Genomic DNA, 230686 nt, shown 5'->3' with positions numbered 1-230686 from the left:
AAAGATATTTAAATGTCATAAGTTTACGTGTTTACATGATTTTTCCTGCTGCGTTTCTGTGCGCAGTGCAGACCCTAAGGCGATATACTTTCCATCGCAAAAGGCAGAGGCCTAAAAAGCAAAGTGTATACTCAGGTTTCGCATGCTCCTTTACTTCCAGTCGGTTGAGCCCAAGGCATTATCAGCGTACTTAGATATATTACTTGCCAGCGTAGCCATTTTGTCGAAGCTATTTATACCCGAAGCACCACCAAAGAATGGGACAACAAATACCAGAGTGTTATTGTCATTGCAACGCGCAACATTGAACATTTCACCGTCGTCTACAGTGGTCAAATCGCAGTCGAAAAAGCGAAAAAAGGACATCATCGAGCCTTTGCCGGTACATACTATTACTCGCGGACTATGTTTTTTTACTAAGCTTTGAAAGAAACGCCCTCGATGTGAAATACACCATTCTATATAAACGTCGAAAGAATGCAGTCCTATGAGCTTAGCCATATCGCTATCCCAAGATACACTGGAGCGATTTTTGAAAGAAATAGGAAAAGCGTTCATCTTAAATCCAATGCCATCCGAGCACATAAGTTTGTGTTTAACAGCTTGTTCTTTATGCCCATGTTCCCAGTCATAGAGATAACTGTATAGCCAAGCAATCTTATTATTGTATTGATATTTAAGACGCTCTTGTACCTGTCCATCCCAGTTGCCCACATTGAAAGGTCCCTCCATTGCCTTTTCTAGATCAGCCAAGTCTTTAAACTCCGTTCCCCATTCCAAGCCACATACCCAAACACTTGAATCTAAATTTCCACCATCACAGCCGTAGTGGGAACATGCAAATTGTTTGAATTTCTCATTTAAATGGCGCTTCGTCATTACTTAATCCTTTATCCTTTCAACTTAAACACAAAACTTACATCTAACCTGCGTCATAACTTGTCGCAGCGTTCAAAAATCATTTACTTTATACAAATTGGATAATGCGGTGACTTCATTTTTAATTGTTTGTCGCAAATTCGTAGGCGCGAGCACTTCAATACTGCTCCCTTGTGAACGTAGCCACCATCTGAACTGCCAAGAATCCTTGACGGTGGCAGTAAGGTTAAGCCAGTCAGTATTAGTTTCTTTAACCTTCATATCATGGGATAGCGGAGTCTCAAAAAGATAGTTGATGACCGAACGATGAATTCGAGCTTCAAAAGCAATGTCACCACTCAAACTAAATTCAGCAGCACCAGAATCGATATAATGTTGCAACGAAAAATTTACTGGCTTATCAATATTGTCCTCCAGCTGTTCAGCGGCATTTATTCTCTGTAACGCATACAAACGGATATCACTGTAGCTAAATGCTGTGGCAGCTAAATAAAGTATCTTACCTCGCTGAATCAACCCGAGGGGGTGTAACACGAGTGTTTTAGCCTCTTCTGCCCAAACACCCGAATAAACAACTTTTACTTGCTTATCATCTAGCAGAGCACTCTGGATAATGTTAAGGACTTGTCCGTCAATAGCTGGAGGGAGTAAAGGCATTGATGGTGTTCGAATGGCGACTTTATCCGTCCATTGAGCAAGAGCATGATCTCTATTCGCTTCTTGCAAATGTTTTTTAGCATATTCGAAACGTGGCTTTAATGGTCTTAAAACCGAGGGTGGCAGTAGTGGAGCTACAACTTCTTCGGTTATTGCCAGGGAAACACAATCACTGATGCTGAGATTAGGTATATCAAACGAAGCATTATCCATCCAGCGCCAGCCATAAGGTCTACTTTTGTCGTTACAGAGCAAGGGAAACTGTCGAGACAGCTCATTTAAATCTCGCTCTACAGTACGCTTTGAAACATTAAAACCTAAGCTTGTAAGCCTTTTCACTAGTTCTCTGGCCGATATACCTACGCCAACTGAAGGTAAGAGTCTCAAGATTTCCCACTGGCGACTTAGCGTATTCCGTTCTGTTATCTGACTCATCTCAATTCGTCCTTACACGTGCGACACATATTGTCGCGCCTTGTAATCACTATACCTTATCTTATTTTACTGAATGATCATTCGAAGGAGTGCAAAAATGCTCTACAAAATAGAAGAACAAGCCACCGTTTTTAAGAAATTAGAACCTTTGGAGTTCAAAGACTTTTCGAGTTTTGGAAAGCTTGCGGATAATCTAGAGAACTTAATTGCAAGTAGTATTTTAGATGTATTGTTTGAAGAAGCTAGATTAATGCCTGCGTTTCAGCGAAAACAGCGGCCAGTAGGAGCGGATATATATGCTCTCAATGAAATTGGTGAATTATTATTATTTAGCTTAAAGCGTTCAACTGATGGGGAAGACGCCGTCAATCAAGCTCTAAGATACATGCAAAACGCTGGTCAATGGAGCTACCAAAAATTAGAAGAAAAATTTATACGGCATAGTCAAAACGAAACGTCGCTAGTTCAAGCTCACAAAGAAGCTTTCGGCCTTGAGCACGAACTAGAGCCTGAAAAAATGAACAATAAACAACATCTATTAGTTATCGGCAGTGCAGCCGATCAATCACTAATTTCTCACGTTGATTACTGGAAGAAGAACGGTATTTCTATTTATTACCTACCATATAGGTTTTATGAACTCGCTGGAGAAAATTACTTTGAATTCTTTGCACTTCCACATGATCAACACAAAAACCCAAGAGTTGTGAAAGGCGTAATATTCGACACAAATCGTCGTTGGGATGAGAACTCTATTTGGTCGATGATAGATAATAGTCGTCTTGAAGCATATGGTGACGCAAAGAATTTTGTTCACGATATTCATGTAGATGATATTGTTTTCTTTTCGCACGAATGGTGCGGCTTAATTGCTGCCGCAAAAGTAAAAGGTGAGATTAAAGTTCTAGACAGTGAAACTCTGTATCGAGATGTAGAATTTTTGACTCCTACCCCGAACCGGAAGGATAACAGAATGTTGGCTATGCCTTTTTCACAAGTGAAACTAAAAACGGGTAAAACTTTCTTTTGGGCTAGGACTGTAAAGATACCTTATCTGTCAAAAAGTGAAGCACTTGAGTTAGTTGAAGTGCTTAATAATTATTTATATCAAACATAGAAAGTCGCGAATTCCGGAATACTTCGTAGCCGCACTTTTGAGTGACAGAAGTCGGCTATGAGCGTAGAGCGGACATCTAACATCTCGTCCCATTAAAACACTGAATATGATTTTTCAAGAGAAAGGGGAGGCAATGAAAATCACAGTAATAAATTGTAGTAGTGTGATAACCAAGGGAACTTGACGGTCTAACTACCAAGCGATTTTGACGCTTTGAAATTAGCATCGGTTTGAGGCTATGACAATAGACTTTTCTCCGTAGTCGTGGCTAGGTAGCGTTCAATCTCTGCCGCAGTTGCCTTAATAGACATTCCTGTATTGTCTAAATGGAATGTTTTTACCTTTGGTATATCAGTTGAAAAATCAAATTTATCTAGATAATTGTCAAGGTACTCTTTCGACTGAATCTTGTTGGTGTTTTTCCGTCTTTCGTCGATAACTCTGCATACGTGCTCATCGTAAGTACAAGATAATCTTATGAAATTAGGGCTAATGTCGTTTCGCTCTAACATTTCAAGCAGGTCGTTAATGAAATAGTTACTAGCGGGGTGAACATAGCAAAACGTAAACACCAATCCATTGGTGTTGTTATCGATCAGCGTTTGGAAGGCTTCAATGCATGTCTGACGCTGATATGCCTCAAAGCCATCATTACCGAATCCGATCACTGCACACGAAATGTCGAAGGCCAAATGCTGTGGAAACAATCGCCAGTTTTTTCTTTTTGCCAGCTCCCTAGCAACACTTTCCTTACCTACTCCAGATGGACCATATATCATCGTAAATTTCAAAACATGTGCGCCTTCAGGATCATTAAAATTAACAATCCTAAAGTAACTGTATATAAATACAGTTTCAAGTCCGATTTTCAACATCCTGATTACTTTACAGATGATTTGTCTATTCTCAGCGCCATAGTGTTCATCTTTTCCCTTAGCCAGATATTGCGGACGCCGCTAGCATGTATCGTGACGTTCCGCTCAGATTTGAGCAGTCGTGACACTTGCACTTGACCAAGATGTGGATTGGCTAGCGAGAACTCAATTACGATTTGCTCGGTAGCTTTGTCAGTACGATTCTTATGATGTAGGCTCGGAGGTTCTTGGCGCTTTAACGCGTCGGCACCACCTTCTTTCACAAGTTTTCGGTGTCGGTAGATAGTATCGCGAGATACGCCGCTCAGACGAGACGCCTCTGCTACATTGCCAAGCTTGTCTGCCAACGCCAGTACATCAAGTTTTTTCTGTATCTCAATGTCTTCTGAGTGCGTCGTATAGGATTTGTCTAGCGGCGCTTTCGTTGGCTCTATCACTGGTGATACCGTTAGTTTTCTACCTGCGAAGTAGACATCAAACTGCTTGCCGATCACGTTTCTGATTTCGATTTTCTGATGGGCAATTGAGTGTTTTATGGGTGACTCAATAAAGTAAAATTGCCCTTTGTAAGTGAAGGTATGATCGTTGCGGATTTTGCGGTGCACTTTGGTTATACAGATATCATCAAGATTGACGTGATTGGGTATCGGTTGATATTCAGAATCCGTCGTAGATGGCTTTACGGTCATTTTTTTATGCCAGACCTGCGGGATAAAGACATGCTGAAGGTACGCATTGGCCGCTGCCATATCAGTGATATTGCGCATTCTAAACTCAGGGACGAGCCTATCTTGCAAGGTATCGAACGCCCGTTCTATTCGCCCTTTACCCTGTGGTGAGCTGGCGAAGATAATTTCGATACCCAGCTCTTCACATGCCCGCTGTACTTGAGAGAAGTTGCAACGTTTAGGTCCACCGAATATACCTGCGCGATCAACATACAAAGTTTTAAATACGCCTTTTTTCTCCACCACCGAGCGCAGTAGCTTCAAACAGCCAGCGGTTGTTTCGGCATGAAAAAACTCGGCAAACAACTGGCTGTTGGCATCGTCAATCATGGCAATCAAACAGGTCTTTTGGGTGCCAAACCACCGATGTGTGCTGCCATCCATTTGCAACATTAATCCCACGCTTTCCATACGCTCTCTACGCTTGTGTACACGGCCACGTCTGCGTTTAGCACGTTTCACATGATGAATATCATGCGCCCACTTACGCAGAGTTTCACGCTTTACTTCAATGTGTTCGTTGGCTTGCAACAACTCTCCCAAGTGAAGCAGATTGACATCGTAATATTTCTCTCGGATAAGTGATTGAACTTGCTGCTTCAATGAATTTGATGTTTTGTTGACTGGTTCGTTACCTGTATTTCCATGAACCACAAAACGAATACCGACTTCACGATAACGCTTCAAGTAACGCTCAATGGTACGTCTGGATTTATTCAGGAGTTTGACGGCATTAGCAATGGTTATCTTGCGCTCAGCAACCTTGGCAATAACGTCTACAGTCAATTGCGCTTTGGAATTTAACATGATCATCCTCAGCGTCTCTCCTATGCAAAAAGCAAAGAAGAAACATGGTTAAAAGATAACCGTCAAATTCCCTTGGTAATTAGTGAATGCGACAAAATCGCGTGGTAATTAAAGACCGACAGAATCGCTTGGTGTTAACATAATAAATTGTAGTAGCTCATATCTGAACTGACAGTTTCTATGAATAGGTTTAGACTCTACCTGACAGGCCGCTATGAGCGTAAAGCGGACGTCTGACATAACTCAGTTAGATAACCGCGTCAGGGGCAATGGAGTCTGTCGAGATAGCCACAATAACTCACTTTTACTCGTCCGATAAAAGCTTTCCTTTTACGGACTGCCCATATTTTTACTTAATTTGAGTCCAACGTAGCGGTGTAATGAAGTTGGCAGAGTTATGTTCGAAGCATTGTAAGGCGTTTATCGCAAGAGCTTTACCTGAGTTACATCATAATCGCGAGCAAGCCATAAAGTGTCGTTAAATTTATCGAAGAGTGTCAACCACTTCTTATCAATGTTTCCCAGTACCCGCTTGGGTGTTAAGTTTAGAACAAATGCTTTATCACCCGATAGAGAATAAAAATGAATGCTATAGGGACTGAAGATTGTTTTAACCATCAGGTGTTGTTTATCTGAAGAAAAGCTCCCATGGCCGTGTTCAGTCGAAGTCACGTTAGAGATACCATCATCATTGATCACCGTTAGGTGCGTTGATCGCGAAGGGCACGGCTCTCTTTTGTGCCATAGTGATGGGCAATTAATGGCGAGCACAAAAGGCCTTTTATCAAAACAGATGTCACTACATTCGTGATACCAAGCTGTGTTGAACGGAAAAGCATACAATGGTGAATAATGAGCAAGGTTGTTATTTAAACTTATTTTTGAAATAAACCGTCCTCGTCTTTTATAAAAGAAATCTTCGAAAATTACGTGGATTGTACCAGTGTGTTCATCCATGTGAGCCTTTACCGGTGACGTTGAACGGTTTGCAGCATCCATTGGAAACGGTTCGGCGAAAGGATATGTTTGAAAGTGACTATCTGAGAGCGTATAGGTAACAACACTATCGGGGAATACACAGCCGAATCCAGATGTAGTTTTAAACAAGGCAGCACATGAGAGTTCTTCTAAGTCATACGATATCGTGTAGGAAAGAGGAACAAAGTTACCTTCTTGTAACGCAATAAATTGATACCCACTATCTTGGCTCCAACTCAAGGCCACGCAGCGTTCTTCAGGCAATGCCACGATGTCTATGACTGTCATTTGTAAATCATATTGATGAGTGATAGTTGATTTGGCTGCCATAGCTATTCCTTTAGATGCTTGTTCGCATAAATTGACGTGATATAAGACAAATTAGCTCTACACATTACCCTATATTACAGGTGGCTTTCAGAGTGGGCTAGCGTGTTAAAGTTAAACGGAGGAATTATTTTGGTTTTACGTAATATATTAGTCGTCATCTTTACCTGTAGATGGGAGATTAGTACAGGAAAACTGTGATTGGTGTGCCAGTACTCTCATCATGAAATAGCTTATTACTCCAGTTCGTTCCACCTCATGATGATATTCAATATACGATGAGTGAAAATATATAAAACGCATCAATTAGGAGGTTCGCAAGCTCCCTGAGACAATAACACGTGGACTCAGTCGCTTCGCTCCAATTTTAGCCCACGTGTTATTGCCCCTAAGCGGGGCGTTGGTATGACTCCCTTTGTCAACCCTGAACGAGCGCTTCCCTGACACTCTTTCAGCCCTCAATTAGTATTCTTTATTACTCAAAATAAATGAGCTAACGCACCGGATGAGGCAGTAATGTCGTCGGTTATTATGCTGGTATTCGTAGGTTACTTATTCAATAAATAAGCAGAGCTGACCTTACATGTTCCGCCGTAGCACCTTCTCATCAGTCTAGGTTCGTGGTTCAACAACCGTTAGGTTGTTGCCATCATAACGCCCTCGTAGGTTGTGCCACATCCCGCGGCCTGATCCAAATGTGTTAGCTCAAACTCGTTTTTCATGCAGGTACTCGGCTTAGTCTTAATTTTGGGTTTACCGGCGTGAGTACCACTTCCTTTGCAATAGCCCAGATGTATGCCGCCATTTCTCTGGCTATCGCGGTGATGATTAAATTGTAGTGTTTACCCTTTTTACTCATGCGCTGATAGCGTTTGCACAGACGCAGCTGTGCTTTCCAAGCAATATCGACGATGTCTTTAGGTAAGCCTTCCTGCCTTAACTGTAATTCAGTAGAGACGTTAGCCGGATAACGGTAGCTGTGCGCCCCCTCAATCAGTAAACGCCTTGCTCGGCCATTTCCCGCTTTAGTAATAGCACCTAAGTGCCGCTTTCCGCCTGATGACTGTTCGCTGGGGACTAAACCTAAATATGCCATGAGTTTTCTTGGATGGTCGAAGCGGTTTAAATCGCCAAGCTCTGCTACCACGCCAACAGCAACGAGCAATCGAACACCGCGCATCGCCTGAACGGCTTTCACCACCGGATAATAACGCCATTGGTGCACATGGTGGGTTAACTCATTGTCGAGCCTTTCCAGTCGCCGGATACGCTCTTCTATAGTTTGTAGTTGCTCCTGCAAGACGATTTGCTGGGCCGGATGAGGCAATATTAATTCAGTGAGCCAGCGAAGGTGTTTCTTCGACCAGTTGGCTGTACCCTCATAACGAATGTTGTTGCGCAGCAGTAGGGCTTTAAGCTGGTACTTTGCTTCTTTTAAATCCTTCATTGCCGCTTCACGAGCACGTGATAAATCACGAACCGCTTCATCTTCCGGCTCGGGCACATAGATGGGTGTAAGGTCTTCAGACTTTAGTGACCTAACGAGCTTAAGCGCATCTCGGCGGTCGGTTTTAATTCGCTCTCCTGGCTTTTTGGGAATAAGAGATGGAGCCACGACGTAGCAACGATGTCCCAAGCTCGTAATCAGCCGATAAATCCAGTAACCACACGGTCCAGCTTCATAAACAACGTGAAGTGTTGCGCCAGGATACTTCGATTCAAATTGGCGAATTAGCTTTTTGACACTGACCTTAGACGAGGGAATACGCCCATAATGAACGGGCGTCGCGCCACGCTGCTCTTCACAATAAGCAACCTCATGAAACTCTTTATGCGTATCCAACCCGATAAAAATCATGCTATGTTTGTTCATGCTAGCCTCCAAATTGATTTAGTATTGAACAAACTAATTATGGCTCTGGCTGAAAAGTTAACCCACGAAAATGCGGGGGCTAGCACTTTTACAGGGAGTCATTGTGTCTAGGCGTCATTTACTCACAGCAATAAATGGTGATTCGGATGTGACATTACAGCATCAAGGTTGTTTAGCTAGGTTGTCTTTACAGCTTGCATTTTTGAATGTTTCAACGGCTTTAGCAACGCGCTTTTCATCAATATCGCAACGCAAATATTCAACATCACCAGCTTTCTAAACTCGCTCTTTTATCCAGCAATGTCGTTAACATCTGGCATTTCGCACAGGGTTGTTTTATCTTAAATTCAATAATTTAAATAAGTGGTCTTATCGGCTAGTGGTAGCAGCAAAGCTGCGTACGTTCATTTGTACGCCTAACAAAACGCTGTTGGCACTCCCTTCGGTCGCTGGGACACATTCATGCGGGGCGGCTTCGCCATTATGCCCCACATGCCTGCGCCCCTTATTTAAAAGTTAAGTCTCACGGAGGAGTAATATGAAAAATTTATATCTCATTGTCTTTATATGCCTAACAAGTAACTTTTCATTTGCTAAAGATAATTACTTCAGTCTGCGTCAAGAACTAAATCAGATGATGGAACTGGATCAAAGTACATTACACGGAAAAACTGATAGGGATTTCGAAAAACTTCGCATAGAGCAAGCTAATAGAATCGAAGAAATTGTTACTGAATTTGGCTGGCCCACTATCGATATGGTCGGAAAAGATGCTTCGCAGGCGGCATGGATAATTGTTCAACATGCCGACTACAACAAAGAGTTTCAAGACAAAATGCTTAAAATCATGCGCCCTTTAGCGTTAGAAGGAAAGATTAATCCTGCTAACTACGCATACCTTTATGATAGGACTCATCGCCCACAGCTTTACGGAACCCAAGGCAAATGTGATGGCACTGATTTCACACCATTTCCTATTCAGGACATTGAAGATATTGATAATAGAAGGCGTGAAATGAAAATGACTACAGCTCAAGCCTATTGGAATATGGCATCAGAGAGAATGTGTGGTCGTAAGTGAGACTTAACAACGCGCTTAAGTCACTCCCTGCCGTCGCTGGGACACATACGCGGGGCCGCTTCGCGATTATAGCACCACATATGTGCCCCATAGCTTAATTTTAGGCCTATAGAGGTAAAACATGATTTCAGAGGCAGATTGGAAACACTTCAAACAAGTTAAGGCAGATGCATTAGATAAATGCTGCCAGCAAGTTTTGGACGATGTGCGTAAAGGAATCGATGATCCCGAACTTTCAAATCATGCAAAATATCTTTATTTGTATAAATTGATGGAAAACAGCGACAAACGTATCGTCAACATATTCGATTACAATGCAAGGTCTAAAGCTATGCTGCAACTTGCATTAATGAAATCAGACGGCCTTCTAGAAGCTAAACAAATTAGTGGCTTCTCAGATGAGTTACAAAGTTTTATTAATAGCCGTGACTAACTTATCAGCACGGCCTAACAAACAAATTATGGCACTCGCTGTCGCTCGCTGGGACGCAAACACGTGCGCGGCTTCGCCATATTAGTAAGTTATGTGCTATTTGTAGCAAGAAATTTCGTAAAAAGCGCTTAATCAAAAAAAACTTATTTTTAGATGAGTAAAACAAGGATATTAACTCAATGAAAAAGAAAATTTTTATAATTTCAATGTTGTGCTCTTCGAGCGCTTTAGCAAAAAATGCTGTAATAGAGGAAGTACTAGCACTTGAGGATGAGTCAGTTTCTACAGTGTTACTTCAATCGTGCGACGTTGAAATAGCTAGCGCCAATAATGACGAACTTAGAAACAAATCTAAAACGAAAAGATTATTACAAGTAAAAGCCGCTAATAATGTCTATTATGCTCCAAGTATTGCATTATTTGAAAGAGATCAAGGTAACTGCGAATTAGTAATTAAAGGCTTGTTACATAAAGAGACTTCGTGACAACCTAACAATGTCAAATTTTGTAAAACGCTGGTCATTTGGGGAAGCACATGACAATCGCAAGCAGCGGACGAATGTCTTCGAAAAGCAATTTCATATTAATGGCTGAATACAATAAATGGATGAACGCATCTATTTATTCTGCTGCGTCGAATTTAGGCTCAGAGGAACTTGCCAAGGATAGAGGGGCTTTCTTTGATTCTATCATTGGTACACTCAATTGTGTGATTCATAGACATCATTTCACTTTTCGTAGTTGAAGATCACGCTGATAATTAGATAGCTGAATGCGCTCATTTTCAGTTTCGTAGTTAGCGTGAACGTCTTCCCAAAGCGGTGTTTTTTCAAGGCGTTCACATACGATATCCATTGGAGTTTTACCTTTAAATGAGCCGTGAGCGCGTTGCCAATTGTAGTAATGCTGCCACTCAGGTAACGTTTCATTTTTGAGTTCTTCCAAATCCAAATTAACGGTCGAATAAAACTCTTCTTTGTCAGTTCTTTGTGACCTTTCAACTTTACCATTTAAGTGAGGTGAGCCTGGCTTATTAGGGCGAAATTTAATGCCATGTTCCATCAATTTGAGCTGTACTTTTTCAGCAAAAAACTCCGTTCCGCGATCTGTTTGAACTCGCTGTATCGGGAATGGCATTTCTTCTATTACCTTATCGATGAAGGTAAGAGTATTGGCTGCTGTTCTACGTTTAAAAACGTCCAACACGCGATATCTAGAGCAATCATCAACAGCAGTTTACTGATAAATCCCTGGTGCAATTTTGCATGTATCCATCTGAACTCGGTCGCCAGGAATAGGTCTTTGGTATCGAATGAAGTCTTTTTTCTTCCGCTGAAAAACTATTGGTTTTACTTCATGTTTGGTCAGCACTTTGTGAATTGAAGCAAGCGATAACTGAAAGTTAAGCTCGCGAAGCAGCTCATTTTGAATTCTTCTGGCACCAAGTTTTCTATCTTTTCTGAGTTTGAGAATCCAGTCTTCAATTCGATTATCAATTTTAGTGTTAGGGGAACTGTGCGGGCGTCTAGAAACGTCTTGTAGGCCGTCTAGTCCTTTCTCTTTGTATCGCTTGTACCATTTTCGAAGAGTGGGCCTAGAAATTCCACACCGACGACAAACTAAGCCCGCATTATTGGTCTCTTCGTAAAGCTCAATCCACTTTAAACGTTGTTTGATTTCTTTGTTCATAGAGCCATAGTATATTGAAACGATGTCTATGAATCACACAGCTTAAACGTGTTAAGCTAACACACTAACTCTCTTTCTCTTCGGCAGTAATATCGAGAATATGGTGGATTTCCTCTAAACTGAAAGGGTTATTTTCTTTTGTGGCGTAGGTTTGCAGTTGTTCTGTAACTATGCTGTACAGGGTGTTCAGTTTATTAATATCTGCGCCTTGTGAGTACAAAGCCTTTCTGATTGTATCTTTCCAAAACGTGAGCTCTTTTTGATAGTCGCTCAATCTACGTAGATTGGTGGCTTTAGCTCTCGCAGACATCCTCTTGAACTCCAAGACTTGTGCTTGGAGCGCTTTGCAAGCTTCTTTGAGTTCTGCTGTTTCTTTACTACTATTATCGCCTAATCTTTGGAATTCAACAGACAGTTCTTGGTGGCGCTTTTCCTTTTCTTGTATCGCTTGTGAGAAATCTTCCTTGACCTCTGACATGCGCTCCTTCAATTCTTGTTCTCTACTCTTCATTCGCTTAGATGAGTCGTACGCACCTAGTAAAAAAAATAGAGCATAGATGGCGACTGAGATTAAAGCATACTTGAAAGCTTCCCACAGAGCGTTCGTACTGTAATCACCCTCTACAACTCTTACACCGGCCTGACCTGGGTTAAGAAGTTGGCAACAATCACTGCCTGTTTCATAAGAAATTATGAGGGAGACGGTTTTGTATGTTGGGATGAGCGCTAAGTTAAGAGTCTGGCTATCACCCAAAGAATAAGAGTCTTTAGAAAGGCTTATCTTCACTGGGATTGAGCTTTTTATATCGTTAAGTGAAACGCTATCGGGTACTAAAATTTGTATACCCTCTATTTCACTTCCAGTGTGGTTAGCTAGTTGAATACTTGCAACAGAATTTTCTCCATCTAATTCAACTGTGTTTTGTTGGTATGTGCCTTTATTAGATGTGAAATAGTTAATAGCAGTTGTAAGGCTCAAGGAAAAAAGTATTGCCGCCACTTGAACGACTGTCTGACTTAGCATCGACTGCATCTGGTTTAAACTCCATTTATGGTCTTTTAATAGACTACCATCATTTGAAAGTTTGAGGAGCCCATATTTCTTCCGGAAGTTTTATCGTCATTGGAGTCCTTTACATTACAAAAATCTGAGTGCCTATATTAAACAACTCGAAGTCCCGTTTCCCCCGTAGGGGGCTATGCGCCACAAAGCATTACTAAAGCCAATCCTCCAGCCAACTCAAACCACCAACGTTCAACGCAATGAGACAGCACACACGGTGGGTCACATAGCGCCACTCAATTATATCCTCAAGCAGCCAAGCTAACCTTATAGCCTCCCAAGCGCTCCTGTAACAAACTCTCACTACGGCCAAAAGCACTGTGCCAGTAGGGTATACTTGAACCAACGCAGTAGTGGATTAAAGCAAAAACAACCCCAAAAAGCGAAATGTTGCATACCAATGCTTTTAAGGTTAAATTTTAACCAGTAAACGGAAATTTAAATCTCTAAAAATGGAATTAATTCGCATGAAATTCACACTTTATTTTATATGCTGTATGGCGTTATTCGGTTGTATGAATTTAGAGGTAACTCAGTTACCTACAACTGACTATCAAGCAAACCTTAGCTCTGAGTCAGTTGCACAAATAGATACTTCAGAAGGTCAACAATTAACATTAATGCTGAGAGAATTACTATACCCACCAGAAATAAAACAACTTACCGCAATGTATGGCCTTAATAACCTCGATGAAAAAACGACAAAGTCAAAAAGAGATATTTCAGGGGCAGCCTACGACATCACCGACTTTACTCTGATGCATACCGATGTTTGGCAAGAAGCTATTTTGAAGGGTAAGCTTGTCGAAACAGGTTTGCTCGTTTTAGGCGGCGCGTTTTTTCTCGATAGTATGACAAGCCAACGAACACCACCCAAAAAAGTGTCAGGTTTTTATTTAAAAGGTTTTGACGAGAATGCTGGCGAAGAAGGTATGGCTGCGTTGACGGATTCGCTTGCGCGAAAATCAGTAGATACGCTAGTTCATCATTTCGAATCCCTAGGATACGAATTGGACGGCATTATTATCTGTGATAAAGATGTGGACCTTGCGGTAAAACAGTCTTTTCAGTCAAGAAGTTTGGCAAACAGAGGAGGCTGTCCCCAAGAAAAATCAATTGAGAATGTAAATCTTGTTAAGTCTGTTTTTTATCAGTTTCTTTTTAAAATTTCAGACAATAATGATGTCAGAAGTATGGAATATTTTTGGCCTAATAAAGTTATAGCCGAAGTGTACTACGATACTTTGCAAATAAAGCGTTCTTCTATTGATAATTCTTTTTTTGTCTATTCGAAACCAAATGAGTGGCAGTTTAATTTGTTTCATTCACCTTCTGGTCTTACAGAAGAAGCATTCTCAAATTATCAGGGTTTTAGGAGGAATGCTGGTACTGATTTCTATCGAGCATTTCATTATACGTTAACAGAAAAAGTACCAGGCTACTTTTCATTTTACAGGGAAATACCGAATAAAAAGTACCACCTTGCAGAAGGTCTTTACAAAGGTCGCTTGTACAGAGTCAAAGAACGTCTTACTGAAGATGCATCTGTTATTGAAGGACGTATTGATGAATTTGAGAAAAATAATATATTTATTCGCGATAGCGAATTATCAGCCAATAAGGATATATTTTACTAATCCGTTCATTTTGTTTAACGTGAGGGGTTGCTATTAAATCCAAAAATCGACTCTAAAACCAATTCCGCACACTCAATCTGTGGGTAATGTCCGATATCAGCAAGTTCTGCTGTGTCAGGCTTGGGTATAAGTTCTTTATATCTGGCCACCATGTGTGCACCAGAAATTGGGTCTGCCATGCCGGCGGTTAGTCGAACCGGAACGTCGGCATTTTGAAGGGCACCTACCCAACGCTCTCTGTATTGCTTGCGCTGTTTCATATAGTCCAAAAGCAAGTGCATGTATTTGTGGCCTTTGTTTTCAGTAATAAGCGTCCAAAAATCATTAATGTCTTGGTCTGAAGGGGGCGTATTCGGGCCAAAGATATTGTGCATGCTTTTTCGAATCGCGTTTTTGCTTAAAAAAGGTATAAGCAGCCCGCCAATAGGGGAAAGCAGCAGCTTTTGAATGGATAATGCTTGATGGGTTTCAGGAAAAAGGCCGCCATTTAGCAAATGCAGCGACTCCATACGAAATGCGAGGTTGCCGTCTAACTGACGGGCCATTAACTCCTGCGCAACGGTATCGCCGTAATCGTGTGATAGAACGTGAGCATGCGTAATTTGAAGATGCCTCATTAAGGCTTCTATCACCGCGGCTTGTTCTTTTATTTTGTATTTTTTGGGCGCTTTGGTGCTAAAACCAAACCCCAGCATATCGAGTGTTACACAGTGAAATTTCTGAGTAAGTGCAGGCCATAATTTAACCCAGTCAAAGCTCGCGGTAGGATATCCATGAATTAACAACAGCACGGGGCCTTCGCCTTGGGTAGTGTAGAAAATTTGCTGATCATTAACGTTTAGAAATTGGCCTGAGCTACGCCATTGTGAAAGTTGCATCACGAAAAGCCTTATTATGTTTTTATGCTCAGCTTGCCTATTGCGAGACTTTAGGTCTGTCGTAAGCGCGACATTTAAACTATGTCGCGCTTGTTGCGTCAGTTTAAACCAAAACAAATGGGCGATAGGGCGTTAACTGCATTAACTCTCGACAGGTATACAAACTGTTACCGTGGTTCCTTCACCAGGTGACGATACTAAATCAATTTCGCCATTAAATTTTTGGCGAACGAGGTTGTACAAAATATTTAAGCCCAAACCGGTGCCGCCCTTGTCACGAGCTGTTGTATAAAAAGGCTCAAACACTTTTTTATGGAACTCTTCAGGAATGCCTTTTCCATTATCGTGAACGCTTACCACAACACCTTTTTCATTTTGGCTGCAGCTAACAGTAACTTTGTTTACTTCGTTATTTAGTGATCCGTCGAAGGCATGGCGCTGGGCGTTCGATATCAAATTTGTAAGCAACTGGGCGATAATGCCAGGGCAGGTGGTGATTACTAAATCTGGCGTAACATCTATACAAAGCTCTATTTGCTCTTTGCGAAGCATAGGCTTCAATGGGTTACAAACCCGCGGTATATATTCATCCAGTGCGATTTCTTCAATTTCCAGCGAGGTTTGGTCGGCTGAAGTTCGCTTAAAGTCTTGAACTAGGTTTGCGGCTCGCATCAGGCTTGTTTCAGCTAACGTTAGCCCCTCAGAGCAAATCGCTTCAAAATCCTTGAAACCCTCTTCTGTTAATTCACCATCTTCGAAATCTCGATAAATCTCTTTCAGTTCTTCTTTGCAGTTGCTTACGGAGGTAAGCGCAATGCCTAACGGCGTATTAACTTCATGGGCTATGCCGGCTACAAGGTTACCCAAGGCAGCCATTTTTTCTGATTCAACAAGCTTTTCTTGGGCTGCCTCAAGTTCGGCAGTGCGATCTTTTACTTTTTGCTCTAGATTCTGGTTAGCTTCTATAAGCTGTTGCTCATAGTCAGCCCGTTCGTTAGCACTTACCGCACGCCCGTAAAGATCGGCAAGGGAAGCCGCAAATACCATTTCATCGTCAAGCCATTCACGAGCCTTACCTTGGTGTTCACAGCAGATTATTCCTATCATCTTACCGCGGTGGCGAATAGGGACATCCAGCATAGAACTTATGCCCAGTGGTGTAAGATATACTTCGGCAAATTCAAATGTTGCAACGTCTGTTATCGCGTCGTGTGCTGCGATAGTTCTGCCCGAGTCAAGTGCTTCAAAGTAGTGGGGAAAGTCTCTTCTGGTTAACACTAAACTTTCATTGTCAAGGTCGTTTCCTTTGTCGATAAGCAATGTGCACTGTACCAGCGTCTGGCCTTCATCATATAACCAAATACCTGCTCGAGTAATCTTCAAGCCTTCACACACCGAGTTGATAATTAGCCTTGAAGCAACGTCTAATTCGCCTTTGTCGATGTCAGGGCTTTGACTAACTCGTAGTAAAATTAACTCTAGGTTTTCTTTCATTCATCTTCGTCCGGTTCTGTGGCACGGATCTCTAATATTCTATCGAAGTGCTCTAGCATTATGTGGGTGATTAGCGGGTCGAATTGTTTTCCTGCGTTTTCTTCAAGGTAAGCTTTTACCTCGTCAACGCTCCATGCGGGTTTATAGCAACGTTTGGAAAGCAGGGCATCCACCACGTCAACAATAGCCATGATACGCCCTTCAATTGGGATGTTGTCTCCGGCAAGCCCGTCAGGGTAGCCTTTACCGTCCCATCGTTCGTGGTGGGTCTTGGCAATGATAGCGCCCATTTTGGCAACGATGCGATCAGAGTCGGCAAGCAGTTCATAGCCTTTTTGCGCGTGGGTTTTCATTATTTCCCATTCATCAGGGTCAAGCTTTCCAGGTTTGTGTAAGATAGATTCTGGTATGCTGATTTTGCCTACATCGTGAAGGGCAGCAGAGTAGCGAATGGTATCTATGAACTCTCTGCTCATGTGCAGCTTTTCTGCTAGAAACTCTGTCATTAATATAACGCGTCTAACGTGGCCGCCGGTTTCCTTGCTACGCATTTCGATAGCGTCGCTTAGCACCATGATGAGTTCTTTCTGTGTTTTTTGTATATCTTCTTTCTGCGTGAGATTTTGGAAAATAACAGCTACATTGGATGCAAACATTTCCAGCGTTTTTCTTTGCATTGCATCTAAAGGCTGGTCTAGCTTTACATACAAAATATTGTGGCTATCTTCACCTGTGGGGTAATAACCGATAAATACTTTATCGCTTTGGTAGTGCGATTTATTCGCCAATACCTGTTTAACCTCTCCTTCGATAGCTTCTGGTATACGCGTTGAGATACCCGGTTCACATAAACCAACAAGGTCTCCGCTTGCCCCCAATACGGTCATACTCGTATCGCCATACAAGTCGGTATGCTGTGTGGAAAGATATAACACTGAGTTATTTAAATTGAGAAGGGTGAGTGTCTGTTTCAAAACGGCAGTACCGAATTGAGCCAGCGACTGACTTGCCAGTACAGAAGAGGATGACTTTAAGACCTCTTCCATACCACGCTTACCTTGCTCTATGGTTTGTATATCACGATAAGAGCGAATTGCCGTATAAACGCATGATTTAAGCTTTAGTGAAGAAAGCTCTGTCTTGGCTTTATAGTCATTTATGTCATACCGTCTAATCACATCCTCTTCAGGCGCTTGCCCTGGCTGGCCTGTTCTTAGTATTAGTCGAGTAACGTGGTTTTTAAGATCGTTGCGAATAGCATCTACCAGTTTCAATCCAGCGTCGTCGGTTTCCATCACTACGTCAACAAACGCAAGGGCAATGTCAGGGTTAGCTTTAAATAGCGCTAAACCTTCTTCGCCACTATGAGCAGATAAAAAATCTACGCCACGCTTCTCAAAGTGGAATTTGCGTAGCGTGAGTTTGGTAACCTCATGAACGCCTTCTTCATCATCAATAATGGCAATTTTCCACGGCGCTAAACGCGGGGTATTTTGTTCAGTTTTAGACTTTTTGAATAACGACATACACAGTGCAGTGAACGATTAGATACCCTAAACGTAAGCCACAATTTTCATTCTCGCAAATCTGTGAATAAACTTTTGTTCTAAAGTTGAATGCCGTTGATTTGTTAAGGAAAACGATTGTTATTTCTGACTCATTTCGTGTTCTGAATGGAAGTGAGTAAATAAAATTTTTTCAATATTTCTATATATATCTATAAGAACAATCAATCTTAATAAGCTTTCCTGCCTATTGAAGAGTCACTTCCCCGTGTTTACTCTAAATTAACAATTTGAATAACCGCGTTTAAGGAAGTGTATGAATTTCGCAGAGTTTGCAGCATCAAGAAAAAGTGTTCGAGGGTTCACCAAACAGCCCGTTACTAAGGAAACGGTGGACGCCATTATTAACGCAGCGAAGTGGGCGCCATCATCATATAACACGCAAACTTGGAAAATTCATGCGGTGGCTGGTGATGTTTTAGATAAAATTCGCGAGGGTAATACCAAGAATACATTAGAAGGCAAACCTCACGTTCGAGATTTTCCCTATAAAGAAGACTATGAAGGTACACATCGCCAACGCCAAATAGATGTAGCAATACAGTTGTTTGACGTAATGGGGATCGCGCGTGAAGATAAAGAGAAGCGCATGGATTGGATGATGAGAGGTTTTAGACAATTTGATGCGCCTGTATCTTTGGTGCTTACGTATGATAAATCTCTAGAGCCTGCAGGTATAACGCAGTTTGGCTTAGGATCTTTAGCGTATGGTATCGTACTGGCGGCGTGGGATTTAGGTCTGGGTTGCGTTATCAATGGCCAAGGTATTATGCAGTCTGACGTAGTACATAAGTACGCTAATATCCCTGATGACGAAGCCATTATGATTTGTATTGCGCTAGGTTACCCAGACCCAGATTTCCCCGCAAACAATGTTCGCTCTACTCGTGCTGACAACGAAGAGTTTGTGACTTATCACGGGTTTTAGCCTATTAAACTTATGCTTTGCTTTTTTGATAGCGTAACGGTTGTGCCCTTCTTTAAGAAACACTAGGCTGGGCTACGCAATGCACTAACAAAGGAGCAAGCGAGGTGAAATTCTTAGTTTTTCTCGGCACCGTACGTGACAGCACGCCCCCTAGGCCAGCAAGGTTAGGCCTTCGCGTCGCAAAAGCGATAATGAATTGGGCCAAAGATCATATGGCTGAACATGAGTTTGAGCTGATTGACCCTTTAGATTATTCAACCGGTGAAGTATTCAAACCTCATTTTGCGTACGCGCAAGGAAAAGCTCCCGAGGCGCTATCTACTCTTGCCGAGAAAATAGAGGCGGCTGATGGCTATGTGATGGTAAGCCCTGAGTACAACCATTCGATGAGTCCGGCGTTGGCGGATTTACTTAATCACTTTGGTAGTTCTTTATATTCATTCAAGCCCAGCGTTATTGCCACTTATTCAGCAGGGCAGTGGGGCGGAATGCGCGCTGCCGTCGCAATGAGAACTTTTCTATCTGAACTAGGATGTCTTCCTGTTTCAGCAATGATCCACGTGCCTCATGCGCAAGATGCGTTCGATGAGGACGGGGCCGCTGATAGTGAACAAGAAGATAATTGGCGAACCTACTTTGGTCGTGCGCTTAGCCAAATGCTCTGGTGGGCTGAAGCTACGACAAATCACCGCCAAGAAAAAGATCCGTTTGAAACCTCAAAAGCTTTTAAAGCATCGCCAACCCAAAGGAATATTAATTAAGAGCAAAATAAGCGCAAACAAAAAGGCAGCATAGCTTAAAGCCTCTGCTGCCTTTATTTCTACTTATTACCTTTCATCTGATGGAGCGTAACGCTCCAACCAATGAGCGTAAGGCGCAGGCATTACCCATGACGGTTTCTCAACGCCTAACTGTTTTGCTGCATAGTACGTCCAATGTGGGTTAGTAAGGTGCATTCTACCTACCATAACAACGTCAAGCTGTTGGTTTTCGACAGTCTCGTTAGCAAGCTCTGGTGTGTCTACACCCCAAGCTGTTGCAACAGGGATTTCAGCTTCGTCTCGTACGCGTTTTGCAACAGGCGCTAAGAAAGCTGGGCCCCACGGAATATTCGCCTCAGGGGTATTGAAGCCCACGCTAACACTTACAAAATCAGCACCAATTTCTTTAAACTGTTTAATGAGTTCGATAGATTCGCTTAGCGTTTGCTCGTCTTCACCATCGTATTCAATAACGCCAAAACGCACGGTTAGCGGTAGGTTTTCTGGCCAAATTTCACGCACTGCGCTTAGTGTTTCAAGCAAGAAGCGTCCGCGACCTTGTGCGTCACCGCCGTATTCATCTGTACGCTTGTTCGCGTGTTTCGAGAAAAAGCTTTGGGCCAGATAACCGTGAGCAAAGTGAAGTTCAAGCCACTCATACCCGGCTTCAAGCGCACGCTCGGCGCCTTTAACAAAGTCAGCCTTAACACGTTCAATGTCGGCCTTGGTCATTTCGGTAGGTGTTACCGGAAGGTGCGCGCCAAACGCTTCTGCAGATGGGCCAATAGGTTGCCAACCGTTTTCTTCACTTGGCTGAATGTGATCGTCGCCTTCCCAAGGACGGTTAGCGCTAGCTTTTCGCCCAGCATGGGCAATTTGAATACCTGCAACCGCGCCTTGGCTTTTGATGCGCTCTGCGATGTTTTTAAGGCCACTAACGTGATCGTCTTTCCAAATGCCTAAGCAATTTGGCGTAATACGACCTTCCGGAGAAACCGCTGTAGCTTCAACGATTACAAGCCCTGCGCCACCACGGGCGAACGACTGATAGTTTGCTTCATGCCACTGGTTGGTAAAGCCGTCTTCTGCCGAATATTGGCACATAGGAGGTACAGCAATACGATTGCGAAGCGTGACATCTTTTAACGAAAACTGTTCAAATAGTGCAGTCATATTTCTCTCTAATTAGGATAAGAATAAAAAGTACCCAGACTATGCTGGGTACTTAAATGTTGAAAAAGCATATGCGCATTGCGTCATATGCAACCAGGCTTATGCTGCGAGGGTTAAAATTTCGCGGGCTTTTGCCAGGTCGATATCGCCATGCTCACCAAGCGCTGTTAATCCGTTGCGCTCTAAGTTGTCGATAAGCCCATCAATTGCAGACTTTTCAATGTCGTAGTCTGATAGGCGGGTTTTTACCTGCATGGTTTCGAAAAAGTCTTGTACAGCCTTAATGGTCAAGTCGATGGCTTTTTCTTTGTCATCTTTTTGAATACCGAAGACGCGCTCGCCTAGCTGCAGTATTTTTTCCTGCTTCTTGTCGCGTTGCACGAACATAAGCGAAGGCAACACAATAGCTAACGTTGCGGCGTGATCTAAACCGTGTAAGGCCGTTAGTTCGTGGCCAATCATATGAGTACCCCAGTCTTGTGGTACGCCTTTTCCAATAAGGCCATTAAGTGCCATAGTTGCTGACCACATCACATTTGCACGTACGTCGTAGTCTTCAGGTGTTGCTAGGGCTTTAGGGCCTTCTTGAATTAAGGTTTGTAAAATACCTTCTGCAAAACGGTCTTGAAGCGGCGCATTGACTGGGTAAGTTAGGTACTGCTCGATTACGTGAACAAATGCATCAACTACACCGTTAGAAACTTGGCGAGGCGGTAGTGAATACGTGAATTCCGGGTCAAGTACAGCAAATACTGGCTGTACCGTTTCCGATGAAAACGCGCGCTTCTGTGAAGTTTCCTTTCTGTTTACTACCGAGTTGCCGTTACTTTCAGAGCCTGTTGCAGGCAGTGTAAGCACTGCGCCAATAGGTAGTGGATTTTCGAAAGATGCCCCCTTGATTAATATATCCCATGGGTCTCCTTCAAAGTTTACTGCCGCTGCCACAAATTTTGCGCCGTCGATAACACTTCCGCCGCCTACAGCAAGAATGAAGTTAACGTCATTTTCACGGGCCACATTCACCGCTTTCATCAATGTTTCGAATTCTGGGTTTGGTTCAACGCCTTGAAATTCAATAACGTCAGCACCTTCCAGCGCGGCATTTACTTTATCGTAAATACCATTTTTCTTAATTGAGCCGCCACCATATAGGAAGAGGACTTTTGCTTGTTTCGGCAAACGTGAAGACACTTCACTTAGTTGACCTTTGCCGAACAAAATTTCGGTTTGATTTTTAAATGTAAAATTAAGCATCGTGTTGCCTGTCCTTAATTAGTTTGTGAATTTAGCTGTTGTAATAGCTTCTCAGCTAGCAGTTCGTCAGAGAATGGGTTTTGGCCAGTAATAAGTTCACGGTCTACTACTACATTTGGCGCCCACATTTCTTTGTATTCCATAATTCCACCCGCTTGCGCCATGGCATCTGCTGGGTAGTATAATAGCTTTGCATCATCTAAAGTGCTTTCAAAATACTCTTCTTCTGGTGTAGAAAAGATTGTCATTTTGTAGCCTTCATAAATCCAATTTTCAGATGTGGCTTGCTCGTCTGTTTTCAATGCCAGCTCAAATGCCTTTGGGTTAGATTGCCCAGAAAGTAAGGCGATTGGGCCATGGCAAATTGCGGCAGTAGGTTTTCCTTCATTGTGAAAGTGAGACAAAATCTCGCCCACTTGAGGGTTGTTTGCTAAATCGATAAGCGGAGCATGCCCACCTGGGATAAATACACCCTCGAACTCATCAAGCCCTTGTGCGATAACTTCATTTAATGACAATGTGTCATTAATTCCATCTATTGATGCAACAAATGTTTGAATATCTCGCATTTGCGATTCGCCGCCATCAAAGTATTGTGGAATAACAGACTTTTTATCTACTGCTGGCGCATTGCCTTTAGGTGTTGCCAATACTAGCTTGTAGCCCGCATCTACCAAAGCCTTAGCTGGCACGCCAAACTCGTTAAGGTAATAACCTGTTGGCTCGGTTTTTCCTTCTGCAAGCTGCATTACATTTTCGCTTGAAAGTAGAACAAGCACTTCGCCTTTACTGGCTTTTGCCGACTGAGCGTCTGCAGCATACGCTGACTGTGATAACCCAGCGATGATGGCAAGTGATAGAATTGTTGATGATTTTTTCATGTGCTTTTCCTGTCGCATTTGAAAGTGCAAGCATCTTAGAGTTATTGGTTTAAAAGCAGAAGTCAGATAAATTATGATGAGTCATCAAAAATCTGATGGGTGGAGAATTATGTCGTACCTAACACAGCTAAAAACCTTTGTAGAAGTCTATCGAAGCGGCAACATCACACGCGCCGCAGCAAGGCTTCATATGTCTCAGCCAGCAGTAACTTCACATATTCAGGCAATGGAGCATATTGTCGGTAAAGAGTTGTTTGTAAGAAAAGCCCGGGGCGTTGAACCTACAGCCATTGCCGATGACTTAGCGTTACAAGTAGCCAGTCACATAGATACATTAGAACAAAAGGTAGCGTCTATCCGAAGCCGCGCTTCAACCGACCATGGTACCTTACACTTAGCTGGTCCCGCAGAATATTTAAGCTTTGTTGCTGGCCCCGCGTTAGCAAACTTGCTTCAAGCAGATAAAGTAAATTTGGTTATCCATACAGGTAATAAAAATAACACTTATCAACTGTTAGAAGATGATGTTGCTGAACTTGCTATCACTGCCTCTGAACCAACTGATGCCATGTACGAATATCAGATGTTAGATAAAGAACGTTTAATTTTGGTCATGAACCGGGTTCAAGGTAAATTACTTGGTGACAAAGAGATTACGGCGTCGTTACTGAATCAACACAAGGTAGTAAGCTATGACGAGCAGCTTCCGCTTATTCGCCGTTATTTTTCAGAAGTATTTAACGCGCCCTGCGAGTCACCTGTGGCAGCGATATGCCCAGATATTCGCGCAATCAGCAGCATACTTAAAGCTGGAATAGGGTACTCTGTTCTACCCGATTACCTGTGCAAAGAAGCAATAGCTAAGGGTGAACTTATTCCACTTGGAAAGAGTGGGCCTGAAAACGAGATTTACTTGGTATGGAAGAAAGGTGCGCTGCGACATCCTAGAGTAGATTTTGCAAAAGACGTGATAATGGCATTTGCCAATATTAATTATCTAGCCAGTTACCCAGACTAACTTAGAGGTGCAGTGCGACACGCACAAAAGTGTGTCGCACTGTGACTAAAATAAGCTTTTTAGAGGTGGCCAGTTTAAAACGTGCCAACAACCTTTACTTGGCTGTCAACTTTGCTCTCATCAATAAATCCAATTGTATTTGGATTTGTCGCAACTAATTTCAACATTTCGTCTTCCGATGCAATCATCTCAGGTGGTGTACCGCGACCAGTAAAAACTAGCTTCGACCAAAATGCAGAATATTGTGATTCCGATTTTCCTAACACGCTGTTATTAAATGCATCTCTCGCTGCATTGCCTTGCTCGAACGTGAGTGGAATGGCGCGGTTGCCATCTGGAAATGCCTTCACTTTTCCCAGGTAAATCTTTTTCACTGTGTCGATATCTATACCTGAATTGTTGTTAGCATTTACAATTACAGCAGTGCCCGCATAAAGTGGTGCCGATAAAATTAAAAACAGGGCTGCAATTATCTTCATTGGTATTACCTTTAGTCCTTTCTCTGTCAGCTAAATTGCTACGTTAATAAACTGCAGAGACAATATTGTGAAAGGGCACATCACCCTCTTTGAAGTATAACCAAGATTTGTGATTTGTCGCACTTCAACAAAAGGTGAAATTTAAAAAAAGGAAATCAAGTAACGTTATGGCAAAACCCAATGCAAAAGGGCCGGTGAGAACCGTCCAAATATTTTGCGCCAAATGCAAATTCCAACTACTTAAATGCCGAAAAGGTGGCAAGGGGGCTTTGGTGAAATGCTTTAAAGAGCGGATTGTTGAAGACTACACTAATGAAGAGGGGATTTGTCCCTCATGTAATGTTCAGTTTGCCAGAGACACAATGATACGTGGTGCTCCCGCACTTAAGGTTGTTGGCGGTAAAGTGCATATGAAGTGAAAGCGTGTGAAGCGGGCGCACGTTTAACGTGCATTCCAAATGTAACATGCACCGCTTTGCAACACGAAAATGTTTCAGAACTGAAACAACTTAGTAATGTTACAAATCAACTTTCCCTGTACCAACGTTCAGTCGAGTTAATCAACAAATAAACTTATTTTAAACGTGTAACTTATTGAAACATAGATAGTGTTACGTTTTTATTATTATTTTTGTTAAGTGCTTGCTGTAAATACGTATGTATAAGAATTTATACCTTCCTTATACAAAAAAGCGGAAAGCAAAATGATTAATGAGGGTAACACACAAAAGTATAAGCTGAGTAAATCAGCTAAAGTCGTAAACGCGTTGTTGGCAGGGGCCTTGTCACTGGGCGTAGTATCACTTAATGCTTCGGCCGATACGGTTTGGCAGGAAGATTTTGAATCCAGTGAATTGCAAGGAAAGGGTGCAACTGGTTCTAATCCTGATGGAGCCGTTCTAAGCCTCGACGGAGTAGAGCGTTGGTCAATTGACGTTTCCGCAGGCGCGTTAACTGCAGATACAGATTGGTTTCGCGTTGAGAACGGCGCTATGCAAGCCCGTGATGTGGATGGCGAAGTAGTTTGGTTGAGTGAAACAATCGATATTGCTAGTGCCGGTGAAGTCACTATTAACGCAGCACTTTCTCAAAGTGGGACGTTTGAATCGGCAGATTACGTCGACGTTTTTTACTCACTAGACGGCGGTGCTTTCGAGCTTATAACGCTAAACGATGGAGCATCAAATACCGTTCAGGATGATTTCGGTAGTGCCACGGTAAATGAAACAATTGGAAGTGGTAGCACGTTGGTATTAAAAGTTGCCATGGCGAACAATGCTGGCTCTGAGTACCTAAATCTAGACAGTATTTCGGTAAGCGGCGATAGCGCTACCGGTGGTGGTGACAACGGCGATGGCGGTGATAACCCAGATAATGGTGGTGAACCTTCTGACGAACTCCTTTTCTTAAGCGGTACTTGCTTTAACTGCCCGGATTTAGAGGCAATTAACTTAGCAAGTAATTTTGTCGCATCAGACTACTACGCCGCTTTAGATACCGCTATCGCTAACGGCGATAGCGCACAAACACTGAAAGAAACAACACACAACATCATTGAAAACGGTCATCGCACATTATCCTACTCTGAGGTGTGGACTGCGCTTACCTATACTGATGAAGACCCTTCAAATACTGACAATGTTATCCTATTTTATAAAGGGATATCACAAGGTAAGTTCACCAACGGAAGCGGTAGCCAAAGCTCTAATCAAGAAAATTGGAATCGCGAACACGTATGGGCAAAAAGCCATGGTTTTTCAAGTACAAGCTTAACGGCATACACAGATATTCTTCATCTGCGCCCTACAGACATTTCAGTAAATAGCTCTCGCGGTAATTTAGACTTTGATTTCAGCGATAGCGCACTTGCCGAAGCACCTGAAAACCGCGTTGATAGCGATTCTTTCGAACCGCGCGATGCAGTGAAAGGCGACGTTGCTCGCTCTATGCTTTATATGGATGTGCGTTACGATGGTAACACTGCAGGTGATACCGAAGAAGATTTAGTATTGCTAAACCGCTTAACCTCTACCGACGAAGCAGCATTTGGCAAGCTTTGTGTGCTGCTTCAGTGGCATGAGAGCGATCCTGTTGATGAATTTGAGCGTCGACGTAATGAGCGTGTGTTTGAATTCCAAGGAAACCGTAACCCGTTTATTGACAAGCCTGAACTTGCTTCACTTATTTATAACGAAAGTTGCGACGGCACAGGTGGCGACACAGGCGGTGATACAGGTGGTGATACTGGCGGTGACACAGGTGGCGATACCGGCGGTGATGCCGGTGGTGATACTGGGCCGTCAACCAATAGCGTTTACATATCAGAATATATTGAGGGTGGTAGCTTTAACAAAGCGATAGAGCTTTTTAATAGCTCGACTCAGCCTGTGAGCTTGTCTGGCTATGAGTTAGTTTTACTTTCAAACGGTGATACTGCCGACGCTGACCGTAAAGTGCTAGCGCTTGAGGGCGAAATTCCTGCAGGTGGCGTAGCTACATTCGCTCACGCCGACGCTGATGCCTTACTCACAACTGGCTCTACTATCAGTAGTTTCGTAATGAACTTCAACGGCGACGATTACGTTGAGTTGGTATATAACGGTCAAGTTGTAGATGCTTTAGGTACCTTCGGCGTTAAGACTAATTGGGGCAAAGACGTCACGTTAGTACGTAAGAGCACAGTGACTGGCGGAAACCCTAACCGCAACCCTGCTTTTACCACAGATGAATGGGATAGCTTTGCAAAAGATACACTAAATAATTTTGGTTCTCACAACGGTTCAGTAAGTGAGCCAACAGACCCAACTGATCCGACGGATCCTACTGACCCAACCGATCCAATTGCTGAAGTGGTACTTATCAGCGCAATTCAAGGTGATGGTGAAGAATCAGCGCTTGTCGGCACGGATGTTATTGTTGAAGCAGTAGTAACCAAAGTTGTACCAGCCATGAGTGGTTTCTTTGTTCAGGAAGAGGCAAGTGATTCAGACGATAACACAGCAACTTCTGAAGGTGTGTTCGTTTACGCAGGCTCATTTAACCTGCCGGAAGAAGGGGATGCGGTGCGTTTGCAAGGTACAGTAGGCGAGCGCTTTGGTGTAACCCAATTATCTCTGTCTGCAGAACTCGAGGTTACGGGTGTAGGTAGTAATGTGCTTTACACACCTGTTGCTATGCCATTTAGCCTTGATACTGATTTAGAAGCACTAGAGGGAATGCATGTTAGTTTTGAGCAGACCCTTAAAGTTTCTGATATCTACAATCTTGGACGTTATGGTCAGTTCAACGTGTCTTCAGAACGCTTAATGATACCTACAAACCAGTTTGTAGCGGGTTCACAAGAAGCGTTGGCACTAGCCGAAATTAATGCACGAAATACCTTATTGGTTGATGACGGAGAAACCTCACAGAATTTGGATGATATTCCTTTCCCTGTAGGTGGTTTATCCCATAACAACCCACTGCGTTTAGGAGATAGCGTTGAAGCTCTGGAAGGGGTTCTACATTTCGCTTTTGGTGATTATAACTTAATCCCGGTAGGTGATATTCAAACCGTGCGCACTAACCCCCGAATTGCTGCACCACAGCTAAACGCTATCGGTGATGTAAAAGTAGCTAGCTTTAACGTACTCAATTACTTCAATGGCCCGGAATTCCCAACCTCTCGCGGCGCAGATTCAGTTGCTGAATTTGAACGTCAGAAAGCGAAAACCATTGCAGCTATTGTAGCCATGAATGCCGATGTACTTGGCTTGGTTGAAATTGAAAACGATGGTTATAGCGGTGATTCAGCTATTGCGACATTAGTTGAAAGCGTCAACGCTGAACTGGGCAGCGATGAGTACAGCTATGTTGCATTAGAGTCTCAACTAGGCGGCGATGAAATTGCTGTAGGTATTATCTATAAGCCTGCTGTAGTTTCGTTACAGGGTAACCCTGTGACTTCATCTAGCGCACCATTTGACTATGGCAACCGCCAACCTTTACTACAAAGCTTTAGTGTGAACAGTAATGGCGAAGACTTTACCTTAGCGATAAATCACTTTAAGTCGAAGGGAAGCTGTGGCAGTGCTACAGGCAATAATGCTGATTTAGGTAATGGTCAAGGGTGTTGGAACGAACTGCGTACCCAAGCAGCACAAGGCCTGATGTCCCTCGTTGAGCAAAATAGTGACGTCTTGTCTGACCGCGTTATCGTAATGGGCGATTTAAATGCCTATGCGAAAGAGGAGCCTATCCTTGCGCTTGAAGAGGCTGGCTACAGTAACTTGGTTAACTTCTTTGATGGAGACAACGCTTATTCGTATAGCTTCGGCGGAGAAGTAGGTTACTTAGATCACGCTTTATCAAGCCCATCGTTAACGGAATATGTGGTAGATGCAACGGTATGGCACATAAATGCCGATGAACCTCGCGTGTTCGACTATAACGTTGAATATAAGACTGAAGCTCAGCTTTCTAGTTACTACCGCGCCGATGCGTACCGCTCGTCAGACCACGACCCAGTAGTGGTAGTGCTTAACTTTCCAGAAGAAGTAACAGTTGGAGATTTCGATGGTGATAACGATGTAGATTACAACGATATCATGGTCTTCTATCAACTGTTTTTACAAGGGCAAGCGACGGGTGAAAACTACGATTTCAACGGCGACGGTCAAATTAGCTTCTTCGATATTCAGGCATTAATGGCGATGTGTACACGCGCTAACTGTGCAATTTAATTTTAGGAAAATAACAATGAAAAAATTCTTTTTACTATTAATGGCTGCAGCAACCTTCAACGCAAATGCAGCACTCATTTCGATTACAACAGATAAAGACACTTATAATGTTGGCGAGACAATAATGGCCACGGTTAGTGCAACTGATTTAATCGACGATAACGCGGTTCAAACTTACTTCTGGGGGTATGACGTATCTATATTTTTTGACACACTGTTTGTAAGCTTTGATCCTTCGACAATAATGGAGTTGGGTGCTTTTGGCGGACTGGCTGCTGGACCGCTTAACTCAAGTACTAGTGATCTCGTTTCACTTACCAATGGGGTACTATTTGTTGATATGGAGCCAATTCAAAAGGGGAAAGATGAAATTGCTCTTTTCTCGTTTGCCTTGGTGGCCTTAAGCGATGGTTTGGTCGAACTTTCATTTTCTAAAGCTGAATTGTCAAATAACATTGGGTTTAGTTTACTTCTAGATACTCCTCAAGGCACAAGCTTTGAAATAGCTCAAGTACCCGCACCTGGTACCTTTGCCCTATCGCTTCTGGCGTTAGGTGGTATGTTTTTCGCTCGTAAGCGTGCGAAGTCATAAACCTTAAATGCTAAAAGTTGAAGCCCAGCCAAGTGCTGGGCTTTTTTATGTCTCTTGCTATTTACATGCGGCTTTAAATGAACCACACTGAATAAAAATACAATAAGCGCGCACCATGTTAGAGACTATTTCTTTTTCTCAACGCCAACGACTGGCGTATATCGATTTCTGCCTTTTGTTTAAAGGGGCCATTCATCGCCAAGATTTAATCAATCGTTTTGAAGTGGGTTTATCGGCCGGCTCTCGTGACTTTACGCTGTATAAAGAACTCGCGCCCGATAACTTAATCTACGATCCAAGGGAAAAACGTTATTTTCAAACAGAAAGCTTCGTTCCGGTATTTGAGCACGATGCAAAACGTACCTTGGTAAAGCTCGCCAACGATATATCGGACGGTTTCGATGCGATTGGCGATGTACATTTCCCGGTAGAAAGTGCGTCTTCGCTGAACGTACCTGATATTTTTGTGGTAGCGAAAGTAGTACAAGCCATAGTAAACAAAAAGGCGATGAGTGTTATTTACACATCGCTGTCTAGTGGCAGTGGCGCACGTGAGCTCGTGCCACATAGCATCGTTGACAACGGCCAGCGCTGGCATGTGCGAGCCTTCGACAGAAAGTCACAAAGTTTTCGCGATTTTGTGCTTACAAGAATTAGTAAGGTAACGGTTAAAACCGAACCTGAAACTCACGAATGCATCGAGAACGATGAAGAGTGGGGAAGGCTTATTTCTCTTGAAATTGTGCCTCACCCGAAAAATATAAAATATTCTACGGCTATAGAGCTCGACTACGCTATGGAAGAGGGTGTGTTGACCTTAGAAGTACGCGCAGCCATGGCAGGGTATTTGTTAAGGCGTTGGAACGTTGACTGTACGAAGCATGCCAGTTTACGCACCGGTGAATACCAGCTTTGGCTTAGAAATCAGCAGAGCCTAGCAGACACTGATAACCTTGCCATTGCTCCAGGCTATGTAGGCGAACAAGAGGCTTATACAGCTTAGGTACTGTTTACATGCCTTATAATTGACGTTTGGTAAACCTATCCCATAAGCCCAAGCGTCGTTACTAACTTATGTATCTTTTAATCGTAGCGAGTAGGGTGTCTTTGTCTAAGGGCTTGGAGAGGAAATCGTCCATGCCCGCAGCTAAGCACTCTTCTTTATCTTCTGCGAATGCATTTGCGGTGAGTGCGATTATTGGGGTGTTAGTTTCCAGTGTTTTTCTTAAAATTATTGAAGCTTCGATACCGCCCATAACTGGCATATTGCAATCCATAAGAATAACATCGAAGTTATGACGTTTGGTTACTTCAACGGCATCGCGGCCATTTTTAACATGCAAAAATTTATAGCCTTCTGTTTGCAATATAGCTTTAACAATCTCTGCATTAATTTCGTTATCTTCGGCCAATAGTATTCGTTTCTTTTTATTAAGCTCTTGAATCTCTTGGCGGCTAACAGGTTTAGATTCAATTAACTTACTTAAATCATTTTCCAGTTCACGTCGGTTGATAGGTTTGGCATGAGTTTTCCAAATACTTTTGAGTATTTCGTGTTCGTCTTCCAGTCTTTCTAATTCAGCCGAAATCAAAATCACTTTAGGAAACTTAGGCGGTGTTAACTTCTTAAGCTGGTGCAGTAAGTCTACGCCGCTCATTACTGGCATAGAAAGGTCAAGAATAATGACATCAAAACTAAAAGGTTCGTCATCTAAAAATGCTTTTGCACTTTCATAGCTACAAGGCTCAATCGACATAGATGCAACGATGTGCTCAAAGTATTCGCGACTGGTTTGTAAATCATCAACGATGGCACAGCGCAAGTTAGCATTAGGAACAATTTCAATGTCTGGTAGGTGTGCCTCTTTAGCCGACATCGTGAAGCTGAAAGTACTGCCTTGGCCTGTAAAAGAGACCACATTTATGTCGCCACCCATTAAGTTAGCTAGCTGCTTTGCAATGCTAAGTCCTAACCCCGTGCCACCAAATTCTCGTGTTGTAGATTGATCGGCCTGTTCAAACTTTTGAAAAATGTTTTCTAGCTTAGAAGCGGGTATACCAATGCCTGTATCGATAACATCGAAAACAAGGCGATTGCCGTTTTTATGTTTAGTGTGTGTAACTTTTAGTGTTACCGAACCTTCGGTCGTAAACTTAATTGCATTACTTAGCAGGTTGTGCAAAATCTGTGCTATTCGCGTTATGTCACCTTTAATGACGTGGGGAAGGTCAGCATCTTTCAAATAGTGAAATTCAAGACCTTTGCGCTGGCAATAAACCCGTTGTAACGACACCACATCATCGAGTACTTGCAATAAATCAACAGGGGCCTGTTCTATTTTTATTTTGCCGGCTTCAATCTTTGATATGTCGAGAATGTCATTAATCAAAACCAATAGCTGCCGGCCGGCTGTTTTTGCCTTTTTCAAGTACAGGTTGCTTTTTTCCGGGTTATCGATCGCCAGTTCAATCATGCCAAATAAACCGTTCATAGGCGTACGTAACTCATGGCTCATGCTTGAGAGAAATTCTGACTTTGCCTTACTGGCTTTCTCTGCCTTATCTGCGGCTTTTTGTGCCAATTCTCTCGAGTGCTCTAGCGAGTAAATAGAGCGTTTAATCTGTCGCTCCATAGGAAAAAAGATGAACGCAGCTTCAATGCTTAATAGAACAAGTGCTGCTAGCCAAAGGTACATCTCAATAGTAAGAACGGTATCCACACGTGATGTTGCATCCTGCTCAAATTGGTTCACAACATTGTCTAGTTCTTGTAGAAGCGTCGTAAGGTCTTCAACTGGCATAAGGGAAGAGGTTTCGCAACTTGCATTGCTTAAGACGGCCTCGGTTTTATCGACGAAGTTTTTGACTTTTGCATCTAGCTGCTCTTGCTGAAAATAAGTGTTAAAGATTTGAATAGGCAGATGTTCTAAAGAGGTAAGATACTTATGATTCTGTTCAAATTTAGCAAGGTCTTGTTGTAAGTAGCCTAATTCTTTGCTGTCTTCACACAATGTCGATGACGCTGCTAGCATCGCGATCCGTTGCGATAGCATACGCTGCTGGCCTGCAATATTGATAATTTCTCCATCTTGCTTTTTTTCGTTAATTAATCCAGAAAGAATGAAAAAAGACAGGGTAATTAGCGACGCTGTTAGCGCTAAAGCAACGATATATCGAAAACGTATGGACATAAGGTAAAGAAATTCATAGTGGTAACTAAAAGATAATAGATGCCAACTAGTTACGCAAACTGATATGAGAAATAGTTAGATTAACTTTCGTTGCTTAGGGCACTGCAACAAATATTTCATAATCTGACCAAATAGCCCGATTTTCATTAAACAGATATTCAATAAGCTCAGGTTTTACGCAGGCTAGGTTGTTCCCGTTACTTGCATCAATCTCCTTAACAAACCCTTGTGTCAATAAAGCTTCATTTTGGTGTCAATTCACTGTCACTGAAATGTCACAAATGTCATCCACACTTTTTGCCCGCTAAGACCGTTTACCGAGGTGAGATTTTCGCTTGCCTCTAATCAATATAGAAAACAACTATAAGCAAGGAACCACAATGAAAAGCGAAACTCTTCGTGGAATAAAGTATTCAGCGATAGCTCTAGCTGTAACTCTTGGAATGACAGCCTGTTCACTAGAAGGTGATGACGGCGAAGATGGCGTACAAGGCCCTGTGGGAGAGCAAGGCCCGGTAGGAGAACAAGGTCCAGTAGGTGAACAAGGTCCGCAAGGTGATACAGCGGGCACGCTAACACGTATTGCAACGGTTCCGCTTGGTGCAGAAGTTACCGGTATTTTCTTAACTGATGAAGGCGACCTTTTCTTTAACGTTCAGCACCCTTCAGGCACCAATGCTGCGACTACTAGCGTTAACGATATGCCTATAAACACAGGTACTGTAGGTGTACTTGCAGGCGCTAACTTTAATAACTTGCCTATTACTTTGCCAAATTCTCCAGTACCTAGCTCTGACGAAGAGAAAGAGCTGGTTGTTTCTGCTATCGGTCAGTATCAAGTGCTAGGTCAAACCGGTGACACCTTTGGTTCTGACCTACCAGAAGGCTTGGGCCATATCTACACACTTGATGGTGAAGAGTTAGTGTTAGAAAACGATATGCCTGACTTTAACGGCTTTATTTCAACTGCCGAAGGCGAAGGCTATCTTTTCTCGAACTGGGAAGAACTACCTGGCGGTATGAGCCGCATGAAAGTAGAAAAAGATGAATTCGGCATGTGGGAAGTCACAGAAGCGATGATGCTAGACTTCTCGCCAGTATGGGGTACGGCAGCAAACTGTTTCGGCTCGATGTCTCCTTGGGGCACGCCGCTTACCTCTGAAGAGTGGGTAGTTGATTCGGCGGTGGATACCACAACGTCACCTAACTGGAACAACCCAGAAGCAGTATCTACAGATGCACGCTTAGGTCGCATGTGGCAAATGACAGCACCTGATGCACCAAACCCTTACAACTACGGCTATATTGCAGAAGTAACAGAGCCACTGGCTGATGAGCCGGTGATTGTTAAGCACTTCACGATGGGTCGTTATGAGCACGAAAACTCAACAGTAATGCCTGATGGAAAAACCGTTTATCTTTCTCAAGATGACACTGGCGGCGTGCTGTTTAAATTTGTCGCTGATACTGCAGAAGACTTATCTGCAGGTACGCTTTACGGCGCTAAACTAACTCAAGATGCAGGGCAGAATGACCCAGCAACAACGGGGTTTGCTGTTGAGTGGGTTGAGCTAGCTAGTGGCGATAATATGACTATTCGCGCATGGATTGACGAGTACAACGGTATTGGTACCGACGATTACGTAGATGGCCAAAGCTCTTATATCACAATGGCCGATGTTCAAGCATGGGCAGATGGTGATGCAACTTACCCAACGGTAGAAGAGGGCGGTTCAAGCGTTACAGCCGGTGAGCCAATGGATGACCGTGTTGCATTCCTAGAAAGTCGTGCGGCGGCTCGTCTTAAAGGCGCAACGGCAGAGTGGAGAAAACTGGAAGGTATCTCTATTAACCAAAAACGCGCGCAAGAAGCCGTAGAAGGCGTCGATACCATTGAAGGTGAAGTTGTCGAGAATGCATACCTTTACATAGGCATTGCAGATATCGACAACACAATGATCGATGATGAAGGCGATATGCAGCTTTCTGCCCGCGTTAAAGATTGTGGTGGTGTTTATCGCGCCAAGCTGGAAGAAGGCTACAACATTTCTCGCATTGAACCTGTAGTGATGGGCGGTACGTATCGTTCAAGCCTAACAGGCGCAGAGCGTTGTGACGTTGAGCAGCTTTCTCAGCCAGATAACGTTGTTGTAATGAACGACGGCCGTATTCTTATCGGTGAAGACGGTTTCCAAGAAAACAACACGCTGTGGATGTATGAACCAGCAGATAAATAAGTTTTCTTTTTAATTTAAAATACGCCGGGTGTTTACGCGCCCGGCTTTTTCCGTTGTGACGATTATGAAAATACTAAAAATAATTCCAGGTGCAGGTATTCTGCTTTCACTAATTATCAGTGCAGGGTGCACTGAAAGCTCAAGTGCTGATTTAATCAATCAATCTAATACCGGCGTAAGCGCGAGTACTTACCCTACAAATGGGAACGGGCCTTCATCGGCTCAAACAGACGGCGATAGCGCACATTCCTACCCATACCAAGAAGGGGACGATATTCCCGCTCTTGCCTATATTGAACATGATGAAGTGTATAACCCTGAGTCGGTGATCCCTCCCCAGTGCTATACCAAAACAGAGGGCGTAAATAACCCTTGTTACGCATGTCACCAAAGTTATGATTCGATAGAAAAGCGCCCTAACCAAATGGGTGATGGTACATTGCAGGGTAACTATGAATTTTCCGATGTGGGGCTAACAAACAGCTGGAAGAACCTGTTTATTGACCGAACGTCGCTTATAGCGGGTATTGACGATGCCACAATTAAAAAATACGTAGAGCAAGACAACTACACGGCATCAGTAAAAAGCAACGCAATGCCAGAGTATATGCGTATTGAAAACCTGAGCTCTGCTGATAAAGCCTTTGATGGCGACGGTTTTGCTAAAGATGGCAGCGGATGGGTATCATACAATTACAAACCTTTCCCAAGTACTTTCTGGCCGACCAACGGGTCGACGGGTGACGCTATGATTCGACTTCCGGAAAACTTTCAAACGCTAAATGGCGACTACAACAAAGCTATATACACATTGAACCTAAGCCTAGTTGAAATGACGCTTAAGGAGCTTAATAAACTAAGCGTAGCGCCAGTAGATGAGACTGCCATTAATGTAGACGTTAACCAAGACGGTAAGTTGTCGCCATCTGTAACTGAAATTGTTCGCACCTCACATTATGTGGGTGATGCGAGTGCGGTTCCTCTGGCCCGTATGCTTTACCCTGAAGGCACCGAGTTTTTGCATACCGTACGCTACATTGGTGTGGATGATAACGGGGATATTTATAATGCGCCGCGCATGAAAGAAGTGCGTTATATGAAAAAGCACATGTTTAGAAGCCGAGAAAGCCTAGCTTCTGCCTATTATGCTGAGGCAAAAGATAAGCATTTTGAAAAGCTGCCTCAAACTCGCTACCTAGGCGAAAAGGGGATAGACAACGGCTTTGGCTGGACAATCAATGGCTTTATCGAAGATGAGCAGGGTGAACTGCGTGCGCAGCACGATCAAGAGCTAGCCTTTTGCAACGGCTGTCATAAAACAGTAGGGTCTACATTTGACCAGACATTTTCATTTGCCCGTAAAGTACCTGGCGAAGCTGGGTGGGGCTATATTGATTTGCGTGCCATTGAAGATGTGCCAAATATTAACGAAGAAAAAGGTGAATACCTCACCTACATGGAGCGTGTAGGAGGCGGTGATGAATTCCGTCAAAACGGTGAAATGTTGGCAAAGTGGTTCGATGATAAAGGGATGGTTAACATAGAAAAAGTGCAGCGTGCTAAATCGGTGTACGACGTCATCACACCATCATCAGAGCGCGCTTATGCGCTAAACAAAGCTTACTTAACCATCGTTAAAGAGCAAAGCTATTTATTTGGTCGCGATGCCACGCTTACCGAGGCAACTAATGTTTTAAGTAATATTGATGCGGCGCAACCACCGTTAAAACCTGAGCATCGCTTCAAGTGGGATATGCGGCTTAACTGGCAGCAAGACAAAACGAGCACTATCGCAGACGCGCAATAGTGCTGGCATAGTTTGTTGAAAATGATGCTTTCGAACTACAACGGGTTCGCAGGCATTATTTCAAATTGAATTGGCTTATATCGAAAGTTGTTAGACTCGCCGGCAGAGCAAGCCGTTAACCCTACAATCATATCCATTTTAGCTTCAAATATGGTGTAGTCGCCGGCTTTCGATTTGGGCGGCAAAACAGCGATTTTACCCGTACTGTCTACCTCAACATTCATAAATGTATTGAAGGTTGTGCAAACATGGTGCTCTGGAATATCAAATTCAGCGAAAGCGGCAACTAAGTTACCGTGACAACCTGGTACTGGCTCTTCATTAGGGTAGAAGTGTTTGAAGGTGTCTACGCTACAAGGCGTTAGTAAAAAATCATGGTCTTCTACTTTATCTTCGATAATTTCAAACATGATGTTGCTTTGATTTGAGTAAAGTAAACTGCCTTTTTTAAATTTAAGGCTTTCGTTGTAATCTAGGCTTCTACCCGAGGAGATGAACTCGTCTTTATTATGCTCGTTAAAGGCATAAAGGTCGGCCACTTGTTCGCCTTCAGGGTCAATGACTTTAAGGCGTTCACCTTTCTTGATAGTAAATGCAGTACCGCTTCTTGGCTGTATAGTTTGTCTCATACTGTGCCTTTTATATTTTAAGAGTTAATTTTTTACTTGTTTAAAGGGGCATTCCCAGCTTTCTGAATGTTTTTTACCACTGTATTGATAAACTTCAGAACTTTCACCATGGTTAGCAAGCAATGGGTTTTTACTGCCGCAGTAGGCGGCATCACGCTTTCTGATATGATCTCTAAATGCTTCAAACTTCTGTTGTTTACGGAGCAGTTCAAACTGTTCGTGTAAATTAAACACAATTGCGGGATGAGAAAAACGTCGGCTCTTTCTAGAAGCATTTGGGTGCAGCCCAATCACGAAAAAGCCCTTCCCGCCAAGGCTTAAACTAAATTGTGCACTGTGCGGATCGCTTGATACTTTGCTATCCCAACTTTTTAAGCATGCGTCTACTTCATGAAGACGTTGAAGCTTTTCCCAGAGTACTTTATCAAACTCAGTTTCGGTAATGGTATCGGGCTGTTCGAACGTAACTACAAGTGAGGAGTACATATCGCGATTAAGCGTAAAAGCTTCCACGAATTTGTGAATTGAAGCCAAGATATCAGGTTCATTACTTTCGCAGTAGATATCGTCAAATTGCAGAACGTGTATTTGCTTCTTAGTTAGCGCCGATTTAGCGCCTACACAGGGGAAGTCACCTTCCCCTACAAATGATAAAAAACGGTGTCTTAGATCGGGTTTTAGTAAAGACATTCCATATCTCCCTACTTAAACATTACCGCCTATTTCTTTCACAGAAATTAAGCCGTGCTACTTAAACGCTCTTGATTTTTCGCTGGCGAATGAAAAGAAGTGAATTTAAATCCCGTAGAAGCCGTGGCAGCGCTTGAGCCGCTCGTATCTACATTGCTTGATTTATCTTCCTGCTCGGGCAACTGAATAATCTTCAACCCATTTTCTTCGTAGTTTGAATCGATAAAGCCTTTTTCCGCATAAGCGGTGAGTACTTCAGCGCAAGGGTAGAAGCCCCATTTCGAATGAAAGCGCTGCGCATTATGCACAAAGTCTAATAAGTGATTGACGGGACATTGATAATTGGGGCGCTGTGGTGCAAAAGTGCGCGTAGGCAATTGCTCTAACGAATAGCCGAGCGCCCTACAGTTGGTGAAAAAGTCTTCGTCGTTTAGTCCGAAACCCGCGTAGCCTTCATCGAAGCCGCCGGTTTTCTGAAAGTCTGTCTTACGAATAAAAAACACTGTAGAACAAATACTATCGTCACTAAACTTTCCATGATTATTTCCCTGATCTCTTGAAGGTATTTCGTTGTTATCTTCTTTCGGTAACGTTTCATCGTTACTTGCTAGATAACCAATTTGCTGTTCGTTTTTTGAAATAGTTGAATACGGCTTGTTGCAACGTTCCTTAGGTAAAAAGACGACGGAGGTAAACACCACTGTGTTGTCTTTTAATGCCAAAAGCCCATCTTTACAGAGCGTAGGTGAAATAACCGCATCAACGTTTAAGTAAACAAGGTTTTCATGCTTAGCCGCCAGCATTCCCTTATTTCGCGCTTTCGCAATTGGCAATTCTTCTTGGGTAGTGAACTTGTGCACAATATCGAATTTTTCGCTTTGAATGAGGGACAAATCAGAAGGAGGTGCCATCCATACAATAACAAGTTCATCTGGCGTTGGTGAGCATTGCTCCAACTGCGAAATCAAATTGCAAAGCTTCTCGGTTCTACTTTTAACAATAGTTACTGCACTTACTGGTGAACGCATACTCAACCTCCTTTGCTAACCTTTCTAAAGCCCTTGGCTAAACGGTGTACCTTGTACGTTATACTTTTGTATAAAGCAAAGAGTGCTCCAAAGTTGCAAGTTATTGAAGATGTGAGGTTTTTGGGTTTTCGTTTGCTGGTTTAACAGTAGTTAGGTTTAAAAGCGAGCAAGAGCTGCAAAGACAGAGAAAAATTTACAAACGAAAAAAGTAGGTAGGTTTAGCACTGAAGTAACTTTGAAAATCGGTCGTTCTTTCATTACTCCTTAAGAGTTTTGCTTTCAATACTTTTTTAGTTTGGAGTCAGCTCAGTTTGTACCCTATACCGTATACAGCCTGAAGCGGCGAGATTTCGTCATCTTGCATTAGCTTGTGGCGTAAGTTTTTCATATGGCTATCAATAGTGCGATTGCTAACGATACGACCGTCCACATAGCCTTTGTCCATAAGCTGTTCTCTGGAAAATACATGTCCTGGCTTTTCTATAAATGCTTTAAGCAATCTAAACTCAACCGGTGTGAGTTCTATGGTTTGGTCTCTTCGTTCACAGACATAAGCGTCTAAGTCCAACGAAATATCTTTAAATACTAGCTTTCTCGAGCCTTCATCTCTTATGTTATTCGTGGTTTGCGTTCTTCTTAAAATAACTTGTACCCGAGCTACAACTTCACGTGGAGAAAAGGGCTTGCATATGTAATCGTCGGCTCCTGCATTTAACCCAATGAGCCTATCTATTTCATCAATTCGAGCGGTTAGCATCAAAATAGGCACATTTGAAAACTGCCTAATTTGTTTGCATAAGGTTAGTCCATCTACCTCAGGCAACATACGATCAAGAATTACTGCGCTAAAGGTGTTTTCTTTAAGTTCAGAGATAACCTGCTCACCGCTATGTAGCACTTTTGTGTTGAAACCTTCTAGAGTAAAGAAATCTACAAGTATCTGGGCAATTTTCTCTTCGTCTTCAACAATTAAGACAGGATATTGAGTAGACATTAGATAACATTTCCCCTAATCGGTAGCGCGATTGATATTTTAACGCCTCCAAGCTCAGAACTCGCAGCGTTTATCGTACCCTTGTGCGCATGAATAATTGATTGGCTTATCGATAAACCTAAGCCAGCGCCTTCAGTACGCCGTTTTCTAGATGAATCCTCTCTATAGAGAGGGTCAAATACTTGCTTTTCATTGCCGGTGGTTATGCCAGGTGCACTGTCTTCTATGTCGATGGTGGCTTTATTTCCGGTTTCAACTAATGTTATCCGTACTTGGCCTGGAGAATCTGTGTATTCAATACTGTTGCTCAAAATATTTGAAAATACTTGGCGCAGGCGTAGAGCGTCCGCATGAACTTTTATATTGCTAGGAATGTAAGTACTCACGGTAATGCTTTTGGCCTTTAGAGCTAAATTAAACTGTGCCAAACTATCATTTAATAAGCCGCCGATATCTACCATCTCGAAATCGAAATGCATGCCTCCTATATCTGATAAGGACAACTGATATAAATCATTAACCAAGCGTGTTAAACGGCTAACTTCGTCTTGGAATGAAGCGAGTTGTACTTTATCGAACTGCCTGACACCTGCTTCAACTAACTCCATTTCACCAGCAAGTATTGATAGCGGCGTGCGCAATTCGTGAGAGATATCTGCCAACCATTGTTTTTGCGTAGCCTCATGTTTTTGTAGAGCCTCGGCAAAGGCGTTAATGTCTTTCATCAACACGCCAAACTCATCGCTGGGCGGCTGCCTGAATTTTACATCGTATTCGCGTCTAGCTAGTTGTTCGACAGCTTTTACTATCTTTTTAAAAGGCGATAAAAGTTTAGGCACGATGATCACCGCAGTAATCAATGAAACCAGTAATGCTAATGCGCCTACAGCGATAAATGATGTGCGCTGCTGTCGCATAAACTCTTGCGCCATTGTAGAGCTTGGTGAAGGTGGCAGATAGCTTTCCAATGCGCCAATCTTGCGACCTTCGCTAACAATAGAGACAGATACTTTAATATCTTGGTTGGTCACAGCGTCGCTAGGCATACTGCCTGCTATGAAGTTACTTTGTGAGTCAAGTAAGGTGGTCGGAGGGCCTATGTGCTGTTCATTTCGACTAGGTAGCTGATAGGCAAGCCTTTGTGGAGGATGCTGATTGATACCTCTATGTTCTTGGGCTCCAAACTTGGGCCCTCGCGGCGGGGGGCGATTGCTTTGGTGAGAAAATGCATAGGGCGATATACCTTCCCAGCTTCGCTCGTTCAATGCGTACTCTAAGGCGAGCATTTCTCCTAGCTGACTAAGCCGCTCTTTTTCCTGAGCAATAATAAATTTGTTGAAACCTTGTTCAAAACTCCAACGGGCAGTAGCGAGCGCAAGCATTAAAGACATGCAAGAAAACGCGAGTAAAATGATAGTAAGTTTATGAGATAACTTCATATTTCGAGTATAGCGACCTAGGGCCTACCTCTACAATATCCACAGCCTGATTAACCCTCAAATCATGGGTTAATACTCATGTTCTGCACTATTTCTGCACATTTAAATTCTATGATTTTAATTATAGAGCCGGTGCCATTTGCGGTCACTGCAAGTGGCACCGATTAAAGTAAATTTTGTATATATTTTGAATACAAAAGTAAGGAGTAGTAGCAATATGAATAAGACGGCAATTTTAATTGGTCTACTTAGTTTGAGTACCGCGGGATGCTTCGCGAAAGGCGATAGAGAACATCCAAGACAACCACCTCCAGAGGCTATAGAGGCTTGTGAAGGAAAAGCTGAAGGCGAAACCGTGTCTTTTGAAACGCCAAGAGGTGAAACCGTTGAGGGTACGTGCACGCTAAAAGATGAAACCCTTGTTGCGATGCCAGAGCGTCGACCACAAAGGTAATTTTAAATCCTTCCTATAATGCGGTGTTGTACGATGTTTGTTATGTCGTTTCTCACCGCGTATTTAGTACTTAATAGCTTTGCCCCCGATATAAATTTTGATATGCTTACCTAGTAGGTTAAACATTACATTTCAATAGTTTGCATATTCCTACAATTATTACTTAACACGTTTCCTTTCGAGTAAAATTCGTCTTTTAAAATTGGTGTTTACTCATTCAGAGTGTAGGTAAATCTTCAGCCTTACTTGTAACGTATTAATTTCTGTATTTCGTATTTTTCTTTGGTGGACAAAGGCTGTGGAATCACAATCGTCTGTAATTATTCGAAACTATGACAAGCAATCTCTAAAATTGGTTGATGTTATATCAGGTATCTCACCAAACGCTATGCGTAGAGTCTTCGGCGGTTGGATATTTTTTGCGGCTGTTGTTGGGGTTATTGTAAGTGTGGCACCTGATTTAAGCGCGCAGTTTATTGGTCTAACACTTTTTGTTCTTGTTGCTTTTACACTTATCATGTTCGGGCAAAGTAGAATAACGGAAGGCTGGCCTGCTATCATTTGTGACAATGATTATATCGGCGTGGTACGCGACCCTGTAAAGCGAGAGTATATTTGTGTACGCTCAGCTTTGGTTAAAGACGCTAAGCCTGCGCTGATAAAGCCCAATAAAAAAGCCATTGAGATTATGCTAGATAACGAGCAACTTCTTGCAAAGGATAAAGAGCTTCTCAACCAAGCTGTTTGGCCAAGAGAGCATAGCTTAATTGGTTTGGCACACTTCAAAAAGCGTGAAGAGGCTTGCGACAGCCTCATGTGGTGTGTAAAGCATCGTGGGGCTCGTTAAACGTCTTTGAATTGCATTATTCTTTGTCGGTCATTAACGCAAGTTCGGTATAAAGAGGGTAGTGGTCAGATCCCACCCCCTCTAACTTTTCAATGTTTACTAAACTAAAGTGTTTAGAGTGAAAAACGTGATCTAGCGGCCACTTCACTAATGGATACTTTGCGTGGAACGTATTAAAAAAGCCTCGACCTTCCCTAGGGTCTAATAGGCCGCTTATTTTCTTAAATTTCCTGGTAGTAGGTGACCACGCGACGTCATTTAGATCGCCAGCGACTATGATTGGACCTTCTGTTTTAGCAATTTCCTCTCCGACTACGGTCAACTCGATATCCCTAGGTTTAGCATAGGTATTTTCGGTTGGGCTTGGCGGTTTTGGATGAAGAAAATAAAGCAGTACGTCCTGTCCATGATGGTTGATTTTTACCCTCATAGAGGGAACATCGTCTTCTATCATAAAACGCAGTGTAGCCTCTTCAAATGGGATCTTGCTGTATAGATGCATGCCGTAAAGATTTTCTAAAGGGCAAAATTTACGGTAAGGATACTCTGACTCTATTTCGCTAATGCCCTTTTGCCACTTTTCATTAGATTCAAGAGTAACCAGAAAGTCGGGGTGTTTATTGCGCACATGCTCAATGAGTTTGCGAAAATCATTATTTGGCATATATACATTACTGGAAAGCACGCTTAGTTTGCGACTTGTGTCTTCATTACCCACGCGTTGTACTTCACGCTTGTAAAGAGGAGTGTAGGGGATTATCCAAACAACCTGGTAAATCAAGCTAACAATTAAACCTACTACCAAAATTAGCGAAAGGCTATTTAACGGGGCGTAATACGTTGCTTTAAAAGCATACCCAATAAGTAATAAAGAAATAATTGCTGCTATCTGAAGTCGTGGAAACTCCCACACCCTTACCAACCAGTGTGAAGAAGGTAGAAGCGGAGCCCAGCTTACAGCGATAAAAAAGACTGATGCAGCAGTGAGTGCAGTATCCATGTCTAAATGGTCCTTGAATAAAACTGACAAAACACATCTTACCTAAACCAAAAAGTTAGTTGGCTTGGTAAAGGTTATGTGAATGATGATAAAACAATAGTTATAATTACGGCGGTTTACTAAAATAAGTTTAACCTTACCTTTCTATTGAGCGTCAGTATCTGTGCATAGTTCTATGTATCTTTTTAATGGTAATTCCACCATGTTGTTTCCACTGTTTTATTTCCATAGGAACATTAAGTGGCAACTTATGAATAGCGTAATTTCCAAGGGGCATACACAATTTGCTTGTGTTAAGTAAAAAATTCTCGAAATCAGGCAAAGTTTGCAAACTTCAGAAGACCGATATAATTGAAAGTCAATAATTAATGCATATAAAACAATAGGATATTATGTTGGCAAGGTTTTAGCACCTGTAGTTGTGAGTTTCGACAAAGGAGAAATGTTATGAAACGTTCAATTATTTCTATGATTGTTGCTACTACATTAACTACAGCTGCTTATGCTGGTGATATGGACACAGACAATAAGTGGGAAAAAGGTGCTAAAGACGCATGGATTGACGGTAAAGCAGAAGCTACGCTGTTGTTCAATGGCAATCTAGATTCATTCGACATTAACACCGACGTGAAAGACGGCAACGTCGTTCTTACAGGCAAGGTTGAAAATTCTGTCGATAAAAAACTAGCTGAAGAGTTGGTAACTAACATCGACGGTGTCACTTCGGTAGACAACAAGCTTACCGTTGTTGCTGATAACGATATGCACAAAGAGATGTCTGACGATATGGAAGACACTGTAGATGAAGGCACAAGCGAATTGACGGACGCCAAAATTGCTACAGTAATTAAAACTCGCCTTTTAATGGACACCGATATTTCAGGCTTTGACATTGATGTTGACGTAGAAAATGGTGTGGTAACACTGACTGGCGAAGTTGATTCTGACTCTGAGCGTGACCTAGCAGTGGAAATTGCTAAAAATGCTTCTGACGTAAAAGATGTTGAAAGCGACCTACGTGTAGTTACTGAAACTGCAATGAATTAAAGGTTTCTTTATCCGGATTAATCAAAAAGGGGCATTCGCCCCTTTTTTCTTGCCCAACCTAAGTAAGGTAGAATGTTTAGCACATCGACATAACTAATGTTTCCACTCTTCATCCAATAAGACAACTTCATCATTTTCAGATTTGATTTCTTTACGGGATTCAGTGCCATTTTCTGCCACAAGATAAAATTCGTAAATCGTAATATCAGTACCGTATTGCTTACTTTCAATGATACGTCTAATTTGATCAGAGTTTTCCTGCTTCTTTATAAGTGTTTTTACCGCGGAGGGTAAATCTTCCATAGTTAAATCCCGCTGTACTTCAACAATTTTCCACTGTTCGCCATCTTGCAGCATATCGAATTCTATTTCATTGCCGTTAGCGTCTTCACCTTCAACATCAAGATATACGTTATCGTGTTTGTATTCCTTCTCAACTTCTTGTATCGCAAAGTTAGGAGCAACACTTTTTATTGCCGTTAACGCGGAAGCCGGAACAGCATCTATGGATATCGCTTCTTTTTTGTTTAGTGTAGCGCCAATCTTAACATTGTCGCTTTTCGCCACAGGTCTTTGCGCCCCAGGTTTTTGCGCCCCAGGTTTTTGCGTAACAAGGTTCGCTTTGAAGGTTTCAGTCGGTTCGCTGCTTTCACCTACCGTTAAGTTGGAAAACGCGACCTGTACATAGTCACCATTTTTCTTATCTTCTTCCCAGTTTCCTGTACCCATACATGCAGCGTACCAAAAGCCGTCATCATCTTTAGTACTGCACTGGTTATAAGCGCCCGCTTTAAAATAATTCCAATCTAGCGTATAGCCGTAAGGATGATCATGCTGGTCTAGCTCACCATAGGCATTTACCCCATTGGCTAGATTAATAGCATAATTAACGGTTTTGTGTCCGTCTGATTTAAAGCTTAGGTACATCACATCACCGTGAACGTTAACTTCATAGCTAAAGCTCTCGTTAAGTTTAATACCTTCGCTACCCGGGTTTTCTGGATCGGTCCATAAATTTCCCCAAACTGGATAAGCAATATCAGTACGGTTTTTATCATTCTTGGGCAAGTTGCGCTCATACGTCCAGAATACGGAACCAGTTTCATGATGTGGCCACTTTTTATAATAAATCTTAAGTGGTTCATTACCCCAACCAAACCCTTTGACCTTTTTCTTCCATTTACTGGCGTGTATTTGGCTCACTACCACTGAAAAAGCCGGCGCTTTGTCAGGATATTTAGCTCTGGTAGCAACGTGCTGCACTTTAAGCGTGGCATTTAATTTTCCGCCTACTTGCGCAAAGCGGTCTGAAATAGGGTTGCTAGCGACAGTAAAGTTATTCTTGGGGGAGTGAGTTTTTATACGCGTGTTAGAACCGCGAAGCATGTGTCGAAGTTCGCTACGGGTATTAGATGAATTTTGAGTGGTTAGCGCTTTATTGGGCGCGGCAAAAACCATATTGCCTTCATCATCAACATAGAAAAAATCTTTGTGCTCAAAGCTCTGAATATCCTTTACGGATATTTCGTCAACTTTCCCATTGTTGTCTTTATCTGTAGGGATTGTGATTTTCCATTCGCTTAAATCAAACTTCTCAGCTGGAAGTGCTTCAGCATTAGTAAAGCCTGAAGCGAAGACTAATGGAAGGCACGTCAACAGGGGCTTTGTCCATGGGGTAACAGAGACGGTGAATAACGAGAAGGCAGTAGGCATTGTTTTTATTTTAGACATTTAAACCTCTTGGTAGACAATTGCTTACCAATACAACTAATACTTAAGTTAAAGTTATTGGTAAGTCCAGTTCTGGGTCAAACTTTTGTTTTGTAATGCCAATTTATCATTCTTGTAAACCAATTGCAAAATGTTATCAAGTCGTTAAATGAAGAGGGGTTAGAAGGGGAGGGGTATTATACGATCTTTACTTCTACCGTTAGTTTCGATGCTTTTTCATACTTATGTCTATGCGTGCCTCAATATTTGGCGCGAGAAATAAACTTTTTGGTAATACCAAATATGCAATAGACACTATATTCTTTACCCATTGTTTGTTTGAGCCCGTTTCACAAACTTAAGTTTAGAAGCGCTTAAATTAAACCCGAAGGAAAGACACGGAAAAATTCTCTTAAAGTGTGTAGAAAATTCTTTATATACATTTTGTAGTAACAGTCTTGTTTCATATCTTTCTGATATTCAAAGAAATATATTGTGGTATAGAAGCTGCAATCCCAAATTATAAATTACGTTTAGCAATTAACAATAGCGTGCTGTTTTGCATACATTGCCTTTTCAGCGCCGAAGAAGTCGTTAACCAAATAGAAGTCGTTAACCACATAATTGTTATCCAAACTATGAGCAGTTCACAGTTGGTCAAGGAGTGAGGCATGAACATTTTAAAGTGGGTTTATTCAGCTATTGTTGTTTCAGTTGTCATAGCACTAATCGGCATGTTCGGGCAGGGTAAGCTTTCAGTTAGCCAAGCAACGGCCGATGACGCAGAACGTACGGTTCACGCCGATATTGTTAAAGTTGAGCAGACTTTATCACTGGTAGAGTTTGATTTATCCAAGAAGGCGCATTTGCTTAGAAAAACACGCTTAGATTTTTATGTTAAGCAGGCAAAACAAGCTGATTTAAGAGGTTGGAAGTTTAAACGTGACGAGTTCGTTGAGCGGGCTGAAAACATCATAAGCCACCATCTAACACAATATGCGAACGATATAGCTCAAGAGACAGAGACCTACACTGCACAGGCAATCTAGCCTGAACAGCACTAACGAAAACGCCCCTTACATCATAAAGGTGTAAGGGGCGTTTTTAGTTTCCAAACCCAATTAAATTTCAGGCAAAAAAAAGCGAAGCTTAAGCTTCGCTTTCAATATTCATTTTAGGCTATTCAACTTCTACAATTTTTAAAGTGTTAGTTGCGCCTACCTTTTCCATTTCATCGCCATAGGTGAGGATGATGCTGTCACCGCTTTTCACTAAGCCTTTATCTTTTAGCGAAGCAATAACATCGTACTTTAACTTTCCTGGTTCGCTGTTAGATGAGTCAAAGTAAACTGGCTTCACACCACGGCATAATGCCATAGTGTTAAGCGTAGATTCGTGGCGAGACATAGCAATTATTGGTAGTGACGTAGTAATACGAGACATCAACGTTGGCGTAGTTCCACTTTCTGTCAACCCGACAATCGCTTTAACGCTTGGCAGGTGGTTCGCTGCATACACAGCAGAAAGTGCAATTGACTCGCTCGTCGATGAAAACTTCTGATCCATGCGGTGCTTAGAAATTTTCACGCTTGGATGAGTTTCTGCACCTTCACAAACACGGGCCATTGCTGCAACCGTCTCGATAGGGAAGTTACCGGCGGCGGTTTCAGCTGAAAGCATGACAGCGTCGGTGCCATCTAGCACAGCGTTCGCCACGTCCATAACTTCAGCACGTGTTGGCATTGGGCTATCAATCATCGACTCCATCATTTGAGTCGCAGTGATAACAACCTTGTTCAGTTGACGAGAGCGGGCAATTAACTTCTTCTGAACGCCAACAAGTTCTGCGTCTCCAATTTCTACACCCAAATCACCACGAGCTACCATTACAGCGTCAGAAGCTGCGATAATATCGTCCATGGCTTCGTCAGAAGCGACGGTTTCAGCACGTTCAACCTTTGCACAAATTTTGGCGTAGCAGCCTGCTGCTTCAGCAAGCTCTCGCGCATAGTTTAAATCTGCACCGCTTCGAGGGAATGACACTGCAAGGTAATCGACGCCGATTTTTGCCGCAGTTTTAATATCTTCTTTATCTTTGTCGGTAAGCGCATCTGCAGAAAGACCACCGCCTTGACGGTTAATGCCTTTGTTGTTTGAAAGTTTACCACCAACGGTAACTTCAGTAACCACTTTGCGTCCTTCAACACCCGTCACACGAAGCTGAATACGACCATCGTCAAGAAGAAGGATATCGCCAGCAGATACGTCGTCAGGAAGCGCTTTGTAATCAATGCCTACTTGGTTGATATCGCCTTCGTCACGACCTAATTCAGCGTCTAAGATGAACTTAGCACCGATATCTAAATGAACAGCACCCTCGGCAAAACGGGCAACACGAATTTTAGGGCCTTGAAGGTCACCTAAAATAGCTACGTATTTGCCTAAGTTCTTTGCAGCCTGGCGAACGCGCTTAGCTCGCTCGATGTGGTCTTCAGCCTGCCCGTGTGAAAAGTTCATTCGTACTGTATTCGCGCCAGCGGCTATTAGCGCCTGAATTTTCTCAAGTGAGTCTGTTGAAGGTCCTAGGGTGGCAAGAATTTTAGTTCTTCTGGTCATGTGATTCCGTCGCTGTTTCTAAGTTAGAAAAGACAAAGAGTGATAAGCGTTGAATATTATATAAACGCCTGTAATCGCTTTACGTAATTTTATTACAGAATAATAGTTGAATTTGACAATAATGTGAATGAAATAAACAAAAACGCCCAACTGGCTCGACCAGTTAGGCGCTTTTTTGAATCTATCCGCCGTAAATTGCTACGGCAATAAATACAACTATGATCAAGTTGGTGATGATTTAATCGCCACGTTTTTCGTATCGCGAACCACGCAGTGTGTCTTTAACACGCTTGAGGTTTTCTCTGAACTTATTACCGCGGCGCAATGTGAAACCAGTGGCGAGAACGTCGATAAGCGTAAGCTGAGCTATTCGAGAAGCCATAGGCATATACATGTCGGTATCTTCTGGCACTTCTAACGACAGTACATAGCTGCACTCTTGGGCGAGAGGGCTTTCTGCTGACGTTATGCCCACAACCGTTGCATCGTTCATTCGAGCGATTTGAGCTATCTCAACCAGACTTTTAGTACGTCCAGTGTGGCTTATCAAAACCACTACATCACCGGCTGAACAATTCATACAGCTCATGCGCTGCATAAGAATGTCTTCAAAGTACACCACAGGCACATTGAATCGGAAGAACTTGTTAAGTGCATCGTGAGCCACAGATGCCGACGCACCTAAACCGAAAAATGAAATTTTCTGAGCCTGGGTAAGTAGATCAACTACGCGATTCACCACATTGACATTGACCGACTGACGGGCAACTTCGAGCGAGGCCATAGTAGACTCAAATATCTTGTTCGTATATTCGTCAGGGCTGTCGTTTTCATCGACGTGACGATTAACATATGGCGTGCCGTTAGCTAAGCTTTGGGCCAGATGAAGTTTAAAATCTGGAAAGCCTTTCGTATCCAGTCTTCGACAGAATCGATTAACAGTGGGCTCACTAACATCCGACATTTTAGCGAGGGTTGCTATACTCGAATGAATGGCTGTTTGTGGGTTAGCTAAAATTACTTCAGCTACCTTTTTTTCAGATTTACTGAATGCCGCTTGGTTTTGTGTGATTTTTTCTAAAATGTTCATACAGATATAGCAATTGGTTAGCACAAATTATTGTAAGGTACACCTGTAATAGTACCCAATGTGACGTCTGTGACAAGAAAAATGTAATTTTTTGACAAAATTTGTTGTTTCAAACAGGTTAAATCAGGGTAAACTGAGGGAAATAGTAAAGATTCAGATCCTATAGTTGGTTCAAGTTGTAATTTTACTACATTTGGTGTTAACTATACGGTAAAAATAGTCGTTAGTGTTGTAAATAACTGTACAATACGCCGCGCACACATACATTTAAAAGGTCGACGAATATGGTATTGGATAATTCCTACGAGCCCTGTGATTTTGTACTTTTTGGTACGCTGGGAGATCTTTCACGACGCAAGTTATTGCCTTCTTTATATCAGCTAGAAAAAGCCAACTTGATGCACCCTGAAACAACAATTGTTGGTGTGGCGCGTCAGGAAATGGAACTAGACGCTTACATAGAAGAAGTTCACGCTAATCTTATAAAGTTTGGTGAAAAGGACTTATGTGAAGCTACATGGGAAAAAATGAAAGCGCGTTTGCATTACGCATGCGTAGACATGAAAGATGTCGAAAGCTATTGCGTATTAGACGACCATGTTGACCCAACTCGCACAATGGTGTGTTACTTAGCTACACCGCCTGCTATTTATGGCGACATTTGTCGCGGCCTGCATAGCTGCAAAATTATCGACTCAAGCGTTCGCGTAGTGCTTGAAAAGCCTATCGGTCATGATTTGGAATCGTCAAAAGTTATTAATGAGCAAGTTGCTGAATACTTCGACGAAAAACAAATATACCGTATTGACCATTACCTAGGTAAAGAAACCGTTCTTAACTTAGTGTCGCTTCGTTTTGCCAACTCTATTTTTGCTACAAACTGGGATCACAACTGCATTGACCACGTTCAAATTTCAGTGGCTGAATCAGTAGGTATTGAAGGGCGTTGGGGTTATTTCGACGATGCGGGACAAATGCGTGACATGGTGCAAAACCACCTGTTACAAATTTTAAGCTTGGTCGCAATGGAACCGCCAACAACCCTAGATGCTGATAGCATTCGTGATGAAAAGCTTAAAGTGCTTAAAGCGCTTCGCCCTATCAACTCGTTTAATATTAACGAAAGCACGGTACGCGGTCAGTACACGTCTGGTTTTGTTAAAGGCGAAGAAGTACCTGGGTACCTTGAAGAAGAAGGGGCGAATACGCAGAGTAAAACTGAGACCTTTATTGCGATTAAAGCGGAAATTGATAACTGGCGTTGGGCCGGGGTGCCATTCTACCTGCGCACAGGTAAGCGCATGCCAACTAAAGTGAGTGAAGTTGTTATTTACTTCAAGCGCCAGCCGCACAACTTATTTGGCGATAGCTTCAAAAACCTTCCGCCTAACAAACTCGTTATACGTCTACAGCCTGATGAAGGTGTAGAAATCACGGTAATGAATAAAGTTCCAGGTTTAACTAGCTCCGGCTCGATGGACCTACAAAAATCTAAGCTTAACCTAAGCTTCTCGGAAGCGTTTGCTGACGAGCGTATTCCTGACGCTTACGAAAAACTGCTGCTTGAAGTGATGCTTGGAAACCAAGCACTATTTGTTCGCCGAGACGAAATTGAACAAGCCTGGACATGGGTAGATTCAATTCTTGAAGCGTGGAAGCAATCAAGTGAGCCGCCTGAGCCGTATCAAGCAGGTACGTGGGGGCCGGTAGACTCTATCGGTCTTTTAGCCCGCGAGAATCGCAGCTGGTACGAAAGCAAAACAGGAAAGAAAAAGTAATATGGCGTTAACAACTCTATCATTTGAAACACCTGACGCGCTTACCGATGCATTTGCACAAGATTTAGTAAGCATTCTTAAAACAGGTATTAAAACTCGTGGCCGTGCATCTCTTGTAGTTAGCGGTGGACGTACTCCTCTAGCGCTTTTCAAGCAGTTAAGCGAGACTGACCTTGAGTGGGATAAGGTTGATATTACCCTTGCTGACGAGCGCTGGGTAGAAGAGAGCCATGAGGCCAGCAACACTAGCCTAGTTAAAAATAACCTAATTCAAAATAAAGCCGCAGCAGCTCGTTTTATCGAACTGAAAAGCGATGTTGACGATGCAAACAAAGGCGTAAATGCAGCCGAGTCTAATTTGGCAAGCATGTCACAGCCTTTTGACGCATTAATTCTTGGTATGGGGGAAGACGGGCACACTGCATCGCTTTTCCCTTGTTCTGAGCAAGTACTTGACGGCTTAGATATGAGCAGCGGCAGGACCTGCATTGCTGTTCAACCTACAACAGCACCTCATCAACGTATTTCATTAACGCTACCTGCGTTACTCAATAGCCGAAACATCTTTTTACACTTAACGGGTGAAAAGAAAAAGCAAGTGCTTTTAGACGCTATTGAAAATGCTACCGAAGCGCAAAAGCCCATCACTGCCGTTGTAAATAGAGCACCGGTGACTCTGATGTGGGCGCCATAGGAGACTATATGAATCCAAAAATTGCTGAAGTTACGCAACGAATTATCGAGCGTAGTAAAGAAACGCGTAAAGCGTATTTAGAAAAGATTGAGGAAGCACGCCGTCAAGGTCCACACCGCGGTGTACTATCGTGCGGAAACTTGGCCCACGGCTTTGCTGCATGTGGTACAAGTGAAAAGGCTGATCTTCGTTCCATGACCAAAGCCAACGTGGCTATTGTGTCTGCGTACAACGACATGCTCTCTGCTCACCAGCCTTATGAAACTTACCCTGCGCTTATCCGCGAAGCGGTAAAAGAAGTGGGCAGTGTAGCGCAGTTTGCCGGTGGTGTACCTGCAATGTGTGATGGTGTGACGCAGGGCCAGTCTGGTATGGACTTAAGTCTTATGAGCCGTGACAACATCGCTCAGGGCGCAGCTATTGCGCTTTCACACAACATGTTTGATAGCACCCTGATGCTGGGCATTTGCGATAAAATCGTACCTGGACTGCTAATGGGCGCACTTACGTTTGGTCATTTGCCAACGGTGTTTGTTCCAGCCGGTCCTATGCCATCAGGCTTGCCAAATAAAGAAAAAGCCCGCGTTCGTCAGGAATTTGCTGAAGGCAAAGTTGGTCGCGACGCGCTACTTGAAGCTGAGTCTCAGTCTTATCATTCTGCTGGTACTTGTACTTTCTACGGTACAGCCAACTCAAACCAGCTTGTGGTTGAGATGATGGGCTTACACTTACCAGGTTCTTCGTTTGTTAACCCTGGTACGCCACTGCGTGACGCGCTAACAAAAGCCGCTGCAGTTCAAGCAACTCGCCTAACTGACCTTGGCGACAATTACACGCCAATTGGCCACATTGTAGATGCTAAGGCTATTGTGAACGGTCTTGTAGGTTTACTTGCAACGGGTGGTTCTACTAACCACACCATGCACCTTATCGCTGTTGCGCGCGCTGCTGGTTACATTGTTAACTGGGATGATTTCTCAGATATTTCAAATGCGGTTCCACTACTTACCCGTATTTATCCTAACGGTTCAGCAGACATTAACCACTTTGTTGCCGCTGGCGGTATGTCGTTGCTTATCAAGCAACTGCTTGACGCAGGACTACTACACAACGATGTGAAAACTATCGTTGGTGATGGTCTAGACCTATACACCAAAGAGCCTGTGCTAAAAGACGGCGAGCTAGAGTGGCGCGACGGCCCAACAGAGTCTCTGGATAAAGAGGTACTCGCGACCGTTGATGAACCATTTAAGCCTGATGGTGGTTTGAGCGTGCTTGACGGTAACTTAGGCCGCGGCGTAATCAAAACGTCTGCGCTTCGTACTCCGCATTGCACGATTAAAGCGCCAGCGGTAGTGTTTGAAGATCAGTTTGAACTAGATGACGCGTTTAAATCTGGCAAGCTAGATCAAGACTGCATCGTTGTTGTTCGCTTCCAAGGCCCATCAGCCATTGGTATGCCAGAGCTTCACCGCTTGACGCCACCGCTTGGAGTAATTCAGGACCGTGGATTCAAAGTAGCACTTGTTACTGACGGTCGTATGTCGGGTGCATCGGGTAAGGTACCTGCTGCTATCCATGTGACTCCAGAAGCTTATAAAGGTGGTCTACTTGCTAAGGTACAAGAAGGCGACATTATTGAGCTCAACACCGAAACCGGTGCTTTAACTCTGCACGTTGATGACGAAACACTTGCCGCTCGAGAAGCAGCGCCAGCAAGCTTGGCGAAGCATCATGTTGGTATGGGACGTGAAATGTTTGCAGGTATGCGTGCCATCCTTACTGGTGCAGAAGAAGGAGCGTGTTCACTGTTTTACACGCAGGAGCAAGCATAATGAGCCAAAAGTTTGTGGCTGATGTCGGCGGCACCAATATTCGCGTTGCGAGAGTAACCGAGTCGGGCGTCACTGACATCAAAAAATACATGTGTAATGACTTTGCTAGCATCGATTTGGCTATTACACAGTATTTTACTGATATGCCAGAGCACAACTTTACCCAAGGTTGTATTGCAATTGCCTGCCCAGTGCTAGGTGACCAAGTTGTAATGACTAACCACAGCTGGGCTTTTTCTCAAAACGCTTTGCGTTCGCAGCTTAAGCTAGACGCGCTGTTCGTTATTAACGACTTCACTGCAGTAGCACACTCATTACCTGTGCTAAGTGAAGACCAAGTTGTTCAAATTGGTGAGGGCACACCAAAAGAGAACGGCAATATTGCTGTTTTTGGCCCGGGTACGGGCCTTGGCGTTGAGCATATCACTATGACTTCAACGGGTTGGCAAACATTAGACGGTGAGGGTGGTCATGTTGACTTTGCTCCCGTTGATGAAACCGATGTTGTGGTTTGGCGTCATTTGCAATCAACATTGGGGCGTGCTTCTGCTGAAGAAGTGATGTCTGGACGTGGCTTGCACAATATCTACACTGCGTTAGCTAAGGATGCGTCTGCCCCTGTAGCTTTTACTGAGCCAGCGCAAATTACAGAAGCAGCATTAAACGGAACGTGTGAGTTAGCTGAAGCAACACTGACTCAGTTTTGTCGAATCATGGGAAGCTTCGCGGGTAATATAGCGCTGAATATGGCGACTACTGGCGGCATCTTTATTGGTGGAGGTATTGCAAATCGTTTCCCTGAGTTTATTCAAAACAGCGATTTCAGAGCGCGTTTTGAAGCGAAAGGGCAAATGAAGCATTACGTAAAAGACATTCCCACCTATCTTATTGCAGAGCCTGATCACGGTTTATTAGGTGCGGCTGCATATCTGAATCAAAATACAGCGAGCTAAATTATGACATCAAAATGGAAAACCTCACCAGAGGAAATTTTTGCGGCCGGCCCAGTTGTACCTGTATTGGTTATCAACGACGTAGAAAAAGCGGTACCTCTGGCAAAAGCGCTAATGGAAGGTGGAATTAAAGTTTTAGAAGTAACTTTACGTACACCTGCAGCAATTGACGTAATTAAGCGAATTGCTGAAGAAGTGCCAGATTCTTTAATCGGGGCGGGCACGGTAACCAACGCACAACAGCTAAAGGCAGTTGTTGAAGCCGGCGCTAAGTTTGCTATTAGCCCAGGCATGACGGCTGACTTGCTTAAAGCGGGTATGGATGCTGATATTCCACTTATCCCAGGTATTTCTTCAACGTCTGATCTAATGAAGGGTAAAGATGCGGGTTACACCCATATGAAATTCTTCCCTGCAGAAGCGTCAGGTGGCGTTAAGGCTATCAAATCTATCAGCGGTCCTTTCCCTGATGTAACCTTCTGCCCAACAGGCGGTATTGGTCCAAATAACTACAACGATTACTTAGCACTTAAGAATGTTAAGTGCGTAGGTGGTTCGTGGTTAGCACCGGATGACGCGATTGAGTCAGGAGACTGGGCACGCATCACGCAGTTGGCTAAAGAAGCCGTTGCAGGTGCTAAGCAGTAGTAGCCGCTAAGCTCTACTTTATAAAAAAACCTGCCAATTGGCAGGTTTTTTTATAAGACTCTTTCGCTATTAAATAGTGCTAAAAAGCACGACTCTTAGCGAAAGACCATCGATATAGCCACACTTTTACGTGGGAACAATAGTCTGGCTAAGAGTGTGACTTTCACCAGGTGCTAACGTTCTGCCTTGGGTTAATGACGTCTCCACACAAAGCATATGCTTATAGCCAAATGGGTCCATGTCTGAAATGGACGCAGCACCTTGCCATGGGTTCCACACAACAAGTGAATCATTGCCCTGTGAAACAACTTCGGTAAACGTACTGCCGTCTACTTCAATATCAGCGTTTGTAATGGGCGCAATATGGATTCGGTCGGTTTCTCCGGTAATGGTGTAAGGCGATGGCGTAGGCTTAACCGCCCAAGCGTCAAGCTTGTCTTTATATTCGCCCTCAATGCCTTTTATTACTGCTTGCTGGATATCATCAACATGAAAATAAGTGTGCAAAGCACAGTTAAAGTCGAATGCTACCACCCCTGTGTTTTCAGTAACCAAAGATACCTTCATAGTTTCACCGATAGCGACAACCATGGTTACAGTGCAGTCATTTTCAAATCCCTCAGCCCGGGTAAAACTTGGCGAGAGGGTTATAGTGGTTCCGCTTGCTGATTCTTCTGAGTTAACCAGCTTCCACACCTGGGTTCTTAAAAAGCCGTGAGAGGGAAGGGCCCCTTTTTCGCGACCATGGTCATCACTAAACCACGGCCAACATACTGGAATGCCCCCGCGTATTGGGCGCTCGCCGTTTAGATAGGCGTGTGGACTTACCCAAAGCCGCTCTTTGTTATCGCTCTTTGGAACAAAAGATAAAATATGGCCGCCAAATAAGCTTATGCGCGCTGTGGCGAAAGCGTTATCCACGTCTAAAAAGGTAAGACCATTAGACTCGCTAACGGTAACTGAATTCACAGATGGCATACGTCCTCCTTGGACTGAATACTAAACTTTCAAATAGGCGACGGAAAAATGTGTGTCGCTGAAAAACCGTCTTTATTTTTGAGACAACAAAAAAAGGTGCAAACACAATGCTTGCACCTTTAGATTAACTCAACTTTAGAACAAATAGTTTAACTATTTATTCAATATTTTGTTTATTACTTAGAAATATGAGCTACTAAGTCTAGAACCTTATTTGAGTAACCCCATTCGTTGTCGTACCAAGATACAAGCTTAACGAATGTGTCAGTAAGCGCGATACCTGCAGTAGCGTCGAATACAGAAGTGCGTGCGTCGCCTAAGAAATCATTTGATACAACTGCATCTTCAGTGTAACCCATGATACCTTTCAGCTCGCCTTCTGAGGCTTCTTTCATTGCAGCACAGATTTCGTCGTAGCTAGCAGCCTTCGCTAGGTTAACCGTAAGGTCAACAACTGAAACGTTAGGTGTAGGTACGCGGAAAGCCATACCTGTTAGTTTACCGTTAAGCTCAGGAATTACTTTACCCACTGCTTTGGCAGCACCCGTTGACGATGGGATAATGTTTTGACCCGCGCCGCGGCCGCCACGCCAGTCTTTCATTGAAGGACCATCTACAGTTTTCTGTGTAGCAGTTGTAGCGTGAACGGTTGTCATTAGACCGTCTACAATACCAAACTTGTCGTTAAGCACTTTTGCAAGTGGAGCAAGACAGTTAGTAGTACAAGATGCATTTGAAACGATAGTTTCGCCAGCATAGCTCTCTTGGTTAACGCCCATTACGAACATTGGCGTGTCGTCTTTAGACGGTGCAGACATAACCACTTTCTTCGCGCCAGCTTCAATGTGCTTCGCTGCTGTTTCCTTAGTTAGGAATAGACCTGTTGATTCAACAACAACATCTACGTTTACTTCATCCCACTTAAGCGCAGCTGGGTCTCTTTCAGAAGTAATACGGATAGTTTTGCCGTTTACAACTAGACTGTTGTTATCAACTGAAACTTCACCGTCGAATAAACCGTGCGTCGAGTCGTATTTCAAAAGATAAGCAATGTAGTCTGTGTCTAGCAAGTCGTTAATAGCTACAACTTCAATGTCGTTGCGCTCAGCTGCTGCACGCATTACTAGGCGACCAATACGGCCAAAACCATTGATACCGATGCGGATTGTCATAACGTACCCCGATTGTTCAAATAAAATGAAAATAAATTACGTAAAGTATGGATCAAAATGCCATAATTAGCAAAATAAAAAGCTAAAGTGTTGCAAAATTACGAATAAGTGCTATTGCAATCGTATTCACATATCGCGAAGCCTTTGTTTCTAGAATAATGTTAAAAATTTGTTTGCAGACGCACTTTGCACCTTTGGCCTATGCGTCTTTCACCGAATAACAGGAATGACACACCATGACACAACAACTTCTGCAACAACTGGTTGAAATGCGGGGAATTGAAACCCAATACGTCGACGCATGGGGAAAACCAGCAACCATCGCAGAATCAAGCAAAGCGAAATTGCTAAACACGCTTGGCTATGACACCAGCAGTGATGAAAAAATTCAGTCACAAATTACACAAGATATTAAATCGGTATGGTTGTCGCCTTTAAATCCTGTTCAAGTTGTACGAAACACCCAAGAAATCATTATAGCTGTTCGCTTACCCATCGAGTTGGTTAACGATGACCATACACTTACTATTACGTGTGAAAATGGTGACGTACAGACCCATCAATTTACGCCTGTTGATCAAGAAATGACGACAATGGCGCACATTGACGATGTTGAATTTCATGAATACGTAGTAACCCTACCTTTGGATTTACCACTTGGATATCACGACGTAGCATTAAGTGCAGATGACGATGAATTTGCACGTTCTCGCCTAATTGTGGCACCAGAGGCATGCTATACACCGAAAGAGATTAAAGAAGGCAAAAAAATCTGGGGCTTAAGTGTTCAGCTTTACTGTGTTCGCAGTGAAAAGAACTGGGGCATTGGTGACTTCTCAGACCTTGCACTGCTTATTGAAAAAGCCGCGGGCGTTGGCGCAGATTTTATCGGGCTTAACCCAATTCATGCGCTTTACCCAGCTAATCCTAACGCATGCTCTCCTTATGGACCAAGCTCACGTCGCTGGTTAAACTATTTATATATCGATGTAACTGCAATTGACGGTTACGACGATGCATCGGTGCAAACGGTAGTTAGCAGTGATGAGTTTAGCGCTACGCTAGAACATGCCCGTAATGTTGAGCATGTAGACTACGAAGCAGTAGCCCATGTGAAATTAGCAGCCCTTAAAGCGGTGTTTGATGTTTACGATGCTAAATACCTTCGTAAAAACACCAAACAAAATAAGGCATTTAATGCTTTTGTTGATGCCGGTGGCGAAAGCTTAGATATGTTAGCGGTGTACGATGCTCTTCAGTCACACCTAAAAGCTGATGGTAAGGAAAGTTGGGGGTGGCCGGTATTTCCACAGGAATACAAAGACTATCATAACCCAGCAGTGGCTAAGTTTAAGAGCGCTAATCAGCATGAAGTTAAGTTTTACCTGTTCCTTCAATGGATTGCTGCCCAGCAACTTGAAGCAGCAAGTAATAAAGCAACCGATGCAGGCATGACTATTGGTCTTTATCGCGACCTTGCGGTAGGTGTGAGCGAAGGCAGTGCGGAAATTTGGGGTAACAAAGACCTATACTGCACAGGCGCAAGTGTAGGTGCTCCACCGGATATCTTGGGCCCACTAGGCCAGAACTGGGGGTTGCCGCCAATGGACCCTCGCAAGCTTTACGAACAAGCCTATCAGCCAATTATTGACTTGTTTGCGTCTAACATGGCGTCTTCAGGTTCGTTGCGTATCGACCACGTTATGGCGTTACTCCGTTTGTGGTGGGTAGTGAAGGGCGACCACGCGAAAGACGGTGGTTATGTTTATTATCCTGTCGACGATTTGCTAGGTATTTTAGCGTTAGAAAGTCATCGCAATGAAAGTTTGGTTATTGGTGAAGACCTAGGTACCGTACCCGAAGAAATTCGCGGCAAGCTTGCTGATAATGGCGTGTACTCCTACCGCGTATTTTTCTTCGAGCAAGCAGAAGACGGCGGTTTCTTCTCGCCTAGCCATTATCCCGTTCAGTCGATGTCAACCTTGACTACTCACGATATGCCGACGTTGATTGGTTACTGGCACTGTCTAGATTTAGAGTTGGGTAAAGAAATAGGGCTGTACCCGACAGAAGAAATTCTTCAAACGCTTTATGCAGATCGTCATGAAAATAAACAAGCGATCCTTGATACGCTGCATGGACACGGCTCCATTGGCGACAATGTAGGTCGCGATGTGAATCACACCGGCATGAATCGCGATTTGAATAACGGCATGCAGGTTCATATGGCAGGGGGGTCAAGTGCGCTGTTAAGTCTTCAACTAGAAGACTGGTTAGAAATGGATAAGCCAGTGAACATTCCTGGTACATTTGATGAGTATCCAAACTGGCGTAGAAAGCTGACTGAGAATATTGAGTCGATGTTTGAAAGACATGATATAAATGAGTTAGCGTCTAAACTTACTCATGCTAGAAAACAAGCAAGCCAAGACTAACTGTCGTTGTCAAAGAATCGACAAGAGGCAGTTGCTTAGGCAACTTTAACGAGTAAGATAAAGTACCAAGACGGTACTTGAAAGAGCTTAAATGTGATCAACGCATTTAAGCTCTCAATTCAACCCGCTGTCATGCGGGTTTTTACTAGGAGTAGCGAATGCAATTAGCGCAGCAGTTCGAACAGGTATTATGTTCTCAGCCGTTTTCCCATTTAGGTATAGTGACAAAAGAGCAAAGCTCTTTACTTCGTGTTTGGCATCCAAACGCAAGTGAGATAACGATTAAATGGGGCAATCCTGCGCTAAAGGACACAACCGTTACTTCCAGTAATGGTTTGTTCGAAACACCACTGCCAGAAAAGTATCAAGGCGAAATTTATCGCGTTCTAGCTAAAGGCGAAAACGCTTATATCGATCCATATCAATTTACCGACCAGGCTTATCACGCAGTACATTACATCGACAGCACGCCTGCGAACTTATATGAACAGGCTGGCGCACAAATTATTACACTGACTTCACCAGAAGGTGAAGCTGTAAAAGGGGTAAGGTTCTGCGTATTTGCCCCTAATGCAAGTACGGTTTCACTTATTGGCGATTTCAATCAATGGGATGGTCGTTTACATCCTATGGAAAAAACGTCTATGGGATACTGGGTGCTGTTCGTTCCAGAACTCAGCGTCGGAGAGCGCTACAAGTATCAGCTTAAAGATGCGCACGGCCATGACCTGCCGCACAAAGCAGACCCTTTAGGTTTCAGTGCAGAACAATACCCATCGCATGCCTCAAAAATTTACGACCACAACATCTACAAGTGGAATGATGGCGCTTGGATGGAAAAGCGCAAGGGCAATAAATACAACAGCCCGATGAGCATTTACGAGGTACATCTAGGGTCTTGGAAGCGCCCTGGCGTTGAAACGGATGCGCGTTATCTAACGTACAAAGCACTGTCTGATGATCTCATAAGCTATGTAAGTGATATGGGCTACACTCATATAGAACTGCTGCCCATTTCAGAGTTTCCGTTTGATGGCTCATGGGGTTACCAGCCAGTGGGCATGTTCGCGCCAACCAGTAGATTCGGAAACCCAGATGAATTTAAATACTTTGTTGATAAGGCTCACCAAGCAGGTATCGGCGTAATTATCGATTGGGTACCCGCTCATTTCCCTGAAGATGGTCACGGTCTAGCAAGATTTGATGGCTCATGTGTCTATGAGTATGAAGATCCAAGGAAGGGCTGGCATCCAGATTGGAATTCATGCATTTATGATTTTGGTAAAGATACAGTACGTCAGTTTTTAGTAGCAAATGCACTGTTTTGGTTAGATAAATTCCACGTGGATGGACTGCGTGTTGATGCTGTGGCATCCATGCTTTATCTCGATTATTCACGTAATGACGGTGAGTGGATCCCGAACGTGGACGGCGGCAACGAAAACTATGAAGCTATAAGTTTACTCAAATGGATGAATGAAGAAGTGTATAAACACTTCCCTGACGCCATGACCATTGCGGAAGAATCGACCTCATTTCCGAAGGTTTCTCGACCTGTTTTTGAAGGTGGTCTAGGCTTCGGCTTTAAGTGGAACATGGGGTGGATGCATGACTCTTTGCATTACATCGCTAAAGACCCTGCGTACCGAAACTATCACCATGGCGATATTACCTTTAGCATGGTGTACGCGTTTGATGAAAACTTCGTACTGCCTATTTCACACGATGAAGTTGTGCATGGTAAAGGCAGTATGCTGCACAAAATGCCAGGCGATGAATGGCAGCAAGCCGCTAATCTACGTTGCTATGCCGGTTTTATGTATGGCCATCCCGGTAAAAAACTTAACTTTATGGGCAATGAGCTTGCGCAGGCACGTGAGTGGAACCATGACAGCAGCTTAGACTGGCACCTGCTCGATTATGATAAACACAAGGGAGTCCAAACGCTTTATAAAGCGCTCAATAACCTTTATACATCAACACCAGCGCTATACGAGCAAGACCACGTACCTAGTGGTTTCGCATGGCTAGATCACAGTAACGCAGACCAAAGCGTAGTATCATTTGTGCGTACGTCAAAAGATGCAAAGCAAAAAGTGTATGTGGTGTCTAATTTTACGCCCGTGCCACGTGAAAATTTCAGAATAGGCGTAGATGATGCATGTACGTTATCGCTTGCACTTAATACCGATGATAGTGCCTACTGGGGGAGCAACTATGAGGTCGTACGTGAAGTTTCCACGCAAAACACGCCTTTCCATAACCGCGGCCACTCGGTAGAGATAACTTTACCGCCGTTAGCCACCGTTTTTTACGTTGCTAATGTAGGTTAACCCGTCTTAGGCGTTATAGCCTTAGCGTATAAGTAGATTGAGAACGCAGTGAAAGAAATTTCAGAGATAGTGCAAATTGTTGAAAGTGGGGTGGGTAATGCACATCCACTTGGCGCCACACTGACTCACGATGGATCTAATTTTGCCGTTTATGCTCCTGATGCTAAAGCGGTCGTATTGTGCTTTTTCAATTGCGATACTGAAGAGGCAATAAGTGAACACCCACTGCCAGAAAAGACCGGCGACGTTTGGCACGGTCATTTTAGTGGTGTAAGTGCAGGCCAGTACTATGGGTACCGTGTAGAGCGTGGAGAAGTTGGTTTACATGCTGTGCCCACTGACAAGTTACTTATTGATCCGTACGCCAAAAAAATCAGCCGTGCAATTAAGTGGGATGCGAGGCAGTACAAACACGACTCTCAGTTTATGATCCCTAAGTGCATAGTCATAGATCATAATGACTATGCAACTAATCATGCTCGTCCGCCGGTTATACCTAAACATAAGAGAGTGGTGTATGAGGCACACGTAAAAGGCCTAACAAAGCTTCACCCAGAAGTGCCAAAAGCACACCGTGGTAAATTCATTGGTGCAGCTCACCCTAGCGTCATTAAACACATTAAGGCATTAGGCGTAACAACAGTTCAATTTATGCCTTTGTGTTCGTTTATGCCAGAGCCTTTTATCACCGATAAGGGCTTAACAAACTATTGGGGGTATAACCCCGTTAACTTCTTTGCGCCTGAACCACGCTATGGCGTGTCAGACGCGCTCGCTGAACTTAAGTCTATGATTGACGCTTATCACAGTGCAGGCTTAGAGGTAATAGTTGATGTGGTGTTTAACCACACAGCAGAGGCGGGCGGTGGTGGCCCTATTTTATCCTATAAAGGGTTTTGCCCAAACCAAGCGTATTTGTTGGAACAAACGAAAAACGGTGAATTGGTTTACTCTAATCACTCTGGCTGTGGTAACACAGTAAATACTGCGCAGCCATTTATGATGGGGCTTATTCTAGATGCCATGCGTCACTGGGTGTCCGTTATTGGTGTAGACGGTTTTCGCTTCGATTTGGCAGTTTGTTTGGGAAGAGAGCCCCAGCAATACAATAAGAAATCCGGGTTACTAAGAGCCATCAGTAGCGACCCTGTTTTAAAAGATAAGGTGCTGCTCGCTGAGCCTTGGGATATTGGTCCAAACGGTTACCAAGTCGGCAACTTCCCGTCACCATGGTTAGAGGTAAATGATAAATACCGCGATACAGTTCGCGCGTTTTGGCGGGGAGATGGTGGTGTAACAGCAGACTTTGCTACGCGGTTAATGGGCTCACGAGATATTTTCCACAAAGGCCGGCGACATATCAGTACGTCAGTTAATAACGTGACTTATCACGATGGTTTCACGCTACATGATATGGTGACCTACGCTGAGCGCCACAACCTCGATAACTTAGAAGAAAATCGAGATGGTCATGGGCACAACCTTTCTGCAAACTACGGCGTAGAGGGGGAAACGAATGACGAGCGAATTCTTGCTATGCGAGAGCGACAAAAGCGTAATCTGTTCGCTACCCTGATTTTTTCTCAGGGGACTCCCCATATACTCGGTGGTGATGAGTTAAGTCGTACTCAAAATGGCAACAATAACGCCTACTGCCAGGATAACCCAATTAGCTGGATGAATTGGGAACTAAACAAGCGTAAGCAGGACTTTTTAAGCTTTTGCCAGTATGTAGTGCGCTTGCGTCAATCATCATTATTGCTTAGCGAATTAAAGCTTCATGACGACACTTTTACACTATCAAGAAACGTTAAAGAGATTAATTGGTACAAACCGGATGGTTCGGACAAAGCGTCTGAAGATTGGAATGCACATCACAACAAAGCGTTTGGTGTTGAAATAAAGGGCTGTGTCATGAGCCAGAGAGAGCCCGACCAAAAGCCCGAGCACTGGTTTTTGTGTGTGAATGCTAGCGATAGTGACGTGCGTTTTCACCTGCCAACAGTATTACCAAAAGGTGGGTGGACCATGCATTTAGACACGCGCTATAGTTCACTAGAAGAGCAACCTTCTATTTGTATTCAAAAGGTGTTTTTACAAGCCAGTAAATCTCTCACGCTGTTTAGTTTTTCCCAATTTTCGGAATGAAAGCTGTAGTTAAACTAACAGAAAGCCTTAAAACGATAACGCGCTATATCAGGTTTTATTTGTCTGCCAAAGGCCGTTTGCTTTTTCAAAACTCACGGCGTTCGCTAACGGGCACGAACCTGATTATTCAGCGCTAGTCGAAATACAGGCAGCGAGATAAACCCAAATAGATAAACGCAGCGCTCGGCCACCGACAAATAGCATGCACTGTAGGAAAACGCTACCGTGTCTTTACAGTTGTATGAATTTTGTTCTGCGTGGTGATGTGTGTGTTATTCGGTATTAAATAAAAACAAATTTCTCGTTCAAACTGGCCTTAAAAAGCTGTTAATGTTTACCGCTGGTGACATTTACACCAGCGCGTACTAATTTGTTAGCTTAAGCTGTTCTTTATTCTTTCTGGTGGTATCATGCGCAGCCATCTGAAATGTGAGGGTGTTCCTATGCAAAAGAAAGGTGGTAATTCGCACGAAGACAAAGCGTGTGATATTGGTTTTATCGGTTTAGGGGTGATGGGTAGTAACCTAACCATGAACCTAGTAGACCATGGCTATCGTGTCGCGTGTTTCGATTTAGATCAAAACAAAGTTGAGTCAATTCTGGCTAAAGACGCAAGCGAAAGAGCCGAAAATACTGAGCCTCGCGTTGAAGGCTGCAGCTCTTACACCGAGCTTTTAAGCAAGTTAAAAGCCCCGCATCTAATCATTATCTCTGTGCCAGCTGGCGCCCCTGTTGACCACGTATGTAATCACCTTATTGACGCGGGAATTCACGCTGACGATATCGTGGTTGATACTGGCAATAGCTTGTGGACCGACTCAGTAGCCCGCGAAGAGCAGTATAAAGGTAAATTTATCTTCTTCTCTACCGCTGTGTCTGGCGGTGAAGTGGGCGCGCGTTTCGGACCGTCCTTAATGCCATCAGGTAACCCTTATGCGTGGACGCGTATTGAGCCAGTGCTTAAAGCCATTGCGGCAAAAGTTGACCCTGAAACAGGTAAACCATTAGAAAGCCATACGCCAGGCCAGCCTGTGTTAGAAGGCGAGCCATGCGCCACTTATATCGGTCCCGTTGGGGCAGGGCACTACGTAAAAATGGTGCATAACGGTATTGAATACGCCGACATGCAACTTATTTGCGAAACTTACCATGTAATGCGCGAAGCCCTTAAAATGACGCCTGCTGATATTGCAGAAGTGTTTCGAAATTGGAACGAAGGAAAGTTAAACAGCTACTTGATGGAAATCAGCGCTGAAGTCCTCGAGCAAATGGACCCTGAAACGCAACAGCCATTAGTTGATGTTATCTTAGACAGAGCGGGCCAAAAAGGCACGGGCCTTTGGACTGCAGTAAGTGCATTACAAGTAGGTAGTCCTGCACAGACCATTACTTCTGCAGTATTTGCTCGTAGTATTTCGAGCTTGAAAGAAGAGCGTGTAGCGGCAAGCGAAGTGCTTGCTGGCCCAGATACGCCTACGTTTAGCGATGATCAAAAAGCGTCTATCATCAATAAGCTAGAACAAGCGCTTTATTGCTCCAAAATCTGTGCCTATGCACAGGGTTTCCAGCTTATGGCAATGGCGGGTAAAGAGCACGGTTGGACGCTAGAGTTTGGTGAAATAGCTAAAATATGGCGTGCAGGCTGTATTATTCGCGCTGTATTCCTGCAGTCTATATCTCAAGCCTACGAAACGAATGAAGACTTGGCTAACTTGTTATTAGACCCGTTCTTTGCAGAGCAAATTACGCAGTATCAGGCTGACTGGCGTGAGTCTATCGCTCAGGCGACACTGGCTGGTGTACCGTGCCCTGCAATGATGTCGGCGCTTAGCTACTACGATTCATATCGCTCTGCAGTGCTACCAGCTAACTTATTACAAGGTCAACGGGATTACTTTGGTGCACATACTTATCAGCGTGTAGATAAGCCTGCAGGCAAGAAGTATCACATTGAGTGGAGTGATCCAGCACGACCTCAAACTGCTATCAAGAGATAGCATGAGCTAAATACTGAGGCAAACGTTCATTTTTGAGCGTAAACTATGAAAAGGTGTATTTGTATTCAAATACACCTTTTTTGTTTAAGAGGTAATTTATGTCGACAGGTAAGAACCCAAACGCATCACAGACTGAAAAGGACTGGAAAACTGAGCTTAGCGAAGAAGAGTATTATGTATGTCGCGAAGCCGGCACAGAGCGACCTTTTACCGGTGTGCTGCTAGATGAACAACGAGATGGCCTATACGTCTGTAAGTGCTGTGAAGCACCACTTTTTCCTTCAGATACTAAGTTTGATGCCGGCTGTGGCTGGCCTTCGTTTTATAAACAGCTTGATGACGGCAACGTAGATTATAGAGAAGATTTAACGCACGGTATGCGCCGGGTCGAGATTTTTTGTAAACAGTGTGGTTCACATTTAGGCCACGTATTTCCAGATGGACCAGCGCCAACCGGCCAACGTTATTGCGTTAACTCGCTATCTATGACGTTTAAAGGTGAAGACGATATAAAAATCAAAGGCTAAATACTTTAATTGAATCGCGCTTCTATCTATATAAGCGCTAATTAAGGTAAACATCTGATTAAAATTTAACCTTGTGGCAAGTGCCTTTAGACCTAGTTAAAAAAAACCGCCCATAAACGGCGGTTTTTTTAATTATTTACTAATGAAATTGTGTAATTGAATTTCAAAATTCTAAAGTTTGTTGAGTTTTAACGAGGTTGCATCAAACGTAGCGCTGTTTAAGCTACTGACTATTTCATCGATGATATTATCTAATATCTCAACAGGCAGCGCGTATCTCTGGCCAAGCTGAATGCGCTGTGTCTCGTCAAGTCGGTCATCATAATGTTCAGCAACGCCATACCAAACATAGGCAAGGCGAAAGTTATCTTCATCCATTCCCATTGAAGCCAGTGAGTAAAAGATACTGACATCAATATCGTCACTATCCGTGTATAAACTCAGCGCGCGATATAGTGTGCTGATGGTGCGTTCTTGGTCAGTTTTTATTTGTACAGAAGCGAGTTCGACTAACAATTTAGGGTCGCTGACAAGGTTGCTCGCTGCATAGCGCTCGAAGCGATGAAAAGCATCTTTGTCGTTATAGCGAGTCCAATGGTAGTAAGAAAGATAAGGGTCAAGGGAGTCTTTCGTTTCCCGGCTTAGGCGTTTAATTTCACGCTGTGCAGTAATAACGCCCTTAAGTCTCGTAGCCTCTTTACCTTTTCGTTTAACGTGTTCGATATGTTGTGCTTCTTCGACGCATACTAGGTATTCCTCAAAGTTTAAAAGGAGAGGGTACTTATAAGCCTCGTCTTTTGAATCTTGATTGTAATAACGAAGGCGAATGATCTCGGCACGCTCAGCGCGACAGCGCGCATCTAAACTCAAATCTGTGCAAATCTCACTATGAGATTCACAAATTTCACTGATAGTAGGTTCAAAAAGATCGCCACAACCGGTGAGTGTTGCCGCTGCTGCCAGCCACATAGTCGTTACATAACCTTTTGTTGGAAACTTACTAAATAAATTCGTTGTTGTACGAGTTTTCATAGAGGTTTTGAAACTTATCAACAATTTGGTCTTCCTTGCTTGTTTATTTAAGATACTGCTCGTCACCGTCAGGCGAAAACTCACCTAGTGTACCCTAAAAATAATAAAAAGCTGACGCGTAATTAGGAATAGTTGAGAGCGTTAGTGCCAATCAATAAATTGGCCGCGCATACAACAATGACAACACCGTTAATTTAATATCGATGAAGGCAGAAGCATGAATCAACAGTTTGAGCAGGAATTACAAAGCAGCTGGCAAGAGCGTCAGGAATACGCAGAAATGATGTTGCCCCTTATTGGTAAGTTATACCGTAATAAGGCAGTTGAAATTTCAGTTTATGGACGCTCGCTACTGAACGCCAGTGCTATTGATGTTATTAAAGCGCACCGCAAAGTGCGTCTGCACGAAGGTATTAAACTACGCCTACGCGAAAGCTACCCAATTTTAGAAGCCCTGAGTAACATGAAGCTTGCTCCGGCACAAATTGATATTGGTAAATTAGCTTTTGATTTTCACTACGGTTCTGCGGTCGACAACAACGACCTTACGGCCTACCTTAACGAAAAACTAAACGACGTTGCCGACAAAGAGGACGATCAGAAACCTCAGGACGTTGTACTATATGGTTTTGGCCGTATAGGTCGTTTACTTGCTCGCTTGCTAATTGAGCGTCAGGGTAAAAACAACAAGCTTCGCTTACGTGCTATTGTGGTTCGTGGCGGGCGCGATGGCGACTTAGAAAAACGCGCAAGCTTACTGCGCCGCGATTCAGTGCATGGGCCATTCAACGGCAGCATCACAGTTGATCACGAACGTAACGCGCTAAAAGCAAACGGTTCATACATTCAAGTCATTTATGCCAACAGCCCAGATGAAGTGGATTACACTCAATATGGTATCGATAACGCTATCATCGTTGATAACACAGGTATTTGGCGTGACCGCGATGGCCTTGGCCTACACCTTAAAGCTAAGGGTGCAGCGAAAGCTATTCTTACTGCCCCGGGTAAAGGTGATATTAAGAACATTGTACACGGTGTAAACGACGAAGAAGTCACACCAGAAGACACAATTGTATCTGCTGCAAGCTGTACGACTAACGCAATAACGCCGGTACTTAAAGCGCTTGACGAAGAGTACGGTATTGAAAACGGTCACGTTGAAACGGTTCACTCTTACACTAACGATCAAAACCTTATCGATAACTACCACAAGGGCGACCGTCGCGGGCGTAGCGCGCCACTTAATATGGTTATTACCGAAACAGGCGCAGCAAAAGCCGTCGCAAAAGCCTACCCGAAGTTGGCAGGTAAGCTTACCGGTAATGCTATTCGTGTACCTACACCAAACGTATCGCTAGCGATTTTGAACCTAAATCTTAAGACGCCGGTGGATCGCATTGCCGTCAATGAGTTCTTGCGCGATACCGCACTGTTTTCAAAGCTTCAGCATCAAATTGACTACACGGCAAGTAAAGAGATCGTGTCTACAGACTTGGTAGGCTCACGTGCTGCATCTGTGGTTGACTCTCAGGCGACCATCGCAGCAGACAGCCGTTTGACACTTTACGTATGGTATGACAATGAGTTTGGCTATAGCTGCCAGGTATTGCGCGTGGTTCGCGATATGGCGGGGCTAAGCTTCCCTACATTGCCACTTTAAGCGACACGCAATTTAATTAACTGTATAAAAAACCGACCCAAGTGGTCGGTTTTTTGATGGTGTAAACATTTTGTATACTCTTGATAGTACAAAACCCGCTGTGTGCGTGGAATTTGTGTTTACGTCTATGCTAAATTAGCGCTCAAATAATGAGGAAAACGACAGTCTATGCATATTTCCAGTCAATTCGACAGCGGTAACATTGAAGTTGTTAGCGCACAATCACCAGACGATATCCGTCTAACCATCCCTAATGACAACCAATCTGAATTTGCTCAGTGGTTCCATTTTCGTTTAGTGGGCGAAACTTTTGTTACGCACACAATGACGATTGGTAATCTGGCTAAGTCAGCGTATCCAGAAGGTTGGAAGGGATATAACGTTCTAGCGTCTTACGACCGTCAAACTTGGTTTAGAATTCCTAGCGAATTTGACGGTGACAATCTTACGTTCTCACTAACGCTAGAACAGCCAAGTGTGTACTTCGCGTATTTCATTCCTTTTAGCTACGAACGTCACCTTGACCTTGTACACGACGCGCAGATGTCACTACTGTGCGAGCACAAATTCCTAGGCCTTACCCTTGATGGCCGTGATATGTCTATGCTGGTTATCGGTGAAGAAACACCAGAAAAGAAAAAAGTCTGGATCACGGCACGTCAACACCCTGGCGAAACCATGGCCGAGTGGTGTGCCGAAGGTATTATTTACCGTCTGCTCGACGAGCAAGATGGTTTGGCGCGACAGTTGCTTGATAATGCTGTTTTCTACATTGTGCCAAACATGAACCCAGACGGCAGCGCACGTGGCCACCTGCGTACCAACGCTGTAGGAACCAATCTAAACCGTGAGTGGGCAACGCCTTCGCAAGAAAAAAGCCCAGAAGTACTTTACGTACTGAATGCAATGAGCGAAATTGGTGTAGACATGTATCTTGATTTGCACGGTGATGAGGCATTGCCGTACAACTTTGTCGCAGGAAGTGAGGGTAACCCTAGCTATAATGACACCATCAAAATGCTTGAAAATACGTTTAAAGATGCGTTGTTAAATGCAACGCCTGAATTTCAAGACGAGTTTGGCTACGATAAAGATGAGCCGGGTAAGGCTAATTTAACCGTGGCTTCAAACGCGGTGGGCGAGAAGTTCAAGTGCATGGCGTACACGGTAGAAATGCCATTTAAAGACAACGCAGATGTACCAGACGACATCTACGGTTGGTCGGTACAGCGCAGCCGCCAATTAGGTGAAGATTTACTTATTGGTGTGAATGCGGTTGTTAAAAAGCTAAAAGCATCAGAGCAATAAAATAAGAATTAGGAAGCGAAAGCTTCTGCAAAAAGGCCTCGACAAAAAGAGGCCTTTTAATTATTAAAATAAAACAACAATTAAACATAATAAAAAAGGGGAATAACGTTGGAAGGGTTATATGGTTTTCTAACTATGCTCGATGGATTCTTAGGGGGCGCGTTCTGGTTTCCTTATGTTCTATTAGGCGTAGGTCTTTTCTTTACGGTTTATCTTAAGTTTCCACAAATTCGTTTCTTCAAACACGCCTGGCAGGTTGTTACCGGTAAGTTTGATAAAGAAAGCGATCCAGGTGACACCACGCACTTTCGTGCACTAACTACTGCACTGTCTGGTACCGTAGGCACAGGTAACATCTCAGGTGTTGCTTTCGCTATTTTCCTTGGTGGTCCTGCAGCACTGTTTTGGATGTGGGTGACGGCTTTCTTAGGTATGACGACTAAGTTTGTTGAGGTTACCCTGTCACATAAATATCGTGTGAAAACTGAAGACGGCACCATGGCCGGCGGCCCTATGTATTACATGGACCGTCGCCTAAACATGAAGTGGCTTGCCGTAGCGTTTGCTGTTGCCACAGTAGTAAGTTCATTTGGTACGGGTAACCTTCCACAAAGTAATGGTATCGCGCAAAGTATTGAAGCTACTTTTGGCTTCGAGCCTTGGTTGGTTGGGAGTGTATTGGGTATTCTTCTGGCGCTAGTAATTCTTGGCGGTATACAGCGTATTGCTGCGTTTACAGCGCGGGTTGTTCCGGTTATGGCCGTAATCTACCTTATTGGCGCACTTGCCGTGATTTTCGCAAACCTAGAGAACATTGGGCCTTCCTTTGCCGCAGTTATTGGTGATGCGTTCACTGGTTCAGCAGCTGCAGGTGGCTTTTTAGGGGCTTCTCTAGCTTATGCGTTTAACCGTGGCGTTAACCGCGGCCTGTTTTCGAACGAAGCGGGTCAGGGCTCTGCACCAATCGCTCACGCAGCAGCAAAAACAAAAGAGCCAGCGTCAGAAGGTATGGTTTCACTACTTGAACCTTTTATCGACACCATTCTAATTTGTACTGTTACTGGTTTAGTTATTCTGTCGTCAGGCGTGTGGAAAGAAAAACATGAAAACGTTTTCGATCGTTCAGATATGTACTTTGTTGCAGGTCAATACGACGACACGAATCAGGATGACGTAAACAAACTATATGGTTACCTGAATGAAATTGAAGGTAACAATGTAGAGCCGTACACAGGGTCAATTACCGTTGTAAACGGCACGGCTGTAAGCGATGGTTTTACGCTACTTAACGCTAGATCTGTCGCAGAAGACGTGAAGTATGCAGTAGGCAGTGAAGACTTGTTTACTGGCACGCTTAAGATTGTCGACGGAAAGCCGGTTAAAGAGAACCTTGAAGTAAGCGGTAAGTCACTGGTTCACTCGGCAGCGCTCACCACTATAGCCTTTACTCGTGGTTTCTTTGGCGATGCAGGGCAGTATATTGTCTCAATTGGATTAATGTTATTTGCTTTTTCAACCGCTATTGCTTGGTCTTATTATGGCGATCGCGCTATGACCTACTTGTTTGGACCACGCTCTGTAATGCCGTATCGCGTTATTTACGTAGCGGGCTTTGTTTGGGCGGCATTTTCTGATACCACCCTTGTTTGGGCGCTTTCTGCCGTGGCTATTGTAGTAATGACGCTTCCCAATCTGTTTGGCATCATGCTGCTATGTAAAGAAATGAAAGAAACGGTCAATGACTACTGGTCTCGACACAAAAAATAGTATTTAAGCTACTTTTAGTACTTTTTTCGGGTATTTAGAAGAAAGAGAGTACGGAAAGCTAGCCTGTAAAAATGCGCAGTGGTGAACTTTGTACAAAAGTTAACACCCTGCGCATTTTTGTTTTGTAACGAAGAGGGTATTCAACAGAATCGACTTCATTGTTGTGTTGAACTTCAGTATGATACCCGTCCGCGTAAAATGTTGGCGTACTTAATCACGCTTAAGCATTTCTAGTTCGCACCCAGTAAACAGGAGCAACATATGGCATTAGTTGACTGTCCTTCATGTAATAAGAAAACGTCTGATAAAGCAAAGACGTGCCCTCACTGCGATTTTAAAATCGGAGACGCTACCTCAGAAGATATAGAGCGCAAACAAAGCTTACAAAGATTTAAAAAATTAGCGAGTATCCAAAACCAGTCGCTTATTGCTATGCTGATATTTGTTGCGAGTTTTGGCTTCATGTATTGGGGCGGGACACGCCCGGGCGATTTGCAACATAATTTAGCTATTTTGGGCGCTGTGGTTGGCTTTGTATGGTACTTAGTAAATCGCGCGCGAATTGTTTACATAAAGCGTTTTTCCTAAATGAATATAGAAGCACTTGTAGCCAGTATGACGCCGGAGATTTACGAGCGTCTGCGTCAGGCAGTTGAAACCGGTAAGTGGCCAGATGGTACACCTTTGAATGACGAGCAAAAAGCAAGCAGCATGCAGGCCGTGATGCTTTATCAAGCTAAAATAGAAAGGTCCTCTGAACACATGACCGTAGGTGAAAGCGGCGAAATTGTACATAAAAGCAAAGCCGACTTTAAACGCTCGTTACGCGACGAGCAGGAAGATAAAAATACAATAGCGCGGTTTAAACAGGATGATATTTAGTCGTATATTTGCGCCTTCACACCAAAGCCCAAAGCCTGAGAAACGGATGCAGGCGATTGAGAGTCTCTCTCCCGACAAGGCACAGGAAAAAACAATACTTCACGAACTGGCATTTAATGATGAAGAGGCAAATGTCAGTCTGGCAGCGCTTGAAAAGCTAAACAGCTTTGTGTTGTGGCTCAAAATGTCGCAAATTGCAAAGCAATCTAGGGTTAAGAAAGCCGCTGAAAAGAAGGTGAATGCTGCTTTATTAGGCGAGGGAGATGTTAGGCTTTCACGTCAAGAGATATTCTCGTTTTTGACAGAAACAGCCAACCCTGACTTAGTGGTACAGTTAGTGCCGCAAATGTTGAAGAAAGAGCCTAGTCTTCTACAAGATGATGCCCTAGCTAGCGCGCTAATTGAAAAAGTGGGTAAGCCCTCGTTTACTCAATTTATCTTTTTAGAGGGAGCAAGCGCTAAGCTGCAAACTCAGTTGATTAACGCACAATCAGAGGTTTCAGAGCTACAGAAGCTTGCCAAAAAAGTGTCAAGTGATGCGCTTGTAGAGCAAATTAATGCGCGAATTGACGCTATTAAAGAGGCTGCAAAGCGTCCAATTGAGCTTAAAAAGCAGCTAACGCTGGTGCTATCTAAATACCAAGCATTACTCGATAAGTCAGACGTTGAAACTATTGAAGAGAAACGCAACGAGTTAGAAAGCGAGCTAACTGGATTATTTGCACAAATTGATTTGCTTGTTGAGGAAGAACGCGCTGATTATGAAGAAAAGCGCGCTCGTATAACCGAACAAGTAGAGCGATATGTAAGCCGTATTCGCCCTGCATGGGAGGAAAAGCAACAAGCTTCGCAACGTGCCAATACCAAAGCTTTATGCGAACAGCAATTAACTCATGCGAAAGAGCAAGTTGCCTGGCTATACAACAATCGTTTATGTGAAGCGACGCTCGCCGATGTGGCTACCGTTAACGAAAGCGTTCGCGGCGTAGAGGCTACTCTAGAACAGCTTACTCGCCTTGGCAGTGAGCTTACGGCCGAGAAGCGTATTGCAGAAATTAAGCGTGAGGTTGATACGTTAAACGACCAGCTTGATCGCTTCTCCATGCAACAGCAATACGGACAAAAGCTGCTAATTAAGCTACAACAGCTTGAAGATATCGCCGCCAAGATTGTTTCTGAAAATGATAGCGATAATGTGCAGGTCAATCGCGATTCAGATGCCAAAGATGAGGTGGCCCCTGCTGCTAGTGAGGAAAGCGTAGCAAGCAGTGAGACGGTCGAACAAGACACCTTGCAAAGCCTTAAAGCTCAATTTGACGAAACAAAACAAGCGTATAAAGCGCTTAGTGGTGAAATCGACGCTGTTCCTAAAGCCTTGTCTAAGCGCTTTAACACTGCCAAAAACAGTGTAAATGCCAAAGAGCGCGCGCAGAGAACGAAAGAAAACGAGCACATTAAACACGTTCGTAAACACATTAGTGTGATTGATAACTTAATTGCTCAAGGTAAGTTTCGCGTTGCTATTTCAAAGTTTGCCAAGCTTCAAGACACTTACTCTGCAATGCCAAGCTCAGCAAAAAAGAGTGTGGAAAAGCGCTTTGTGAAGACTGCAGATGATGTGTCGCGATTGGAAGGCTGGCAGGATTACCTTGCAGCGCCGCGTAAGCCAGCTCTTGTGGCAGAGGCCCAAGCACTGGCAGATGTTGCTCCTGATAACATTAAGCAAAGAAGTAACGCCATCAAATACTTGCGTAAGCAATGGTTATCGCTAACACCGTCATCGTCAAATAACGACGAAAGCAGTGATGATGCATTGCAACAGCAATTCGATGCTGCCCTTGAGAAAGCGTTTGAGCCATGTAGAGCACATTACGCTAAGTTAGACCAACAACGCGCTGCCGCGCGGGAACAGCGTGAATCCATCATTAATACAGTCAAGGCAATGGATATTACTATGCCTGAAGCTGAGTTGGTGAAGGTATTTGATAGAGCATCTAAAAAGTGGCACAGCGCAGGTCAGGTTGAGCGTGAAGTATATGAGGAGTTGAAACAAGAATGGAAGACGGTTTCTTCGCCTATCCAAGCTAAGGTGACTCAGTGGCAAAGTGATAACCAGACACAAAAGCGTAGTTTGGTTGCCAAAGCTCAACAGCTTTCAACCGAAGAGGATATAACAGACGCTGCCGACAAGGCTCAGCAGTTACAAAAGCAATGGAAGCAAATAGGTCACGCTGGTAAACGGGAAGAGAGTAAGTTGTGGGCAGAGTTTAAAGCTGCAAACGATACGGTTTTTGAGCGTTTAAAAGCGCAGCGTAAAGTGCAGAGTAATGCATCTAATGAATTAGTTGATTCTTTGCTGACGCAAACTGAGGCTATCGATATCAACAGTGATGACGCAAGCTTTACTCAATCCGTCAATGTTGTACAAGCTCAGCTAAATGAACTGCCTAAAGCACTGCGCAATAAAGTTGAACGAAAGATAGACGCTATTGAAAACAAACGCGAGACACTGGTAAAAAATGCACAGTCGCAGGCTCGCTTAGCCCGAGCTCAAGCGCTTGTCTCATTACTTCAGTTGAGCGCTGGCGAAGCCGGTATTGATGAACGGGCTGATGAACAATCGTTAGCAGAAACGTTAGGTAAGCGGTGGTCAAGTTCACTTGGTCAGTCTACTGGCAGTACAGCGAGTCAACACGATAGACAGTGGTTGACGGTGGCATTAGAAGTAGCAACAGGAATGCCTAGCCCAGATGGTGATGCTTCGATACGTTCTAGCGTACAGTTACAAATGATGACGTCTAAGTTGGAAAAAGGAGAGGCGGCGACCGCTCCCGATATTCTTGCTGACTGGTTATCCTACGACTCAATAGATAAAGTGGACAATAATCTGCTTCAACGTGTTGTCGCAGTAATTAATGCTCACCCTGAAATTGTGGCTTAAGCGGGAAAATAAATGGAAAACAGTGTTGAGTTTCAATTTGAAACCGAAATGTCAGCGTATCGTTTTTTAAATACCGTAAAGCATATTGATGCTGAAGGGTTGAGAGTTAAATTCGGACGTACCGACCATCACGTAAGTGTACAGTATCGTTATGGGATAGGGGAGTTTGATTCTACGCTATCTACACTGGATGACCTTGCCCGAGAGTTAGGTGGTGAAGAAGTCTCTTAACGAGAAAATTAGACATAATAGGTTAGATCAATACATACAAGAAGGGCCAGACATTGTCTGGCCCTTCTCTTATAAAGACGTGATTAACAATCTTTATCTTCGGCGTTTGCGCCTTCTTTCACATCTTCACAAGCGTCTTCAACGGCGTTACCTGCATCGGTAACCATCTCGTCTAACTCTTCGCCTGCGTCTTCCGCCTCACCGTCACCGCATGCCGCTAGTGATAGTGCAAATGCTGATGCTACTAGTACCTTTGATAGATTTTTAAATGAAAACATATCCTTACTCCTTTTTCCTATATAAAATTTTCTTAGGCCCTTGGTGATTTTCCACGTAACGCATTAGCGATAAGTGAAATTACTAACAACGCGATAAACACAAAGAAAAGAAACTGTGCTATACCTGTTGCTGCACCTGCGATGCCTCCAAAACCAAAAACTGCTGCAATAATGGCGATGATAAAAAATGTGATTGCCCAACCTAACATAACTAGATCCTCGTATTGCTTCCGTTACTTTCACAATAACTAATGCTATCTTTATGCCTGTTTTTTAAGTGTATGAATTATATAGATTAAGTTTGTTTTAGATTGAAATTTTGAAACGTAATTTTCAGTGGCAGGAGTCACGATTACACAAGCGAATGCATTTTTTACATGATAGAGCAGAAGCCGTTTTCTCATCATTTGATTCAAAACGTAAAAAGGGGCAAAGCGAAAGAGAAAAACGCTTTGCCGATAAAAGGGAGGAGGTGACGCCCCTCATAATCTTAGAAGATTGGGGACTGAGCGTTACCTAGTTACCATTTGGGTTGTAGGGTAACGAAGATTGGTGAGCGACAATACGCAGGTCTCCATCACTGTCTTTCACATAGGCAAAGGTGTACTCTACTTTTGTTTCTCCGCCCTTAGTGTCAGTAAAGAAGTAGTTACCCATCGCCACCGCCATCCGACAACTGTTATTAATAATTCCTACATTGTCGAATTTCACGTTTGTATAAGGCTTAATTGCAAAACCCTTATCTTCCTGATAAGCGTCATTTCCACCGACAAAGTAAGAAAGCGCTGCATCAAAGCTTGAACGGAACTGATCATTTGCTGCAAGAGTTGGTTTAAACAGCACACTACTTAAATCATATCCGTACATGTCCTGGATAAAATCAGCCGCTTCGCCAGAGTAATCACCGTCGTTACTAAACACTGCGCCAATACGTACAATGCCTTCACCCCACATCTTTTGTGCTGCTACAACTTCACGCTCTGTAATACATTCATCCGAATACAGTAACGCATTGTCTAGCGCCTTAGCTTTCAATACACCCACGTTCGAAGTGGCGGTCTCATTCATTTGCGGTTTGGCCACTGCACTGCAGCCTGTTACTAGCATAATCGAAGCTGCTACAAGCGTTGTTTTTGTCATTAGCGAGTTTAGCTTTTTCATCGCGTGACTCCTCAGTCATTTGCAAAATAAATACGTGTTATTACCTAATTAAATTGCTGGGAGCAGAAGCTGTATAACGTTGTAAAAAGCGGTCTACAAATCTGCTCTGCAGTTCATGGGTTTAATGATAGCTGGCTTGGATGACGGAGACTTTTGTACAACATTAATAGAAGATTAATGGGTCATTAAAAAATGAAGGTGTTCAGACATGTATCAGTTCTGAACGAATGAATGTCTCATCTATCATGCTGGTAAGTGTGTTTTATTGTCGCATTACTTCATCGATATTACGTGACTTATGCGCAAATTTATTTGTTTAATTGCATACGAAGGAATGGAATTACTCGATTTTGCTGCTCCTCAGTCTGCTTTTTATGAGGCACTTCAGGGAATGGATGATAGCTATGAATTTAGGGTAGTGGGCTTTAGGGCGTTCCACAGACTTGCTCGTGCATATAAGCTATGCTTTTCAGTAACACTGATTGCGTACCGAAAAGCATTTTGTCAGAACACTGATGATGCAGTTTATAGATGAACAGAATGACGTGCAGCTAATTTGTATTCTTTGGCTCTAGAGGCTGTGACAGCACTTCTAAGACAGTAAAGGCGTTTTTACCTAAACGAGTTTTATCATTCGCCATTTTTACATCAATAGTAAAGTAGATGTCGTTAATCTGAGTATTTACAACATCGTTTGAGCTTGGGGCGGCCATCGGTTGAGCAACTTCCTCACAGCCTGACATAGTGCATTGCCTATCTGTTTGAAATATTGCTGGCTCATTTTTGCCAGCCGTTACTTCCCGCGCTATGACAGGCTTTTTATCAATATTTGTATTAATCACCTCTAGATAAGTAAAGCCTTGCTCTTGTGCGACTTCTGCGGCGCGATATAGAGCGTACTGCTGTACTCCGTCGGCCGGAGTTTTATCAGTCGCTTTAAAAAGAACCTGATACTGATTTGCAGATACTTTTTCGCTCGAATAACCATATGAGGCTCTAGAGTTCGCTGATTTGTATGGGGTAGGGGCAGCTACTGGTGTCGATGAACACCCTACTATCGCGAAGCTTAGTGCCGCACCTACTGTGGCAAAAAGTACGCGGCTACTTTTAATTTTACTTTTGATGTTCATCTCACAAATTCCTTAATACTGTGATTACTGAAACAAAGAGAAGAGTGCGGTTCTACCTAAAACCATTAAAGCGCGATTGCGCTTTGCTTTTGGCTTAGCGTCTACTGCACCCTTATAAGCTCCAACAGAAGCTATGCCAAGTAACGTCTCCGGCTTACCCATCATTAACGAACATTGCCTTTTTGCTTGTGTAAGTGCAACATCAGCGTGATGTTTTTGAGAAAAATAGGCATGCTCCTTTTGCGCTATGTCTCTCATGTTCGCTTTCAAAAAGATGTTCATAGTACTCACCTCACTATTGTTGAAAAGGCTCAGTTAAAAGCCGCGGTTAAAGGGCTTAATCAAAAAAGATCTACTCGCCTTCCCGTATGTGCCTTATCAGAAGACTCTACGCCACGTCTGAATCAATCTGCTTAAACTTAAATAGTTAAACGCATTCTGAGCAAGCTTAAAGAAACCAAATGCCGCAAGACTATTAAGTACTAATAATACAAGTGGTACCACAACGTAGTGCACGCCAGCATTGTGAAGTATAGCGCCTATAGCAATATTTAAAATAAGCCAACAAACTGTACCAACCGCGAATGCTGCAAGGCATGCAAAAACAGTGACGAAAAAACTCTTTTTGACAAGCATGAGTTCACTATTGGTGAGCTCAAGAAATGCAAAGCCTTGTTCTTTTCTTTGAGAGAATGCTTCTTTGAACGCGTTGACAACTTCAGAGAATGACGGGTCGGGGTATTGTTGCTGGGTTGACTGCTCGTCAGATGCTGACGCTGTGGGGTTACTTTCTCCTGTAGCGTTTACATGCAACTTCGCCTGCGCCGGGGGCGGCGTCAGGCGAAATGGATTTTCATGGCACGTGCTATAACGCGCTTTGTGAAAATCTGGTGCTTTCATAATATTACTTCTTACGTAGAAGCGATGTTACTAGCATACCCGCTGCAAAAGCGATACCTGCAGTCGTTACAGGGTTCTCAATTGCATATTTACGTACTTTTGACGCCTGCCATTTCTGCTCTGCTAGACGCTTTCGCTCTGACATGTTTTCGGCAGATGATGAAGCAGTACGACGAATTTTTTCTTCTGCCACACTTGCACTATCTGCAAGCTTGTCTACTGATGCATGAAGGGTGTCTTTCAGTTGATCCGTTACTGGGTGACTCGGTTCAGCCACACCGTTAGTGCTGTTAGTTTTAACGGTTTGTGGTTTTGCTGAAGCTTGTGTAGCCATAATACTCTCCTTAATATTTTGGGTTCACAATAACTATTGCAACGGCTGTACCAATAGAATAATTCCTTAATTTACAGAGGGATAGGTGGTTTGAGTTATTTGGAAGGGTGAAAGGTTTGCAAGAGAAGCGCGTTATCCTTGCAAACCCCTGTAATATTTTCTTAGTCGTTAAAACGAAAGCTTAGCTTCCACCTACGACGGATGCGAGGTCATCTTTTGAAACCGGCTTAAGCAGCGCGCTATCTATTCCTATTGCGTCCATTGCTTCTTCTTCGGCTTCGTGCCCACTAACTATGGTAAGCGAAGCATTTGGTAATTGTTTTTTAAGTTCGCCAGCGAGGTCGTAACCATTGTAATCAGGTAGGGTTAAATCCATTAATACGTGGTCAAAGTCATTATCTTGCGCTGTGCTAAGCGCATCAACACCACAGTACTCGGTGGTGACTTCATGACCTAAATGTACTAAAAACAACTGCAATAGCTCTGCTGCATCTTCATCATCTTCAATTACTAAGATACGTTTACTAGAAGGGCTTCCGTCACCTTTTTTCTGAGGGGGATCTTCAGCTGCTATGCCTATATTCGTATTGCGTTCAAATCCATCGCTTGATGGTATGTTTTCCTCTGGTGCGTAAGGTTTCTGTATCGGCATGTCAGCAACCTGTGCTTCCACATTGGTAAAAGTAACGTGGTCGCCAGGCGGAAGGTATTGTGAAAGAAGTTGAGCTAATGCAAAGCGGTCTATTGGTTTACCTATAACGTCATTAAAGCCTTCACGTATTAGTGATTCTCTCAGTCCTTTACGACTCGCTGCGGTAACCGCAATAACGGGAATATCTTTACCATGACGACGAATAGCGTGTAGGGCCTCAATGCCATTCATCACAGGCATGTGAATATCCATAAGAACGAGGTCAAAAGGTCGATTGTGTTCGTCGGCCTGTAATACCGCTTCCAGTGCTTTGACACCGTTTTCTGCGTAACTAATGTCTGCCTGAGACTGACTTACAAGATGACCGGTAAGGCGCCGAATTTCTCTTAAATCATCAACAATTAGCACTCTACCGGTAACATTCAAATCGATACTGCTAGACTCAACGGTTTGTATCTGACCAAGCTCTAAGTCGACAAGAGGTTGTTTGGATATATCGCCAGGGTCAATATCGAAGGTAAACGTACTGCCTTCACCAAGGCGAGATGATACATTTATATCGCCGCCAAGCTTGGTGACAAGCTCTTTACAAATAGCTAAACCTAGACCAGCACCACCATGATTAGCGCGCATCACATCTTCAATCTGCTCGAAGGGCTGGAAGATATTGATTAGTTTGTCTGGTGGCATACCTATGCCGGTATCGTCTACGGAAAATCTAAGTAACTGCGGCTTTTCACTATCTGTTGAATTTTCATCAAGGGTAATAGTGAGTGTGATACTGCCTTTATCGGTAAATTTTACCGCATTGGAGATCAGGTTAAGCAGCACTTGGCGAAGTCGAGTGGGATCTGTCTTAATAAATTCGGGAATTTTTGTATTCGAAACCACATTTAAACTCAGCCCTTTATCCTTGGCATTCAAACGCATTAACGAGTGAATATCGGTAAGGAAAGCAGATAAGTTAACATCTTTAATATTTAGTTCTAGCTTCTCGGCCATTATCCGTGACATATCAAGTAAATCATTGAGCAAGCTCAATAAGTGTTTGCCGTTTGAATGAATTATTGATAGCTCTTGCTGAAACGGGCTGTTTCTTGCGTCATCTATGAGAAGTTCTGTGTACCCCAAAATAGAGGTAAGAGGCGTGCGCAATTCATGGCCAAGGTGAGCAAGGAACTTGTCTTTCGCTTTGTTTTTTTGTTCAACTTTGTTGCGTTCAATCCGCTCGTTTTCTATATCGCGACGTACCATGGCGTAGCGGATAGTGCGCATAAAGCGCGGCGATTCTATCTCCGATTTCTGTAGATAATCTGCGGCCCCTGCGCGCATTACCATTTCATCTACTGTAGCGTCAGACTGACCTGTTAAAATAACCACAGGCAGGCTAAATTGGTTCGACTTCAGAACACCCAGAACATCTATGGCATTCTCTGCGCCCAACAAGTAGTCAAGCAAGCATAAATCAAAGTCTTCCGTCTTCAGCGCTTCTATGGCGTCAAGACTGTTTGTCACCCAGGTCAACTCAAACTTAGGTGACTCACATTGTTCTAGATAGTCAGAAGTTAAGAAGTAATCATCTTCATCATCTTCAACCAATAGAATTTTAATAACCTCTGACATCTAGTACCTCTTTTACTCGTGTGGTAACTCTACGAACTCGATCCAATAACGGCCTAAAGCACGCATCAGTTCAACCAGCCCTTCAAAGTTAACTGGTTTGGTAATATAAGAAGCGCAACCAAGGTCGTAACCGCGTAGCATGTCCTCTTCTTCTTTCGATGTTGTTAAGATAACAACGGGAATACTGCGTAGTTTTGGGTCGTTTTTAAGTTCCTGGAGTGCTTCGCGACCATCTTTTCTAGGCATGTTTAAGTCAAGTAAGATGAGGCTAGGGCGAGGAGCAGACTCAGGATCTGTGTATTTTCCCTCGTGACGGAGAAACTCTAATAATTCCACACCGTCTTCAACACAAAATAAATTATTTAGTACGCGACTTTCTTGCAGTGCGTCGACGGTCAGTAAGCGATCATCCTCATCATCATCGGCCATCAATATATTTATTGGCTGGGTTTGTTTACGCGTCATTGTGTGTCTCTCCATTATTGTTGTTGGAACCAAACGGCTCGCTATCCACCGGCATTATTATTGTAAACGTGGCCCCGTGACCTTGCGCGCTCGTGGCAGTAATCTGACCATTATGTCTTTCTACTATTCTTCGACATACGGCAAGCCCTATGCCCGTACCTTTATACTCACTTCTACCGTGAAGGCGCTGGAAAGGAGCAAAAATTTTCTCTGCGAACGACTGGTCAAAACCAATACCATTGTCGGTAACCGTAATTTTTATCCAATCGTATTCCTCAGACATGAGGATATCTTGGGTATCTTTTTCGCTTGCTTCTTGTAAAGTGATTTTGACAACGGGTGTTACGCCTTCACTTTGAAATTTGAGTGCATTAGAGATCAAGTTTAAAAACAACTGCTCAAGTTGTGTCTTATCACCTCGAATAATAGGCATCTTTTCGCTTACGTCTATCTGTGCTGATTTTTCATCAATGGCGATTTCTAAATCATCTAATACGCTTTGTATAACGTTATCTAAGTCTACTTCACTGAAATCTTTGCCACGTGTTGAAACACGAGAAAAAGCGAGAAGATCGGATATGAGCATCGACATGCGCTCTGCGGCGTTTAGCATTCGCGCTAAATAGTCTCTGCCTCTCTCATCAATGACATCGGTGTACCCCGACTCAAGACGGTTACCGAACGCCCGAATTTTGCGAAGTGGCTCTTGCAAGTCGTGTGAAGCAACAAAAGCGAAATCTTCTAACTCTCGGTTACTTCGGGCTAACTCGTCGGAGTAAAGGCTAAGTTCTTGTGTCCGCTCTTCTATGCGATTTTCTAAGTCCTCATTTACAGATTCAAGATCAGCCTGATACTTCTCGTGCTCTCGCGAGTTAATTTTCAGCAATAGAAAAACGGCAATAACGAGCAGCAGGGTAGTAGCGGATGAGATGATTAAGGTATTGACCGAGTCTCTTCGCAAGCTCATCAAATTTGCTAAATGTGTACCTTGCATACCACGTTCAGAAGTATCAATTTCACGAAATAGCTCTTCGAAACGTCTGTAAAGGTCAATACCTTTATCACTCTCAACTAGTTTAATGGCCTCTTTCTGTTTTCCTTCCTTTATAAGCTCAACGACTTTAATAACTTCGTTGATCTTTGCCTTGGTTAGGTAAAGCAATTCCTCAATTCTTACAGATTGTTCCTCTATATCAGACGAAAAAGAGCTTACTTCTACTTCGTCCATTAACTCGCCGATAACGCCAAGTGTTTCGGTGTAGTCAGTTAGATATTCTTCATCGTCAGTAAGCATGTAGCCTCGTTGACCAGACTCCACCCGAAGTACAGCTACATGAAGCCTATTAACTGCATTAATAACCCGATTAGTTGTAAATAATCGCGCTTCAAGTGCTGACAGGTCGTTAAGCGTACTCACTACATAAAAAGAGTTTGCTGTCATAACAACAATGATGACTACAACCAAAATTATCCAGCTGTAAATGGAAGACAGAACTTTAGAGATCATTTATTTATTCCGCATCATTCTCACCCAATTCTGAGGTCATTTCAGAAAGGGTCTCGCTGCAGTCTTTTGCACTGCTTATTATTTTATCTAACGCCGCTAATGCCTTTTCAGGCGCAACATCACCATTTAGTGCCATTTTTACTAACTCTGCCTGCATAGATATTCTATTTAGAGGCTTGCGAGCATCATGAACGAAAACGCTTAAACGTGAGAATTCTTCGCTAGTCATATCGAATACCTCTCATTACTCATCTTTGCTAAGATCGCCGTAGGCGTGAAGGCGGTTGTACAACGTTTTGGTACTAATCCCTAACATTTCTGCGGCTGTGGTTTTATTGCCGCTGACTTTCTCTAATGTGGCGTATATAAGCTCTTTTTCCACATCTTCAATCGTTCTTCCGGCTTGAAGGGCAGGTGTCGTACTCTGCTTTTGCGCAAAAGGAGATTCGATGGTTTTAGGTAGCTCAATCTCACTCTTTTCAGGGTCACTCATAATGGCGGCACGGTGAACAAAGTGTCTTAACTCTCGAACGTTACCAGGCCAGTCGTAAGCTTGAAGCGTTTCAAGCTGATTATCTTCCCACTTAAAATTAGAGCCGTTGTCTTTGTTGAATTCTGCAATAAAGGTTTTCGCTAGAAGCGGAATATCTTCTTTTCGTTCACGTAAAGGTGGAATAGTGATTGGGAAAACGGCCAATCTAAAATAGATATCTTCACGCAACACTTTGCTTTGCGCAATTTCTTCCATTGTTCTGTTTGTTGCAGATACTACGCGACAGTTCACAGGTATAGATTTTGTGCCGCCTACACGAAGCACCACTTTGTTTTCGAGCACACGCAAAAGGTTAGGCTGCATATCGATAGGCATTTCTGTGATTTCATCTAAGAAAAGGGTGCCTCCTTCTGCCTGCTCGAAAACACCCTCTTTACGGCCCACAGCACCGGTAAAGGCACCTTTTTCATGGCCGAACAACTCACTACCAATCAATTCTTTAGAAAAGGCACCACAGTTTGTGGCGATATAAGGGCCATCACTTTCTGAGGCTCGGTGAATAGCAGCTGCGACTACTTCTTTACCAACACCACTTTCACCTAACAGCATGACGTTAGCGCTTGTTTTGCTAACCCTTGAAATGAGTTTGTATAACTCCTTCATCACCGGTGACTCGCCAATAAGCAAATCGAAGTGTTTTTCAATTGTCTCTTCTTTAGGTGCTTTTTCTTTTGGCTTTTTACTTAACACAGCCTCGATTTCTTCGCGCTGTATTGGCTTGACAAGGTAGTCTACGGTAGGGCCACACAAGCCTTTGATTACGCTTTTAACCGAAGGGTGGCCGGTGATTAAGGTAACACGAGGACGCTTTGGGAGCGCATCAAGTTCATTAAACAGATGAGCGCCGCTACCATCGGGCAACATGAAATCTAACAGTACGTGATCGAATGTTTCTTTCTCTAGCCAGTCGCGGGCTTCAGCTAATGTCGCAGCTGTTAGGACGTCGTGGCCTAAAAACTCAATAATAGTACAAGCTACTTCTGTAAACTCGGCATCGTCATCAACTAAAAGTACGGTTAGCACGTGGATGTCCCTCTCTATTACTTTCCATTTAAAATATGGAATAAAATCAATGTTATAGTTGTATCATAAAAGGCAAGGAAAAATAACTAGATACCTAGCTATACTTACTCCTTTCCTAGCAATAACTTGTTTAGTTCAGGTAAAACCGAATGAATGTTCAATAAAGTCACATTAATTGTAGTGATTCATCTGTACGAACGACCGTCTATAATTTTACTCTTTTGATTTAATCTAGAAGATTCTCGGTCTATCAAATACACATTGAGTGTTACCTATTTACATATAACTGCAAAAAGTATTCCCATTTCCTTATAAAGTGTAGGTGAGCTTGGCTATGGCACATTTTTCGCACAATTTGTATGTAGAGCAACTTTATTATTGGTGAAAGGAATAGATAAGGTTTACCGAGAATTTGCCTATGGTAGGCCCGCATTTGCTCTCTGAAGTTAGAGGACTACGGCTAAATTTATGTCAAAGGAATTGAAAATGTGGGCAAAAACAGCTGAGAGATCAATGACTTTAACCGAGCTGCTGACAAAAATGCAGCCTCGGGCTAGTCAAGATTTATTTTATTTTGCAGATTTTTGGGAAGTTATGGAAAAGCGGGGCTTTGGCCCAATGCTAGCGCTTCCGTCGTTTATCGCCTGCACCCCTATAGGCGCTATTCCTGGTGTACCTTCTTTAACCGGTGTGACGATTTTACTTATTGCATTGCAAATATTACTCGGTAGCAGGCACCCATGGTTACCTCAAAAAGTGATGGACATACATTGCGATGCTGATCAACTACGCCATATAGTCGAAAAAATAAAACCCTATGCAGCTAGTATCGACCGCTTTCTCGTTCCCCGTTGTTTTTTTATGAAACAGCCCGTGTTTCGCTCTTTAATTGCTTTAAATTGTGTTGGCTGCGGCTTGGTAATGGTTCCGTTAGAGCTTATTCCCTTTATGGGTCTTATTCCCGCCTTGGCAGTTTTCATTATGGCCGTTGGAATGGCTACTGACGACGGGGCAGTAGCCTTGATAGGTGTAACAATTTCACTGTTTGGATTTGTGTTAGGCTTTCAGCATTTGCCGACAGTAGTTAGCTAATGCGCGAGCTACACTGAGCATGAATCAAGCATAAAATCTGAGGTAGGTAGGTTCATTGTTTGGTATCTCAGTTCTCCCATAAATGCCCGCGCCGCCGGGCCTAAGGTGTCTCCATCTTCAAAAGAAAGATAGAGAAGGGCTTTTCTTAACGCCGCATTGTTATCTAAAGGAAGCGGAACTAGGGTACCGTTTTCTAATTCTTCCTTAATAATTGCTATAGGTAGCCACGCAAACCCCAATCCCTGAGTAATGATATCTAAAGATGTTCTCACGTGGCTCACTGTCCAACGTTGCTCTGCACCTAACCAACCCACATCTGCCTTGCGCTCTGCAGAAGAGTCGCGAACTACAATCTGACGATGAGTTTTGAGGTCTTCTAAGGTTAGGGTTCTGTTTAATTGGTGTAAAGGGTGCTTAGCATGAGCCACCGCGGCAAACTCAATTTCGCATAAGTCTTCGCTAAAGCCATTCGGAAAGGCAAAGGGAGAAATGCCTAAATCTACTTTTCCGCTACTTAATAATGCGTTAGCACCGCTAAGCACGGTTTCCTCTATTTCTATACGCAAGAGCGGAAACTCTGCAGAGACTTTGGCAAGCACGTTATACAATAATTCAGAAGGGAAAATAATATCTACAGCTATACGCAGTGTTGTTTCTGTTCCTACTTTTAAGCTACTTGCTACCGCTTCAAGCTTTTGAGCTTCGTTGAGCAAAAACGAAGCTCGACGGTACATGAGCTCACCTTGTGGAGAAAGCTGTACTTTACGACCAATATTTTCAAATAGTGCTACACCAATGGCGTTTTCAAGTTTTTGAACAGCGTGATGAACACTAGATTGACTTTTATGTACTTCTGCAGCTGCTTGATTGAAGCCACCAGCATCAACAACGGCTTTAAACATACGCCATTGTTCTAATGTGGATTTAAGCATACAACGCCCTTTACCTGTCTTTTGGGCTACTTATAGCATAGACAGATTATACAAGTCATTCTTTAAGGGCTTGGTTAATGGTTGATACTGGACACGTTACCACTGATACCTTCTCGTATCCCATCTGCATTAGTTGCTCGGCAGCTAACTTTGCACGAACGCCAGATGCACAATGGATGTAGAGCGGTATTGAGGCATCTTTGAATCTCTCTAATGCTTTCATCTCGAGCACGCCTCGGGGTATGTTGAGGGCATAGGGGACTGGCTGGCTCGCTACTTCGCCGCTTTCCCTTACGTCGATAAGGGTTCCATCATTGTGCACTAACTCTTCAGAAGCTTTTTGTGCAGTGACGCAACGAATATCGAAGCTGATGTTCTCAATCCGAGTTTTAATATCTATTAGCATAGTACTCCCAATTTATGACGATTTTGTGCAAAACAAATAAGCAATATCTAATGTATGAATGGAAATTCAATAAAACAATATCAATTACCGGAATTCATCGCATATAATGGCAAGTCGGCAAAATGTCTTATACTTTAGTATAATTAATGGCTAAATTATTGCCAGAAACGTTAAAGAAAGGAAGTGCTTATGTCTGAGGATATGGTAATAGGTTCAGATGATATTATGGAACATGCGGTGGAAGCTGAGATCTTCCTTAAACAATTTGCGAATAAAACACGTCTCATGGTGCTTTGTTCATTGTTGAAAGAGGAAAAGTCGGTAACCGAGCTTCTAGAGGTAGTCAATGTTTCACAGCCTGTGATTTCTCAACACCTCGCATTATTGCGAGAATCAAAAATGGTAGCTACCAGAAGGGAAGGCCAAACAATTTACTATCGACTTGCGGATGAGCGTGTTAAACGACTTATTGCGCTGATGGACGAATTCTTCTGCGAGTAGGTTTTTCTTAATTATCATTAAAACAACAATGTCCGCCACATAGCGGACATTGTATCGTTTAACATTCCTTCAAATTCATATCTGAAACTATTTATCCAGTTGTTTGCACAACATGGCGATGTAATCTTCTTCTGGAATTCTATCACTATCTACTTCTGGCCTATTGACTAATTCATCATGGCTTAGGTTGACCGCGACACTGTGTGCGGCCCAATCAATATTTTCAATATCCCCCGGTAATAGCGCCAAGTGTTTACCGCCTGGAAGCCAATTATTGGTATCGACCACCAGCATTATTATTTTCCAACTTCGCGTGTCGATTATGAAGTTGCTTATGTGCCCAACATTGTCGGTAGTCGTGGCAACCTCATAGCCTCCCACTTCTCCAACAGCCCTCAAGTGATTACTTGTTTTCTTAGGGTTAAGTGTTTCAGATTCTTCCGCTTGCTGTATTTCAACAAGCTCATTGGGATGTGCAAACTCTCCCCATGCTCCTGGCCCAATCCAGTAGTAGCCGTAGCCGAAATATTTAAAGAGGTTCTCCTCATACTCTCGAGACACGGGCTTATGTTCATCGATCGATGGGCTGTTCTTTAACTTTTCAACAGTCATATTTACATGAACAGTGTCATCACTGCTATCTAGTTCTGTCACGGCGATGGGAGAAATAACCACTTTTCTGCTAAGCGGAAGCCACGTATTTGTATCTGCAACCAGATAACGTACGGTAAACGTTTCATCGTCAAAAAGAATATCGCGAACGCCGCCTACTTTGTCATCAACGGCATGAATAGAAAAGTGAGTAAGCTGTTTTGAACTAATGATCATCGTTGCGCCTCCTTTGCTAGGGCTCTTTGTATAGAGCGACAGTTATTATTAGTTAACGTCACTCTTTAATACTCTAAGTGTAGACAGTCCTTAACCTTTCTTCATTTTCTTCTTGCCTAACCTTGATTGAGATCATTTATCGCTTAAAACAAAAAAGCTCGCCTGAGCGAGCTTTTTAACGTTGACTGGTATGTTTGAGGGTTAGGCTACATCAAACTCTTCATCAGAATAATCATCATCGTATTCTGATTGATTACTAGCACTGCTATGAAGGGTATAAAAATGTTTTTTCCCTCTTGCCAGTCTCACATATTTTGCCCATGCCTTTTCGAGGTTATTTACTGCTTCAACTTTTCCATTAATGAACGAAACGAAATGTTGCTCATCTTCACTTTCTGGCGAAAGTTCACCGCTTTCGAGGCCTAATAAAGTCTTGCCGTAGTTAGTTAGAAGATCGGCTTCAGTGATACTGAAGTCACCTGATTTACGAAATCCATAGGGAAACTTTTGACGGTCGATATATGGTTTTGCAGATAGTCGAATAGCTAAACTTTTCATGTTGTACCCAACGTATTGTTTTGTTCAGCGCACTTTTAAAATAAATATAAACGAAGATAAAACAAAAGATTTTTTCCTTATCAATAAAAAATTTTTAATGGGTCAAAAAGTAATGGAATCTAATAAGAATATTGTCGCGAATGGGCTCTCTCATAAGCAATAGGACGAGAGTTTACCTTTTTTAACCTGATGAAATTTATCAATATATCCGACTTTTTAGACAAGTTTTTGCGGTGGGAAATTTGTTACAAAAGTGAAACATGTGTTGGCGAAGTGCACCTGTGAAAATACAGTAAAAATGCCATCAAAAATTCTTGTCGCTACGATGATTAAAATTCGTTTTCTATTTTTCTGCTTAGGATGATAATTGAAACGTGTTCATAACCCAGAGAAGTCAATGAGTAAAGACTATCGTTACCAGCGTGATGAATGGGACTCGGTAGAAGAGGAAGATCTTCACGCAAAAAAATCAAATTCCAAACGTCAAAGCACTGTTAAAGTAAAGCAGAAGCGTGACCTCCAACGTCGTGAAAAACAACGACGTTTACATCAAGAAGAGTATTAATTCAGCGAGTTGATGATTTTTTAATTAAGCGCACCGATTAAAGCGGTGCGCTTCTGTGCATTTGTATTTACTTACCGTATTATCTGTGTCAGTTTAGAACCAACTCAATTCGGTTGTACATCAAGCATGGATATACGCTTTCTCACCACCTTTATAGAGGTGACTAAAACTCGTCACTTTGGTAAAGCCGCTGAAAACCTCTACCTCACTCAATCTGCCGTTAGTGCTAGAATAAAGTTGCTTGAAGAATACTTCCACACAACGCTATTTATTAGACAGCGTAACAGTATTCAGCTCACGCAGTCTGGAGAAAAGCTGCTACCCTATGCTAGGCAATTGTGTGCCACGCTTAACGAAGCCAAACAAGAGCTGCAAATACAATCATCTGAGTATGTGGTTTGCGGGGCAACACAGCTTGCCAGCGAGCTCTTATTGCCAACAATGCTTAGCCACCTTCACAACTCATTTCCTGACTATTCCGTAAAGGCAGAAGTTTTGACGCTCGACTCACTGTCACGTCAACTACATGAAAGAGTTACAGATCTCGCTTTTTCTACTGAGCCGCTTAAGTCTGAAGAAGTGAATAGCGAGGTTTTGATGGAACACGAAATAGCATTGTACCGTGTAGGTGAAATTTCCGATGCTGTTAATGCTGCTGATTTTGTAGCAATTGACTGGGGTACCAAAGCGAGAGACTGGCTTCTTACCGCCTACCCGCAGCTTCGCGATGCAAAGTTAAGGACTAATTCGCTTAATCTTGCGCTAAATAACTTACTTAGCGAAGGCGGAATAGCCGTGCTGCCCACCAATATAGAAAAGCAGATACCGGCCCATATTAACGTGGTTAAGATAAGAACCCTTGAAAATGTACCATTAAGGTTATACATACACAGCATGAAGCAAATACGACGCGTGGGCCTTGCAGAGATAATAGACAGCGTATCTACAGTAAGTTAAATGCAACCGAGAGGTTTTGCGAAAATGCCAATCATATATGGCGCATCAACGACAGAATTTAAAAGAGAGTACTATGTCTCAAATACATCCTTTATTAGAAAAAAACGCTTTTCAACGCTTAGAAACTAGCCTGGCCACGATTAAATCTGATAAGAAATTGTTTATCCTTAAAGATGAACATGGTTGCGTTATGCTAACCACTGACGAAGAAGATGGTGTTCCGGTTTGGCCAGACGCTGAACTTGCGCTTTTGTGGGCTACAGAAGATTGGGCTCACTGTGAAGCAATGGAACTCAGTACTGAAGAGTTTCTAACCAAATGGGTTCCAGGTATGACGCAAGACGAACTCATGGTTATTGTTTGTCCTGTTCCCGCTGAAGAAGGTGAGGTCATTTCGCCACAAGAGTTTGCTGAGTACCTATAACATGTTGTTCAAGGCACTGTAAGTTCAAAAGTTACGGGTGATCTTAAGCAAAGAGCCTGGGGTAGTTATTTAGTAAGTAGATAGAGACAATTGAGCGGCAGTTTAATCATAGACCGCTCATTGTATCTATGTCTCTTGTTATCAGATAACCCAAAGGAGGCGTTATGTTTACTGAACAACCCACAATGAACAGCCTATTTAGTCAACTTGGTCTAGGAAGTTCAGACGAAGAAATTGCAGAGTTTTTCGAAACACATAGAGGACTAAACAAAAGCCAGCACTTGCACGAGGCACCGTACTGGAGCGAAAGTCAGTCCGCATTTTTGAAAGATGCTATCGTAGAAGATGCTGCATGGGCTGAGGTTATCGATCAGTTAAATGTAGAACTGCACGAGTAACACGACTTAGCATGCATCTATCGCTTTCTTAGCTAATTTCTAATTTTTAAAAAAGGCAGTATACGCTTTGTTACACCCAAACATTGATGATTTGTGGTTTGTCCCCTTAGGAGGGACAGGCGAAATTGGTATGAATCTAAATTTATACGGACACAGTGGTCAATGGTTGATGGTGGACTGTGGGGTGTCATTCGATGAGCCCCTTGTTCCGAACTACAAAACTGACGCTTCAGTAGGCAGCGTCGCTCCGCCTAAGGGGGCTACGCATCGAGTAGTAGCACCTGATCCGACTTTTATAGCGAAGCAGAAAGATTCATTGGCCGGCATTGTGATCACTCACGCTCATGAGGATCATGTGGGCGCTATCCCTTACCTCTGGGAGCGATTTCAAACGCCGATTTTCACTACCCCATTTACTGCCGAGGTGTTAAGGCGCAAGCTAGCTAGGAGCAAGCTTGCCAATCGTATTCCTATTGTTGAAGTAGAGGCTGGTGACACCCGCCAAATTGGTCCCTTTAACGTCAATTGGTTGGCTATCACACACTCTTTGCCTGAGCCTTTTGCGCTCAAAATTACAACACCTGCAGGCACTGTTCTACACACTGCTGATTGGAAAATCGACGCTAACCCCATTACTGGATTACCCTTTGATGTAAACCTTTATAAGCAACTAGGGAACGAAAACATCCTTGCGTTAGTCGGCGATTCCACCAATGCCCCAAAGCCTGGATTTTCCATTTCCGAAAGAAATTGTTATGACGGTTTACTCAGTACTATTTCGCCGCTTAAAGGGCGGGTGGTAGTCGGGTGCTTCGGCAGTAACATAGCTAGGCTTATTTCGTTAGCTAAAATTGCCAAACAAACGAAGCGCTACATGGCGCTGTACGGACGTTCATTATTAAACATGTATGGTATTGCAAAGCAGCAAGGTATTTGGCCTGATGATTTACCAATAACTGACCCTCAGCACTTGGGTTACTTGCCCCCACATGAAGTTTTAGCGGTAGCAACAGGGAGTCAAGGCGAGAAAAATACAGCCTTGGCGCGTTTAGCTCGCGATAATCATCCACACTTAACTTTGGACAAAGGCGACACTGCTATATTTTCGTCTATTGTGATCCCTGGTAACGAAGAGAGTGTAAGGCGTTTAAGTAAAGCGCTATCGGCGAAAGGGGTTACTGTAATTCACAGCGAGGATAGCGCCTTGCCTATTCATGCCAGCGGCCATCCTTGCGCTGAGGAACTTAAACTTATGTACCACTGGGTTAAACCTAAAATTGCTATACCGGTGCATGGTGAGCATCAGCATTTACAGGCACATGCAGATATTGCTAAGGCGTGCGGGGTAATGAAACACTACGTGGGACAAAATGGCGATTTGTATCGGTTATCTCCTCAGCCCAGCATTCGCCGCCAAGTTGTTCCAGTGGGGCGGGTGCCAGTCCAACAAGACTAAACTTTTCGAAAAAAGTAGGGTAGAAAGAAAAAGTCTTGGCATAATTTAATCATTCTTTAATCCTTTTAAGACTTACTTTTTGCGTTTTTAAACTTCTTGTATCTAGTGTAATTAGTTTATTAATTTCAATGCGATAGCGGTATCTTAAGGAAGTGTAAAAACCTTCTTTTGAAACTGCCCATGTTTCGAACATTCTGGTACACTTAATTGCATAATAAAAATTTAAATTATGCGAACAACTTGTGATGAAGTTTTTATCCTACCTGGTTCTTTTGGCTTTTACTGTTTGTATTTATGCAGAGGCTTCTCCACGGCTTACCAACCCGGTTTTCCAATCACTTTCGACAAAAAATGGACTGCCTCAAGATGTCGTAAACGACATTGTAATAAGTGACGATGGGTTTGTGTGGATTGCCACTGAAGGTGGATTAGTGCGCTGGGACGGCGTTAGAACAAAACGGATAACGGATTCTACTAACACGCTGCTTGATTCGTCAGTATACAGATTAGCGCTGCAAGGCTCCGAAGGGCTTTGGTTTAGTATTTTTGGCAAGGGTAATTACTATCTAGACTTAACTACCCAAAAAATTGTTCAAATAGAGCCTACGAGTTACCACGATATTGAAGGTATGGTTCAACACGCCCAGACATTCCATTGGTACACTACTAATAAATTGGTCATCGCGCTTCACGAAGAAGTTCAGCTATTTGATACTAAAGAAAAAAAATTAACTCGCCTTGCTAAGCTACCTACTGAGCTTTTGGAAAATAATCATATCATTCGCGCAGCTATTACTATTGACGATACTTTGCTGGTAGCAACATCTAAAGGCGCTTATGTAAAAAATATACACGATACAGAACAGCCACTGGTTAGCTTAGATTACTTAGGTGAAACACCACAGAATATTGACAACATCAATGCGAAGTTTCTGCTGTTGGATGAACAAAACAGAGTATGGATTTCAACGGTACTTGGCGTATTCGTCGCACAAAAAGAAGATTTTATAGCGCAAGTCAACGGCGCTAAAAAGAGTGTATTTGATCGGGTAGTCAATAATAGGAATGTGTGGACAATGGTCCAGCACAAGGACAATGCATTCTGGATGGGAACTAACAAGGGTCTGTATCGACTAGTTAAGGTGTCAGACGGTTGGGAGAGCGAACACATTTTAGAGCCCAATAATGGGTTCACTGAAATTTCAAATAAGAAAATTACAGCAATAGCAAAAGACGAATCTGATAACTTGTGGATGAGTTCTGTCTACGCAGGCGCTCTATACTTCGGTGTTAAAAGTGCTGATATATCTACCATTCAGAACGAGCGAGCGGGAGCAGAAAGCGCTTTAACTAGTCACGTAGTGTGGACTTTCGCGGAAACCGAGCCCAATAAAATATGGATAGGTACTGACAATGGGCTAAATCATTATGACTTCACAACAAAAACATCTGACAAGTTTCTTTATTTTGATACCAAAGTTTATGGTAAGGGAGCGGTAGATAAAATTATTCCTTTGGAAAACGAAAAGCTGTTCGTGAGTACTTATGAGGGAATCCGACTATTCGACCCGAAGACAGAGGAAATATCTCGGCCAGAAGTACTTAGTGGCGGAGATGATGTTGTCTTCGATACTTATATTCCCGGCATGGTTCTGTCTGATAACGATGTTTTGTACTTTATTGGGTATGAGGGTTTTTTTAAGTATGACGTCGAAAATAAAGCCATCTCTCCACTTAATTTAGACTCACGAGTTTTCGACATCAATTTCTCTTATGGCTTTATAGGGCAGTCTTCCTATCACAACAATAGGTTGTTCTTGGCTACCAAAGGAGGCTTATGGTTAATAGATCCTGAGACTTCGCGACATGAACTTGTTTATCGTTTCCCAGAGTCGCAGCGCGGAAACGAGCGCTCAATATCGTCTTGGGTCATTGATGATATGGGCGTGTTATGGCTTGCCTATAGTGGCGTCGGTTTGATTGGTGTCGATGCCGATACATTCGACCCCCTATACAATTTAAACGACACTAATATTTTGTTATCAAACATAGTTTACGGGCTTCAAAAAGATGAGTTTGGGAACATCTGGTTTAGCTCGCATAAAGGCCTTCATCGGTACGATCCTTCCACTGCCCAAATCAAAAATTTCATATACGGTCGTGAGCTAAGTGTTTCTGAATTTAACCAAGGTGCTTCGCTAAAACTTAATGATGGAAGGCTCGCCTATGGTTCAACAAGTGGAGCCGTTGTATTTTCGGCTTCGCAGCTTGAAAGCTTAGATACAGAGAAAAGCATGCTGAGCAAAAAAACGGCCATTACTGAAGTTGCAGTAGACAATCGAGCTCTTAGCCAGCCCTTAAAAAACTTAAGTGGTCACCACTTTAATTTAGACTATGAAGACTACGGGTTAACCATTCACTTTTCTTCGCTCGCTATGTCTGGAATAGGTAAAGTTAAATATTACTATAAGTTTCTTAACGGTGACCGCGTGGTAACAGAAGGCGTTACCGACGATGCGAAAATAACCTTTACCAATATAGAGCCTGGCGACTATGTTTTTACCGTGGCGCCGACTCCAGGTAGCTTCGAATTTAACGTATTGCCGGCAGAAATAACGCTCTCCATGCCTTATGCACCCCTTCGTTCACCACTGGCTTACTCCTTATATGCCACCCTTATTGTTGGCCTTTTAGTGGCTTATTTACTCTCTAGACAACGTCACCTGTTTAGGCTGCAGAAGGCGCAACAACAGGTTACCTTATTTAGCGATGCGTTTAGACAAACTCGGGATTGGGTACTCATTTTTGATAAAAATAAGCGTTTAGTTGCCGCTAATCCTGCCTTTGAGCAAGTGTTTGGATTTAATAACAGGGAGCCACTCCCTAAACAGTTAGCTCGCCTTTACCTGCGTTATCCCAACCTTAATCGACACCTTTCGGGTAAGTTACCCGAAATGCAAGGCGGTGACTTTTGGAAAGATGAGACCGCTATTGATGGTGCTGACGGTAAACGTTACGACGTTTTGATAGATATAACAGCAGTAAGTGGCGAAACTAATGACGCAGAACACTATCTGATTGTTATATCTGATATTACCGAGCAAAAAAATGCAGAACGCAAGCTGCTTAAAATTGCCACCTACGACAGTCTTACCGGCTTGGTTAACAGGACATTACTACTCGATAGACTTGAGCACGCCATAGGGCTTGCGCGTCATCATGGGCATCGTGTAGCTGTGATGTTTGTTGACCTAGACAGATTTAAAGGCATCAATGATTCTCTAGGTCACGATTATGGCGACAAACTTCTACGTATTGTCGCTAATAGAATGCGAAACCTAGTGGCAGAGTCGGGTACGGTTGCGCGTCTTGGTGGCGATGAGTTCGTGATTGTTATTGAAGAGGTGCGCGCCGACGATGATTTAAGTTCATTTGTATCGCAAATTATTGAATCGGTAGAAACACCTATTTCATTGGCTGAAGAAGTGCTTCGTGTATCTTGTAGTATTGGCGTTGCTTTTTATCCGGAAGATGCGTCTGAACCTGCCGAGCTTATCAAGCAAGCTGATGTTGCTATGTACAGCGCTAAAAAAGATGCGTTGAGCGGTTTTACTTATTTCACAAGTGATATGAATGAACGCGCAAAAACGCGCTTACAGATAGAAAACAAAGTAAAACGCGCTTATTCAGATGACTGCTTCTTTAATCATTACCAGCCCATCATAGATGCAAGAACTAATAAAACGATTGGGGTAGAACTGCTGCTTCGGGGAAGATTAGACGAGGAGCCGCTGTTCCCCGATCAGTTCATTCCAGTTTTAGAAGAGCTTAAATACATCATTGAAGTGACAAGGCAAGCAATGCGCCGCGCGGCTCAAGATTTGTCTTTGTGGTATGAAAAAGGCTTTGACGGTTATGTGTCAATAAACCTATCTGCCCTCCACTTTAAAACTGAGTTCGACTTAAGCGGGGTACTAAGCCTGTTGAGCGAGTTTGGTTTACCAAAAGAGGCATTTAGATTTGAGATCACAGAAGGCGTATTGATGGACGATAGCGATAATGCGTTACGGCAGATTGAGCGGTTCGTAAAAGAAGGCTTTGTTTTAGCGTTAGACGACTTCGGAACTGGATACTCATCGCTAAGCTATTTAAAACGTTACCCGTTGTCGGTACTTAAAATAGATAAAAGCTTCGTTAATGAGATGGCTCCGGGTAATGCCAACGAAGCCTTGGTAACAACGACTATCGCGCTCGCAACTAATCTAAAGATGAGTTGTGTTGCAGAAGGCGTTGAAACACAGTCGCAAGTTGATGAACTTATCGAAAAGGCCTGCTACTTCCATCAAGGGTATTTTTACGCAAAGCCATGCACAGCAGATGAAATAGTACCTATTTTGTTTAAAAATTGGTCTGAGTGAACGTAATTAGTAGCGGCTTTTAACGTTAAACAATCATAAAGAGTAAAAAGCCGCATGTATAAAAAAACTAAATTTAGCGCTCAAATTGTTGTTATTCATCGCAAATAATGTAAACGCTCGTTTAAAAAGCTTGTTTTTCAATAAAAAATAAGGCTTATTAGAAGTCTGTGAAATCATTGTAAAAATGAGCTACATTATAACAACATATGAGTGACTTATGCCGCTAGACATGACAGTAAACGCAAATACCACGGAAGTAATAACATCGCCATTAAGTATGTTGTACCACTGGGAAAAAAAACGTGGCAACGACGTATTTCTTACGCAGCCAATCAACGGTGAGTATCACGACTACACTTGGAAACAAGTTGCAGAGCAAGCCCGAAAGGTGGCGGCACGTTTGCGTGAATTAGATTTCCCACAAGGCAGCCGCATCGGTATCTTTTCTAAAAACTGTGCAGAGTGGTTTATTGTCGACCTGGGCATAATGATGGCAGGTCACGTGTCGGTACCTATTTTCTCTACAGCCGGCCCTGATACGGTTCAGTATGTGCTGAAACACGCTGATGTACAGTTGTTGTTTGTAGGAAAGCTTGATAATACTGCCGAACAGGTAGCCTCAATTCCTTCAGAGTATCTAACTGTTGCCTTCCCTTATCCAAACATTGCGACCAAACAGCAGTGGAAAGAGTTCATGGATATAGCGCCAATCTCGGATTCACCTGTGCCTGACATGGACGACATGATGACGATTATCTACACGTCCGGAAGTACGGGGCAGCCAAAAGGAGTGGTGCACAGCTATAACACGGCTTGTTGGGCAGCCCGGCGTTCATTGGATCAGTTAGGTATCAACGAAAACGATCGCACTATGAGTTATCTGCCTCTTGCACATATTACAGAGCGCGTGCTTGTAGAACTTTCAAGCTACTATAGCGGTGGAAAAATTCATTTTGTGGAAGACTTAGCTACCTTCCAACGAGATGTAGGTCATTGCCAGCCTACGCTGTTTATTTCTGTGCCTCGCCTATGGACAAAATTCCAAATGGGCGTACTAGCGAAAATGCCGCAGAAAAAGCTAGATACTTTGCTCAAAATACCTTTCCTCAACAAAATCGTTGCCAAGAAGATTCGAAACGGCTTGGGTATAAATAATGCGCGCTTATGGGCGAGCGGTTCTGCACCATTGGCGCCAGCTGTTATTGAGTGGTTTGCGAAAATCGGTATCTACATTTCTGAAGGGTGGGGGATGACTGAAAACAGTGCCTACGGTACTGGTAGTGTACCTTTCAGACATGACAAAATTGGTTGTATCGGTAAGCCTTATAACGGTGTCGATATTCGCACTTCAGAGGAAGGCGAAATTCAGGTTAAGTCGCCATGCAACATGCTGGAATATTATTTAGAGCCTGATAAAACCGCTGAAGTGTTCACCGAAGACGGCTACTTGCGCACTGGCGACAAAGGCGTCATAGATAACGATGGCTACGTTAAAATTACTGGTCGTTTGAAGGACATCTTTAAAACGGCGAAGGGTAAATATGTTACACCGGCACCCATTGAAGCTAAATTTATGGAAAACCCTGTTGTTGAACAGGTGTGTGTGACGGGCACTAACTTACCCCAACCAGTTGCGCTTTTGGTGTTGAGTGAGGAAGCACAAAAGAAAGACAAAGCCAGTATTGAAGCTAGCCTTAAGAAAACGTTTGAAGCTATCAACGCTAAATTAGAAAGCCACCAGGTAATGGACCGCGTTGTAGTAATGAAAAACGAATGGAGTATTGAGAACGATTTACTTACCCCGACGCTTAAGGTTAAGCGCCATGTGCTAGAAGAGCGATTTGTTGACATTATACAAGGTAACTACAGCGATAAACTGGTGTGGGTTGACGCGTAAATCGCCTGTTTGGCTATATTTTTCTGACTAGATTAAAAAGCTCTGTCCTTGGACAGAGCTTTTTCGTAGTAGTCTTATGAATACTGCCGGGCGTTAAACAGCCTATTCCTTTCGCACCTCAAGTCTCCACTCAGCACTGTCTACTATGCGCACCTAAAACCTAAGCCTAATACGTTATTAGAATGAAGCTTTATCATGCCTAAGGGAAGTTTAAGAAGGGTAGCGTGCGCGCAAGCCTTCGTACACTAAATCGCTAAACTCGGGTTTAGTCAAATCAAGTGCGTCCATGACTTCAACTAAGTGCTCGTTGTCTTCGCGACCTTCCCATACTTTGACGTATGTTCCTTCTTTGTAACCGTTATCTTGACGGAAGAAATTGAGAACATTTTTGCCAACATACTGACGATACAACTCGTCAGCCGACATTTCGCATTGGCTCACGATAAACATAAATAGTGGAACGCTGAAGCGCTTAGCGGCACATAGGCCTGTCATTAATTCTAAATTATCAAGAAGGGACTGATTAGATGCGTCGTAGTCTTTACCGTCGAAGGTCACTTGAGTATTGCCACTTGCCAGCTCAGCCGCAATACTTTTGGCTGACTCACTAATATCACCTTTATATTCAATAATGCATGCGCTCAGCGCAAAATGCCAAATGTCCACGAGCTCCATTTGAAGCTGAGGCAAGTCTTTTTTCTGTGCTTTCCACCATTTCCAGCCGTGATGTTCAATGGCTTCAACAGACTCAACCATAGCTGCGCGCAAGTATCCATATCCCGCATTTAGCCAGTCTGGGTTTACTTTGGCGTTCATTTTATCTTGAAGAGAAAGCATGGTGGCGAGTTGTTGGGCGGTTAACATTGTTGCTCCTGACCGTGAATGTGTAATGCATCTTTTAAAGGCGAAATTGTACTTGAATGACGATGAAGGAGAAACTGCTAAATTTTAGCCAATAATAGTGAAGCATCTTTTTTACTAAGTGCTTGCTTGTGGTGCACTTGCACCAGAGTAAAACCATGACTGATTAGTCATATTTTCTAAATTGCTCTAAGTGTTTGAATTTTAAAGTTTAAAAAGTTGGCATTCTACCTGCAAAACCTAAAGAGTTAACAGTGCTGCCCAGTAGCGCTAACGTGAATGAGTGCCAGGCAACGCTTATTCACGTTGTTACTGAGTAGACCGTAAACCTTACCCATACAGATTTTTCGTGTCCTGAGGTCTGTATGGGTTTTTTTTGTCTAAAAAACGATACCATTACTTTTCTCGTACCTCCGATACCTAGCTTTCTCCTATTACTTGTCACTGAGTTAATTGGATACGCTTATTTATATCATTGCCTTAGTCCTTATTTTTATCTTCACAAGACATTTGCTTATCTATTTTTTTGAGAAATAACTTAACTACTTGGCCTAATGCGATACACTTAATTGATAAGTTCGACGATGCGTGCATAGTCTTTATACAGAACCTAATAGCACGTTTTACAAAGGATTTTTCGATTGCTTGCGTTATACCCCTCTAATAAATTAGAACACTTAAGTTTTCTTCTTACCACGCTTTTACGTCAGCAACCCTTGGGGGTATTCACGCCAGAAACCATTCTGGTTGAAAGCCCAGGTATGCAACATTGGGTTAGTATGCAATTAGCCACTGAACACGGCGTGGCGATGAACATTGATTACCCGCTGCCTGTACGCTTTATGTGGAATACAGCGCGCTCTGTATTAGGGCAGGATAAAGTACCTAAGCAATCTCCTTATCGTCGTGAAGTACTGACTTGGCGCATTGACAATATTCTTCAAGATGACTCACTGATGAACGGTGAAGCTTTTGAGCAAGTAAATAGATATTGGAAAAACGCCGGCAGCGAGCAGGAGCAGGGCCTTCAGCGTCTTCAACTTGCTACTGCGTTAGCTGACGTGTACGAACAATATCTCTTATACCGTCCCGACTGGCTGTTTAAGTGGGAAGCTAATGAACGGGCTGTATTCGATGATATGGAATTATGGCAAAGCGAAATTTGGCGTATTCTTGCCAAAGAAGAGCCGTTGCATCCTGCCCGTTTGCATCAAATGACCCTAGAGGCGTTAGAGGCAGGTGACATACCAAATGATCCCGTCGGTCATTTACCCAAGCGCGTTATTGTTTTTGCCATTAACACCATGGCACCGCAACTAATAGCATTTTTTGACGCCCTCGCACAGCATATTGATATTCATATATTCCACCTAAACCCCAGCGTAAATTATTGGGGGGAAGCGAAAAGTAGTAGTGAACAAGCCAAGCTATTACGCCTGGAAGGACTTAAAAAATGGATGGAAGAAGACCAGTCCAACCCATTACTTGGCAACTTAGGTAAGCAGGGCCGAGAGCTATTTAATCTTCTTACCGAACTGGACACGTTTGAGATAAGCGCTTTTGATTCGCCAGAATTCGACGAAGTGGTCGAAAGTGGTGATACAGAGCCTACTCGCGGCCTGCTGGATTATATCCATAACGATATTTTACAAGCCGCTCAACCTGCGCCATTCACTAGCGAACTAAAACAAAATGACGATAGCGTCACCATCATGTGCACTCATTCCGCGCTTCGCGAGGTGCAAGTGTTGCACGACCATCTGCTTCATTGGTTATCTCAAGATAAAACGCGTACCCCATCAGATATTCTTGTGATGTGCCCGGCTATTGAAAACTATGCGCCATTTGTTGATGCCGTATTTCACAGGGTTGGTACTAAAACCTTAGCTGGCACCGGGCAGGTTAGACTTCCCTGTACCATTGCAGATAGAAGCCCTATGGACGCAGAGCCACTTATCGCGGCGTTTATGGCGCTTTTGCAGCTACCTGATAGCCGCTTTGGCGTATCGGACATCATGGATTATTTGCAGCTGGATTCTGTACAAAAACGATTTTCAGTATCTCAAGATGACATAGAGCAAATGGTGGTGTGGCTAAAACAAGCCCATATCCATTGGGGCCTTAATAGTACCCATAAAACCGCTGTATCAGAGGGCGTTAAACTAGATGAAACGTACAGCTGGTGGTGGGGCATTCGTAGGCTGCTAATGGGCATGTTGGCGCAAGACGCCGAAGTGGTTGTGAGTGACCTACTTACTATTCCAGATGTGGAAGGGCAAAGTGCGCTAACCCTAGGTAAACTTGTTGATATAGTGGCAATGCTCGGGGAATTCGCACAAGAGTTAACCGCTCCAAGAACACCCGAACAGTGGTCCAAAGCGTTAATCGACCTTCGCGATGCGTGCTTTATGCCTATAAAAGACCAGCAGCAAAGCTGGGATCTTATTGCTAACGTTGCAGCCGATCTTGCAGCACGATGCGAAGAAGCGGGTTACCAGCATGAATTGTCCTTACGCCAAGTACGCGACCTTTTGCTAAATCGATTCTCATCACCAGATGCAGGTAACCACTTTATGACCGGTCAGGTCACGGTATGTTCAATGTTGCCAATGCGAAGTATACCGTTTAAAAAAGTGTGTATTCTTGGCCTAAATGACAGTGAGTTCCCAAGAAAATCAAGCCCCCTAGGCCTGGACTTAATGGCAGGTGCGAACCGAAGGGTTGGCGATCGTTCAAGGCGTTTGGAAGACAGATATTTATTTCTTGAAGCCATTATTTCAACGCGGGAAAGCCTGTACTTAAGCTATCAAGGCAACGATGTTACCAATAACAGTGAGCGCCAACCTAGTCTGGTACTAGCTGAGTTTATGGACATGCTGGAAAATAGCTACGCTCTGGCCTTGTCTAGATACCGAGTACATGCGCCGCTTCACCCCTTTAGTGAAGAGGGATTCGCTGGACAATTGCCAAGCTACGAAACCGGTTGGCTTAGACTGGCCGATGCGCTACAGCATACAAAGTCACAGTCTGATAAGACAGGTGTCGATAGCAGCGACTCTAATCATTTAGCGATACCTGATGAGCAATCCAATACGCTTTCAACACAAGAACTTCGACTATCAAATAGCCAAATTGCAAGAGCCTTTAAAGACCCTCTTGAGCACTTTTCTATACAAAGGCTAGGTGTAAACTTATCACAGTCATTTACGCTACTGGAAAACAGCGAGCCATTTGAGACCAATGCGTTGCTGCGCTATCAGGTGCTTGATGCCATCTTCTCATCGCCTGAACGCAAGTTGTCACAAGAGCATGACTCAATGTCATACGGTGAACAGGTAATCGCTTTTGCGTCGCTTCGGGGCGATATTCCCAATAACCCTGTTGCCAGAGATGAAGTTGAAATGTGGAAAGAAGGGGCGTTAGCATTAAGTCAGGCGATGGGACCTCACGATGCTGAACCTGTAAAGGCGCAGTTCCAAGGTAAATTTATCACCTTTACCACAACTGCCCTTGTTGGTAGCGACGCGTTAGTAGAGCTTTGTGCCGGTAAAATAGACTCCCACCGCGCGTTAAGCTTTTTCATCTCTCAATTGATATTTTCATGCAGTGATGAAGCAACTCGCTACAATAACTACCCACTGGATATTTATTCATGTTCATGGGAAAAGGGCGAAACTGTATTGAAAAAGCAGCGTTTCCCTTCTTATGACAAAGAAACTGCGGTGCGGCTACTCTTGTTTATAGAACAGCTTTACATAGCTGTTTATACGGCGCCAACGCCAGTGCATTTAAGCTTGTTTGGCACCTTTATGCCCGGCACAAGAAACTCAGAGACTAAGCCCGTAGTTGAAAGCATAAAACCGGATATGTTTAACCATATCCTGCATGCACTACTGCATAGTACAGATGTTACAAGTGAAACCGATAAAGCCATTCTCGATCAATTTCAACAGGTAATTGAGGAAGTCTGCCCGTTTGCTGAGAAAGACAGCGACACTACTCGCGAAACAACAAGTGATAGAAACGAAAAAGCGAAACAGATAGTTAGTCAGTCTGCCGCACTTTTTGACACCATTGAACTACAGCGTGCGCTAACCGATTGGCAGCAAAGTAACGGGCAGTACAGTGCGGATATGGCAAGCAATCCTTACCTCAACTGGCTATTCCCGCAAGGTGTAAGCTGGAACGATGCCCCGCACTTGTGTGCCTTTGTACTTTTTTCCATGGTCAATAATGCGTCTCAGGAGGAGAAGTTATGAGCCAGAATTCTGTATCCTCTGAAAATTACAAGAACGAGCGACCCCATAGCGAAGCGCAATTGCTTGACGTGGTGGCTATGCCGCTAAAGGGGCGACACCTTATTGAAGCGAGCGCAGGTACAGGCAAAACCTTTAACATTACGCGTTTGTACCTACGCTTGCTGTTAGAAAAAAAGCTTAACGTTAAAGAAATATTGGTGATGACCTTCACCAAAGCCGCTACCGAAGAAATTAAGGGGCGGATTGCGGCCACCCTAAGAGAGGCATTGCTTATTTGGCAGCAAGCCAAAGACAACGGCAACGAAATAGACGCTAGCTGCGACCCGGTTTATCAGAGCTTGTTTAATAGCTGCGATCCTGATGAGAGTTTAGCCCTATTAAAAGCAGCGCAGCTAGAGCTTGATGAGGCATCGGTTTTCACTATCCACGGTTTTTGTCAGCACGTTATTACTCAGCTGGCGTTCAACAGTGGCTTCGCTATGTCTCTAAATTTGGGTAACGATACTAGCGATTTATATCTTCAGGCTGCCGAAGATTTCATTCGAAAAATAAGTAAAAGCGAGGACGATTTCAGGCTGTTGGCAGAGTCTGGCTGGCACACACCAGAAAACCTACTGCGTGAATTTAACGCCAGCATAAAAAGTACGCTGACCCCATTAATACTAACTGAGGACGACATTGAAGCGGCTTTTAACAAACAGCTGAATGACGCGCCAAACACGTCTTTGGCCTATGCGAAATCTTTACTGCAAAGTGTGGAAGAAAACGAAGGGTTAATCGTAGAGCAGCTTATTAAAACACCGGCCCATAAAAAAGAAAGACCCCAAGAATTGGCTGCGCTTAAAGCATGGTTAGGCTCTTGCGTAAGTGAGCAGCAGTATTATCTCGCACCACCAGAAGCAGAGGCTTTTGTTAAGGGGAATCGATATGCTCGGAATTCTTCAGGCGTAAAAGAGATTTTAACGCCAATTAAGGAATTTGCTGGTGCGCTTAAAAAAGCATTTGCCGAGAAAGATAAAGCACTAGGTAAAGTACCTGTTTTCAAGTTGGTTATCGAAGCTATTGCTTTTATCAAAGAGCGAGTTGAAAAGCAGAAAAAACAGCTGGGTGTTATCGACTTCGACGACCTTATTCGCATGTTAGCTGATGAGGTTATAAAGCCAAACAATATCCTTGTGCCAGAACTTCGTAAGAAGTTTCCAGTCGCGCTAATCGATGAGTTTCAGGACACTGATGCTAAGCAATACGCTATTTTAGACTCGGTATATCCTAATTTAGCTGACGCTGATGAAAGTGCGCTGCTAATGATTGGCGACCCGAAACAGGCTATTTATCGCTTTCGGGGAGGCGACATCTTTACCTATTTAAAAGCGGGTAGGCAGGCGGATTACCGCTGGGTGATGAACACTAACTGGCGTTCAGTGGAAGGTATGGTAAGGGCCTACAATCGATTATTCTATGGTGCGCCAGTGGCATCGGGTAAGCCCACTGATGTATTTGGCTTCGGCATTAACTACAACCCTGTTGAATTTACCCCTAAAGCCGCAGCTGCTAAGGCACCTTTGGTAGACCTCGCTGATCAAAATAATGTAGTGAAACGCAGTGCAATGAATTACGTGAGCATGTGTTTAGAGGAGAAAGAAAACACTAACATTATGCGGCGTAAAATGGCGCAGTGGATTGCGCAAGAAATTTATCGCTTGTTGAATGAAGCGCATTTTAAAGCGGCGGACGGTCACACTACGCCAGTAAAGCCTCAAGATATCGCCATTCTGGTCAAAGACAGAACCGAAGCAGGCGCTATCAAAAATGTATTACAGCAAAAAGGGCTGGCCTGTGTTTATTTAAGCGATCGCAGTAACCTATTTGCTAGTGCTGAGGCGAAAGACGTGCTTAGGTTGCTTAATGGCATTTGGCATGCGAACGATACCAGTAAAGTAGCGTCCAGTCTGGCATCTCCGCTTTGGGGCTATAGCGCAAATACCCTTATCGAACTGCTTTATCACGAAGATGATGCACAGTGGGATGCCGCTATCGATAAAGTACTGTCCCTGCGTGAGATGTGGCTGCAAAAAGGCTGTATGAGCGTACTGCTGCACTTAATGCAAGACAGTTATCAGCCCCATGCCGACAGTGTGGAGCGGGCGTTAACCAACTATCAGCATTTAGCGGAAGTACTGGAAAAAGCCAGCACTACACACCAGCGCCCTGAGCAACTATTGGATTGGCTGAACAAGCAAATCCACAAGCCGGAAAGTGACGAAGAGCTAACGCTTCGCCTTGAGAGTGATAGTCAGCTTATTCGTCTTATTACTCAGCATGGCTCAAAAGGCCTTGAGTATCCAATAGTTTTTGTACCCTATGCCACGGGCTATAAAGACGCGTCGAAAAATGGAAAGGCGACATCGCAAATCTTTACCTATTACGACGAAGAGAAGCAAGACTTGCAGATGCAGCTGGGGCAAACGCCACAAGCCATAGCTCGGGTTCAACATGAAAGCGAAGCGGAAGATATGCGCTTGGCCTATGTGGCAGTAACCCGTGCAGCGCACCGCTGCTACATGGGGGTTGTACCTCTTGCTAACAATGAAAAAAGCGCACTGGCTCGAGCCTTAGGCGTAAGTGGGGATAGCGGCAACAACGATTGGCCAAGTGTATTAAGCAGGGTTGCCGCAGAAGATGCGTCTCATGCAAGCCACATCGATGGTGACGAGTTCGAAGAAGTGTATTCAGGCTTTGAACAAGAAGACGAGCTGCCACAACTTAGCGCGTTGCAATTTACCGGCACGGCGAGCGAAGAGTGGCGGCTGTATTCATTTTCAGCGATGAGCCGTTTAACTACCGTGGGTACGAGCGCAAATACAACACCAGTAGAAGCTTCAGGTCAAACACTTCCGAGTGTGCCCGTACTTCAAACCATTCGTGACGAAGAGGTGTACGCGGCGGATTCACTTGTGGGGGGAGAAGAGCTGTTAGGCGCAAGTAATGCAGATCCTTCTTTTAGCACTACAACTACAATCAGTAAAAGTGACTTGCGTTTTACTTTGGAAAAAGGTGCAAGCGCAGGTAACTTACTTCACGACATTCTTGAGAACAGTGATTTTAGTGCGCCCGAATGGGAAGAAACTGGCAAAGAACTCGTTAAACGCTTTGGTCTAGAAGAAAAGCGCACGCCGCTACTTTACGAGTGGCTTGAAGAAACGTTACAGACGCCCTTGTACCCTAAAATGCAACTAAGCATGAGTGATTTACCGTTAGCGCAAACCCTGCGCGAAGCAGAGTTTTACTTTCCCATGAATGATACGCAATGGGCTCAGCTTCGTGATGTTCTTGCTCACCACCGCCAATATGTAGCTGACTCGATTGGTGGTAAAACCGAGGCCGCGCCTCAGCTAATCACGACGAAATTGCAGGGAATGATGCACGGTTTCATCGACTTGATTTTTGAACATGATGGTCAGTTTTTTGTGGCGGATTACAAATCAACCTGGCTTGGAGATACCTTAGATAGCTACTTACCTGTTGCGCTGTTTCACAATAATCAGCACCACCTTTACGATCTTCAATATTTAATTTACTGCTTAGCTTTACATCGCTATTTAAAAAATACCCTGCCTGATTACGACCCTGATGTTCATTTCGGCGGTGTGTATTACCTATATTTACGCGGCATGCACCCAGAGAACGAACGGGGTGAAGGGGTGTTTTATACCGATATTCCTTCGTCTTTGCTCATGCAAATAGATTCAATATTTGAAAGTGGTGGCAATAGTCAGCAAAGCGACAATTTGAAAAGTGAAGGCACTACTCAACAGCATTCAGAACAGCAGCAGTTTAGTTTCGATGACAAGTAGTGGTATCAAGGACAATATAGTTAGGAAAATAATGAACAACAATCAACATTCTGTATCGTCGTTTTTCGATAACTTGTTTGGCATCGAAGCTATCGACAAATTTGTCGCAAAAGAGTTTGGCTTTATTGATGAACTCGCACAAGAAGAGAGGTTTATCTGGGCTGGGGTACTGGCGTATTTGTCATACATGCAGCGTAACGGGCATAGCTGTATCTATCTTAAAGAAGTAGCTGGAACGACCCTTTTCAAAGAGACTGACACCGAAAAAGCGGCTGGCTTGACGGCCCAAGTTCAAGAAAGCGAAAGTGCATCATCTATTCACAATCCCCAAGGGGTCATATATCAACAAGAGCCAGAACAGGCCCTTAAGACAGGTTTAGAACTACCTCAGCTTACTCCTTTACTAAAAATCGTAAAAAGCGCGCTGGGAAATGAACAAGTTGCTCAATTATTTGTTTATGAAAACGGTAGGCTTTATAGCCGTCGTTATTATGAGTTTGAACAAGAGGTAGCGCGAGACATAGTGAAGCGGGCGGCGCTTACGCCGTTAACAGAAGAAGCGAATGACAAAGTAAAGCAACTTTGGCCCGCTATATTCCCTACCGAAACTACAGATCAACAAGATTGGCAGCAAATTGCTGTTGCTAAAAGTTTAATGCAGGGTTTCTGTGTCATAAATGGTGGGCCTGGAACCGGTAAAACCTATACCGTATTGCGCCTATTACTGGCGCTACAGGCGTGTGACAAAGACCTAAATATTGTATTAGCTGCCCCAACCGGCAAAGCGCAGCAACGTATGACCGAGTCTATCGTTAACAGTATTGAAGGGCTTCGCGGCAAGGTGGACGATGCTGCGCTTGATAATGTGCCTACTGACGCTGTAACGCTGCATAGATTATTAGGATTGCGAGAATACGGTGTATCGACCAAGTACAATCAGCACAATCAATTAGCCGCAGATGTGCTCATTGTCGATGAGGCAAGTATGGTCGACCTAGCGTTAATGACGCGCATTGTCCGCGCATTGCCGGACCATGCACGACTCTATTTCATCGGTGATGCTGACCAGCTTCCAGCTGTTGAGCTTGGCAATGTCTTAGAGCAACTGGTTAGTGACACAACAAGCTTTGACGTAGTAGAGAATGTATCGTTGAGTAGCGAAAGTAGCTCACACAGTGATAACGGCCCGCTTTCATTGGGGGGCGTGCCTTCGATGATGCGCCAGCATATTGCCACGCTGTGCCCACATCTTCCTATGTTACCTGTTAATGAGCAAGCCAAAAGCTATGTGGCAACACTGCAGGCACCGCAGCGTTTCAAAGGCCAAGTAGCAAAAGTAGCGACGGCCATCCAAAAAGGTGATGCTGGTGGAGCGATTGGTGCCATCGCTGAAGGGGGCGATGAAAGCAGTGAAACCACAAACCTAGCTTCCACCACTAATTCACGCTTAAAAGAAGGCGTGCATTTATGGTCAGAAGATGAAGTTGGCAGTCGTGATTTACATGAGTTGGCTAAAGAAAGCTTCTTTCCCATCTTTGACGCCGATAGTGCCGAAGAAGCGCTTAATCGCCTGAACTATGTCAGGTGGCTCACACCGGTTCGCAAGGGGGCAATGGGAGTAGAGGGCCTAAATAGCTTAGTGTTCGATGCCATCAAGCACAAAATAAAAAAGCGAGAAGGGCATTTCTATCAAGGTCAGCCCATAATGATTGTAAAAAATCATCATCCACAGAGGCTATCTAACGGTGAAGTAGGCGTAATCTGGCCTGATAGCACGGGTAAGCTGTATGCATGGTTTTACCAAGACGCCAAAGGTGCAGACCAACAAGCCTCGTCAGACAAGGGCGAGAATGCTACTGGCATACAAAGCCAAATGCAAAAACAAACGTTACGTAGCATATCGTTATCAAGAGTGCCACAGTTTGAAACCGTGTATGCCATGACCATTCACAAATCCCAGGGCTCTGAATTCAACCACGTTGTACTCATACTGCCCAAGCCCGATAGTGAGAAAGCCGCCAACCTACTCCATCGGGGTTTAGTGTATACCGGCTTAACCCGTGCAAAAGGCGGTTGTCTGATCATTTCAGACGACGCAACATTTAGCCATATGGTTCAGCGAGTAGATAAGCGCTATTCAGGGTTGTCAGAAGCAATCAGCCAATACCTAGAGGGTAAGACTGGCGAAGTCACAGAAACAGAATAGAAGAAACAATACTCTGTCCGCCAATTTGGGGGGCAGAGTACATTTCTGCGTTGTTATTTCACAGGCGTAAACAGACAAAGGCCGTTTTTGTTAATAGCAATTGGCGTTTTGCTTATCAAATAAATGCGGGTGGGTGCGCTTACGCGCAAAATACCGCCTTCAGCGTTTAAAAACTGTGAAGGCAAAAGCACAGAATTGTCATCATTTTCTAGGCGATTAGTTTCGGCTTTTATGGAGAAGTGCGATAAGCCGAAATGATCTAGCCAGCCTAATATATTATTTGGTGTCGCAACAAAATGCTCGTGCTTTAATAAGCTGCTGTGTAACGTAATGTTCGCACCGAAAACTGGTTTGTTTTCTATAGCCATCTGCGTATTCGGCTTTATATGCAGCCGATATAGTCCATGTGACTCCGGCACAATATCATCATTTGCATCTGTATCATTCACTAGCGTTAGCATACAAAGTTTCACGGGGTAATTCTGATGACTTTATTGTGGTGGAGTTACGTTTGTCCTGCGTTGATGTGGATCAATCAGAGGCAAATACTGGGCTACAAGCTATTTTTAAAACGGTGGTCGTATGAAAAGGTCAGCACCAAATATTTTGGATAGTGAACTAGGCTATTTGCGCGTTAAGCAATTCGCCAAGGCGCCTAATAGCTTCGGTCCGTTCAGATTGAGTACTATCAATAAAATTAAAACGCAAACAATGCCGATATTTTCCCGTCGCTGAAAACAGCTGTCCGGGCGCGACATAAATACCATGTTGTTTGGCCTCATCAGCAAGCTTAACACTGTCGTAACGGCTGTTGAGCTCGACCCACAGCACATAGCCACCTTGAGGGTAGCTAATACACGTGTCTGAAGGGAAAAAGCGTTTAATGTCTGCACGCAGAGCATCTCGCGCGCTCACGTAGTAATGGCGCATGGACCTAATGTGTTTGTCGTAGCCACCCTGCTCAATAAAGCTTGCTATAGCTAACTGGGGCAAGGTAGGGCACATAGAGCTACTGACATACTTAGCATGTAGTACTTTGTTTCTATAGCTACCGGGCGCTATCCAACCTACGCGAAAGCCAGGCGCGAGGGTTTTTGAAAACGACGAACATAGCAAAACGCGACCGTCCTCATCGAACGATTTTATCGTTTTTGGTCGAGGGTAAGAATAAGCTATATCGCCGTAAATATCGTCTTCGATAATGGCAATGTCGTATTCTCTCGCCAACTCGTATAGCGCTTGCTTTTTTGCCTCAGGCATAACGAATCCCTGCGGGTTATTCACCGTTGGAGCGACTAAAATTGCCTTTATCGGCCATTGGTCAAGCGCTAGTTTTAATGCCTCTATACTTAGCCCCGTTTCAGAGTCAGTGGGAATTTCTAACGCTTTCAACTCTGCGCCCTTTATAGCCTGCATAGCACCGTAGAACCCAGGAGATTCTACCGCTATCACGTCACCAGCGCTTGCCACTGCACGAAGACACACTGATAGTGCTTCTTGGCAGCCAGAGGTCACAATAAATTCATCGCTTTGTAACACACAGCCAGATGCTGCGGCCAATCGGCTTAGCTGTTTTCGCAGAGTTTCATCACCTTTTACGTCACCGTATATCATGCCGTCTAAGGCTCTATGTTTGGTTAGTTCATGCAGACGTTTTATCAGCGGTTTAAGGGTTTTGGCGGTCATGTTAGGCATGGCATGCTGGAACTGACAAAGGGTATTAACATTGTGGTCTTTACTGAAGGTATTCAGCAAAGTGTCTAGCACATCTTCCCATTGAGACACATCCATAGGACGCTGCGGTGGCTTCGTCATGCGTGGCGTGTTGTCTATTAATACACTACGGGCAACAAAATAACCTGATTTAGGCTTTGCCTCTACCAGTTGCTGCGCTTCTAAAACACGATAAGCTTCCTGCACGGTAGCAATACTTACTTTATGCTCCGTTGACAGCTGCCTTACAGAAGGTAATTTGTTTCCCACCTCAAAAACACCACGTTCGATTTGGGCTTTAAGTTCATGGGCTAATGTTTCATAAAGCGTCATCGTAACCTTTATTCTTCTGAAGTCATCTGCATACAGATAACTATATCTCAGTTAACGGGTGCTTTTAACCATACAGATTAGTTAAATAACAACCATACAGAGATGAATATGGCTAATCTGTATGGCCGTTTTTAAAGGTTTTTGAGTCTGATGCATACAGAAATATGGCTGTAATGTGTTAGCGAAAAATAAGCGTTTGGTTAACCCAGTTTCTCTCAAAGCAACGCATAACTTACCTCAACACATAAGGACTGTCATGGAAACATCTCTTCTCATTGCACTGGCGACATTCGCATTCATCAGCACGGTAACGCCTGGCCCAAATAATATGATGCTTTTGGCTTCAGGGGCACAGTACGGTTATAAACGTTCGCTGCCGCACATGTTGGGTATTGTGATTGGTGTTGCAGGTTTAATGGTTAGCACACTGCTTGGCATTGGTGCGTTATTTAGTATATTTCCCGTATTGTACAGTGTGCTTAAGGTGCTTGGCGTTGCATATCTGTTATGGTTAGCATTTAAAATTGCCACCGGGCCTGTGGATGAAATTGAGATAAAATCAGCCAGACGTCAGGAGCCACTCAAATGGTGGGAAGGGGCATTATTTCAGTTGATAAACCCTAAAGCATGGATGATGGCGTTAGCGAGTGTAGGCACATTTTCCCTGCCTGGAGAGCATTATACGGAATCTGGCATTGCAATTGTTACCGCCTTTGCAGTTATTGGGTTTCCTTGTATTTCGCTATGGGCTGCAGTAGGTGCAAGAATTCGTGTATGGTTGAGTTCGCCAATTCGAAGACGGCAGTTTAACCTCACAATGGGCGCGGCAACAGCTGCAACGTTGTTTTTAATTGTGTAACCTTTGTATGAACTTGGTGCTAGCTTTTAGAAAAATCGACTAGCTAGTGCCTCTTAAAAACTTGATGAAAGGAACGCGAATAATGAATTTGGTCGGTAACTTCATTCAATACCTAAATGCTTATGAAAAAAAGAACTTAGACAGCATTTCCGACATGTTTTCAGATGACATCGCATTACGTGATTGGAAAATTTCCGTACGTGGTAAATCTTTAGCAATTGACGAAACACGTAAAAACTTTGCGAATGCAGACTCAATAGAAATACACGTGCTATCAACCATGGCAAACGATAATATGGTGTCTGGAGAGCTTAAAATTGTGGTTGATAAAGCAGAAACATTATTTGTTGTCGATGTTTTAACATTTGATGAAGACGGTAAAATCACCTCTATTCATGCTTATCTAGGACGTGAAGATTAAGCTAGGTTGCAGTAAAACCCTATAGGAGCAAGTGCTCATGGAATTGAATCAAGTTACACTACCTGTTACCAATATGGCTGAAGCGGTTGAGTTTTATCTTACCCTTGGGTTTACACAAATAGTAGATACACCGCATTATGCAAGGTTTACGTGCCCAGAAGGCACCTCCACATTTTCACTCTCTTTAGAAAACGAAAACGTGCAAAATCACAGCGTGATTTACTTTGAACATGAAGCGTTAGACGAGCTATATGCATCGCTTGTAGAAAAGGGTATTCATTTTGATCAACCGCCCACTGATCAACGTTACCTTTGGAAAGAAGCTATTTTAAAAGACCCATCTGGCAATAAAATAAAGCTTTATTGGGCGGGAGAAAACAGAGTAAACCCGCCGTGGAAAGTAGAAATTAAGCAGTAACTATTTAAATAAATATCCCGAGACAATTAGTGACAGAACCCCTAATAAGCGTGCACTTTCGCTTAACAAAGTTAGATGCCATGCAGGCCTATACGCTAAAAAGAGAAATTGAAGGCGCTTATTTTATTAAGCGCGAAAAAAATGATGATGACCAAAAAGCTGGCGTTTTTGTCGGCATGGTGCCTTTAAAAGAAACGTTGTTCGACGAACTCAACGACTATGTTATACGCCAGCAAATTAAGTACGATGACTGTGATATTTTTGTAGAAGCCAAAAATGCTAATGGGGATATCGCCGTACCAAGGGTAGTAAACAAATTGCTGAAGTATATAGACTGTAAGCTTACGTATGCCCTAACTAACTAAGGTCTTCCTAAGGGAGAGCGAAGGAAATTGTCACATTAAGCCTTTTTATACACCCTGTTTCAGTGTGAAGCGCCAAGGTAGGCTTGTATCATCCCTTGCGGGACGCGGTTTACCTTTATCGTCTTTTTTATCTTCTTTGGCGTAATCTATGCCTATGCGAGGTGCGCTGATGATACTTTCGGCCGCATTAAATTCGGCGTTGCTCTCAATCCAGATAGTATTGTTGTTTACCACAGGTTCGCCATTTAGCGCTGGTGTTAACCCTAAAGCTTGTGAAAGCTTCGCCGGGCCAGAACATAAGTTACGCACCGCAATGTTTGACCCTCGTCGTTCCTGCATTATATCTAAGCCCACGGTAGGACTGATTGCTCGGATAAGCACAGAATCAGTATAGCCCACCTCGTTAGTGACAATATTGAACATGCTGTGGTAACCGTAAACCGTATAGATGTAGGCTATGCCGCCCTTTTTCTTAAGCGTTGTTACAGATGAGGGCCGGCGCAATAGGTGTTTTTGCATGGCAAGATCCCGTTCACCGCAATAAGCTTCAGTTTCTGTGATCATTCCTCCGGTAAGTGAACCACCGACACTGCTAAAAACAAAATTGCCAACAAGTGACCTAGCAATGTTGACCACATCACTGTCAGTGAAAAAAGGAAGCTGCATTTATTTCAAAGTAGATTAAAGGTAAATTACGACGATTTTTTAATTTCGCTGTGAGATTTTAAAACCTTACTGCCATCGTCTTGTTCAATAAGGTAGGCAGGGTCACTGTCGCTCGCTTCACGCTTTACCGATGAGCCTTTAATAGTGCGTGTAACATCACTGGTAAATTTCTCTCTTATATTGCCTGTGGCACTGCCATTACCCCATTCCCATTCAACTTCTGTATTTACCGCGTAGTGCTTCATCATCATTCCCTGTAGCGTAAGTTTTACTATTTACACAGTGTTAAACGTGGAAAATAGCCGCTTAGTTCATAAAGCAATACAGTGGAAAGGCGAAAGGTAAAAACAAAGCCAAGTAAGGTACAAGGAACTAAGTTAAAAAGAACTAAGGTAGAAAGAGCTTAAGCCAAAAGACCTAAAGCAAAAAAAGCTAAGCAACTGAGCTTGAAATACTAAGAAAGCGTTTCAAGCTGCTTTTGTTTGGGCACTTGTTTCTGAGTAGCAGAACTTCCAGCGGTAGCTATGACCACTAAAGCTACTGCAAGCCACTGAGTCAGTGTAAGGGTTTCGTCAATAATGATAAACGCTGCTACAGCTGCAACAGCAGGCTCTACACTCATCATTATGCTGAAAGTTTGCTTGGGCATATTGCGCATGGCACTCATTTCTAAGGTGTAGGGAATAGCGGATGAAAAAATCCCTACGGCGCAGCCTATAAGGACCGCCTCTGAAGATAATAAAGCACTACCTTGACTCACTATACCAATAGGTACCACACAAATGGCGGCTACTAGCATACCTAAGGTAACCGTTACGCCGCCTGAACCTTCGTTGCCCGTTTTGTTACCAAATACAATGTAGCCGGCCCAAAAAGCTCCCGCGGTTAGCGCAAGCATTACGCCGATAGGATCTAGGCCTTCTGTTGATGCACCGAAAATATCCGGAAGCAGTAAACAAACGCCAGCAACAGCTAAAATGGCCCACGCAAAATCACGTTTTTTTCTTGCGCTAAAAAAGGCCACTGCCAATGGACCTGTGAATTCAAGCGCAACGCCTATACCTAATGGTATACGCGCAATGGCAAGGTAGAAGATGATATTCATTGCCCCCAAACAGGCGCCATAAATAGTGACGTTTCGCCATCCTTTGGCACTTAAGCTTGCTTTCCAAGGCTTAAAAATTACTGTTAACACCAGGGCTGCGAAGAATGCGCGCAGGGCGCTTGTACCTTCAGGCCCCACGATAGGAAAGAGTTGTTTGGCAAATGATGCACCTGATTGGATAGTTATCATGGCCAAAAGCACTGCGAGTATGGCAAGTAAAAAACGTTGATTCACAATGTATTGCAGTTTCAAAGAGATAAAGCAGAATTATATTTGTTCTGAAGGCAAAATGCGCGTTGATAAGAGTAAGTATTGAAAATAAACGTTCAACAACTAGTGTCTACTGACACTAGTTGGTTATGTACTCGTATCACTATTTCAAGTTGTTACAACTTGAAATAGGCCATTAGACTTCGTAACGTTGGGTCGAACTGGTCGGGAACCCGTTCAATAGTCATGTGGTATTCAGCCACGTTCCAGAACGTTCCGCCTAAAAGCAGAGCGATAAGCACTTGGGTCGTCATCGAGAACACAATATAGGGTTTGTCTTTTGTAGGTTCAAAAATTGTGGCTATCTTAACCCGCTCACTGTCCATGCTTATCTTGGCGTAGATTGGGCTCTTTAACCCAGCAGGTAGCATCTCTACTGGCTCAATATGCAAAAACACATCAGTGTCTGGGTACGTAGATAATTTCTCTTGAGCACGCCAAACGTTTGCTCTAGCTTTAAATAACAAGCTGTTAATGGGCATCATTAGCCCCTCAGGCCAAGCTATACTGTGAAGCTCGCAAGGGAAATTTTTAAGCGATTTTGCGTAATCTATCCTATCTTGCTGAGTAAAGTCTCTATCAAGAGCAAGTGGTGAGAGCGACGTTGAACGCGAAGATAAGTCGAGCACGTCTCCAGTAGATAACATAGCCAATTTAGACTCTTCAAGTTTGTGCTGATGCCAAGCTGACTTTATTTCAGAGGGGCATGCTTGGTGTTGATACTGCGCATATTTATAACCTGTGCCACCTATCACAAAAGAGCCTGCTGCTGGAATGCTAAAATCGGCATCAATGATTTCAGCTAGCTGACAAAATTTCTTCAATCGAGATAACTTTAACTGCTCTACGCGAGCTTTTTTCTCATCATCAGAATAGTGAGAAAAAACGAAGGGGTAAATACTAGCACCACTATACGCAAGAATAGCAGCATCAAGCTTGCCGAACGTTGTTTTAATCTGCTCAGCGTGTCTAATTTGCATTGGATTATCAACGGCGAAAAACACGCTGTAGCCGTTTTTGTCCTCTAGATATATAGAAGAATCTACAGGTATGTTGGTTTCATTAACAATGTCATCTGACGACCCAGAGAATTCCTTTATGATCGTGACACTGTTTTCACCCAACTTCCAAGGTTCATCAAAGGAGCATTCTTTTATATTGGTAAACCCCAATTGCTGTAAAGCTAGACGAAGTGCGGGAGTGGGAAACTTGCCGATAAGTATCGGAATACCTTTATCAAAATGGGAAAGCGTATAAGGATTAAAGTGGTCACCATGGATGTGGCTAATATATAAATAATCAGGCTTTAAATTTAAATAATGTGCGCGCTGCTCTTCATGAATAGGAGGGTAGTTGAAAAGAAGACCATGATATATGCCATCTTCATACCAAGGGTCGGTTAAAACCGTTGTTCCGTCACTGAAAGTGAACAAAAAGCTCGCATTCGTTATATACTCAATTTTCATGAACAGTCCTAAGGCTTTTGCGCAATTATAATGGCTTCTCTGCCTAAATTTAGGTTAGAAAAAGCGCGATAAATATCTTGGCGTAAACTGCTTAATCCCGCGTTTTCCATGAACCACTCAAAGTTAACTCGTTTTAAATGACATTCACGGCCTATGCTTGGGGTTTCAATGTAGTTGTCGCCCATTGCAAGAAATAGGTCGAGCGGGAAGCTGGAAAAGCGGCTCAAAGGACTAAATCCACATTTTGAAACGAGTGCTTCTAGCGAGTCGAAATCAAAGTAATTTAGGTGGTGTGGGACGGCAACCCACCAAGGTTTGTAATTTTGGGTTTTTCTTAAGCCTTCTTGTAAAGGGTTAAAGTCGTTCGGTACACCCACAACTAAAATACCACCACTAGCGAGTTTGTCGAAAGCAACATTAATGAGTGAGAATGGGTCTGGAACATGTTCTAGAATATTACGCATGTGAACCACTTTGATATTCTCTGGAAGGCTGGTGAGATCAGCATCGAAGCTGCTGTTAATGATTTCTAAGCCTTTATCGCGGCAATGGTTTGCCGCTATTGTACTTATTTCGACACCAACTGTGTTCCACCCTTCACCTTTAGCGGCTTCCAAAAACAGACCCGCACCGCAGCCAATATCAACCAGGGTATTGTCATCATTAGGCGTAATAAATTGAGCTATTTCACTAAGTACATCACGGTAACTCATTAGCCACCAATCGCGGTCTCGCTCATAATAATTAAGCCTATCGCGTTCGCCGTCATCGTAGTGGCTATCACGATAAAGTGTTTCATTCTCCAGTTTGTCTGGAATTGGCGTGACATGTTTAAATCCGCACGTTTCGCAGTCAATTACATCGTAACCTTCACCCGAAATAACGACGTTTCCTGTATGTGCCATGGTGAGTCCTAAATTTGTTTTTTATTTTGAGAAGCATTTATTATTTTATCAAAAATTAAATCAAGAAACGTACCAGTAGGAGTGAAACTTAGGGTAAGGTGTTGAAGTCATTCTGCTAAAACATGGTTTGCTTGAATCCACTTGCTTGGACAAACTTTCTGTATGCTTAACAATTAGGACGTTTTCATGGACGTAAGAAACCTAACTTCACCAATAAATATTAAAGGCTTTTCGGTGATTACCAACAATCATGCTGAATTCTCGCCAAAGGGGAAGATCCCCGCGCTTTGGCAGAGGTTTGATAATTCGATACCTGTTGACTATCGAGGCGGCGAGCGGGTGTATGGCGTTTATTTCAACTACGAATCAGATCATACCGGTGACTTTTCGGTGCTAGCAGGTTTTGATGGCGACACAGTGCCCGAACATTTAAAGATTGAGAACATTACTATCCCTGCGGGAAAATATCTCGTTTTTTCCCGACAAGGTGAAATGCCGCAAATTGCTAACGATGTATGGAGTGATATCTGGCGCTATTTCACCCAAGCAGATACTGAATATGAAAGGGCGTTTACAGTAGACTTCGAGCATTATGTGAATGCCAACCACATAGATGTGTACATGGCGATAAAATAATGGCTCAAACAAGGGCTAAATATCGATGAAACAATGCAATATCTGAGAGTTAGTTGCTATTGCTTTTATGACCTATACTTGGTGAAACTGTAAGGTGGAATCTTCCCCCGTCGCTATGTGAATTAGGCATTTTTTGAACACAAATACCGTGTTTGAAATAGCTTTTTATGGTGGATATTTCTTAGTTAAGGAAAGCAAGTGCACATTCTTACCCAATTACATATCGACATCGCTCGAAATGCTACGGACGATTTTAACTTGTTTCACGATCCATTGCGCTGGCAGCGTATTGCAGGTAACCCGTTCCAAGGTACGATAGCGCTTGGCTTTCAACTTGGTTTGTTTGTAGAAACGCAGATAAACCAAAGTGCTTCTACTATTGAGCAAAGACAATACTCAGTGTATGAATTTAGCTTCGTTAACCCTGCTAAAGAGGGCGACGAACTAAGCTTGATACTCAAGTCGGCCCGTATTTCTAAAACACCTATGGGTAAGCAAGAATCGCAACGCCTGATCTTAAAAGCATCGGGAAAGCCAAGTCTAATGGGTTTCTACAGGCAGTCAGACTATTTATCCGTTTCGTCCCCATTGCTTATGTATGACAAAGGTCATCTTTCAAAGATGCCAGATCGAACATTATTAGATGACAGTGCTTTTTTAAAACGAAAATGGATGATTGTTGGTAATGCTAAAAATTACCTGTTAAGCGCCTTTGCCGATCAAACACAATACATTGATGAGTTTGCGAATACGGTTTGTTTCCCACAGTTTTATCCGCTTTCATTAATGTCTTCGGCAATGTTAGAACGAGCTCAGGCCCTAGGCTATGACTTGATAAGTAACCCAATGATCTACGTTTCGCAAAATATGTGTATCGATAATCAGCAATTAGCGCAACTCAAAAGCAATGATTGTTTAAACATGTTGGTTGCGCCTGTTGAAAAAGACCCAAGCCATCTTACTTGCGCTGGTTGGGTCAACAGTGAATCGCCGCTTTTCTGTGCCGAGGTTAAACTTATGCCGCTGTCTGACATGCTAAAATCTTATTCATAGTAGCAAGGCCGTTAAACGTTCTGTTAGCTGTTTGGTGACAGTAAATGGGTGGTAGGCTTTCCGTTAGTTTCACTGTAAACAAAGTCAACAAGCTTTATCTTACTGTTTTGCTCACCTTCATAAAACACCGCAACTCTATGACTTCGTATTTCGTGCAAAATCGCGTCGAAGTGCAGAACAGCTGGAAAAAGGCTGTTGTACGGCAACGTTTTTGAATCCACTGAAAATTGGGCTTCAACTCGCCTATATTGTCCAACGTGCTCGTTGAATGCGCCCTGTATTTCGATTGCATCTAAGCTTGGTGAAATGAACTGATCATCCTGTTCGTCATTTAAGGGCTTAATCTTAAAGTGTTGGTTAAAATAGCTAGACAATTGCTTGACTTGGCTATTGGTCAAATCACCTAAACTTGATGTCTTTTCAACAAACTTTAAGTGTGGCGCTGCAATAACAAACTCTTCCAAAGCGAAGCTTAAGGTTATCCTTGTTTGAGAGCTACTCTGTTTAATGACTAACTCACTGCTTGGTAGTGAATGCGCGCTAGCTGGACATGCTAGCGCGAAGAAGCTGCATACAAAAACGCAAGTAACACTGATAAGAGTTTTGAACGGTTTTATCGTTATCACTACTTTTGTCCGCCATAGTCGGTTTGTCTATCACGCCAAACCGAGTGAGGGTGGTTACCTGGTTGATTTGTCGATTTGTTCGACTGCATAGAGAATTCTATCCATAGCGAGGGGCCGTGAACGCGCACGTAATCGTCTTCAGAGTTCAGTGATGTAGTCCCAGAATACCCGATAACTGTGTTGTTAAATTCACTTGCGTATTTTTCCATGTACCGTTTCGCCTCGGTTTCGTGAATATCGCCAACATAGGTATAGATAGCTTCTTTCAACAGAGAAACCTGTTGTTCTGATAGCGAGGAAACTGCTAAACCTTCTTGCTTTTCGGGAATAGCATCATCAGCTTGCGGCCCCGCTAAAATATCTCGGTAGGTTCCTTTCAATTTCGCTTTTTCTTGCTGGTTTTCGCTTAATGATGTGAGTAATTTCGAAAACGCATCACGTTCTTGCAGAAGCGGCTTATTCTCGCGTCCATTCATTTCGAAGGAAGGAAATGGCTCAATCCCTCGAAAAGAGGGGGTAGCGCCTACAAGCTTTCCTTTGTTGTACGTGTTAGAGAAGGCAAAATGGTGACCGCCATAATATAGCTCCCAAAGCCCATCTTCTGATGGCTCACCTAAAAAGGCGAGCTTGCCATTGTAAGAGGAGTACGCGGCTTTATAGTCTGTGCTAATAGTTCCTATGTAGTCATCGGCGTTAAGAGTTTGAACCATTTCATCGAAGCCTTCATTTCTACTTTCGCTGGCCGCTTCTTTCAAAATAGCTTTTACCATGCCCCTTTGTTTGATGGACAATTCGCCAAGAAATATTCCTGGGCGCTCTGGGAACGCACCGGCGGGCAAATTGCTCCAGTTTTTGGCTTGCTCCAGTGAATATTCGGTTTGGATTAGCGATAGATTATCTTCACTTAAGGTAGATTTAAGCAAAGAGATGAGGCACAGAAGCGTCGTAATATGCTCACTGTTGTCACAGTCTTCCGTTGCAGCTGGAACACTAATATCTCCCATAAGCGTACTTGTATCACCCATTCGAGCTTTTATTGCCAATGTTTCAGGCGTATCTGGCCGAGGCGGTGGTGGGCCTTCAGGATGCGGGCCTTTTGGGTGTTCCTGAGAAAATGTACAAGGTGATAACACGAGGGCGATAGCAAGAATACTGGTAGAGACTTTGAATCGTTTAGCTACATTCATGGGCAAGTGTTTCTGCTCTGTTAGGTCTGCTTTATTACTTTGATACTTCATTAAAGTATTTCAATCTCTTTACTATTTCATTGAGAACAATATGGATCAACGCCGACCACTTTGTGACTCTGACAATGTGTTTATCTTTATAGTTATCAACGCTGCGCTACAAATAATGATAAGTAGTGCCGTTGCAGTTTTATCGTCGCTATTTTCATTACTATTTGTGCGCTTTCTGCACATTCTCTGCACAAACTTTCAGTATCTTTAAGTCACAAATTAATAAAAATTACGGTTGCAAAGGTAGTCAGTTATGAAAAAGCCTATTTCTTTGACGCGTCCATTTATCACAATGGCGATGGTTGGAGCGCTTGTTGCCTGCGGGGGCACAGACGATGATAGTTTAACCGTCGATGCCGACTCATCTACAGACAGTGGCGCAGATTCAGGCGACACTGGTAATAGTGGAACCGATAGTACTGCAGGTAGTTGCGATAATCCGGCAACAACTTTGCCTGCAATTTTCCTAGAATTTAACGCCTCACCAAACGTGACTGCTGTACTTTCCTCAGACGGCTGTACTGTAACCGTTGAAGCGAATGGTAAGCCTAACCATACTTCTTCCTATTGGGACTCAGGGAATGAAAGCGGCCTTTATGTAGCGCCTGAAGACGCAGATTTATTCAATCAACAGCGCTCACCCGGAGATATCGAGGATTATGTTAATTTGTTTCAACTTACGGTACCGGTAAACCCTGAGTTGGCTGACTCTTCTTCTGCAACTCCGTTAGGTGCAATAGGTATTGCCACCAGTGGTGCGCCTATTTTCAATGACTCTGAAGGTAACGGCGATGTTTCACTGGGCGTAATACAAGGTTTTGATAGAAACGGTGCACATACCGGCCCACAAACCTATCATTATCACCTTGAACCTAAAGCGATTACTTATGACGATGATAGCTTGGTAGGTATTATGTCAGACGGCTTCTTTATTTACGGTAGACGTTGTTATTCAAGCGCCGACTATCCCACCGATCTCGATGGATCAAACGGCCATGTGGGTATCACTCAATTCACCGACCCGTCAAATGAGGAAGGCGAGTACCATTACCATGTCTCAACTGAACAATACCTAAACGGCGATTATTACCTTATTTTTCCAGGCGATTTTCAGGGTACGCCAAACGGCGTGAATTAAGCTGCGCTTTTTTATGAAGTATTTAAGCGCTTTAATCATAGGGTTATCTGTATTAAGCGCGGTTGTGTATTTAAAGCCCCTTTTTCATGGGAACGAAAAGCAGCCTGTGTCTAATAGCGAAATTTCGATAAGTCGCGAAGGTCTTCGTATATTCCAAGGAAAGCCTTTTACAGGAGAAGTCGTCACACGATACCCGAACGGTGCTATTGCAGCTAGTGAGCAGTTTAAAAGCGGCCGACGTCACGGTGAAACGAAGAAATGGTTTAAAAACGGCACACTTGCGTTCAGCGCCACTTTTAACGACGCGAAACGGGAAGGGGAAGCAACTAGCTGGTGGGCTAACGGCAATATACGTTCAAAGCGTTACTTTGAAAAAGGAAAAATTCAAGGTGTTGCGATGGAATGGTATCGCAGTGGCGAAATATTCAAACGCTTTAATTTCAAGTCAGGGCAGCCAAACGGGCTACAGCAAGCGTGGCTAAAAAACGGCAAGCTCTTTAGTAATTTTGAGTACAAAAATGGCCGAATATTCGGCTTAAGAAAAGCAAATAACTGTGTTGGATTAGAAGATGAAGAAATTTCTATTGATTACTATCGCCTGCAATCTGCTGGTCTGTAGCGGTTTTTCCCAAGCTGAAAAGCCCGAAGTATTTACCGAAAAGAACAACAGCGCCAATGTTGAAGAGTTACCATACTACCAAGACGCCTCATTTTCGCCTTATTGGTTATCAGAGGGTGAAGTAGACTTAACCTCTTTTCACAGTATTCCCGCCTTTAGCTTTACCGACCAAAGCGGTAACACAATTAGCGACAAGGATCTTGACAACAAAATTTACGTCGCGGGTTTTTTCTTCAGCACGTGCCCAGGTATTTGCCCCACAGTGCGTTCGAAACTTATACGAGTACAAGAAACGTTTAAAGGAAATGATAAAGTAAGAATAGTTCAGCATTCGATAAGACCTTCAACAGATTCTATCGAAGTGCTGCAAGCCTATGCCAATAAAAACAAAATAAATAACGAGCAGTGGTATTTGCTAACCGGTGATAAAGACGAAATTTATACTATTGCCAAACAAGCTTATTTTGCCAGTGAAGATCTAGGTAATGTGCAAAAGAACAAAGATTTTCTGCATACAGAAAGCCTGTTACTTATTGATAAAAACAAACATATTCGAGGGATATATAATGGCTTAAATGCCGCCTCTGTTCAGTACTTAATAAAAGATATCCAGACCTTACAGAATGAGAAGTCGTAGAGGGTATGTCAGAGATTATGGGGTTGGCACCGAAACTATCACTATAACAAGTCTTGAAAGATCCCAGATTTTGCTGCTTACCAAAGTTAAGAAAAACTCAAATAAAAAAACCGGCGTAAAAGCGCCGGTTTTTGGTTTACGTACTAAATCGTAAATTACATTTTGTACGCTACAGTTACATAGCCAAAACGCCCGATATTGTCGTATGCAGCATCAGTTGAGCCAGTACCTGTTGTACCTGTAGGTAGTGCGCGGTTGAACAGGTTATCAATACCCACGGTTAGGCTTATACCATTTTTAAAGTTATAACCTGCAGTTACATCAGTTACTGCGTATGAAGGCAGTTCCATACGGTTACTTGGGTTAGGGTTGCGTGCTAACTCTTGGTTGTCGTAAATGCTTGCGCGCTCAATGTAGCGCGTTTTCCAGCTTGCTTCCCAATCTCCACGGCTGTAATTAACCGTGAATACACCTTGCCAGTCAGACTCATCCGCAGTACCAGCGTTTTGATAAAATAGCTCTGGGTTGTCCTGGAATGGAAACTCTTTACGATCTTTAAGGTAAGTCGCAATTAGGCTTGTACGGAATGCACCTTCAAGTGCATCAAAGTCGTAACCTAATTCGAAATCTACACCTTTTGCTTCTTGCCCTGCAATGTTCAGCGCATAGCTGCGAATTTCGGTAATTTCGCCTGATTCTGAATCACGGTCGATAAGGCCACAGTACGGATTATCGATGCCTGTTTCAGAGTCAACACAACGGTCCAGAATAGTTTGACCGTCAATGTTGGTGATCGCGTCGGTAAGCTCAATTTCCCAGTAATCGACTGTCGCAGTAAAGCCTTCAAACCAAGCTGGAGTATAAACCAAACCTAGGGTTTTAGAGATAGACTGTTCTGCTTGAAGATCGATGTTACCACCGTTTACGCCTTCCAACGTTGCTGCATCATAGTCAGAGTTGAAGTCTGCCGGAACGCCAAGTGCTGCGCAGTTAGCAATACGCTGGTCGGGATTAGCTAGGTTTTCTAGGTATTTTGTTCGGCAAGGGTCGTCAACATCGAAGAACGTTTGGCTGGCTTCACCGTAAAGTTCGCTAATGTTCGGTGCGCGAAGGGCAGATGACTTAGTTGCTCTAACACGTAAGTCTTCGAAAACCTGCCAATCTAAACCAAGCTTCCAGCTTTTTGCGTTGCCAATAGATGAGTAATTAGCAATTCGCGCCGCTGTGTCGAACGTAAGCGAATCTACGCCTGGTAAACCTTCAAGAAGTGGAATAGTAACTTCAGTGAATACCTCAGAGACATCATATTCACCCTTGTCTTCACCTAGCGCATTGAAGAAGGTACCTGCAGCGTTGTCTGGCTCATCAATTTCACTTTTCTCTTTGCGATATTCCACACCCGCGGCAAAGCCAACGTAGCCCGCTGGAAGCTCGTAGATACCTGAGTTTGCGATTGTTGCGCCTGCGTTGTACTGCTCAATTTTGCTAGTACCTACAGACGTGGTATTCACATAATCGATAGCTTCTTGTGAGGCTTGACCGTATCCCATAATATTTAGAGGTACACAGCCATCGTCGCTACCTGATGCACAAACGATCTCGCCGGTGTTCTCATCTGTGACAGCGTCTATCGCGTTGTAGAAGTTTTGCAAAATCAGGTTATTGCGGTTTTCACGCTCTAGCTCTGTTTTACCGTAGTTTACAAACGCTTCGTAGTTCCATTCATCATTGATATAGCCTTCTACACCTAACACGTAGCGATAGGTTTCACGCTCGTCAGCTTCCGTACGAACTCCTAAATCGGTCATCATGCGATTTAGCTGAATACTCTGAAGGTCGTCGTTTACTTTCATATACTCAACAACGCTTTCATCTAAAAAGGGATTTCCCTTTTTAATTGAGGCTTCGGCATCACCAAAGAAAAATGCCGGCTGTGCCATAGAAATAGCACGAGTGCGTGCATATTTTGCTTGCGCATAAACCGTCGTGTCGTCGTTAAGCTCGTAGTTACCTTTAACGTTTAGATTAGTGCGGTCAAATTCTGGCTGTAGCTGTGTGAACTGGCGAAGGTTGAAAGAATCACAGTTCGCGCAGAAAGAACCATCTACTTGGTCACCAATATATATGTCTTTAATTGAACCGTCAGCGTTGAAAGTTTTTGTGCCATCGCCGAATACACCCGCATTGTTGATTACGTAGTAACCTGCGTTAGCAGTGTATATATAATCTGGGTAGGCGGTTGAATTCAGCTGATCTTCGTTACGCTCAAATCCCATGATGCTTTCAAAGCTCATGTTGCGATAGGGTGTAGCAGTCCAAGGGTTGTCCAAGGCATCTAGCGACTCTTGAGAGCTGTATTCAGCAGCAAAAGCGATGTTGCCGCGGTCGTTGTCAAAGTTAAAACCATAAGACGCTTGGTACTTATCGTTTTTATAGCCATTTTCCTGCGCAAAGCCTTGCGTTGCGCTAACATCAAACCCTTCAATATTCTTTTTAAGAATGAAGTTAACCACACCGGTCACAGCGTCGGTACCGTATACAGCAGATGCACCGCCTGTTACGATTTCTACACGCTCAATCCATGAAGTAGGAATAGTGTTGGTATCGACAGCAGCAGTACCCGCTGATGAAGACACATGACGCTTACCGTCAACCAAAACAAGCGTGCGGTCGGTGCCCATACCGCGAAGGTCTAGAATGTTTAAACCCGCAGTACCAATGAATTGACTTGAGTTACCTAGCGAGAAGGTATTCGCTAAAGAAGGCAGCTCGTTAAGCACTTCACCAATGTTCATCGCGCCAGAGTTTAGTAGTGACTCGCCAGAAATAGCGGTAACAGGAGACGGTGCGATCGCACCCTGACGTGAAATACGTGAACCTGTAACTTGAATTTTTTCAACATCAGCGCTTTCAGAAGCTGAGTCTTGCGCTAATACGTTGCCAGATGTCAAAGCGACACTACCAGCCAATGCTAACCGAACAGCAGTTGCAATGTTTTTCATGGATTGTTCCTAATGAATTAGAATTTATATGCTTGTTGTTAAATAAGGCCCAAAATTGTAGGCAAGCCTTACTATGTCGATTTATATACGGATTTATACTTATGTCTAAGAGGGCGCGCATTTTAATGAGCAGGAACAAGCGAAATCAATTTTTTTTCGATGAAACAACTTACTCCCTCTGGGTGGTTAACATTTAATTAATGTTTACTTAAATAGTAGGTTTTCACTATGTATTGCGAGCATTGTTAAAAAAGTGAGCGGAACTAGTCCTTTTTATAACCAGTTGTTCAAAATGTAGTTTGATTGAGCGTTTATTGACTTGATTTTACTTCGAGATAACGCAACTAAAAATACAAACTTTGCAACCGAAATTAGGGTGATTTGGGTTAATAGTTCAACCATTGAACATATGAAAGTAAGTTCTGCATTTGAGCGTAATAAGATGTGTTTTTATCGACGCAATGAGGATGTTAATTAAATTGTTGTAAATAGGTTGATAGTGGGCAGCTTTTTTACTTTTAATTACTCACTACCACCCTGATTACACGTATGGGAAACGTGTTGCTCACCGTCGCGCTATTAATAGAGGATAAACAATCAAACTAAATATTAACTCGGTTTTTGCCCGAGTTTTTCGATTGGTAAAGTGCTTTATCTGCGTTTTCAAACAAAGCTTCAAAGTCGTATGCGACCTTAGGAGCGCTAGCTACGCCGAAGCTTGCTGTAAGTTTGAACTGTTGTGAACCTGATTGGTTGGTGAGTTCTATTTGTTTCCGGCAGCGCTGGGCAACTGTCATAGCTTGTTCCAAATCACAGTTAGGTAAAATAATGCCAAATTCTTCACCGCCTAAGCGTCCGATGTAGTCATCTGGTCTGCAACCTTTTAATGCAGCAGTTACCGCACTCTGAAGCGCTTGATCGCCTATTTGGTGTCCATAGGTGTCGTTTATTTTTTTAAAATCATCTAAGTCAAAAATAATTAGACTAACAGGCTTTGCATTCTGATCAGCATAATTTATAAGCTCAGCTGATATTTTCGTAAAGTAGGTGCGGTTGGCTATACCGGTAAGTCCATCTCTTTGCGAGATTTTTTTAAGCGCAATGTAATGGCTTCTTTTTTTGTACAGCCAAAAAGCTATCACTAAGAACGCCATAAATAGTACGAGATAAATAAGCCGGCGTATATTGCTTTCTTCTTGCGCTAGCTGCGCCTTGGCTTTTAACAGGGAGTTTTCCGCATCGAGTAGGGTAATTTGGTTCGATTTTATTAAACTATCTTGCTGTGCTTTATGAATGCTTAGCATTTTATTGCTCATACTAGATAAATTTAGCGATCGCGCTTTTGCATAGTCCTTATGTAACTGCAGCGCCTTTTCATAATTTTGCTGTTTTTCTGCGATTTTGTATAAGACTTCATAAGCATCTATGTCAGAGATGACTGCGTAACCTGTATCTTCTTCCTCACCTAGCACCTTGTAAGCGTATTCTTGTGCTTTCTCATACTCTTCGCGTAAAAAATAAATTTTGCTTAATAATGCGTAATACTCTTCTAACAACGGTGGATATTTAGTGCTTTCAACTTCGCTTAGATGCGAGTGTAACACCGCTAGCGAAGCTTCAATTTCGTTTTTGTTGTACAGATAGGTAGCGTAGTGTGTGTAAATAGCAATAAGCGCTATCTTTTCTTCTGCATTTTCACAGTAGTTTAGCGCCTTAGTAAAACTATCTTCAGAGAGTGAATCATCCTGTGTAGAGACCAAAGCAACGATAAGCTGCATGTGTAAAAAGCACGTGAATCGAGGAGAGTGTTGCCCGCTAATCAACGAGTTTCCATAACTAATTACCGTTTCTTTCTCGTCAATAGAGCTGTAAAAGTTGATTATCGCATTGTGGGCTTGTTCCTTAACTAAGGGAGCGGTGACCTTGTCTATATTCTCAGTTAAAAAGTCCATAGCAGAGAATGCCTCAGCCCAATTTTGGGTTGCTGCATTGAGAGCAGCAAGCGCTGCGTATGATTGAAACTGATAGCGAAACGAATAATCACCTTCGGCAATCTGTTGATACGCTTCTGAGGCACTCAACAGGTCTCCAGCTACAAGCTTCATATAAGCTGCAGTAAAATCGTAAAGCTCCTTATCATCTTCGCTTAAGCTTGCTTTATCTAAACTTTTAAACAGCTCTCTTGATTTCTGAGGGTTTGAACTTCGTATTTCATAGGCTTCTTCTAAAATGCTATTACCAGTCTCAGCTGCAAACGATAGCGAAGAGGTAAGTGAAAAAAGTACTGCTAAGATGCTATAGGTTACGAGTTTAACTAGGCTTTTTATTAATAGTTTTAACGTCATTATCGCTTTGAACAGTGGAGTTAGTTACAACATCTAATCTGCAACTCCCTTTCAGCCAAAATTGACGTTACATAAATGCGTCTTCTGATACCGGGAGCGAGGCTATTGTTTTTAGTTTAGACAAAAAATAAATAAATGCTTCTAATGCCTAATAAAAATTATATAAACATTAAACGATTGGTTGTTGGTCTACGAAAGACGGGCGAGCAGTGTTTGGATAGCTAATGAAAGTTAAGGGGAGCAAGTTTGCCTTATTGCAAACTTGCTTTAAAGATATGAAGGAAATTAATAAAACTAGCGTTAAGCAGAGCGCTTAAGGGTTAATTCTTTTCTTACTATCGCAGCACCAGCGCTAAGTGCTTCAAGTTTCCCTCTTGCAACATCTCGTGAAAGGGGAGCCATACCACAATTAGTACAGGGGTAGAGCTTATCTGCGTCCACGTACTTCAAAGCTTCGCGCAAAGTAGCGGCTACTTCTTCTGGCGTTTCTATGGTATCGGTTGCAACATCAATAGCACCTACTATCACTTTTTTGCCTTTAAGAAGGGATATTAGTTCAATGGGTACATGGGAGTTGTGGCACTCCAATGACACCATATCAATGCTCGACTCCGCTAGTTTAGGGAAGCTTTCTTCATATTGGCGCCATTCAGAGCCTAGGGTTTTCTTCCAGTCGGTATTTGCTTTAATTCCGTAACCGTAGCAAATGTGTACCGCAGTTTCACATTTTAGTCCTTCAATAGCGCGCTCTAGCGCAGCAATTCCCCATTCGTTCACTTCATCAAAGAATACGTTAAACGAGGGTTCGTCAAACTGAATAATATCAACGCCAGCAGCCTCTAGTTCTTTCGCTTCTTGGTTTAGAATTTTTGCGAATTCCCACGCGAGCTTTTCGCGGCTTTTATAGTGATCATCATACAGGGTATCAACCATGGTCATCGGTCCAGGTAACGCCCATTTAATAGGCTGATCAGTTTGGCTTCTTAAAAATTTAGCATCTTCAACGAATACCGATTTAGGTCGGGTAACCGCCTGGGTTACAACGGGAACGCTCGCGTCGTAACGATTGCGAATTCGTACTGTTTTACGGTTTTCGAAATCTACACCGTCAAGGTGCTCAATGAAGGTAGTCACAAAGTGCTGACGGGTTTGCTCACCGTCGCACACAATATCAATGCCTGATATCGTTTGTTCCTGAAGTGTAACGCGCAGCGCGTCTTTTTTACCTTCTTCTAATGCTTCGCCTTCTAGCTTCCACGGCGACCACAGGGTTTCAGGCTGTGCAAGCCATGAAGGTTTTGGTAGGCTGCCGGCGATAGAGGTGGGAAGTAATTTTTTCATGTGATTCGTTTTCTTTAAGTCAATAATTAATATGAATGGCTGTGGGGCAGGCCGTTGCGCCCCATCAAAATTTATAAGCTCATTTTTTAGCGAACCGTTGATTTCTGCTGGCAAAGAGTAAGGTACCAACAACCAGGTCCGAAGCGTTTATCTGGCGTAACTTGCTGTAAATTGCTGCAGCTTATGTTGATAAGGTTTAATAAAGTTCTCTTCCACAAACTTGCCTTGCTCGACGGCAAGGTGACTGCGTTCGTCTCGGTCGTACACGATGGGCGTTACCGAATGATCGGTATTTTGCAAATTCGGTTTATAGCTTGAACCTGCACGAGCATTAGCGTTATAGATTTCAGGGCGATAGATTTTCTGAAACGTTTCCATCGTTGCGATAGTGCTTATAAGCTCTAAATTTGTGTAGTCGTTCAGTAAGTCACCAAAGAAGTAAAACGCGAAAGGCGCGGCACTGTTAGGCGGCATAAAATAACGAACGTTTAAGCCCATCTTTTTGAAATACTGCTCGGTCAACGACGACTCGTTAGGTTGATACTCAACGCCTAAAACAGGGTGCTGGTTTTCGGTTCTGCGATAGGTTTTGTTATCAGAGACACTTAAGCAAATAACAGGGAGTTTTGAGAAATGCGCTTTATAAGCTTCTGAGTTAACGAAATACTGGAACAATTTACCGTGTAGATCGCCAAAATCGTTGGGTACGCTGAACGAAGATTGGCCACGATTATGATTCAAAAGGCGAATGCTAAAATCATAATCTCGAACATAAGACGAGAAGTTGTTGCCCACAATACCTTGGGTACGCTTCCCCGTTTTTTTATCGATAATGTTAGTTTGCAAAATCTCGATAGTAGGGAAGGTGTTGCCGTTACCCTCTACATCAATATCTACCGATACTATTTCTAATTCAACGGCATAGCGATCGCCACGCTCATTGTCCCAGCTAGCTAGAGCATTAAACCGATTGTTAATCATACCTAACGCATCGCGTAAGTTTTCTTTTCGGCGTTCACCTCGCGCTAAATTAGCAAAATTAGTGGTGATTCGCGTGTTGTCTGAAGGGCGATAATCTTCATTAAACTGAACGCTGTTAATAGTAAAAGAGAAATTTGTATCCACGTTATTGTTCATGAGAATGCGCTTCTATTCCTAAGATTAAACCGAGTAATGTAAATGCTGTAAAAGCTATGAATAAATTTATACGCGGTTTTATCTATGAATAAAAATGACTTAATTTCATTTTTGTATGAAATTATCTCATAGTTTGTTCGGAACAGAGGGGGTACGTGGTTTTATCTTTCCACCGCCTAGCACTAATCATAATTAGGTCACAGACCGGATCTTTCAGTTGTGAATATAAGTCTCTATCGTCTGGAATTTGGGAGGCGAGGGTTTGCTTGAAGAACGCGTAAGCCTTTGCGGTATCGTCATCAATGCTTAGATAATCTCTGAATAGAAGAGCATACTTAAAGTTTTTTGCGCCTACTTTTCGTATATGAATATTCGCTTTAAACGCCCATTGGTCTGTGACCCCTTGCAGGTAAATTTTACGCCAGTCCGCATGGCATAATTCGTTAGGCGGTAAATGATCTTGGCTCAGGTGAGCGTTAGGCAAGTTTAATTTACTTATTCGTTGGTTTATCGTGTCGCAAATAGCAGGAGATATTTCACTAACCCCAATTTGAATATCAATTCGGTCTTTCGCTGGCATGTTAGGAATAGAAGTAGAGCCAATGTGGTCAATACGAATGCAAATATCGCCCAGCACCGTTAATAAACAGCGCTTAGCGATTTCAAACTGCTCAAGCCACACTTTTTTATAGGGGACAATTTCAACTTTATCTCGCTCTTGGCGTTTCATAGTGCAACCTTTCTGCGTTAATTAACAAACTCGGCTCGTTTTTCATTTTGAAAAAGGAAGGTAGCAAATTGTAACAACTTAAACCATTTCGCTTGTTTATTAATCAAATTCGCTCTAGTAAGGTACGAAAACCTCTAGGGCAATGTGTGACGTAAGTACACTCACCGAATTTCGCAGATGGAAGAGAATTTTAAAAGGAATTGATATGAGCGCTGAAACTTCGTTTAGTAAACTTTTATTACGCGGAACGCGTCAACTAGTCTATTGGGCGTTACAGCCTATTTTAATAGCTGCTTCTCTTTACTTGGCACATACTAACGCCTCCCTTGATGCGCATGTTTTATTTATCACAGCAGCGTTTTGTATTATTACGCTCTTTGAAATTACTATACCCGCGCGCCCAGAGTGGCGAAAAAGCGCGGGTGAAACTGCCGCACTTTTGGTATTTGTGTTCCTTGCAGGGGCAGCATATGCGTTAATAGAAACACTGTATGAAGCATCACTTTTTAAGTGGATGGCGAGTTTAAGCGAAGCGTGGCAATTAAATATTTTGCCTTCGCAATGGCCTAAGATAGCGCAAGTGTTGCTAATTTTTGCAGCATTTGAATTTATCAATTATTGGTATCACAGGGCGTCTCATCGTTGGGGAGTTTTGTGGCACTTATCTGGTCATAGAGCACACCACGCATTTAAAAAACTAAGCGGATTGAATGCGGTTGCTAACCATCCGGTTGAAGCTTTTTTTCTCATACTTCCGCGCGCTATTGTTGGAGTTCTATTAGGCGGCGACGCGGTAGGAGCTGGGGTCGTTTCTTTAACTGCAGTTACTGCGATACTCGCACATAGCAACCTGAATTTAAACTCAGCGGTGGTTGGCTGGTTCTTCACAACTAATCGTTACCATATTCATCATCACTCTCAAGTGATCAGTGAAAGCAACACTAACTATGGCTGCGTATGTATTGTATGGGATCGTTTATTTGGCACGTTCAAAGACGCAGATACGAAAGATACTGGCATTGGTGATGTTCAGCCGAGTTACAAAGCACTTTTTATAATGCCGTTCAAACGATAGGCGCGTGCATTAAACCTAATGCTTCTTTGAAACTGCGCTTAGTAAAATACGGTATATTTAGCAACCAACAACTTTACATTAAAACACAATTTATTTCGGTGTAGGCTAGCAGTTGAAATCACAAATGTTACTTAAAGCCCTTAATAGTAAACAAAGCTGCAAAGAGCGCATTAGGTACACAAACACTTACATTGTATAAATTAGATGCCTTGACTTACTTAATTTACAATTTGATACTTGAAACCAGTCATTTAACACTAGAAGTTATTAAGTCTAGTTTTTTTAATTTTTGTCTGATAGGACCGCAAGGAGGCACCCAGTGAATCTCATCAAACGTATTAATTTTGTTTCGCCCTCGCGCTTTTCATTATTTTTAGCTTCTGGGGTATTTATTAGCTGTATGGCTAATGCAACACCACAAACTAGCGACAAAGAAGAGTTCGTCGAACCCAAAGATATAGAAGTCGTTGAGGTAAAAGGTAAAGTTAATAAAAATAGTGGTTTTTTCCTACGTAAAATCCAGCGAACGGAGCTGGATTTTTACAGACGATTCAACGCATTAGCGGACAACAAAAAGTTCAAAGTAAGATGTAGAAAAGAGTCATCCGTAAACAGCCGAATTAAGAAGACTGTCTGCTACCCCCAGTATGCACTTGATCGGATGTACAAGGAAACTCAGCAGGCGCTTAGGCAAAACATGCCTAGCCCGACGATGAAAGATATCGAAGACTTAACAGTTAGCGACAGAGAAGAGTCTTTTGCCTATATGGAAACAGTTGTTAAGAAAGATCCTGAACTAACTAAGTTATTAATAAATATGCGCAAAGCCCAGCTTGAATATGAAGAGTGGAAGTCGCAATAGTTGCGCAGTTGTATAGTTTATTTAATTGTATCTGTTGGATTCTGTGCCACAGATACTTTCGCTGTGCCCTGAAAGTTCGGCCAATCCCTCGGACTTTTAATTAGGGTTTAATAATAACTGTGCGCTGACACTTAATAATGGCCGTATATGCGTTCCCTTAACGCTGTGTAGTGACGGCCAAAGCCCCCTCAGTGATTACGCAGCGCATCAATTAACTCGTCTTTACTCATGTTTGAGCGCCCGTCAATGCCCACATCTTTGGCTTTTTGATAGAGTTCATCTTTAGTGCGATCTTCGTATTTATTTGCTTTGCCGCCGTCTTTTGACGGAGTTTGTTTACTATTGGCTTGTGCATTGGCAATGCGCGCTGACTTTTCCTTGCTATAGCCTTCGTCGCGAAGGGCCTCATAGGTATCGTCGTTCTTAATTTGGTTACCGTGGTCCTTAGCCATTTTAAAACTCCTGTTCTGAATGGTAAGAGAAGCTGTGATGTTTATAGTATTTCATACTTGGTATTCGCCTAAATGGTTTAGGTTCGGGTAGCAACTTGGAAATTCAGGCTAAAGAACAATGGGTTTAGTCAGTAATAGTTTTGCTGCTAATACGAGAAAAAATGTCATTCATCGCAAACACCTAAATGGATAAGAAGGCGCTGCACCGCAATGTTACCGCTTAACACGTTAAAACTTCTTGTGTTGTCTATTTTAGTGCGTTTTGTGCACAGGAAAAGTGCAATTGTGTCAATGGTTTAGCGTTTTTACGCTATTGCGCGTTGAAAATTAAGCCATTAGTCTAAAGACATTGTAGATGGAAGGCTGAGCGAAATATGAATAAAAATGTACAACAAACCACGATAAATTCTTCACGTCGAAATTGGTTAAAATCAGTGGGGTTAGGGGCTGGTGCAGTGGCCCTGACGACGAGTGTCGACAGTATTATGGGCGACCTGCATGCGGCGGGAATGCCCACCGAACATTTTCCGTCGGCTACACCTAACGTGAACGATGGTCTTATTCGCTTATCGTCAAATGAAAACGCCTTTGGACCTTCGAAAAAGGCCGCTAAGGCCATGCAAAGCGAGCTTTTGAACCTAGCGCGTTATACCGACGCTACGGTTGAAGTGTTGGCGCAAAAAATTGCTAAGCAAGAAGGCGTATCTGCTGACCAAATCGTTATCACAAACGGTTCTTCACCAATTCTTTTTGGCTATGCCGACTGGATCACGAAAAATGGTAATAAGCTAGTAACGTCTATGGCAACTTATGAAGGTGTACCGCGAGGCGCTGAGTTTATGGGGGCAGAGGTAACTTACGTGCCCCTTGCTAATGACATGACTTTCGACCTAGACGCCATTGAAGCGGCAGTAACTGAAGATACAACCGCCGTTTATGTATGTAACCCAAACAATCCAACGGGCAGCATGGTAGATGCGGCTAAACTTACCGCTTTTGCAAAACGCGTATCGAAGAAAGCGCAAGTCTTTATTGATGAAGCCTACATTGAAATGTCAGATGCTTACCCGGCTAACGTGCAGTCGAAGCTAGTAGCAGAAGGGCATAATGTAGTAATTTGCCGCACATTCTCGAAAATTCACGCCATGGCAGGCCAGCGTTTAGGTTACGCCATTATGCCAGCTGAGCAAGCGAAAACCATGGGCGGTATGCTGCGAATGGGGGGCGTAAACTACTTGGCACTCGTTGCAGGTATGGCAAGTATGGATGACCACGCGAATCTAAACACTATGCGTTCACGGATTAAGACTGAACGTGACAAGTTAGTAAAAGTCGCCAAAGAATTAAAGCAGCCGTATGCGCCGAATCCACAAGGGAATTTCATTTACATGGATACGGGCATGCCGCACGACAAGTTCGCGGAAAAAATGAAAGCTCAGGGTATTAAGGTAGTAGGGCGCACTTGGCCAGGTTACGATTCATGGTCGCGAATAAGTGTGGGTACGCCGGCAGAAACAGACGCATGCGTTAAAGCATTAAAAGCAGTACTTGCTTAGAAAAAACAACAATAACACCTAGCGCAGAAAGAAAAGGCTGAACACTATTTGTGTTCAGCTTTTTTCATATTAGTTGTGCGAAAATTCATGCTATTTTTCGATAGTAAACGTTAAGCCTGCTTTTTCTTCTAGGCGGCTAATTAACTTATCGCCTAAGGCTGCTGCTGGTGTATAAAAGCCGCCTGATAGGTTTACGTCTTTACACAAGCAAAGGGCAGATTCTGAAATCATCTTGCTGGTAGAGCCATAGCCAGGGTCTTTATCGCCTTTAACCGATACGGCTAGCATATCGCCATTGTTGGCTGTGCCTACAAACATTACATCGTAAAAGCCGTTCTCACGCTCTTCTTTACTTGGGCCTTCTCCAGGTTTAGGGCCATCATCGCTAGCCAGCGACTTATCTTTAGCTACGTGGTTTGCCATGGCTTCACCTTTTTCGCCAGGGCCGGTCATCATCATTTCATCGTACTGAAAGTTCTTACCGTAAGCGTAGCCTGCTAGGTAGTTAGAACGGTGAACGTTCTTAGTATTAATTGCCGCCATAATAAATGGCGCTACCCACGTACCTAACTGTTCGTCAAAATAAGGTTTGTTGCCATCTGGCTGTGGTTGGTTAGTCGAACCATCTGTTAGCGAGAGAGGGTTGATAAGTGCTGCCATTACTGACTTGTCTTTGTGCGCTGCAGCCATGGTTGCTTTTAGGCTAGCCGCTGTACCGCCAGAGAACGTGCCCTGCATTTTGCGTACTCGACCTTTTACATATTCGATTACTTCGCCGGTTTGTTTCTTCGCATGTTCTTGTAAATAATGAACACCTAAATCGAAGGGCACAGAGTCGAAGCCGCAAGAAAAAACAATGTTTGCACCCGTTTCCTTAGCTTTTGCTTCGTACTTGTTGATCATTTGGTGCATCCACGCTGGTTCACCACATAAATCTGTATAGCCCGTACCATTATCAACACATGCAGAAAGTAACTTTTCGCCGTAAATTTGATAAGGTCCTACGGTAGTTAGTACAACGGCTGTGCGCTTTGTCATTGCATCAAGTGCGTCGGCATCATCACCGTCGGCTACAATACTAGCAACGCTATCGCTAATGCCTAGCTCTTGTTTTACATCATTCAGTTTAGCTTCGTTACGACCTGCCACTGCCCATTTAACATTGCTGTCACTGCCATACTGCGCCTGAAAATACTCAGCCACTAGTTTGCCTGTAAAACCTGTAGCACCGAAGATAACTACATCAAATTCGCGTTCGTTACTCATTGTTTTGTCCTGTTTTATTCCGTTTCGACACGTGTCACCAAAATGCACTTCCCAATATACGCACAAGCGCCCATATCTATCATTTTTTTAGGTAATATTTGTCTATTCACGAAATTAAACAGTGGATACAAAGCAACTAGCACAATGATTTAACAAAAGTAGCTAGCCGAGCCAGTCCTACATTCAAACGCTCTATACTGGTAGCGAAAGAAAGTCTTACATAGTGATCTGCATTGTGCTCGCCAAAATCATTGCCCGGTGTCAGCGCCACATGATACTGCGAGAGCAGAGCATCACAGAATTCGATAGCACTTAAGCCTGTATGTTTGATATTGATGTAAGCGTAAAACGCGCCGTCAGGTTGAGCATCCAAACTGAGCCCCATATTCTGAAGTGCATCAAAAACAAGAGTTGCACGCTCTGCCAGCGTATTGCGGTTTTGCTCACACTGCGCCAACGCTTCAGGGGTAAAGCACGCAAGTGCGGCTTTTTGAGAAAGGGTAGAGGGGCAAATAAACAAATTCTGCGCGAGCTTTTCGACTATTGAGGTCATCGTCTCAGGCACTACGCACCAGCCAAGACGCCAACCCGTCATACCAAAGTATTTTGAAAAGCTATTTATAACTACCACAGTGTCCTGCAGTTCTGCGTTGGCAAGCACAGTTTGCAGTTTGTTGTTATTTGATTTAGACGCGGCAATATCCACTCGAACATCCAATGAAAGCGCTAGGTCTAAATAAATTTCATCAACAATTAAAAAGCCACCCTTGGCTTTGCAGTATTGTCCAATCTTATACAGCTCGTCTATATCTATCGCCGTGCCTGTAGGGTTGGCAGGTGTGGCGATAAGCACGCCTTTCGTGTTGTGTTTCCAATTATCGGCAACACTTTCGGCAGTTAGTTGAAAGCTATCTTCACTACGTGTTGGTACTAGCGTTACCTCTGCGCCAAACGCGTTTAAAAAGCGTCGATTGCACGGGTAAGAAGGGTCGCCCAATATTACGTTGTCGCCAGGCTCTACTAAAGCGGCGCTTGCCAAAAGTAGTGCGCCTGAAGCTCCAGCGGTAACTATGACTCGTGATGGGCTTAGTTTTACATCATGTTGGGTTTCATAAAAGCTAGCGATTGATTGACGTAGTTCTGGAATACCCAATGCAGAGGTATAGGGAAAGTCAGGAATATCCAAGCTTTCTTTCATTGCCGCAAGTACTGCCGCTGGAGCGCCAAAATCAGGCTCGCCTAAATTAAGCCTAATAACATCTTTACCTTGCTCTTCTAGTACGGTGGCTTTTTCGCCATAGGCCATGGCAAGAAACGGAGAAATAGCGGTAGCGCGAGAGGTAAACTTCAAAATTAAACCCTTCATAGATTGAGCTGGTTAAATCGATAACGCAATTAGGGCCTACTCTTGGCAGTGATTCAAGTAAATCTTTGAAAAAGGAAAGGGACTGCGTTCGCTATGCGCACAACTTTTGCGCATAATATTTTTAGTTGATTAGCTTGAGATAGTTATGCGTCAAAAAGTTTCTTGTAATACGTCGTTCAATAGTGACCTTCTCAATGAAGCAAAGTCTCTCAATATAAAGCTTTCTGAGGTTTTTGAAGCCGCTTTAATTAGGGCAGTAAACAAGAAAGAAAAAGTAGAATGGTTCAAGCAGAATGATGGCGCCCTTAAAGCTCATAATGACAAAGTAATTAAGAATGGAACGTTTTCGGAGTCAATCCGTCAGCTATCGTGATAAGTCAGTTTTCAGTATGTAGATATTCATCATTTAAATTGCGATAGCGATTTGCTTTTTCGGCATAGTCAATGCTATTCGTATTTAAACGGTTAATCGTATTTTTGTGTTCCGGGAAGTCGCATAGTAATGAGCTATTTTCGCCTAATACGTCGAGTTAGGTGTAGTTGCACCTTGTTCTTGGTGGATAACGATAACTGCCGTAAATCAAATACTGTGAATTGTATTGATTAATTTGAGGTGTGCAGTCAAATTAGTTTGAGTTTTTAGTGTCAGTATTTTTTACGGTGCTTTAATGTTATGGCAGTTAATTTCCATTATGTGAATATTAAGTATATGTAATTATTAGTTTATTTTTGTTTGGCGTGCAAATTGCTGATACGGATTAAGTATAATAAAAAACTCATGTATAAGGGAATATAAAAGTGATAAAAGTCCTGTCAAAAGCCTCCGCGTTTGGAGTTGCCATCGCACTAGGTGCTTCTCCGGTCTCTGCGATTGTTATTACAGAAACTCAAGATGCTCTCAGTTTGGCTAACGCCTTATTAGTTCCAGATTCAAGCATTACCATTAACTCAGCGTCTTTAATTGGAGGTGCATTTGGAAATGAGTTTTGCGACGGCAATGATTGCGAAGTTTTAATCCCTTCCTCCATTGACGTTATAAATGCTGCCTCGACTATTCCTTCACAACCAGCTCTTGGTCAGGCTGGTATTTTTTCCAATGCTTCTGGGACTTACAATTTACCAGCCGCAGGCGGTATTGTATTTAGCACAGGAAATGTCACTGACGCGCAAGATTCTGCAAGCACCCAGAACTTCATAAGCGGGGGCAATGGTAACTCGGCAACAAGTATTCAAAATGAGTTGTTAGAGCCTTTGACCGGTATTTCTGCACATTTTGATCCTGTTCAATTGGATATCAGCTTTACTGTCGATGGTGACCAAGCTTCAACAATAACGTTTTTTGGTGCTTTCGGCTCAGAAGAATTTCCAGACTTTGTTGGCGACACTTTTATAGACGGCTTCGGTTTGTATGTAAACGGTGAAAATGTTGCAGGTGCTCTTACAAGTGATGCTGAGATTGGTGATTCTCTTGCTCCAATCAATATTAATCATCCAGATTTTGTTGAAATGCCAGGTACAGCACTTAACGGTGTGTTAGCACCTAATGGCAACCCACTTCTTCGATTTGATGTACCGGTTTTACCGGGTGACAACACCTTTACTTTACTTTTAGCTGATGCTGGCGATAGCAGCCATGACTCTGTAATGTATTTGGCAAGTTTTGGAGAGTTGGGCGAATCAGAGTTTACTCCAATCCTTCCAGACTTAAGTAATCCAACTAATGATGATGGTGAATTTGTATTCGAACTGCCTGAAGTTGAAGCGGAAGAGACTATATGGTTCGACCCAGATGTCGCATCAGGTTATGTTTATACATCAAATCTAGCGATTGCTTCTGTTACTGCGCCATCTCTAGCAACCGTGCCAGACCCAGACGGTTATATACTTGAGTTTACTTCTGGTAACACCCTGCAACAGTTTACTCTAAATGCAGGCGAAACGTTTGATTTTGGTTTAAACGGCTTTGACGATGTTTTCGATTTCTCAATATTAGGTATCAATTTAGATTTGGCGCTAGATCCAACTAACCCGCAAGCATTTGTAACGGGCGTGTCTTTCGCCGAGTCAGGTGACCTTTCATTTACGCAAGCACCGATAATCACATTTGTTCCCGATGATCCTGTAAATAGTGTTCCAGCACCCAGCTCAGTTTTCATGTGGGGCATTAGCCTATTAGGTCTTTTGATTACGAGAAGAAAACTGAAAAAGTGACATAAGTAAATTTTATAAGCCTAAGTGGAAGCGCTTGGGCTTTTTTAGTTTTGAGGTTTTATGAAGGTTTTTATTCAGTTTGCATGTATTTGTTTTATTTACATGAGCTCGAACGTTTTTGCAGCAGACAGCGAAGGCAAGTTCGCTGCTAAAGGAGCTGGCCGGAAAGCATGTGAAGATTTCGTAGTCAGTTTTCAACAAAAAGATTCTGAATTTTTACTCTACGCTGGATGGCTAGAGGGATACTTATCAGCTTATAACCAGTTCCAAAAGAACAATTACGATATTGCTCCTTGGCAGACAACTGAGTTATTTTTAATTTTGTTACAGAGGCATTGTAGTGAAAATAGCAATGTTAAATTTCTGGATGCTACCAATACGATGATAAGAGCTTTTTATCCTATTCGGTTGGACTCTGAAGGGACGATCGTGAAAGTTCAAGTGGGCGATGCTACTGCCTATTACTACAAAGAGATTTTGTTGAGAGCAAAAACACGGTTAAAAAAAATGGGGTTTTATCCAAAAGAAATTTCTGGCGATAAATTTACAGACGAAGATATTAAAGCGTTTTCTAACTACCAGCAGAAATTTAATCTAAAGGTTACTGGTTTACCAGACCAAAACACGTTAACTACACTCTTTCTAAAAGCTAACCCCAACTAATCATTTACTGATTAATTTGCAGACGGAAAATTACGTACGATAAGCCGCAACACTAGAGGCTTATCGTATTCGCTTTACTCAGCATGTTTCAACACTTGATAAAGCTCATCTTTCAACTCGGCGCGGTCGTGTTTTAGCTTGTGTAGCGTTTCATCACTAGCGGGTGATCCAAGCTCTTCAAGGTTTCTAATTTCGTAATCTAAACTGTGATAGCGTTTTGCCTTTTCGGCAAAATCAGTGCTAGTCGCATTTAAACGGTTAATCGTATCTTTGTGTTCTGGAAAGTCGCTTAGTAGTGAGTGGTTTTCGCCTAACATAATTGTTCTCCTGATTGTCCTGTTTCATAACAGCCAAGTAAGATTATCAACACTTTCTTCGATATATAATGCTCTAAATACTGTAATCAGTTTCAACAAATTATTAATAAAGGCAGTCAATGCCTAGAGTCGAGCAAGGAGTAGCGTTAAAACGACGAATTACCATGGGCAAAATCTCTTACATAGGGTAGGCTAGAAATTCACAATAATAAGGACTAACTGCATGCTGCAATTGAACATTTTTCACAAAGCCGCGCGACAGGTGAAAGCATCGGGTAAATCAGCTATTGCGTTTACGGTATTGTTTGTCGTGTCTGCATCTTCAGCTTCAGCTTGGGCAGCGTTACCAAGCATTGGTGAATTCACCAGCGATATGACCAAAAAAGATGGTTTAATTCCTGTTTACTATGACGATGAAAGCGACAAAGTTTACTTAGCCGTGCCAACTAACAACGCAGAGTACTTATTCCAAAGCAGTTTGCCATATGGCGTAGGTTCAAACGATATAGGCCTTGATCGCGGCCAGTTAGGCGATACGCGCTTAGTCAGTTTTGAAAAATTTGGTAATAAGGTTTTATTAAAGCAGCACAACACCAAATATCGTGCGGCCCACGGCAGCGAAGCTGAAAAGCAGAGTATTGATGAAGCTTTCGCAGATTCGGTTATTGCTGGTTTTACGCTGGTAGCAAAAAGCGACAAAGTTAGCCTTATCGACTATACGCCTTTTCTGTTAAGTGATATTCACGGTATAGGAAACCGTATGGCACGCACCAACCAAGGTAGCTTCAGCGTTGATAAAATGCGAAGCGGTGTGTACTTACCTAAAACTAAAGGCTTTGAAAGAAATACTGAATTAGAAGCTTTAGTCACTTTTGCTGGTAAAAAACCGGGCGAATACGTGCAGCAAGTTACGCCCGACCCAGAGAGCGTGAGCGTGCATTTGCATCACTCGTTTGTGGCACTGCCTGACAATAACTATACGCCCAGAGAGTACCACCCATACTCAGGCTACTGGAAATTCAGCTACTTTGATTACTCTACACCCATAAGTGAGCCTACTGAACAGCGTTTTATTACCCGCCATCGTTTACACAAGAAAACGCCTCATGCGGCGAAGAGCGAAGCAGTAGAGCCCATTGTGTATTATCTAGATCCAGGCATTCCCGAGCCGGTAATGACCGCGCTTAAAGAAGGGGCAAGCTGGTGGAATCAAGCCTATGAAGCTGCAGGCTACAAAGATGCGTTTCAGGTGAAAGTATTGCCAGAAGGGGCCGACCCAATGGACGTGCGCTATAACGTGATTAACTGGGTGCACCGCGCAACGCGCGGTTGGTCTTACGGTTCGTCGGTTGTCGACCCACGCACCGGCGAAATTATTAAAGGTCACGTTACTTTAGGTTCGCTGCGCGTAAGGCAAGACTATTTAATTGCCCTAGGCCTAACCAGCCCGTTCAAAGAGGGTAATATCGACACCACGGTGCAGCAAGAGATGGCGCTAGACCGCATTAGGCAACTGTCTGCTCACGAAGTAGGACATACGCTAGGCATAGCACACAATTTTGCAGCAAGTGAAAATAACCGTGCGTCGGTGATGGATTATCCTCATCCCAAAATTAGCATTAAAAACGGCAAAATCAGCTTGGAAGGCGCTTATGATAAAGGCATAGGCGCATGGGATATACACGCCGTAGCATATGGTTACCAAGACTTTGCCAGCGACGTAGAAGAAGCCGAAGCCTTAGCAAAAATTATTGTAAAAGGTCGCAACGAGGGCTTAAGCTTTAAATCAGATCCAGATACCCGCAGCAGTCGCCATGCATCGGCAAATGGCCATATGTGGGAAAATGGGAGCAATCCGCTAGATGCCTTCGATGAAATTTCACAAGTGCGCGAACTGGCGTTAGCCAATTTAGGCCTAGATACCTTAAGCCCGAACAGTAGCTTGTCGTCTCTTGAAAATGCTTTAGTTCCTATATACTTGCTACATCGCTATCAGCTAGAAGCTGTAGCAAAGCAAGTCGGCGGTTTAGTGTATGAATACGAACGTAAAGGTGACTACACCCAAGCACAGGGCCAACAGTTTGTAGCGCCTGCAGTGCAGCAACGCGCTATGCAACAGTTGCTGACCGCGACTACCGCCGATTACCTGACCATTCCTGAGTCGGTTCTCGCCCTTATTCCACCTACAGCTTATGGCGACGATATTACTCGCGAGCACTTTAAGGGAAAAATGGGCTTAATGTTAGACCCTGTTTCTGCCGCAGCTTCGTCATCCAACTTTGCTTTTGAGTTGTTATTACACCCAGAACGCTTAAACCGTTTAGAGTGGCAAACAAGAAGTACTAAAGATAGACGCAAAAAAGTAGGCGTTTCAATGCTAGTGAAGCAAATACTTAGCGTACACTGGTATAAAAACAAGTCGCAAAGCCCGCTAGCCAAGCGCTTACAGTTAGTGGCGTTAAATGCAGTGATGAAAGCAGTAACTAACGACAACCTAGCACCTGAAGTAAGAATGGAAGCTGAACTTGCATTACTTGAATTTAGTGAGTGGCTAGACGATAAGGCTGACGACAATCAGTATGAAATACTGAAACAGCAGTTTGATACTTACTGGGCTAGTAAGACATGGCCAAGTACCTTTGATGTAGAACCGCTGCCGCCTGGTTCGCCGATTTAGAAAAGCTGATAATTAATGTTAGGGACAACGCAATTAGAGCAAAACCATAGCCCGAGTAACAAGCAAGTGCCGCAAAGAACCTTTGCGGCCTTGGTAACTCTCTTACTCGTTGTAGTACTTCTAATAATAGTTCCATTAGTAGAAAGTCTGCATGGCGGTGTGCTGTGGGGCTTAAATTACCATTCCCCCAAATTTATGTCACAGGTCGGCGACGCGTTAGCCTTAGTTAAGCTTATAGCGCTTTGCGCAGGTGTGTACCTGCTTTTTACGCAGTACGGTAAATTTAGGCATCTTGTTAAAAGTAAATGGTTATCTGTTATTTTTAGCTGTGTTTTAGCACTAGTGGCGCTCATTCAGATTGCGATAGGTCTATTTGGTGTACTGATTGATGCAACACTAGGAACTAACCGAGACTACTTTCATAAAGAATTTGAAATAGAAAATAACACTATTTACGTGTATACCGCAGACCCAGGTGCCATGGGTACGGCCTACCATTATTTCTATTTAAAATGTCCACTACCTTTAAACCGCTATGAATTAAAGTTTATTGAAAAAACAAATTGGGTATGGGAGCTAGAGCTTAAAGCTTCTGATAATGGTTTTGACGTATTTAATCAGCGTGATGGGTTTAAATATCGCGTTAGTTTGGGTGAAGTAGGGTGTGATTAGTTACCTTGTAACTCTGCCCAGAGTGAATGAAATCTTGTATGGTTATCGTTAAGTGATACTATAGTGGCACATTTGAAAGCTGGAACCTGCATCGTGAAAGTAGAATTAGTTACTACATTGAAGAGACAAGCCACAAAAATTCTGCAAGACCTGCACACTTCAAAAGAGCCTGTTTTGATTACTGAGCATGGTCAGCCATCAGCTTACTTAGTTGATGTTGATGATTATGAGATGATGCAGAAGCGCATGTCGATTCTGGAAGGTATTGCAAAAGGTGAGCAGGCAATAAGAAATGATGATGTTTCAACTAACCTGCAGGCCAAAGAGAAAATGGATAAATGGCTGAAATAGTATGGTCAGAACCTGCTCTAAATGACTTGGACAAGATTGCTGAATACATAGCGGTATCTAATTTAGTTGCGGCTAAGAAACTGGTTAAAGAAGTCTTCGCCAAAGTAGAAATACTTAAGGAATATCCTAAATCAGGAAAGTCAGTCCCCGAATTACCATCCCTCAATTACCGCGAGCTTTATGTAAAGCCCTGTCGAATTTTTTATAAATTTGAGGACAACAAAGCCTTTATTTTGCACGTAATGCGGCACGAACAAGATCTTAAGCGCTTTTTATTAGATTACCGTTAATTCACTTTAAGTACATTTGGTGAACACAGCAGTTTTTTCCCGTTACTTCCGGCTTGTGCCAAAAGCTGACGCATAGTTTTTCCAGAAACTCATAAAACATAGATTTGTGATTTAAATGAGTGTTATGCTCGATATGGCGTTTAGTGCACCCACACGGAAGTATTATGAATAATAAGTATTTATTGATAAGTCTGCTGCTCTCTGCATCAACGTTTGCAAACACTTTCAAAGCTGATGACTTTATCATCGAATATGATGCCGACGTCCCTATTACAGTAGTTGAGCAACTCGCATCAAGAGTCAGTGAAAATAAGAAAATTGTAAAAGCTTATTTAAGCCAATCTGAAGAATATAATGGAACTCCAATTCAAGAAGACTTGGTAGTATTTATTTCCAAAAAGCGTCGTACTCCTTACCAAGATTGGAATACGATTCATATTCCAGAGAAGAGAATTCTTTCGGCCTTCTCGTCAGCAGAGTCAGAAAACAGCGGTATGGCTGTTATCCACGAATTAACGCACGTGTATGCTGTCAGTGACTTTCGTAAAAAGAAGAAAAACGGCTATGAAGATCGTTTCTTTGATGATGGTCTTGCCGTGTTCTTACAACACAGATTTGGTGAATCACCTGAATACCCTGATTTTGGTCAAGATTTGTATAGAGCAGTAGCAGAAACGTCGGTTAGCTACGGCGGATTAATACCTTTGACTGAATCAGAAAATGTAAGACACTCAGCAAAAACGGGAACAGGTAGACGTTTGGCGTATTTACAAGAAGGTGCCTTTACCCAGTTCCTGATCGAAAATTATGGTTTAGACCAATATCTGAAAATTTATGCTGGGGAGAATATTCAAGCAGTTACTGGTAAGTCTTTTAGTGAGCTTGAAAATGATTGGGCTGCATTGATTAGTAGTTTTGAACCGTGACAAACGCAATCAGTCTCTAGCTATCGCTTATGCGAGACCGTCCGGTGTTTGTCTCTAGATGCCTTTGGAGCTGTTAGGCAGCAGTGTACGTATTGCTGCCGCTCTGACCAACAGTGATTCCATATATTTGCTTTTATTCTCATTCACCAGTTTTGCGAACGCCTCAGTGTATGACTTAGATGCTTAAAACTGTACTATGCCAATAGTGATTTATTTATATGCGAACCGATGTTCGCATATAAATAGAGTCGCAAAATAGTAAAAGTGACGCCAGCTCAGTCGCAGCGAAGGATAACAGGAGATGGCCCGTTATGATAAAAATCAATAAGCGGTTATTAGAGTACACTTCGTTAAAATGTTAGCCAACTTGCCATAGCATTGAGCATCAAATTTTGAATAAAAAGGTTTAGCTTGAAAAAAATTATATTATTTTGCCTACTAACTTCGAGTTCCGTTTTCTCTGAACAGCATGATCATGAACAATTTCTTTTACAGGCAGTAAAAATCGGTAAGCAAGTACAAGAAAAAACGAAAGGTAAAACTATAGTTGAGAGAATCTCATTCACTGAAGGCTTTGCCAAAGACTTTTCTAACAATCCCATCGCTTTAGATATTATTATGCAAGGGCTTAGTGTTGAGTATTCTTTTGCTGGTGCGCATAGAAATGCCTTAACTACTAGAGATAGAACTGCTGAAATTGAAAGCTCTAGTGTTGAAGGTTTAGCTGACTATAATGCAAAAAGTGCTGTAGTTGAAATTTTGGAACGGGCTCAAACACATAAAATCGTAATGGTAAATGAAGCTCATGATATTGCACAACACAGAGTTTTAACTTACCGCCTACTAAAAGGGTTATGGAAACAAGGCTATCGCTACTTTGCTGCTGAGACATTAAGTAGCTCCGCTACTCTGCAAATTGATAAAGGCTTTATAACTAAGGAAGTTGGTTATTATACACGTGAAGCCCTTTATGCAAATCTAGTGCTTACAGCAAAAGAAATAGGATTTGAGATTGTTTCATATGACCAACATAAGCCAAGTACGCTTAATACAATTGATGAGCGGGAAACTAATTCTGCACTAACCCTCAAAGAAAAAGTTTTTGATAAAGACCCCAACGCAAAAATTATTATCCATGTTGGTTACTCTCATATAAATGAGGAAAAGTGGCTTGCAAGTAAACTTCAAAAGTACACGGGTTTAGAAACGCTTACCATTGATCAAACTACACGTATAGAACGAAGCAATATCAAGTATGAGCATCCTACGTATTCTAGAGCTGTTAAAAACGTCGAATTGCAAGAGCCATTTACTTTTGTAAAAAGTAACGAAATTTGGAGTTCTGATTCGAATAAATGGGATATCTCAGTTTTTTGGCCAAGGACAAGTTACCTCAATGGACGCCCAAAGTGGGCTTCTTTAGGCCGAGATAATTACAACGTGAACACAAATGATTGTAAAAATTCGTACCCTTGTATGGTTGAAGTTTTTAAATTTAACCGTAAAAATGAAGTCCCCTTAGACAGGGTGCTCATTTCATCTAAAAACGACCACAAGTCCGTCTTTTTATCTCAAGGTGATAATATTATTGTGACGACTGATAGTAACGGTAATCAGATTAATAAAATCATAATTCAGAATTAAAATTTGCTAAAAAACTAATAATTAAGCACAAATAACAGTTGGTTTTGCTCCTTCGTCGCGTATTTTAACCAACTGTTATCTGACCATTATTAGAGCGTTGAACGTCTGCTTCTTGTCTGAAGCGGACCAGCGCATTGGTTGTGGTCAAGGTCCGCTTTACTCTCATTGCAGCCATCAACTTGCGTCCAAAAACCTACAACTCCTTGTAATTCGTAAACACCTTATACAACTGTGTTCCGCTCAATACTGAAGCTGAAGGAAAATGCAGAATAGGGATCAGATCGCAAGGCGCTTCTAGCGTTCTGCTGCCGTTGTCGGTGTCTAAATCGTCTATATTTAGAATTTGCGCCAGTGGTTCACCTTTCTTAACCGTTTGGCCTGGTTTTGCCATGTACTCCACCATGCCGCCCCAGTTAGTAAACAGGGTTTTATAGTCTTTTAAATACACGCCTAAACGCTGCATAGCTTTCGGTTTAATGTCACACTCGTGTAATACACCTTTAGCGTTTAAGTAGCTAAGAATACTGGTGGCGTCTATATTACCTTCGTTAAAGTCGATCACTTCTTGGCTACCCATTTCTAGCGTGAAAGCCTCTACGTTAAAGCTAATCTCGCGCTCTAAATTAGTTTTTATGCTTTCTTGCAGTGTCCACCACGGGCAGAACGACGCTTCGTCTAGCGCACCTGCAAATACGTTAGGTATAAAAATACAATGGGGAATGTTAAACAGCTTAGCACTGTCTTTGGCGTACTCGGGAATATAAACGTGACGGGTAGACACCGGGCCGTTGTGGAGATCTAACACGAAATCGGCATTTACTGCCATTTGCTGTAGCTTTAGGTTCAACTGCTGCGCTAGTCCTAGGCCCCAGGGTTCAGCCAGTTTGTTGTCGATGGCGTTAGATAAATGAGCGCGAAAACGTTGTTTTATGCCTTCAATAGACTCTTCACGGGTGACCGTTTTGGCGAAATGCTTAACTGCTTCTTTATCGAAGAAATAGCCGCGGTTCCAGTTTGTGCCGTTCACAGGATCGAACCGGCCTAACGTGTACTCACCGGCTTTAATGTTAGTGCCAATGGGATTACAGTTGGGCACTAGGATAATTTCGCCGCAAATATCCATGTCTTTTAAGCGCTGAATAAGATGGTAAATTACCACGTTGCCTTGCACTTCAGCGCCGTGAATAGAGCTTTGAATATACACGGTGGGGCCAGGGCGCGCTCCTTTCATTCGATAAATTGGCACGTTCATGTTACGTCCAGACGCGTTTTGCGCCACTACCATGTGTTTTTTTACTACTTGGGTTGTCATTTAAATCAACCTATTTTCTGTTCATTTTTCCAATGAAAACGTGGCAATCATATCTATAAGCGTTTTTGTAAGGGCTCAAGCGTTTTCAGATGATTGCTCAAAATACATAAATCGTAACATTTTGATGATTGTTCAGTGCAACTATTTCCAAAACGCGTCGTCTCAAAAAACAATGTAATTAAAGAAAGATCTGAAATGAAATTAACAAAAATAGTTCCTTTAACTCTTTTACTGGTTTTGGCTTCTGGGTGCACGTCGAAACAGTTGTACAACGCAGCGCAACAAAACCGCTTGCAAAACTGCAGCGAATTGCAGGGGGCGCAACGAGATGAGTGTGAAGCACTGTATCAAAAAGATTATGAAACTTACGAACGTGAACGCCAAGAAGTCTTAAACGATAAAAAGTGAGTTTGTAAATGTTGAAGGGCAGGTCTCTATACCGTGATGGATAACAACGATTAGGTTTAATAGTTACCTGCCATCTTATATTTTATGGTTTATTTAATTGCATTCAGCAAGCACATAGCTCGCAATCTACGCCTTTAGGTAACTTCCAGTTTCGCCACTCGTGCGACAGAGCATCAAACGTCATTAACGTGTTTTTAGGAATACTATCGAAATCCATCAATACTTGCATAGCTAGCATCGCTTGGTAAGTACCAACAATATTCACCACTGGCGAGAATATACCTGCCTCAACACAGCTTAAATCGGGTGATTCAAATAACGTTCGTAAGCATGCATAGCAGCGGCTCTCACCGGGTATAGCTACGAAAAGCTGGCCTTCAAAGCGAATGGCTGCACCCGATACTAGCGGGGTATTTAGTTTAAAACACAGTAGGTTTATTAAATCTCGCGAGTCTGTATTGTCGGTGCAATCTAGCACAACGTCAGCACGCTCTATGGCTTGTTTTAATGCTGGTGAAAGCTGAGTAGAGCTGGGCGCCGAAAACGGTTCTGCCATTACGGTAATGTCGCAGTCGCTGTTTATTGCAGTAAGCCGCGCTTTAGCCGCCTCTACTTTATTTGTGCCTACATCTTGTTCGCTGAACAAGGTTTGCCTTGGCAGGTTGGTGGCCTCAACTGTGTCGTGGTCTATAAGTGTAAGAGAGCCCACGCCACTGGCGCAAAGGTTAGTAGCAGCCGCGGTGCCAAGCCCGCCAATACCAATGATACAAATATTGGCGTTTAGCAGCGCTTCTTGACCGTCTAGATCCACTTTTGGAAGCACGATATGGCGGTTATAACGCATAGCCTGCTGATGAGTTAGGCTTTTAGACATAGTTTATGCCAACTTAGTTGTTGAATTCATGGCATGCACCCTTATAAAGTGATTACCAAATAGTATTTTGGCTGGTACTTTATCAAAAACCGCCAAAATGTCGCATATCAAATTAGGATTTCATATGTCAGTTGTCAGCCAACCCCTTAATATTGCCGTACTCACTATTTCAGATTCGCGCACCCTCGAAAACGACAAGTCGGGAGACTACTTGAAAGAGGCGCTTACCTCGGTTGGCCATAATCTTTACGATCGCGATTTGGTGAAAGACGATATTTATCAGCAGCGCGCCGTGGTGTCGAAATGGATTGCCGATAAAAACATTCACGCTGTATTAATTACCGGTGGTACAGGTTTTACCCACCGTGACTCAACGCCAGAGGCCATCAGTGTATTGTTCGACAAAGAAGTCGACGGCTTTGGCGAGCTATTTCGTCAAATTAGCTATGAAGAGATTGGAACATCAACCATTCAGTCTCGCGCAGTAGCGGGCTTTGCTAATAATACGGTTATTTTCTGCCTGCCAGGTTCAACAGGCGCGTGTCGTACGGCGTGGGAAAAAATTATTTCTAGCCAGCTTGATGCCGACTTTAGACCGTGTAATTTTGTGAAGCATTTGGTGGAAGCATGAGTACCTTTAGCCATTTAAACGCTGGTGGCGAAGCTAACATGGTAGACGTTAGCGACAAAGACGTTACCAAGCGAGAAGCCACAGCAGAAGGTTTTTTATACGTAAGCGAAGACGTTATTCGCCAAATCTCTGAAGCAAAAATTGCAAAAGGGGATGTATTTGCTGTTGCTAGAGTAGCAGGTATCCAAGGGGCGAAACGCTGCGCTGATCTTATTCCTCTCTGTCACCCATTGGCATTGTCAAAGGTGGATATAAACTTCGACATTCAGGCCGACCAAAATCGAATTCAAGCCACCTGCTATTGCAAGCTAAGCGGTAAAACCGGCGTTGAAATGGAAGCGCTCACGGGTGTAAATGTGGCGCTGTTAACCTTGTTTGATATGTGCAAAGCCATCGACCCTGGCATGCATATGGAAGGGGTACGGGTACTGGAGAAAAAAGGCGGTAAGACAGGCCATTGGCAGTCCGACACCTAGTTCAATTAAAGGCCAGTGAGCTAAAAAAGTAACGTGTATAAAGCGAACAAGCATTCAAGACGCAACGCACTTTAGGCTCAACGTATTTCCGAGGCTTGGAAAGATTAATTAGCGCGCACAAAGCGACCTTAACAACGTAGATAACAGGCAAAGCATGCAGGTAACGGTAAAAACATTCGCACAAACCAGAGAGATTACGGGAGAGGACAATATCGCGCTCCATATAAGCGAGAGCAGCACTATTGAGACCGTGATATCGCAGCTTAAAACGCGTAGTGACAAGTGGGCATTAGCACTAGAGGGTAGTGTGCTTACTGCCTGTAATCAAGAGCTTTGCGATCTCCAAACAGTACTTAGCGACGGTGATGAGCTGGCGCTATTTCCACCTGTGACAGGGGGCTAGCTATGTTCGCGCTAGTTCAAGTTGAAGATTTCGACCAAGGAGAGCTGTACGCTAGGCTAAAACAGTCGGCAGATGAGAAGGCCTGTGGCAACACAGGCGCGATTGTTACTTTTACTGGGCTAGTGCGAGATTTTAATAACGCTGGCGACATAGACGGCATCGAATTAGAGCATTACCCGGGCATGACTGAAAAAGCGTTAATGCTTCTGGTTGAACAAGCGAGCGAACGTTTTTCACTTAACAGCGCTGGCGCACTGCACAGAGTAGGGCGCATACACAACAACGAGCAAATTGTATGGGTAGGTGCCGCCGCTCCCCACCGCCAGGCGGCGTTTGACGCTGCCTGCTACTTAATGGACATGCTTAAACAGTCGGTACCGCTTTGGAAAAAAGAATTTAAGGGCGATAAATCTGAATGGGTTGCGGCAAAAGCATCTGACGATAAAGCAGCACTTAAGTGGATGCGTAAAAAGTAATGCTTTTTTCTCTAGCAATGCGACTTTCAAGCTTTGTTTACTTGGCCATGCTTATTTTGGTGAGTGCCAATGCTAGTGCGAGCGCAAGTGTAGCCCCACGCGTTACGACTTTTTCCAGTTCTGTGGCACAGGAGAGCAGTTTTGAAGCGGCGAATAATACTCTAAATGAAGAGAGTGTTATTGGTGCCGATGAGCAAAATCAGCCAGTAAATTTTAAGCGCGACGAAAAAATTAACGTAGCCGTTGCAGCAAACTTCGCAAAACCACTTAAAAGTATCGCCGAGCAGTTTACTGAGCTAACCGGCATAGAAGTCGCGGTAACGGTATCTTCTAGCGGTACTTTGTATGCGCAAATTCAACATGGTGCTAGCTTCGACGTTTTTCTATCTGCAGATCGCGCTAGGCCGCAAGCGTTGGTTGATAACAACGTAGTTCACCACGGCAATCTGGTGGATTACGCTAAAGGCAAGCTTGCGTTTGTCTATGCTGGCGACTTATCAAGTGAGGCATTCAGTGAAATATCTAGTAAGACATCCGGTGAAAGGAATTGCGAGCAAATCGCGCGCTTATCTACTGGAGACACAACTGCACAAATAAACGTTCAGCTTACCGATTGCTTGTCGAAGCAGCTTGTTCAATTAATGAAAAATCCACAAAACAAGGTAGCTATCGCAAATCCTAAACTGGCTCCCTATGGTGATGCTGCGCAACAGACGTTGCAAAACTTATCCTTATGGCAACAGTTTTTACCTCACAGAGTGATGGGTAAAAACGTGCTACAAACCTTGCAGTTTTATACCACCGGCAGCGTGAAAGGGGCGTTTGTTGCGTACTCATCGGCGTTAGATTTGCCCGCAGACTTATCCTCTAATTTGCCTTCTAATTTTAACAGTGTTGTTAATACCGAAAGCGCTGAGGCTAATACGGTTATCGTCCCAATACCTGAAACCTTATATAAACCCATCATTCAGTCGTTGGTGATTAACAGTAAAACGGTAGCTACATTATCTCCGAATCTGTTCGAACCACTTCCAATCAAAAATGCGGCAGCGCCAGTTGATGAGCCTATCCACAACGACAACATTGAGCCAACCAGAGCATTTCGTTTGAGTGACGCTAGTGGAGTGTCTTCACCCAGCCTTTTCGTACAATATTTAATGTCGCAAGGGGTGCAGCACAGCTTAACTGAATGGGGTTATGAATCCACAATTGCATCAGGCGTCGGTAACTAAGTATGCTCACAGAAATCTTCGGGGCATCGACACTTGAAGCTATATTACTTACCTTAAAGCTGGCCTTTATAACCAGTGGCTTACTGTTGTTAATCGCATTGCCGCTAGCGTGGTTTTTAGCGAACTGGCAGAGCAAAGCTAAGCCTTTGGTGATGTCGATACTCGCGTTGCCTTTGGTGCTACCGCCAACTGTGCTGGGGTTTTATTTGCTTATTGCTTTTTCGCCGCAAAGTGCGTTGGGGCAGGGATGGCAAAGCCTAACCGGGAGCAATTTAGCATTTAGCTTTGAAGGTTTGGTGTTGGGGTCTGTCATCTACTCCCTACCATTTGCTCTGCAGCCTTTGTACAGCGGCTTTTCACAATTGGATAACCGTTATTTAGATGTGGCAAAAACGCTGGGGTTTTCGGCCTTTGAAGCTTTTATAAAAATAGTACTGCCTTTAAGCAAAGCGCCCATTGTAGTGGCATTAGGCTTAAGCTTTGCCCATACCATTGGCGAGTTTGGCGTAGTACTAATGATAGGAGGCAATATCCCTGGTGAAACGCAAGTGCTGTCTATCGCGTTATATGAACAGGTAGAAGCGCTCGAATATGGCAGCGCACACAACCTTGCACTAGCCCTTCTGATATTCTCATTCGTGATGCTCGCAGCGCTCTATCGTTTTAACGGTGTCATTCGTAGTGATGAGGCGCGTTAACATGCAAATATCTGCGCTACTACCAAATCGCATTAACTCACAAATCTCATTGCAGCCACAAAGCCGATTCATTGGGGTTACCGGTCCATCAGGTGCGGGAAAAAGCAGCTTGTTTCGCGCCCTAGCTGGCGTAGAAAAAAGCGCAAAAGTGCAAACGCCGTGGACCTCTCAAAAGGTCGGTATCGTTTTTCAGCAACCTATGTTATTTCCCCATACCGATGTGCGGGGTAATTTAGCTCTAGCGCAGCGTCACGCAAGCCCTAATGCAATGTCTATCGACGCGTGCTTGCGCGGCTGTTATTGCGAACATTTAATCGATAAGCCAGTTCAAGCGCTTTCTGGTGGTGAAGCGCAGCGGGTCGCGATTGCAAGAGCCTTGGTCAATGGGCCAGATGTGTTATTGCTAGATGAATCGTTAAGCGCAATTGATATCTTCACCCGGCGCAAAATTTACCAGTTTTTGAACAATTTGTGTGTGTCGGGGAAGCTTATATGCTTTGTGATCTCTCACGATTTAGATGATCTTGCCTTGTTCAGCGATGAGTTGGTTTTTATTAATCAAGGCCGCACAGAGCTTTGTGGAAAAACGCGCGATGTATTGACTCAAGTATTCGCAAAAGAGGGATTTGCGACACCGTCTAGCGTACTTGAGGGATTTAAAGTTACTGCGCAAAGCGAAGCATTCGACAGCAACCACTCACAAAACGCCGTTGTCAGCTACAAACACGATAGCGATACGCAACAAGGACAAAGTGTTCTGCCATTACAAGGCAATGAGCAGAGTCAGTCGGAAAACGGAATTGAGCAAGTTACGGTAGCGGGGCAAGAGATATACGTTACTGCAGAATCTTTGTCTTATTTGCCCCAGACAAGCGATGGGCAGGTTCCGGTTCGATTTGCGGTTAAATCTTGTGATGTAAGTATCGATACTAACATCACTGAATTAGGTACTGCTAGTACAAGTAGTATTCTAAATGCGTTGCCGTGCGCTATATCTAGTGTCGAGCATGTATCGTTTCCGCTTAGCTCTTCAGAAGGCTCTTCGAAAGGCTATGCAAATACCACTCAAACTGGGCGAGCTACTGCAAAAAGCGCCAAAGTATTGCTAACGCTCAATGTACTCGATAGCAGCCAGGTCCTCTACGCCACCATTAGCTGTATTTCCCTTGAGCGCCTTAATCTTGTAAAAGGTATGCAGGTTATTGCGCGTTTCAAATTGCCTTAATTTTAGATGGCCCTGGAGTAGCTACTCAGCGTTTCACTTCTATTCAAGTAGGCGTCGAAACGCGCACAAATAGCCCTAATGTATATGCGCGCTGACTCTGGCACTCGAATATATTCGGATGTGATTTCAATAAGTCCATCTTGTTTCATCTCTGCAAGATTATCTAAAGCTGAAGCAAAATATTCATCGAATTTAATGTGGTGTTTGCTTTCAATAGCTTGTTTATAAACCACTAGATTGCACATCAGGCTAGAAATTACGTCTCTGCGTATAAGGTCGTCTACGGTTAGTGAAAGTCCAACCTTTGAGCAGGGTAGGTGGTTGTCTAATCGGCTATAGTATTCCTTTAGATCTTTAGCGTTTTGCGCGTACGCATTACCTACGGTGCTAATGGCGGACACGCCGAACCCTATAAGGTCAGCGTCGCCACGTAAGGTATACCCTTGGAAGTTACGGTGAAGTAAGCCTTTATTTTTTGCAATGGCTAATGAATCTTTGCTTAAGGCAAAGTGATCAAGGCCAATCATTTCGTAACCTATGCTCGTAAAGCTTTTAACAGCAAGGTCGTATAACGACGCTTTTTCTTCACTGTTTGGTAGTGTTTCTTCCGCAAATTTGCGCTGCGCGGCAAATCGTTCAGGCAGGTGTGCGTAGCTAAAAAGCGAGATGCGGTCTGGCATCATGGCTTTCGTAGCGGCAATAGTTGATGAAAATGTGTCTAGTGATTGGTTTGGTAAACCGTATATTAAATCCAAATTAACTGAGTCAAAACCAAGCGAACGCGCCTCAAACACTAAGTCGGCAATGTGCGATGTGCTTTGCACGCGATTAATCGTTTTCTGTACGTTGTAGTCGGTGTCTTGCAAGCCAAAGCTGATGCGCGTGTAACCTAAGCATTTTAAATTTTGAAGGTAGCGTTTATCTATGTTCCTGGGGTCTAATTCTATAGATAGCTCAGCCCCTGCCTCAAACGTGAAATGTTTTTTAAGCAGATACATTAAATAGGTATGTTGAGTCTTGCTTAGGAAACTCGGAGAGCCGCCTCCTAAATGGAGTGAAACCACGCGCCTACCTTCTGTTAAATAACGTTTAGACAAAATTTCTTTTTCTAGATAGTCTAAATATTCGTCTGCTTTCTCGTTGTGACGGGTTACCATTTTGTTGCAACCGCAGTAATAACATAGCGTTTTGCAAAACGGAATGTGCACGTACAGGATCACCGCAGGTGCTTTAGAAATGTTCAATGCTGGCGGCAACGGGTCAATTTGCAATGGCTCAAACTTAAGTGCAGTGGGATAAGACGTATAACGAGGAGCATTAAGCGCATATTTGGTAATTGTCGATACGGCTTGGTGTTGTTCATTGATAGCGTGAGTCATATGTTTGCACTTGTCTTTAGGTGTATGGCGCGAATTGAGCGTTATGGTTTTAGTTTATGTGATTGCTTAGGTATATGATTTGATCTACTTCAAAGTTTTAGCGTTAAACCTAGCTATTGTTTTACTTTCCCCTGTTGTATTGATGCAGGCGCTGTGGGTGCGAAAAAAGACCACTGTGCTGCCAGAACCTGAAGGAGAGCGTGTACTAGCTTCAGTAGAAGGTTCGTTGTTACCCCTCACTAATCTACTAGTGGTGGGTGATTCTGCAGCGGCTGGCGTAGGCGCTTTAACGCAACAGGGTGCGCTAACTGGTTTATTGTATTCGAGCCTTAGTCAAATTGGACCAGCCCGTGTATCGCTGCATGCCAAAACAGGGTTTAAAAGCGAAGATGTGCTTAGTCTTCTGAGATCTCTCCCCTGCGAAAACTTCTCATCTGCGCTTATTTCTATAGGTGTTAACGATGTCACTAAATTTGTGTCACTAAAGCGATGGCAACAAAATATTGATGCCATCAGTACACTTTTAACGCACAAATTTGGCTGTAAAAGAATAGTGTTTACTGCTCTTCCTCCTATTCATTGCTTTCCAGCGCTACCGCAACCTTTGCGCGCACTGTTAGGCTGGCGAGCATTACTTTTAAACCAAGCTTTGGTTAAATCCGTAACAGCATATTCTAACGCAGAAATATTGTATGTTACCGCGCTTAACTTAGGTGGTACTGTTGCCGATATTCAGCGAAGCGGCTTAATGGCTGAAGATGGCTTTCATCCCTCTTCTAAGGGCTACGAGATTTGGGCGCGCCTGGCTTTAGATAAAATCACGCCCATTCACCATGCCGATATAAACGGTTCAAAAAAGACGTTTTAAAACTGACAGGCGACAACGAAAATAATTGCTAAATGGGGTTGAAGTTTCTTTTTGTAACCTTATCTAAGCCCCTATAAATTCACGACTTCAATAAAGCGAGTCCTATCATGGCAGCAAGTGAGCAAGGTGCACAGGGTGTACAGAAAGTAACGGTTAATATGGTATCTGATGTGGTATGCCCATGGTGTATAGTGGGGTATCAGCGTTTGCAAGAAGCGATTAAAACCCTTGATAACATTGAAGTAGATATCAAGTTCCATCCGTTTGAGCTAAACCCTAATATGCCTGCTGAAGGACAAAACCTTCGTGAACACATTATGGAAAAATACGGCATTAGCGAGCAGCAAAGTGTGGAGAACCGAGCACGACTAGTACAAGCAGGTGAAGAGTTGGGTTTTGCATTTAATTTCACTGACGACTCCCGTATGCAGAATACTTTCAAAGCCCATCAGCTTATTCACTTTGCAGCACAAAACGGCCTTGAAGAAGAAATGAAGCTTAGCTTGTTTAACGCTTACTTCACTGATGGTAAAGACGTGAACGATCTTGGTGTGCTAGTAGAATTGGCCGAGTCTGTGGGCCTCGACAAAACCGAAGCTGAAGCAGTAATTAAAAGTGAAAAATACGCGCAAGTAGTTCGCGAGGAAGAAACCCTTTGGATGCAGCGCGGTATCCAAAGTGTACCTACGTTTGTGATTGGTAATCAGGGCGTAGCAGGTGCGCAAGAGCCTGAAACATTGGCAGCATTTATTGCTAAAGCAGCATCGCAGCAATAAACAGGTTACACGAGTTTAAAGGTAGTTATGAGTAATCACGTTAACCACTTGCTCGCGCAGTGGCTTCCGCTTAAAAAAAAGCACAAATGGGTGCTAGGGTTTATTTTTAAAACAGAAGGCTCATGTTACCGCAAAGCCGGCGCCATGATGCTGTTTAGTGATGCCGGGCATCAACTTGGCATTTTAAGCGGCGGCTGTTTAGAAAGTGATATCGTTAAAAAAGCACAGCGTGTAATGACTGACGGCGTTAGCCGAACTGCAGTTTATGACGATGAAGATGAAGAAGATATTGCGTTTAAGCTAGGTGTTGGATGCGGCGGTGTAGTACATCTGGCACTCGTGCCAGTTAATGAAAACAATAATTATCTATCTTTGGATGTGGTTAGCAAGACCTTATCAAGCGGAAAGGCGTGTGAGTGGCGCTGCGCTGTAGACGGTACCTTGGGTGACTGTACGGAATTGGAAAACCATACTGCTACACCTAGAAAGGCCGTGCTAGATACCGTTAATGGCGAGCGCACATTGTCGGTTTTGATGCTGCCGCCTATCCACCTACTTGTTGTTGGTGGAGGGTACGACGCTACCTTTATGACCAAGCATGCTAGCTTGCAGGGCTATTTAGTTAGTCTTTGGGATCCAAGGCCCGCACAAGCAAGACTTGAACACTTTCCCGAGGTAAATTACTTAATTGAAGACCCGTCTACGGAAGGCTTACGTCTTCACATGGGCGAACATAATATTCAAGCTGCGGTGCTTATGTCCCATCACCGAGAAATTGATGCAAAAGCGCTGCAGGTGCTAAGTAAGCAATCGTTAACCTATACGGCAATGCTTGGTCCGCTGCACCGTAAGCAGGAAATTATGGATTTAGCTGGGCTTGGGGATACCAACTTTACACAGTATTTCGCGAGCCCTGCTGGCTTTGACATCGGTGGCGAACTACCAGAGCATATAGCACTGTCTGTTATTGCACAGTGTCACGCTGTGTTTCATACAAAACCTACCCATTTGAATCGTTAGAAAGACTTTCTAAAAGTAACGCCAAAGCTTCTAGGTGCACCTGGATAGGCCATAACTTTTCCGGTTTGTACGGGCACATCAAATCCGCTTCGTGCAACGTACTCTTCGTCGAATACGTTGCGCGACCATGCAATAACTTCACTATCCCATTGTGGAATAGTGAAACTTAAACGAATGTTGAACAGCGAAAAATCATCTGAGTACTTATACGGGTCGTTGGCATCATCAAGAAATACATCCCCTGTGTACTGGTAGTCAATACTGGCGGAGGCAGGGTAATTCCCAACCTCGAAATAGTGATTCAACATAAGAGACAGTGAATTCTGTGGTTCGAAGCCAACGCGATCACCATCTCTTGCGCAGAAAGGGTCGCTAGGGTTCGCACGGCCCGGGTCGTCGATGCCCGTGTGCCACGTGTACGCTACCCAACAGGTGCCACGTTCAAACTCATCAAAGTTCGCTAAAGTGCGCGAGGCAACGGCATGTAATTCGGTGTTTTCTGTTACCAACCATGTTGCTTCCAGTTCTACGCCTTTAACTATGATATCGCCCGCATTCTGCAAGTTGAAACCTGTTCCGGTAAAGGTCGCTGCCTGAAAGTCGCTAATTTGCGTGTAGTGCGCAGCGGCATTTACGCGAACGCCGTATTCTTCAAAATCGTGCTTTATACCTATTTCAGCACTTCGCGATTTTTCAGCATCAAACAGCGGGCTAAGCGAAGGCAAGATCCTGTCAGTATTCGTACCGCCTGCTTTATAACCAGTGGCTAAACTGGCATAGGTCAACGTGTTGTCGTTGGGGTGATAAGCCAGTTTTACTGTGCCTGTAAGCTGGGAATCATCAAGCTGTTCGTTTAAATCAGGGCGAGGCATAACCGCTGCAGATCCCAAGAAAAAATATCCCCAGCCTGCCTGCTGAAAAGGCGCAATGGCATTCAGTGATTCAGCAGAGGGCGCTTGGCCAGTAGTCAAGGCTGCAGAAATGTCTTGTAAACCTTGTACTGCACGTTCGATATTAGGCCATTGCGCAGGGTTTTGACTTAGCCCATCAATACCGGGGCCTCGTTCGTCATAAGCTCCGTCAATAGATTTTTCTTCACGGGTATAACGTAAGCCTGTGGTTAGCGTAAAATTGCGGTTTAGCAGCCAATCGAACTGAGAAAATACAGCAATGCTGTCTTGTTCTTGATTAGCCGAGTGCACAAAAGCGGTACCAGACGGGGCTGGTACTGCAGCAGGCGCAATAAAACCGGATGTAATTGCAGATAGCTCGTTGATAGCGTTAGCTAGCGGCAGTAGGTCAGGCGCGGCGGCATTGAAAAATACGCTAAAATCATTTTGGGTAGTGGTATCAAAGGTTAAGTCTAAGTTTTGGCTGTAGAAATAAGCGCCTATTAGGCCGCGTATATCATCACTGCTGTAATGCAGCCTGACTTCTTGAGAGAATGATTGCTGTCTGGCGTCGTTAGTGGCAGTAAGAAGGTCCGCATCAGAAAAGTCGGTATCTACCGTATCTAAGCTGTCAAACGCGCGGTACGCGCTTATGCTCACAAAATCCCATGCTTTGTTTAAAGCCACATCTACTTGAACTGATAGTCCTTTGTCTTTCATTTTTGAAAGGGGAGTTTGCGACAGCGATGTCTTATAATTGTAAAAGTCATCGCGCCCGTAGATGGTGGCGTTGAATGGAGGTTGTAGCAGCAGTGCATCAGTGCCGAATTTACCCGCTATGTCATTGGCCTGAATATTATTTTGAAACGTCAGTGCGCCGCAGCACCTTTCGTCTAGCTCGCCGTAATCGGCAATTAATCTTACACTAACGTTTTCTGTTGGTGTGTAAAATAGCTGTGCTTTTACCGCAGAACGGTTACGGTTGTTCAGGGTTTGCCCTCTGGCTTCATCGGTAATAAAGCCATCGCCTTGGGAACTAAAGCCAGATACTCGCATAGCAAGAATATCGTCGATAAGTGAAAACGACGATCCTGCACTCAAACGAACCAAGTTGTCATTGCCAATAATAGCCTCAGCAAAGCCATTACGTTCGCCATGTGAAGGCGCCACGGTTGATACCGTCATCGCGCCGGCGGCGGTATTCTTACCAAATAAGGTACCTTGTGGCCCACGCAACACTTCAATAGATTCAATATCGACTAGATCGCTAATAAGTGCATTTTGTCTGGAGCGGTAAACACCGTCAACATACAGGCCTACCGATGACTCGAAGCCAAAGTTTTGAGAAGCAGTACCAATACCGCGAATAGAAAAGCCTGAATTAGTCACACTTTGATTTTGAAACGCACCAAAAGCGGGTACGTAGTTTTGTAAGTCGAACATGTCACGACTAACAGTGTCTGCCATGTCTTGACCACTTAGGGCTGTGACAGCCACGGGAACGTCCTGCAGGTTTTGTGATGTCTTCTGAGCCTGAACTAATATGCGTTCAAGTTTCTTGTTCGCAGCTTGTATTTGTGCGCCATCGTCGGTGCTAGCTTGGGCACTAACAGAGCTAGCAGAAAATATAAGCGTAGTTAAAAGACAATAAGTGGTAGGGTTTACTGTTGCTCTTACATTTGCAGAAAGGCAGGGAAAGGCGTATGTAAGTGACTTCATTTTAGTTCTTTTTATCGTTCAGAAGCTAAGCGCCTCTAGCCAAACTTATCACGACAAAGTCGCGTCCATGTGCGCGCAGTCCTTTACATTTTTTCGTCTTTACTCCAATAAGACGTTTAGATTGCCTGTTAAGTAGACAAATTAAGCGAGCATATTCCACGCAATTGCGGCGAATAAGTCAAGTTTTGTTCAAAACGTTTGCTTAATGATCACAAGAGGCTGGTTCATAGTTTCACATGATGCATACTCATTCAAAATATTAATTAAACTTATACTGCTGTTTTACTTAGTATGTGATTTGAACTAGTTAACATATTCATAACATCAGGCAGCGGTATGACAGACATCTACTTAGTACGCCATGGTCAAGCGTCTTTTGGTCAAGCGAACTATGACAAACTTAGTGAGTTAGGTGAGCAACAAGCTATCTGGCTTGGTGATTATTTTAAGCATCGGAACATTCAGTTTGATTCGGTATTTTCTGGCGACATGGTTCGCCATCACGAAACTAAAGAGGGCATTGCTAAAGGAATTGCATCTGACGAATACACATTGCCTGATGTAACTGTGAATAGCGCGCTTAACGAATTTAACTTCCAAGCGGTGGCTAAAGCATATCTAACAAGGTTCCCCGAAGCTAAAGTACCAGAAGGGGCATCGCCCTCTCAATATTACCGACTGCTTAAAAAGGCAATGATAGCCTGGTCTGAAGACCAACTAGCTCACGAATTGCTAGACGAAACGTGGAAACAGTTTGAAGACCGCGTTCACTCCATGCTTACTCACCTTAAAACGACAGATGCTAAAAGAGTGCTGGTCGTTAGTTCTGGTGGTGCTATTGCCATGATGCTCAAACACATTCTTGGCTACGATTCTGCAACGGTTGTGAATATGAACTTACAAATTCGCAATGCCAGTTTTTCGCAATGCTTCGCCAATGCGCGAGGTGTTCACCTTAATAACTTCAACAGCGTACCTCACCTGGATGTGATTGACAGGTTACACGCCATTACCTACAGCTAAATGGGGCAGTTATGAACTTTGAATATAATGAAAAGACCCAAGCACTTTTAGAAAAACTAAAAGCGTTTATGAAAGAAGAAGTGTACCCAATTGAGAGAGAGTACATTCATGCCGTAGAAAATGGCTCAGCCAATAATGGTGAAGAGCGTTGGAAAACGCCGCAAATAATGCACACGCTAAAACAGCGTGCCAAAGAAGCAGGGCTTTGGAATTTGTTTTTGCCTGAAGAATATAAGCCTTACGGCGCAGGACTAACTAACGCAGAGTACGCGCCGCTTTGCGAAGAAATGGGGCGCGTATTATTCAGTGCTGAAATATTTAATTGTAGCGCTCCAGATACAGGCAACATGGAAGTGTTAGCTAAGTACGGCAACGAAGAGCATAAAAAGCAGTGGTTAGAGCCATTGTTAAACGGAGAAATACGCTCCGCCTTCGCTATGACTGAGCCTGCAGTAGCGTCTAGCGATGCAACCAACATAGAAACATCTATTAAACGCGATGGTGACGAGTACGTAATAAATGGTCGTAAATGGTATACCAGCGGCGCTATGAACGAAAACTGCAAGATAATGGTGGTTATGGGCAAAACTGATTTTGATGCCCCCCGTCACCAGCAACAGTCACAAATTTTGGTACCAATGGATACAAAAGGCGTAACCATTGTGCGCCCAATGGCTGCTATGGGCTACTACGATGAGCCAGTAGGCCACGCGGAAGTCTTGTTTGAAGACGTACGCGTACCGGCTGAGAACTTATTGCTAGGAGAAGGTCGCGGTTTTGAAATTGCCCAAGGTCGCTTAGGACCTGGCCGTATTCACCATTGTATGCGCCTTATTGGCTGTGCTCAGCGTGCTTTGGACATGGCATGTGAGCGTGTTGAACAGCGTGTTGCCTTTGGTAAGCCCTTATCAAAACAGCAGTCGATAAGAGAAAACATAGCGCAAATGCACTGCGATATTGAACAGGCTCGTTTGCTTACGTTGAAGGCGGCAGACAAAATGGATCGCTACGGCAATAAGGTATCGAGAGACTTGATTGCTGCTATCAAAATTGTAGCGCCCACAATGGCATGTAAAGTTATCGATCAAGCCATTCAAATGCATGGTGCTGCCGGAACCAGTCAAGACTTTGTTCTATCTGCAATGTATGCGTATGCGCGCACCATTAAGCTGGCCGATGGCCCAGATGAAGTTCATATGATGCAGCTTGGACGCAATTTAATTGCTGAAAAAAACGCGTAAGGAGTAAGTGTGTCAAACGACAAAGCTAATGCGCCACATGCAATAGACTTAACGGTGCTTAATGATTACTTATCTACTGCGTGCCCAATTGTTGGGCACGTTGAAAGTGCTGATAAATTTGCAGGGGGGCAATCGAACCCTACGTTTAAGCTAACTACGGATAACGGCGTTTATGTATTACGTCGCCAACCGCCGGGTAAGTTATTGAAGTCTGCGCATGCAGTAGACAGAGAGTTCCGCGTTATTAACGCCTTGCAGGGCTCAGAAGTGCCAGTGCCTAAAGCGTACCATTTGTGTGAAGATCCCAGCATTATTGGCAGTATGTTCTACATTATGGCGTTTGTAGAGGGGGATATTTTCTGGAACAGTGCGTTACCGGAAGTAGAGTCTTCTGCGACACGCGGTGCAATGTACGATGAAATGAATCGAGTCCTTTCTGCGCTTCACAGCGTTGATATTGAAGGTTCTGGTTTAAGTGATTACGGCAAGCCTGGCAGCTACTTCGAGCGACAATTAAGTAGGTGGACCAAGCAGTACCGAGCGTCTGAACTTGAGCATATCGAAGAGATTGAGCGCCTTATTCAGTATCTTGAAACTAATTTGCCTGAAGACGATGGCCAAGTGTCGTTAGTTCACGGCGATTTTCGCTTAGACAATATGATGTTTGATATGTCTGATACTGATAAGCCGCAGGTTGTTGCAGTATTAGACTGGGAGCTTTCAACCTTGGGTCATCCTTACGCCGACTTGGCTTACCAGTGTATGCAACTACGTTTGCCTTCTGACATTGCACACGCTGCTGGTTTAGGTGGCCTTGATAGAAAGCAGTTAGGAATACCTTCAGAAAAAGAGTATATCGATGCCTACTGCAAGCGCAGAGGTATAGGAACTATTGATAACTGGACCTTCTATTTGGCATTTAGTTTTTTCCGTTTAGCCGCTATTTTGCAAGGTGTAGTGAAGCGCGCTCACGATGGCAATGCATCAAGTGAAAAGGCCATGCAGTTGGGGGCAATGGTGCGACCGCTTGCTCAAATTGCAAACCACACCATACACCAAAGCGAATAAACGCCACATAACATATTTAATGACATGCCATGTTATTTACGGCAGGCACGTCGAACAAGTTAACTGGAGACAGTATGAAAGCAATTGTATGCGAATCTTTTGGTCCACTTGATGACCTTCTATTAAAAGATGTGGCAGACCCAGTAGTTAAAAAAGGCTATGTGGTCGTAAATGTTGAAGCCGCAGGGGTTAATTTTCCAGATGGGCTGTTGGTACAAGGTCTTTACCAAATGCAGCCAGACTTCCCATTTGTGCCAGGTAACGAAGTAGCGGGTACTATAAGCGAAGTAGGTGAGGGCGTAAGCCACCTAAAAGAAGGGCAGCGAGTTATCGCACTCTCTAACTTAGGTGGATATGCAGAAAAAGCGCTAATCCCAGCTACGCATGTTATGCCGTTACCCGACCCCATTCACGTGAACGAAGGGGCTGCCCTTGTAACCGCCCATGCAACAGCCCATCATGCTTTGAAACAACGGGCAAAGCTGCAGCCTGGCGAAACATTGGTGGTAACGGGTGCTGCTGGTGGTACTGGCTTAGCAGCTGTGCAAATAGGTAAAATAATGGGTGCCAAAGTTATTGCCGTTTGTTCAACTGAAGAAAAACTGGCGCTTGCTAAAGAGTATGGCGCTGATGTTTTAATTAACTACAAAGAAAAAGATCTCAAAGAAACGCTGAAAGAAGTCACAGGCGGCAAAGGTGTTGACGTAGTTTATGAATGCGTTGGCGGTGACACATTCCACGCTTGCAGCCGCAGTATGGCGTGGGAAGGGCGTTTGCTTGTAGTTGGCTTTGCAGGTGGTGAAATTCCAAAGTTTCCAGTAAATCTTGCCCTAGTCAAAGGCTATTCGGTTATGGGCGTATTTTGGGGCTCATTCACTCAGCACGACCCAAAAGGGTTTGCTGAGAACATGCAGGAATTGCTTACTTGGTACGTGCAAGGCAAAGTTAAAGTAGTGGTTGATGAAGCCCTACCACTAGAACAAGCAACAAAAGCCATGGCGAAGGTTATGAACCGCGAGGTGAAAGGCAAAATGGTGCTTGTGCCCTGATCTTACACGTCTGATAAAAAGACAACTTAACGAAAAAAGCCTGACCCTTCTATGGTTCAGGCTTTTTTCGTGAATCTTAAAGCAATGGTTATTCTGGTATTAGTTCTACATTGAACTCTCTGGTCAACACATGACACAAGTCTTTACCAATGCCTAAATTATCTACCTGATAGTCTTGATAACCCTGTTTTTGTACTGTGAGGGTGTAAAAACCAGGACGTTCGTCAAGCATTGCGATCAAACTGTCATCTGCACAATCCGTATCATCAACCATAACAGTTTCAGAATACGCTTCTTCCATTGCAGTAGCCGTAACGCCACATGCAATCGGCATTAGTGTTGTTTGATCGGTTACCGAAAGCAAGAGGCCATCTTCTACCGTTGCTGTACAAGCCACATCGCTTTCGGCAACAAGGTTGCTAATTGTTAGGGTATATTCGTCGTCAGCTATTTGCTCGTTGATATCCACGTTAATTTCGGTCGGATAGCCGAGTTCAGGGTCGTATTTCACCGATAGCGATTCTGCGCGACTTTCTTCTAATGCAATAAGTTGAAACAAGCTATCAATGCTTTCTGTAGTTGCATCATCTAAGGGTAAGGCAATATTGCCTTCAATAATGGTTTGAGAGGTGACCTGACCATCTTCTACCAAGACTAAGCGAGGTAGCGTAGTTTCTTCGGTGCAAAAACATGATACTTGATATTCAAACTGATAAGTGTCGATGTTCTCGTTTTCCCATTTTGCGCGATTAGCGTTGAGGTCGTCGAGTACATCGTTTGAATCGCTACCACCGCAGCCTAATAAGAGCGTAGTAGCAGAAATCACCGTAGCAATACGTAAAATAGTAATCATAACCTTCCTTGTTTTTTATTTTTCATAATTAGCCGCGATAATAGGTTTCGCGGCAGTTTTGTGACAAATAGAAATAAAAAGCGGCTTTGTACTTCACGTAATACAAAACCGGTATAAGGTTATATTAATATGACTGGTGAAAAAGTAAACAGTTTCACTCAGAAACGTTGTGACGCTGCGTTATTCCATAAGCCACATGCGGGCGCTTCTTCCTGGTACATAGAACTTGTGCCACTGAGTTGTAATATATTGCACATCATTACTTAAGGTATCGCGGTAATTTCTATACCACCACAAATTGTCTGTAGATGTATCTACCCAAATATCTTGGCCGTCTGCGCATTTATTAATACCCACAACGCCCTGGTGGTGACGCTTGAAGAAAATAACGCAATCATTATGACTTACCACTTGCATGCCACTGCCCTGAACTCCGTTATGGAATTTAACCATACCCTTGATGTCATCACGCTTGTACAAATCTACCCAACGATTATCACCACTTTCATTGTTATCTGAGTACAATAATGGAACACCACCGTCACGCCCTAGTACATAGGCATTTGCCAAATGTTCGTCGGTAGGGTCAAGTAACTGGTAGCGGAAGCCATCGTTTAGCGGGATGTCGTGGGTAATACTAAATGTAATGGCCTTGTCGCCTGATAAAGCCTGACCGTACGCGGCTGGGTCAACTAAAGCACGCATCGAACCACCGAAGCTAAATGCATTGCGTATTTGCGCGAAAAGCGGGAAGTCGTAGGCCGAGTGACCAGTTGCTGACAAATAAGGTGCAAGGAAGTTATCATACTCACTAGAGCCTGCACCGCCTGTGGTAATTATTTCTCCGAAAACATGTACGTCGTTTTTTATATTGCTGTCGAACACCGCGTTTATATGATAGTTGGTCATATGCTTTGCAGCATCAACGCGAAAACCGGTAACACCCATGTCTTTTAACGCCTGAAGATACGCTTTTTGTTGGGCCACGACCCAATTATTGGGGTCTAGGTCGGGCAAGCCAGGATCTGGCGCGGCGCCGCATAATCTATTGTACTGAACATCGCCCACGTCGCTGTAGTTACTGATGCACTTAGGGCCACCTTGATCATACGTACCGTGGAAGTCACCACCGCCAAAAAGGCCGCTACTTACATCACCAAATAATGTGATGCCATTGTAGTATCCCTGATTTGATGAGTATTGCTGTAGTACTTCACTTCCGGGGTAGTTTAAGTCTGAACGTTTCCATGCTTCGTTCGCCATATGATTAAAGACAATATCCGCATAGGTCTCTACACCTTTGGCATTTAATGCATTAACCATCGCTTGAAAGTCAGCAGTGTCACCAAGTGGGTTATCAATAACTCTATAGTCCTGTGGTTGATATCGCGCCCACCACTGATTACCTGTCGATTTATAAGCAGGCGAAACAAGTACTTTGGTGTAACCAAGATCCGCAATTTCTTGGGCTTTTGCGGCTACGTCGTCGTAGGTCCAGTTAAATGCGTGTAGGATAACGTCTGCATGGCTGTGATAACTTGGAGTACTCAATACTGCACTTATTAAGACACCTACTGCATGTTTCTTCATCTTCATAGTGTGATCTCTTTCGGAAAGGAGCGGATAAAAGATGATATTTATATTTACAAGTTATTAATCAATAATAAACAAGATGCATACGTATTCATGTTTTTATTGGTTAAGAAGAAAGTGCTTTTTGATTAATAGAAGTTGCTTACTAAGGAATGTACATAAGGTGTAATGAACGGTAGAGAGCAACGCCCCTTGATTGTTATGCACGGGGGCGTTCTTTTTAGAGGTTAAAGGGACATATCGCCTAAAATAATATTCTCCGCGAAACTTTCGTATGCATCGCCAATTTGTTTGGCAACTTCATCAGGGAAAGTATGAAAATCTTCACTTTCTAGCGCTTCTGCTATCGCGTTTGCTACGACATCAGGACCGGGAGCATCATCAAATCCCGCATTTTTACCCATATCAGTTCCAATAGGGCCTGGGTGGATGCTTATGACAGATACCTCTTTTTCAGATAGTTTTTCACGTAACCCTTGGGTTAATGAGTAGGTTGCTGCTTTAGATGCGCAGTATGTTGATATATCGCCAAAGGTTTTAACTGATGCAATTGAATTAAGTTGAACAATGGCGCCCTTGTTTGCAACTAATGTCGATTCAAATGCTTGTGCAACGTGAATTAAACCAAACACGTTCACTTCAAACTCACTGCGAAGGGCGTCTTCTGCGTTCTCGCTTAGCGGTGATTCATGCTTCATAATTCCCGCATTATTGATGACAATGTGAGTATCAGTGGCTTTCTGGGCAAGCGTTTGGACTGATGCTTTGTCGGTAACGTCAACTTGTAGCGTTTCTACTTTATCTGCGTACTTGTCGTGAAGATGCGTAGTAGATTCCGGATCGCGTACCGCCAAATAGATCTTGCTTACGCCTTTTTCGAAAAGTGCTTCTACAGTTGCTTCTCCAATCCCACGATTTGCACCTGTAATAAGCGCTGTCTTACCTTGTAAATCCATAATGTAGTACCTCCATTTAGTTACAGTCGTAAATTCTTTCCTCGAAATATAGGTAAAGGATCACATTTTTCACGAAACAAGGTTAGGCATGAAGACACTAAATTAAAGGCATGCGCTTTACTCAATTTATACACTACTTGATAAGTTGCTGACGAATTTTCTCGGACGGATGAAATCAAATAGAACAGACAGTAACGACAGTCTTCCAACCGTTCAACTTCAATTCTAATAGGATTGCAATATGAAATTAAAAATAGCGATGGTATCTGTTTTGTCAGTATCACTTATCACAGCATGTGCGCATTCACCTGGCGGTGCTAGAGGCCACGTTAGTGTCGGTGGACATGGCAGCGGTGCCGTGGTTGCAGTAACAGTAAGAATTGGAATAGGAGCACTTATCACAAACGTGTTAACTAAACCTAATTACGAGCCGGGACATAAACCAAAAGACATTCCCCAAAATGCGCACGTCATTCATTATCACGGGGCAGCTTATCGCTACCATCATGGTGTGTTTTACCGTGAATTCGACGGGCATTACCACGTAGTTAAACCTCCTATAGGTATCACTGTTAAGACACTTCCACCAAACCCCGACGTGATTATTTTCGAGGGAGATAGATATTTTACGGCGGAGGGTGTTTACTACTTTCAATCGGGCGATGAATACGTGGTGGTAGGTGAACCTATACTTGAAAAACACGAGGGTGAAGATCAATATTTATCAGGTCATTTATACAGCCAATTGCCGAATGAAGCACAAACGGTCGAAATTAACGGAATTCAGTATTTTACATACAATGGACAGTTTTTTCTGCCACAGGCTGTGAATGGTAAAATTCGTTATCTAGTGGTTGAATTATAAAGTGGGAAACAACGCTATCGTCAAGCTAAAAACGCAAATATCAATCATGATAGCCAATGCTTTTAATCGTATTTTTGCCTAAAGATTTCGCCGTGTATAGGGCCTCGTCAGCGATTGATAAAATATCGTGAGCTGGGTCTTCTGCGAGGTCCTCTTTAGATAAGATATTTACTATTCCGAATGAACAGGTTGTATTAAAAGTGTGTGCTTTTGCTTTAAATACTGTAAAAGCAATAGTTTGGCGAATTTGCTCTACAATATCACTCGCTTTAAGCGCAGAGTGGTAATCAGAGAATAAGATCACAAATTCATCGCCACCTAAACGCGCCACGCAATCGCTTGAACTGAGGTGTCTTTTCACAATTTCAGTAATGTTTTTGAGTAATACATCACCACTGGAATGACCGTAGCTATCATTGATGTTCTTAAAATTATCAACATCAAATATGCATACGGCTAATCGATTTTTAGCGCTACTTTGAATCTGAAAAATAGCCTCATTTAGCTTTACTTCCATAAAGCTTCGAGAGAGCGCCTGAGTTAAATGGTCGTACATCAATTGATTGTTGAGCGTACGTCTTTCTTTATAAAGCCCATCAATGTGGAGCACTAGAACCCATGCGATGGTGCTGGTAACTACAAAAGAGCCAAGCCATGTAAGCGGCGGGAGGTCGATAATTTCGATACCAGTTAAGGTATCGCCAATACCGGTGATAAGCCATAGAGTGTTCGCTAGAAGTAACAATAGTATAGGGCCACTTCCCTCGAGTCTTGAGCGCTGCCGGACAAAAACTCGAATGAGAATATATACGCAGTACGACCCCAATACTAAGATCCAAAGACCCCAGATCTCGAAAAGTAGCCCGTACTTTAGCCCAGTATAGTACTTAGACGTCGCATAGAACGCATTATCTAAAAAGTAAGGGCTGGGCACAGCAGTTAAAACAGAAAATATACCGCAAATGACATAACACCATTTCAAAAAATAAGGGGCGGTGTAGCTATAGAATGCAAGGTAGAAATGAAGACTAGTGACAAGGGTAAACATAGCCCCAATAATGGTAAGTCTATTTGAAACACTAAGAGCAAAAAGGTTCTCACCTGCATTAATCAGTACACCAAAAGCCCCGAAGAAAATTGAGCTTATGAAAGCCGAAAGAGCAAAGAGAAAATAGTACTTAACGGGCTCTTGGTGGTGGAAAGTTAAGCGATAATATAGCAAAGCGAAGAAAAAGCTCATCAGCAAGCAGATGCTAGATGTAACAAACAGCGGAAGCGACAATGTGTTGATCATGTTATAGCTATTTTCCTCAACGTGCTCATCATCATATTTTAGTGTAGAGCAATTATCCTTCTAGAGTAACTTTTTCAATGCTCTAATACATTAATGGTTTTTAAGACTGCAGCACTGCTTGAATTTCTTGTTGCTACCGCAAACGCATGGGAGGTTTCTTCCGTACTTAATTTTGCCGCAGTCGTCGTGTAATACACCGTCGTGATAACGCCACTTACCGTCTTCAATATTAAAATTTGACGTTTCGTGAAGCTGATACATGCTTTTATTTTCAAAGTAGTAAGCAGTGAATTCAACGACGGCAGTATTGGGCTTGGAGTTAGCCGCTAGAGTGGGGTGTACTTTCAGCGCAAACCATGTCGCACCTTGCGCACTTTGAACCAAATCTTCTACGGAAAGATCTTTCTGCTTTTCTTTGGTGTAGGTTTCTAGAATGTATTGATAATGCGCTGTAGCGTAGGCTGAAAATCGTGAGCGCATAAGTTGTTCAGCAGTATTAGGGTATTTAACGCCCTTAATAAAAGGTTCGCAGCATTCGTTGAAAGGCTTTGAAGAGCAACAGTAACAGCGCATAAGGCAACTCGCAATTTAAGAGTATTACAAAGCGCTACAGTATAAATATAAGTGGCGTTAGCCCCAACTTTTTTATACGTGAATGTTGCCGGTATTCAATGATTCCGTGGCGAGCTATGCCAGATAACTCATGTCAGAGAGGAATCACTCCAAAGAATCAATACCAAAGAACTCATACCAAAAAAAGGGCAAAAAGCCGTATGACAATAAATGTTTAAGCTTTGCCTATGTCTCTATTTGGGCAAAAACAGGTTTTAGGCATAAACAGGCTTTGTATTACCAAGGGCCTAATGCTACGTTTTGTTCGTCATTAATGCTGTTAACACGTACATTCACTAGGCTGACAGAGTAAAGTTCACACAGCTTTCTAATCATTTCACTGTCTGTTGGTTGAAGGTCTAAATCGATGTTTTCCACATACAGTGTTTTACACTGGCCACCTGTAATCAGCTTACTGATCCATTCAGGCATTTTTTCTTTTTCAGGTTTCTGAATACGGATAGCGTGATCTACAGATTTAGAAAACGACACCGTATTTGAAAGCAGATAATTCCAACCTTTGTCGTTATTTCCTTTTCCATTACCTTGTTTTTCGCCAGGAAACCCTTCTATCGGCAAAGGTAGTTGAACAACATTTGAAACCGAAGCGCGTAAAGCATTGAATCGTGAAACTGAAGATGTGTTCATAGTAAAACCCTTTATGCATTTGCCCTTAAGTTCATAAATCGAACTTAAGGAATATTGTTATTAATTAAATACTGGATACTTATACAGTGTGTATGTGTATACAGTATTCATAAAAGAGGGTTTTGGCAAGTATTTAGTTGTACTTTTTTCACACAAATTGGTGCTTTGTCAGTAACTATTTAAAAGATAATGGTTTTTTTGTGCTATCGAATTCTGAAGGAAGTATTCATATTCCGATTAAGGTAAGATGCGCGCGAATCTTACATAGAAAACTACTGTATAAAGCTGGAGGAGCGTTGAGCGCATTAATACATTTAGGCTACTTGGGGATGTTCTTATCGGCATTTTTGGCTGCCACTATATTGCCTTTTAGTTCTGAAATTGTGCTTAGTGCTCTATACAGTAGTGGGTTGAGCTGGGTGTTGTTGCTTGTTGTTGCTTCGTTAGGAAATGTACTCGGCTCGGTGGTTAATTATGCATTGGGCTTCAAGTTCGGAAAAGAAATTGCGACCGATAAGTTAAAAGTGAGCGAAGCAGCGTTTAACCGTGCAAGCTACATCTTTACAAAGTGGGGGAAGTGGAGCTTGTTTTTATGCTGGGTACCTATTATTGGCGACCCTATTACTTTAGTAGCAGGTGTACTTAGAAGCCCGTTTGGGTTTTTTATTCTCGCGGTAACGATTAGCAAAACAGCGCGTTATGCTGCGCTGCTTTACGTGCTTGTTTAAAAGGTTTTCGACTTTAGTTTTCTCACGCCACTGCGTTTTTGTCTCTCGACTTCTTTTGGCTTTTCTTCTGATACGTCACATACCACTGCTTCATTCTTGGGCTCATTAATATCAGTCCAATCATCCAATACCAAACGGGCTCTTGCCAAAACGTCTTCTGCGACCAGCTGAAATGAAGTAGTGCAAGAGGCAGGATCAGGTAAATGCTGTTATGAAGCTTCTGCCACTTTTTTCCCATGTTGCGCTGGATACGCTTGAACGACGTAGCGGTGAGAGCAAAAAGAAGAAGTAACGCTGCCATGCCAACAATGATGTAAGGCCTGCTTACTAGCTCGCTAGCAATTAATGCCATATCAAGCTGGAGTTCAAACACAATGTAAGTGAGCAGGTGTGCAAAGGCGTACACAAAGGTGTATACGCCAATCATACGTCTGAATTGCATCGGTTCTGGGCTTGGTAGCCATTTAGCAAGTGGTCTTAGAGTAAGCGTTAGTAAAAGAAAGTGAATTGCCCAAGTTCCAGTCTCATTAATGAGCGTGTTTACGGGGTCTGGTCCAAGCTGGTCGTTGATCCCGGCAAAGAACAACCAAGCGACGTAGCCTAATGCAAAAAGGTGAATAAGGCCCTTCAAACTGCGACGCTGCCAAATAGAGAATCGAAATGGTTTTTTTCTTAACGGCATTAAATGAACAACTTAATAATAATGTTTAATAGCTTCGGTTATAAGATATTGGTTAAAAGGGCTAGCTATTTGCTCGTAGCCCTATAAAAAGTAGCAGCTAGTAATAACGAGATAAGTCCATATCTTGGTATAATGGCGCGACTTCGGTATAACCGTTGAACATTTGGGTGTCGATGCGATTTCTGGCAAGTAGCCCACCTGTGGTTATTCTGCGCTCGCTGGCCTGGCTCCACCTTGGGTGTGACACGTTTGGGTTCACGTTGGCGTAAAAACCGTACTCGTTGGCGGCCAATCGATTCCACGTGGTAGGGGGCTTCTTGTCGGTAAGACGAATTCGTACAATAGACTTAATACTCTTAAAACCGTATTTCCACGGTACAACAAGCCTAATAGGCGCGCCGTTTTGAGGTGGCAAGGTTTTCCCGTAAAGGCCAACCGACATAAGCGTTAACGGATGCATGGCTTCATCAAGTCGCAAGCCTTCTACATATGGGTAATCAATGCCGCCACCGGTAAAGCGACTTCGTTGACCAGGCATTTGCTCAGGGTCGTATAGGGTTTCAAATGCCACATATTTGGCTGACATTAACGGATCGGCTTGTTTTAACAACGCCCCTAATTCAAACCCAATCCAAGGCACCACCATCGACCACGCTTCAACGCAGCGCAAACGGTAAATGCGCTCTTCCAAGGGAAAGCGTTTGGTTAAGGCATCGTGATCAAGCTCAATGGGCTTTTTTACCATACCATCAATTTTCAGCGTCCATGGATTAGTTTGAAATTCAGTCGCATTTTTGGCTGGCGCATCTTTTGAAGTGCCAAACTCGTAAAAATTGTTGTAGCTGGTGACTTTATCTTCAGGCGTTCGGGTTTCCGCTATTTGGTACTTTGGGGGCTGACTAAACTCCAGTGCTTTACCTTTAAAAGCAGCCTTTTCTTCCTCATCTTCCCAAAACCAACCGGCAGCACTTGCCGACTTCGCAAGTAACGTAGAGGCGCCCACAAAGCCCATAGATTTGAGCAATGATCGACGATTCATATAAACGCTTTCATTAGTTACGTCATTATCAGTTAATTTAACCGAGGGTTTAAATGGTTTTGCCATTACTCTACCTTTATCTGCCGTTAATAAACGCCATTTCTAAATGGATTCTCTATGTATGTTTGACACTTGAGAATGTTCTAGCTCGCATTAAGCTGTATTTGATGTATTACCACAGCTGTTAATACGAGCGCACAGTAATTAAGTTTTAGATGCGTATAAAAATAGACCTTAGAACTCGGATTAAAATTTCAAGAAAGTATGGTGCTGTTACAACTCTTCGATTTTGACATGCTGTAATAATGGCAGTAGGGTTTAAGTCAGACAGGAAAGTTGATGTTAACAGCAAAGGAAAGCACCCTATGAGAGTATTTTCGGCAATCGTGGTTGTCTTGTGTGCCTATGTGGCAAATACCAGTTGGGCTAACGAATTATCCAACATCGATGCATTTCCTTTTATCGAGCGTAGTTCAGATAAAAGTGCAGCCCTATATCATTTCATTATTTCAGGTAACCTAAATCAAAGCGACACTTCTACGCTTAGCGCAATTGAAAACATATTAACTGACCCCAACGCGCAATTGCCCGATATGGTTGTAGCTTCACTCGGCCTTCAATTTTTATCTGCGAATATCGATAACGGTACTTCTCCACTTTTGCTGGAAGATATATCCGACCTGTATGAGAAAGCCAAAGCAAACTTTATGAGCGATAGGTCGCAACTTCGAAATTTTTTAAGCTGTACGCTTTATGGAAATAAGAAAGTTAAATACACCCTTAAAGCGTTGGACACTTTGGTCGATGCAAATGATGAGTATTTTAATCAGGTCCATATGAGGCACTTTAGAGAAACAGACCAGCTAACGCAAAGTTTAGCTGCTCAAATGTACGGGATGGTTACTAGAGAAACAGTCTTCATGGCGAAAACGTATCGCGCAATCCTTAACTTTCACAAACGCTATCCCGAAAGTGTATTGGATGAGCGCATTGATGTTGCGTTGCTATTGCGAAATTTAGCAGTGGGCTATAATCAAATGCGCGCCCAATCCCTTGAGTTAAGTACGAAGCGCTTGATCAAACAACTTGAAAATGAAGGTGTAATACCAGCAGCATCGCTAACAAACAGAGTGTACAGCTATATTGAAATTGAGCACCTTCCTTGGTTAGCAAGTACGTCTACTCGTTTGTAAAATAAGCTCAACGCTATTTCTAGAAACAAATATTACTGCATGATTGGAAAATTAGTCGCTTAGTTTACATATGCAGACTATCTTGAATGCCGCCTTGTTTAGGCGAAAAGATATTACTGTATAGGCGAGATGCGAATTCATCGGTCATACCCGATATATAGTCGGCGAGAACGCGCATACCATTGTCGTTCTCACAGGCCTTACGCCAGCGAACTTGGGTGTTTTCGGGAAGTAAGCGGTCGGGATCTGATGCAAAGGCTTCAAAAAGCTCCATAACCACCAGTTGTCCTTTATATTCAAGAAGCTGCACATCGGGGCGGCGTATTACTTTGTTAAACACAAAGCGTTTGAAAAGCTCTAGGGCTTGTGCAAAATGTTCAGGCATTACGGCGTTGAACGCCAGTAACGGGTGAGCGAAACCCTCAACGCCTTTTATTTCAATGGCTGTGATAAAGCTATTTACCAGCGCGCCTATGGCATTTTTTCTTTCGTGATGTGCAGCGCTAAATAGCTTATTGGTTAGCACTTCTATATTGTCTGACAGCCAGGGTACATCTAGTGCTTTTAGCGGGGTGGTTACATCCTCGACAAAATGATGCTTGTCGACCATATCCATTACAATGGCATCTTCTAAGTCGTGAATGCCGTAGGCGATATCGTCAGAAAGCTCCATAATTGAGCAATCGAACGATTTAAACTGCGTTTTGCTGTGGGCATTCGGTTTTGCAGTAAACTGCATAAACAAATCTTTATCTTCCTTGTTAAATGGCGCTAGTAGCCAGTCGAACAGGGGCTCGTCACAGCGAAACAGACCTTTTGGTGGATGCCAGTCTTGGGCCTTCACCTGACGAAGTGAAACAGGGCGCTCTGGCGTAGGTCCTTTACTATGAAGGGCATCGATAAAATTCGGATATTTAACCAAGCCTAACACGCTTCTTCTGCATAAATTCATGCCGTGTTCGGCGGTATAGGGCTCTAGCTGAGTGATGATCCTAAAAGTTTGTCCGTTTCCTTCGAACCCGCCGTATTGGTGCATCATGTAATTAAGCGCAATTTCACCACCATGGCCGAAGGGGGGATGACCAATATCGTGAGCCAAGCAGAGGGTTTCGATTAACGTAGGATCAAGCGCCAACGTCGTGGCAATATCTGGAAATTTCACCCAAAGTTGGGCAGTAATACCGGTGCCAATTTGGGCGGCTTCTAGGGAGTGGGTTAGTCGAGTGCGATAGAAGTCGCTTAGCCCCACACCGAGCACTTGGGTTTTTGCCTGCAACCTACGAAAGGCAGCGCTGTGAAGAACGCGCGCTTTATCACGTTGATACGGATTGCGATGATCGCCGTCTCTTGTTTCGCTACGGGGTAAACGACGCTCGTGTAATGCTAATTCCCAATCGCTTGTTGCCAAAAAAACCTCGCTGCCTTGCTGTGTATGCTACTTCTATTCGTCAGTATAGTGATTTATGGGCTGTTAACCGCCTCGCTCACATATCGTCTTGCGTAATTTCATCAAGACTTAAAGAAAAGCTTGGTACGTAACGCGTTAAGAAGTAGTCCACCTCTTCAGAATGATATTCTTTAAGGGTTTTATCTAATCTTTTCTTAGCCAGCTTAAACTCTTGGTTACCAGCAGCTAATTCTTCAAGCGTTTTTAGGTAAGCGCAAAGTACGTCTGCTGCTTTCACAATAAAAGCTTCTTCTTCACTGTGGTAGTGATGATCAATAAGCGCCGCATAGTCTTCTCGAAATGCCTCTGGTGCCATTTCAATTAGCTTGTTCTCTGCAATTTTTTCGATCTTTTTATATTCTTCTTTAATCGCAGGGTTAAAGTATTTCACTGGGGTAGGCAGGTCACCGGTGAGTACCTCCGACACGTCGTGAAATATTGCCATGGTTGCAATACGATCAGGGTTTAGTGTGCCGCCAAAAAACTTATTTTTTATTAAAGCAAGTGCGTGGGCAACCATGGCCACCTGCAAACTGTGCTCCTGCACATTTTCTGTGCGCACGTTGTGCATCAACGGCCAGCGATTAATAAGCTTTAAGCGCGCAAGATGCGCAAAAAAGTGACTTTTATCAGACACGTTACGCCCCTTGCTTATACGTTCTAAAGAAGTTGCCAATACGATGCAGTGCAGGCACTAATACATCGCTGTGCGGTAAAAATACTAACCGGAAGTAGGTGCCTTCGGTTAGGTTAAACGCGCGACCATGTACCAGCAGAATTTTTTCAGAGCTTAATAAGTCCAGCACCATTTGTTCGTCGTTTTGAATGTTGAATTTCTTCTCATCCACCTTGGCAAAACAGTACATTGCCCCCTTGGGCTTAACGCAAGAAATACCGTCTATACCGTTTAGCATATCTGTGGTTACGTCACGCTGAATTCGCAAACGCCCGTTTTCCTTTACCAAGTCGTCAATACTTTGATAGCCGCCTAATGCTGTTTGAATGGCACTTTGACAAGGTACATTCGCGCACATTCGCATAGAAGACAGTATGTTGAGCCCTTCAATATAATCTGACGCCAGGCGCTTGTTGCCGCTGACAACTAGCCAACCTGAACGAAAGCCCGCCACGCGGTAGTTTTTGCTCAAGCCGCCAAAGGTAACAAAAAACACGTCATCAGCGAGTGACGCAATACTTGTATGTTGGGCTTCATCGTATAAAATTTTGTCGTAAATCTCGTCGCTAAACACCACTAAGCCGTTCTCGCGCGCGACTTCTACTACCTCTTGCAACAGGGCTTTGTCGTAAACTGCACCAGTAGGGTTGTTAGGGTTGATCAGTACTATTGCACGAGTTTTACTGGTGATTTTACTTTTTATGTCGTCAATGTCAGGGAACCAGCCTGCTTGTTCGTCGCAGCGATAGTGAACTGGTGAACCTGACGAAAGGCTAACTGCTGCCGTCCAAAGTGGGTAGTCAGGGCTTGGAATGAGCACTTCGTCACCATGGTTGAGCAATGCTTGCATTGCCATCATGATTAGCTCAGATACACCATTACCTATATAAACATCGTCGACACGAATGTCTTTAATGTTGCGCTGTTGGTAATACTGCATCACGGCCACGCGGGCGGCATAAATTCCTGTCGAGTCTGAGTATCCTTGAGACGTAGGCAGGTTATGAATAACGTCTTTTACGATATCGTCAGGGGCTTCAAATCCAAATGGGGCAGGGTTACCGATATTCAGTTTTAATATACGGTGTCCTTCGTCTTCCATTTTACGTGCTTGCGCAGCGATTGGGCCTCTAATGTCGTAACAAACGTTATCTAATTTATGTGAGCGAGATACAGTTTTCATGGTCTATCTGGTTGATTTACATACCCCGAGATTATCGCAATACAACGGTATATGCGATGGCCTTTTTGCAGTATTTCCGCTTTAAGCACCACTTTTTTTATCAAGTGGCTATTTATTGAACACGCAACGAGATAAATGATCCACTTGTCACTTAAGTATAAAATTTATGTTAATAGCTTGTGAACTTTTGATTCAGCGCCTATCGTAGTAGTAAGGCGTGTATAAAAAACGCGTTAGTAACAAACAGGCTAACAAGCAGAGGTGATAAGAATATGTCCCACCATTTCAAAGAAACACCAGAGAATGCGATCACGCAAAGTGGTATAGCACGCGTTATTCCCTGTAAAGAATTAGACGTCGGTGACCCAATAAAGTGGTTGTCACTCGCTTTAAGAGACGCAATGCGCGCACCGGGTCTCACCTTATTTTATGGCGTACTTTTCGCGGTTATCCCGTGGTTCATTATGTATTTAGTTGAAATGACGGGTTGGCACTTGGTCATTCTACCCGCCATTGTCTGCTTTATGTTGGTAGGTCCATTTTTAGCGGCGGGCCTTTACGATGTAAGCTGGGAGATGGAGAAAGGTCATAAGCCTTCACTTCGTCATTCGCTGCGCGCAATGCGAAGAAACGCATTTAACGAGTGGGGCTTTGCCATACTGCTTATGGTAATGATGATATTTTGGTTGCGTGTGGCATCGCTGATTCATGCACTTTATCCACCTTATATAGAGAACGATTTAGAAAGCTTGTTACCGTTTTTAGCGTTAGGCACTATCGTTGGCGCGGGTTTTACCCTGGCAATGCTATTTATTACGGCGTTTACCCAACCGATTTTAATGGAGCGTAAGGTAGATCTTGCAACTGCAGTGCTTACCAGTGTGAATGCAGTATGGCTAAATAAGGTACCCATGCTCATTTGGGGGGCTATCATTTTCACCACAGTTGCAATTGGTTACGTGACCGGTTTCGTGGGATTCATCGTGCTCATGCCGATTATCGGCTATGCATCTTGGCATGCTTACATTGATGCAATTGAGACTAAGCGAGAGCGTAAATATGAATAGTTTACTCCAATTTGTGTAATTAAATTACGTAAAATGGCTTTTATTTGTACAATAAGTAAGCGTTAATATCTTTAATTTTGTTAAAATTACACTTTTAAAGCCCCGAAAGGGGCTTTTTTATACTTAAGTTTTATACTTCTTTCTTCCTACAAGTGCTATCGCTAGATATATTAGTAATATGCAATTTATATTATTCTAATTAATTCAATGACTTAGTATCGTAACAACAGCGTAACAACTTGATTTACTATGCATTTACCCAGGTTACACAATCATTCAACAGAAAAATTTTCATTCTTGATGCATAAATAAAGGGCGTTGAGCAAATTGTTGATTCATTTAACTCTGCTCAACTTAATTTAAGAGTTTGCCACAAACTTACACAGCACCCTTAACCACACATTGAGGATTTTAAAATGAAACTATCTAACTTACTTAAAGTTTTTGCAGCTACTGCGACTGTCGCTTTTAGCATCAATGCAAATGCAGCAGCAGAGTCAAAAGACATTCGCTTCGTTGGTGAAACCCAGTTTGCAGGTTTTTGTAAAGCAATAATCAACGATGATGTAAGAGTTCTTCGTTCTAGCCTTTCACGTAACGTGGGTCGTATTGGCGCTAGCCAACGTGAAGTATTGCGTATGGTAACGTCTGAAGAAGGCCTAACATGTAATGGAAGCAGCCTTATCAAGTTTTCTGAAGAGCGTCACGCAGATGCGGTACACGAATACTTAACGTCGCGTAGCTAAGGCTTTGGTTGTTGTAACGATAAATCCAGAAAAAGCGGGCTAGCTTACACTTTTCGTCAATCACGTTGACGTAAATGTTGAAAACTAGACCCGCTTTTTGTCTTTTTGCTCGTTTTAATATGCGTCTTAATTAACGATTTTTATATACGTGGCTACACGCGCTTTACTGGTTTTGAACAGACGTTGGGTTTTAAACCTAAGTTTTAGCAGCAACACGTAAGCAAGTGGTACTAAGAACAAGCTGGTTAGTGTTGAGAACACGAGCCCACCAATGATCGCTATCGCCATTGGCGAGTAGGGAGGGCCGTCGCCGCCAATTCGAGTACTTCCCATAGCTAGTGGAATAAGCCCTAATACCGTGGTGGCTACTGTCATCAGAATAGGCCTGATACGTGTTATACATCCCTCAATCACTGCCTCATACAGCGATAAACCTTCGTTGATTAGCTGATTGATTCTGTCTACTAATACAATGCCATTGTTAACCACAATACCCATCAGAATCAGCATGCCAATCATCCCCATGATAGACATAGAGGTGCCTGTAACCATGAATGCCCAAAAAACACCTGAGAAGGAAAACAGTAGTGACGTAATTACAGATGTTGGAAGAATTAGCGATTCAAACAGCGCGGCCATCACAACGTATATCATGCAAAGCGCTAATAGCATATTCATTTGCATGACGGCATTGGCTTCATCCTGGCGAGAGAAGCTGCCGTCTAGCGTCCACTTATAGCCTGTCGGCAATTCGATATTAGCTAATGCTTTTTCTATGCGCTCACGAGCTTGTTCGGTGGTGGTTTCACCCTCTAAGTTTGCACCAATAGCTAGCGCGGTTTGACGATAGTTGCGGTTAATTTGCGAAAGCTGTGGCACCACAGAGAAATCTGCAATCATGTTCAGCGTTACCGATTGACCCTGCGTAAACCCAATATTGATGTTCTTAAGTTCGCTTAGCGAGGCTTGAATATCGCTGCCAAACTTAAGCTGCACCGCCACTTCTCCGGCGTCACCATAGCGGAATGTACGTAAATTACTTCCGCGTAGTGCCGTAGAGATAAGTTTAGCCACATCGTTTACTTGTATGCCGAAGCGGTTTGCTTTCTCTCTGTCTATGCGTATTTGAACCTCATCGCGGGTAGATCCCGTGTCGGCTTTTACATCTTCCAACCCATCTATGGTGGAAAGAATAGGAATGATTTGCTCTGAAATAGTGAGCAAGGTTTCTGAAGACTCGCCCAACAGCGTTACTCTCACGCCACCACCGTTGCCGCTATCCCACTGGAAAGAGGGGCGAGCACGCACGAATGAAGGCATGTTTTCGCGAATATCCTCCTTAACTTTACCCACACTTACGGGCAGCTCGTCGTTAAGCGTGATACCACTTACTGCATGACCGGCAGTAAAATAGGTATACACCTGTTTAATATGAAAACGTTCTTGGTTTTCATAAAGATATGCTTCCATTTTATTTACGGTTTTTTCCACTTCATCCAAGGTGAAGTTTTGTGTCACATGGTAATTAAGCCAAATGCGCTCTTGGTTGTCGTTACCCTCATCGTCAGACGTTACCACCTGCATAGGCACAAAGGTCGACGCGAGAATAAGCAGAGCAATAACACAAGTTACACCCTGGTGTTTCAACATCCAGTTAAGCGCACGACCATAGCCTTTTATGTAGGACGGTGTTTGAGGCGTTTTTACAACAGGGATCTTTACCTTAGTTGTCAGCAAGGGAATAAGTGTTTTAGCAATGAAAAGCGACGCGAACAGAGATATACAGATAGCCACAGCAACGTGCTCTAAGAAAATAGTCACGTCTATTTTTACCCCAATAATATTAGGTAAAAACACTATTGCCGTGGTTGCTGTTCCGGCAATGACCGCAAGACTGACTTTGTTTACACCAATCTGGGTGGCTCGCTTAATGTCTCCCTCTTGTTGGCGTTCTTGAAATACGCTTTCAGTGATCACCACGGCGTTGTCTACCAGCATACCTACCGCTAGCATGAGGCCCATTAACGATAAGATGTTGAGTGTATAACCTAATAGATACATCACACCTAAGGTAATACAAATTGAGAATGGCACTGAAAGCACGACGATTAAGGTGGTGGTAAGCTGGCGCAAAAATAAGTACAGCACAATAACTGAAAGTAACGCACCTAAAAGACCTGCGTTTAGCAAATCGCTCAGCGACGAAGTCACGCTTTTCGCGGTGTCGTCCATTACAAATAAACTAATGCCTGTAAACTCAGGGTCTTCCTTGGCTTTTTCGATAACCTTCATTACCGCGTCGGACACTTCTACAAGATTGCTGCCCGATTCGCGAAATACGTTAAAGCCTACCGCGAAGGTGCGATCTAAATGACGTCCTTCGTTGCGTTGAGGAAGCTCGTAAGTCACGCTGGCTATATCAGACAAGCGAACGCTGCGGGTAACCCACATATTTTTAAAGTCGTTTACATCGGTAAATTCGCCAGTTGGGTTAACCAGAATTTTTTCACCGTTATTGTACATATAGCCCGCGGTTAGCGAGAAATTGGCGTTTTGAAGCTGCTGCTCTAAGCGTGTACCGTCTATTTGGTAGGCCGCCATTTTCTTAGGATCTAAGCGAATAGTTATTTGACGCTTCATGGTGCCGTATAGCTCAACTTTCGATACACCCGGAACACGTTCTAGCGGACGCTTAAGGTTGCGTTCTAGCAAGTCGTAGGCATTTGATAAGTCGCGGTCGCTCGATACGCGAAGCTGAAATATAGGCATATCGTTGGTGTTAAACTTGTACACCATGATCCGCTCTATATCGTCAGGGAGTTCGTGGCGAATAGCGTCAATCTTCTCCCGTGCTTCAATACTTTTGGCTTTGAGGTTTTCATCCCATTCGAACTCTACAATGACCTCAGCCATATTATCGTACGAACGTGCCCTTAATCGCTTTATCCCCGAAATGGTAGCAACAGCTTCTTCAACCGGACGGGTTATCATCGTTTCAATCTCAACAGGAGTTGCATCAGGGTAGGGGATCTGCACTACCATTTCTGGAATATCAATCCCAGGGAATTTCTCTAAAGGTAATAAGCGGCCAGATACAATGCCGAACAGCAACATAGACAAAAACAGCATTCCGATGGTAACGGGCTTATTTAACGCAAAGCGTGCAAGCGAGGCGCCTATACCTGCAATTTTTGAAAGGTGCGGCTGTGAAGCTATGTCTGTCTCGCGTTGATTCGGGTCACGTGTTTGGCGCTTGTCAGTGTGGGTTTCAGAACTGTTATTAGCGTTGTGAGAAGGTGTACTCATAGTACACCTCCTTTCGACATTGCTCCTTCGTCACCAAAGCTCGCATTAGTATTAACAGACGTTTTCTGCGCAACGTTTTTCTTAACGTCGAACAGGCTGTAAAGCACTGGCAGTAATATGAGGGTGAGCAAGCTTGCAAACAGAAGGCCGTATATAACGGTGATGGCCATTGGCGTGCGAATTTCAGCACCTTCACCAAAACCAAACGCCATAGGCAATAAACCTAGTACCGTAGTAAGTGTGGTCATCACAATAGGGCGTAGGCGGGTTTTAGCTGCATCTAGAATAGCCGTATCTTTATCTACGCCTTGGCGTCGTAGCTGATTTATACGGTCAACTAATACAATAGCGTTATTCACTACAATACCGCACAGCATAATTAAACCAATAAATACCACTACGTTAAGAGGCGTATTGGTAAGCCACAAGCCGTATACTGAGCCCGCACCTGCAAGCGGTACTGCGAACAAAATAAGCAGTGGGTGCAGTAACGACTCAAACTGAGACGCCATAACCAAATACACCATGAACACAGCAAGTGCCAAGGCAAACTGTAACGAACGGAAGCTGCTTTGCATGTCTTCACTTTGTCCAGTTACTGTTGCACTTAAAGATAGAGGAAGTTGGGTTTCATCAATAACTTTATTGGCGACGGCTACTGCTTCATCAAGCTTACCTTTGGCTAAATTTGCCGATACCAGCGCTACACGTTGCTGCCCTACACGGGTAATTTCGCTTGGGCCCACGCTCATGTAAACGTCTGCAACGGCACTTAAAGGAATTGGTTGCGCCGAGCCTGGATTTACAACAATGGCGCGTATGCTTGCAATATCATCACGTTGATTTTCTTGGGTTCTTACTAGTACATCTACCTTTCTGTCTTCAACACTGTACTGTGTAGCGACACGGCCACCTACTTTGGCTGCAATAAGCTGAGAAACGGTTGATGCATCAAGCTCAAGTCGGGCAAGTTTGGCGTGATGGAAGGCTATTTTAAGCTCTGGGTTTCCGTCACGAATGCTGGTCGTTACGTCTGCAAAATTACTAAAACTGGCTAGCTTAGTCGCAATGGCGTCGCCATACTGCTGTAACTGACTTAGGTCGTAACCCGCAATTTCAATTTGAATAGGCGATGCAAAGCTAAATAGCTCTGGCTCTGAAAACGTTGCCTGAACCTGAGGTTTAAAGGCTAGGTAATCACGAAGGGCACGCTTTACCGCGTCCATATCGCCAGCTGTCGCCGAAGGCTGCATGACAATGTTTAAGCGGCCCCAATGATCGCCACCCTGATTTGGCGCAGCGCTTATAAGGCTACCCGTACCAGACATGGCATAGGTGCGAAGCACCTTGGTTTCGCCGCCATCAATGTTATTTACTGCAACCGCAGCAAGCTCGCTGATAATAGCGTCGGTACGCGCGAGTGGCGAACCTGCAGCAAGGGTCACTTCTACCGAGAATTCTCCTTGTGACAGGGTAGGAATAAGTTCCATACCTAGTTTTGGTACAAGCATTATCGCGCCAGCAGCAAGAATAAAGGCAGTAGCTAACACCAGCGCTTTGGCTTTAAGACTTACGCGCAGCAGTTTTTCATAAGCAGAAGCGAGAAGGTCAAACCCTTTGTTAAATACCGAGATAAGTGGTTTAAAGGCAACGCTCAGTAATTTGCTGACGATATGCCAAGCGCCAATCACCAAGGTGACCAAAGCTGCAGGTAAAAATACAAAGATAAGTCTGAATACCCAACGAACTGGCAGGGTAACGTAATACATAACTTTGCCAAACGTCGACGTAGGAGGGGTAGGCGCTGGTGTAGTAAACACATCTTCGTGGTCTAGCTGTTGCTTTTTCTTCTTATGTGCCATCGCAGGGATAAGTGTGAGCGCAACAACAAGCGATGCTGCCAAAGCGAACGACACGGTTAACGCTTGATCTTTAAACAGCTGACCTGCAATACCTTCTACAAATATTAGCGGTACAAACACGGCCATAGTGGTCAGTGTCGAAGCCACAATTGCGCCAGAGACTTCTTTTGTGCCTTCACTGGCGGCAGATGCCTCAGTGTCTGTGGCTTCTGCCGTCGTTTTTTCATTAGCTGTAGCGTTATCACTCCCAGCCACTTTTAATTTTTTATGGCGATCGATATTTTCAAGCACAACAATGCTGTTATCTACTAATAATCCAACAGCCAGCGCGATACCACCTAAGCTCATCATGTTTAAGCTTATATCGTTGGCATACATTAGATTAAAGGTAGCAATTACTGATACCGGAATAGAAACCGAGATAATAACGGTAGCCCAGAAGTCTTTAAGAAAAAGATACAGCACTAACATGGCTAAAATACCGCTTATCACTGCCGCTGATTTTACGTTATCTATAGCTTGCTTAATGAACACGCTTTGGTCATAAATTTCGCTAAGCGTGTAGTTTGAAGGCAAGTTGTTGTTGACCTCATTTAACCGGCTAGCCACTTTTTGCGCAACGTTAACGGCATTAGCATCGCCTTCTTTATAAATGGCAATTTCAATGCCTTCATTGCCGTTAAAGCGCGTTACCACATCACGATCTTTATAAGCACTCTCAACCGTTGCCACGTCTTTAAGTTGAATGTTTCTGCCTTCAAAACGCCCAATGAAAAGGTTTTCGATATCGCTCAGTGTTTCAAACTGATTCAGGGTTCTGACCAAAAACGCCTGAGCTGCGTTATCAATTCGACCGCCGGCCGCGTTAATGTTTTCAGCACTGACCCGGTCAATAATACGGGTAATAGGAATAGACAGCTGACTGGCTTTCTGCTGGTCGATAAGAATGTGTATCTCATTTTCTAAACCACCGCCAACGCGCACGGCTGCCACACCCTCTACTGACTCTAGCGCTCGTTTTACTTGCTGTTCGGCATATAAACGTAATCGCTTCATTTGCGCTACGCTTAAACTTGACGTATCGCTTTGTGCCGTCAGCCCCAGTTTAATAACTGGGTCTAAACTTGGGTTAAAACGAAGGAGCCTTGGCTTTTCTATATCAAGGGGAAGTTGTAATACATCTAGTTTCTCGCGTACTTCCAAGCTCGCGAAATCCATATCGGTACCCCACGAAAAAGAAAGCACTACGTCAGACTGTCCTGCACGCGATGTGGACGTGACTTTACGTACGCCTTTTACTACGCCAATGGCTTCTTCAATGGGTTTTGAAACCAGTTGTTCGACTTCGCCTGGCGCTGCACCGTCGTAGTCGGTGCGAATAGTGAGAGTAGGGTAAGATAAGTCAGGCAGTAGGTTAACCGACAGTCTGCCTAACGACACCATACCAAAGAGCAATACCGCAAAAGTGAACATACTAACGGCAACAGGGCGCTTTACAGCAATATCTACAATACGCATTGTGTGAATTCCTTGTTGGGCCGAATTAGCTGTTTACTACTTCAACAGGGGCGCTGTCTTTCAAATTTTGGTGGCCTGCGGTAACCACTTCTTCATTGCCGCTTAAACCATTGGTAACTTCGATTACTTCGTTGTTTTCAAAGCCAGTAGAAATATCAACTTTTTTAACTTTGCCATTATCGACAACGAACACGCTGTGGTTGTTATCGATGGTAACCAGTGCTCTGCGGGGTAATAATGTAGCGTTTGCGTGGGTAGCATATTCAAGCGATACATCGGTAAACATGCCGGCTTTTAGTTTGTTGTCTTCGTTAGGTACTTTTAACGTTACTTTGAACGTGCCGGTGGTCGCGTCGATAACCGGGCTAATACGCTCTACGTTGGCTGTAATCGTTCTGTCGCCTAAAGCTGCCACGGTAAGCATTGCACCTTGTCCAATCACTACGTTAGGTAGCTCATTTTCAGGCAGATACACAATGCCTTGAAGATTACGTTGCTGAACGATATGGAACATTCTCTCCCGTTGGAATGATTCGGTTAAGTTACCTACTTTTGCGTTTCGCTCTGCAATGTATCCATCAATTGGGGCTGTGATCGTTGCTTCTTTCAAATCAAGTTCAGCCAAGCGTACAGATGCTTTTGCTGATTCAAATTGCGAAGTGAGCTTGTCGTAAGTGTCATCGCTGATAAGCTTTTTAGAATAGACTTTGTTGACCTTTTCTAGTTCGCTTTCAATGCCAGCTAAATCAGCCAAAGCTTTTGATAAGTTCAGCTCGTAGCGGCGTTTATCAAGCTGTGCCAGTACCTGGCCTTTTTCAACATAATCACCTTCTTCTACGAAGATTTCTTCGATAATTCCAGACGCTCTCGCAACCACAAAAGCTTCTTCACGTGCTTCTAAAATAGCGGTTGTATCGTAAGTAGATGTAATGTCGCCGGTAACAATGGTTTGGGTTTCAACAGGGATGGCAAAAACAGTTTCTTCAGTCTCGGAAGAATTAGCTTGGTCGTTAACGGCATCGGCATCTGAGCACGCGGTAATTGAAAGAGTAAGGGCGATGATCCCGCTTCCAACGAGTAGTTTGAGCGATGTTGATGAAAACGGAATTGAAGATTGTACTGATGAAAGAAAGGCGTTGCTGTGTGTTGTAGATTCCATGGTCAATAACCCTAACGTAATTATCGTTATATAATAGTGACCGTATACAGCAGCTAATGTGCCAAAGACGTTAACATATGTTAAATCATAATATTTTCAAAATGTTACAAGTGAGGGATGCCGTTTAAACAAAAAAGCCAACCTAATTGATTGGCTTTTTACGCTAATGCTTAGCGAAAATTGCTAATAAGCGGTGAGTTCTACAATAGTCTATTAAACCAAAGTATAGCTTGTGGTGATCTCAACATTACCCGTTAACATCAACATGACGGAGCAGTATTTTTCTGCCGACAACTGCACAGAACGGGCAAGGGCCTTTTCGCTAATGCCTTCACCTGACACCGTGTAATGTGCGTGAATTTTAGTAAATACACGAGGTGGCTCTTCAGCACGCTCAGCTTCCAACTCACAATTACAGGCATCAATGTTAAAGCGCCCTTTTTTAAGAATATCTACAACGTCAATACTTGAACGTGCACCAACTGCCAACAGCACTGACTCCATTGGTGATACGGCCTTACCGCTGCCGTCCATCACTGTTTTGTAACCGCTGTCTGTAGTTCCTGTAAAAGTTAAATCTTGATCCCAAGAAACACGTGCTTTCATTGTTTGTCCTAATGTCATAAGAATAAAAAAGGTAGCTGCAATGCAGGCTAGTTCAGCGCTTCAATGCAACTGTGACATGTGCGTTTATTTGTTAAGGCGGACTGCATCTGGGCTAAGCGATATTTTCTTTTGCTTATATAACGCGCCTAGCGCTTTTTTATACGCCGCTTTACTTACGTTAAAATGAGAGTAGATGGCTTCTGGCGCACTTTTATCTGTTAACGTAGAAATGCCACCGTGGGCTTCCAAATCATCCAAAATGGCTTGTTGAAGTGCATCACGGCCACCTTTATCTATGCGCTGAAGGGCAACATCAACCTTACCATCTTCGCGAATCGTTTTAATTATTCCTTCAGTGGCTTGCCCAACTTTAAGCGGCTTAAAGGCATCGCTGTGGAAAATTAGTCCTAAGCTTTTTTCATTGATAACCACCTTAAAACCTAAATCAGTTTTGGCATAAACCAAGCATTGCACTGTGTCGCCCTCGTTGAGATAGGCACTACTTTCCTTTAGAAAATAGTGAAGCTTGGTAGCACCTAAAATACGCTGGGTTTTATCATCAAAAAAGGTGTGAACAACATAGTACATACCTGGATTAACAGGTTGAGCTTGATAATCGTTAGGCACTAAAAGATCGTTGTCTAAGCCCCAATCGAAAAATGCACCAAAATTGGTGGCAGACACCGCTTTAAGTACCTTGGTTTCACCAACTTGAATCAAAGGTTTCTTCATGGTGGCATAAAGGTCGCCGCGCTGATCTGTGGCTACAAATACGTCTACCTGCTGGCCTTCGGTAAGCGAAGTTTCTACTTCGTCAATCGCAAGGGTCACAGTTTGCAGCTCTTCAGCATCATCTATTTCTATTACGCTGTCGTTTTCGTCGTTGTTTTCGACAAGTGGCGCTAAAGCGTAGCCAAAAGGGTATTGGGCTACGACGCGTAATGTATTAATTTTTCCAATATTTATCATCAGCACTGACTTTTTAAAAAGAACAGGTAACATGATACTGGAATGAAGGTAAGAGCTAAACCATTATGAAGTTAAATTGCGATTTAGGTGAGAGTTTTGGCGCATGGTCTATGCCGGTGGAATCGGCCATTATGGCAGAAATTGATCAGGCCAACATTGCATGTGGTTTTCATGCGGGTGATCCATTAGTCATGAAGCAGGCTATTTTGTTAGCTAAAAAGCATGATGTAGCCATTGGTGCTCATCCGGCCTATCCAGATCTACAAGGCTTTGGCCGCAGAAGCATGGCGATTGCCGCTGACGAACTTAAGTCTATGATTCAATATCAGGTCAGTGCCTTAAGCGGTATGGCAAAGATTTGTGGAACTAAAGTCAGCTATGTAAAGCCCCACGGTGCATTGTACAACGACATGATGAAAGATACTGCTATCATGAGAACAGTAATGCAAAGCATAGCTGAAATAAACGAACAATCTTCAAATACGCCCCTCGCGTTAATGGTGCAGGCTACCTCGCAAAATACGGCGCTTAAAGAAGCGGCACAAAATTGGGGGCTACCTTTGTATTTCGAAGCGTTTTCTGACAGACGGTATACCGATGAAGGCTTACTGCAATCTCGCACTATAGAAGGTGCCGTGTTAAACGAAAGTGACGCTCTGCTTCAAGCTAAACAGCTTATTTCATCGGGAACGGTAACGACAGCGTCTGGCGCAACACTTGCGGTAGAAGCTGACTCTTTGTGTGTTCATGGTGATACAAAAGGGGCGGTAAGTATTGCGAGTAAAATCAGAACATTTCTATAAACCTGCCATATAAAAAACACAATTTAAAAGAACAATACACAAGGCTATTAACCTTTGTTGTACCAAGCGTCGAATACCTAAAGCGCAACACAACTCGTAATGGCCAGTGAGACAACAAGGACAGTAGATGCAAGCTTTCGGTCGTATTAAACGAATAGTTATAGCTAGTGCAGACGCCATCATCTTGTATTTTGACGGCCCAAATTTGGATGACGCGAATAATGCCTGCCACAACATGTTGGCAGCTATTGATAGTAATAAGAGTAGAAATTCATGGTGCTGGTTACGCGAATGCGTGCCTTCTTACGACAGTTTGTTAATCGTTTTTGATATGGCACTAATTGACAGCCACGGTGTATACCGTGCCTTAAGTAATTTAGACGCTGAAGGCATAAATCAACAAACAGAATCTATACAATTTAACAGAAACGAAAGTAGTGCAGTGATTGAAATCCCTGTGTGGTATGGCGCACCAAATGCCAGTGATTTGAGTGTAGTGAGTAAGAAAACGTCGCTGTCAATTGAAGAAGTTATCGAATTGCACACTAGCACAACTTACAAAGTATACGCAGTGGGATTCTCCCCAGGCTTCGCCTATATGGGGGATATTCCAGAAACGCTCAGCTGTGCGCGGCTTGGTACACCGCGTAAACGCGTTCCCAAAGGCGCGGTCGCAATCGCTGACAGGCAAACCGCTGTCTACCCCAGTGAATCGCCTGGTGGATGGAATCTATTGGGGCTTACGGCATTCGACATGCTCATTCATAAAAAAGAGCAAAGTGAAGCCCGTTTAAAAGCAGGTGATGAGGTTAGGTTTGTTTCAGTTACTGAACAGGAATATAGAGCAGGATTGCAGGTTGAACGATGAGAATTGAAGTACTCAGTAAAGGACTGTTTAGCCTTATCATTGATAACGGACGGGTAGGGCGACAACGGGATGGTTTTTGTGAATCTGGTCCTATGGACGGCAATGCCTATGACTGGGCCAATTTTCTTGCCTTCAATTTAGATGGCACGCCATGCATTGAAGCCATTGGTGAAATGCGATTGCAGGTTGATGAAGATTGCATAGTTGCCGTTACTGGAAGGGAGCCCACCCTTGATATAGATGGCAGTTCTAGAGAGCCTTATCATAGCCACAAGGCAACCGCAGGGTCTGTTATCACATTTTCAAGTGGGTTACTTGGGAGCAAAGCTTACTTAGCCATAGGCGGAAACTGGCAAGTACCAAAAGCCGTAGGGAGTGCTTGTACAGTAGTGCGTGAGCAGCTAGGTGGGTTAAACGGTCAAGGCAGCGCCTTAAAAGACGGCGATTTAATCGAGGTTTTAGCTAACACCAGAAACCAAGACAAGGCTAAAATGCGCAGGCTTCCACACCAGCACATTGATGATTATGGCTTTATAGAGTCTATTCGTGTGATCCCTGGTTATCAATTTTCAAGCTTTAGCAAGGTTGCGTTACGTACTTTTGAAACCAGTAGCTACACAGTTTCATCATCTATAGACCGAATGGGATTTAGGCTTACCGGCGAATCAGTTACCGCCGATATAGAAAATATGCGCTCTGAGGCAATTCATTTAGGCGCAATTCAAGTGCCAGGTGACGGGCAGCCAATTGTAATGATGCGTGATAGGCAGACTCTGGGGGGCTACCCTAAGCTTGGCTGTGTAAGCCCCTGTGATATAAGTCGCTTGGCCCAAGCGGTGCCAGGTGAAAAAGTGAATTTCGTATTTCAAAACGAAGAAGAAGCAAGGGCGGATTGGCTACTAATGACAAGTAGACGTCGTCGATTACAAGGAGAAATATTGTGACAATTGCGTTTTTAAATGGTGAGTATATGCCTCTTTCTGAGGCCAAGATTTCTCCTATGGACAGAGGCTTTCTTTTTGGCGACGGTATCTATGAAGTCATACCTACTTATTCAGGTAAAGCGGTAGGGTTTAAAGGGCACACGTCTCGCATGTCGCAAGGCCTTAAAGCGATAGAAATCGCTAACCCGTATACGGTAGAAGAATGGCAAACCATTTTGTCCAGTTTGGTTGAGAAAAACAAAGCGTTTATTGAAAGTGGAAACATAGGTGTTTATTTCCACGTAAGTCGAGGTGCAGATACAAAACGACTTCATGCATACCCAAAGAATATAGCACCAACCGTATTTGGGTTCGCCTTTGAAATAGCGCCACCTCAGCCAACTGCCAAGGCTGATGCTAAGCCTTTTAAAGTTGCGCTTCAGCAAGATAAAAGATGGCAACGCTGCCATATTAAATCTACTTCCTTGTTAGGCAATGTAATGCACTACCAAGCAGGTGTTGACGCAGGTGTTAATGAAACTATTTTGTACAACAGCGAAGGTATGATAACTGAGGCAAGCTCATGTAACGTCTTTATGGTGAAAAATGGATGTATTTTTACGCCTCCATTAAACCATGAACTGCTTCCCGGTATTACTCGTGCCATTGCCATTGAGGCATTCAAACAAGCAGGGCTGGTGGTGACGGAAACCTGGTTTAGTAAAGGCGAATTGCTAGAGGCTGATGAGGTTTGGTTAACGTCGTCAAGCAAAGAAGTTGCCCCGGTAGTCGAAGTAGAGGGCAAGCAGATAGGTTCCGGAGAAGTGGGCGATGTATGGGAAAAGGCAATCAACGCCTACCATGCATACAAATTCAAAGCCTAATAAATTGAAAAAGCCCGCTCAAGCGGGCTTCTTACTAATTAATATTGCAACTTATTCAGGAGCGTTGTCGCAGTTACCGTCTGTACATTCGCCATATAGGTAAAGGCTGTGGTGAGTAAGCTTCATCTTATGCTGCTTAGCAATCATCTCTTGACGTTCTTCGATAATCTCGTCTTCAAATTCGATCACTTTACCACACTTAAGGCATACAAGGTGGTCGTGGTGATCTTTATGACTGATTTCAAATACTGACTTTCCACCTTCAAAGTGGTGGCGGTTAAGAATACCTGCATCATCAAATTGGTTTAATACGCGGTAAACGGTCGCAAGACCTATCTCTTCACCCTGTTCAATTAGGATCTTATAGACATCTTCAGCGCTGATATGTTGGTTTTCTGGCTCTTGCAGAATTTGTAAAATTTTAAGGCGAGGCAGAGTGACTTTTAGCCCTGCTTTTTTCAATTCTTTATTTTGATCCATTACAGCCTACTAAGAACGAGTGAATAAGTATTTGGTGGTTATTATAGGTAAGTTGAAACAATTTAAAAGCAAAACCGTGGAATCTTTGTCTTCTCGCCGAAAATTTGCCCAAGGCGCTAATTGCAAAAAATATTGTACTTAAGTGTGGGCCTTGCAACATGTGGCCTGACCAGAATGTAAGTGCTCGATTTATCTAACAAATAAGTAAAATAAATAAAACTTTTGATGTATTGAATTAACATCCTGTTAAACTAAACTTAAAAAGTTGCGTTCATTTGGTAGTTTTTTGCACGTATTTAAGTGGAAGTGTCCATGCGATTAACAATTATAAATAAAATCACTTTAGGCTTCGGCTTATTTGGCTGCTTGCTATTGCTTACAAGTATTCTCTCCTATTTCGGTTTAACTAGTATTAAAGACTCTGCACAAGACGTTGTAGAGCAAAAAATGCCAGTACAGACCAGTATGGTAAAAGTAAAAACTGAAATATTGTCTTTATCAGTAATAACGGCCAATGGTTATCACGTAGAAAGTAGAGACGAATTAGAAAAAAATAAGCAAACATTTGATTCGCTGTCATCAACCTTTTCTAACGATTTGTCGCGACTGAAATCTCTCATGCCAGAAAACTCGATAGCTAAAAATGCTGTTGAAGTAAGTTCGAGCTATGTGAGCGACAGTAATGAAATGTACATTGCAATTGATGAAAGAATGAATATTGAAAACGCGCTTGCTACGCAGCTTGAAAAAGTACTTATGGCGGCAGACGAAGCAAGCGCATTGATGCTCGACCTTTCTTATTTGGAAAGTAATGACCCTAGTCTAGATACGCTTATTGGCGCTGGCACCGCCATTGATAATAAGCTGCTTACCATGAACGACTCTTTTATTGAGTTAGCTGAATCTAACGATGAAACCCAAAGTGCAAATATCATTGAAGACCTTGAATACCAGCTAAGCAATTTACAGGTAGATAAGGATTATGTGAACCGTTTGGCTACGAGTGTGGATGATGGTGGCACAATAGAGGCGTTTAATGAACAATATGATTTATTAATAGACGCCGTAAACGGTTCAAACGGGCTAATTGCGTTGCAACAACAAAAACTTGCTGAAGTAGACAAAGCGGCGCAAGCACAAAAACAAGCAAAGCAAGCATTAGAAACCGCGCTTACTGATATAAATACTCTGTTTGATACCGTTCAAGCGCAATCCCTCGAAGGGCAAAACGCTATACTCGAATCGGTACAAGAAAATTTAGTTCGCAACACTGTCGTTGCAATCTTAGGACTTACGGCTGCCATTTTTTTAGCGGTAATAGTAACACGCAGCATTTCAAAGCCACTTAAGCATATAAACAAAGGGCTAAACCAGTTAAGCCATGGTGATTTAAGTACCAAATTACCAGAAGAAGGCAACGATGAGTTTTCTGCTCTTTCAGCAAAGGTAAACAGCTTAACCGATAGCCTGCGAGAACTGGTAGGTAATATTCTTGAACAGGAAAAGCGCTTAATTGAAATTACTAAAGAAAGTGTTGAGCTTGGCAATAAGAGCTTATCTGAAGTGGATAAACAGCGAGAGCAAGTTACTATTACCTCCACCAATACTAAAAATGTTCAAGACAAAAGTCGCAGTAATCTTGCGCAAATCAATGAAGCGATGGATGCATTACGTACTATCACAAGACAGAGTACTGACATTGGGTTGCTGGTTCAAAAAAGTAGTGATCAAGTTAGCAATCAAGCCGAGCAAGCTGAGTCTTCAGCACAGGTTATTGGGCGCCTAGATGATAACTCTAGGAGTATTGGCAGTATTTTGGACGTTATCAAAACCATAGCAGAGCAAACTAATTTATTAGCCCTAAACGCTGCTATTGAGGCTGCGCGGGCAGGCGAACAGGGTAGGGGCTTTGCAGTTGTTGCAGATGAAGTGCGAACATTAGCAAATCGAACGCACGATTCCACGGAAGAAATCGAGCAAATGATTGGCAACTTACAAAAAGATGCAGCGCAGGCTGTAAAAGCTATTAATGCAGGTCGAGAGCAAGCGCAAGCAGGGGTAGAAATAACCCAACAGGTTTCTCAACAAGTAGAAAGCATTAGAGAAATTATTGAGCGTCTGAGCGACATTAACGAACATATTGTTGAAGATACAGAGCAGCAAGATGTGTTGCTCGGTGATGTGGCCACAAGTTTAAACCGCATTGTAGCGCTGGCAGATTCAAGTGCACAAAGCACCCGACAGTCGAACGAATCGACAATGATGCTAGACGCGCAAACAGAGAGCTTAAGAAAGGCGGTAGAGCGGTTTCAGCTTTAGTTAGTTCAATCAGCTAAGCTAATAATTCAAGGAGTGTTTCTATATAACAAAAAACCGCTCAATTAGAGCGGTTTTTTCAATTGATAGCTACTTTATAGCTTCTAAATAGCCAATTTATGGCTGATTCAGCTATGTCTACGCCAATTCCGCCAAGCAAAGCTCGTCGTGAATTTGCTTGCACCATGCTTTAACGCGAGAGTCTGTTAGCTCTGGTTGACGGTCTTCGTCGATGCCAAGACCCACAAAGTGGTTGTCGTCTGCCATACCCTTAGATGCTTCAAAGTCATAGCCTTCCGTAGACCATTGACCTACTAAAATAGCGCCTTTAGCTTCTACAATGTCGCGTACCATGCCCATTGCGTCAAGGAAGTATTCCGCATAGTCTTCCTGGTCGCCACAACCAAAAATAGCAACAAGCTTGTCGTTAAAGTCTATCTGCTCTAATTCAGGAAAGAAGTCATCCCAGTCACACTGTGCTTCGCCGTAGTACCACGTAGGGATACCGAAGATAAGCAAATCAAACTCAGCGATGTCTTCTTTACTGCTCTTGGCAATATCTTTTACATCAATTAGCTGTTTACCCAATTCCTTCTGGATCATTTTCGCAACATGTTCGGTGTTACCCGTGTCACTTCCGAAAAATAGGCCAACGCTTGCCATATCTAACCTCTATTAATCGTTACTAATTAAACGCCTGTGCTTAGCCAAAACCATTCAATAATGCCTTTCGCAAGAAATCCTAACGCGCCTAAACCCAGCACGCCATAGGTGACTACTCTTCCAATAAGAGGAACATCGTTCTTACGTAATACATCGTGTACGGCAAAACCCATCAATCCAAAAAGAATAGATAAGCCGCCATACAGCATAATGGACTCAATGAGTTCGTAATTTTCTGCAAGCATAGTGTTGTTACTTAAAAAATCTGGCGCAACTATATCACAGTATATACGCCTGTAAGAGCCTAAAACGTTCAAAAATATGTAATAATAGTCATTCTCATCCTGTTGGATGAGAAATGTTCTACTTTATGACGATTTGTTGAGCGTTCTTTCTACAATACCGTTAAATATCGCTGGTTTTTCTGCGTGTAACCAGTGCCCCGTACCTTCAATAATATGCGCTTTCGCATTTGGAAAGTAGTGAGCTATCGCATCGCGATAGGCCGGTGTAATGTAGTCGGACTCGCTGCCCTTAATAAATAAGGTTACGCCATCGAACGTTTGATTTGTTTGTTCCCAATCAATAATGTGCGAGTAACTTTTGATTAGTCCGCTCACGTTGAAGCGCCACTTCCATGCTCCGCTTTCATCTTGATACAGGCTTTTTAACAGAAACTGTCTGACGCCCATTTCCTTAACGTGGGCAGCCATTTGTTTTTCAGCGTCCTTTCTACTTTCAATGGTATCTAAAGAAACAGAATTCAACCCATCAAAGACAGCTTGGTGGCTGTGGTCATAACTTACTGGGGCAATATCAGCTACAATTAAATGTGTGATATTTTCGTTGTGATTTAAGGCCAGCTTCATTGCAACCTTTCCACCAAGGGAATGACCCAATACAGCGCTTTTTTCAATATTTAAAGATTGCATAATGTCGTAAATTGCATCTGCGGCAGCTGTCATAGAAAAACTATCAGTCCACGGAGACTCACCGTGATCCGGTAGGTCTACACTTATAATATTAAAAGCTGATTCAAAATGCCGTTTAATCACGGCTAAATTATCCGCATTGCCGAAAAGCCCATGGATTAAAATTAACCATGGTGATGATGAATCTCGCTTTGAAAGTTTATAATTTAACTTCACGACTTATTTACCCATGAATAATTGTCTGCTAGACATTGCTTTAGTCTTAAAAACAAAATAAGGCCTGTAAAAACAGACCTTATTAGCAGGTTAAATAGTGATATTAATTAATAGCGTAATCGTTAAGTGATTTGCCGCTATCTAGTGCGTCTTTGTAAACACGTGGCATACGCCCAATGCCAGTCCATAAGTGCTCTTCACCACTGTCATCCACAAGTTTGTATTTGACAGGACGCTTCTTACCTACGTTTTTATTTGTACCGGTATCCAAAGCTTGTAAATCTTCTACGTTTAGACCAGCTTCTTCCATTTGCTGTTTAATAGCAGCAAGTTTTTCTAACTTTTCTTTTTTTAGTTTTTCTTGTTCTAGTAATTTTTCTTTTCTTTTCTCTATTATACCGCTAAGTTTTTCCTGAACTTGTTCAAGTTCTTCTATGCTTAATTCCTTAACAGCACCTTGTAAACGTCTTCCATGGGTTAAAATATCTAAAAATTCGCTCATTAATTAACCTTAATACGTTGTACTAAATTTCTATAAGATAATAATTAAAAGTAGCACAAAAAAAAAGCGAGCTAAGCTCGCTTTTAAAAAATATCAGTTAAATAACCAAATAACGCATTAAATTACATATTCGGGTAATTAGGGCCTCCAGCACCCTCTGGTACAAGCCACTTAATATTCTGACTAGGATCTTTAATGTCACAAGTTTTACAGTGAACACAGTTTTGCGCATTAATTTGGAAACGTTTTTCACCTTCTTTTTCAATAACTTCATAAACGCCAGCAGGGCAATAGCGTTGTGCGGGTTCTGCGAATTTTGGTAAATTAACCTGTAAAGGAATAGACGGGTCTTTTAATTTTAAATGACACGGCTGGTCTTCTTCGTGATTCGTATTCGACAAAAATACGGACGATAGTTTATCAAAGCTGAGCACGCCATCAGGCTTCGGATATGAAATCTCAGTAGCATCTTTCGCTTCTTTAAGCTGCGCGTAATCTTTGTGTTCGTCTTTCATAGTGAAGAACAAATTACCGTTAAAGAAGTTTTGTTCTACCGTGTTAAATGCACCACCCCAGAAATTACCTAGCTTATGAATAGCAGGGCCGAAGTTACGAGAACGGAATAGCTCGTCATACAGCCAAGACGATTTAAATTTATCTGTATAGCTCGTTAGTTCTTTTACTGGTGCTTCTGCGTTTTCAGATAAAGCCTCGAAAATGCTCTCGGCTGCAAGCATGCCCGACTTCATGGCTGTGTGGTTACCTTTAATTTTGGCAAAATTTAGGGTGCCCGCTTCACAGCCTACCAGTAAGCCACCTGGGAAAGTCATCTTAGGTAAAGAGTTAAACCCACCTTTGGCAATTGCACGCGCGCCATAAGATACACGTTTACCGCCTTCAAGGTATTGTTTAAATACAGGGTGGTGTTTCAAGCGTTGGAATTCGTCAAACGGGCTCAAATAAGGGTTGTCGTAGTTAAGGTCGACAATTAAGCCAACAAACACCTGATTATCTTCAGCGTGATATAAATAGCTACCGCCTGTGGCGTCATCAAGTGGCCAGCCTGCACTGTGGACTACTAAACCCGGCTGGTGCTTCGCTGGGTCTATATCCCAAATCTCTTTAAAGCCAATAGCGTAATGTTGCGGTGAGCTGTCTTCATCTAGATTGAAGTGAGAAATGAGCTCTTTACCTAAGTGACCACGACAGCCTTCTGCAAACACGGTGTATTTAGCACGTAGTTCCATGCCCGGCATGTAACCGTCTTTTGGCTCTCCGTCTTCACCCACACCCATGTCGCCGGTAAGCACGCCGCCAACACTACCATCTTCATTATAAATAACCTCAGAAGCTGCAAAGCCGGGGAATACCTCAACGCCTAGCTGCTCAGCCTGTTCTGCTAGCCAACGGCTAACATTACCCATAGACACTATATAGTTGCCATCGTTGTGCATAGTTTTGGGCGTAATGCCGTTAGGCAACTTCTTCGCTAACGTTTCATCATTAAGCAAGTAGATGTGGTCTTCGGTCACCGGCGTGTTAAGTGGTGCTCCTTTTTCTTTCCAATCAGGGAATAGTTCGTTTAGCGAACGTGGCTCAAACACTGCGCCTGAGAGAATATGTGCACCTACCTCGGAGCCCTTTTCGACCACACAAACCATAAGTTCTTGGTCTTTTTCATTCGCAAGCTGCATCAGCTTACAAGCAGTTGATAATCCAGCTGGGCCGGCACCGACGATGACTACGTCAAACTCCATCGATTCTCGTTCCACGGGAGGCTCCTTATGTTTGTATTTTTATAGTGCACTATTGATGAAACAAATAATGCTTTGTGTCAAAAACATGTAAATTAATTGTCGTTTTGCAAGGTAATGCAGGTTGACGTTTACGTCAACAGTAAGTACATTGCAAAGCAGTTTACGTTAACGTTAACTGGCAGCGCATTATACCTGCTCGTAAACGTGGTGTTAACGTCGTTTTAAGGCTAGCCTTTAAAAAACGTACGTTCCACAGTTTCTTTTTTAACGTATAAGCATTGTTAAAGTTTCAAAAAGCGTGGTGAAGTAATACGTTTTTAATTATTAATAGTTAATTATTAATGAAACGTAATTAGCACTGACGAACTCAACAATTGAGGTAAATATGAAAATACTCGTACCGGTCAAACGCGCGATCGACTACAACGTTAAGGTAAGAGTGAAGGCTGATGAATCAGGCGTAGATCTTACAAACGCGAAAATGGCTATTAATCCTTTTTGCGAAATTGCTGTTGAAGAAGCCGTTCGATTAAAAGAAAAAGGCGTGGCCACTGAAATCGTTGTTGTTTCAATTGGTGACAAAAGCTGCCAAGAACAAATACGTACAGCACTAGCCCTAGGCGCTGATCGTGGTATCCAAATTGATACAGACCAAAATCTTGATTCACTTCAAGTGGCAAAGCTTTTAGCGAAAGTGGTTGAGGAAGAACAGCCTCAGCTCGTTATTCTTGGAAAGCAGAGCATTGACTCTGACAACAACCAAACTGGCCAAATGCTGGCAGCGCTAACAGGTATGCCTCAAGGTACTTTCGCTTCAGAAGTTGTTGTAGATGGCGAGAAAGTGAATGTAACACGTGAAATCGACGGTGGCCTTCAAACGGTAGCGCTTTCGCTTCCAGCTGTTGTAACGACAGATCTCCGTTTGAATGAACCGCGTTATGCATCGCTTCCAAATATAATGAAAGCAAAGCGTAAGCCTCTTGATGTTAAAGCTGCGACAGATTTCGGTGTTGCGCTTGAATCAAACGTTAAGGTACTTAAAGTCACGCCTCCGCCTCAGCGTGAGGGTGGAATTAAAGTAGCAGACGTTGCTGAGTTGGTAGACAAGTTAAAGAATGAAGCAAAGGTGATCTCATGAGCGTACTCGTATATGCAGAACACGACAATGCAAGCTTAAAGACGGAAACGCATAAGCTTGTTAATGCCGCACAAAAAATGGGTGGCGATATCCATATACTAGTAGCAGGTGAAGGTTGCCAGGCGGTTGCTGAAGCTGCGGCGCAAATTGAAGGCGTAGCAAAAGTACTTGTTGCTGACAATGCTGCTTATAAAAACCAGCTTGCTGAGAATACGGCTGACTTAGTAGTAGAGCTTGCTGGCGACTACAGCCATGTTGTTGCTGCTGCAACTACGACAGGTAAGAACTTCATGCCTCGCGTAGCGGCATTATTAGACGTAGCGCAAATCTCTGACATTATCGGCGTAGAAAGCGAAGATACCTTTGTTCGTCCAATCTATGCAGGTAATGCCATTGCTACTGTTCAATCATCTGATGCGAAGAAGGTAATTACAGTTCGTGCCGCATCGTTCGATGCAGCTTCAACAGGCGGTAGCGCAGAAGTTGCAGCAGTGGACGTTGTAAAAGGCAGTGATAAGTCTGATTTTGTATCGGCAGAGCTGACTGAGTCTGAGCGACCTGAATTAACTGCAGCAGAAGTGGTAATTTCAGGTGGCCGTGGTATGCAAAACGGTGACAACTTCAAGCTTCTTGAGGGCATTGCTGACAAGCTAGGTGCTGCTATTGGTGCATCACGCGCCGCAGTAGATGCTGGGTTCGTTCCGAATGATATGCAGGTAGGTCAAACAGGTAAAATTGTTGCGCCTCAGCTATATATTGCTGTAGGTATCTCGGGCGCTATTCAGCACCTTGCAGGTATGAAAGATTCTAAAGTCATTGTTGCTATCAACAAAGATGAAGAAGCGCCAATCTTCCAGGTTGCTGACTACGGGTTAGTAGGTGACTTATTTGATGTACTACCAGAGTTGGAAGGCTCTCTTTAATTAGCGCTTTAAAGCTAAATAAGACGAAGGCTGCAGTTTGCAGCCTTTTTTGTAGTATACATACTCAAAGCGAATCATTATTTCGCTTGGTATCGGACTAACTTTTTAAACACGCACAACCGAATTATCTTCTATGCTAACAGGTGAGGGGATATAAGCGTCGGCTTCCCAGTCATTTTCCCATTTTTCGCCATCAATAAGGTAACGAAACTGGTATTCGTGATCTTTTTCCAAGTCCACGGTTAAGGTGAAATCGCCGCTTTTAAGCTTTTTCATCGTCAGTGGCTGTGTTTTCCAATCGGTGAAATCTCCGCATAATGCAGCTTCTTTCGCATCTTTTGCTGCTTCCGCATTCAGTCGAAATGTCACTTTGCACAGAGGTTTTGATTTAAGGTATTGTTTCTTAAGACTCATAATGTGGTTTCCCTTCAACGTAGCGAAATCATTCCCGAGGCTATTTCCTATTAAAGACTTAGCTTGAACAACAGCCATCGGTTAACTCATAACCAATGAGTGTTTAAATAATCAACGAAAACCTGATAATTATCAATCTTACTTTGTATTCTTTTAAGAATTTTCTATATTAGAGCTTCGGATTTTTGAGTGCATATTAAAAACAATAATCAGACACAAAATTTAACAATCTAACTGAGCATAAAAAACGCAAAATCAGTACACTAGTGTTGAAACAATAATAATAGAATTTAGTGGGTAATCAGGTGGTAAGTGAGTAGCGCAGTAATTTACTGTTGAAATTTCACTAACTCGGATGCCTTCTCTTCCAGGGATAGTAAATGAAAAACTCCATGTTAATGAAAAGTGGTCTTCCATTAGTCATCGTGCTAGTCGCATTTATCGCCGCGACGGTTATGATCAAGTCACGTAAGCCGCCGGAACAGGTGCCCGTAGAAATCCCCGCTTTTCTTGTTGATGCTAAGGAAGTAACAGCAGAACCCGTAAATTTTGTTGTTAAATCTCAAGGCAATGTAGTACCACAAAATAAAACATCGTTAAGTGCACAGGTCAGTGGTCAAGTGATAAGCCTGTCGAAAGTTTTTGTTGCTGGTGGAACTTTTAAAAAAGGCGACGTACTTGCCACGTTAGAACAAGATGATTACCGCACTGACCTCAAACTAGCCGAAGCTGAATTGGCTCAAGCTAAAGCTGCCCTTCAAGAAGAAATAGCTCGCGGTAAAGTAGCCGAACAAGAATGGCGTTCAGTCAGAAACGTAGCCCCGCCTGAGTTAGGCTTAAGAAAGCCTCAACTGGCAAAAGAACAAGCCAACGTAAAAGCGGCAGAAGCTAAGTTGGAACGCGCAAAGCGAAACCTAGCTAGAACGCAAATAACTGCGCCCTATAATGGAATAGTGGTTGAGCGTAATATAGATCTTGGTCAGTTTGTTGCCATGGGATCTGTACTTGGCACCATTTACTCTACCGATACCGCGGAAGTTAGACTACCTATTACCGACAGCGACTTAATGTTTATTAACATTGCTGGGCAGTCTAGCGAAGGGGCGCCTGTTACATTAACAGCGACTGTTGGTGGTGTTAAACGCGTTTGGGAAGGTCAGCTGGTTCGTTCAGAAGGTATTTTGGATACAGGAAGCAGAGTGGTGTATGCCATTGTTGAGGTGCAAGACCCTTACAATTTACAGTCTTCACACAAGTCACCGTTGCGTTTTGGTCAATTCGTTGAAGCGGAAATTACCTCCCGTCAAAACGAAGAGCTTGTTGTATTACCTCGCAGTATTTTGCGTTTAGACAATACCGTACTTACTGTAAACGATAATCGCGAAATTGAAATTATGCCTGTCGAAGTAGCCCGCACCACAGCGCAAGATGTGTTTATTCGCTCAGGTATTGCGGAAGGAAGTTTGGTGGTAACCAGTGCTGTGCCAAACCCATACGACGGAATGAAAGTGCGCCTGCCAGGTGACGAGCCCGTGCTTGCTGACACTGCTGAAGCAGATACTACCGAGAGCGCGGACATCGTTGAAAGCGAATCATCGGAAGGTGACAACTAATGAGTCGCATCGATACCAACAAAGGCTTAATTGCTTGGTTTGCGCGTAATAATGTAGCGGCAAACTTATTAATGATCTTGCTTATCGTTGGCGGGCTGTTCAGTGCGTTCAGTATACAAAAGCAAGTGTTTCCTAGCTTCGAAATTGACGTTATAAGCGTGCGCGTTCCTTATTTAGGTGCTGCACCTCAGGAAGTAGAAGAAGGTGTGCTTCTTAAAATTGAAGAGGCCATAAAAGATTTAGAGGGCATTAAACAGCTAAACTCAACTGCCGTAGAAGGCATGGGTACGGTAAGTATTCAAGTTGAGGAAGACTACGATGTTCAGTCTCTACTTGATGAAGTAAAGGTTCAAGTTGATGCCATTCCAAGTTTTCCAGCGGATACTGAAAAGCCCGTTATATATCGCCAAAAAATCCAACAGGACGTGATATGGCTATCGGTTTACGGTGATGCTTCTGAAAGGGAGTTAAAGGAGTTTGCTAAAGACTTACGCGATGACATTGCTAACTTGCCGGGTATATCAAGTGTTCAGGTTGTGGGTGCAAGAGATTATGAAATTTCTGTAGAACTTTCTGAAGTTGATTTGCAAAAGTATAACCTTACGTTTGCTGATGTGGTGGCGCGTTTGAGCCAAACCAGTGTTGACTTACCAGGTGGTTCAATCCGCACGGAAAACGGCGACATACTACTTAGAACAAAGGGGCAGGCCTATACCGGTTGGGACTTTTCCCAGATAGTATTAGTCACAAATTCAAACGGTACCCGCGTTACGTTGGGCGATGTTGCCTATATCAACGACGGCTTTATCGAAAACAATCAATATGCGCTGTTTGATGATAAACCAGCGGTTAGCTTGCGTGTGCAAGCTGTCGGCGACCAAAACGCATTGGAAATTTCTGAGCAGGTTAACAATTACGTTGATAGTCAAAAGTCTGAGTTTCCCGCACATATTACTGCCGATACGTGGGGCGATAGCTCATTCTATCTAGCTGACCGACTTAACATGATGCTTGAGAACATGTTCTTCGGTGCGCTGCTTGTATTTTTAGTACTTTCACTGTTTTTGAAAATTAAGCTCGCGTTTTGGGTCATCGTGGGCTTGCCAGTCTGCTTCCTTGGCACCTTGCTTGTAATGCCGTTAGATATGGTTGGCGTGTCCATCAACATGCTTAGTCTATTTGCATTCATTCTTGTATTGGGGATTGTGGTAGATGACGCAATTATTATGGGTGAATCGGCTTACTCTGAAATAGATAAAAAAGGACACAGTGCTGATAACGTTATTGTGGGCGTTAAGAAAGTTGCTATGCCTGCAACTTTTGGCGTTTTAACCACTATTGCCGCCTTTTCACCCATGCTTATGGTATCGGGGCCGTTCGGCATTATTTGGAAAACCATCGGTATGGTGGTGATTGTTTGTCTTATTTTCTCGCTTATTGAATCGAAGTTAATCCTGCCGGCTCACTTAGTGCACATGAAGCTTAAGCCTTATGATCCGGAAAAAGCCAATGCGTTCCAAAAGTTCCGAGACTTCTTCAGTGAAGGCATAAAGACATTTATTAATAATAAGTACGCGCCGTTTTTAGCAAAAGCAATACGCAATCGCTATACAACAGTGGCCGTGTTTTTGGCGATGCTGATCCTTACAGTGGGGCTATTCGGTGGCGGCATAGTGCGCTTTGTATTCTTCCCGAATATTCCTAGTGATTTTATGATGGCCAGCTTTGAGTTAGAGCCCGGTTCGTCACTAGAGCAGCGCGACAAGGTACTAACTACACTTCGCGAAGCTATGCACCGCATGGATGACAAAGTTGCAGAAGAGTCGGGCGAAAATGTCATTAAGCACGCTATTGCTTTTGACAATGGTAATTTAGGTGGAGAAATTTTCGCTGAGCTTACGAAAGGTGAAACCCGCGCGCTTACTGACTTTGAAATTCAGGATATGTGGCGTCAAGAGGTTCCTGAAATTCCTGGCGTGAAGTCATTTAATATTAGCTCACCGGGTGGTCCTGGAGGCGGCGCTGACCTTAGCTTTGAATTTAGCTCAAGCGATATTAAAGCATTGCGAGCTATTAGTGACGACATAAAGAAGGCTTTGGATAAATACGAAGGCGTTACAGATATTAACGATACCTTCTCTGGCGGTAGCGAAGAAATTCAGCTAGCGCTGAAACCTCAGGCCGATGCGTTGGGCATTTCACTTCGCGATTTAGGTCAGCAAGTGCGCTTTGGTTTTTACGGCGCAGAAGTGCAGCGTATTCAGCGTGATGATGAAGAAATAAAAGTCATGGTGCGCTACCCGAAGGCGGAACGCAGCTCTATAGAGCACCTTGAAAATATGCGTATTCGTGCGCCAAACGGTCAAGAGATCCCGTTCGAACAGGTGGCTACATTCACCGTTGGGCAAGGGTTCGATTCAATTATTCGTGTTGATGGTAAACGGTCAGTCACCGTAACGGGTGTCGTGGATAAAGCATTGCTTGACCCATCAGAAGTGACTAACGATGTAATTGAAAACTTAATGCCAGACCTACTAGCCCGCTATCCGAGTGTTGAATTTCAGCTTCAAGGAAACTCAAAGGAGCAGGCTGATGCTATGTTTAGTTTAATGCAGGGGCTGTTGTTTGCGTTATTTGCTATTTATGCCTTACTCGCTATACCGCTTAAATCATACAGCCAACCCTTGATTATCATGTCAGTGATCCCTTTTGGTATTGTTGGCGCCATAATCGGTCACTTGGTATTGGGCATGGCGGTTAGCGTTTTGTCTGTCTGCGGCATCATCGCTTTGTCGGGTGTTGTGGTGAACGATAGCTTGATTATGGTGGACTTTGTGAATCGCGCGCGTAAAGAAGGTATGGCGCTTATGGATGCGGCTATTAGTGCTGGTACGCAGCGTTTTAGAGCTATCATCCTGACGTCACTAACAACCTTTATGGGCCTTATGCCGATAGTATTTGAACGCAGCCTACAGGCTCAGGTTGTTATACCAATGGCGGTTTCTCTGGCCTTCGGTATCTTATTTGCCACGGTAATCACTTTGCTGCTGGTTCCTGCGCTGTACTTAATTCTAAACGACATTAAAAATGTGTTTAAAGGTCGAAAACACGCAGAAATTACGACAGAAAGTTAAATAGACGATGCCGGGTAACACCGGCATTTTCTTTTAAGGAATGACAAAATGAAGAAAAAGCTAATTTATGCTGCGGTGGTTGCAGCATCTGCAGGCTTAACCTTTGCCTGCACAAGTTCAAATACCGCTAATACTAATTTGGTTGAAAATGAAACCCAAAGCCTTGCTATGCCGAAAGTACCTGGCTACCCAGCAACCAAAACCGTTGCGCAGCAAGATAACTATCACGGCACTATGGTAAGCGACCCTTATCGTTGGTTAGAAGACGAAAAAAGCGAAGAAGTTAAAGCTTGGGTCGATTCACAAAACACTTTGGCTCGCCCTTATCTAGCAAATTTACCCTCTAGAGAGCTTTACAAAGAGCGCTTAACTGCCTTGTGGGATTATGAAAAGTATTCGACACCTTACATGGTGAACGGCAAGCTGTTTTATTCTTATAACGACGGCCTGCAAAATCAATACGTACTTTATATGTCCGACGGCGTGAACGGTGAACCTGAAGTACTTATCGATCCGAATACCTTGAGCGATGACGGCACCGTGTCAATGGCGTCGACTGAACTCAGCCCTAAAGCGTCTTATCTTGCCTATATGCTGTCTGATGGCGGCACCGACTGGAAAACCATCCACGTTCGTAACACCAGCAGTAAAACAGACTTAACCGATACCATTGAAGGCATTAAGTTTTCAAATATTGCATGGCTGCCCGATGAAAGTGGTTTTTTCTATTCTCGTTACCCACAAAATGAGGCGGGTAAATACGATGATAGCCAAACTGTATCTATCTATTTTCACGCTATAGGTACAGAGCAAAGTGCAGATAAAAAGGTCTTTGCATTTGAGAATAAACCCACTTGGAACCCATATCCATCAGTTGTGCAAGATGGAGATACCTTGCTTATATCCGTATTTGAGGGATATCAGGCTAATGGGGTTTATGCTAAACCTCTTGAAACAGAAAACAGTGAGCTAGTTCCCGTTTTCGATAAATGGGATGGACGATACGATTTAATCGGCGAACACAAAGATGCGCTATTTTTTAAGTCTACGGCGGGCGCGCCAACTGGCAAAGTTATCAAAGTCAAATATGATGGTGGTGTTAAAGAAACAGGCACTGTAATTGAAAGTACCGCAGATACCTTATCGAGTGTCTCACTTTTAGGAGAAAAGCTTTTTGCTCAGTACCTAAAAGACGTAAAAGGGCAAGTGAGTGTCTTTGATTTAAGCGGCAAAAAAGTTGATGAAATTGCGTTTTCCGATATCGGTAGCGTGAGCGGCTTTTATGGTGGTAAAAATGCAGATACCACTTTTTATAAACTTACTGGGTTTACTAACCCGGGTCAGGTCTATGCCTATAACGTTGAAAGTGGTGAGTCGTCACTATTTAAAACTATCAACACGGGTATTAACTACGACGACTATGAAACCAAGCAGGTGTTTTATACCAGTAAAGACGGCACTAAAATTCCCATGTTTATAGTGCACAAGAAAGGCTTGAAGCTAGACGGAAACAACAAAACCCTATTGTACGGTTATGGTGGTTTTAATATTTCATTACTTCCACGGTATTCAGTGTCACGCATGGTTTGGGTAGAGCAGGGCAACGTGCTGGCTATCGCAAACTTACGAGGTGGTGGTGAATATGGACAGCAGTGGCACAAAGCTGGTACTAAGCTTAACAAGCAAAACGTTTTTGATGACTTTATTGCGGCAGGTGAGTATTTAGTTGAAAGTGGCTATACCAACCCAGACAAAATGGGTATTCAAGGTGGCTCGAATGGAGGCTTACTTGTGGGCGCAACACTTACCCAGCGACCTGATCTCTTCTCTGCAGCACTACCTGCAGTGGGCGTGTTAGATATGCTTCGCTATCATACACCGAGCGCGAATGCCCGCGCTTGGTCTTCCGATTATGGCCTAAGTGAAAACAAAGACGAGTTTGATGCGCTTTATGCCTATTCGCCACTTCATAACACTAAACCTGGCACCTGCTATCCGGCCACATTGGTAACAACAGGTGATCACGACGACAGAGTAGTACCGTGGCATAGCTATAAGTTCGCCGCGCAATTACAGGCAGATCAAGGATGTGATAACCCAGTACTTCTTCGTGTAGAAACCCGCGCGGGTCACGGCGCAGGCACGCCTACGTGGATGCGAATTGAGGGGTATGCCGACCAGTGGGCGTTTTTAGAATCAGCGCTTAATTAACTTCTCATTATTTCGAAAGAAAACAAGCCGCTGTAAAAAGCGGCTTTTTTGTTTGCATTTTAAACAAATGATCATATACTGTATAAATATCAGTATGGTTTATTTTGAGTCTTATTAGGTTGAGCTACGTGGCACAACCTTTAGGAGAAAATTATGCAAACAGGCATCAAAGCGGTAGATCAACTTATTTCAAAACACGGCATTATGGCTGATTTAGGTGCAGATACGTTTCAACGCCGCACTCGCCTTACCGGTGGCGATGAGCGCGCAAACGCACTGCCTTTTTGTATGTATCAAAAAGTGACACACGCCCCTTTATCAAAGCAATTTACCGTGCACCATTTTTATATGCCGGGTAATAAAGGGAAGTTAGCGAGCTTTTTGTTTGATGAAAAAGGGCAATTAATAGAACAGGTCTACTATCAAAAAGTCGCCCGCTGGGTACAGGTGTGCAGAAAGTTACAGCAGCTGGTGCAAGTGCCAACCTCAGATGTTCACATGGCGGCATAAAAGACATAAAAAAAGCGGTGCCGTTTTTTAACGTCACCGCTTTTTGATAAATAATGTAGCTACTGTAAATAAAGTTGCTACTTATCTTTGCTTAATAGTAGGTGTACTTGAACTCAACACCCCAAACGCGAGGCTCATTTACGATACCCGTGAGGTTGTTGAAGTCGATTGCACCTTTAACGTTATCTTCGTCAGTAATGTTGCGACCAAATAGCGCTACAGTGTAATTGTGCGCGAAGTTTTCGTAACCAATACGTAGGCCGCCTTCAAAGTTATCGTCAGTAGTGAACTCAACTGCTTCGTATAGGAAGATGTTTGTTTCACCTTGGAACGCCCAATCAGTAAATACGAAGAACTCGCCATCATCACCCATAGGAATGGTGTAGCGTGCTGTGAAGTTAAAGATAGACTCTGGCGCCTGTGGGAATGGGTTACCATCGATAGAAGCCACGAAGCCGTCTGGACGAGGGTCAGTAACTGTACAGTTACCTGTAGAACCAAAGTTAGGGTTGGTACCACACGGAGAAACAGTCAATGAATCATCTTTAATTTCAGTGTGGTTGTAGCTGTAACCTGCTGTAAACGTAAGCTCATCAGTAGCAAGCCACTGTGCGTCTACTTCAAAACCGTAGGCTTCACCTTTGTCTGCGTTTACAAGCGCAGTAAAGTTGTTGCCACCACCAATTGCCGAGAACTGCATGTCATCTACCGTGTAGTAGAACGCGGCAGCGTTTAGCCGTAGTGAATCGTCGAACAAGTCAGACTTGATACCAAGTTCAAAAGAGTTGATGGTTTCAGCGTCTGCTACGGAAGGTGAGCCTTCAAATGCAACGTCACGGCCTTGAATTGTTTGAGCACGGAAGCCGTTAGCATAGCGAGCAAAAACAGACATATCATCAGTAACGCGATAGTTTGCACTTAATTCAAAGCTAGTTTGACCATCGTCTACATCAATATCGTCATAGTCTTGAATCTCGCATTCCATAATCCCATCGTTGTTGAAATCTAGTGTTAAACAATCACCATTTGTATTTTGTTCTCCCACAATTAGGCTTTTTGAGTCGTGAGTGTAACGAATACCTGCGGTGACGTTTAGCTTTTCGTTTACTTGATAAGACGTCTGACCGAAAACTGCCCACGTTTGGTTTTCATGGAAAACTGTGGTTGCACCAAACAGGCCATCGATACTGGTAACATTAAACGATGCATCGTAGTAGAAAGCACCTAGCTGCCAGTTCAGGGCATCAGTAGTGTTGCTAGCAAATCTAAACTCTTGCGTGTATTGCTCTAAATCGTCCAAGTTATCTTGCGTTACCGCAGAGAAAGGAATAAACCCTGGACCTGAAGTGCCATCTGCGCGGTTAAAGCCACCATCAACATCACCTAGGCTTGAGCCGTCAGCAGTCTCAATTGCTGAGATTGACGTGAATGTAACCTCATCCATGTCGTACTCTAGTTTAAGTGACGCACCAAAACCGTCGTATTCTTGTGGGTTGTTATCAATACCGTCGCCTTGTAGATCGCCATCGTAGTATACGGTTTCACGATCGTAATTCGCGTTAAGTTCATTGCTGCCTTTGTCGAAGACGTTAGCACGGAAAATAGAGGCTGTACCTTCAAGTTCACGACCGTGTACGTTTAGTAAGGCAGAGAAGTCAGCTGATGGCTCCCAAAGAAGCTGAAGACGATAGGCTTTTTCGTCGTAGCCACCGATTGCATCGTTTTCGCCGGTGAAGGCGTTATCAATGTAGTCATCACGTTCTTGTGATAGCAATGATAAACGCGCAGAAAGGTCGTCAGTTAGGCCGCCGCTGATGGCGCCTTCAAAATTCATAGTACCGTATGAACCGAAACCAGCTTTCGCGTAACCTTCTACATCTTGAGTTGGTTTTACTGTATCAAATTTGATGATACCAGCGGTGGTGTTACGACCAAATAGTGTGCCTTGTGGACCGCGAAGTACCTCAACTTGTTGAACGTCGAAAAGCGGGAAACTTTTCAGTACCACGTTTTCCATTACCACTTCATCCATGATAATAGAAACAGGCTGTGATGCAGCTAGGTCGAAATCGGTATTACCCAAACCGCGAATGTAGAAGCGTGGTGCAACACGACCGTTTGAAGACTCAGCGTAAAGGCCTGGAACGCGAACCGCTAAAGCAAGAATATCTTCACCGCCTGAGAATAGGCTTTCGAATTTCTCACCGCTTAATGTTGCAACAGAAATAGGGACTTCCTGAATAGACTGGGTACGCTTTTGTGCAGTAACGGTAATTTGTTCAAGTGAGGCTTCTTTTTTTTCTGTCGATGCGGCCTCTTGAGCAAGAACTGAAGAGCTGAACGCAGCACTAACAGCTAACGCTAGTGTGGCGATTTTATGTGTTCTCATGTTTCCACCAAGATGATTTTAAAATTATACTTTTGTAGTGTTTTTAGCACAAAAATAATCGATTCATGCTTGGCGCTGTATTTTACACAAACTTTGACACAAAAACTTCAAATTTGTGCAACAGAACGCGCATTCTCATCATAAATGCACAATATTAGTTAGATTGCATGTGCTCGAAACGCCTTAATGCACAGGCATGAAACATATTGGAAGCAAATAAAGATACTCAATGGTGCGCTTTATATAGCCATGTTCGGTAAGTGATCAACTTCGTTTAAATTTCGCGCGATACTGAGAAGGCGACAATCCTGTCGTTTTTTTAAAAAGGCGAGTGAAAGAACTGAGGTCTTCGTATCCTACCGCACTTATCAAACTCTCAAGCGGCATGCTGGACGTTTCGAGGAGTTTCCTTGCGTGTTCAATGCGCAATGACTGCAAATATTGGCCAGGCGTGGTGTCACAAGCATTTTTAAAACGTCTAATAAGCGTGCGCTCAGTCATATTGTGTTGATGTGCTAATTCACTTAGCTTGCATTTGCGCTGTAAGTTTCTTTCCAAAAAGGACTGAACCGCTTTAATATCTTGGTCGGTGTGAAAGCGCCGTTGGCGGCTGCTTGCATACACAGTCTGACTCGTTCTTGACACATCTAACACATGAGACTTTGCGGTATCGCTGGCAATTTGGTGACCACAGTAGCGCTCTATCAAAAGTATGGATAGATCAATCCATGCCATACCGCCGCCCGCGCAATAGACAGTATCGTCCTCTGTCACCATTTTTTCTGGCTGCAGATTTACACTTGGAAACATGGTTTCGAATTTATCAGCATAACCCCAGTGAGTCGTTGCGGTTTTATTGTTAAGTAAACCTGTCAGCGCTAATAAAAAGTTACCCGTGCAATTAGCTGCTATATCCGCTCCCATTTTTTGAAGGCGCTTTATATGAACCAGTAGCGGTTGTGTATCATTCAGTACCTCATCAATATCGCCACCGATAGTTGGAATCAGCAAAACATCAGTGTGAGATACATCTTCAATAGCAATATTGGGCTGTAGCACAACTTGATTAGAGCACAGAATAGATTGCCCGTGATGACTCGCCAGTTGCACTTTAAATTGTGGTGCAGTGGGAAGATTGTGAATTCGCTGCCAACTAATACCAGCAAAAGCAAATACATCAAGTGCGCCTGTAATGGCAGACGCCAAGGCTTGATCGAACCCAAGTACAGTAACAGTGAATTTAGTGCTATTCATAAAAATAATTAAATTTATAAAAGAAAATAAAACACAGTGATTGTTGGCGGTATTAGCCATTATTGTGTCATAAATGACAATAATGGCACGATAACGAATATGACACAATGCGTTAACAAATATTCGTAGAGGACAGGACAACATGGCCGATCAACTTATTCCCCGCCGTGAAATGCAATTTCAGCTGTACGAGGTATTGAACACAGCAGTACTGTGCGAAAAGCCACGCTTTGAAGAACACAATGTTGAAACCTTTAACGCCGTTATAGATATGGCAGAAAAAATGGCAGAAGAGTTGTTTCTTCCTCATAACGCAGTAGCTGACAAAAACGAGCCTACGTTTGATGGCACTAAAGTGTCGATGATCGACGAAGTGAAAGTCGCTTTCGATACGTACAGGGAATCAGGCTTTATTGCGGGTCACTTCGATTTTGAAGATGGTGGTATGCAGCTACCCGTCACCGTAATGAATGCCTGTGCTGGATATTTTTTAGCGGCAAACCCGTCGTCTACTGCTTATCCCTTTTTAACAGCGGCTGCCGCCAATGTAATCAAACACTTTGCCTCAGACGATATCAAAGACGCATTTTTATCAAAAATGCTGGCAGGCGATTTTACCGGAACGATGGCGCTTACCGAGCCTCATGCGGGTTCGGCTCTAGCTGATATACGCACTTCTGCGAAGCCTCAGGACGATGGTACGTACCGCATTAAAGGTAGCAAAATTTATATATCAGGTGGTGAGCATGAGCTTTCCGATAACATTGTTCATCTGGTATTAGCAAAAATTCCTGGCGGTCCTGCAGGTGTTAAAGGCATTTCATTATTTGCCGTACCTAAATACCGACTAGATGCAGACGGCAACCCAGATGTACGCAACGATGTAACTCTTGCCGGCCTTATTCATAAAATGGGTTATCGAGGCACCACTTCAACGGCGCTAACGTTTGGAGAAAATGGCGATTGTCATGGCTACCTTATAGGTCAACCTCACCAAGGTTTGCGCTATATGTTCATGATGATGAACGAAGCACGTATCGGTGTAGGTTACGGTGCGGCAATGATAGGGTATCGCGGCTATCGATATTCATTGGAGTACGCAAAAGACCGTACACAAGGGCGCGCCGCACCAAACTTAGCACCTGAAGACGATCCAACGCCAATTATTAATCACGGCGACGTTCGCCGTATGCTGCTAGCGCAGAAAGCGTATTGTGAAGGCGGTATGTCCCTTTGCTTATACGGCAGCATGCTCATTGATGAAATGGAAACCGAAGCAGACAGTGAAAAACGTACCGAGCTTTCTCAACTTCTTGATCTCTTAACCCCTGTATTCAAGGCGTGGCCGTCAGAGTTTGGCCCTAAAGCTAACGACTTGGCTATTCAGATTCTAGGCGGCGCTGGCTACACCCGCGAATACCCAGTTGAACAGTGCTGGCGCGATAACCGCCTAAACCCAATTCATGAGGGGACTAACGGCATTCAGGCGTTAGACCTGCTAGGAAGAAAGCTGTGGCAGCACGACGGAAAAGGCCTTCAAGTGCTACTTTCTCGTGTCACGCGCGATATGAAGCGTGCAGAAACGCCTAGGGCGCAGGCGTTGGCGGCAAAACTTAAACCTTATTTGGACCAGCTTGGCGCACTTATACAACAAGCGGCAGCAGACCTACGCTCTGATAAACAGTCTGTGTTGCTAACCAACGCATGCTGCTTCTTAAATATATTTTCAAGCTGTGTAGTGAGTTGGATTTGGCTGCGCCAAGCTAACGTTGCCGAGCAAGCGTTAAGTAATGGTGCAGGCGATCAGGATGTTGACTTCTACGAAGGAAAACTGGCGGCAGCAGAATATTTCCTAAATTGGGAATTGCCGCTAGTCAGTCGCGATATAGAAGTACTGACCTCACGAGAAGCATCTTGCAACAATGTAAAGGCAAGCTATTTCTAACTTTTTGATATTCCCATTTGCGCATTAGGACACTGCAAAGAAAAGTACAGCGCACAAAAATTAAACTGGAGTACGGCTAATGAATGTAGCTGCAAATGTTGAAGGCAAACATATTCTTATCACTGGCGGTGGGTCAGGTATCGGTGCTGCATCGGCTCGCGTGTTAGCACAGCGTGGCGCAATAGTAGGAATTGCCGATTTAAATGAAGACAACGCGAATGCATTGGCTCAAGAAATCATTGCTGCTGGCGGCAAAGCCTATGCAGTGACTGTGGATGTTACCGAGCCTGCTCAGGTCAAAGCTATGTTTGAAACAGCGTTTTCTCATCTTGAAAAGATAGATGTGATCATCAATAACGCGGGCATCGATCATTTTCCTGCGCCACTTACCGAAGTCGACGACGCTATGTTTATGAAAAACATTCAAGTCAACTTAGCTGGCGTTTGGTACTGCATGAAAAACGCGCTGAAGCACATGACCACGACTGGTGGCGGTCACATAATCAATATAGCTTCCGTAGCAGGGTTACGTTCAGCGCCAATGATAAGTGCCTATAGTGCGTCAAAGCACGGGGTAATAGGGCTAACTAAATCGGCGGCGGTGGAATACGCGCGAGCGAACATTCGTATTAACGCGGTATGTCCGAGTTTTGTTGATACGCCTATGGTTCAAGGTGTGTTATCTAAACTAGATGAACGCGGTCAAAAAGGGTTAATTGCTGCCAACCCAATGAAACGCTTGGGTAAGCCTGAAGAAATTGCAAATGCTATTGCATGGCTGTGTAGTGATGAATCGTCATTTATGACGGGGCAGTCTGTGGTACTTGATGGCGGTATGTTGGCATAAGCGCCAAGTGTGATGAAGATAAAACGATAAGCTTTTAGGGGAGCGTATTTTAGAGCCTTTAAAAGACTTATTACACGACAAATGCAGCTATCGTAGATAGGACACTGAAATACGTAGTTTGCGTAAAAACGGCAAGAGAAGGAATGTTTAATGAACAACCTATTTGATTTAACAGGAAAAGTGGCGCTGGTTACAGGTGCTAGTCGTGGTATCGGCGAATCTATTGCTCGGTTACTCGCGCAATATGGCGCCCACGTTATTGTATCAAGCCGCAAAATTGACGGCTGTGAAGCCGTAGCCTCTTCAATTCGCGATGCGGGGGGGAAGGCGACAGCGCTGGCGTGTCATGTGGGTGAAATGGAACAAATCACAGAAGCATTTAACGTCATTAAGCGCGATTTCGGCAAGCTGGACATTCTTGTAAACAACGCGGCAGCCAATCCCTACTTTGGACACATTTTAGATACTGACTTAGGCGCTTATAACAAAACTGTAGATGTAAACATTCGTGGCTACTTCTTCATGTCGATTGAAGCTGGCAAAATGATGAAAGAGCAGGGCGGTGGCGTCATACTCAATACCGCTTCTGTAAATGGCGTAACGCCAGGTGATATGCAGGGTATCTACTCTATTACTAAAGCGGCCGTTATCAGCATGACTAAGTCGTTCGCAAAAGAGTGCGGTAGCTTAAACATTCGCGTAAATGCATTACTGCCAGGTTTGACCGACACTAAATTTGCGTCAGCGTTAACAACCAACGAGCAAATCTTAAAACACGCGCTGAAAGTTATTCCGCTGGGCCGCGTAGCAGATCCAGATGAAATGGCGGGGACAGTATTGTACTTAGTATCCGACGCTTCAAGCTACACCACAGGCACGACAGTAGTAGTAGATGGTGGTATGCTAGCGTAATTAGTTTCAATTACGAGATACGACCATGCATATATGGGTTGACGCCGACGCGTGCCCTGCAGTGATCAAAGACATTCTTTTTAAGGCAGCTAGACGTACAAAGCTGCCTTTGTCTTTGGTGGCTAACCATTTTATGTCTGTCCCACCAGACAAACACATAACTTTAACGCAAGTACCTTCAGGCTTTGATGCTGCTGACGACTATATAGTAGATAAGTGCGAAGCCGGTGACTTAGTCATTACCAATGACATTCCATTGGCCGCTGATGTACTGGCAAAAAATGCCCTTGCATTAAACAACCGTGGTGAGGAATACGACAAGTCGTCTATCAAGCAAATTTTAGGCATGCGAGATTTCATGGACACCATGCGTTCAAGCGGCGAACACACAGGCGGCCCAAAGGCCTTCTCCCAGCGCGACAAACAAAACTTTGCCAATGCGCTAGACCGCCTCTTAACCCAAGGCCTCCGCAACCTCAAATAAATTATGGGGTCAGAGTTAAGGCTCTGACCCCATAATTTGGCTTTATTTAACGATTGTCATCTCTTCGATGAGGTTTGTTGCACCGTCAACGTACTCCATTACCCATAGCATGTAGCGCGAGTCTACGTGAATGGTGCGGGTTGTTTTCGGGTCGAAATCCCAATCTGAATTAACGCTTTCAAATGTACCATCAAATAACAAACCGATCAGTTCTGCTTTTGCGTTAAGCGTTGCTGAGCCTGAGTTACCGCCTGTTGAGTCTAAATCGGTAAGGAAATTAACCGGCACGCTATTGATGTCTTCAAGTTTGTACGGACCGTATTGCTTGTCTTTAATAAGCTCAAGCTGCTTTTTCGGTGAATCAAACGGTGTTTCGCCGGTATCTTTTTCCGTAATGCCTTCAAGACGGGTAAAGGGTTCGTATATAAGGCCATCTTTTGGAGAGCCGCCCATCACATTACCGTAAGTCACACGAAGCGTGCTGTTGGCATCTGGGTAAGCAAGGCTGCCTAAAGATTTTTGCCACTCGATAATCGCACTCATATATTTAGGGCGAAGTGCAGCAGCTTTACCGCTAAGCGTTTTGCTCTTATCTTCAATCGCCATTTCGGTATCAAATAGCGCAACGGCAAGTTTAATGAATGGGTCGCTGCTGTTTTCGAAATCAGCACGGCTCGCTGTTAACCACTTCAAGCGCTCTTCAGTATTGTTAAGTGACGTGTTGTCATAAAATGCTTTTAACTTTTTATGAAGTGTTTTGCTGTCAGTATTACCATCAATGCCTACTGCTTTATCGAAAGCCGCAACTCGGTTCTCTTCAGGCTGTTCTAGGTACATGCTAATCATCTTTTGCCACACTGCTTGATCAACAACCGCATCAAAGCGGCGTTCTATACGTTCTGCGCTTTCTTTAAGGCGAATTTGATCGCGCTCTTGATACCCACGTTCGCGCTCTGCATCTGGCTTTTCTCTTTCAATTGCATTGCGATAAAGGGTTTGAGCAGAAGATAAAAGCTGTGCGCGACTTAGGTTGTTGTACCAGAAGTTTTGCTTGTTCATCTGCATTTGTTCAGCGCTAACCGCATCAAGAGCGGCCAATGATTGCTTCAGTTCACTCTTACCATTTTTATCTAGCCATGCTGCTAGTTGCTCTTCACGCTCGGCGCGGCGAGGAACAAGTCCGACACGCTTAGCACCAGAAAGCTGGCCTAAAGTATTTTTGTGAAAGTTATTCAGACCTGCAAGCGTTGCTTCATATTTAATGCGGGCATCGCTTCCTTCTTCAGACGAGCTTTCAATGGTCTTGATCCATTCGTCTACCAGTTCAAGGTAAGTAGGGTACAGCCAATCAAACATGTACGAAACTTGCGACAACCGGGCATAGCGGTTTGTAGAACCAGGGTAGCCCGCTGCCATAACAAAATCACCATCTTCAAGACCCGCAGCCGATACTTTCAGGAAATGATCAGGTTTATACGGCACGTTGTCTTCACTGTAATCAGCTGGTTTACCGTCTTTGCCAACATAAGCACGATAGAAAGAAAAATCACCGGTGTGACGAGGCCACATCCAGTTATCTACGTCACCGCCGTATTTCCCGATAGAGTCAGCAGGTGCATAGGCAATACGCACGTCACGGATTTCCATCTGCTTAATAAGCTTGTATTCAAGGCCTTGGAAAAATGAAGGTACAGAGCAGCGGAAGCCTGCTTCAGATTCACATTCTGCAATGAGAGCTTTGCGATTAGCTTCGATAAGATCGTAGCGCTCACGTCCTTGAACATCATCATCGATACCGCCAATAACTTTGTCGGTTACGTCAGAAAAATCCACAGTAACAAACATGCGAGTACCCGGTGCGGCGGGCAGTTCGTCACCAATTTCTTTTGCTAGAAAACCGTCTTTTAAGTAGTTATTTTCTGGGGTACTGTTGTATTGTACTGAACCGCGTGCGCAGTGGTGATTGGTTACTGCCAAGCCTTTGTCAGACACAAACGATGCTGAACACCCACCAAGAGAAACAATAGCGCCCATTGGAAACGCGGTTAAGTCGTTAATACTACTTGCAGGAATTTCCAAACCGGTTTCTTTTAAATCGCCAGCAATTGAAGGGAGCTGTTCTGGCGTGAACATGCCTTCCTTAGCATCTACCTGCATAGCACTGCCTAGCAATGCGGCAGAAATACAAAATACACTTACTTTAGACATCAGTGATCCTTGTTCTTGTCGTTAATCTCATTGTTATACGTCAGTATTAATAAATACAAAGTTAACGTCTACGTCAACATTGTTATAGTGTAACGATAATATTCTATGCGCCCTATGAAAAAGTGTATAAAGCACGACGTAAATTTGTTAGGAAGTGTGACTAACTGCAATTGAAAGCATGTATGAATACGCTTGTCGCACGAAAAGAAAAGGTGAAAGGAAAGACGAATAACTTGAAAACAAAAAAGGCAGAGTATCAACTCTGCCTTTTGAAATTTTAAAACCGCTAATTTTCGCTTAAAGCACTGACACCAATGCTTTTGCTAGCGTTTCTACGTTTTCTTGGTTGATGCCCGCAATGTTTACGCGGCTAGAATCAACAAAGTAGACACTGTGCTTTTCACGTACTTCGCGCACTTGCTCAGGTGTAATACACAAGAAAGAGAACATACCTTTTTGGTCGTTCACGAAGCTAAAGTCTTTTGGTGAACCATTATCGTGAAGGTTTTGGACAAGCATGGCACGTAGAGACTTCATACGGTCGCGCATTTCGTTCACTTCAGATACCCACTCGTTATTAAGTGCTTCGTCAGCAAGAATGATGTCTACTAGTGCACCACCGTAGCTTGGCGGCATAGAGTAGATGCCACGTGCGATTGACTGAATTTGACCCTGCGCAATTTTACGGGTTGCTGAATCTTCAGTGATGATAGCTGCAAGGCCAACACGCTCACGATAAAGGCCGAAGTTTTTAGAGCAAGATGCCGCTACAATTACTTCTGGAAGATTTTCAACCAACAAACGCATGCCGTACGCATCTTCGTCTAAACCTTCACCGAAACCAAGGTAAGCCACATCGATGAAAGGCAAGAATTCACGCTCTTTCGCTACTTCTAGTACTTCATCCCATTGTGCATTAGTAAGGTCAGCACCTGTTGGGTTGTGACAGCACCCGTGAAGAAGAACGATGTCGCCTTTTTCAGTTTTGCGAAGGGTTTCCATCATAGCGTCGAAACGAATGCTCGCTGATGCTTTATCGAAGTACGGGTAGGTTTCAATTTTAAGGCCCGCAGAGCCGATAAGTGGAATATGGTTAGCCCATGTTGGGTCACTTACCCATACTTTGCCATTTTCATTACAACGCACTAGCAATTCTGAAAGAATACGCAGCGCGCCACAACCACCCGGAGCTTGAACCGCTGCAACGCGGTCAGCAAGAAGTACTGGGCTATTCTTACCTAAAAGCAAAGACAACATACCGTCAATAAAACCTTGGTTGCCCTGAGGCGTAATGTAGGTTTTGCTGGTTTCTTTGTCTAAAAGCACTTTTTGCGCTTTAGCGACACTTGAAAGAATAGGGGTATTACCTTGCTCATCTTTATAAACGCCAACACCTAAATCGATTTTATTTGGGTTGGTGTCTTCACGAAAAGCAGCTGACAGGCCAAGAATTGGATCTGGGGCGAGATGGGGTAATACTTCAAACACGATATGTCCTCACGTTACGTTGGTGTGCAATAATTAGCAGGCAGGCATTATGCCACCGATGGTAGAAAAAACGACCCCTAAAGGTTGAAAATATTTCAATTAACTTGCTTTATAAAGCGTAAACGAAAGTTTCATTTCAAAAATACCTTAAATTGAAAAAGAAAAGGCACGAGTTTCCACTGTTTTTCCTTTGTCTGAGAACCGACGTTCTTTCCAAGTGAGCATATTGTTTTTATCCACCAATAACAAAGTCGATGTACGCGTGCCGTATTTTTCTGTTTGAATGAAAATGGAAGATAACGCCTTTTCCCACTCATAACCTATACCCGTGTCGGGTAGCAGGGCATCCTCTGCTTTGTTTTCGTGGCGCAAAATATTAAATAAATCTTCAGCATTGATTGTGCTTTGCTGCTGCACATAGTCATTTAAAGCAGTAACCCCTTGAGTGACTTTTGGCCATGGAGTAGCAATATCAGCATTTGACAGCCCATACACACCGGTATCAATTGAGTGGGTCGAATTGTTTACGTTGTTGTAAACGCGAAGTGCAGTTACATCGCCAAATAGTAAGTTATATCCGTTGTACTGGTGACGAGTTTCTTCAAGGGTAGCTAAATATGCTGACTGTTCGGCATAATCTTTTTGGGCCGGGTTTTGTTTTAGCCAATTAGCAACTAATTCGCCGCGGGATACAGCATTTTTATTGATGTTGTGTGGGTCTCTCACATTGGTAAGTGCTGCAATTTTTCCGTTACGCGTAACACCCATCCAAGTTCCATTAGCTTCTAAATCCTGCCCAGCAAGCAAGTGCGGGTGGCTTTCCCAAAATGTTGATGGTGCAGTTGGTCTTGCGTAAAACTCATCTCGATTTGCCGCAATTATAAGAGGGTAGTCATCTCGCATTTTGTTTGCGATAAATAAAATACACATTGCGTACTAGTGTCCTTTTCTTAACTTGTTCACCACACATCGCTCAATTGCTTGTGTTAACAATTGCGTTACATTTCCATTTTGATTACTCTTCGTCAATGTACGCGCAGTATGATGTGTTACGTGCAGTATAGTGTGTTACGTAATAAAGGAATATGCGGGTACAAAACAGAAAAAGAAAGCACTAAGGCCTATGAAGTATTTAAAGCAAACTGCCAATAGTGCCATGCCGATGTAGCTCACCGGAATATAAAGCCCTAAAGCAAGCCTTAAATAAAACCCAATATAGGACAAAAGCAGAGCATAATAATAATGACAAAACCCTCGCACCCTAATAACCATTCTCAACCAGCCAGTAAAGTCATCGTAGGGAGCAGTATACCTCGTAAGTGGCCAAATTGGCTGTCGTCGTTTGCCGCATGGGTACTCACAAAAAGAGGCTGGCAAGTAGAAGGCGAACTGATTAATCAGAAAAAAGCCATACTAGCGGTAGCACCGCATACATCAAACTGGGACTTTTTCATTGGCTTGTTCGTGGTTTTTTCATTCAAGCTGAATATTAACTTTTTTGGCAAACACACCATCTTCAAGCCACCACTAGGTGCCATTGTAAGGAAGTTAGGGGGCATTCCCATTGAAAGAAGCAAAGCCCACGGCGTGGTCACCTCCATTGCAAATAAAATTAAAGACGCTGATCAGCTTATTCTTGCATTAGCGCCTGAAGGTACACGTAGCCCCATTTATCCATGGAAAACAGGGTTTATGCACATCGCACAGCAAGCCGAAATTCCTATTCAAGTCATAGGGCTGGACTACGCTAGAAAAAGAATTGTATTGGGGCCAATTATTCAGAAAGTGACTAATATAGATGAACAAATGCAAACTATTTATACGTTTTATGATAATGTTTGCGCAAAATATCCTAAAAACTGCATTATAAAGCCATAACCATTTTTGTAAGTGGTTTGTACGCATCTGTTTAACATAGACTAATAGGGTGCGTATTTGGCTAGGTCGCAAACATCTATTTTCGGAGCTTCACCCGTGACAAAATTGGGATTCACAACCCGTCAGGTACATTCTGATCGCATGCTAAACACCCCGGAACATGGTGGTGTTCACAGCAGCACATCTAATTCGGTTCTTTTTGAGTTTAAAG

Annotated in this window: 199 protein-coding genes and 2 pseudogenes (1 of these 201 running past the window's edge); 106 read left to right on the top strand and 95 right to left on the bottom strand. The window is 43.3% G+C overall.

The window, feature by feature from the left end; translation table 11 throughout:
- Window positions 1-150 precede the first annotated feature (150 nt).
- Both PCAR9_RS11955 and PCAR9_RS11950 read right to left on the bottom strand, forming a co-directional pair.
- Complete coding sequence (locus PCAR9_RS11955; RefSeq protein ID WP_179983792.1) at window positions 151-879, bottom strand: hypothetical protein; 729 nt, start codon at window positions 877-879, stop codon at window positions 151-153.
- 72 nt (window positions 880-951) lie between these two features.
- Window positions 952-1971: a helix-turn-helix transcriptional regulator gene (locus PCAR9_RS11950; RefSeq protein WP_179983791.1), complete on the bottom strand. Its 1020-nt coding sequence runs from the start codon at window positions 1969-1971 to the stop codon at window positions 952-954.
- Window positions 1972-2068: 97 nt separating this feature from the next.
- On the opposite strand from PCAR9_RS11950, the gene PCAR9_RS11945 reads away from it, so the two are divergent.
- The gene (locus tag PCAR9_RS11945; protein ID WP_179983790.1) at window positions 2069-3088 is read left to right on the top strand and encodes a PDDEXK family nuclease; all 1020 of its coding nucleotides are present in this window, start codon (window positions 2069-2071) and stop codon (window positions 3086-3088) included.
- A 236-nt stretch (window positions 3089-3324) separates the two neighbouring features.
- Here PCAR9_RS11945 and PCAR9_RS11940 read toward each other — a convergent pair whose 3' ends face one another.
- The 4 genes from PCAR9_RS11940 to PCAR9_RS11925 form a co-directional block, all read right to left on the bottom strand.
- Window positions 3325-3879, bottom strand: a complete 555-nt coding sequence (locus tag PCAR9_RS11940; RefSeq protein ID WP_232091183.1) for a DEAD/DEAH box helicase family protein — start codon at window positions 3877-3879, stop codon at window positions 3325-3327.
- Window positions 3880-3968: 89 nt separating this feature from the next.
- Window positions 3969-5504, bottom strand: a complete 1536-nt coding sequence (locus PCAR9_RS11935) for an ISNCY family transposase (RefSeq protein WP_179983789.1) — start codon at window positions 5502-5504, stop codon at window positions 3969-3971.
- Between the two features lie 414 nt (window positions 5505-5918).
- Window positions 5919-6806: a hypothetical protein gene (locus PCAR9_RS11930; RefSeq protein ID WP_179983788.1), complete on the bottom strand. Its 888-nt coding sequence runs from the start codon at window positions 6804-6806 to the stop codon at window positions 5919-5921.
- 715 nt (window positions 6807-7521) lie between these two features.
- A complete protein-coding gene (locus tag PCAR9_RS11925) occupies window positions 7522-8676 on the bottom strand; it encodes an IS110 family RNA-guided transposase (protein ID WP_179983594.1) in 1155 nt (384 codons plus the stop codon).
- Between the two features lie 634 nt (window positions 8677-9310).
- Between PCAR9_RS11925 and PCAR9_RS11920 the strand changes: the two genes are divergently transcribed.
- The 3 genes from PCAR9_RS11920 to PCAR9_RS11910 all read left to right on the top strand — a co-directional run bounded on the left by PCAR9_RS11920 (window position 9311) and on the right by PCAR9_RS11910 (window position 10675).
- Entirely contained in the window at window positions 9311-9757 is a 447-nt protein-coding gene (locus PCAR9_RS11920; RefSeq protein WP_179983787.1) for a DUF6624 domain-containing protein, read from the top strand.
- Between the two features lie 121 nt (window positions 9758-9878).
- Window positions 9879-10190: a hypothetical protein gene (locus tag PCAR9_RS11915; protein WP_159578111.1), complete on the top strand. Its 312-nt coding sequence runs from the start codon at window positions 9879-9881 to the stop codon at window positions 10188-10190.
- Window positions 10191-10369: 179 nt separating this feature from the next.
- Window positions 10370-10675, top strand: a complete 306-nt coding sequence (locus tag PCAR9_RS11910; protein ID WP_159578112.1) for a hypothetical protein — start codon at window positions 10370-10372, stop codon at window positions 10673-10675.
- 238 nt (window positions 10676-10913) lie between these two features.
- On the opposite strand, the pseudogene PCAR9_RS11900 reads toward PCAR9_RS11910, so the two are convergent.
- Window positions 10914-11879: pseudogene (locus PCAR9_RS11900) on the bottom strand (IS481 family transposase).
- A gap of 64 nt (window positions 11880-11943) precedes the next feature.
- Window positions 11944-12912, bottom strand: a complete 969-nt coding sequence (locus tag PCAR9_RS11895; RefSeq protein WP_179983786.1) for a hypothetical protein — start codon at window positions 12910-12912, stop codon at window positions 11944-11946.
- A gap of 497 nt (window positions 12913-13409) precedes the next feature.
- Between PCAR9_RS11895 and PCAR9_RS11890 the strand changes: the two genes are divergently transcribed.
- Window positions 13410-14579, top strand: a complete 1170-nt coding sequence (locus PCAR9_RS11890; RefSeq protein WP_179983785.1) for a hypothetical protein — start codon at window positions 13410-13412, stop codon at window positions 14577-14579.
- A gap of 14 nt (window positions 14580-14593) precedes the next feature.
- Here the strand turns inward: PCAR9_RS11890 and PCAR9_RS11885 are convergent, their stop codons facing one another.
- From PCAR9_RS11885 to PCAR9_RS11875, 3 genes are all read right to left on the bottom strand, one after another.
- The gene (locus tag PCAR9_RS11885) at window positions 14594-15457 is read right to left on the bottom strand and encodes an alpha/beta fold hydrolase (protein ID WP_179985217.1); all 864 of its coding nucleotides are present in this window, start codon (window positions 15455-15457) and stop codon (window positions 14594-14596) included.
- 141 nt (window positions 15458-15598) lie between these two features.
- A complete protein-coding gene (locus PCAR9_RS11880; RefSeq protein WP_179983784.1) occupies window positions 15599-16951 on the bottom strand; it encodes a sensor histidine kinase in 1353 nt (450 codons plus the stop codon).
- On the bottom strand, window positions 16948-18477 hold the full coding sequence (locus PCAR9_RS11875) for a DUF3369 domain-containing protein (RefSeq protein WP_179983783.1): 1530 nt from the start codon (window positions 18475-18477) through the stop codon (window positions 16948-16950). The genes PCAR9_RS11880 and PCAR9_RS11875 overlap by 4 nt, the downstream gene beginning before the upstream one ends.
- A 295-nt stretch (window positions 18478-18772) precedes the next feature.
- Here PCAR9_RS11875 and PCAR9_RS11870 point away from each other — a divergent pair, with 295 nt between their 5' ends.
- Complete coding sequence (locus tag PCAR9_RS11870) at window positions 18773-19444, top strand: nitroreductase (protein WP_179983782.1); 672 nt, start codon at window positions 18773-18775, stop codon at window positions 19442-19444.
- A 104-nt stretch (window positions 19445-19548) separates the two neighbouring features.
- Complete coding sequence (locus tag PCAR9_RS11865; protein WP_179983781.1) at window positions 19549-20205, top strand: NADPH-dependent FMN reductase; 657 nt, start codon at window positions 19549-19551, stop codon at window positions 20203-20205.
- Window positions 20206-20271: 66 nt separating this feature from the next.
- On the opposite strand, the gene PCAR9_RS11860 is transcribed toward PCAR9_RS11865, so the two are convergent.
- From PCAR9_RS11860 to PCAR9_RS11850, 3 genes are all read right to left on the bottom strand, one after another.
- Entirely contained in the window at window positions 20272-21378 is a 1107-nt protein-coding gene (locus tag PCAR9_RS11860) for an NADH:flavin oxidoreductase/NADH oxidase (RefSeq protein WP_179983780.1), read from the bottom strand.
- 99 nt (window positions 21379-21477) lie between these two features.
- Window positions 21478-22632 (bottom strand): iron-containing alcohol dehydrogenase, encoded by a 1155-nt coding sequence (locus PCAR9_RS11855; protein ID WP_179983779.1) that lies wholly within the window; start codon window positions 22630-22632, stop codon window positions 21478-21480.
- A gap of 14 nt (window positions 22633-22646) precedes the next feature.
- The gene (locus tag PCAR9_RS11850; RefSeq protein WP_179983778.1) at window positions 22647-23513 is read right to left on the bottom strand and encodes a type 1 glutamine amidotransferase domain-containing protein; all 867 of its coding nucleotides are present in this window, start codon (window positions 23511-23513) and stop codon (window positions 22647-22649) included.
- A gap of 109 nt (window positions 23514-23622) precedes the next feature.
- Here PCAR9_RS11850 and PCAR9_RS11845 point away from each other — a divergent pair, with 109 nt between their 5' ends.
- A complete protein-coding gene (locus tag PCAR9_RS11845; protein WP_179983777.1) occupies window positions 23623-24531 on the top strand; it encodes a LysR family transcriptional regulator in 909 nt (302 codons plus the stop codon).
- A gap of 74 nt (window positions 24532-24605) precedes the next feature.
- Here the strand turns inward: PCAR9_RS11845 and PCAR9_RS11840 are convergent, their stop codons facing one another.
- Window positions 24606-25010 (bottom strand): type 2 periplasmic-binding domain-containing protein, encoded by a 405-nt coding sequence (locus PCAR9_RS11840; RefSeq protein WP_179983776.1) that lies wholly within the window; start codon window positions 25008-25010, stop codon window positions 24606-24608.
- A gap of 167 nt (window positions 25011-25177) precedes the next feature.
- Here PCAR9_RS11840 and PCAR9_RS11835 point away from each other — a divergent pair, with 167 nt between their 5' ends.
- The 4 genes from PCAR9_RS11835 to PCAR9_RS11820 all read left to right on the top strand — a co-directional run bounded on the left by PCAR9_RS11835 (window position 25178) and on the right by PCAR9_RS11820 (window position 31326).
- The gene (locus PCAR9_RS11835; protein WP_179983775.1) at window positions 25178-25429 is read left to right on the top strand and encodes a hypothetical protein; all 252 of its coding nucleotides are present in this window, start codon (window positions 25178-25180) and stop codon (window positions 25427-25429) included.
- 285 nt (window positions 25430-25714) lie between these two features.
- Entirely contained in the window at window positions 25715-29731 is a 4017-nt protein-coding gene (locus PCAR9_RS11830) for an ExeM/NucH family extracellular endonuclease (protein WP_179983774.1), read from the top strand.
- Window positions 29732-29747: 16 nt separating this feature from the next.
- Window positions 29748-30323: a PEP-CTERM sorting domain-containing protein gene (locus PCAR9_RS11825; RefSeq protein WP_179983773.1), complete on the top strand. Its 576-nt coding sequence runs from the start codon at window positions 29748-29750 to the stop codon at window positions 30321-30323.
- Window positions 30324-30438: 115 nt separating this feature from the next.
- The gene (locus PCAR9_RS11820) at window positions 30439-31326 is read left to right on the top strand and encodes a WYL domain-containing protein (RefSeq protein WP_179983772.1); all 888 of its coding nucleotides are present in this window, start codon (window positions 30439-30441) and stop codon (window positions 31324-31326) included.
- Between the two features lie 64 nt (window positions 31327-31390).
- Here the strand turns inward: PCAR9_RS11820 and PCAR9_RS11815 are convergent, their stop codons facing one another.
- Window positions 31391-33514 carry a response regulator gene (locus PCAR9_RS11815; RefSeq protein WP_179983771.1) on the bottom strand — a complete coding sequence of 708 codons (2124 nt, stop codon included), beginning with the start codon at window positions 33512-33514 and terminating at the stop codon, window positions 31391-31393.
- 380 nt (window positions 33515-33894) lie between these two features.
- Between PCAR9_RS11815 and PCAR9_RS11810 the strand changes: the two genes are divergently transcribed.
- Window positions 33895-35751 (top strand): alkaline phosphatase PhoX, encoded by a 1857-nt coding sequence (locus tag PCAR9_RS11810; RefSeq protein ID WP_179983770.1) that lies wholly within the window; start codon window positions 33895-33897, stop codon window positions 35749-35751.
- 64 nt (window positions 35752-35815) lie between these two features.
- Complete coding sequence (locus PCAR9_RS11805; RefSeq protein ID WP_179983769.1) at window positions 35816-37558, top strand: Aq_1262 family (lipo)protein; 1743 nt, start codon at window positions 35816-35818, stop codon at window positions 37556-37558.
- Window positions 37559-37593: 35 nt separating this feature from the next.
- On the opposite strand, the gene PCAR9_RS11800 is transcribed toward PCAR9_RS11805, so the two are convergent.
- The 5 genes from PCAR9_RS11800 to PCAR9_RS11780 form a co-directional block, all read right to left on the bottom strand.
- Window positions 37594-38187: a DUF1989 domain-containing protein gene (locus PCAR9_RS11800; RefSeq protein ID WP_179983768.1), complete on the bottom strand. Its 594-nt coding sequence runs from the start codon at window positions 38185-38187 to the stop codon at window positions 37594-37596.
- 24 nt (window positions 38188-38211) lie between these two features.
- Complete coding sequence (gene gntA / locus PCAR9_RS11795) at window positions 38212-38877, bottom strand: guanitoxin biosynthesis heme-dependent pre-guanitoxin N-hydroxylase GntA (RefSeq protein ID WP_179983767.1); 666 nt, start codon at window positions 38875-38877, stop codon at window positions 38212-38214.
- A gap of 47 nt (window positions 38878-38924) precedes the next feature.
- Complete coding sequence (locus PCAR9_RS11790; protein ID WP_179983766.1) at window positions 38925-39905, bottom strand: glycosyltransferase family 2 protein; 981 nt, start codon at window positions 39903-39905, stop codon at window positions 38925-38927.
- Window positions 39906-40206: 301 nt separating this feature from the next.
- The gene (locus PCAR9_RS11785; protein WP_179983765.1) at window positions 40207-40899 is read right to left on the bottom strand and encodes a response regulator; all 693 of its coding nucleotides are present in this window, start codon (window positions 40897-40899) and stop codon (window positions 40207-40209) included.
- The gene (locus tag PCAR9_RS11780; RefSeq protein ID WP_179983764.1) at window positions 40899-42338 is read right to left on the bottom strand and encodes an ATP-binding protein; all 1440 of its coding nucleotides are present in this window, start codon (window positions 42336-42338) and stop codon (window positions 40899-40901) included. Before PCAR9_RS11780 ends, PCAR9_RS11785 begins: the two co-directional genes overlap by 1 nt.
- 217 nt (window positions 42339-42555) lie before the next feature.
- On the opposite strand from PCAR9_RS11780, the gene PCAR9_RS11775 reads away from it, so the two are divergent.
- Window positions 42556-42792 carry a hypothetical protein gene (locus PCAR9_RS11775; RefSeq protein ID WP_179983763.1) on the top strand — a complete coding sequence of 79 codons (237 nt, stop codon included), beginning with the start codon at window positions 42556-42558 and terminating at the stop codon, window positions 42790-42792.
- A gap of 298 nt (window positions 42793-43090) precedes the next feature.
- The gene (locus PCAR9_RS11770; protein WP_179983762.1) at window positions 43091-43639 is read left to right on the top strand and encodes a hypothetical protein; all 549 of its coding nucleotides are present in this window, start codon (window positions 43091-43093) and stop codon (window positions 43637-43639) included.
- Between the two features lie 16 nt (window positions 43640-43655).
- On the opposite strand, the gene PCAR9_RS11765 is transcribed toward PCAR9_RS11770, so the two are convergent.
- A complete protein-coding gene (locus tag PCAR9_RS11765) occupies window positions 43656-44639 on the bottom strand; it encodes an endonuclease/exonuclease/phosphatase family protein (RefSeq protein WP_179983761.1) in 984 nt (327 codons plus the stop codon).
- Window positions 44640-45086: 447 nt separating this feature from the next.
- On the opposite strand from PCAR9_RS11765, the gene PCAR9_RS11760 reads away from it, so the two are divergent.
- Window positions 45087-45686: a BON domain-containing protein gene (locus tag PCAR9_RS11760; protein WP_179983760.1), complete on the top strand. Its 600-nt coding sequence runs from the start codon at window positions 45087-45089 to the stop codon at window positions 45684-45686.
- A 636-nt stretch (window positions 45687-46322) separates the two neighbouring features.
- Here the strand turns inward: PCAR9_RS11760 and PCAR9_RS20090 are convergent.
- Window positions 46323-47399 (bottom strand): annotated as a pseudogene (locus PCAR9_RS20090) (polysaccharide lyase family 7 protein); the annotation flags it as partial.
- Between the two features lie 668 nt (window positions 47400-48067).
- On the opposite strand from PCAR9_RS20090, the gene PCAR9_RS11750 reads away from it, so the two are divergent.
- Window positions 48068-48445, top strand: a complete 378-nt coding sequence (locus tag PCAR9_RS11750; protein ID WP_179983759.1) for a hypothetical protein — start codon at window positions 48068-48070, stop codon at window positions 48443-48445.
- Window positions 48446-48575: 130 nt separating this feature from the next.
- On the opposite strand, the gene pyk is transcribed toward PCAR9_RS11750, so the two are convergent.
- Both pyk and PCAR9_RS11740 read right to left on the bottom strand, forming a co-directional pair.
- Window positions 48576-50012, bottom strand: coding sequence for a pyruvate kinase (pyk, locus tag PCAR9_RS11745; protein WP_179983758.1), 1437 nt, complete (start codon window positions 50010-50012; stop codon window positions 48576-48578).
- A gap of 238 nt (window positions 50013-50250) precedes the next feature.
- Window positions 50251-51102 carry a MurR/RpiR family transcriptional regulator gene (locus tag PCAR9_RS11740; protein WP_025255586.1) on the bottom strand — a complete coding sequence of 284 codons (852 nt, stop codon included), beginning with the start codon at window positions 51100-51102 and terminating at the stop codon, window positions 50251-50253.
- A gap of 284 nt (window positions 51103-51386) precedes the next feature.
- Here PCAR9_RS11740 and zwf point away from each other — a divergent pair, with 284 nt between their 5' ends.
- The 5 genes from zwf to PCAR9_RS11715 are packed head-to-tail and all read left to right on the top strand — an operon-like array spanning window position 51387 to window position 57010.
- The gene (gene zwf / locus PCAR9_RS11735; RefSeq protein ID WP_118493985.1) at window positions 51387-52880 is read left to right on the top strand and encodes a glucose-6-phosphate dehydrogenase; all 1494 of its coding nucleotides are present in this window, start codon (window positions 51387-51389) and stop codon (window positions 52878-52880) included.
- A 1-nt stretch (window position 52881) separates the two neighbouring features.
- Entirely contained in the window at window positions 52882-53574 is a 693-nt protein-coding gene (gene pgl, locus PCAR9_RS11730; protein WP_179983757.1) for a 6-phosphogluconolactonase, read from the top strand.
- An 8-nt stretch (window positions 53575-53582) separates the two neighbouring features.
- A complete protein-coding gene (gene edd, locus PCAR9_RS11725) occupies window positions 53583-55409 on the top strand; it encodes a phosphogluconate dehydratase (RefSeq protein WP_179983756.1) in 1827 nt (608 codons plus the stop codon).
- Window positions 55409-56362, top strand: coding sequence for a glucokinase (locus PCAR9_RS11720; RefSeq protein WP_179983755.1), 954 nt, complete (start codon window positions 55409-55411; stop codon window positions 56360-56362). The genes edd and PCAR9_RS11720 overlap by 1 nt, the downstream gene beginning before the upstream one ends.
- Window positions 56363-56365: 3 nt before the next feature.
- On the top strand, window positions 56366-57010 hold the full coding sequence (locus PCAR9_RS11715; RefSeq protein WP_179983754.1) for a bifunctional 4-hydroxy-2-oxoglutarate aldolase/2-dehydro-3-deoxy-phosphogluconate aldolase: 645 nt from the start codon (window positions 56366-56368) through the stop codon (window positions 57008-57010).
- A 126-nt stretch (window positions 57011-57136) separates the two neighbouring features.
- Here PCAR9_RS11715 and PCAR9_RS11710 read toward each other — a convergent pair whose 3' ends face one another.
- Complete coding sequence (locus PCAR9_RS11710; protein WP_179983753.1) at window positions 57137-57988, bottom strand: D-hexose-6-phosphate mutarotase; 852 nt, start codon at window positions 57986-57988, stop codon at window positions 57137-57139.
- Window positions 57989-58164: 176 nt separating this feature from the next.
- The gene (gap, locus tag PCAR9_RS11705; RefSeq protein WP_179983752.1) at window positions 58165-59160 is read right to left on the bottom strand and encodes a type I glyceraldehyde-3-phosphate dehydrogenase; all 996 of its coding nucleotides are present in this window, start codon (window positions 59158-59160) and stop codon (window positions 58165-58167) included.
- A 236-nt stretch (window positions 59161-59396) separates the two neighbouring features.
- On the opposite strand from gap, the gene malQ reads away from it, so the two are divergent.
- From malQ to msrB, 5 genes are all read left to right on the top strand, one after another.
- Window positions 59397-61595: a 4-alpha-glucanotransferase gene (gene malQ, locus PCAR9_RS11700; protein WP_179983751.1), complete on the top strand. Its 2199-nt coding sequence runs from the start codon at window positions 59397-59399 to the stop codon at window positions 61593-61595.
- Between the two features lie 158 nt (window positions 61596-61753).
- The gene (gene glgB, locus PCAR9_RS11695) at window positions 61754-63928 is read left to right on the top strand and encodes a 1,4-alpha-glucan branching protein GlgB (RefSeq protein ID WP_179983750.1); all 2175 of its coding nucleotides are present in this window, start codon (window positions 61754-61756) and stop codon (window positions 63926-63928) included.
- 48 nt (window positions 63929-63976) lie between these two features.
- Window positions 63977-66076: a glycogen debranching protein GlgX gene (gene glgX, locus PCAR9_RS11690; RefSeq protein ID WP_179983749.1), complete on the top strand. Its 2100-nt coding sequence runs from the start codon at window positions 63977-63979 to the stop codon at window positions 66074-66076.
- 443 nt (window positions 66077-66519) lie between these two features.
- Complete coding sequence (gnd, locus tag PCAR9_RS11685; protein WP_179983748.1) at window positions 66520-68073, top strand: NADP-dependent phosphogluconate dehydrogenase; 1554 nt, start codon at window positions 66520-66522, stop codon at window positions 68071-68073.
- A 98-nt stretch (window positions 68074-68171) separates the two neighbouring features.
- Entirely contained in the window at window positions 68172-68600 is a 429-nt protein-coding gene (gene msrB / locus PCAR9_RS11680; protein WP_179983747.1) for a peptide-methionine (R)-S-oxide reductase MsrB, read from the top strand.
- Between the two features lie 171 nt (window positions 68601-68771).
- Here msrB and PCAR9_RS11675 read toward each other — a convergent pair whose 3' ends face one another.
- On the bottom strand, window positions 68772-69656 hold the full coding sequence (locus PCAR9_RS11675) for a DUF2989 domain-containing protein (RefSeq protein WP_179983746.1): 885 nt from the start codon (window positions 69654-69656) through the stop codon (window positions 68772-68774).
- 193 nt (window positions 69657-69849) lie between these two features.
- Between PCAR9_RS11675 and PCAR9_RS11670 the strand changes: the two genes are divergently transcribed.
- The 7 genes from PCAR9_RS11670 (at window position 69850) to PCAR9_RS11640 (ending at window position 78424) form a co-directional block, all read left to right on the top strand.
- The gene (locus PCAR9_RS11670) at window positions 69850-71295 is read left to right on the top strand and encodes a glyceraldehyde-3-phosphate dehydrogenase (RefSeq protein ID WP_179983745.1); all 1446 of its coding nucleotides are present in this window, start codon (window positions 69850-69852) and stop codon (window positions 71293-71295) included.
- A 168-nt stretch (window positions 71296-71463) separates the two neighbouring features.
- Window positions 71464-72603 carry a M14 family metallopeptidase gene (locus PCAR9_RS11665; RefSeq protein WP_014949839.1) on the top strand — a complete coding sequence of 380 codons (1140 nt, stop codon included), beginning with the start codon at window positions 71464-71466 and terminating at the stop codon, window positions 72601-72603.
- 108 nt (window positions 72604-72711) lie between these two features.
- The gene (locus PCAR9_RS11660; protein WP_179983744.1) at window positions 72712-74370 is read left to right on the top strand and encodes an alanine/glycine:cation symporter family protein; all 1659 of its coding nucleotides are present in this window, start codon (window positions 72712-72714) and stop codon (window positions 74368-74370) included.
- Window positions 74371-74631: 261 nt separating this feature from the next.
- The gene (locus tag PCAR9_RS11655; protein WP_118494035.1) at window positions 74632-74958 is read left to right on the top strand and encodes a zinc ribbon domain-containing protein; all 327 of its coding nucleotides are present in this window, start codon (window positions 74632-74634) and stop codon (window positions 74956-74958) included.
- A complete protein-coding gene (locus PCAR9_RS11650) occupies window positions 74959-75252 on the top strand; it encodes a YeaC family protein (protein ID WP_179983743.1) in 294 nt (97 codons plus the stop codon).
- Complete coding sequence (locus PCAR9_RS11645) at window positions 75242-78193, top strand: DUF349 domain-containing protein (protein ID WP_179983742.1); 2952 nt, start codon at window positions 75242-75244, stop codon at window positions 78191-78193. Before PCAR9_RS11650 ends, PCAR9_RS11645 begins: the two co-directional genes overlap by 11 nt.
- Before the next feature lie 12 nt (window positions 78194-78205).
- Entirely contained in the window at window positions 78206-78424 is a 219-nt protein-coding gene (locus PCAR9_RS11640; RefSeq protein WP_179983741.1) for a hypothetical protein, read from the top strand.
- An 83-nt stretch (window positions 78425-78507) separates the two neighbouring features.
- On the opposite strand, the gene PCAR9_RS11635 is transcribed toward PCAR9_RS11640, so the two are convergent.
- The 3 genes from PCAR9_RS11635 to PCAR9_RS11625 all read right to left on the bottom strand — a co-directional run bounded on the left by PCAR9_RS11635 (window position 78508) and on the right by PCAR9_RS11625 (window position 79863).
- The gene (locus tag PCAR9_RS11635; RefSeq protein WP_025255565.1) at window positions 78508-78702 is read right to left on the bottom strand and encodes a hypothetical protein; all 195 of its coding nucleotides are present in this window, start codon (window positions 78700-78702) and stop codon (window positions 78508-78510) included.
- Window positions 78703-78734: 32 nt separating this feature from the next.
- Complete coding sequence (locus PCAR9_RS11630) at window positions 78735-78911, bottom strand: DUF1328 domain-containing protein (RefSeq protein ID WP_118494051.1); 177 nt, start codon at window positions 78909-78911, stop codon at window positions 78735-78737.
- Between the two features lie 307 nt (window positions 78912-79218).
- A complete protein-coding gene (locus PCAR9_RS11625; RefSeq protein WP_179983740.1) occupies window positions 79219-79863 on the bottom strand; it encodes a metal-independent carbonic anhydrase family protein in 645 nt (214 codons plus the stop codon).
- A 298-nt stretch (window positions 79864-80161) separates the two neighbouring features.
- On the opposite strand from PCAR9_RS11625, the gene PCAR9_RS11620 reads away from it, so the two are divergent.
- Window positions 80162-80398: a type 1 glutamine amidotransferase family protein gene (locus tag PCAR9_RS11620; protein ID WP_179983739.1), complete on the top strand. Its 237-nt coding sequence runs from the start codon at window positions 80162-80164 to the stop codon at window positions 80396-80398.
- 16 nt (window positions 80399-80414) lie between these two features.
- Here PCAR9_RS11620 and PCAR9_RS11615 read toward each other — a convergent pair whose 3' ends face one another.
- The 9 genes from PCAR9_RS11615 to PCAR9_RS11575 form a co-directional block, all read right to left on the bottom strand.
- Window positions 80415-80993, bottom strand: a complete 579-nt coding sequence (locus PCAR9_RS11615; RefSeq protein ID WP_179983738.1) for a CC0125/CC1285 family lipoprotein — start codon at window positions 80991-80993, stop codon at window positions 80415-80417.
- Window positions 80994-81017: 24 nt separating this feature from the next.
- The gene (locus tag PCAR9_RS11610; RefSeq protein ID WP_179983737.1) at window positions 81018-81275 is read right to left on the bottom strand and encodes a hypothetical protein; all 258 of its coding nucleotides are present in this window, start codon (window positions 81273-81275) and stop codon (window positions 81018-81020) included.
- A 96-nt stretch (window positions 81276-81371) separates the two neighbouring features.
- Window positions 81372-81893, bottom strand: a complete 522-nt coding sequence (locus PCAR9_RS11605) for a hypothetical protein (RefSeq protein WP_179983736.1) — start codon at window positions 81891-81893, stop codon at window positions 81372-81374.
- A 4-nt stretch (window positions 81894-81897) separates the two neighbouring features.
- Complete coding sequence (locus tag PCAR9_RS11600; protein ID WP_179983735.1) at window positions 81898-82227, bottom strand: DUF883 domain-containing protein; 330 nt, start codon at window positions 82225-82227, stop codon at window positions 81898-81900.
- Between the two features lie 181 nt (window positions 82228-82408).
- A complete protein-coding gene (locus PCAR9_RS11595; RefSeq protein ID WP_179983734.1) occupies window positions 82409-84502 on the bottom strand; it encodes a response regulator in 2094 nt (697 codons plus the stop codon).
- A gap of 12 nt (window positions 84503-84514) precedes the next feature.
- Window positions 84515-84967, bottom strand: coding sequence for a response regulator (locus tag PCAR9_RS11590; protein WP_179983733.1), 453 nt, complete (start codon window positions 84965-84967; stop codon window positions 84515-84517).
- Window positions 84957-86474, bottom strand: a complete 1518-nt coding sequence (locus PCAR9_RS11585) for a sensor histidine kinase (protein WP_179983732.1) — start codon at window positions 86472-86474, stop codon at window positions 84957-84959. Before PCAR9_RS11585 ends, PCAR9_RS11590 begins: the two co-directional genes overlap by 11 nt.
- Before the next feature lie 4 nt (window positions 86475-86478).
- Complete coding sequence (locus PCAR9_RS11580; protein ID WP_118494075.1) at window positions 86479-86703, bottom strand: hypothetical protein; 225 nt, start codon at window positions 86701-86703, stop codon at window positions 86479-86481.
- Between the two features lie 15 nt (window positions 86704-86718).
- Entirely contained in the window at window positions 86719-88050 is a 1332-nt protein-coding gene (locus tag PCAR9_RS11575; RefSeq protein WP_179983731.1) for a sigma-54-dependent transcriptional regulator, read from the bottom strand.
- A 486-nt stretch (window positions 88051-88536) separates the two neighbouring features.
- Between PCAR9_RS11575 and PCAR9_RS11570 the strand changes: the two genes are divergently transcribed.
- Window positions 88537-89142, top strand: a complete 606-nt coding sequence (locus PCAR9_RS11570) for an exopolysaccharide biosynthesis protein (protein ID WP_179983730.1) — start codon at window positions 88537-88539, stop codon at window positions 89140-89142.
- 8 nt (window positions 89143-89150) lie between these two features.
- Here the strand turns inward: PCAR9_RS11570 and PCAR9_RS11565 are convergent, their stop codons facing one another.
- On the bottom strand, window positions 89151-90074 hold the full coding sequence (locus tag PCAR9_RS11565) for a LysR family transcriptional regulator (RefSeq protein WP_179983729.1): 924 nt from the start codon (window positions 90072-90074) through the stop codon (window positions 89151-89153).
- Window positions 90075-90129: 55 nt separating this feature from the next.
- Window positions 90130-90480 (bottom strand): rhodanese-like domain-containing protein, encoded by a 351-nt coding sequence (locus PCAR9_RS11560; protein ID WP_179983728.1) that lies wholly within the window; start codon window positions 90478-90480, stop codon window positions 90130-90132.
- Window positions 90481-90669: 189 nt separating this feature from the next.
- On the opposite strand from PCAR9_RS11560, the gene PCAR9_RS11555 reads away from it, so the two are divergent.
- Entirely contained in the window at window positions 90670-90981 is a 312-nt protein-coding gene (locus PCAR9_RS11555) for an ArsR/SmtB family transcription factor (RefSeq protein ID WP_179983727.1), read from the top strand.
- An 87-nt stretch (window positions 90982-91068) separates the two neighbouring features.
- Here the strand turns inward: PCAR9_RS11555 and PCAR9_RS11550 are convergent, their stop codons facing one another.
- Both PCAR9_RS11550 and PCAR9_RS11545 read right to left on the bottom strand, forming a co-directional pair.
- Window positions 91069-91809 (bottom strand): PRC-barrel domain-containing protein, encoded by a 741-nt coding sequence (locus PCAR9_RS11550; RefSeq protein WP_179983726.1) that lies wholly within the window; start codon window positions 91807-91809, stop codon window positions 91069-91071.
- Between the two features lie 201 nt (window positions 91810-92010).
- The gene (locus PCAR9_RS11545) at window positions 92011-92367 is read right to left on the bottom strand and encodes a MaoP family protein (protein ID WP_179983725.1); all 357 of its coding nucleotides are present in this window, start codon (window positions 92365-92367) and stop codon (window positions 92011-92013) included.
- 367 nt (window positions 92368-92734) lie between these two features.
- On the opposite strand from PCAR9_RS11545, the gene PCAR9_RS11540 reads away from it, so the two are divergent.
- The 7 genes from PCAR9_RS11540 to PCAR9_RS11510 all read left to right on the top strand — a co-directional run bounded on the left by PCAR9_RS11540 (window position 92735) and on the right by PCAR9_RS11510 (window position 102482).
- A complete protein-coding gene (locus tag PCAR9_RS11540) occupies window positions 92735-92932 on the top strand; it encodes a hypothetical protein (RefSeq protein WP_179981859.1) in 198 nt (65 codons plus the stop codon).
- Between the two features lie 126 nt (window positions 92933-93058).
- Window positions 93059-93889 (top strand): LysR family transcriptional regulator, encoded by an 831-nt coding sequence (locus tag PCAR9_RS11535; protein ID WP_179983724.1) that lies wholly within the window; start codon window positions 93059-93061, stop codon window positions 93887-93889.
- Window positions 93890-93962: 73 nt separating this feature from the next.
- Window positions 93963-94313, top strand: coding sequence for a DUF2750 domain-containing protein (locus PCAR9_RS11530; protein WP_179983723.1), 351 nt, complete (start codon window positions 93963-93965; stop codon window positions 94311-94313).
- A 164-nt stretch (window positions 94314-94477) separates the two neighbouring features.
- Complete coding sequence (locus PCAR9_RS11525) at window positions 94478-94711, top strand: DUF2789 domain-containing protein (RefSeq protein ID WP_179983722.1); 234 nt, start codon at window positions 94478-94480, stop codon at window positions 94709-94711.
- Between the two features lie 67 nt (window positions 94712-94778).
- Entirely contained in the window at window positions 94779-96167 is a 1389-nt protein-coding gene (locus PCAR9_RS11520) for a ribonuclease J (RefSeq protein WP_179983721.1), read from the top strand.
- Window positions 96168-96412: 245 nt separating this feature from the next.
- Window positions 96413-100585 (top strand): EAL domain-containing protein, encoded by a 4173-nt coding sequence (locus PCAR9_RS11515; protein WP_179985216.1) that lies wholly within the window; start codon window positions 96413-96415, stop codon window positions 100583-100585.
- 217 nt (window positions 100586-100802) lie between these two features.
- Window positions 100803-102482 carry an AMP-binding protein gene (locus PCAR9_RS11510; RefSeq protein WP_179983720.1) on the top strand — a complete coding sequence of 560 codons (1680 nt, stop codon included), beginning with the start codon at window positions 100803-100805 and terminating at the stop codon, window positions 102480-102482.
- A 210-nt stretch (window positions 102483-102692) separates the two neighbouring features.
- Here the strand turns inward: PCAR9_RS11510 and PCAR9_RS11505 are convergent, their stop codons facing one another.
- Complete coding sequence (locus tag PCAR9_RS11505; RefSeq protein WP_179983719.1) at window positions 102693-103346, bottom strand: dUTP diphosphatase; 654 nt, start codon at window positions 103344-103346, stop codon at window positions 102693-102695.
- A gap of 638 nt (window positions 103347-103984) precedes the next feature.
- On the opposite strand from PCAR9_RS11505, the gene recC reads away from it, so the two are divergent.
- The 3 genes from recC to recD are packed head-to-tail and all read left to right on the top strand — an operon-like array spanning window position 103985 to window position 113662.
- Window positions 103985-107602 carry an exodeoxyribonuclease V subunit gamma gene (recC, locus tag PCAR9_RS11500; RefSeq protein WP_179983718.1) on the top strand — a complete coding sequence of 1206 codons (3618 nt, stop codon included), beginning with the start codon at window positions 103985-103987 and terminating at the stop codon, window positions 107600-107602.
- The gene (recB, locus tag PCAR9_RS11495; RefSeq protein WP_179983717.1) at window positions 107599-111456 is read left to right on the top strand and encodes an exodeoxyribonuclease V subunit beta; all 3858 of its coding nucleotides are present in this window, start codon (window positions 107599-107601) and stop codon (window positions 111454-111456) included. Before recC ends, recB begins: the two co-directional genes overlap by 4 nt.
- 31 nt (window positions 111457-111487) lie before the next feature.
- Entirely contained in the window at window positions 111488-113662 is a 2175-nt protein-coding gene (recD, locus tag PCAR9_RS11490) for an exodeoxyribonuclease V subunit alpha (RefSeq protein WP_179983716.1), read from the top strand.
- Between the two features lie 53 nt (window positions 113663-113715).
- Here recD and PCAR9_RS11485 read toward each other — a convergent pair whose 3' ends face one another.
- Window positions 113716-114123 (bottom strand): hypothetical protein, encoded by a 408-nt coding sequence (locus tag PCAR9_RS11485; protein ID WP_179983715.1) that lies wholly within the window; start codon window positions 114121-114123, stop codon window positions 113716-113718.
- Window positions 114124-114280: 157 nt separating this feature from the next.
- Window positions 114281-115708 carry an aminotransferase-like domain-containing protein gene (locus PCAR9_RS11480; RefSeq protein ID WP_179983714.1) on the bottom strand — a complete coding sequence of 476 codons (1428 nt, stop codon included), beginning with the start codon at window positions 115706-115708 and terminating at the stop codon, window positions 114281-114283.
- Window positions 115709-115964: 256 nt separating this feature from the next.
- Between PCAR9_RS11480 and PCAR9_RS11475 the strand changes: the two genes are divergently transcribed.
- The 4 genes from PCAR9_RS11475 to PCAR9_RS11460 all read left to right on the top strand — a co-directional run bounded on the left by PCAR9_RS11475 (window position 115965) and on the right by PCAR9_RS11460 (window position 117771).
- A complete protein-coding gene (locus PCAR9_RS11475; RefSeq protein WP_179983713.1) occupies window positions 115965-116567 on the top strand; it encodes a LysE family translocator in 603 nt (200 codons plus the stop codon).
- Between the two features lie 82 nt (window positions 116568-116649).
- Window positions 116650-116988 carry a nuclear transport factor 2 family protein gene (locus tag PCAR9_RS11470; RefSeq protein WP_179983712.1) on the top strand — a complete coding sequence of 113 codons (339 nt, stop codon included), beginning with the start codon at window positions 116650-116652 and terminating at the stop codon, window positions 116986-116988.
- A gap of 37 nt (window positions 116989-117025) precedes the next feature.
- A complete protein-coding gene (locus tag PCAR9_RS11465; protein WP_179983711.1) occupies window positions 117026-117406 on the top strand; it encodes a VOC family protein in 381 nt (126 codons plus the stop codon).
- A 29-nt stretch (window positions 117407-117435) separates the two neighbouring features.
- Window positions 117436-117771, top strand: a complete 336-nt coding sequence (locus PCAR9_RS11460; RefSeq protein ID WP_179983710.1) for a hypothetical protein — start codon at window positions 117436-117438, stop codon at window positions 117769-117771.
- 45 nt (window positions 117772-117816) lie between these two features.
- On the opposite strand, the gene PCAR9_RS11455 is transcribed toward PCAR9_RS11460, so the two are convergent.
- From PCAR9_RS11455 to PCAR9_RS11435, 5 genes are all read right to left on the bottom strand, one after another.
- Window positions 117817-118437 (bottom strand): DNA-3-methyladenine glycosylase, encoded by a 621-nt coding sequence (locus PCAR9_RS11455; protein ID WP_179983709.1) that lies wholly within the window; start codon window positions 118435-118437, stop codon window positions 117817-117819.
- 26 nt (window positions 118438-118463) lie between these two features.
- Window positions 118464-118682: a hypervirulence associated TUDOR domain-containing protein gene (locus tag PCAR9_RS11450; RefSeq protein ID WP_179985215.1), complete on the bottom strand. Its 219-nt coding sequence runs from the start codon at window positions 118680-118682 to the stop codon at window positions 118464-118466.
- Between the two features lie 209 nt (window positions 118683-118891).
- Window positions 118892-119776 (bottom strand): EamA family transporter, encoded by an 885-nt coding sequence (locus PCAR9_RS11445; protein ID WP_179983708.1) that lies wholly within the window; start codon window positions 119774-119776, stop codon window positions 118892-118894.
- A gap of 152 nt (window positions 119777-119928) precedes the next feature.
- Window positions 119929-121278, bottom strand: coding sequence for an MBL fold metallo-hydrolase (locus PCAR9_RS11440; RefSeq protein WP_179983707.1), 1350 nt, complete (start codon window positions 121276-121278; stop codon window positions 119929-119931).
- 8 nt (window positions 121279-121286) lie between these two features.
- Entirely contained in the window at window positions 121287-122183 is an 897-nt protein-coding gene (locus PCAR9_RS11435) for a class I SAM-dependent methyltransferase (protein WP_179983706.1), read from the bottom strand.
- A gap of 186 nt (window positions 122184-122369) precedes the next feature.
- On the opposite strand from PCAR9_RS11435, the gene PCAR9_RS11430 reads away from it, so the two are divergent.
- A complete protein-coding gene (locus tag PCAR9_RS11430; protein ID WP_179983705.1) occupies window positions 122370-122819 on the top strand; it encodes a GyrI-like domain-containing protein in 450 nt (149 codons plus the stop codon).
- 198 nt (window positions 122820-123017) lie between these two features.
- Window positions 123018-123872, top strand: a complete 855-nt coding sequence (locus PCAR9_RS11425; RefSeq protein ID WP_179983704.1) for a hypothetical protein — start codon at window positions 123018-123020, stop codon at window positions 123870-123872.
- 23 nt (window positions 123873-123895) lie between these two features.
- On the opposite strand, the gene PCAR9_RS11420 is transcribed toward PCAR9_RS11425, so the two are convergent.
- Together PCAR9_RS11420 and PCAR9_RS11415 are read right to left on the bottom strand one after the other, a co-directional pair.
- On the bottom strand, window positions 123896-124336 hold the full coding sequence (locus PCAR9_RS11420) for a hypothetical protein (RefSeq protein WP_179983703.1): 441 nt from the start codon (window positions 124334-124336) through the stop codon (window positions 123896-123898).
- 161 nt (window positions 124337-124497) lie between these two features.
- Window positions 124498-125736, bottom strand: coding sequence for a DUF3500 domain-containing protein (locus PCAR9_RS11415; RefSeq protein WP_232091181.1), 1239 nt, complete (start codon window positions 125734-125736; stop codon window positions 124498-124500).
- Window positions 125737-125989: 253 nt separating this feature from the next.
- Here PCAR9_RS11415 and PCAR9_RS11410 point away from each other — a divergent pair, with 253 nt between their 5' ends.
- The 3 genes from PCAR9_RS11410 to PCAR9_RS11400 are packed head-to-tail and all read left to right on the top strand — an operon-like array spanning window position 125990 to window position 128130.
- Window positions 125990-126874, top strand: a complete 885-nt coding sequence (locus PCAR9_RS11410; protein WP_232091180.1) for a YHYH protein — start codon at window positions 125990-125992, stop codon at window positions 126872-126874.
- A 13-nt stretch (window positions 126875-126887) separates the two neighbouring features.
- Window positions 126888-127493 carry a toxin-antitoxin system YwqK family antitoxin gene (locus PCAR9_RS11405; RefSeq protein ID WP_179983702.1) on the top strand — a complete coding sequence of 202 codons (606 nt, stop codon included), beginning with the start codon at window positions 126888-126890 and terminating at the stop codon, window positions 127491-127493.
- Window positions 127444-128130, top strand: a complete 687-nt coding sequence (locus PCAR9_RS11400) for an SCO family protein (RefSeq protein ID WP_179983701.1) — start codon at window positions 127444-127446, stop codon at window positions 128128-128130. Before PCAR9_RS11405 ends, PCAR9_RS11400 begins: the two co-directional genes overlap by 50 nt.
- 155 nt (window positions 128131-128285) lie before the next feature.
- Here the strand turns inward: PCAR9_RS11400 and PCAR9_RS11395 are convergent, their stop codons facing one another.
- From PCAR9_RS11395 to PCAR9_RS11375, 5 genes are all read right to left on the bottom strand, one after another.
- A complete protein-coding gene (locus PCAR9_RS11395) occupies window positions 128286-131132 on the bottom strand; it encodes a TonB-dependent receptor plug domain-containing protein (protein ID WP_179983700.1) in 2847 nt (948 codons plus the stop codon).
- A 602-nt stretch (window positions 131133-131734) separates the two neighbouring features.
- A complete protein-coding gene (locus PCAR9_RS11390) occupies window positions 131735-133477 on the bottom strand; it encodes a GGDEF domain-containing protein (RefSeq protein WP_179983699.1) in 1743 nt (580 codons plus the stop codon).
- A 300-nt stretch (window positions 133478-133777) separates the two neighbouring features.
- The gene (locus PCAR9_RS11385) at window positions 133778-134818 is read right to left on the bottom strand and encodes a methionine synthase (protein ID WP_179983698.1); all 1041 of its coding nucleotides are present in this window, start codon (window positions 134816-134818) and stop codon (window positions 133778-133780) included.
- A gap of 147 nt (window positions 134819-134965) precedes the next feature.
- Entirely contained in the window at window positions 134966-135955 is a 990-nt protein-coding gene (locus PCAR9_RS11380) for a DUF1852 domain-containing protein (RefSeq protein ID WP_197964239.1), read from the bottom strand.
- Between the two features lie 121 nt (window positions 135956-136076).
- Window positions 136077-136685, bottom strand: coding sequence for a GrpB family protein (locus PCAR9_RS11375; protein WP_179983697.1), 609 nt, complete (start codon window positions 136683-136685; stop codon window positions 136077-136079).
- 205 nt (window positions 136686-136890) lie between these two features.
- Between PCAR9_RS11375 and PCAR9_RS11370 the strand changes: the two genes are divergently transcribed.
- Together PCAR9_RS11370 and PCAR9_RS11365 are read left to right on the top strand one after the other, a co-directional pair.
- Window positions 136891-137760 (top strand): sterol desaturase family protein, encoded by an 870-nt coding sequence (locus tag PCAR9_RS11370; protein ID WP_179983696.1) that lies wholly within the window; start codon window positions 136891-136893, stop codon window positions 137758-137760.
- Between the two features lie 319 nt (window positions 137761-138079).
- Complete coding sequence (locus tag PCAR9_RS11365; protein ID WP_179983695.1) at window positions 138080-138622, top strand: hypothetical protein; 543 nt, start codon at window positions 138080-138082, stop codon at window positions 138620-138622.
- A 188-nt stretch (window positions 138623-138810) separates the two neighbouring features.
- Here the strand turns inward: PCAR9_RS11365 and PCAR9_RS11360 are convergent, their stop codons facing one another.
- A complete protein-coding gene (locus tag PCAR9_RS11360; protein ID WP_179983694.1) occupies window positions 138811-139074 on the bottom strand; it encodes a DUF7218 family protein in 264 nt (87 codons plus the stop codon).
- Between the two features lie 374 nt (window positions 139075-139448).
- On the opposite strand from PCAR9_RS11360, the gene PCAR9_RS11355 reads away from it, so the two are divergent.
- A complete protein-coding gene (locus PCAR9_RS11355) occupies window positions 139449-140630 on the top strand; it encodes a pyridoxal phosphate-dependent aminotransferase (protein ID WP_179983693.1) in 1182 nt (393 codons plus the stop codon).
- Between the two features lie 90 nt (window positions 140631-140720).
- Here the strand turns inward: PCAR9_RS11355 and PCAR9_RS11350 are convergent, their stop codons facing one another.
- A complete protein-coding gene (locus PCAR9_RS11350) occupies window positions 140721-141896 on the bottom strand; it encodes a saccharopine dehydrogenase family protein (RefSeq protein ID WP_179983692.1) in 1176 nt (391 codons plus the stop codon).
- A gap of 136 nt (window positions 141897-142032) precedes the next feature.
- On the bottom strand, window positions 142033-143247 hold the full coding sequence (locus PCAR9_RS11345) for an aminotransferase class I/II-fold pyridoxal phosphate-dependent enzyme (RefSeq protein ID WP_232091179.1): 1215 nt from the start codon (window positions 143245-143247) through the stop codon (window positions 142033-142035).
- A gap of 160 nt (window positions 143248-143407) precedes the next feature.
- On the opposite strand from PCAR9_RS11345, the gene PCAR9_RS11340 reads away from it, so the two are divergent.
- From PCAR9_RS11340 to PCAR9_RS11330, 3 genes are all read left to right on the top strand, one after another.
- Window positions 143408-143635 (top strand): type II toxin-antitoxin system CcdA family antitoxin, encoded by a 228-nt coding sequence (locus tag PCAR9_RS11340; RefSeq protein WP_179983690.1) that lies wholly within the window; start codon window positions 143408-143410, stop codon window positions 143633-143635.
- 425 nt (window positions 143636-144060) lie between these two features.
- A complete protein-coding gene (locus PCAR9_RS11335; protein ID WP_179983689.1) occupies window positions 144061-145473 on the top strand; it encodes a choice-of-anchor L domain-containing protein in 1413 nt (470 codons plus the stop codon).
- A gap of 60 nt (window positions 145474-145533) precedes the next feature.
- The gene (locus PCAR9_RS11330) at window positions 145534-146136 is read left to right on the top strand and encodes a peptidoglycan-binding domain-containing protein (protein ID WP_179983688.1); all 603 of its coding nucleotides are present in this window, start codon (window positions 145534-145536) and stop codon (window positions 146134-146136) included.
- Window positions 146137-146210: 74 nt separating this feature from the next.
- Here the strand turns inward: PCAR9_RS11330 and PCAR9_RS11325 are convergent, their stop codons facing one another.
- Window positions 146211-146453: an HP1242/YdcH family protein gene (locus PCAR9_RS11325; protein ID WP_179983687.1), complete on the bottom strand. Its 243-nt coding sequence runs from the start codon at window positions 146451-146453 to the stop codon at window positions 146211-146213.
- A 223-nt stretch (window positions 146454-146676) separates the two neighbouring features.
- Here PCAR9_RS11325 and PCAR9_RS11320 point away from each other — a divergent pair, with 223 nt between their 5' ends.
- The 6 genes from PCAR9_RS11320 (at window position 146677) to PCAR9_RS11295 (ending at window position 153013) form a co-directional block, all read left to right on the top strand.
- Entirely contained in the window at window positions 146677-149130 is a 2454-nt protein-coding gene (locus PCAR9_RS11320) for a zinc-dependent metalloprotease (protein WP_179983686.1), read from the top strand.
- Between the two features lie 15 nt (window positions 149131-149145).
- The gene (locus PCAR9_RS11315) at window positions 149146-149802 is read left to right on the top strand and encodes a hypothetical protein (protein ID WP_179983685.1); all 657 of its coding nucleotides are present in this window, start codon (window positions 149146-149148) and stop codon (window positions 149800-149802) included.
- Window positions 149803-149895: 93 nt separating this feature from the next.
- Window positions 149896-150153, top strand: coding sequence for a type II toxin-antitoxin system Phd/YefM family antitoxin (locus tag PCAR9_RS11310; RefSeq protein ID WP_179983684.1), 258 nt, complete (start codon window positions 149896-149898; stop codon window positions 150151-150153).
- Complete coding sequence (locus PCAR9_RS11305) at window positions 150141-150443, top strand: type II toxin-antitoxin system RelE/ParE family toxin (RefSeq protein ID WP_179983683.1); 303 nt, start codon at window positions 150141-150143, stop codon at window positions 150441-150443. The genes PCAR9_RS11310 and PCAR9_RS11305 overlap by 13 nt, the downstream gene beginning before the upstream one ends.
- Window positions 150444-150607: 164 nt before the next feature.
- A complete protein-coding gene (locus PCAR9_RS11300) occupies window positions 150608-151369 on the top strand; it encodes a hypothetical protein (RefSeq protein WP_179983682.1) in 762 nt (253 codons plus the stop codon).
- A 411-nt stretch (window positions 151370-151780) separates the two neighbouring features.
- Window positions 151781-153013: a hypothetical protein gene (locus PCAR9_RS11295; protein ID WP_179983681.1), complete on the top strand. Its 1233-nt coding sequence runs from the start codon at window positions 151781-151783 to the stop codon at window positions 153011-153013.
- A 193-nt stretch (window positions 153014-153206) separates the two neighbouring features.
- Here PCAR9_RS11295 and PCAR9_RS11290 read toward each other — a convergent pair whose 3' ends face one another.
- Window positions 153207-154325 carry a M14 family metallopeptidase gene (locus tag PCAR9_RS11290; protein ID WP_179983680.1) on the bottom strand — a complete coding sequence of 373 codons (1119 nt, stop codon included), beginning with the start codon at window positions 154323-154325 and terminating at the stop codon, window positions 153207-153209.
- Window positions 154326-154520: 195 nt separating this feature from the next.
- Between PCAR9_RS11290 and PCAR9_RS11285 the strand changes: the two genes are divergently transcribed.
- A complete protein-coding gene (locus tag PCAR9_RS11285) occupies window positions 154521-154733 on the top strand; it encodes a hypothetical protein (protein WP_179983679.1) in 213 nt (70 codons plus the stop codon).
- 103 nt (window positions 154734-154836) lie between these two features.
- Here the strand turns inward: PCAR9_RS11285 and PCAR9_RS11280 are convergent, their stop codons facing one another.
- On the bottom strand, window positions 154837-155607 hold the full coding sequence (locus PCAR9_RS11280) for a HesA/MoeB/ThiF family protein (RefSeq protein ID WP_179983678.1): 771 nt from the start codon (window positions 155605-155607) through the stop codon (window positions 154837-154839).
- Between the two features lie 124 nt (window positions 155608-155731).
- Between PCAR9_RS11280 and moaB the strand changes: the two genes are divergently transcribed.
- From moaB to PCAR9_RS11245, 7 genes are all read left to right on the top strand, one after another.
- On the top strand, window positions 155732-156238 hold the full coding sequence (gene moaB, locus PCAR9_RS11275; RefSeq protein WP_179983677.1) for a molybdenum cofactor biosynthesis protein B: 507 nt from the start codon (window positions 155732-155734) through the stop codon (window positions 156236-156238).
- Window positions 156235-156714, top strand: coding sequence for a cyclic pyranopterin monophosphate synthase MoaC (moaC, locus tag PCAR9_RS11270; RefSeq protein ID WP_179983676.1), 480 nt, complete (start codon window positions 156235-156237; stop codon window positions 156712-156714). Before moaB ends, moaC begins: the two co-directional genes overlap by 4 nt.
- Before the next feature lie 154 nt (window positions 156715-156868).
- On the top strand, window positions 156869-157117 hold the full coding sequence (locus PCAR9_RS11265) for a MoaD/ThiS family protein (RefSeq protein WP_061095255.1): 249 nt from the start codon (window positions 156869-156871) through the stop codon (window positions 157115-157117).
- Window positions 157118-157119: 2 nt separating this feature from the next.
- Window positions 157120-157593 (top strand): molybdenum cofactor biosynthesis protein MoaE, encoded by a 474-nt coding sequence (locus PCAR9_RS11260; protein ID WP_014949772.1) that lies wholly within the window; start codon window positions 157120-157122, stop codon window positions 157591-157593.
- On the top strand, window positions 157593-158825 hold the full coding sequence (modA, locus tag PCAR9_RS11255) for a molybdate ABC transporter substrate-binding protein (protein ID WP_179983675.1): 1233 nt from the start codon (window positions 157593-157595) through the stop codon (window positions 158823-158825). Before PCAR9_RS11260 ends, modA begins: the two co-directional genes overlap by 1 nt.
- A 2-nt stretch (window positions 158826-158827) precedes the next feature.
- Window positions 158828-159523 carry a molybdate ABC transporter permease subunit gene (gene modB, locus PCAR9_RS11250; protein WP_179983674.1) on the top strand — a complete coding sequence of 232 codons (696 nt, stop codon included), beginning with the start codon at window positions 158828-158830 and terminating at the stop codon, window positions 159521-159523.
- A 1-nt stretch (window position 159524) separates the two neighbouring features.
- A complete protein-coding gene (locus PCAR9_RS11245) occupies window positions 159525-160748 on the top strand; it encodes an ATP-binding cassette domain-containing protein (protein ID WP_179983673.1) in 1224 nt (407 codons plus the stop codon).
- A gap of 2 nt (window positions 160749-160750) precedes the next feature.
- Here the strand turns inward: PCAR9_RS11245 and hemN are convergent, their stop codons facing one another.
- A complete protein-coding gene (gene hemN, locus PCAR9_RS11240) occupies window positions 160751-162127 on the bottom strand; it encodes an oxygen-independent coproporphyrinogen III oxidase (RefSeq protein WP_179983672.1) in 1377 nt (458 codons plus the stop codon).
- Between the two features lie 79 nt (window positions 162128-162206).
- Here hemN and PCAR9_RS11235 point away from each other — a divergent pair, with 79 nt between their 5' ends.
- The 3 genes from PCAR9_RS11235 to PCAR9_RS11225 all read left to right on the top strand — a co-directional run bounded on the left by PCAR9_RS11235 (window position 162207) and on the right by PCAR9_RS11225 (window position 164791).
- Window positions 162207-162995, top strand: coding sequence for an SGNH/GDSL hydrolase family protein (locus tag PCAR9_RS11235; protein WP_179983671.1), 789 nt, complete (start codon window positions 162207-162209; stop codon window positions 162993-162995).
- A gap of 107 nt (window positions 162996-163102) precedes the next feature.
- Window positions 163103-163771 carry a DsbA family oxidoreductase gene (locus PCAR9_RS11230; RefSeq protein ID WP_179983670.1) on the top strand — a complete coding sequence of 223 codons (669 nt, stop codon included), beginning with the start codon at window positions 163103-163105 and terminating at the stop codon, window positions 163769-163771.
- Window positions 163772-163798: 27 nt separating this feature from the next.
- The gene (locus PCAR9_RS11225) at window positions 163799-164791 is read left to right on the top strand and encodes an XdhC family protein (RefSeq protein WP_179983669.1); all 993 of its coding nucleotides are present in this window, start codon (window positions 163799-163801) and stop codon (window positions 164789-164791) included.
- On the opposite strand, the gene PCAR9_RS11220 is transcribed toward PCAR9_RS11225, so the two are convergent.
- On the bottom strand, window positions 164788-167400 hold the full coding sequence (locus tag PCAR9_RS11220) for a TonB-dependent receptor (RefSeq protein WP_179983668.1): 2613 nt from the start codon (window positions 167398-167400) through the stop codon (window positions 164788-164790). The two genes, PCAR9_RS11225 and PCAR9_RS11220, sit on opposite strands and share 4 nt — an antisense overlap.
- A 336-nt stretch (window positions 167401-167736) precedes the next feature.
- Between PCAR9_RS11220 and PCAR9_RS11215 the strand changes: the two genes are divergently transcribed.
- From PCAR9_RS11215 to PCAR9_RS11200, 4 genes are all read left to right on the top strand, one after another.
- Complete coding sequence (locus PCAR9_RS11215) at window positions 167737-168423, top strand: histidine phosphatase family protein (protein ID WP_179983667.1); 687 nt, start codon at window positions 167737-167739, stop codon at window positions 168421-168423.
- 11 nt (window positions 168424-168434) lie between these two features.
- Window positions 168435-169664, top strand: a complete 1230-nt coding sequence (locus PCAR9_RS11210) for an acyl-CoA dehydrogenase family protein (RefSeq protein WP_179983666.1) — start codon at window positions 168435-168437, stop codon at window positions 169662-169664.
- Between the two features lie 9 nt (window positions 169665-169673).
- Window positions 169674-170732 carry a phosphotransferase family protein gene (locus PCAR9_RS11205; RefSeq protein WP_179983665.1) on the top strand — a complete coding sequence of 353 codons (1059 nt, stop codon included), beginning with the start codon at window positions 169674-169676 and terminating at the stop codon, window positions 170730-170732.
- A gap of 74 nt (window positions 170733-170806) precedes the next feature.
- Window positions 170807-171781, top strand: a complete 975-nt coding sequence (locus PCAR9_RS11200) for an NADPH:quinone oxidoreductase family protein (RefSeq protein WP_179983664.1) — start codon at window positions 170807-170809, stop codon at window positions 171779-171781.
- A gap of 88 nt (window positions 171782-171869) precedes the next feature.
- Here the strand turns inward: PCAR9_RS11200 and PCAR9_RS11195 are convergent, their stop codons facing one another.
- From PCAR9_RS11195 to PCAR9_RS11185, 3 genes are all read right to left on the bottom strand, one after another.
- Window positions 171870-172634 carry a DUF6174 domain-containing protein gene (locus PCAR9_RS11195; RefSeq protein WP_179983663.1) on the bottom strand — a complete coding sequence of 255 codons (765 nt, stop codon included), beginning with the start codon at window positions 172632-172634 and terminating at the stop codon, window positions 171870-171872.
- Window positions 172635-172814: 180 nt separating this feature from the next.
- A complete protein-coding gene (locus tag PCAR9_RS11190) occupies window positions 172815-174230 on the bottom strand; it encodes an alpha-amylase family protein (protein WP_197964238.1) in 1416 nt (471 codons plus the stop codon).
- A gap of 224 nt (window positions 174231-174454) precedes the next feature.
- Entirely contained in the window at window positions 174455-175183 is a 729-nt protein-coding gene (locus tag PCAR9_RS11185) for an SDR family oxidoreductase (RefSeq protein ID WP_179983662.1), read from the bottom strand.
- 241 nt (window positions 175184-175424) lie between these two features.
- On the opposite strand from PCAR9_RS11185, the gene PCAR9_RS11180 reads away from it, so the two are divergent.
- Complete coding sequence (locus tag PCAR9_RS11180) at window positions 175425-176048, top strand: DUF6515 family protein (RefSeq protein ID WP_179983661.1); 624 nt, start codon at window positions 175425-175427, stop codon at window positions 176046-176048.
- A gap of 40 nt (window positions 176049-176088) precedes the next feature.
- Here PCAR9_RS11180 and PCAR9_RS20085 read toward each other — a convergent pair whose 3' ends face one another.
- The 3 genes from PCAR9_RS20085 to PCAR9_RS11165 form a co-directional block, all read right to left on the bottom strand.
- Window positions 176089-176793, bottom strand: coding sequence for a GGDEF domain-containing protein (locus PCAR9_RS20085; RefSeq protein ID WP_232091178.1), 705 nt, complete (start codon window positions 176791-176793; stop codon window positions 176089-176091).
- A 639-nt stretch (window positions 176794-177432) separates the two neighbouring features.
- Window positions 177433-177915: a YchJ family protein gene (locus tag PCAR9_RS11170; protein ID WP_179983659.1), complete on the bottom strand. Its 483-nt coding sequence runs from the start codon at window positions 177913-177915 to the stop codon at window positions 177433-177435.
- Window positions 177916-178191: 276 nt separating this feature from the next.
- Complete coding sequence (locus tag PCAR9_RS11165; RefSeq protein ID WP_039216466.1) at window positions 178192-178602, bottom strand: hypothetical protein; 411 nt, start codon at window positions 178600-178602, stop codon at window positions 178192-178194.
- 329 nt (window positions 178603-178931) lie between these two features.
- Between PCAR9_RS11165 and PCAR9_RS11160 the strand changes: the two genes are divergently transcribed.
- Window positions 178932-179330 (top strand): YqaA family protein, encoded by a 399-nt coding sequence (locus PCAR9_RS11160; protein ID WP_179985210.1) that lies wholly within the window; start codon window positions 178932-178934, stop codon window positions 179328-179330.
- Between the two features lie 22 nt (window positions 179331-179352).
- Here the strand turns inward: PCAR9_RS11160 and msrQ are convergent, their stop codons facing one another.
- Complete coding sequence (gene msrQ / locus PCAR9_RS11155; protein WP_179983658.1) at window positions 179353-180012, bottom strand: protein-methionine-sulfoxide reductase heme-binding subunit MsrQ; 660 nt, start codon at window positions 180010-180012, stop codon at window positions 179353-179355.
- 97 nt (window positions 180013-180109) lie between these two features.
- Window positions 180110-181117: a protein-methionine-sulfoxide reductase catalytic subunit MsrP gene (gene msrP, locus PCAR9_RS11150; RefSeq protein ID WP_179983657.1), complete on the bottom strand. Its 1008-nt coding sequence runs from the start codon at window positions 181115-181117 to the stop codon at window positions 180110-180112.
- A gap of 299 nt (window positions 181118-181416) precedes the next feature.
- On the opposite strand from msrP, the gene PCAR9_RS11145 reads away from it, so the two are divergent.
- A complete protein-coding gene (locus PCAR9_RS11145) occupies window positions 181417-182244 on the top strand; it encodes a hypothetical protein (RefSeq protein WP_179983656.1) in 828 nt (275 codons plus the stop codon).
- A 64-nt stretch (window positions 182245-182308) separates the two neighbouring features.
- Here the strand turns inward: PCAR9_RS11145 and PCAR9_RS11140 are convergent, their stop codons facing one another.
- From PCAR9_RS11140 to PCAR9_RS11130, 3 genes are all read right to left on the bottom strand, one after another.
- The gene (locus PCAR9_RS11140) at window positions 182309-183652 is read right to left on the bottom strand and encodes an anti-phage deoxyguanosine triphosphatase (protein ID WP_179983655.1); all 1344 of its coding nucleotides are present in this window, start codon (window positions 183650-183652) and stop codon (window positions 182309-182311) included.
- Between the two features lie 76 nt (window positions 183653-183728).
- Entirely contained in the window at window positions 183729-184328 is a 600-nt protein-coding gene (gene yfbR / locus PCAR9_RS11135) for a 5'-deoxynucleotidase (RefSeq protein ID WP_012519109.1), read from the bottom strand.
- A gap of 1 nt (window position 184329) precedes the next feature.
- Entirely contained in the window at window positions 184330-185550 is a 1221-nt protein-coding gene (locus PCAR9_RS11130) for a pyridoxal phosphate-dependent aminotransferase (protein ID WP_179983654.1), read from the bottom strand.
- A gap of 272 nt (window positions 185551-185822) precedes the next feature.
- Here PCAR9_RS11130 and PCAR9_RS11125 point away from each other — a divergent pair, with 272 nt between their 5' ends.
- On the top strand, window positions 185823-186617 hold the full coding sequence (locus PCAR9_RS11125) for a DUF2189 domain-containing protein (protein WP_179983653.1): 795 nt from the start codon (window positions 185823-185825) through the stop codon (window positions 186615-186617).
- A gap of 416 nt (window positions 186618-187033) precedes the next feature.
- Window positions 187034-187363, top strand: coding sequence for a DUF3718 domain-containing protein (locus tag PCAR9_RS11120; RefSeq protein ID WP_014979515.1), 330 nt, complete (start codon window positions 187034-187036; stop codon window positions 187361-187363).
- Between the two features lie 126 nt (window positions 187364-187489).
- On the opposite strand, the gene PCAR9_RS11115 is transcribed toward PCAR9_RS11120, so the two are convergent.
- The 5 genes from PCAR9_RS11115 to PCAR9_RS11095 form a co-directional block, all read right to left on the bottom strand.
- Window positions 187490-190669 (bottom strand): efflux RND transporter permease subunit, encoded by a 3180-nt coding sequence (locus PCAR9_RS11115; protein ID WP_179983652.1) that lies wholly within the window; start codon window positions 190667-190669, stop codon window positions 187490-187492.
- Window positions 190666-194049, bottom strand: a complete 3384-nt coding sequence (locus PCAR9_RS11110; RefSeq protein WP_179983651.1) for an efflux RND transporter permease subunit — start codon at window positions 194047-194049, stop codon at window positions 190666-190668. Before PCAR9_RS11110 ends, PCAR9_RS11115 begins: the two co-directional genes overlap by 4 nt.
- A 25-nt stretch (window positions 194050-194074) precedes the next feature.
- Entirely contained in the window at window positions 194075-195208 is a 1134-nt protein-coding gene (locus PCAR9_RS11105) for an efflux RND transporter periplasmic adaptor subunit (RefSeq protein WP_179983650.1), read from the bottom strand.
- A 213-nt stretch (window positions 195209-195421) separates the two neighbouring features.
- Window positions 195422-195814 carry an OsmC family protein gene (locus tag PCAR9_RS11100; RefSeq protein WP_179983649.1) on the bottom strand — a complete coding sequence of 131 codons (393 nt, stop codon included), beginning with the start codon at window positions 195812-195814 and terminating at the stop codon, window positions 195422-195424.
- Between the two features lie 84 nt (window positions 195815-195898).
- Entirely contained in the window at window positions 195899-196783 is an 885-nt protein-coding gene (locus tag PCAR9_RS11095; protein ID WP_179983648.1) for a CvfB family protein, read from the bottom strand.
- 65 nt (window positions 196784-196848) lie between these two features.
- Here PCAR9_RS11095 and PCAR9_RS11090 point away from each other — a divergent pair, with 65 nt between their 5' ends.
- The 4 genes from PCAR9_RS11090 (at window position 196849) to PCAR9_RS11075 (ending at window position 200261) form a co-directional block, all read left to right on the top strand.
- Entirely contained in the window at window positions 196849-197586 is a 738-nt protein-coding gene (locus tag PCAR9_RS11090) for a 5-oxoprolinase subunit PxpA (protein ID WP_179983647.1), read from the top strand.
- Window positions 197587-197713: 127 nt separating this feature from the next.
- Window positions 197714-198454 carry a 5-oxoprolinase subunit B family protein gene (locus tag PCAR9_RS11085; RefSeq protein ID WP_179983646.1) on the top strand — a complete coding sequence of 247 codons (741 nt, stop codon included), beginning with the start codon at window positions 197714-197716 and terminating at the stop codon, window positions 198452-198454.
- Complete coding sequence (locus tag PCAR9_RS11080) at window positions 198451-199398, top strand: 5-oxoprolinase subunit C family protein (protein WP_179983645.1); 948 nt, start codon at window positions 198451-198453, stop codon at window positions 199396-199398. Before PCAR9_RS11085 ends, PCAR9_RS11080 begins: the two co-directional genes overlap by 4 nt.
- Entirely contained in the window at window positions 199395-200261 is an 867-nt protein-coding gene (locus PCAR9_RS11075) for a D-amino acid aminotransferase (RefSeq protein ID WP_179983644.1), read from the top strand. Before PCAR9_RS11080 ends, PCAR9_RS11075 begins: the two co-directional genes overlap by 4 nt.
- Window positions 200262-200312: 51 nt before the next feature.
- Here PCAR9_RS11075 and fur read toward each other — a convergent pair whose 3' ends face one another.
- Window positions 200313-200741: a ferric iron uptake transcriptional regulator gene (gene fur / locus PCAR9_RS11070; protein ID WP_179983643.1), complete on the bottom strand. Its 429-nt coding sequence runs from the start codon at window positions 200739-200741 to the stop codon at window positions 200313-200315.
- 312 nt (window positions 200742-201053) lie between these two features.
- Here fur and PCAR9_RS11065 point away from each other — a divergent pair, with 312 nt between their 5' ends.
- The gene (locus PCAR9_RS11065) at window positions 201054-203060 is read left to right on the top strand and encodes a methyl-accepting chemotaxis protein (protein WP_179983642.1); all 2007 of its coding nucleotides are present in this window, start codon (window positions 201054-201056) and stop codon (window positions 203058-203060) included.
- A gap of 135 nt (window positions 203061-203195) precedes the next feature.
- On the opposite strand, the gene fldA is transcribed toward PCAR9_RS11065, so the two are convergent.
- From fldA to PCAR9_RS11040, 5 genes are all read right to left on the bottom strand, one after another.
- Window positions 203196-203720, bottom strand: coding sequence for a flavodoxin FldA (fldA, locus tag PCAR9_RS11060; RefSeq protein ID WP_014949739.1), 525 nt, complete (start codon window positions 203718-203720; stop codon window positions 203196-203198).
- Window positions 203721-203746: 26 nt separating this feature from the next.
- Window positions 203747-203965, bottom strand: a complete 219-nt coding sequence (locus tag PCAR9_RS11055) for a DUF2788 domain-containing protein (RefSeq protein WP_012519093.1) — start codon at window positions 203963-203965, stop codon at window positions 203747-203749.
- A 123-nt stretch (window positions 203966-204088) separates the two neighbouring features.
- On the bottom strand, window positions 204089-204868 hold the full coding sequence (locus tag PCAR9_RS11050) for an alpha/beta fold hydrolase (protein ID WP_179983641.1): 780 nt from the start codon (window positions 204866-204868) through the stop codon (window positions 204089-204091).
- Window positions 204869-204971: 103 nt separating this feature from the next.
- Window positions 204972-205370 (bottom strand): H-NS histone family protein, encoded by a 399-nt coding sequence (locus PCAR9_RS11045; protein ID WP_179983640.1) that lies wholly within the window; start codon window positions 205368-205370, stop codon window positions 204972-204974.
- Between the two features lie 122 nt (window positions 205371-205492).
- Window positions 205493-207142, bottom strand: a complete 1650-nt coding sequence (locus PCAR9_RS11040; protein ID WP_179983639.1) for an electron transfer flavoprotein-ubiquinone oxidoreductase — start codon at window positions 207140-207142, stop codon at window positions 205493-205495.
- A gap of 370 nt (window positions 207143-207512) precedes the next feature.
- Here PCAR9_RS11040 and PCAR9_RS11035 point away from each other — a divergent pair, with 370 nt between their 5' ends.
- Together PCAR9_RS11035 and PCAR9_RS11030 are read left to right on the top strand one after the other, a co-directional pair.
- A complete protein-coding gene (locus tag PCAR9_RS11035; RefSeq protein WP_179983638.1) occupies window positions 207513-208265 on the top strand; it encodes an electron transfer flavoprotein subunit beta/FixA family protein in 753 nt (250 codons plus the stop codon).
- The gene (locus tag PCAR9_RS11030; protein ID WP_179983637.1) at window positions 208262-209188 is read left to right on the top strand and encodes an electron transfer flavoprotein subunit alpha/FixB family protein; all 927 of its coding nucleotides are present in this window, start codon (window positions 208262-208264) and stop codon (window positions 209186-209188) included. The genes PCAR9_RS11035 and PCAR9_RS11030 overlap by 4 nt, the downstream gene beginning before the upstream one ends.
- A 105-nt stretch (window positions 209189-209293) precedes the next feature.
- Here PCAR9_RS11030 and PCAR9_RS11025 read toward each other — a convergent pair whose 3' ends face one another.
- On the bottom strand, window positions 209294-209602 hold the full coding sequence (locus tag PCAR9_RS11025) for an isoamylase early set domain-containing protein (protein ID WP_118494372.1): 309 nt from the start codon (window positions 209600-209602) through the stop codon (window positions 209294-209296).
- 380 nt (window positions 209603-209982) lie between these two features.
- Between PCAR9_RS11025 and PCAR9_RS11020 the strand changes: the two genes are divergently transcribed.
- The 4 genes from PCAR9_RS11020 to PCAR9_RS11005 all read left to right on the top strand — a co-directional run bounded on the left by PCAR9_RS11020 (window position 209983) and on the right by PCAR9_RS11005 (window position 217070).
- Window positions 209983-211215 (top strand): efflux RND transporter periplasmic adaptor subunit, encoded by a 1233-nt coding sequence (locus tag PCAR9_RS11020; RefSeq protein WP_179983636.1) that lies wholly within the window; start codon window positions 209983-209985, stop codon window positions 211213-211215.
- Window positions 211215-214349, top strand: a complete 3135-nt coding sequence (locus tag PCAR9_RS11015; protein WP_179983635.1) for an efflux RND transporter permease subunit — start codon at window positions 211215-211217, stop codon at window positions 214347-214349. The genes PCAR9_RS11020 and PCAR9_RS11015 overlap by 1 nt, the downstream gene beginning before the upstream one ends.
- A 48-nt stretch (window positions 214350-214397) precedes the next feature.
- Complete coding sequence (locus PCAR9_RS11010; protein WP_179983634.1) at window positions 214398-216560, top strand: prolyl oligopeptidase family serine peptidase; 2163 nt, start codon at window positions 214398-214400, stop codon at window positions 216558-216560.
- A gap of 153 nt (window positions 216561-216713) precedes the next feature.
- The gene (locus PCAR9_RS11005; protein WP_179983633.1) at window positions 216714-217070 is read left to right on the top strand and encodes a hypothetical protein; all 357 of its coding nucleotides are present in this window, start codon (window positions 216714-216716) and stop codon (window positions 217068-217070) included.
- A gap of 91 nt (window positions 217071-217161) precedes the next feature.
- Here the strand turns inward: PCAR9_RS11005 and PCAR9_RS11000 are convergent, their stop codons facing one another.
- Both PCAR9_RS11000 and PCAR9_RS10995 read right to left on the bottom strand, forming a co-directional pair.
- Window positions 217162-219459 carry a TonB-dependent receptor gene (locus tag PCAR9_RS11000; protein ID WP_179983632.1) on the bottom strand — a complete coding sequence of 766 codons (2298 nt, stop codon included), beginning with the start codon at window positions 219457-219459 and terminating at the stop codon, window positions 217162-217164.
- A gap of 264 nt (window positions 219460-219723) precedes the next feature.
- Complete coding sequence (locus tag PCAR9_RS10995; protein ID WP_179983631.1) at window positions 219724-220713, bottom strand: GlxA family transcriptional regulator; 990 nt, start codon at window positions 220711-220713, stop codon at window positions 219724-219726.
- A gap of 142 nt (window positions 220714-220855) precedes the next feature.
- Between PCAR9_RS10995 and PCAR9_RS10990 the strand changes: the two genes are divergently transcribed.
- The 4 genes from PCAR9_RS10990 to PCAR9_RS10975 all read left to right on the top strand — a co-directional run bounded on the left by PCAR9_RS10990 (window position 220856) and on the right by PCAR9_RS10975 (window position 224901).
- Window positions 220856-222658 carry an acyl-CoA dehydrogenase gene (locus PCAR9_RS10990; protein ID WP_179983630.1) on the top strand — a complete coding sequence of 601 codons (1803 nt, stop codon included), beginning with the start codon at window positions 220856-220858 and terminating at the stop codon, window positions 222656-222658.
- Between the two features lie 79 nt (window positions 222659-222737).
- Window positions 222738-223505 (top strand): SDR family NAD(P)-dependent oxidoreductase, encoded by a 768-nt coding sequence (locus PCAR9_RS10985; protein ID WP_179983629.1) that lies wholly within the window; start codon window positions 222738-222740, stop codon window positions 223503-223505.
- 150 nt (window positions 223506-223655) lie between these two features.
- Window positions 223656-224417: an SDR family oxidoreductase gene (locus tag PCAR9_RS10980; RefSeq protein WP_118494390.1), complete on the top strand. Its 762-nt coding sequence runs from the start codon at window positions 223656-223658 to the stop codon at window positions 224415-224417.
- Between the two features lie 25 nt (window positions 224418-224442).
- On the top strand, window positions 224443-224901 hold the full coding sequence (locus PCAR9_RS10975) for a YaiI/YqxD family protein (RefSeq protein WP_179983628.1): 459 nt from the start codon (window positions 224443-224445) through the stop codon (window positions 224899-224901).
- Between the two features lie 42 nt (window positions 224902-224943).
- Here the strand turns inward: PCAR9_RS10975 and PCAR9_RS10970 are convergent, their stop codons facing one another.
- From PCAR9_RS10970 to PCAR9_RS10960, 3 genes are all read right to left on the bottom strand, one after another.
- Entirely contained in the window at window positions 224944-227109 is a 2166-nt protein-coding gene (locus PCAR9_RS10970) for a S46 family peptidase (protein WP_179983627.1), read from the bottom strand.
- Between the two features lie 297 nt (window positions 227110-227406).
- A complete protein-coding gene (locus tag PCAR9_RS10965; RefSeq protein WP_039222153.1) occupies window positions 227407-228597 on the bottom strand; it encodes an amino acid aminotransferase in 1191 nt (396 codons plus the stop codon).
- A gap of 147 nt (window positions 228598-228744) precedes the next feature.
- Window positions 228745-229527: an NRDE family protein gene (locus PCAR9_RS10960; protein ID WP_179983626.1), complete on the bottom strand. Its 783-nt coding sequence runs from the start codon at window positions 229525-229527 to the stop codon at window positions 228745-228747.
- Between the two features lie 312 nt (window positions 229528-229839).
- On the opposite strand from PCAR9_RS10960, the gene PCAR9_RS10955 reads away from it, so the two are divergent.
- A complete protein-coding gene (locus tag PCAR9_RS10955; protein WP_179983625.1) occupies window positions 229840-230475 on the top strand; it encodes a 1-acyl-sn-glycerol-3-phosphate acyltransferase in 636 nt (211 codons plus the stop codon).
- 96 nt (window positions 230476-230571) lie between these two features.
- Window positions 230572-230686 carry the 5' end (the start) of a cystathionine gamma-synthase family protein gene (locus tag PCAR9_RS10950; RefSeq protein WP_179983624.1) on the top strand. It continues 1127 nt past the right edge of the window, so 115 of the gene's 1242 nt are visible here — the first part of the coding sequence; the start codon lies at window positions 230572-230574; its stop codon lies off the right edge, out of view.

The sequence above is a fragment of the Alteromonas macleodii genome (assembly GCF_903772925.1).
GTDB classification, from domain to species: domain Bacteria; phylum Pseudomonadota; class Gammaproteobacteria; order Enterobacterales; family Alteromonadaceae; genus Alteromonas; species Alteromonas macleodii_A.
This window is presented reverse-complemented; position numbering and strand designations above follow the sequence as displayed.

Coding starts and splice junctions, on each gene's coding strand:
- PCAR9_RS10995 (WP_179983631.1), bottom strand. CDS start 220,713: ATGAATAGCACTAAATTCACTGTTACTGTACTTGGGTTCGATCAAGCC.
- PCAR9_RS10985 (WP_179983629.1), top strand. CDS start 222,738: ATGAATGTAGCTGCAAATGTTGAAGGCAAACATATTCTTATCACTGGC.
- PCAR9_RS11880 (WP_179983784.1), bottom strand. CDS start 16,951: ATGAAAGAAAACCTAGAGTTAATTTTACTACGAGTTAGTCAAAGCCCT.
- PCAR9_RS11570 (WP_179983730.1), top strand. CDS start 88,537: ATGTGGGCAAAAACAGCTGAGAGATCAATGACTTTAACCGAGCTGCTG.
- PCAR9_RS11825 (WP_179983773.1), top strand. CDS start 29,748: ATGAAAAAATTCTTTTTACTATTAATGGCTGCAGCAACCTTCAACGCA.
- PCAR9_RS11885 (WP_179985217.1), bottom strand. CDS start 15,457: ATGCAACTTTCACAATGGCGTAGCTCAGGCCAATTTCTAAACGTTAAT.
- recB (WP_179983717.1), top strand. CDS start 107,599: ATGAGCCAGAATTCTGTATCCTCTGAAAATTACAAGAACGAGCGACCC.
- PCAR9_RS11190 (WP_197964238.1), bottom strand. CDS start 174,230: ATGAAGATGAAGAAACATGCAGTAGGTGTCTTAATAAGTGCAGTATTG.
- PCAR9_RS11185 (WP_179983662.1), bottom strand. CDS start 175,183: ATGGATTTACAAGGTAAGACAGCGCTTATTACAGGTGCAAATCGTGGG.
- PCAR9_RS11665 (WP_014949839.1), top strand. CDS start 71,464: ATGCATATTTCCAGTCAATTCGACAGCGGTAACATTGAAGTTGTTAGC.
- PCAR9_RS11590 (WP_179983733.1), bottom strand. CDS start 84,967: ATGACGCGTAAACAAACCCAGCCAATAAATATATTGATGGCCGATGAT.
- PCAR9_RS11710 (WP_179983753.1), bottom strand. CDS start 57,988: ATGCCATCTGTGAATTCAGTTACCGTTAGCGAGTCTAATGGTCTTACC.
- PCAR9_RS10975 (WP_179983628.1), top strand. CDS start 224,443: ATGCATATATGGGTTGACGCCGACGCGTGCCCTGCAGTGATCAAAGAC.
- PCAR9_RS11810 (WP_179983770.1), top strand. CDS start 33,895: ATGAAAAGCGAAACTCTTCGTGGAATAAAGTATTCAGCGATAGCTCTA.
- PCAR9_RS11355 (WP_179983693.1), top strand. CDS start 139,449: ATGAATAAAAATGTACAACAAACCACGATAAATTCTTCACGTCGAAAT.
- PCAR9_RS10980 (WP_118494390.1), top strand. CDS start 223,656: ATGAACAACCTATTTGATTTAACAGGAAAAGTGGCGCTGGTTACAGGT.
- PCAR9_RS11030 (WP_179983637.1), top strand. CDS start 208,262: ATGAGCGTACTCGTATATGCAGAACACGACAATGCAAGCTTAAAGACG.
- PCAR9_RS11830 (WP_179983774.1), top strand. CDS start 25,715: ATGATTAATGAGGGTAACACACAAAAGTATAAGCTGAGTAAATCAGCT.
- PCAR9_RS11655 (WP_118494035.1), top strand. CDS start 74,632: ATGGCATTAGTTGACTGTCCTTCATGTAATAAGAAAACGTCTGATAAA.
- PCAR9_RS11385 (WP_179983698.1), bottom strand. CDS start 134,818: ATGAAAAAATTACTTCCCACCTCTATCGCCGGCAGCCTACCAAAACCT.
- PCAR9_RS11550 (WP_179983726.1), bottom strand. CDS start 91,809: ATGATCATTAGTTCAAAACAGCTTACTCACTTTTCTATTCATGCCGTT.
- PCAR9_RS11005 (WP_179983633.1), top strand. CDS start 216,714: ATGCAAACAGGCATCAAAGCGGTAGATCAACTTATTTCAAAACACGGC.
- PCAR9_RS11780 (WP_179983764.1), bottom strand. CDS start 42,338: ATGAAGTTATCTCATAAACTTACTATCATTTTACTCGCGTTTTCTTGC.
- msrP (WP_179983657.1), bottom strand. CDS start 181,117: ATGGCAAAACCATTTAAACCCTCGGTTAAATTAACTGATAATGACGTA.
- glgB (WP_179983750.1), top strand. CDS start 61,754: ATGCAATTAGCGCAGCAGTTCGAACAGGTATTATGTTCTCAGCCGTTT.
- PCAR9_RS11915 (WP_159578111.1), top strand. CDS start 9,879: ATGATTTCAGAGGCAGATTGGAAACACTTCAAACAAGTTAAGGCAGAT.
- PCAR9_RS11370 (WP_179983696.1), top strand. CDS start 136,891: ATGAGCGCTGAAACTTCGTTTAGTAAACTTTTATTACGCGGAACGCGT.
- PCAR9_RS11775 (WP_179983763.1), top strand. CDS start 42,556: ATGAATAAGACGGCAATTTTAATTGGTCTACTTAGTTTGAGTACCGCG.
- PCAR9_RS11455 (WP_179983709.1), bottom strand. CDS start 118,437: ATGCAGCTTCCTTTTTTCACTGACAGTGATGTGGTCAACATTGCTAGG.
- zwf (WP_118493985.1), top strand. CDS start 51,387: ATGGTATTGGATAATTCCTACGAGCCCTGTGATTTTGTACTTTTTGGT.
- PCAR9_RS11085 (WP_179983646.1), top strand. CDS start 197,714: ATGCAAGCTTTCGGTCGTATTAAACGAATAGTTATAGCTAGTGCAGAC.
- pgl (WP_179983757.1), top strand. CDS start 52,882: ATGGCGTTAACAACTCTATCATTTGAAACACCTGACGCGCTTACCGAT.
- PCAR9_RS11145 (WP_179983656.1), top strand. CDS start 181,417: ATGAGAGTATTTTCGGCAATCGTGGTTGTCTTGTGTGCCTATGTGGCA.
- PCAR9_RS11785 (WP_179983765.1), bottom strand. CDS start 40,899: ATGTCTACTCAATATCCTGTCTTAATTGTTGAAGACGAAGAGAAAATT.
- PCAR9_RS11125 (WP_179983653.1), top strand. CDS start 185,823: ATGTCCCACCATTTCAAAGAAACACCAGAGAATGCGATCACGCAAAGT.
- PCAR9_RS11375 (WP_179983697.1), bottom strand. CDS start 136,685: ATGAAACGCCAAGAGCGAGATAAAGTTGAAATTGTCCCCTATAAAAAA.
- PCAR9_RS11820 (WP_179983772.1), top strand. CDS start 30,439: ATGTTAGAGACTATTTCTTTTTCTCAACGCCAACGACTGGCGTATATC.
- PCAR9_RS11790 (WP_179983766.1), bottom strand. CDS start 39,905: ATGCGTTCACCAGTAAGTGCAGTAACTATTGTTAAAAGTAGAACCGAG.
- PCAR9_RS11195 (WP_179983663.1), bottom strand. CDS start 172,634: ATGATTACTATTTTACGTATTGCTACGGTGATTTCTGCTACTACGCTC.
- recD (WP_179983716.1), top strand. CDS start 111,488: ATGAACAACAATCAACATTCTGTATCGTCGTTTTTCGATAACTTGTTT.
- PCAR9_RS11025 (WP_118494372.1), bottom strand. CDS start 209,602: ATGAGTCTTAAGAAACAATACCTTAAATCAAAACCTCTGTGCAAAGTG.
- PCAR9_RS11340 (WP_179983690.1), top strand. CDS start 143,408: ATGCGTCAAAAAGTTTCTTGTAATACGTCGTTCAATAGTGACCTTCTC.
- PCAR9_RS11860 (WP_179983780.1), bottom strand. CDS start 21,378: ATGACTGCACTATTTGAACAGTTTTCGTTAAAAGATGTCACGCTTCGC.
- PCAR9_RS11305 (WP_179983683.1), top strand. CDS start 150,141: ATGGCTGAAATAGTATGGTCAGAACCTGCTCTAAATGACTTGGACAAG.
- PCAR9_RS11625 (WP_179983740.1), bottom strand. CDS start 79,863: ATGAAAAAGCTAAACTCGCTAATGACAAAAACAACGCTTGTAGCAGCT.
- PCAR9_RS11225 (WP_179983669.1), top strand. CDS start 163,799: ATGAGTAATCACGTTAACCACTTGCTCGCGCAGTGGCTTCCGCTTAAA.
- PCAR9_RS11280 (WP_179983678.1), bottom strand. CDS start 155,607: ATGTCTAAAAGCCTAACTCATCAGCAGGCTATGCGTTATAACCGCCAT.
- PCAR9_RS11410 (WP_232091180.1), top strand. CDS start 125,990: ATGAAAAAGCCTATTTCTTTGACGCGTCCATTTATCACAATGGCGATG.
- PCAR9_RS11090 (WP_179983647.1), top strand. CDS start 196,849: ATGAAGTTAAATTGCGATTTAGGTGAGAGTTTTGGCGCATGGTCTATG.
- PCAR9_RS11645 (WP_179983742.1), top strand. CDS start 75,242: ATGATATTTAGTCGTATATTTGCGCCTTCACACCAAAGCCCAAAGCCT.
- PCAR9_RS11850 (WP_179983778.1), bottom strand. CDS start 23,513: ATGAAAAAATCATCAACAATTCTATCACTTGCCATCATCGCTGGGTTA.
- PCAR9_RS11095 (WP_179983648.1), bottom strand. CDS start 196,783: ATGATAAATATTGGAAAAATTAATACATTACGCGTCGTAGCCCAATAC.
- PCAR9_RS11670 (WP_179983745.1), top strand. CDS start 69,850: ATGAATCAACAGTTTGAGCAGGAATTACAAAGCAGCTGGCAAGAGCGT.
- PCAR9_RS11805 (WP_179983769.1), top strand. CDS start 35,816: ATGAAAATACTAAAAATAATTCCAGGTGCAGGTATTCTGCTTTCACTA.
- PCAR9_RS11390 (WP_179983699.1), bottom strand. CDS start 133,477: ATGACGTTAAAACTATTAATAAAAAGCCTAGTTAAACTCGTAACCTAT.
- PCAR9_RS11290 (WP_179983680.1), bottom strand. CDS start 154,325: ATGACAACCCAAGTAGTAAAAAAACACATGGTAGTGGCGCAAAACGCG.
- PCAR9_RS11800 (WP_179983768.1), bottom strand. CDS start 38,187: ATGAGACAAACTATACAGCCAAGAAGCGGTACTGCATTTACTATCAAG.
- PCAR9_RS11535 (WP_179983724.1), top strand. CDS start 93,059: ATGGATATACGCTTTCTCACCACCTTTATAGAGGTGACTAAAACTCGT.
- PCAR9_RS10955 (WP_179983625.1), top strand. CDS start 229,840: ATGACAAAACCCTCGCACCCTAATAACCATTCTCAACCAGCCAGTAAA.
- PCAR9_RS11720 (WP_179983755.1), top strand. CDS start 55,409: ATGAGCCAAAAGTTTGTGGCTGATGTCGGCGGCACCAATATTCGCGTT.
- PCAR9_RS11055 (WP_012519093.1), bottom strand. CDS start 203,965: ATGCTTGCAGAAAATTACGAACTCATTGAGTCCATTATGCTGTATGGC.
- PCAR9_RS11260 (WP_014949772.1), top strand. CDS start 157,120: ATGTTCGCGCTAGTTCAAGTTGAAGATTTCGACCAAGGAGAGCTGTAC.
- moaC (WP_179983676.1), top strand. CDS start 156,235: ATGAGTACCTTTAGCCATTTAAACGCTGGTGGCGAAGCTAACATGGTA.
- gntA (WP_179983767.1), bottom strand. CDS start 38,877: ATGTCTTTACTAAAACCCGATCTAAGACACCGTTTTTTATCATTTGTA.
- PCAR9_RS11360 (WP_179983694.1), bottom strand. CDS start 139,074: ATGGCTAAGGACCACGGTAACCAAATTAAGAACGACGATACCTATGAG.
- PCAR9_RS11945 (WP_179983790.1), top strand. CDS start 2,069: ATGCTCTACAAAATAGAAGAACAAGCCACCGTTTTTAAGAAATTAGAA.
- modA (WP_179983675.1), top strand. CDS start 157,593: ATGCTTTTTTCTCTAGCAATGCGACTTTCAAGCTTTGTTTACTTGGCC.
- PCAR9_RS11415 (WP_232091181.1), bottom strand. CDS start 125,736: ATGAAGTATCAAAGTAATAAAGCAGACCTAACAGAGCAGAAACACTTG.
- PCAR9_RS10970 (WP_179983627.1), bottom strand. CDS start 227,109: ATGTCTAAAGTAAGTGTATTTTGTATTTCTGCCGCATTGCTAGGCAGT.
- PCAR9_RS11600 (WP_179983735.1), bottom strand. CDS start 82,227: ATGGCTACACAAGCTTCAGCAAAACCACAAACCGTTAAAACTAACAGC.
- PCAR9_RS11100 (WP_179983649.1), bottom strand. CDS start 195,814: ATGAAAGCACGTGTTTCTTGGGATCAAGATTTAACTTTTACAGGAACT.
- modB (WP_179983674.1), top strand. CDS start 158,828: ATGCTCACAGAAATCTTCGGGGCATCGACACTTGAAGCTATATTACTT.
- PCAR9_RS11510 (WP_179983720.1), top strand. CDS start 100,803: ATGCCGCTAGACATGACAGTAAACGCAAATACCACGGAAGTAATAACA.
- PCAR9_RS11180 (WP_179983661.1), top strand. CDS start 175,425: ATGAAATTAAAAATAGCGATGGTATCTGTTTTGTCAGTATCACTTATC.
- PCAR9_RS11065 (WP_179983642.1), top strand. CDS start 201,054: ATGCGATTAACAATTATAAATAAAATCACTTTAGGCTTCGGCTTATTT.
- PCAR9_RS11505 (WP_179983719.1), bottom strand. CDS start 103,346: ATGTTAACCGCCCAACAACTCGCCACCATGCTTTCTCTTCAAGATAAA.
- PCAR9_RS11285 (WP_179983679.1), top strand. CDS start 154,521: ATGAAATTAACAAAAATAGTTCCTTTAACTCTTTTACTGGTTTTGGCT.
- PCAR9_RS11835 (WP_179983775.1), top strand. CDS start 25,178: ATGGCAAAACCCAATGCAAAAGGGCCGGTGAGAACCGTCCAAATATTT.
- PCAR9_RS11545 (WP_179983725.1), bottom strand. CDS start 92,367: ATGAAAAGTTTAGCTATTCGACTATCTGCAAAACCATATATCGACCGT.
- PCAR9_RS11760 (WP_179983760.1), top strand. CDS start 45,087: ATGAAACGTTCAATTATTTCTATGATTGTTGCTACTACATTAACTACA.
- PCAR9_RS11470 (WP_179983712.1), top strand. CDS start 116,650: ATGAATTTGGTCGGTAACTTCATTCAATACCTAAATGCTTATGAAAAA.
- PCAR9_RS11480 (WP_179983714.1), bottom strand. CDS start 115,708: ATGACGCTTTATGAAACATTAGCCCATGAACTTAAAGCCCAAATCGAA.
- PCAR9_RS11440 (WP_179983707.1), bottom strand. CDS start 121,278: ATGAAAATTGAGTATATAACGAATGCGAGCTTTTTGTTCACTTTCAGT.
- PCAR9_RS11580 (WP_118494075.1), bottom strand. CDS start 86,703: ATGACTAGCGAAGAATTCTCACGTTTAAGCGTTTTCGTTCATGATGCT.
- PCAR9_RS11105 (WP_179983650.1), bottom strand. CDS start 195,208: ATGGAATCTACAACACACAGCAACGCCTTTCTTTCATCAGTACAATCT.
- PCAR9_RS11640 (WP_179983741.1), top strand. CDS start 78,206: ATGGAAAACAGTGTTGAGTTTCAATTTGAAACCGAAATGTCAGCGTAT.
- PCAR9_RS10960 (WP_179983626.1), bottom strand. CDS start 229,527: ATGTGTATTTTATTTATCGCAAACAAAATGCGAGATGACTACCCTCTT.
- moaB (WP_179983677.1), top strand. CDS start 155,732: ATGTCAGTTGTCAGCCAACCCCTTAATATTGCCGTACTCACTATTTCA.
- PCAR9_RS11170 (WP_179983659.1), bottom strand. CDS start 177,915: ATGCGCTGTTACTGTTGCTCTTCAAAGCCTTTCAACGAATGCTGCGAA.
- PCAR9_RS11045 (WP_179983640.1), bottom strand. CDS start 205,370: ATGAGCGAATTTTTAGATATTTTAACCCATGGAAGACGTTTACAAGGT.
- PCAR9_RS11525 (WP_179983722.1), top strand. CDS start 94,478: ATGTTTACTGAACAACCCACAATGAACAGCCTATTTAGTCAACTTGGT.
- PCAR9_RS11815 (WP_179983771.1), bottom strand. CDS start 33,514: ATGTCCATACGTTTTCGATATATCGTTGCTTTAGCGCTAACAGCGTCG.
- PCAR9_RS11395 (WP_179983700.1), bottom strand. CDS start 131,132: ATGAAAAACATTGCAACTGCTGTTCGGTTAGCATTGGCTGGTAGTGTC.
- PCAR9_RS11750 (WP_179983759.1), top strand. CDS start 48,068: ATGAACATTTTAAAGTGGGTTTATTCAGCTATTGTTGTTTCAGTTGTC.
- PCAR9_RS11210 (WP_179983666.1), top strand. CDS start 168,435: ATGAACTTTGAATATAATGAAAAGACCCAAGCACTTTTAGAAAAACTA.
- PCAR9_RS11610 (WP_179983737.1), bottom strand. CDS start 81,275: ATGAACATCTTTTTGAAAGCGAACATGAGAGACATAGCGCAAAAGGAG.
- PCAR9_RS11595 (WP_179983734.1), bottom strand. CDS start 84,502: ATGTCAGAGGTTATTAAAATTCTATTGGTTGAAGATGATGAAGATGAT.
- PCAR9_RS11330 (WP_179983688.1), top strand. CDS start 145,534: ATGAAGGTTTTTATTCAGTTTGCATGTATTTGTTTTATTTACATGAGC.
- PCAR9_RS11120 (WP_014979515.1), top strand. CDS start 187,034: ATGAAACTATCTAACTTACTTAAAGTTTTTGCAGCTACTGCGACTGTC.
- PCAR9_RS11935 (WP_179983789.1), bottom strand. CDS start 5,504: ATGATCATGTTAAATTCCAAAGCGCAATTGACTGTAGACGTTATTGCC.
- PCAR9_RS11160 (WP_179985210.1), top strand. CDS start 178,932: ATGTTCTTATCGGCATTTTTGGCTGCCACTATATTGCCTTTTAGTTCT.
- PCAR9_RS11350 (WP_179983692.1), bottom strand. CDS start 141,896: ATGAGTAACGAACGCGAATTTGATGTAGTTATCTTCGGTGCTACAGGT.
- PCAR9_RS11465 (WP_179983711.1), top strand. CDS start 117,026: ATGGAATTGAATCAAGTTACACTACCTGTTACCAATATGGCTGAAGCG.
- PCAR9_RS11560 (WP_179983728.1), bottom strand. CDS start 90,480: ATGCTAATAGATATTAAAACTCGGATTGAGAACATCAGCTTCGATATT.
- PCAR9_RS11435 (WP_179983706.1), bottom strand. CDS start 122,183: ATGGCACATACAGGAAACGTCGTTATTTCGGGTGAAGGTTACGATGTA.
- fur (WP_179983643.1), bottom strand. CDS start 200,741: ATGGATCAAAATAAAGAATTGAAAAAAGCAGGGCTAAAAGTCACTCTG.
- PCAR9_RS11875 (WP_179983783.1), bottom strand. CDS start 18,477: ATGTCGTTATTCAAAAAGTCTAAAACTGAACAAAATACCCCGCGTTTA.
- PCAR9_RS11930 (WP_179983788.1), bottom strand. CDS start 6,806: ATGGCAGCCAAATCAACTATCACTCATCAATATGATTTACAAATGACA.
- PCAR9_RS11200 (WP_179983664.1), top strand. CDS start 170,807: ATGAAAGCAATTGTATGCGAATCTTTTGGTCCACTTGATGACCTTCTA.
- malQ (WP_179983751.1), top strand. CDS start 59,397: ATGACACAACAACTTCTGCAACAACTGGTTGAAATGCGGGGAATTGAA.
- pyk (WP_179983758.1), bottom strand. CDS start 50,012: ATGACCAGAAGAACTAAAATTCTTGCCACCCTAGGACCTTCAACAGAC.
- PCAR9_RS11515 (WP_179985216.1), top strand. CDS start 96,413: ATGAAGTTTTTATCCTACCTGGTTCTTTTGGCTTTTACTGTTTGTATT.
- PCAR9_RS11315 (WP_179983685.1), top strand. CDS start 149,146: ATGTTAGGGACAACGCAATTAGAGCAAAACCATAGCCCGAGTAACAAG.
- PCAR9_RS11400 (WP_179983701.1), top strand. CDS start 127,444: ATGAAGAAATTTCTATTGATTACTATCGCCTGCAATCTGCTGGTCTGT.
- PCAR9_RS11910 (WP_159578112.1), top strand. CDS start 10,370: ATGAAAAAGAAAATTTTTATAATTTCAATGTTGTGCTCTTCGAGCGCT.
- PCAR9_RS11430 (WP_179983705.1), top strand. CDS start 122,370: ATGGACGTAAGAAACCTAACTTCACCAATAAATATTAAAGGCTTTTCG.
- PCAR9_RS11110 (WP_179983651.1), bottom strand. CDS start 194,049: ATGCGTATTGTAGATATTGCTGTAAAGCGCCCTGTTGCCGTTAGTATG.
- PCAR9_RS11845 (WP_179983777.1), top strand. CDS start 23,623: ATGTCGTACCTAACACAGCTAAAAACCTTTGTAGAAGTCTATCGAAGC.
- PCAR9_RS11300 (WP_179983682.1), top strand. CDS start 150,608: ATGAATAATAAGTATTTATTGATAAGTCTGCTGCTCTCTGCATCAACG.
- PCAR9_RS11320 (WP_179983686.1), top strand. CDS start 146,677: ATGCTGCAATTGAACATTTTTCACAAAGCCGCGCGACAGGTGAAAGCA.
- PCAR9_RS11585 (WP_179983732.1), bottom strand. CDS start 86,474: ATGATCTCTAAAGTTCTGTCTTCCATTTACAGCTGGATAATTTTGGTT.
- PCAR9_RS11165 (WP_039216466.1), bottom strand. CDS start 178,602: ATGAACACATCTTCAGTTTCACGATTCAATGCTTTACGCGCTTCGGTT.
- PCAR9_RS11035 (WP_179983638.1), top strand. CDS start 207,513: ATGAAAATACTCGTACCGGTCAAACGCGCGATCGACTACAACGTTAAG.
- PCAR9_RS11920 (WP_179983787.1), top strand. CDS start 9,311: ATGATGGAACTGGATCAAAGTACATTACACGGAAAAACTGATAGGGAT.
- msrQ (WP_179983658.1), bottom strand. CDS start 180,012: ATGCCGTTAAGAAAAAAACCATTTCGATTCTCTATTTGGCAGCGTCGC.
- PCAR9_RS11895 (WP_179983786.1), bottom strand. CDS start 12,912: ATGCAGTCGATGCTAAGTCAGACAGTCGTTCAAGTGGCGGCAATACTT.
- PCAR9_RS11620 (WP_179983739.1), top strand. CDS start 80,162: ATGCGCAAATTTATTTGTTTAATTGCATACGAAGGAATGGAATTACTC.
- PCAR9_RS11220 (WP_179983668.1), bottom strand. CDS start 167,400: ATGAAGTCACTTACATACGCCTTTCCCTGCCTTTCTGCAAATGTAAGA.
- PCAR9_RS11115 (WP_179983652.1), bottom strand. CDS start 190,669: ATGAGTACACCTTCTCACAACGCTAATAACAGTTCTGAAACCCACACT.
- PCAR9_RS11565 (WP_179983729.1), bottom strand. CDS start 90,074: ATGCTTAAATCCACATTAGAACAATGGCGTATGTTTAAAGCCGTTGTT.
- PCAR9_RS11890 (WP_179983785.1), top strand. CDS start 13,410: ATGAAATTCACACTTTATTTTATATGCTGTATGGCGTTATTCGGTTGT.
- PCAR9_RS11765 (WP_179983761.1), bottom strand. CDS start 44,639: ATGGATACTGCACTCACTGCTGCATCAGTCTTTTTTATCGCTGTAAGC.
- PCAR9_RS11215 (WP_179983667.1), top strand. CDS start 167,737: ATGACAGACATCTACTTAGTACGCCATGGTCAAGCGTCTTTTGGTCAA.
- PCAR9_RS11015 (WP_179983635.1), top strand. CDS start 211,215: ATGAGTCGCATCGATACCAACAAAGGCTTAATTGCTTGGTTTGCGCGT.
- PCAR9_RS11020 (WP_179983636.1), top strand. CDS start 209,983: ATGAAAAACTCCATGTTAATGAAAAGTGGTCTTCCATTAGTCATCGTG.
- hemN (WP_179983672.1), bottom strand. CDS start 162,127: ATGACTCACGCTATCAATGAACAACACCAAGCCGTATCGACAATTACC.
- PCAR9_RS10990 (WP_179983630.1), top strand. CDS start 220,856: ATGGCCGATCAACTTATTCCCCGCCGTGAAATGCAATTTCAGCTGTAC.
- PCAR9_RS11485 (WP_179983715.1), bottom strand. CDS start 114,123: ATGCTAACGCTAGTGAATGATACAGATGCAAATGATGATATTGTGCCG.
- PCAR9_RS11715 (WP_179983754.1), top strand. CDS start 56,366: ATGACATCAAAATGGAAAACCTCACCAGAGGAAATTTTTGCGGCCGGC.
- PCAR9_RS11450 (WP_179985215.1), bottom strand. CDS start 118,682: ATGAAGCACTACGCGGTAAATACAGAAGTTGAATGGGAATGGGGTAAT.
- PCAR9_RS11010 (WP_179983634.1), top strand. CDS start 214,398: ATGAAGAAAAAGCTAATTTATGCTGCGGTGGTTGCAGCATCTGCAGGC.
- PCAR9_RS11475 (WP_179983713.1), top strand. CDS start 115,965: ATGGAAACATCTCTTCTCATTGCACTGGCGACATTCGCATTCATCAGC.
- gap (WP_179983752.1), bottom strand. CDS start 59,160: ATGACAATCCGCATCGGTATCAATGGTTTTGGCCGTATTGGTCGCCTA.
- PCAR9_RS11955 (WP_179983792.1), bottom strand. CDS start 879: ATGACGAAGCGCCATTTAAATGAGAAATTCAAACAATTTGCATGTTCC.
- PCAR9_RS11245 (WP_179983673.1), top strand. CDS start 159,525: ATGCAAATATCTGCGCTACTACCAAATCGCATTAACTCACAAATCTCA.
- PCAR9_RS11230 (WP_179983670.1), top strand. CDS start 163,103: ATGGCAGCAAGTGAGCAAGGTGCACAGGGTGTACAGAAAGTAACGGTT.
- PCAR9_RS11405 (WP_179983702.1), top strand. CDS start 126,888: ATGAAGTATTTAAGCGCTTTAATCATAGGGTTATCTGTATTAAGCGCG.
- msrB (WP_179983747.1), top strand. CDS start 68,172: ATGTCGACAGGTAAGAACCCAAACGCATCACAGACTGAAAAGGACTGG.
- PCAR9_RS11265 (WP_061095255.1), top strand. CDS start 156,869: ATGCAGGTAACGGTAAAAACATTCGCACAAACCAGAGAGATTACGGGA.
- PCAR9_RS11740 (WP_025255586.1), bottom strand. CDS start 51,102: ATGAACATTTTAGAAAAAATCACACAAAACCAAGCGGCATTCAGTAAA.
- PCAR9_RS11530 (WP_179983723.1), top strand. CDS start 93,963: ATGTCTCAAATACATCCTTTATTAGAAAAAAACGCTTTTCAACGCTTA.
- PCAR9_RS11635 (WP_025255565.1), bottom strand. CDS start 78,702: ATGTTTTCATTTAAAAATCTATCAAAGGTACTAGTAGCATCAGCATTT.
- PCAR9_RS11630 (WP_118494051.1), bottom strand. CDS start 78,911: ATGTTAGGTTGGGCAATCACATTTTTTATCATCGCCATTATTGCAGCA.
- PCAR9_RS11650 (WP_179983743.1), top strand. CDS start 74,959: ATGAATATAGAAGCACTTGTAGCCAGTATGACGCCGGAGATTTACGAG.
- fldA (WP_014949739.1), bottom strand. CDS start 203,720: ATGGCAAGCGTTGGCCTATTTTTCGGAAGTGACACGGGTAACACCGAA.
- PCAR9_RS11950 (WP_179983791.1), bottom strand. CDS start 1,971: ATGAGTCAGATAACAGAACGGAATACGCTAAGTCGCCAGTGGGAAATC.
- PCAR9_RS11605 (WP_179983736.1), bottom strand. CDS start 81,893: ATGAAAGCACCAGATTTTCACAAAGCGCGTTATAGCACGTGCCATGAA.
- gnd (WP_179983748.1), top strand. CDS start 66,520: ATGCAAAAGAAAGGTGGTAATTCGCACGAAGACAAAGCGTGTGATATT.
- PCAR9_RS11080 (WP_179983645.1), top strand. CDS start 198,451: ATGAGAATTGAAGTACTCAGTAAAGGACTGTTTAGCCTTATCATTGAT.
- PCAR9_RS11555 (WP_179983727.1), top strand. CDS start 90,670: ATGTCTGAGGATATGGTAATAGGTTCAGATGATATTATGGAACATGCG.
- PCAR9_RS11840 (WP_179983776.1), bottom strand. CDS start 25,010: ATGAAGATAATTGCAGCCCTGTTTTTAATTTTATCGGCACCACTTTAT.
- PCAR9_RS11130 (WP_179983654.1), bottom strand. CDS start 185,550: ATGAAAACTGTATCTCGCTCACATAAATTAGATAACGTTTGTTACGAC.
- edd (WP_179983756.1), top strand. CDS start 53,583: ATGAATCCAAAAATTGCTGAAGTTACGCAACGAATTATCGAGCGTAGT.
- PCAR9_RS11380 (WP_197964239.1), bottom strand. CDS start 135,955: ATGAACAATAACGTGGATACAAATTTCTCTTTTACTATTAACAGCGTT.
- PCAR9_RS11870 (WP_179983782.1), top strand. CDS start 18,773: ATGAATTTCGCAGAGTTTGCAGCATCAAGAAAAAGTGTTCGAGGGTTC.
- PCAR9_RS11325 (WP_179983687.1), bottom strand. CDS start 146,453: ATGTTAGGCGAAAACCACTCACTACTAAGCGACTTTCCAGAACACAAA.
- PCAR9_RS11855 (WP_179983779.1), bottom strand. CDS start 22,632: ATGCTTAATTTTACATTTAAAAATCAAACCGAAATTTTGTTCGGCAAA.
- PCAR9_RS11615 (WP_179983738.1), bottom strand. CDS start 80,993: ATGAACATCAAAAGTAAAATTAAAAGTAGCCGCGTACTTTTTGCCACA.
- PCAR9_RS11925 (WP_179983594.1), bottom strand. CDS start 8,676: ATGAACAAACATAGCATGATTTTTATCGGGTTGGATACGCATAAAGAG.
- PCAR9_RS11000 (WP_179983632.1), bottom strand. CDS start 219,459: ATGAGAACACATAAAATCGCCACACTAGCGTTAGCTGTTAGTGCTGCG.